We start from the raw sequence: 230686 nt of genomic DNA, 5'->3' as shown, positions 1-230686 counted from the left end.
TTAATTAGCGTTTGATTAATAATGTTAAGTGAACACTGTTTTTATTGAGCTCCGCTTTTGGTTGGCGCATACTAATTGGGGTCTAATTACCTTTATAAAATGGAGTCCTCATGGCGGAAGAAACGATCTTTAGTAAAATTATTCGTAAGGAAATCCCAGCCGATATTCTTTATCAAGATGAGTTGGTGACTGCGTTTCGCGATATTAACCCGCGCACACCGAGCCATATTCTCATTATTCCGAATAAATTGATCCCAACAACGAATGATGTTGAAGCTGAAGATGAAGCAATGATGGGGCGTTTGTTCACTGTTGCTAAAAAACTGGCGAAAGAGGAAGGCATTGCGGAAGACGGCTATCGCCTGATCGTTAATTGTAACCCGCACGGTGGCCAAGAGGTTTACCATATTCACATGCACCTATTAGGCGGTCGTCCTCTAGGTCCAATGGTATTGAGCTAAGCTTTAAAAAGTGGGTGGCGCAGTTCACCCACTTCTTTTTCCTGTCGAATGACACATTTGTGGAGATAAATGTGAAACTAGGTGTAAAGCTGTTAGGGCTGATGAGCTGGGCTTTAATGGCCTCTGGCTGCGCGAATTTGTCTGCGGGCAATCTGTTTAGTCACTACAGCAACCAGAATCAAGAAGTTTATCAAGCCGTTGTTGCAGGGGAATATGCGAAAGCGAAACAACTTCAATCGAGCGATGTGGGTGGCGAGATACTTGGCAACTTTGAAAAGGGCCGTATTTCTTTTCTTGCTGAAGATTACCCGACAAGTTTGAAAGCGCTGGAAAATGGTGATCGTGCCGTTCGTGTTCAGCAAGATCGCGCGACTATTTCTGTGTCAGAAACGGCAACGAGCGTCGGCTCTCTCGCAGTGAACGACAATCTCCAAGATTATCATCCCGCCGATTATGAACTTGGCTTTCTGCACCTTTATCTCGGGCTAAACTATTTACAGAAAAACGATTTGGAAGGGGCGCTTGTTGAAGTGCGTCGAGCCAATCAAGTTCAGGAAGCGGCAAGAAAGGCGCGTGAAAAAGAACTAAAAGCAGCAGAAAAAGACCTGAAAAAGCAAGGCATGTCTGCCAATTTAGGCAGTGTGTTGGCGAGCTACCCTGATGCTGGTAAAAAACTAAGCGCAGTACAAAACGGCTATTTGTTCTATCTTTCTGGCTTGTTATATGAAGCGTCACGAGATTTAAACAGTGCTTATGTTGATTACCGACGAGCACTCGCTGTGATGCCAGACAACAAACAAGTTGTTGAAAGCACGCTGTACGCCGCTAAGAAACTAGGCATGCGTGAAGACTTACGCATGCTAGAGAAACGGTATGGTAAAGCACCTTCTGGGTTAACTCAGTCTCAAGGTCGAGTCATCGTTATTGATGAACAAGGCGTTGTGGAGGCTTTGAAAGGTTGGCGTATTGATCTACCGATTTACGACAGTCGCGATAATGGGGCTATTTATTCGTTGGCGCTTCCTTATTATCCGAATCGGGGTGCGCAACGTTTTAGCGATGTGGTTTTAAATGGTCAGGTATTGCCTTCTAGCACGCTGACTGATGTTAATGCGATGGCACAAAACGATCTTAATGAACGTCTGACTACAATGGTGATCCGTCAAGCTCTTCGCGTTTGGGCAAAAGATCGAATCCGAAAAGAGGCGGCGAAAAAAGGCGATGATGTGGGTAACATACTTTTCAATGTATGGAACACATTGACCGAGCAGCCGGATACGAGAAGTTGGCAAACATTACCAGCGCAAGTGAAAACGGCATCAAAAGTCGTGAAACCGGGAACACAAAGTTTAAACTTGGGTGATCAAACCTATCAGTTTGAAGTGCCTGCACAGCAGACTACATTGGTATGGGTATCTCGTCAAGGAACACACTCAACCGTGTGGCATAAACAGCTAGGGAGACTGTAATGAAAGCATGGCTTATTTGTTTAGCAATGGCTATTGGTTTAGTTGGATGCGCCGAAAACACGGCTGGTATTCGAATTGATGGTCAAACGCAAAAAGTATTTTTTAATGATAACGTTTTGGGTAGTCGCTTATTAGTTGACAACATCACCACCACTTACGTTGATGATCGTCCACGTGGAGTGGTGCAACTAAGCAGTAACTATAAAGGTGACCAGCACATTCTTTACCGCTTCTATTGGTATGACAATAATGGTTTAGAAGTGAATACCAAGCCTGGCCCATGGCGCAAAATGATTGTGCGAGGGTTTGAGCAAGTCACGTTATCTGAAGTTACTGTGAATCCAAATGGCACCAAATTCCGTGTTCAAATTAGAGAAGCACAAGACAATTAATCTTAACGGCTTTGCCGAAGTTGCCGCGCTAACGATGCGCTGGTATTGAAAAACTAAGGAACTCTCATGAAAAAAAGTATTATTGCTCTTTTAGGTCTTGCCGTCATTTTGGGTGGCTGTTCTAACAAAGTCTCTTACGGCGATGCGCAAGCAACAGAAACCACAACTATCGATTTTGGCTCAACAGATTTACAAAAAATCGCGGCTGAAATGGTGGATAGCATGATGATGTCGGGTTCTGTAGCAGCAATTACTCGTGATCAACGTCCTATCGTTTTTGTTGAGCGAATTAAGAACAAGACCAGTGAACACATTGACACTGAATCCATTACCGACACTATTTCTACTAAGATGCTGAACTCTGGTAAGTTCCGCTTTGTTGATATGGACCGTGTTGAGTCTGTGCGTGAACAGCTTAACTTCCAAAACACGGATGAGCTGGTTAACCAAAGCACAGCGATCCAATTTGGTAAAATGGTGGGTGCGCAATACATGCTTTACGGTAACCTATCTAGCATCGTCAAAAATGCAGGTAGCGATAAAGATGTATACTACAAGATGACCATGCGCCTAATGGACCTAGAAACAGGTTTGATTGAGTGGGCGGATGAAACGGAAATTCGTAAAGCGCAATCGAAGAGCTTATTCGGTCTTTAATCGATACTGATGGAGAAGTCATCAATGGCATGGTTTTCTTGGCAACAAGCAAAACAGTTAGATCCGAGTCTTAATGCTCTCGATGGCTTCTTTACTGAGCCTCCGGTAAAAGTTCAAACCGTTACCGGGGGGCTAACCAACCGTTGTTGGCGGTTGGAATCCTCTCAAGGCCTTGTATACATCTGGCGACCGACCAGTAATGTTTGCAAGGCTTTTTCAATTTCTCGCCACAATGAATATCAAGTTCTGAATGCTATCTCTTCATTAGAAATTGGTCCTAAGCCAGTGTTTATCCACGAGCAAGGTTTACTGGTGGAATGGATCGAAGGGCAAGCACTTTCGGATGTAGGGCTACCAGTAAGAGATTTATTATCCATTGCGGCGACCATTCATCAGCACCCGATCAGCGCGCTCCCTTTGGTTCCATTTTCTTATATTTCTCGCATCGATCATTATTGGCTTGAGCTTGATGGTCAGTATGCGGATACGGAATTTGAGGCTCTATACATGAAGTGGCGCACGGAACCGAGTGTAGCGGCGGTTCCACTCGCTCTTTGTCACTTTGACCTGGGGTGTTACAACCTCGTTCGGGGAGAGAGTGGGGTGAAAGTCATTGATTGGGAATATGCTGGTATTGCTGACCCTAGGCTTGATTTGACCTTGACTATTCAAGTCGCGGGTGCGCCTGTGGAAGAGGCGGTGAAACAGTATTGCCAAATTCGAGGTATCGAAGATGCGTCTCTTTGGTTAAGTGGTGTACAGGCGTGGCAGCCAAGAACCCTAGTGATGGCGATGCTTTGGTATTTACTGGCCTATAAATTGTGGGGAGATGAGCAATACTTAAACAGTGCGTATGAGTTGAAAGGCTCATTGTGTATGGAAGATCACTGTTTTGAGAACTCGTGATATTTTCCCCTTTAACAGTAAGGAAATAGTGGTAGTTTTAATAAAAGTACCAGATACACACAGGGAGAGGTACACATGATTATTTACTTACACGGCTTTGACAGTACAAGCCCGGGTAACCACGAAAAAGTTCTTCAACTGCAATTCATCGACGACGACGTTCGTTTTATCAATTACAGCACCCTTCACCCAAAGCACGACATGCAACACTTGTTAAAAGAGGTGTCTAAAGTTATCGATCAATCTGATGATCCAAACCCGTTAATCTGTGGGGTTGGTTTAGGTGGTTATTGGTCTGAACGAATTGGTTTTCTATGCGGTATCAAACAAGTGATGTTTAACCCGAACTTGCACCCAGAAAAAACGATGGCTGGTCGAATCGATCGCCCAGAAGAGTACGAAGATATCGCAACAAAATGTGTTGATCAGTTTCGAGCGAAAAATCAGGCGCACTGCTTGGTGATTTTATCCAAAGATGATGAAGTGCATGACAATGCGAAAACTGCAGCTGAGTTAGAAAAATACTATCAAATCATTTGGGACGAAACGCAGTCCCACAAGTTCAAAAAGATCTCTCAACATTTACAAGCGATGAAGGCATTTAAAAATACTTAAGAGTGTTTGAGTGTGAACAGTAAAGCGGCATTTTTTATCGGCTGCTTTGCTGCGGCCCCCTATTGTGAGTATGCCGAGTCACTTTCTCTTTAAAGGCCTCATTTTCTTGGTTTAGCGCTTAGAATATTGTGTTCTCCTTACCGTTTTCTTACTTCCATCCTATGTGGCACGAATACCTTGTTGTAGAGTAGTCGAAAAGTAGTCAATCCGTACTCGTCACACGGATTTTGGTTGCCTTCAAAGTACGTCTCTATATAATGAACCAGACTAAAATAATTTGATAAATATCAAAAAAAATTGAGAGCGAGTAATAAACTTGCCCAAAAATCTCTGGCGTCGTATCCGTACCAGACAAATATGCTGATTCCTAACAAGTTATTGATAGATAAAGAATAAAATTAGGCAGCAGTTTTTAATCCAAATAAATTGAGACACCTCTAAGAACCAAGAATTCATCGGTTGGATGTATGGCACAGCATGTCTGTGAACCATGTGTCGAGCTGAACCCCATATATTCATTTTTGTAGAGGAAAATCATTGTGACACGCATTATCGTTGTAGGCGGCGGTGCTGGTGGTCTTGAGTTGGCAACTAAGCTTGGCCGAACTCTAGGTCGCAAGAACCGTGCGCAAATTACGCTAGTAGATCGTAAAGCGAGCCACTTGTGGAAGCCATTATTGCATGAAGTTGCAACTGGCTCTTTGGACGAAGGGGTGGATGCTCTGAGTTATCGAGCTCATGCAAAAAACCACAGCTTCGACTTCCAAATGGGTAGCCTTCAAGACATCGACCGCGAACGTAAAGTGATCATCTTAAGTGAGCTTAAAGATGAGCATGGTGAGCTTCTGATGCCAAGCCGCGAGCTAGAATACGACATTCTAGTCATGGCGATTGGTTCAACATCAAACGACTTCAACACTCCTGGCGTTCGTGAGAACTGTATTTTCCTAGACAGTCCAGAACAAGCGCACCGTTTCCGCACAGAAATGAACAATGAGTTCCTAAAACTGCACGCGAAAAACGGTAACGGTACGGTGGATATCGCGATTGTTGGTGCTGGTGCAACTGGCGTTGAGCTATCTGCAGAACTACACAATGCCGTTAAAGAGCTGCGTACTTACGGCTTTGGCGATCTTGACTCTAGCAAGCTGAACGTCAACCTGATTGAAGCGGGTGAGCGTATTCTACCTGCGCTTCCTCCACGTATTTCGGCTGCTGCTCATCAGGAGCTGGTGAAGTTGGGCGTAAATGTACGCACTGCAACCATGGTGACTAAAGCTGAAAAAGATGGCCTCACCACGAAAGATGGTGAGAAGATCCCGGCACAAATCATGGTTTGGGCTGCGGGTATTAAAGCACCAGATTTTATTAAAGATATCGCTGGTTTAGAAACGAACCGTATCAACCAGCTGGTAGTGAAAAATACACTACAAACGACGCGTGATGATGACATTTTCGTTATTGGTGACTTAGCACAATGTACTCAGGCTGATGGTTCGTTTGTTCCACCACGTGCGCAAGCTGCGCACCAAATGGCAAGCCAAGCATTCAGCAACATCGTTGCGAAGATCAACGGACGCGAGCTGAAAGACTATGTGTATAAAGATCACGGCTCATTGGTGTCTCTAAGCCGTTTCTCTACCGTTGGTAGCTTGATGGGCAACCTAACCAAAGGGTCGATGATGGTAGAAGGCCGTATTGCACGTGTCGTTTATATCTCGTTATATCGAATGCACCTGATGGCGTTGCACGGCGTATTTAAAACCGGACTGATGATGCTCGTGGGTCGTATCAACCGAGTACTGCGTCCAAACCTTAAGCTTCACTAAGACGCCAAATTCACATCTACGCGGATTGCGCGGATGCTGTATCTTCGAAATATAAAAAGCCACCGCAAGTCGGTGGCTTTTTATTTATGTTAGATCTGCCGGTAAAAGTGAGTACACAACGCCATCCTTAGGCTTACCATGAAAAATAAACCGGTTTCTGGCGATGGTTTCTTTTTGTGCACCGACTGACTCAATTAAGGTTTGGCTTGCTTCGTTGTCGGGGTCACAGACAATTTCCAGTCGAGTTAAACTCAGCTTTGCAAAGCAGAATTCAGCCAAGGCTCTAACGGCTTCTTGAGCATAGCCCTGTCGTTGATAGCGGTCAGCAACCCAGTAGCCAATACTTGCCATATTAAACGTGTGATATAACTCGTTTACGGCGGCCATTCCTACTAGAGTGTTACTTTGTCGCTCATAGATACCGAAACCGAAAGCTTCTGTTTTTACCCAGTTAAGTCGGGTTGCCAACAGGAAGTCCTGTGCATCTTTCAACGTAACGTTTTGATTACACCAATCTAGCCACTGGTGTAGGGAAGGGGACTCTGCAAGCAAACGTTGTAGTAAGTGAGCTTCTTCAGAAGGGATGAGCTTGAGCGCTAAGCGGGGCGCAATGATTTCAAAATCTGGACTCATGAACTGATACGACTTCCATGTTGAGTGTAAGTAATTTGAAAACTGTCTATTTCATACTGTAACGCAGTTATTTTCCTTGCTCTGCGTTGGTTAGGAATAACTGAGGACATAACAGATAAAAACAAAGCGCAGCAAATGCTGCGCTTTGTTGAATCACTCGTGCTTATCGAACGCGACGAACTTGAATGATCATGCCCATCAATGGGTTGTCTAGGTAATGAGTCTCACTACTACGCATACGGCGTTTTTGATCCATTCGGTAGCTCTTGAGGAACTTTTCTTCTGTTATTGTAGGGGAGATTTCCGCCAAGTTACCCACTTGAACATTACCATCGACCTCACCTAAATCATCCGCCAATTGCTCGGTTGAAGTTGGTTCAAAACGCACTTCTCTAACACTTGGCTCGCGCAGGTCTAGTGTCGTTTCAGCGAATAGATAATGCTGCACGTAAATTTGGAATCGACCGTCTAGTTCATACAAAGGACCGTTGACTGTCTCTTCACTGTAACCGTCAGTGGAAAATGTCTGAGTACTGCCATTGATTGGACTACCATCTGCGTGATAAGAATCAGAGAAATCTCGTCCACCAACAATACGGAAAATTGGGGCGCTAGATTTGCCTCGGTCACCTTGACGCCATGCTACGTGTTTAAGCACTTTAAACCCAGCGTGGTTGTTTAATGCTGCTTCTTGCGCATTCAGGCGGAAAGATGAGCGTGGCAGTAGTGTTACGCCTTTAGAGCGACGGTATGATTCACTCTCTAAGCTGCCGACATTTTCCATATCGATTTTTGGCAGTTGATTCGGCCAAGATTCAGTGGTGCTTTCAGCGTCGACTGCTCGCTTGAAAATGATCACTTCAATATCAAATTGACGCTGTGCCCAAGAAGGCATTGAGACACATAGAAGCAATAACGGGATCAGTATTCTCATTCGACTATTAGCTCGTTGGTAATAAATTCTGTTTAAAATCATTCAGTAAGTCTTGAACAAACTGAATGCGTTTACGTCGGTCCGCCAATGGTACGCTAAACTTGAACTTAGTTGGACCTTCCATTGCAAATTTTTGCGGCTGTGATTGCAGCAGTTTAACCAAATACGCTGGATTTATGTCAGCATCAGGGTAAAACTCGATAAATCCACCTTTATCATGGGCTTCTATCTTTTTCGCTTTTAGGCTACCAGCCGAAATTTTCAATTCTGAGACAGCAAGTAAGTTCTTCGTCGCGTCTGGAAGCAGTCCAAATCGATCGATAAGTTCCACTTTGAGCTCTGAGAGTTCTTCACCACTCGTAACGCTCGCAATACGTTTGTACATCGACAGTCGTGTATTCACATCCGGGATGTAATCGTCTGGCAAGAGCGCTGGGATTCGCATTTCAACTTCAGTTTGTTCACGAAGCAGCTCGTCCAAAGAAGGTTCTTTACCTTCTTTCAATGCTTGGACTGCTTGTTCCAGCATTTCCATGTACAGTGTAAAACCAACCGATTGAATTTGCCCACTTTGCTCGTCACCAAGCAGTTCACCAGCCCCACGGATTTCCAAGTCGTGAGTTGCTAGAGTAAAGCCTGCGCCTAAGTCTTCCAGTGAAGCAATCGCATCAAGACGCTTGATAGCATCTTTGGTCATGGCTTTTGGATGTGGCGTTAATAAGTAAGCATAGGCTTGATGATGAGAGCGTCCAACACGGCCACGCAATTGGTGCAGTTGCGCTAAACCAAGGTTGTCTGCACGATCCATAATAATGGTATTCGCCGTTGGTACGTCGATACCGGTCTCGATGATCGTTGTACACACCAACACATTAAAGCGCTGGTGGTAGAAATCATTCATGATGCGCTCCAGTTCGCGCTCACGCATTTGACCATGTGCCACGGTAATTCGTGCTTCAGGAATAAGCTTTTGCAAGTCTTCCGCGGTTTTCTCGATAGTCTCTACCTGATTGTGCAGGAAGTAAACCTGACCACCACGCATGATTTCACGCAGTACCGCCTCACGGACCACAGATTCTTCTCTTTGACGAACAAAGGTTTTGATCGCTAAACGACGCGCTGGAGGTGTCGCGATGATAGACAGATCGCGCATGCCACTCATTGCCATATTCAGTGTACGTGGAATTGGTGTTGCGGTGAGGGTAAGAATATCCACATCCGCACGCATTGCTTTGACTTTTTCTTTTTGACGAACTCCGAAGCGGTGTTCCTCATCAACGATCAACAAACCTAAATCTTTGAATTTAATGTCGCTCGAAAGCAGCTTATGCGTACCAACGACAATATCGACTTTACCATCTGCAACGTCTTGCAAAATGACTTTTTGTTCTTTGGCCGATTTAAAACGAGACAGTACTTCAACTCGGATTGGTAAGTTGGCAAAACGGTCACGGAAGTTTTCGAAATGCTGCTGAGCAAGCAGGGTTGTCGGTACGAGTACGGCGACCTGTTTACTGTTATCCGTTGCGACAAATGCTGCGCGCATAGCGACTTCCGTTTTACCAAAGCCCACGTCACCACACACTAGACGATCCATCGCTTTTGCTTGGCACATGTCAGACAAGACGGCATTGATGGCCATCGCTTGGTCATCCGTCTCTTCAAATGGGAACGTTGCTTTAAACGTTGCGTATTGCCCACGATCTAGCTCAAATTTGAAGCCCGGTTTTAATTCTCGTTTAGCGTAAACATCCAGCAACTCAGCCGCGACATCACGCACTTTTTCTGCCGCTTTACGACGTGCTTTTGCCCAAGCCTCGCCACCCAATTTATGCAGTGGTGCACTTTCTTCAGCACCGCCTGAATAACGGCTAATAAGGTTTAGTGATGAAACTGGTACGTAGAGCTTGGCATCGTTTTGATACTCAAGGGTGACGTATTCCGTTTTCATGCCACCGGCTTCAAGTGTTTGTAAACCGATGTAGCGGCCAATACCGTGATCAATATGAACCACGGGTTGACCGGGTTTCAATTCCGCAAGGTGGCGAATAACGGTGTCACTGTTGACTGCTTTTTTATCTTTGCGGCGTCGCTGGATAACGCGGTCACCAAGTAGATCACTTTCACAGATCAGAGCGAAGTTCAGCTCTTCGTGAATGAAACCATGCTCTGCAGCGCCTAAGATCAAACTGAAGCGATCACCCGAATCTAGGGCTTGGTAAAGTGAGCCATGTACGACTGGGCGAACTTTGATGCCTTGCAACAGTTCCGTTAGTGCTTCACGACGACCCTCTGACTCTACCGAGAAAACAATTTTTCCGCTGAATTGCTCACTGAATTGACGAAGACGCGAAAGCGGTTCTTTATTTTGTTGTTGAACACCAAGCTCGGCTAACGATTGTACTGGTAGGTTTTGACGACCAGCACGCTTAACCACTTTCTCTAGGCTCAATTGAGCCATAGGGAGCTGTTTTAGTTGGCTGAAGAGTTCGTCTTTTTTCAGCCAAAGTTGTTCAGGAGTCAAAAGAGGACGTAGTGGATCAACTTTTTTCTGGTCGTACCGATATTCGACATCGGTTAAGAAAGTATCGACCGCAGATTCAATATCACCATATGTGATGACTTGAGAGTCTTCTGGCAAATATTCAAATAAAGTCTCGGTATGGTCAAAAAACAGCGGTTGCCAATACTCAATACCAGCGGGCCAAGTGCCTTTGGTCACTTGCATGTAGATCGATTCTGGCTCTCGGCGTGCTTCAAATTGGGTGCGCCAACGTGTACGAAAATCCTCAATCGCTTCTTTAGTGGTTGGGAATTCATGTGCAGGCAGCAATTGGATTTGCTGAATATCGTCGATAGAGCGTTGGTTCTCTGGATCAAACGTGCGAATGGTATCTATCTCATCATCAAAGAAGTCGATGCGATACGGGTCATCGCTGCCCATAGGAAAGAGATCCAGAATCGACCCACGGCTCGCGTATTCACCTGGCCCAAATACTTGGTCAACGTGGCGGTAGCCCGAATTTTCAAGTTGTACACGTAGTTTCTCAAGTGAGAGTTGATCGCCGGTTTTCACCATTAAGGTATGTTGCAATAGAAAATCACGTGGCGACTGTCGCTGCAGCACCGTACTGACCGGGACGATGGTAATGCCATTGCGTTGGCTTGGCAGTTGGTATAGGCGCGCGATACGCTCAGAGATAATTTCTTGATGCGGAGAAAAGTTATCGTAAGGCAGCGTTTCCCAGTCGGGGAACAGGCTTACCGTTTGGTCGGTGAATTGCTCAATCTCTGCCTGAAGCTTTAAAGCAATTTGCGGGTCAGGCACAACGAGTAGCGAGTGACTCGAATGCTGCTTGGCTAGCTCTGCAATGGCTAGAGGTAGAGCCGCGCCCGGTAAATTACCTAGCTGTTTTTTGTCGCCACGCTCAGAAGGGTTGGTGACGGAAAGAATCGTTGCTTTTGTCATAGGAGTTATTTTTTATCTCGCTCCATCGAGCGCTGACGTAAAAGTTTTTGTTGTTGATATAGTGCCGCCTTTATCAGCAAATCTTGGTCAGATTCACGTAGCATCTTATATCTAAGAGTGATAATGAAATCTTGCTCTGAAGCATCACATTCTTCTACTTGAGCGTAACCGTAAATCGCTGCAGCAGGATGATCGAGAAACAGTTTAACACGAACGAGTTGTTGGGCAGATAGCGCTGTATCTGAACGGTAACTGAGTTGGCTGGCGCCAAACTTCGTGGTTTGGTATCGAATGGAGGCGTCATCTTGTTGTGAAAGCATAAAGCTCAACAAGAGGTTAAGTTTCGCGTTTTGCGTATCAAGCAAGTTAATCACATGCTTTAAATCTTTGTTTTTTAGCTCTAGACGTGCATTGTCTGCCAACATATCTAGATGGCTAAATTCGCTGGCAACAATAAACGGTGCTGGAATTTCGGAAACAAAGGTTTCTTCATCTGGCAAAGCAAAATCCGCACTCAACGTTTCGACGTTGATAGTGAGATTATGATGGACGGTAAAGTATTCTTGCTCTGTCATATAGTCGGTCCTTTTGCCAGCGAGCGCTCCCTGTTCACTCAACAAACAAAGAGAAGTAGGGCACTGATTATCGCTAACTGAATGAAGTTATCAAGTTTACCTGATTTGTCCTTGAACTTTTTGCCCTAAATACAGACTTATTGCATGTCGTTGACAAATTTAGCGATTCTCTTGTCTTCTTAATGAGAAGAGTAAGGTAAGATAATCTGCTAAAGCTTTATATCAAAACAACCAGTTGGTTTGTCTTATATGTATCATCCTATCTCATTATTTATTGGTTTGAGATATCTTCGGGGACGCTCTGGAGATAGGTTCAGCCGATTTGTTTCTTATATGTCGACGGCGGGTATTACGATCGGTGTAATGGCATTGGTGACGGTTCTTTCTGTGATGAATGGGTTCGAATCGCAGTTAAAAGAGCGCATTTTAGGTGTGCTACCTCATGCCGTTGTTTCGCAACACGATGGAAAAACGCCGTTGACCGAGTCTGCCCCTTCATTTGTTCAAGCGATGTCGCGTGAATCTGAACCGGAGCCTATCGTTCGTGGAGAGGCTGTAATTCAGAGTTCTGCGCAACTGACGGCAGGTTACCTCATTGGCATTGAACCAAAGAAAGGCGATCCGATCAGCAACCATTTGATTGCTGGGCGATTATCGTCACTTCAAGCGGGCGGTTACAACGTCTTTTTAGGTCATAGCTTGGCGCGCTCGCTAAAGGTCTCAATCGGGGATAAAGTGCGCTTGATGGTGACCAACGCGACGCAGTTTACCCCACTTGGCCGTATTCCTAGCCAGCGAAACTTTACTGTCGCTGGTATTTTCAATACGGGATCGGACGTTGATGGTCAATTAATGATTGTTAACATGACGGATGCATCTAAGCTGATGCGTTTTCCGAAAGACACGGTTTCTGGTTGGCGTGTCTTTTTCTCTGATCCATTTATGGTGACGGATTTTGCTGATCAACCCATGCCTGACGGGTGGCAATGGAGTGATTGGCGCGAACAGCGTGGTGAGCTTTTCCAAGCGGTGAAAATGGAAAAGAACATGATGGGACTCATGCTAGGTCTGATCGTGGGCGTTGCTGCATTTAATATTATCTCCGCCTTAATCATGGTGGTGATGGAGAAACAATCAGAAGTCGCAATATTGAAAACTCAAGGCATGACTCAATCTCAAGTGATGACCATTTTCATGGTACAAGGGGCGAGCAGCGGTGTAATTGGCGCGATTGTCGGTGGCGCTGCGGGCGTGATCTTGTCACTTAATCTAAATGCGATTCTTGAATCTGCTGGTGTGGCGCTATTCAGTTTTGGTGGTCATCTACCCATCTTGATTGATTCACTGCAAATTCTTTTAGTGGTGGTGTTGGCGATTGCTCTTAGCCTCGCTGCTACGCTTTATCCTTCTTATCGAGCATCTTCTGTTAAACCTGCTGAGGCACTTCGCTATGAATAAGCTATTAGAATGTCGTGATATTCGTAAAGTCTACCGAGAGGGTTCGTTAGATACGGAAGTGTTGAAAGGCGTAAGTTTCGATATCGACAAAGGGGAGTTGGTTTCTATTGTTGGCTCTTCTGGTTCGGGAAAAAGTACCTTATTGCATATTTTAGGGGCGTTAGATGACGCAACTCATGGTGAAGTTGATTTTCTAGGGCAAAACCTATCGGCTTTAAGTTCGAATAAACAGGCGGCTTTACGCAACAAGCACCTTGGTTTTGTATACCAGTTCCATCACTTGTTAGCTGATTTTACTGCGCTTGAAAACGTGGCGATGCCACTGATGATTGGCGGCGCTAAAGTAGCGGATGCAAAACAGGCGGCTAAAGCGTTGTTAGATAAAGTTGGTTTGAGTCATCGGATGCAACACAGGCCTTCTGAGTTATCGGGCGGTGAGCGTCAACGTGTTGCGATTGCGCGTGCATTGGTGAATAAGCCTGATCTGGTTTTGGCCGATGAACCTACGGGGAACTTAGATCACAATACGGCACTGTCTATCTATGATTTGATGCGCGAGCTCAATAAAGAGTCAAACATTGCATTTTTGGTTGTCACGCATGACAAAGAGCTGGCAGCGAAAATGGATCGTCAAATGCACATGCAAGATGGTTTGCTCGTGGATCGTTTTGTGACTGATACTGCGTCTGCGGAGGGCTAATTTTGTTTTCATCTTTAGCATTGATGATTGGTGGTCGCTTCAGTCGAGCGAAAAAGCGCAACAAGATGGTGTCTTTCATTTCGCTTTCTTCAACGATTGGTATTGCGGTTGGTGTAGCCGTGATCATTATCGGTCTTTCTGCAATGAATGGCTTTGAGCGCGAGCTGCAATCGCGTGTGTTGTCAGTTATTCCACACGGTGAGTTGGAAGGCGTTAATGGTCCGCTTCATAACTACACCAAAACGATGAATCAAGCCCTAAACCATGAAGATGTTGTTGCGGCAGCGCCGTACGTTCGTTTTACGGGGTTAGCAGAAAAAGGCAGTAAGCTAAAAGCGATAGAAGTTCGTGGCGTAGAGCCTACTTTCGAGCAAGCGGTGTCGAGCTTATCGAATTTTATTGACCAAGAAGCTTGGCAAAACTTTTATGCCGGTCAGAAGCAAGTGATCTTAGGCCGAGGTGTTGCAAACGAGCTAAATGTCGCAGTGGGGGATTACATTACGTTGATGATTCCGCAAACAGGCGGCGCAAACAAAGTGCAGGCTCCCAAGCGTGTGCGCGTGAAGGTGTCTGGGTTCTTAACGTTGAATGGCCAAATAGACCATTCTTTAGCGTTAGTGCCATTAGCGGATGCTCAGCAATACGCGAGGTTAGGGGAAGGGGTCACTGGCATTTCACTAAAAACGGATGATGTTCTCAATGCGCCTTCTATTGTTCGTGAGGTAGGTAGCATGGTGGATGTTTACGTGTATTTGAAAAGCTGGCAGCAAAAGTTTGGTTTTTTGTATCGCGATATTCAGCTCGTACGCACCATTATGTACTTGGTGATGGTACTGGTGATTGGTGTGGCATGTTTTAACATTGTGTCTACGCTGATGATGGCAGTGAAAGATCGAGCCGCAGAAATTGCAATTTTGCGAACTATGGGAGCAAAAGATAGCCTAATCAAACGTATCTTTGTTTGGCAAGGTGTGTTCTCTGGTGTATTCGGCAGTCTGGTCGGCAGTGTTATTGGTGTCTTAGTGGCGTTAAACCTGACTCCGTTAATTAAAGGGTTAGAGAGCTTAATCGGTCATCAGTTTTTATCGGGTGATATTTACTTCGTCGACTTCTTACCATCACAGTTACACTGGCCAGACGTAGCATTGGTGTCGGTGACGGCGATCGTTTTGAGTTTGCTTGCAACGTGGTATCCCGCTTCTCGCGCCGCGAAGTTAAATCCGGCAGCGGTGCTGAGTTCTAAATAACCAACCGTTTTACAATACGAGAAAAGCAAAAAGGACCGAATTCGGTCCTTTTTTGTATTTATCCAACTTGAGCGACATCGTGTTTCATTCTAACTGTTAGGTGCCCCTCAACTGATAGCGCAAATGCTGATTTTTATGCAGTAACGTCTTATCTTATTTTGCGTTTTTGCCAGCTCCGAACCACTGAGTAGCGCCAAAGTCCTCTAATGCCGAAGTAGCCAATAATCGCGGATATGACACCACAGATAGCACAGCCTAATAAGAATGGAGGGCCAATAGTGCTCATCTGTTGCATGATGAATTCCCACGAAAGTTCAAAGTGGAAAGGTTGCGGAGGAACATGCATCACTAAAGCGCCAAGCTTATACGCAAAATAAAATAACACAGGCATGGTGATGGGGTTGCTTATCCATACCAAAGCGACGGAGAGAGGTAAATTGACGCCAAGCATGATTGCCAAACCTGCAGCCATGATCATTTGGCTTGGTAGCGGAACAAATGCCATAAATAACCCGACAGCAAAAGCCCCAGACGCCGAGCGACGATTTAAACACCACAAGTTCGGGTTGTACAACACATTGCCGAAGACCTTCAATGCTTTTTGGCGTTTGATCAATTCATGATCTGGCATGAAGCGTTTTATCAGCTTTCTAGGCATAGGACAGCATGACTCTCTCAGAAAAAAGTTGGACCTTGGCGTTATTTGTAGCGAGCGTAATTTCGTCAGCTTGGTGGCCGACAATACCAGATTGGCGTTGGCTGCTGCTGGGAATAATAACCACTGGCTCAATAATCAAATTACGTCGTGGCTTAATTAGCATAGGCGCAATTGCGGGCTTTATGGTTGTCATCGTCCACGGCAATGTATTGGAGTCTCAGAGACAAGCCCTTTTTCAAGCAGGGGAGAATATTACCATAATTGGTAAAGTTGACAGCCCTTTTACGCAAATAAGTCACGGATATGAAGGCATTGTGGCTCTAAAAAAGGTAAATTCTCAAACTCTGTTACCTTTTCTTAAACCTAAAATCCGTCTTATTACGCCTTTTCCACTCGATGTTAACAGTGAGTTTACGACATCCGTCTCGTTAAAGCCGATTACAGGCCTACGCAACGAAGCTGGTTTTGACGCTGAAAAGCACGCAATGGGTAAAAGTATTATCGCACGCGGTGTTGTTAACAAGGATGTTACCTGGATTATTCGTTCTACTACATCTTTGCGCCAAGCCATTATCGCTGATGTTTCGGAGGATGTGTCCTCCCTTCATCATTTCTCGTTAATAAATGCGTTAGTTTTTGCCGATCGCTCTTGGTTATCTAAGGAGGATTGGCAAGCACTCAGAGACAGTGGTTTACTGCACTTGGTCTCGATTTCGGGCTTACATATTGGTATGGCGTTTACTTTTGGGCTAGTGGTGGGCGGTGCCATTCGTTATGCGTTACCTCAATACCAGCTATTGCCTAGCTTATGTGGGCTGATGTTTGCCGTTGCCTATGCTTGGTTAGCGGACTTCTCATTACCTACTACCCGCGCGGTGTCGGTATGTGTTATTTACGTCGTTCTCAAATATACCTTAGTGCACTGGGCTTCCTGGCGGGTACTTTTGCTCGCGGTAGCGCTACAACTGCTTGTTCAACCTTTTGCATCGTATAGCATGAGTTTTTGGTTATCGTATTTGTCAGTTTGCGCAGTGTTGTTCGCAATCAATTTGATTCGGCATCAAAACGGGGGCTGGAAAGCGAAGTTAAAAGTGCTATTGCTTACTCAATTGATGTTGAGTGTGTTAATCGTGCCTATTAGTGGCTATTACTTTTCTGGTTTCAGTTTGTCATCAATTGCATACAACTTGGCGTTTATTCCTTGGTTCGGATTTATCGTTGTGCCTTTGATGTTTCTGGCCCTGTTTTCATCTTTATTTCTTGAAATGATAGCAAAGTATCTGTGGCAGTTGGTGGACTGGTCATTGCAGCCATTGAGCACGTCAATTCAGTACGCGATAGGCTCCTGGCAACCCATTAGTATAGAAATGACAGGGTTGATTCTGGCGGGAATTGTTTGCTTGGTGTTTCAACGATTCATGTTTCAGTACGCGTGGTGTTTGTTACTTGGCATTGTAATTAGTATTAAGCTTACATCGGAATATGATCAGCAACATTGGCGCATTGATGTACTAGATGTGGGCCATGGCCTTGCGGTGATTGTAGAAAAAGACGATAAAGTGTTGCTCTATGATACAGGTAAAGCATGGCAAAATGGCAGTATTGCGGAGCAGGTCGTCACTCCGGTCTTGCATCAACGAGGTTATGAAAGCATCGATACGATGATCATCAGCCATTCCGACAATGACCATGCAGGAGGGCGCTTGTTCATTGAAGATGCCTTTTCGCCACAGCGCAAACTCAGTAGCCAAAACTTTATCGGATATGAGTCTTGTACTCGCGGCGATCATTGGAAATGGCAAGGGTTAAATATAGAAGTACTTTGGCCTCCTGCTCTTGTTCAACGTGCATATAATCCGCACTCCTGTGTACTACGTCTTACCGACCCTATTTCTACGTTCAGTATGCTTTTTACTGGTGATATTGAGACCATTAGCGAGTGGATCTTGCTCAGGGAGCCTGAAAAGTTAAAAAGTGATGTGATGTTGGTCCCTCATCATGGTAGTAAAAGTTCATCGAATCCTCGCTTTATTGAAGCGGTAAACCCGAGTGTGGCCGTTGCTTCTTTGGCAAAAAATAATCAATGGGGAATGCCGGCAGAACATGTTGTTGCAGCATATCGCAAGCTTGACATTACTTGGCTTGATACTGGGGAATATGGTCAGGTAAGCTTCTCTATTCACCGTGATAATTGGCGCTCAGAAACCAAACGTAGCGATACATTTGAGCCTTGGTATAGGCAGATGCTGCGTAAGGGAGTAGAATGAGAGTCTTAATGTAAGAAAATAAAGCACTTCTATGTCGATAAATACTGATGAAACGACTTGGCAGACGTTTAAGCGTCTATGGCAATTTATTCGCCTTTACAAGTCAGGTCTTGTCGTTGCAGTCATTGCATTAGTTATTAATGCTATATCAGATACCTATATGATTTCCCTATTAAAACCATTACTAGATGAAGGTTTTGGGAACGCTGAATCTGATTTTCTACGCACGCTTCCATTGATTATTTTTGCCATGATGTTTGTCCGTGGCATAAGTGGATTTGTCTCCACATACTGTTTGAGCTGGGTATCCGGCAATGTGGTTATGCAAGTCCGCCGTATGGTATTCAATCACTTTATGCATATGCCTGTGTCGTACTTCGATAAGGAAAAGACGGGCAATTTATTGTCACGTATTACCTACGATTCAGAGCAAGTATCTGCGGCAACTAGCCAAGCGTTAGTGAGCATCGTTCGCGAAGGTGCAAGTATCATTGGCCTGTTAGTCCTGATGTTTTACAACAGCTGGCAGTTGTCGTTAGTGCTGTTTGCTGTTGCTCCTGTTGTCGCGTGGGGTATTGGTGTCGTTTCTAAACGTTTTAGAAAAATATCCAAAAATATGCAGACAATGATGGGCAACGTGACTGCGTCAGCAGAGCAGATGCTGAAAGGCCATAAAGTCGTGTTGAGCTACGGCGGCCAGGATATCGAACGTAAACGATTTGAGAAGGTCAGCAACCAAATGCGTCAACAAAGCATGAAGTTGGTGACAGCTCAAGCAGCGGCTAACCCTATCATCCAAATGATTGCGTCACTTGCTATTGTTGCCGTTCTTTACTTAGCAAGTATTGACTCGATTAAAGAGCAACTGACTCCAGGTACATTTACCGTTGTATTCTCTGCGATGTTTGGTTTGATGCGTCCGCTTAAAGCGCTTACTAACGTTACCTCTCAGTTCCAACGTGGTATGGCCGCGAGCCAAACGCTCTTTGCGTTGATTGACCTTGAGCCTGAGAAAAACGAAGGTAAGTTGACAGTTGAACGCGCAAATGGCGATGTTTCAGTTAAAAACGTAAGCTTTACTTATACTGGCGCAGAAAAGCCAGCATTGGAAAATGTCAGCTTCGATATTCCAAGAGGGAAGACCGTTGCGCTGGTTGGTCGTTCCGGTTCCGGTAAAAGTACCATCGCGAACTTGTTCAATCGTTTCTATGATGTTGATAGTGGCTCCATCACATTAGACGGACATGATATTCGTGAATACGAGTTAAAGAACTTGCGTCAGCAGTTTGCGCTAGTATCACAAAATGTTCATTTATTTAATGACACGATTGCAAACAATATTGCTTACGCAACGGATGGAAAATACGAGCGCAGTGATATCGAGAAAGCGGCAAAACTCGCGCATGCTATGGAATTCATCAGCAAAATGGATGATGGGCTTGATACCATGATTGGTGAAAATGGCGCGAGTCTATCTGGCGGTCAACGTCAACGTGTCGCTATTGCACGTGCTCTATTGCGTGATGCACCGGTATTGATTCTTGATGAGGCGACCTCTGCTTTGGATACGGAATCAGAACGCGCTATCCAAGCTGCATTAGATGAGCTGCAGAAAGACAAAACGGTACTCGTGATTGCGCACCGCTTGTCAACTATCGAGAAAGCCGATGAGATTCTTGTGGTTGATGATGGCGCCATCATTGAGCGTGGCAACCATGCCGATCTTATTGCAAAAAATGGTGCGTATGCACAACTGCACCGTATTCAGTTTGGTGAATAGACGCGGTGGTTGAAAAAATCTGGTTTGAAAACCATCCAATAAAATACCTCTTGTGGCCGTTTTTGTGGCCACTGAGTGTATTATTTGGAGCAATAAGTAAGTCTAAGCGAAAGCAATATCAAGCAGGCCGTAAGCAAGTCTACAACGCGCCTATCCCTGTTATTGTTGTCGGCAATATCACGGCTGGTGGTAATGGCAAAACACCAGTTGTGGTTTGGCTTGTTGAGCAACTGCAACAGCTTGGGCTTAAGCCAGGGGTTGTTTCTCGTGGCTATGGAGCAAAAGCGCCTGCCTATCCGTTAGTTCTAAAAGAAGATACGCCTGCGAAACATTGTGGTGATGAGCCTAAGTTGATTCATCGCCGTACAGGAGCGCCTGTTGCGGTAGACCCGGTGCGTTCAAATGCTGTGAAAGCACTGTTAGAGTCAGGTGTAGATATCATTATTACGGACGATGGGTTACAGCATTATGCGTTAGGCCGTGATATTGAGTTAGTGATTGTGGATGGGAATCGCCGATTTGGGAATGAAAGCCTCATTCCGCTTGGCCCACTTCGTGAAGGGGTCGAGCGTCTTGCTGAAGTCGACTTTATCATCACCAATGGCGGTCAAGCACATACGGGCGAAATCGCAATGACTTTAGCGCCATCTAAAGCCATTAACCTCAAGACTAAGCAACTTGTGGAAGTTTCTGAATTAAAAGAGCTAGTGGCATTTGCAGGGATTGGGCATCCACCACGATTTTTTCATACATTAAACTCGATGAACGCAGATGTTAAAGTCACAAAAGGTTTTGCTGACCATCAAGACTTTGACCAACAAGAATTAGAAGCATTGGCTCAACAAGGGGCCAATGTGATTATGACCGAGAAAGATGCCGTCAAGTGCAGCCATTATGCGCAAGATAATTGGTGGTATCTGCCTGTATCTGCCCAGTTTGAACCAAACGATGCAGAGCAAATTTTAAAGAGAATAAAAGAGGTTAAAGCGGCTTATGGATCACCGTCTGCTTGAGATTGTAGCTTGCCCTGTTTGCAAAGGTAAGCTGACGTACGATAAAGAGAATCAAGAGTTGATCTGCAAATTGGATCGCCTCGCTTACCCGATCAAAGAGGGTATTCCCGTTCTGCTGGAGCCTGAGGCTCGTACTATGAGTATGGATGAGGGACGCTAATGTCTTTTACGGTTGTCATTCCTTCGCGTTACGCATCGAGCCGCTTGCCTGGTAAACCGTTAGCGAATATTGGCGGTAAGCCTATGGTTCAGTGGGTTTACGAGCAAGCGCTACAAGCGGGTGCGGAAGATGTTATCGTGGCAACTGATGACGAGCGTGTTGCTGATGCTGTCTCGTCGTTTGGTGGTAAAGTCTGTATGACCTCTCCCAATCACGAGTCAGGTACTGAACGCCTTGCTGAAGTTGTTGAAAAGATGGCTATTCCTGCAGACCACATTATTGTTAATGTGCAAGGGGACGAGCCTTTGATTCCACCGTCTATCATTCGTCAGGTTGCTGATAACTTATCGGGATGTGATGCTCCGATGGCGACATTAGCCGTAGAAATAGACTCGGAAGAAGAAGTGTTCAATCCGAATGCAGTTAAAGTTGTGGCTAATGAGCAAGGCTATGCGATGTACTTTAGCCGAGCAACTATCCCTTGGGATCGCGATAACTTTGCTAAACAAGACAAAATCATTGCCAACCCATTAATGCGTCATATTGGTATTTATGCTTATCGAGCTGGTTTCATTAATACGTATGTAAACTGGGCTCCGAGCGCATTGGAGCAGATCGAGTGCCTTGAGCAACTACGAGTGCTTTGGTACGGTGAAAAAATTCATGTAGCGGTAGCGAAAGAAGCGCCAGCAGCCGGCGTTGATACGCCAAAAGATCTAGAGGCGGTGCGCGCTATTGTGGCGAAGCAAGCATAACTAAAGGTCACATTGAATTAAGAACGAGAAAGGCTCCTGAATTAGGAGCCTTTTTGTTGCTTATATCCAAGTATTAATTAGATGTTTGTGTCATATTGGTTCCGTTTAGGGCAGGTCGCTAAGACTTCTCGGTGACCTGTGTCTTTTACTTCTTGCAGAATGACATCAAATCCCCACAATCGGTATACGTGTTTCAGAACTTCTTCGTAACTGTCATCAAGCGGGATTCGGTTATGAGGTACGTATTGCAACGTGAGTGAGCGGTCCCCACGAACATCGACATTAAATACCTGAATGTTTGGCTCAAGATTAGATAAGTTGTACTGAGCGGCTAAGGTTTCTCTAATGCGTTTATAACCCATCTCATCGTGTATCGCGGCGACTTCAATAAAGTTTTTGTGGTCATCATCGTTGATCGCAAACAGCTTGAAATCACGCATTAATTTCGGAGAAAGGTATTGGCTAATGAAGCTTTCATCTTTGAAATTATGCATCGCGAAATGTACCGCATCTAACCAATCGGTTCCTGCCAAATCCGGAAACCACTCCTTGTCCTCATCAGTTGGTTCTTCACAGATACGTTTAATATCTCGGAACATTGCAAAGCCCAAGGCGTATGGATTAATACCATTAAAGTAAGGGCTATTATAAGGCGGTTGAGCTACCACACTGGTATGGCTATGTAAGAACTCTAGTATGAACTTTTCGGATACCAAACCCTCATCGTAAAGATGGTTGAGAATGGTGTAATGCCAGAATGTTGCCCAGCCTTCGTTCATTACCTGCGTTTGTTTTTGCGGATAAAAATACTGACTGATTTTGCGTACAATCCGCACGACTTCACGTTGCCACGGCTCTAGTAGCGGGGCATGCTTTTCGAAAAAGTAGAGCAAGTTTTCCTGAGGCTCGCTTGGGAACCGTTCTTTAAGATCTTCCTCTTTGGTTTTGGCTCTTGGTACTGTGCGCCACAATTCATTCACTTGAGACTGTAAGTATGCCTCGCGTTCTTCTTGTCTTGCTTTTTCCTCTGTAATTGAGATTTTCTCTGGACGCTTGTAGCGGTCTACACCAAAGTTCATTAAGGCGTGGCAGGAGTCGAGCAGTTTTTCCACTTCCTGTACTCCATATCGCTCCTCACATTCAGCCAAATACTTTTTGGCAAACAGTAAATAATCGATGATGGAGCTAGCGTCCGTCCAGGTTTGGAACAGATAATTACCTTTGAAGAAAGAGTTGTGTCCGTAACAAGCGTGAGCAATCACCAGCGCTTGCATTGTCACGGTATTTTCTTCCATCAAATAAGCGATACACGGATTGGAGTTAATGACAATCTCGTAGGCTAACCCCATTTGACCATGCTTATAGTTCTGCTCCGTTTGGATGAACTTCTTACCAAACGACCAGTGGTTGTAATTGATGGGCATACCAATACTTGAGTAGGCATCCATCATTTGCTCGGAAGTAATCACTTCTATCTGGTTAGGGTAAGTCTCTAGGCGATAGTGTTGTGCGACACGCTTAATCTCTTTGTGGTAGCGTTCCAACAGCTCAAATGTCCAATCCGGTCCATCTGGCAGCATTTTACTATTACGCTTCTTAGGCGCCTCTCCTGAGAGGTTTTTCGTTGCGGTACTCATCGCTAGCCTCCTTACGCCGTTTCTTTTTGGAATAGTTCACGGAAGACTGGGAAAATATCCTCCACAGAGCGAATGTTTTTCATTGCGAAGTTCGGAAATTCATCGGTAAGCTTTTCGTACTCATGCCATAGAGTTTGGTGCGAGCGTCGCGTAATTTCTATGTAGGAGTAGTACTGACAGTTTGGCAGTAGTTTGTTCACTAATAGATCGCGGCATCTTGGCGAGTCATCTGCCCAGTTATCGCCATCGGATGCTTGCGCAGCATAAATGTTCCATTGTCCAATTGGATAGCGCTCTTTTACGATTTCGTCCATCAGTTTCAATGCGCTGGATACAATAGTGCCCCCGGTCTCTTGCGAGTAGAAGAACTCGTGTTCGTCCACTTCTTTCGCTTGGGTGTGGTGGCGAATGAAGACAACGTCTACATTCTCGTAAGTACGAGTTAAGAACAGGTATAACAGAACGTAAAAACGTTTTGCGATGTCTTTTGTTGCTTGATCCATCGAGCCCGATACGTCCATCAAACAAAACATCACAGCTTGACTAGAAGGTACAGGGCGTTTTTCATAGTTTTTAAAGCGTAAGTCGAAGGTGTCAATAAATGGAACCCCCTCAATTTTCTTACGCAGCTCTTCAATTTCAGCCTTCAAGCGGTTCTCTTCAAACTGCTGAGCGGGTTCAATGTTTTTGATGCGAGCAAGTTCATCTTCTAGCTCTTTGAGAAGACGTTTCTTACCCGCGGTCATTGCCGTACGTCGTGCAAGAGATTGTTGCAGCGAACGTACTACCGCAATGTTTGAAGGGATACCAGCAGTTTGAAAGCCTGCGCGGTGCGTTTTCCATTCAGTAATTTTGGCAATTTGGTTTTTTTCTAGATTAGGCAGCTCGAGATCTTCGAACAAAATATCGAGGTACTCATCTTTTGATATTTGGAATACAAATTCGTCTTGGCCTTCTCCATCTGGACTGGCATTGCCTTCTCCCGAGCCACTACCTTGACCGCCACCTTTAGGACGCTCAATTTTATCACCAGTAATGAACTGGTCATTGCCGGGATGAACTCGTTCGCGAACACCACCTTTGCCTTGATGAAAGAGCGGCTCATTGATGTCTTTGTGAGGGATAGAGACGTCTTCGCCCGTTTCCGTATTCGTAATCGAGCGTCGATTCACTGCGTCTGCTACCGACTCTTTTATTTGCTCTTTGTGGCGCTTCAAGAAGCGCTGTCGATTAACAGCGCTCTTGTTCTTGCCATTGAGCCTTCGGTCTATAAATTGCGCCATGAAATAGCCCTCTTCATGTTTCACAAGCGACCTAACTCAATACTGGGTTAGGATGACTTACGTACTCGTAGGTACCACTCAGAAAGTAGGCGAACCTGTTTCTCGGTATAGCCTTTTTCCATCATGCGAGCGACAAAGTCGTCATGCTTCTTCTGATCTTCAGAAGAGGTTTTCGCATTAAATGAGATAACCGGAAGTAGCTCTTCGGTATTGGAGAACATTTTCTTCTCGATTACTGTGCGCAGTTTTTCGTAGCTGGTCCAAACCGGGTTTTGACCATTGTTATTCGCTTTCGCACGAAGCACAAAGTTAACGATTTCGTTTCGGAAATCTTTCGGGTTAGAAATACCAGCGGTTTTCTCGATCTTCTCTAGCTCAGCGTTGAGTGAAGATCGATCAAATAGCTGACCAGTTTCTGGATCTCGGTACTCTTGGTCTTGAATCCAGAAGTCTGCGTAGGTGACATAGCGGTCGAAGATGTTCTGACCGTATTCAGAGTAAGACTCGAGATAAGCGGTCTGAATCTCTTTACCAATAAATTCAACGTAGCGAGGCACTAGGTAGCCTTTCAAGAACTCGAGATATTTCTCTGCCGTTTCAGCAGGGAACTGTTCACGTTCAACCTGTTGTTCAATCACATAGAACAGGTGTACAGGGTTGGCTGCCACCTCGGTTTGGTCGAAGTTAAATACGCGCGACAAAATCTTAAAGGCGAAACGTGTAGAGAGACCATTCATGCCTTCATCGACACCCGCATAATCACGATACTCTTGATAGCTTTTTGCCTTTGGATCGGTGTCTTTGAGTGTTTCACCATCGTAGACGCGCATTTTTGAGAAAATGGATGAGTTTTCAGGCTCTTTCAGGCGTGAAAGAATACTGAATTGCGCTAAAGTTTCGAGCGTGCTTGGAGAACAAGGAGCCTGAGACAGCTCACTGTTTTCAAGCAGTTTTTGGTAAATTTTCACTTCTTCGGATACGCGGAGACAGTAAGGTACTTTTACAATGTACACACGGTCGAGGAAGGCTTCGTTATTTTTGTTGTTACGGAAAGTCTGCCACTCAGATTCGTTCGAGTGAGCCAGAATCATACCGTCGAATGGAATAGCAGATAGACCTTCAGTACCGTTGAAGTTACCTTCTTGCGTTGCCGTCAATAGTGGGTGAAGTACTTTGATCGGCGCTTTGAACATCTCAACGAATTCCATTAAACCTTGGTTTGCTTTACACAGCGCACCGGAGTAGCTGTAGGCATCTGGGTCGTCTTGCGAATAATGTTCGAGTTTACGGATATCGACTTTACCAACCAGTGATGAGATATCTTGGTTGTTTTCATCCCCTGGTTCTGTTTTAGCAATACCGATCTGATCGAGAATTGAAGGGCGAACTTTCACTACTTTAAACTTAGTGATATCACCGCCAAATTCATGAAGGCGTTTAGCGGCCCATGGCGACATAATTGAGCGAAGATAACGTTGCTCGATGCCATATTCTTTTTTCAAAATATCGCCGTCTTCCGTGGCTTTGAATAGACAGAATGGATGGTCATTCACTGGGCTACGTTCGCCATTAGCAGTAAGAACATAGATAGGCATCTGTTCCATCAGAGCCTTAAGTTTTTCAGCAAGTGAGGACTTACCACCGCCGACAGGACCGAGTAGGTAAAGGATCTGCTTACGTTCCTCTAAACCTTGCGCCGCGTGTTTTAGGTAAGACACAATTTGCTCTATGGCATCTTCCATACCATAAAAATCTTTAAAGGTTTCATAACGAGAGATAACACGATTCGAGAAGATGCGGCTCAATCTCGGGTCTTTTGCCGTATCGATTATCTCTGGTTCACCGATCGCCATCAGTAGGCGTTCTGCTGCATTAGCATAAGCGCTTTTGTCATCCTTACACAGGGCTAGAAACTCCTGTAACGACATCTCTTCATCTTTTGCAGCTTCATATCTTGATTGATAGTGGTCGAAAATACTCATGTCGCTTTCCCCTTTAATAGTCAGTCTACCGACGAACGTTGATTCAGGCTTTCCCACCTATTGTTATGCTCCTTGTTGTTTGAATATACGTCCTGTTATCACATTTGGTTCGTACAGAATGTAAGATTGGCGACACCAAAGACTTTGCTTTATGGACAGTTTTTTCATTACAACGGTGAGCGGTGGGTATGAATCTTTCAATCACAGCCTTTCTCTACTTAAGCCTAGTCGGGGATTTGCAATTTTGCTTAACAATTATGAATTTATTGCAAAAGTGACATTTGAATCACTCTTTCACTGAAGATGAATTTATGTCGTGAATAGGTGCAATAGAAATCAGATATTTGGCAAAGACAGAAGGGTCTCAGTGATTCATTGCTCTACATCGCACAAGGGAAGCGTAAGAAGGTGAAAAAGCAGCGGTAAGGTTGTGACAGGGCAAATAAAAAAGGAAAGCGAGTGCTTTCCTTTTCGTAGACGAATATTTTATGCGCTGAAGATTTGTGCAAGCTCGTTTTCGCATAAATGATACTGACGAGGGCAGTTGCGCCAAGTTTGTAGCATACGACGGTATTTATCCAGCATTGGCATTTGGCTGTTAAAGTGATGGTCTGCTTTATCAAATTGAGGGTACAGACCTTCAGAATCAATAAGGAAGCGCACGTAATGGACTTGTTGGGCCTCTGAAGCAATATCAAACCCAAGAAACTGCAAGCGGCGCTGATCCACTTTGTTACGATCTTCGGTATCGAGCATGTTGTAAGATTCTTGCATCGCGTGATACATCTCCATAACGTCGATGATCTCACGACACTCCGCTTCTGAGAGACAGCCGAAATCTTTATTCAACTCACGCATTTGTAGCTCATAGCCACGTTCAACGATCGTTTGTAAGCGTTTGTATTTGGCCGCATTACTTGGATCAAGTTGAGACATAAGGTTGTATTGGTTTGATAGAATCAAACGTTGAGCGTTTGACATTTCCATGATGACCTCACTAGATATCTAATACATTTTTAATGTGCTTAGGTTAACGCTTAAGACATGAGTGAAACATGATCTCAACACATATTTAATACTAAAAAATGGCAAGAACTGTCACTTTTGACCAGTTTAAAAACACTTATTTATGGTAATGATTGTATATGTAGTCTCGGTCTGAAAATACTCTTAGCCACTCTGGCTTGAATACAGTTAAAACCGCCAGTGACATACCATTTAATAGGCCCTCAGGGAAGGCAAGCAACGGTACAAAAATAAAGTAGTTATGTTGAATGGTTTCCCAGTCGTAATGACCAACCGATAAATGGTAAAAGGAGTTAATCAGCAGGTGCAGGCTTCCTGTGATCGCGCCGTTGAAAAAACCTGCAACGAAGATGAATACAAAAATGTTTCTTGGCAAGTAGTGATAACTCAAAAGAAAGACGAGGTAACTAATGAAGATAGGAAGCAGGGCAGACAATACTAAAGACGTGGGTAACTGCAACAACGACACATCATGTAGCAGGTGGTTGACCAGCATTGCAGGGATACTGATTAGAAAGGCCATACGCCAACCATACATCATCGTCAGCGTTGTTAGCGCGAGAAAATGAATCTGTAGTCCTTCTTTTACGCCAGCTTGAGTTGCCCATAAGATACTGAAAAAAAAGAGTGTTGCAAAAACGAGGTGCTGAAATGCTTTTTCCTTTTCAAGCTTGGGCCAAACTACTTTTTTCCAATCTGGTAGACAGTAGGCGAGTACTATCCAAAGTATGACAACCAGCGAGCCCAAGTTAAACCAATCCATGTTACTACCTTCCTATGCGATCATGACGCAATCATTTCTATTGTTCTTTTTATACCTAAATCACCTCATAGAGATTCATTGAAGGTACTTAGGTATAGTTAAAAAAATACCAGCAATATGCTGGTATTTTAAAGAGGTTAGTCTTGCTGTTCACTTAGTATTTTACGTTATCGTTGTACTGCGCAAGAATTGATTGAATCTCGTCCATAGTCTCCTTCGGTGGAGGGTTTACCCCTTCGAGTGGGTATTCTAGGCCCAATGCTTCCCATTTATGGGCACCCAATTTGTGATAAGGAAGTAACTCGACCTTTTCGATGTTATCCATATCTTTAATAAACTCACCAAGCATGTGTGCCGCTTCAGGGTCATCTGTGTAACCAGGCACGACTACATAGCGAATCCAAGTTTTCTTTCCGATTTTTTGCAAGTAACGAGCAAAATCCAATGTACGTCGGTTCGATACGCCGATGAGATCTTGGTGCACTTCATCTTTCATGTGCTTGATATCAAGCATTACTAAGTCTGTTGCATCCAGTACTTCATCGATAACATCAGTGTGTTTACGAACATAACCGTTCGTATCTAGGCACGTATGAATACCTTCTGCCTTAGCTGCGCGGAAAAAGTCCCGTACAAATTCAGGCTGAAGCATCGCTTCGCCGCCAGAACAAGTAACGCCACCACCTGATGCATTCATGAAGTGGCGGTAACTTTTCGCTTCGGAAATGATCTCTTTAACCGTAACTTCTTTGCCATCATGCGTATCCCATGTATCGCGATTGTGGCAATACTTACAGCGCATCAAACAACCTTGCAAGAAGACGATAAAACGAATACCAGGTCCGTCTACGGTACCACATGACTCAAATGAGTGAATACGACCAGTTGTTGACATCTTTTGCTCTCATTACTAGTAAATTCTAGCTGTTATTTTATTACAAAAAGCAGGGTTAAAACAGCTTTGTCGGTACTAAAGGCAAGGTTATGTGAAGAAAGAAAATAGATAGACCAATCTAAATAAATGCTTGATCACAGGGTTGGTTAATACCAAACGAGAGAACTTGCCTCGTATTTAGATTGGTGCGGATACAGGGATAAGTCAGCTTTTAGAAAAAGGCGAACACAGAGAAGGAGCCTGTCCCATAAATATCAGTTTGGGATTCTTCATAATCTGGCGTTTTTATCGTAAAGGTTAGGCTTGCACCGTAATTTTGGTTATACCAAGTTGCACCCGCTACGGCGCTTGCTTGCCAATTTTGCAGTGTGACGTCGTATGGCGCGGATGGCTCAGGAATACCAGGGCGATCACCTTCGATGGTCATGTCATTGAAACGGTAACGACCTTCAAACCCCGTAAATAAGAACCAGCTTGAAGTATCCTGTGCGAGCATACTCGCTGAGAACGGGCTCTCAACACTAATATTGGCGGCTCCGATGCTGCTTGCTAGGTTTGTACCCCAACGAAACATGACGCCTTGAGAGACATCACTACGGAAGTTACCCGCATTGATGTCGTTAATGTTGGTGATTTCCCATTGCGTTTTTTGTCCTTCGCTGCGCATCAATTTATTAAATACGCGGTAGCCAAGGCTAAACGCCACTTTATCGTCGATCTGGTAATCCCAACCTTGTGGGTCAGTCGAGCCTGTTATGCCGTGAACGATTTCTTGCGCTTTTTCTGAAAGCGAACTTTCACCTGTTGCACCGATGGTGAAGTTGTAGCGGACGGCTTTGTCATCAGTCAGAGAAAGATAGTTGATCTCAGTATGTAGATAACCCGCATATGGGCGATCATTGACCAGTGGATAATCCGCTTCAATGTCGCTCGGAGTCCACATTTTGTGGCCAAGAACCAACTCTATTTTATCGATATTGGCGTGTTCTGAGTCAGCCAGACTCAGCCATTTCCATTGGCTTTCTTGTTTCAGTTGGCCTGTTGCGTAGGAAAGAAAAATACCATTTGTGTAGTCTTGGTCGACGCCGAAAATACCATCATTGTCGAGTGTAAAAGAGACCGTAGACTTAGTGGATGCCATCGCAACTGGAGAAAGAAGAGTAAGAACAATTAATTTACTGAGTTTCATATACTTTATTTACTAACTTTTTTCGCATCATACGTAAGAATGTGGGCAAAATCTTTCGTAATATCACAACTTTCATTCAAGAAATAAAAAAAGGCTGATGCTTCTAAGCATCAGCCCTTGTTGTATCACTAAAACGTTATTTCGCTAAAGTCTTATAGAGACTCTGTGAATGTACGTGCGATTACGTCAGCTTGTTGCTCTGCAGTTAGAGAGTTAAAGCGAACAGCGTAACCAGATACACGGATTGTTAGCTGAGGGTATTTCTCTGGGTGCTTAACAGCGTCTTCTAGAGTTTCGCGGTTAAGAACGTTCACGTTTAGGTGTTGACCACCTTCGATACCCGCTTCGTGGTGGAAGTAACCATCCATCAGGCCAGCTAGGTTAGCGCGTTGTGAACCCTCATCTTTACCTAGTGCATTAGGTACGATAGAGAATGTGTAAGAGATACCATCTTGTGCGTCAGCAAACGGCAGTTTTGCAACTGAAGTTAGTGATGCTACGGCACCTTTCTCATCGCGACCGTGCATTGGGTTAGCACCTGGAGCAAATGGAGCACCAGCACGACGACCGTCAGGTGTGTTACCAGTTTTCTTACCGTAAACCACGTTTGAAGTGATAGTAAGAATTGACTGAGTAGGGATTGCATCACGGTAAGTCTTAAGCTTACGGATTTTGCCCATAAATACAGAAACAAGTTCACATGCGATATCATCAACGCGTGGGTCGTTGTTACCAAATTTAGGGTAATCACCTTCGATTTCGAAGTCGATTGCTAGACCGTCTTCGTCACGGATTGGCTTAACTTTTGCGTATTTGATTGCAGACAGAGAGTCAGCCGCAACAGATAGACCAGCAATACCACAAGCCATAGTACGTTTAACGTCACGGTCATGTAGAGCCATTAGTGCCGCTTCGTAGCTGTACTTGTCGTGCATGAAGTGGATAGCGTTTAGTGCAGTCACGTACTGCTTCGCTAGCCAATCCATGAAGTGGTCCATTTTCTCCCACAACTCATCGTAGTTCAGTACATCGCCTTCGATCTTCGGCATTTGTGGACCAACTTGGATTTTTAGCTTCTCATCCACACCACCGTTGATGGTGTAAAGCATAGTTTTCGCAAGGTTAGCACGAGCACCAAAGAACTGCATTTGCTTACCAACAACCATTGGAGATACACAACATGCGATTGCGTAGTCGTCAGAGTTCATGTCTGGACGCATTAGGTCGTCGTTTTCGTACTGGATTGAAGAAGTATCGATAGACACTTTCGCACAGAACTTCTTGAAGCCTTCAGGTAGTTGCTCAGACCAAAGAACAGTGATGTTTGGCTCTGGAGAAGGACCCATTGTGTATAGTGAGTTTAGGAAACGGAAGTTTGTACGAGTAACTAGCGTACGACCGTCAAGACCCATACCACCCATAGACTCAGTTGCCCAGATAGGGTCGCCAGAGAATAGATCATCGTACTCAGGAGTACGTAGGAAACGAACCATACGTAGTTTCATTACGAAGTGGTCGATCATTTCCTGAGCTTGTTCTTCTGTGATACGGCCAGCAGCGATATCGCGCTCGATGAAGATGTCTAGGAACGTAGAAGTACGGCCTAGAGACATTGCCGCGCCGTTTTGAGATTTAACAGCAGCTAGGTAACCGAAGTAAGTCCACTGGATAGCTTCTTGTGCAGTTTCAGCAGGACGAGAAATGTCACAACCGTATTTTGCAGCCATTTCTTTGATTTGACCTAGAGCACGGTGTTGCTCTGCGATCTCTTCACGAAGCTGCATTGTCATTTGTAGGTCTTCGCCGTTCTCGAAACGCTCTTGTAGAGAAGAGAACTGTGCGAATTTATCCTTCATTAGGAAATCAATACCGTATAGAGCAACACGACGGTAGTCACCGATGATACGACCACGACCGTATGCATCAGGAAGACCAGTCAATACGCCAGACTTACGACACGCCATGATTTGTGGAGTGTAGATGTCGAAAACGCCTTGGTTGTGAGTTTTACGGTATTCTGTGTAGATTTTCTTAACTTGTGGGTCAAGCTCGCGGTTGTAGGCTTTGCATGAGCCTTCAACCATACGGATACCACCGTTAGGGATGATCGCACGTTTTAGAGGAGCGTCAGTTTGAAGACCTACGATAGTTTCTAGGTCTTTTTCGATGTAGCCTGCATCGTGAGCAGTGATGGTAGAGATAACTGAAGTATCAAAATCAACAGGAGCGTGAGTCGCGTTCTCTTGTTTGATGCCTTCCATTACCTTAGCCCAAAGCTTGTTAGTCGCTTCAGTACCTTCAGAAACTAGGAAAGATTCGTCGCCTTCGTACGGAGTGTAGTTCTTCTGAATGAAATCACGAACGTTTACTTCGTTTTGCCAGTCGCCTGCAGCAAAACCTTCCCAAGCTTTAGCAAATTGCTCTGCCATGACATACCTACCTTTTTAGTAGAAAAAAATACGTACTGCTTCGCCGTTGAGCCAGCTATCCCCAAGTTAAAGAGGGGAACAGTACACTCTTATGAATAACAATATTTATAGTCTTAAATTTAAATGTTCGAGTTACAAAACTATAAATATTGTCACTAGTTTTAACGTTTCTCTTTTTAAGCAACAGTTAGAGGTTAAACTAAAATTTTTTTGCAAACCTTAAACTAAATCAATAAATCCTCAAAAATCTCGATAAAAATGGGGTAGCGACTAGCGCTACCCACACATTTTCTGAACTGTCAGCTTTACAGCCAAGCTTGGATGCCATATTGGCCTTCAAGCATACCAACTGCAAGCATAGCAACTAAACAGATAATAAGTACGCTTACTGGGATCACAATCTTGTCTACAAACGACAAGCGAGACGCGCGCTCTTTATCACCAATTAAGCCGTTGTTATCTAAAAGCATAGTTAGTGCCCAAGCTAGAACAGGGTTAACGACTGCTGAACCAAAGATACAGATGCCTGCTGCTTGTGAATCTTTTGAGTCTTTCACCATCTGCATGCCTGCTTCAAGTAGTGGTAGAGAGACACCAACGAGAAGAGCAACGCGCATAACTGGTGGCCATACAGCAACATCCATAGGGAAACCAAGGATTGCAACAATAATACATAGAGAACCTAGTAAGATTGCACCGCCAGGAATAGGGCGCTTCGCGATTGCTGCAGGGATCATGTAAGTCCCCCAAGATGATGTGATGTTACCACCACCGACAGCGGTACCGACCATTTGGCGCACAGAACACATTGTCATTGTGTCATCAACGTCCATCAGTACTTTTTCACTCTTACGTGGGTAGTTCATTTCTTGGAAGATGCGGTGACCCAAGAAGTCAGGAGACCACATTGCTACAGCAAGAATTGCGAATGGTAGAGAAGCAATGAAGTGTTCCATATTAGGAAGACCGAGCATCCAACCTTCTTCTGTTGAACCCCACCAGTAGATTGGGTTTAGGTTTGGAAGACCCGTCTCGGTTACGAATTTAATATCGAAGCCTGCGCCAAGAACAAGTGCGATTGCAAGGCCAGTGAAGGCACAAACAGGGATTGCTAGCCAGCGTTTGTTCACTTTAGCAAGAAACGCGTACAAGCCAATGGTAACCGCAAGAACGATTAGACCGATGTAACCCATGCTACCTGCGGCAACTGTGTCGGATTGCAAACCAACAGCCCAAGCTTGAATGGAATTAATTTGGCTCATCGTTCCGGTTAAACCCAAGAAGATGAGAAGGCCACCAGCCGTACCTTCAGAGGTGAGGTTAACCAGTTTTGAACCACCTTTTAACAGGCTCAGAATTAAACCAAACACACCAATGAGAATTGCCAATGCAAGAGGGTGAGCACCAGCAAGCGCGATGGTACCAATAAGAGGGATCATTGGGCCGTGGTTACCTGCTAGGTTGGCTTTAGGGTTAATAAAGCCAGAAGCAAGTACACAGAAAAGAAGTGCAGGGATGAGCATCTCTACACGGGCAACTTCGATGGCGAAATCTTTGCCCAGATTAACATGGTCCCATGCGGCAGTTAGGCCTTCAGCCCAAGACATCATTACCGCAGAGTACATCGCGATAATACCAATCGTACCGGCAAGTGCTGGAACAAGATCTTCAAGTTCAAAACGGAAGTCACGACCTGGCAAGTTTAAGCCGAAACGACGCGGCTTCATAATTTGTAGTTCGTGGTCTAGGTAGTCTGAACGGCTTGCGAACTCAGATGCTGGACGATGAAGCTCACGGTAGCTCTTGGTCTCGATATCTGAATCAGAGTGCGTTTTGTTAACTGCGTCTGACATAGATTCCTCATATATTTAAAAGTTATGAATTCTTCATTCAATTGTGTTAATCCGCATCCTGCGGCACGCTTATGCTAGCTATTATTAGATTTGTTACACGTCGACATTGTGCCTAAGCATAGCTAATAACTTATTGTGTTGAGGCACAAAAAAATCCTCATCTTTTGGCAGGAGTCTAGCAAGATAGCCATTTAGGGTGATTGATTTAGATCACTTTAAGAATGGTTGTGAAATAAAACTACAGAAAGTTTCTGGCATGCGAATGAGATGGTGAAATCTTGTGTAATTTCATTACACAAGTTGCATAAAATTAGAATTTGTTGCTCTTATCGTTCTGGGATGCAGGTAAATATCAATATTCATGATGATTATATAAAGCTGGCTTTATTCTTGCTTTCTACAGGGCAAAGACTATTTTTTGGCTAATCATTGCCGCTCAGTTTAGGAAAAAGACATGAAACAGCTTAAAGTACTGCCACTAGTGGCAATCATCTCAGGGTTAATGGTCGGTTGTGGCGGCGGTGGCGGTGGCGGCGGTGGTGCTGCGCCGAAAACAGCGTTTACTTTTGATTTTGCTATACCAGCAACAATGACTGAAAGTGAAGCTACTGCGAAAGGTTGTACGGTGTATGACCACAAAACTGAGCTAAACGGTGATAAAACGGTTTTAACCTATAGCGCAGCGTCAAAAGAGCAAGTGACTAACTATGTTATCGGTTACTACTCTGATGCAGATGGCAAAAGAGCCGGAGACATCATCAAACCAACCACTGATAACTTTAAGTTTTATCTTGAAGATATTCCTGACGGCGGCTTTGTAACGTTTCAAGCAATAGAATTTAACGGTAGAGAAGCTCGCGTAAATACGTTTTCAAAAGAATTCTTACAAGATAAGAAACTACGTAATGCCACGTTTGCCCTTAACCGAGACTCTTTGAACAAGTGCTTTACTGGCGGTAACTTAGCAAGCAATAAGTTTACTAACCTAGATTACCGAAATGCTGAATCAGGTGGTGGAGACTACAACTTTGTCTCGCAAACCGATATTTTCACGTCACCTAACCCTGATATGTTGCCTACCGATGAGCTTATGGGGCTTAAAGGTGAGCCTACGGCGTTGTTCCAGTATGAATCTGGTTCAAGCGACAAAGCGCTTTACCAGTATGGTATTGGTTCGTGGGGGACTGGTGAGATCGCCTTAGTCAGAGCGGATAATACGTCAAACATTTATTCGTCTTCTGATTATACTTACGACACTCTCCACATTGGTTTTATTACTAACGGCTTTGCGTATGATGCGCTGAAGCTAGATAAAACGGCCGTTGAATATAATCGCCCTAGTGCAACGAATAAAGAAACTTGGGTCTACATGGCGTTCTCAGAGAATCAAGTTAATGGTTGGGACTCTCTACTTAACGAAACGGTCTCTGATGGATGGGATATTGACGTTGATCCAAGCTCTTACTTAAATATTGATAACCTGCCAAACACAAAACCAAGTGTATCAACACAAGGAAGTGCAGACTCGGTGATTGATCTGGACATGGGTTTAACATCGTCTACAGAAGGCTTTACTCGTGTCGCTTACTTTGCGGCTTCAGGCGACTATAAAGTCACACATCGTATTTTCACAAAGAGCGACAGTGACTCTGTTGTTGTTCCTGAGCTCCATTACTACAATTTCCCAACATCAGCCGTTAACGGTTTGAAAGTTTCAGCTTCGGACGATTTTAATCGCACTGCTTTGGTATTGAGTGACGATAGCAATATCGACTCTAAAGTTTTCATGAGCTTCTTTTCTAATGGTGAAGCGTCAGAGCCTGAGCTAGATGAAGACTTGGATGGCATCATTACTTCTGAAAAAGAAGGCCTAGAAAATGAAGTGACATTACGTACTTCAAACTCATTGGTAGTCAGTCGTTTTAATTAATTCATTACGACCCTAAATAAGTTTCAATTAACACTTTTGTAAATTTATTAAGCCCCTTCTAAAGGGGCTTTTTTATATTTAATATTCAGCTTTTGAAGAATAAGTTGCTATATATTGCATATTAATTTGGCTATCGTATCTTTCTATTCGAATTATTTAGGTTAATAATTTGTTGCAAGTTTCAGGGTGTGGTGCTAATTTGTTCCGAATTAGAGAGGGCGGAGTCCCTTAATTGCAGTGACAAAAACACAGGGAGTAGAGCGCATGAATGATGTACCAGCGCTAGATATAAAAGACCTGCACAAAACATTTGGACAAAATGAAGTTCTCAAGGGAATTTCTCTTGCCGCGCACAAAGGAGATGTCATCTCCATCATTGGCTCTTCCGGTTCTGGTAAGAGTACCTTTCTTAGATGTATCAACTTGCTAGAAACGCCTACCGCAGGCGAAATTTGGGTGAATGGTGAATTAATCCAAATGAAGAACAACCGAGCAGGGGAATCCGTTCCTGCTAATGAAAAGCAAGTGCAACGTATTCGCTCACGTCTAGCGATGGTGTTCCAAGGTTTCAACTTATGGTCACACCTGACAGTACTAGAAAACGTGATTGAAGCCCCTGTTCATGTTCTAGGCGTACCAAAAGCCCAAGCGATTGAAAACGCAGAAGTCTTGCTTAAGAAAGTAGGCCTATATGAGCGTAAAGACTATTATCCTGGACACTTATCTGGTGGTCAGCAGCAACGTGCCGCTATTGCCCGTGCGCTAGCAGTTGACCCTGAAGTGATGTTGTTTGACGAGCCAACCTCGGCGCTTGACCCAGAACTTGTTGGGGAAGTATTAGGGGTAATGAGAGATTTGGCAGATGAAGGACGAACCATGCTGGTGGTCACGCACGAAATGGCGTTTGCGCGAGACGTATCAAACCATGTGATGTTCTTGCATCAAGGCTTAGTGGAAGAACAGGGAAATCCAGCTAAGCTATTTACAAACCCGGATTCGGAACGATTACAGCAGTTTATCTCATCCATTTACTAATATTTTTAGGCGGCAGACTATTGCCTCCTAAGCCAGCACAACAAACAAAACGAAATAAAATAGCAATCACAGGAGTATGGAAATGAAAAAGTGGTTATTAGCAGCAACGATCGCTGCAACGGCAGTATCTGGTGTCGCTCAAGCGAAAGAATGGAAAACAGTTCGCTTCGGCATTGAGGGTGCTTACCCTCCGTTTAGCTGGACAGAAACTGATGGTTCTCTTAAAGGCTTCGACGTAGACATGGCTAACGCGCTTTGTGAAGAAATGCAAGTGAAATGTAAGATTGTCGCGCAAGATTGGGATGGCATCATTCCTTCTCTATTAGCGCGTAAGTACGACGCAATCATCGCTGCGATGTCTATTACTGAAGAGCGTAAGAAGAAAGTCGATTTCACTGGCAAATACGCACTGATTCCAAACAAATTTATTGCCAAGAAGGGTGCGAATCTGGATTTTGACAACCTAGATGGCAAGAAAATCGCTGTTCAACGTGCAACAACACACGACAAATATCTGACAGATAACTATGGCGATAAAGTAGAAATTGTTCGTTACGGTTCTTTTGATGAGGCTTACCTAGATTTAGCCAATGGTCGTGTTGCCGCTGTATTGGGCGACGCCTCTGCTCTAGAAGAAGGTGTGCTTAATAAAGCGGGCGGCGACGCGTACGAGTTTGTTGGTCCGTCATTGACCGATCCTAAGTGGTTCGGTGAAGGTTTTGGTATTGCCGTGCGTAAACAAGATAAAGATCTAACGAAGAAATTGGACGCGGCGATAATTTCACTACGTGAGAAAGGTGTTTATCAAGAAATTGCTGGTAAATACTTTAACTACGATGTGTACGGTGAATAAACCGTAATTAAGCGACCGTTGGCTTGTTCCTAGAAGTAGTCAACGGTCGATTTTTTGAGTTTAGGGATTAGGAACTCACCTATGCTAGATTTACAAGGATACGAAGCTTCGATTTTAAAAGGGGCTTTAGTAACGATAGAAGTTGCAGTGCTTTCACTCCTTCTTGCGGTGATCTTAGGTATGCTTGGCGCATTAGCTAAGTTAGCGCCTTACAAATGGGCAAGGGCGATTGCCACTCTTTACACCACCGTCATTCGCGGCATTCCAGATTTGGTTCTGATGATGCTGATTTTCTTTGGTGGACAAATACTTTTAAACAATAGCCTGTACTCCATTAACGAAACGCTCAATGAGTGGTTTGCTTCGAGTGATCCAAACCATGAATGGACGTCTTACTTACCCGACTATATTGATGTCAGCCCATTTATTGCAGGTGTACTCACGATTGGTTTTATCTTTGGTGCCTACATGGCGGAGACTTTTCGCGGAGCGATCATGGCGGTGGACAAAGGTGAACTAGAAGCGGCGAAAGCTTATGGTATGAGCTCAGCCTTATCGTTTAGAAGAATCTTACTGCCTCAGATGATTCGTCATGCATTACCTGGATTTGGTAATAACTGGTTAGTGTTACTCAAGACCACAGCGTTAGTTTCCATCATCGGCCTGGATGACATGGTGAGAATGAGCTCGTTGGCGGCAGGTACGACGAAAATGCCGTTTACCTTTTACATGGCTGTCGCGCTCATCTTTCTGTTTTTTACCAGCGTTTCGACCGGGCTACTCAAGCTTGTTGAGCGTAAGTTCAGTATTCATGCGAGGTAAGTTATGGATTTTTCTTTGATTATTGAAAGCTTCCCAACTTATCTTCAGGGACTTTGGACGACAGTTTGGCTGGTAGGATTAGCGTTGGTTATCGGTTTGTGTGTCTCGATTCCATTAGCTGTGGCACGTAATAGTGCGAATTATGCCTTTAGCTTACCTTCTTGGGGATTCATTTACTTTTTCCGTGGAACACCGTTGTTGGTCCAGTTGTATTTGATTTATTACGGTATGGATCAGTTCTTTCCTGTGAAAGATACCTTGTGGGAAAACGCCTGGTTTTGTGCTTTAGTCGCTTTTATTCTTAATACGTCGGCTTATACAGCAGAAATTATTCGTGGTGCGATTAATGGCTTGCCCAAAGGTGAAGTAGAAGCTGCCAAAGCGTATGGGATGAGTAAGTTTATGACATACAGACGTATTATCTTGCCTAGTGCACTGCGTCGAGCATTACCAGCTTATTCAAACGAAGTGATTTTCATGCTGCACGGTAGTGCGGTCGCGGGTATCGTTACCATTATGGATCTAACTGGCGCTGCGCGTTTAGTTAACTCACGTTACTATGCGCCATTTGAATCTTTCCTAACGGCGGGGCTGTTCTACATGGCACTGACGTTTATGATCTTGTGGTGCTTTAAAGTGGCAGAGAAGCGCTTCTTGGCATACCTACGTCCTTTAAGTTAATAATTAATGTCAGCAATGGTATCGAAATGGGTACCATTGCTTTTTGATGATTTTGTTATCTTCATTCCTATTTTTCCTACCGATACAAAAGACTATTTCTTTTTATTCATGTACTTACATTAATATTTGATAAACCCATTGTTTAGTAAGTAAAAATGAAAAAAACAATTCTATCGTTGGGCCTTGCCGCCGTTGCCACTGGATGTGGTGGGGGAGAGGGAGAGTCACAACCTAATGCTCAAGTAAAACCAACGCCAGTTCCAGTTCAACAAGCTCTGGAAACTGGTAATGCACTGCTCGTTTCTGACCCGAACGATTTCATTCGAGAAAGTCGGCAAGTTGTGGAAGGGCACAAGAAACAGTCGAATACGATCAAATCTGCAATTGCGAAAAACCTTTCTGGCCTTTATTGGGATCCAACCCATGATGCAGCGATCTTGGCACCTCAGTATGGGTTCAACGACACCATCTTGATGACCAACAAGGCCATGGCTAGCGGTTATAAAGATCAGGCGTTGTCAATTGGCGTTGCTGGAGAAAAAGCTAATGGTCAACGTTATGCGCTATTAGGTAGTAACCCATTTAGAACGGCACAACGCTTTCCCGAGTCTTCGAATGCAGCGATGACGCAATGGCTAAGCAACCTGGTCACTTGGTTGTCAGGCGTAGCTACTTCAAACGTTGTCATCGCGCAAATGGATCAGTCTTATTACTTCCCTGATGAGCAAGCGACTCGGAATTGGCTGAAAGACAATGTTTCACAAGAGTTGGCGTTTAACGAGGCCAACCTATGCGATGGTTCGAAGCTACTTAGCTGCTTGCAAACCAATACTCCAAACTTATTGATCTTGTCACAGCATCTGCAATCTGGCGACACCAACCAACAAGTACTCGATGCTCTGGCATACGCTGAGCAAGCCCAAATTCCTGTTCTATACCTGCATTGGGATGGAGGACTAACTGAACTTGGCCGAGACATTTTGGAAAAATTCCATGTTGATTATGTGGGAGATAACTATTGGCGTAAGTTAGGCTTGGTTGATTGGGCGCCTTCATCACTCATGAACTTCGTGCCAGACTCTGTTGCTACGCAACAAGCGCTGTTGTCTCGTTTTGAATCTCAAAACTTCAATGTTGACTTGTCACAGTGTGAGGACAAATCTTGTCCTCACACTGCGAATATGGAAAGTCAATTTTATGCAGGGGCAAACAGTATTCGCCATCGGTTGAAAAAGCTTGATGAACAAAAAGTAGATTTGTTTAATCAAGACGGCTACCAATACGAAAAACTCATGGTATTGCTGGCTGATCATTATCGTCAAACGGTTGTCTTCCCAATGGACAAACAGTCAACCCAAACGACCGAATTCCTAAAGTCGTACTTTGCCGATTACGTGCAATACAACAGCCGAAGCGTAAACCCAAAACAACCAAATATGGGGAACTTCAGCCGTAGTGAGTTTAGCCCTGAAGTAAAGAGAATCAGCGCAACGATTAATATGGAATCAAACCGTAACTTCCGCTCTGCTGGTGTGTATGCGCTTCCTGGGGAGACCTTTACGGTCACGCGCAATGACAGTAATGAAGTGACGACTAAAATTGTCATCAACAGTTTAAGAAGTGGCGCAACTCATGAGTTCAGCAAAGATGGATACACGCGACCAAAAATGCTGACTTCTTTCGCCTATGAGGTGAAGCCGGGTGAAACCATCACGCTGACTTCACCTTATGGCGGGCCTATCCAGGTTCACTTTAACAATAATGATGTACCAGTAGCTCTAACATTTAGCCATGTAGCGCAACACCCTGTATGGAGAAGTGAAAAGGATAACGATGCGTTTATTCAGGAGCTTGAAGCGAATTTGTTCGATTGGGCTGAACTGATCACGCCTGGATTTGAGGTACACTCTAAACGTGACAAAATGCTTGAATCTGTCAACGATGAGATGTGGTCGACACCAGCTGAAATGGCGCTAGCGACAGAAGAGTATGTTCATAACTACCCACATGTCTTGGCTGGTTTCCAAGGGCCGGGGATCGATGAGGTTCCGGAAATTATCCAGTATGCCAAAAATCAAGGTTGGGAAATCGCCAATATTGATATGGTGAAGCATATGAACGCTGACCAAGCGACGTGTGGTTACGGCTGTTCTGGTAACCCATACGATGCTTACTGGTCATTCAGCCCACTCGGTCACGGTGATTTACATGAGCTTGGTCATGGCTTGGAAAAAGGTCGATTCCGATTTGCAGGCTGGGAAGGGCATTCAACGACCAATTACTACTCGTATTACAGTAAGTCTCGTTTCTTCCAGAATACGGGGAAAGTTTCAACTTGCCAAAGCTTAGATTTCAAAGGCCAGTTTGAATTATTGCAAGCAAGCCGAACTCAAGCGGATCCAAACGTTTACATGGCAGCGCAAAATCAAACTGGTTGGAGTTGGGGAGCTCGCGTTTACATTCAAATGATGATGGCGACGCAGCATGAAGGTGTACTGCAAAATGGTTGGCATTTATTGGCGCGATTGCACCTGATTGAACGTGAGTTTAACCGCTTGAAATCGGATGATGCGCTTTGGAATGAGAGACGATTGAGTATTGGTTTCGCCAACTACTCTCGTGAAGAGGCAAATAGCATCTCAAACAATGACTGGTTGCTTATTGCTCTGAGCTACATCTCTCAGCGAGACATGACGAGCTATTTAGATATGTGGGGCTTCTCGTTCACAGAAAAAGCGAAACAGCAGGTTGTGGCGCTGAATCTACCACCGATGCCTCTCACTTACTTTGCAAGCAGCAATACCGGCTACTGTCTGAACGAATTTGCTCAAACGCCAGTCAGTGTTGATGGTCAAACGGTTTGGCCGCTGAACTAGCTGAGTAGAAAGTAACTTGCATGAAAAAGGGAGACAGAGTCTCCCTTTTTCATGGGTTAAGCTTAGCGTTGAGTCCCGCTTATTGCTCAGTTATGTATTACTTGAACGTCGACCAAATTGGAGCGTGGTCTGAAGGTTTTTCAATACCGCGCAATTCATAATCGATACCCGACTCAATACATTTTTGCGCGAGAGAAGGGGTCGCCAAAATGACATCAATTCGTAGACCTCGGTTATCATCAAACCCGCGAGAGCGATAATCAAACCACGAGAATTGATCGTTCACTTCTGGATATAGCTTGCGGAAGGTGTCCTCAAAGCCCCAATCTAGCAAGGTTTTCAGCCATTCGCGTTCTTCCGGTTGGAATGAACATTTACCTGTTTTTAGCCAACGCTTACGGTTTGGTTCGCCGATACCGATATCTGCATCAATAGGGCTAATGTTGATGTCACCCATAACAATCAATTGCTCGTCACTATTGTGATGATCGTTTAGGTAGGTCATCAGATCTTTATAAAACTGACGTTTGTATGGGAATTTGGTTTCGTGACTGATGTTATCCCCTTGAGGGAAGTAGCCGTTTAGCACCGTGACCTTTTCGCCGTTTTCATTTAAAAACGTTGCCATGATCATGCGCTTTTGGTGCTCTTCGTTATCCGTCGGGAACCCTTTTTGTACGAGAAGAGGCTCTTGCTTACAAAGCATTGCGACGCCGTAGTGCGCTTTTTGACCATGGAAATACACTTTGTAGCCCATGGCTTCGACAGCTTCAATCGGGAATGCCTCATCGTGAACTTTAATTTCCTGAAGGCCAATCACATCTGGTTGGTGTTTGTCGATTAGCGCTTGGAGTTGGTGCAGTCGCGCACGTAGTCCATTGATGTTAAAGCTGATTACTTTCATTGTTTATCCTTTTTGAGGGCGTACTTTTTGATGAATAGTATCATTGTGCAAGAGCACTGAAAACGAGTCTCGGTGAAAGGAGCGAAACGTTGGGCTACTTTGTTTTTAATTTGTTTTCTAAGTCGCTTTGCACGATCTTCAAAGCGTTAAGCGCAACTTCTGGATCTATCTCATTGCTCTCAAGTAAATAGATCAAATCGACAGCCAATTTGATCTCTTCAGGTGCGTCATCTAAAGGCGAGGTTGGTTGATCGGCCATTATTGGTGTTTTTCCCTATGTGTAATTTGGTTCTCTAGTTTCAGGAGCGCTGCCTCACAACGTGCCAAACGTTGCTCGGTCGCTAGTAACACTTTCTGAGCCTCGGCACGCATAAAACTAGGAGCGGTTTCGACAGCACGTTCTTTTTCTAACACCATTTCGCGCAAGCGTCTTGCCCACTCTTGGTGTTGAGCGAGTTCCTGATAAAGCACGTTAATAGGCTTGCGGAAATGGCTGCTATGTTTGATCTCATTCTTGCGAATTTTGGTGGTAGAAATCTCGCGTTGAATCGCACCTATTTGCGCTACTAACCGTTCAGTGAGGTACTCAGCACGCAAAGCGGTGAGCTTACCTTCATTTTGCTCACGCACAATCGCATCCAGCGTAGCTTTTGCTTCTTTTACGCAAGGAGTAAGTAAGCGAGAGCGACAACCAAATAAGCGCTCATCAAAAAGCGGAACATGGTGTTCGCCTCTTTGACGGTCAAGAACAGCGGCTTGCTTCGCCATTTGTTCTAGGTTTTCCTGGAGTTGAGAAATGTTCATGACAAACCTACAAACCATGCGTCATAAGCCAATTTTATGGCCAGTATACTGACGACAGTAACAAATACAGGGCGAATGAATTTAGAACCAAACCGAATGGCGGAATGCGCGCCAACAAAAGCGCCAGCCATTAAACATACCCCCATTGTTAAGCCTAGCACCCAGTTGATATGACCGAGGACTGCAAACGTAATCAAAGAGGTAAAGTTGCTGGTAAAGTTCATTGCTTTTGCTAAGCCAGAGGCGAGCAAGATATTCAGCCGATACAGTGCCATTGAACTGACCGTCCAAAAAGCCCCAGTTCCAGGCCCTGCGAGCCCGTCATAAAATCCTATGGATAATCCTTGCATGTACTGTTTTCTATGAAGTTTTGGGCAAGGCTCGGGAATTGGACTTTGATGAGGAGAGTGCGGTGTTTTATGGAAGACGGTGTATAACGCCGCCGCTAAAATAACAAGAGGTAACCCTTTTTCTAGCCAATCCGTGCTAATCGCGTCCACAAGTAGGGTACCTAATGTTGCTCCGACAAGCGTCGCAACAAATGCTCTTCCCCAGCATTGAGGCTTGAATAAACGTTTCTTGTAGTACGTAAATGCCGCAGTAGAAGAGGCAAAGGTAGCCGCAAGTTTATTGGTGCCTAGTGCAATATGGGGCGGCAAGCCCAACGATAGTAGAGCAGGTACGGTTAGCATGCCACCACCACCGGCAACTGCATCAATAAATCCAGCGACAAAAGCGACAAGCGCCAACACCAACAGCATAGTTGGCTCAATCATTTCCATAAATGGTGATTCTTCTAATATTCTATTTTACGTTTAAATGGAGGTAGTGAGTCGATTAAGGCTTGTCCGTATCGCTTAGTGACTAGGCGTCGATCAAGAATCGTTACTCTACCAGAATCTCTCTCTTTACGCAGTAAGCGACCTACGCTCTGGATCAGCTTTTTGCTTGCGTCAGGTACAGTTATTTGCATAAACGGGTTCCCTCCTTTTTTCTCGATATATTCGGAGTGAGCCTGTTCGACAGGGGAGGTTGGAACACCAAATGGAATTTTTGTTATCACCAAGTTTTCAAGTAATTCGCCAGGTAAATCTAGCCCCTCAGAGAAACTGCCAGTACCAAATAAGATGCTGGTTTTGTTTGATTCTATTAGCTTTTTATGTTTTTTTAGAATTTCTTGACGTGAGCTTTCACCTTGAACTTGCAATGCCCAGCCTTTTTTTATGAACTCCGAAGACAGCGCCTTCGCAACTTGGTTCATCTGCCAATAGGATGAGAATAATACTAAGTTGGCTTTCTTGTCTTCTAAGTACTTAGGCAATATCTCGATAAGATATTCAGTAAATTGAGGCGCTGGTGGTTCATATTTCATCGCAGGGATGAGCAATTCTGCCTGGTTTTGGTAATCGAATGGTGACGCAAGCGCTAAAAACTGTGTGCCTGATTCTGGTTTTCCATCAATACCAACCTGATGGCAAAAGTAATGGAAGGAGTTTAGTGCACGCATCGTTGCGGAAACTAAAATGGCGCCAATGCACCTGCTCCAAATTTGTTGGTCGAGTTGCCATCCAATTTCAAGCGGAGAAACACTCACAATGAAATCACCCTCGCGATCGGGGTGGGTTTCTAACCAGCGAGCCAAAGGCGCACCTTTTTCACGAGTTGGCTCAGCCATCAAGTGCCAGACTTGCGCTAGGTTTTCTAACCTTTGAATGTAGAAGCCGAGCTCTGCAAGCGCTGGTTCAGCCAATCTTGTCGCAAGCTCCCCATCTTTTACTCTTTCCGCAATAAGGTCGGCAATTTTTGCCACACTTTGATTTGCTTTTTTACTGAACTGCTTTAACTCTTTGGATTGGTTCTCTAGCCATTCTGGTAGTTCACCGTGCTCAAAGCGGTAGATGCCTTCTTCAAATTGAGCTGGATCGAACTGTTTGGGCAGTTGAGTCAGTGCTGGTATCAAGTTCTGAACCGCGTCTTGAAGGTCGTTGCGAAATCGAGCTACGCGCTTCTCGTTTGCGAGCGATGAAAACTTGCTAATCGACTGATTTAACTTCTCAAGCCATGCTGCCGCACCTTTTAAGCTCGCAGATGCTGAAGCATGATCGCGGGCGACATGAGGCAAGTGATGTGCCTCGTCAAAGACGTATATCGTGTTTTCTGGCTCAGGTAAGATTACTCCGCCCCCCAAGTCTGCGTCTGCCATGACGAGAGAGTGGTTCGCAATGATGACATCATTCTTATCCAGCTCCGAGCGCGCTTTTTGAAATGGACAGCCGCGATGGCCCGGTAGACTGTTATTGCAACTGTGTTTATCACTGACAATCAGTTGCCAAAGCTTATCATCGATGGTTTTAGGCCAAGAATCACGGTCACCATCCCATTTACCTTGCGCAAGAGAGCGATGCATTGTTTCCAACAGCTCTATATCTTTTTGCTTAGGCTTGGTTTCGAACATGGCTAACTGACCACCATCAGCACCACAAGCTGAAGCAAGTTTTTCTGCACAACAATAGCGTTGACGGCCTTTTGCCAAAATAAAAGAAAACTCTCGGTCGGTAATCCGACGAAAAAGAGGGAGGTCTTTATTTATGAGCTGCTCTTGCAGAGCTACGGTCGCCGTTGAGATAACCACTTTTCTATTGTTATGTACAGCCACGGGGATGGCAGCCATTAGATAGGAGAGCGACTTACCAATTCCAGTCCCTGCTTCTGCAACCAGTATTCGGTTAGATTTGTGGTACTGACCGCACAGCGTTTTTGCAATCTCTGCAACAAGGTAGTTTTGTGCTCTTCTAGGTACAAAGTTATCAAGTTGATCTTGCAGGTTTTGATAGCTATTACGAATCGATTTTTGAATGTTACTGGTCAGCATACGGGCCTCAAATGCGTTGGAGGCGAATAGTAGCACACATCACTAGTTGTACAGTAGTTCACAAAACGGAATGCTTTTATGAGGAATGTAGATCTTCTTCACAAAAAAATATTGAACCTTATCTAAATGAAATTAATTTCATTATATGAAAAATATAAAACTCCAAATATGATATTTGTATGGTTTTTTATTCTATATATTGTGTTTTTTAGTATTTGTTTTGGGTTTAAAATCTCATTGTTAATGGTTTTATAAATTATGAAAAATCAAGAGGATTGATTAGATGTTCGTCGAATAAATAAAGATAAACTTTTCAAGTTATTGTTTTTAAATGTTATTTTTGTTTTTTTACATTGGCATTTAGAAAATTTGACAGCCAGAATAATCTTTTGCACTCTTAGCTCCAGATTTTGAGAAGGCGTTGTATAACGTTTTGTTAACGCTCTATCTCAAACATATAAAAAAAGGGAACCGGACAAGGATATCCCGAACTAAGAAAAGGCAGTGGATTAATTATGAAAAAAACTCTATTAGCACTAGCTGTAGTTGCGTCTGCAACTTCAGTGAACGCAGCTGAAGTATTCAAATCTGAAGAAGGTTCTGTAGATTTCTACGGTCAGCTACGTCCAACTCTTCTATTCCTAGACAGCACAGACCACACTGCAGAGCTAAACACTAGCTCTTCTCGTATGGGTGTAAATGGTGTTTACGTTGTAAACGACAACCTAAAAGTTCTAGGTGAAGTTGAAATCGGTGTTGCTCTAGGTGACAACTACGGTGCAGGTGCTGATTCAAGCGAGCGTACTGATGACTCAGTATACGTACGCCGTCACATCTTTGGCTTCGACATGGGCGATATGGGTACACTTCGTTTTGGTAAAGAAGGTACTTGGGCTGATGACATCTACGGAGCTGATTACTCATACTTCTTCGGTGGTTCTGCACTTCTTTACGGACACGCGTGGAACAACTCTTCTCAAATTAAATACGCTTACGAAAATGACGCATTCTGGCTAAAAGCTGGTTACGCGCTAGGTGAGAAAGATCAAAACGAAGAAATCCGCGAAGTATTCGTAGGTAAGTCTTTCAATGACCTATCTGTACACGCTGGCGTTCTTTCTTCTGAGAACAAGATTGCTTCTAAAGGTAACAACACTGAGAACCTATCTTTCGAAGTAACTGCTGAATACGCTCTAGATGAGCACACTCTAGGTGCTACGTACTACTACAACGAAAATGAAGACAAAGCAGCTAACGAGACTATCGATTCTCACGGTATCTCTCTAGCAGGCATGTTCGCTGTAGCTCCTAAAACAACACTTTACTCTGGCTACGAGCTAGTAATGTCATCTTCTGACAAATCTGGCAAGAAAGATGGCGACCAATCTAAGTTTTACGCTGGCGTTGAATACAAGTTCTCTAAATGGGCTCGCGTATTCGCAGAAGCGGGTTACAATTTTGATGGTGATAAGCTAGAAGCTGGTAAAACAACTGCAGAAACTGATTCTAAAACTGACTTCGGTGTTGGTGCACGTTTCTACTGGTAATCAATACCCAGTTTGATATTGTAAGACCCAGCTATATGCTGGGTCTTTTACTATGAAGATAAGGATGAAAAACTCTATGCAGTTATCATTAAAAGTGGCAATGGCATTGTCTATTCTTGCCAGTACAAACCTTTATGCTGCAACGACTTTAGTGGTTCCAGAAGACGTGAAGTTACTGGCCGTCAATATGGAGAAGCCAAAACTTGAGGGGGGACTTTTCTCTAGTGAGAAGACAATTGAGATCCCCGACGGAACTAACCAAATTGTCTTCAAATATCAACCTGCTTTTGAAACAAACGAAAACCTTAAGACAGTTTACAGTGACGTGATCATCGCTAAGTTTGATGTTGAAAATGAAAAACTAAAGTTTGAACTACCAGAGTTTAAAACTCTTCGTCAAGCGCAAAACAACATCTCACCTTTAGATTGGCAACTGCTGGACACCAAAGGTCAACCTATTGCTTTGGTCGAAGATGTATTAGAGTCAGATGGTGTTCAAATTGGTCGTAATTACCCTCAAGAATCTCGTAACTACAATATTGCTGGCGGTATCGCGAGTGTTGCCGTTAGTTATGTAACTGTGAATCAGCATCAACAATCAGTAAGTGATATCGAGCCTCGAGTTGAGAGTAGTGATACCCGTTCAACAGTCGCATCGAACGACAGCCCAATGGTTGATGTATTAAAGACGATGTACCAGAAAGCGTCTCCGGCGGAAAAAGAGGCATTTAAAAACTGGCTTGCTGAGCAGTAATCCCTTAGTTCATTAGATAGGGCTTAACTGAAAAAGTACGAATCTAAAAAGCAGGCTTTAAGCCTGCTTTTATCTTTTCTGCCTATTAGAGAGAGATTTCTCTCCATTCACCAGGCATTAGGTCTTTAAGGACGATATCACCCATCGAATGACGAATGAGGCGCAAAGTAGGGAAGCCAATGTGCGCAGTCATGCGACGCACCTGACGATTTCTTCCTTCAATAATGGTAATGGCTAACCAAGTGGTAGGGATATTTGCGCGAAAACGAACAGGAGGGGTTCTATCCCAGACTTGTGGTTCTGGAATCACTTCAACTTCGGCTGGTAGGGTCATACCATCTTTTAGCTCTACTCCCTTTCTCAATTTTTCAAGATCTTGCTCTAGAGGAGCGCCATCGACTTGAACCCAATAAGTCTTCGGGGATTTTGACTTTGGCTGCGTGAGCTTCGCCTGCAAGATGCCATCGTTAGTGAGCACCATCAAACCTTCGCTGTCTCGGTCCAATCGGCCAGCCGCATAGACATCTTTGATTGGGATATAGTCCGCTAACGTTTTGCGACCATCGCCATCGGTAAACTGACTGAGCGTGTCGTAAGGCTTGTTGAAAATAATGACTTTACGGTCTTTTGGATCCACTTTTGGCTTTTGGTTTCTTGCTGAGCGAACAGGGCGACGGTTTGTTTGAGTACGAGTCTTTGAGCTATTGCGAGCTCCTGAGTGTTTAAATCGGCCCGTTTGGGATTGATTGCGACCGCGACCTTTTTCCTGACCTGTACGAGATGACATGTTAACTACCCTGCAAAAATGTAAATGAACTGTGTTTGAAAGTTTTAAGTTTTCTCATGATCGGATATGATTTGCGCGCCTAAAACTAACAAACGCGCACAGAATGATAGACTAATTCGTGTTATTTGTTTAATTATATCAGTGCACTCATGGATTCAGAGCTTAGAGCTTCATACTACAACAAAGAGTGCGAACCGCATGTGGCGTTAGTGAGGAGACATGTACTGCTAACGTGCAGCAATGCGTCAATTAAACCAACTCAGACGCTGAGTTGATCAGCCAACAAGTTGATTAAAAAATAGGGAAATTTCATGCCTACAGAAAAACCTACAATTATCTACACCATCACTGATGAAGCGCCGGCGCTAGCAACTTATTCATTACTACCAATCATTCAATCATTCACAGCATCGTCTGGCATCAATGTAGATACTCGTGATATTTCACTAGCAGGTCGAATTATCGCTAACTTCCCAGAGCATCTAAAAGAAGAACAGCGCATTGGCGATGCGTTGACAGAGCTTGGTGAACTAGCTCAAACTCCAGAAGCAAATATCATTAAGCTACCTAATATTTCAGCTTCAGTTCCTCAGCTTAAAGCGGCGATTAAAGAGCTTCAGGCGAAAGGTTACGATTTACCAAACTACCCAGAAGAACCGAGCACGTACGAAGAGAAAGCGATTAAAGCGGCTTACGACAAAATCAAAGGTAGTGCGGTTAACCCAGTACTTCGTGAAGGTAACTCAGACCGTCGTGCTCCAACTTCGGTTAAGAACTACGCGAAGAAAAATCCACATTCAATGGGTGCGTGGTCATCAGAATCTAAGTCTCATGTCGCGAGCATGTCAGACAATGACTTCTTTGGGAGCGAAAAGTCTACGACTATCTCTGGTGCAACAGAGGTCAAAATCGAGTTCGTCGGTAATGACGGTACAGTTAAAGAGCTTAAGCCGGCTTTCCCATTACTAGATAAAGAAGTCATTGACACTTCAGTTATGAAGAAGAAGGCGCTGGTTGAATTTTTCGAGAAAGAGATTGCTGAAGCGAAAGCACAAGACGTGCTGTTGTCTCTTCATATGAAAGCGACGATGATGAAGGTTTCTGACCCAGTCATTTTCGGCCATGCAGTGAAAGTTTACTACAAAGACGTTTTCGATAAATACGGTAAGCTGTTTGAAGAACTGGGCGTTGATGTAAACAATGGCATTGGTGATGTCTACTCGAAAATTGAGTCTCTACCTGAAGCGCAAAAAGCAGAAATTGAAGCGGCAATTCAAGTGGTTTACCAAACTCAACCAGAACTTGCGATGGTTGACTCTGATCGTGGTATCACAAACTTACATGTACCAAGCGACATTATTGTAGACGCTTCTATGCCAGCAATGCTTCGCTCTTCTGGTCAAATGTGGGGACCAGATGGTAAACAAAAAGACACCAAAGCGATGATACCAGATCGTAGCTACGCAGGTATTTACCAAGCGGTTATTGATTTCTGTAAAGAGCACGGCGCATTTGACCCGACCACTATGGGTAGCGTGCCTAACGTTGGCTTAATGGCTCAAAAGGCAGAAGAGTATGGTTCTCACGACAAGACATTTATTCTAGACGCAGCGGGTACTGTTCGCGTTGTTGATACTGCGGGTAACGTATTGTTAGAGCAAGCGGTTGAAGAAGGCGATATCTTCCGTATGTGTCAGGTGAAGGACGCACCAATCCAAGATTGGGTTAAGCTAGCAGTGACTCGCGCACGTGCAACAGGTGTTCCAGCCGTATTCTGGCTAGACGAAAACCGTGCGCACGATGCTGAACTCATTAAGAAAGTAAATACCTACTTACCAGAGCACGATACTGACGGTCTAGAGATTAAGATCCTGTCTCCTGTTGATGCTTGTAAGTACTCGCTAGAGCGTATGAAAGCGGGTCTGGATACTATCTCTGTAACGGGTAACGTTCTTCGTGACTACCTAACAGACCTGTTCCCAATTCTAGAGTTAGGCACGTCAGCTAAGATGCTATCTATCGTTCCATTGATGAATGGCGGTGGTCTATTTGAAACAGGTGCTGGTGGTTCTGCTCCTAAGCATGTTCAACAAGTAGAAAAAGAGAATCACCTTCGTTGGGATTCTTTAGGTGAGTTCTTAGCACTAGCTGCATCCCTAGAACATCTAAGTGTGGTGGCAAACAACCCGAAAGCGCAAGTTTTGGCGGATACACTAGACAAAGCGACTGGTGAGTTTTTAGATACCAACAAGTCTCCATCACGTAAAGTGGGCGAATTAGATAACCGCGGTAGTCATTTCTACCTCGCACTTTACTGGGCGAAAGCACTTGCCGAGCAAACAGACGATGCTGATCTCGCTGCTGAGTTTGCACCGATTGCGAAAGCGTTGTCAGAGCATGAAGAAAAAATCGTCGCTGAGCTAAACAACGCACAGGGTGTGAAAGGAGAACTGGGCGGTTACTATCTGCTAGATGATGCATTGGTTTCTAAGTTGATGCGCCCAAGCGAAACCTTTAACGCGATCATTAACAAGTAAAATAGATGAAAAGAGCACGTCGCTTTCGACGTGTTTCTTATTTTATCAATACTTTGTATGTGGTCTATCTGCATTTCATAAGCTACATATAGTAAGAAACCCGCTATCTTGGCGGGTTTATTTTTCTCTTCAGAACATCAAAATGACGTTTCGAGAGCAATATTTTTATTTTTCGACAGCGCTCTAATTATTTGGCTTGACCTTCAAGAGGCACGACGCTACTCGCGTGACAGCCTTTGGGACCTTTTTCAATCTCGTATGAGACTTGTTGACCTGCTTTCAGTGTACGATAACCGTCCATCTGGATAGTTGAGTAGTGGGCAAAGATATCTCCCTCTTCTTCATCTGAACAAATAAATCCAAATCCTTTGGCATTGTTAAACCACTTTACTGTACCTGTAGCCATGCTTTTACATCCCTCATGCATTTTTTACTGAGTTGTTACAACAACCAAGTTATACCTTTAACCTGGTACTACTATTGTCAGCGAACGCCAACAAACATCTAGTCAATGAGAAATCACATTCACCAAGCTGCTTAAAAACAAATGGATTCAAAATGACGATTTATGCATCAACACTTTCCACTGTAGTCAATGAATCCCGACAGTCAATAGCATTAAGCAACAAACAGAAACATAATTGAAAACAAATCACTTTTGAGATTAACAAATTTGCAAACAGTTTTTCGTATATACGCGGAAGTTTGGTCAATTAGCCTGCAAAGTAGTATTCACTGGAAAAACCATACTGTTCGTGTTGCTTATGATAGATGAATCCTCTAACTGAATAAAAAATGAAGTTTTCGTGATAATTACCCCATTCTCAGTTAGGAAGTGTGATCTCGGTAGAAGACTGAGAGATGTTTCGCAATAGCTCGGAGGGGGTAAAAAGAAAGTTATTTTATAAGTAAAAATGTGTAACTTATCGACAAGCATCTTTTATTTGCGCCCCCTCAAGACCTGCATTAGTCTCTATATTAGGTAGCAACTTTTATCGATCAAAGATCGAATTCGGTGCCATATCTCACTACACCGCGCTGCACGCTTGTGGTAGATTGTTTTTATAGGTCGAAAACATCAACCCTTTGATACGATATCTTTGAATTGCCATGAGTAAAAATTTTGAATGGGTCACTCCGGACTCTGATCTTCTGGAGCGAGAAAGTACGAAAGTTCAGCCACCTAAGCTGTACAATGTTGTACTAAATAATGATGACTATACACCTATGGATTTCGTCATAGAGGTACTTGAGCGATTCTTTTCACATGACATTGATAAAGCGACTCAGATCATGCTCAAGATTCACTATGAAGGAAAGGCAATCTGTGGCACATACAGTGCAGAAATTGCCGAAACAAAAGTAGCGCAAGTTACGATGTACGCAAGGGAAAATGAACATCCGCTACTTTGCACTATGGAGCAAGCGTAAACAAAGAAGACTTGCTCGAACAACCCAAGTTGTTTTTTCGGGAGGTACTTATGCTAAATAAAGAACTAGAGTCAAGCCTTAACGGTGCATTTGCTCGGGCGCGAGATAAACGCCACGAGTTTATGACTGTCGAACACCTCCTACTTGCATTATTGGAAAATGATGCAGCTAAGGAAGCCCTTTTAGCTTGTAAAGCGGATCTTGACGCTTTACGTAACGAACTCGATATATTCATCGATCAAACTACGCCTCTTATCCCAGACAGTGATGAGACGCGTGAAACCCAGCCGACTTTGAGTTTTCAACGTGTGCTACAACGCGCCGTCTTTCATGTACAGTCGTCTGGCCGCAACGAAGTAACAGGTGCAAACGTGCTTGTGGCGATCTTCAGTGAGCAAGAGTCGCATGCCGCCTACCTACTGAAGAAAAACGACATCTCCCGCTTAGATATTGTTAACTTTATCTCCCATGGTATTACTAAAGCGTCAGGTGCAAGCGAAGACCCATCATCAGATTCGTTCAGTTCAGAGAGTGTCGAAGAGCCGAATTCTGAAGAACGTTTGGAAAGCTTTGCGACTAACCTTAATCAGGTCGCTAAAGATGGCAATATCGATCCACTGATTGGTCGCGATAAAGAGCTAGAGCGCACTATTCAAGTACTTTGCCGCCGCCGCAAGAATAACCCATTACTAGTGGGTGAAGCCGGGGTAGGTAAAACAGCCATCGCAGAAGGTCTTGCTTGGCGAATTGTAGAAGGGCAGGTCCCGGAAGTTATTCAAAACAGCGTGATTTACTCATTGGATATTGGTTCTCTACTGGCTGGTACTAAGTACCGTGGTGATTTTGAAAAACGCTTCAAGGCGATTTTGAAACAGCTTGAAAAAGAAGAAGATGCAATTTTGTTCATCGATGAGATACACACAATCATCGGTGCGGGTGCGGCTTCTGGTGGTCAAGTTGATGCCGCAAACCTTATCAAACCTCTACTAAGTAGCGGTAAGTTGCGTTGTATCGGCTCGACTACATACCAAGAATACAGCAACATTTTCGAGAAAGAGCGTGCGTTGTCCCGTCGTTTCCAAAAGATAGACGTTGTAGAGCCTTCTCTGGATGACACAACTAAAATCTTGATGGGCTTGAAGCCGAAGTACGAAGCACACCATGAAGTACGTTACACCAATAAAGCACTGCGTGCCGCGGTAGAACTTTCGGCGAAATACATCAATGAACGTCATTTACCAGATAAAGCCATTGATGTCATTGATGAAGCTGGCGCTCGCAGTCGTCTTGCTCCTGCAAGCCGCCGTAAGAAAACGGTTGGTGTTGCCGATATCGAAGCGATGGTTGCCAAGATGGCACGAATCCCAGAGAAGTCGGTTTCTTCTTCAGATAAAGACATCTTGAAGAACCTAGATAGCAAGATGAAGATGTTGGTATTTGGTCAAGATAATGCGATTGATGCATTATCCGAAGCGATCAAGCTGACACGTGCAGGTTTGGGCGTGGATAACAAACCAGTTGGTTCATTCTTGTTTGCTGGCCCTACTGGGGTGGGTAAAACAGAGGTGACGGTGCAGCTATCTAAGCTTCTAGGGATCGAGCTACTTCGTTTTGATATGTCGGAATATGGTGAGCGTCACTCCGTGAGTCGCTTAATTGGTGCACCTCCTGGTTATGTCGGTTACGACCAAGGTGGCTTGCTAACAGACGCTGTTATCAAGCACCCACATTCAGTCGTATTACTCGATGAGATTGAGAAAGCGCATCCAGATATCTTTAATTTGCTATTGCAAGTGATGGATAATGGTACGCTAACGGACAACAACGGTCGTAAAGCAGACTTCCGTAATGTCATCCTCGTTATGACAACCAACGCGGGTGTGGCTGAAACTGAGAAGAAATCAATTGGTTTGATTCAGCAAGACAACAGTCACGATGCGATGGCGGAAATTAAGAAGGTATTCACTCCTGAGTTCCGTAACCGTCTTGATAACATCATCTGGTTTAACAGCCTTGATGAAAGCGTTATCCATCAAGTTGTTGATAAGTTTATTGTCGAACTGCAGGTGCAACTTGATGCTCGTGGCGTATCAATGGAGGTATCGCAAGATGCACGCCATTGGTTAGCGAATAAAGGTTATGATAAGGCGATGGGTGCTCGCCCAATGGGACGCGTTATCCAAGAGCAACTTAAGAAACCTTTGGCTAATGAATTGTTGTTTGGCTCTCTAGTCGACGGCGGCACTGTGAAAGTAACGCTAGTGAATGACACACTTAAATTTGAATATTTGAGTGAGAAAGAGGCAGCGATGCATTAGTTGCTCCGTAGGGAAGTAAAAGCGCACGATTTTATCGTGCGCTTTTTGTTTGTCTGAACCTACTCGGAAATAAAAATCATGCAATAAAAAACGGAGCAAACTGCTCCGTTTTTTATTGCATCCGAAAATCAGAGATTAACGAGCGCGGAAGACGATGCGGCCTTTTGACAGGTCGTATGGAGTCATCTCTACAGTTACTTTGTCACCCGTTAGGATACGGATGTAGTTCTTACGCATCTTGCCAGAGATGTGAGCAGTCACAACGTGACCGTTTTCAAGTTCAACACGGAACATAGTGTTTGGTAGAGTGTCAAGGACCGTGCCTTGCATCTCGATTACGTCTTCTTTAGCCATTTAATCCTCTTTAGAAATTAGGCAATATTAGCGGGCTATATTCTGCCGCTAAATAGTAATTATGTAAAGTTGAGGCGTATTCTACCCTCGCCAACGCTGATTTACTAGCCTTTGGTGGCGTTGAAAGCGTGTTTTATAGTTCATTGCTGGACACTCATCAATCTGATAACCCAAATAAAGCCACTGTTGTTTGTTTTCTTGGCAGTATTTTATTTGATAGAGCACTGCCAAAGTGCCAAGAGATAACGGGTAGTCAGGGTCAAAAAAAGTATAAAATGCACTCGAACATTGAGTCATTACATCCGTTACCGCAATGGCGAGTAATTGATTTGACTCATCGTAAATATGCAAAAATGAAGTGGTCAACCAGCTGGTTTGGGCAAACCGAGAAAACTCATCACGCTTTGGTGGGTACATAGTGCCGTTTTTATGCCGTTTGCAGATGTACCGACTGTAAAGCTCAAACCATTCCTCATCCATTTCGGGTTTCATTTCCCAACGTAAAGGCTGTGCTTTACTGAGCAGCCTCTTCTGACTTTTTGATAGCGTCACGTCCGGAATCGAGACTCGAATTGGCTGGCAAGCATTACAATGCTCACAGTGCGGTTTATATATGGTATCTCCGCTACGACGAAAGCCGTTGGCCATCAGCAGTTGATAGTTTTCTTCAGTATGCAGCCCTGCATCAAGTGCTACCGCCACACGCTCTTGCCGTTCAGGCAAGTAACTGCAAGGGTGATTATTCGTTAATCCAATTCGAATATGTTGTATATCCGTACTCATACTGAATCCTGCAAAACTTGGGGCTTATAGGTATCAAATAGTGTTTGTTTTTCTCTTAAAGATAGTAGTTTTTGCATAAACTCGTTACGCTCTAGTTCAAATGCGCCAAGTGATGCCAAGTGCGAGTTCATAACCTGACAATCGATTAATTGACCTTGCTTTGACGCCAAATGGTTGCATAAGTACCACAATGCAATTTTAGATGCGTTATCTTTTAGGCTAAACATCGACTCTCCGCAAAAAAGTTGACCAACGCAGATGCCATATAGTCCCCCAATGAGCTCGTTGTCATGCCATACTTCTACAGAGTGACAGTGACCCAGTTTAGCTAACTCAATGTAAGACGCTTGCATTTCCTCGTTGAGCCAAGTTTCCTCTGCAGGACGTGTTGATGAACATAGTCTAATCACTTCTTCTGTCGCGAAATTGAGTGTTACTTTATAGTTATGTTTACGCTGAAATTTTTTGAGACTTTTAGACGGTTTAAACTCTAAGGGATCAAAAACAGCGCGTGGGTAAGGGCTCCACCATAGAATAGGTTCTCCAGGACCATACCAAGGGAAAATGCCTTGATAGTAACCATTGAGGATTCTCATGGGATCTAAGTCACCGCCAAAAGCAAGCAAACCATTGGGATCGCTGAGTGCTTTATACGGTGAGGGAAAGTTGAACGTATCATCGAGTTCAGTTAAATAAATAGCCATAAGAAGTCGTTACCAACATTAGAGTCAGAGGAGTTTATGATGACCTGGTCAAGAAATATTGTGAAAGTATGGCTTTGGATCATACTGTTTTTCCCACTTGCCGCCAACGCAGCATATGAAAGAAATGTTGCCAAGCCGGTAAATGAAGTGGTGTATGGGAAGATTGACTCTGTCCGTTATATTACTCAGCAAGAGGTCGTTCAATCGAAAAATAATGGTTGGAAAACGCTACTTGGTGCCACAATAGGCGGTTTAGTCGGCAATCAATTTGGTGGTGGTACTGGACGAGAAGTTGCGACGGCAGTTGGTGCACTTGCAGGTGCAGCGGTTGCACAAAACCAAAGTAATTACCAATACACGGTTGAATATAAGTTAGTTGAGCTACTCATCAAAGTGAAGGGCGATAAGCTGATTAATGTTATCCAAGATGTTGATAAAAATATGCTATTTAGTCGAGGGGATGAAGTTCGTATCTTATATTTTGATGATGGAGTCAGGGTTGATATCGCTTATTAATCCTACGTTATTTTAACCTAAGGTAGCCTAACCAGGCATGCACAGTAGGGCTGGCTTATCGTCAAATAAAGTCGAAATAGCTTGCTGTTTCGTCGCGCCTCTTTCGCTCTTATTTACATCGCTGGCAATGCCTTTAATTCTGCATCTTTAGGCTACTTGAGTATATTCATAAATTAGCGCCGATTTGCTCTGGTTTTGTCGTGTTTTTTTGGGTAGTCTGAATTCACGAAGAATTGTTTAGCTCTCATAAAAAATCGTATGTTGAGGGCACAAAGGATTATCAACTTTTAATGGAAAGCCTAACGTTACAACCTATCAATAAAATTCAAGGGGAAGTGAATCTTCCTGGCTCTAAAAGCGTTTCTAATCGAGCTCTTTTACTTGCTGCTCTTGCTAAAGGCAGAACTCGCCTTACTAACCTCCTCGACAGTGATGATATCCGTCATATGCTGAATGCGCTGACTAAACTCGGCGTTCAATACCAACTTTCCGAAGATAAAACAGAATGTCTCGTTGAAGGCCTTGGGCGTCCGTTTTCTGTCTCAGAACCGGTAGAGTTATTTCTCGGTAATGCTGGCACTGCGATGCGACCATTAGCTGCGGCTCTTTGTCTTGGAGAAGGGGAGTATGTACTGACGGGCGAACCTCGTATGAAAGAGCGTCCAATTGGTCACCTTGTCACTGCACTGAAAGATGCTGGTGCGAAGGTTGAGTACATGGAGAACGAGAACTTTCCGCCTCTCAAAATAGTCGGTACTGGCCTAAAAGCAGGTACAGTTTCTATCGATGGATCCATTTCAAGTCAGTTCTTGACCGCTTTCTTAATGTCTGCGCCATTGGCTGAAGGTGAAATTCGCATCAACATCGAAGGCGAGTTGGTTTCTAAGCCTTATATCGATATCACCCTGCATATCATGAAACAGTTTGGGGTCGATGTGATCAACAACGACTATCAAGAGTTTGTGATTCCTGCCGGTCAGCAATACATCGCTCCAGGTGATTTCTTGGTTGAAGGTGACGCGTCTTCTGCTTCTTACTTCTTAGCGGCGGCAGCCATCAAAGGCGGAGAAGTTAAAGTCACGGGTATCGGTAAAAACAGCATTCAAGGTGATATTCAATTTGCTGATGCGCTTGAAAAAATGGGTGCAGAAATTGAATGGGGTGATGACTACGTAATTTCACGTGTTGGTCAATTGAAAGGCATCGATATGGATTACAACCATATCCCTGATGCTGCAATGACCATCGCGACAACAGCGCTATTTGCCGAAGGCACTACTGCTATTCGTAACGTTTATAACTGGCGTGTAAAAGAAACAGACCGTTTGTCAGCTATGGCGACGGAATTACGTAAAGTGGGTGCGGAAGTGGAAGAAGGGGAAGACTACATCATTGTCAAACCTGTCTCTCAGTTAAAGCATGCTGCGATTGATACTTACGATGATCATCGAATGGCGATGTGTTTTTCGCTGGTGGCACTTAGTGATACGCCTGTTACGATTAACGATCCAAAGTGTACGTCGAAAACGTTCCCTGACTACTTCGACAAACTTAAGGCTTTAAGCTGCTAAATATTCTGACCTGAAACAGGAAAGCCAGAGTGAATAACACTCTGGCTTTTTTGTTTTCCGCTACTATTTAACCAGCGTAAATTCCTTGGAAAGGTGATGCGCTAAGTATTTGAACATATTGAATACTGCAGTCGTATTTGAAGTTGGTAAACCTTTGTCATCAAGGAAGTATTCACCTTTAAAAACTAAAACACCTTCTTTTTCTTCTACGCTTGTTGCTCGCATCCCTTCGATGTAATCATCGTGTTCTTGGATGATTTGGTTAGCGATCAAAAGAAGGTCGAACTCTTCGATAAACGTTCTATCAGACATACTTTTTCTACCATTCATTTCAGTTGAGAACGCTGAGTATACCTACAACTAAAATGGGTTTGCATGATTAATTCAGTCAATCGTTCACTTAGCCTAAACAGATCAATTTTTAGAGTGTAAGTATGATTAGTTGGAGGATATGGAAGAGCCACTGAACGAAACTATTTTGTGATGGGTAACAAAATTTATTGCATTGGATTAGCGGATGCTAAGTTTGCCTGTTTAGATATGCCGCTCAATACCTTTCAGAACCCTGTCTCTTTGAAGTATAAAGACGATGAATTGTCAACCAATCGGATCTGAATTTCAAAAAAGCAGTTGATCTTCTTTTCATCTCGCACAATAGTAAAAAAAGAAGCAATGAAATAGAACATTATGCGGGTGGCCTTTAAACAAGGTTTCTACCCGCATTATTATGAAGGACGTTAGAGTCAGTTATGGGTAAATCACTCGTTATAGTGGAGTCACCAGCCAAGGCAAAGACGATAAATAAGTACCTTGGTAAAGACTTTATTGTTAAGTCTAGTGTTGGTCATGTGCGTGATCTGCCTACGGCCGGTCAAAGCACTGGTGAGAAAAAAGCCGCAGCCATCTCAACAAAAGGGATGAGTCCGGAAGAGAAAGCGCGCGTTAAAAAAGAGAAAGACCGCAAAGCGTTGATCAAAAAAATGGGGATTAACCCATATCATGACTGGGAAGCGAATTACCAAATCCTTCCAGGCAAAGAAAAAGTTGTCAACGAACTACAAAAACTCGCCAAAGACGCAGATTGCGTTTATCTCGCAACCGACTTGGACCGCGAAGGGGAAGCAATCGCATGGCACCTTCGTGAGATCATCGGTGGCGATGAAGAGCGATACAAACGTGTAGTTTTTAACGAAATTACGAAAAACGCGATCCAACAAGCTTTCCAAACACCTGGAGAGCTGAACATGGATGGTGTTAATGCCCAACAAGCGCGTCGCTTCATGGACCGTGTCGTTGGTTTTATGGTTTCACCTTTACTTTGGAAGAAAGTGGCTCGTGGTTTATCTGCTGGTCGCGTGCAGTCTGTTGCGGTGAAACTATTAGTTGAGCGTGAGCGTGAGATTAACGCGTTTGTACCAGAAGAATTCTGGGATATTCATGCGAATACGAAAACGAAAGACAAAGCGGACTTTAAACTACTTGTTGCTCAGAAAGATGGTTCTGCGTTTAAGCCAGTTAATGAGGCAGAAACCAAAGCAGCGATGTCTGTGCTTGAGAATGCAAGTTACGAAGTATGTAAGCGTGAAGATCGCCCGACGAAGAGCAAGCCTTCAGCACCTTACATCACCTCTACGCTTCAACAGGCAGCGAGTACACGTCTGGGCTACGGCGTGAAAAAGACCATGATGCTAGCTCAGCGCCTCTATGAGGCCGGTTACATCACTTATATGCGTACGGACTCGACTAACCTAAGTGCCGAGGCTGTGGACGCTGTACGTGACTTTATTGGTTCTGAGTTTGGTGATAAGTACTTACCAGCGAAACCGCTGACGTATGGTAGTAAAGAAGGGGCACAGGAAGCGCACGAAGCGATCCGTCCTTCAAATGTGGGTGTTAAAGCGGAAGACCTGCAAGGTGTCGATGCTGATGCGCACAAACTTTACGCTTTGATTTGGAATCAGTTTGTCGCGTGTCAAATGACGCCAGCAGAATACGATTCAACAACCATCAGTGTAAAAGCGGCAGAATACACGCTTAAAGCGAAAGGCCGTATCCTTAAATTTGATGGTTGGACTCGTGTACAGCGTCCAATGGGCAAAAACGAGGATACAATCCTTCCTGCGGTACAACTTGGCGATAAGCTAAGCTTAGAGTCACTTGACCCTAAACAGCACTTTACTAAGCCACCTGCGCGCTACACTGAAGCGGCACTGGTTAAAGAGCTGGAAAAACGAGGCATTGGCCGTCCTTCGACTTATGCATCGATCATTTCTACGATTCAAGATCGTGGTTACGTGAAAGTTGATCAGCGCCGTTTCTACGCTGAAAAAATGGGTGAAATTGTTACTGACCGCCTTGATGACAGCTTTAACGATTTGATGAACTACGACTTTACTGCGCGTATGGAACAGAAATTGGACCAAATCGCTGAAGGTGAAGTGAACTGGAAAGCTGTGTTAGACAACTTCTTTGCTGATTTTACTGGCGATCTTGAAAAAGCGGAGCTGGATGAGTCAGAAGGCGGTATGAAGTTAAACCACATCGTCATGACGGATATCGAGTGTCCGACGTGTAGCCGTCCAATGGGTATCCGTACTGCTTCGACAGGTGTGTTCTTAGGTTGTTCTGGTTACGCGTTACCACCAAAAGAGCGTTGTAAGACAACCATCAACTTGGGTGACGAAGAAGGTATTATTAACGTTCTAGAAGAAGACGTTGAAACGGCCGCGCTTCGTGCTAAAAAGCGTTGTCCGATCTGTGAAACGGCGATGGACGCATACCTGATTGATGACAAGCGTAAGATGCATGTTTGTGGTAATAACCCGAACTGTGAGGGCTACCTTGTTGAATACGGCGAGTTCAAAGTCAAAGGCTATGATGGTCCAGTTGTTGAATGTGACAAATGTGGCTCTGATATGGTGCTTAAAAACGGTCGCTTTGGTAAATACATGGACTGTACGAGTGAAACGTGTAAGAACACTCGTAAGATTCTGAAGAATGGTGAAGTCGCGCCACCGAAAGAAGATCCTGTTCATTTTCCCGAGTTGCCATGTGAAAACTCAGATGCGTATTTCGTACTTCGTGATGGTGCTTCAGGTCTATTTATGGCGGCAAGCAACTTCCCTAAATCGCGCGAGACACGTGCTCCTTTGGTTGCTGAACTGGCACGTTTTGAAGAGCGTTTACCTGAGAAGTTCAAATACCTAGCGACCGCACCGCAAGAAGATCCTGATGGTCGCCCTGCAGTTGTACGCTTTAGTCGCAAAACAAAAGAGAACTACGTTCGTTCGGAAGAGAACGGCAAACCATCTGGTTGGACAGCGCTCTTTGTTGAAGGTAAGTGGGAAGTCACAGATAAGCGTAAAAAAGCGAAAGCATAAAAATGCACCATTAAGGTAATGTAAAAAGGCAGCGATATCGCTGCCTTTTTTGCGTAGGGGCCGACAGTTTTCTCCTGCGCATTCTTCCTTTAATCGACCTTTCCTCACTTTAACAAGCACCATTGTCGCTAGAAAACACCAGAGTCACGATTTATTGGTAGCGAACGTATTTTTTATGTAAAAAACATTCGTCGTAACTTTCATTTTGCGTTCATATATTTGTTATATATTAAGCTCAAAAAGTCGGTGGTGTAGTGAATCCGTTCGTAAATTGTTTTCATAATGTAATCGTTTGCTTTTGCATGTGTGATCTAGATATCGTCTTGAGTAAGCAAGAACTGTATGGAACACAGAATGGCGTATTAAAAATTGTAATTTAGAACCTGCTTAGATAATTTATTACAAAAATTAGTGCAACTGTGTGCATTTTGCGTCGAAAAATAAGAAAAGAGTGGACGTTGCATACTGGAAGTGCCGTAGCTTTTTTATCGTGTTGTAAGAGTTCAAAGAAACTCCTGATACGGTTACTAAATGTATTCGCTTGACTCCCCGAGTATGACTCATTCAAGCGAGTACCAAATCCAAGCTATAACGATATGGAGAACAACAAATGGCTGGTGTTTTGGGAATGATTCTTGCTGGCGGTGAAGGCTCTCGTTTGAGACCTTTAACAGAATCTCGTAGTAAACCTTCGGTACCGTTTGGTGGTAGCTATCGATTGATCGATTTTGCTCTAAACAATTTTGTAAATGCGGATTTAATGCGCATTTACGTCCTCACCCAATTTAAATCTCAATCTTTGTTCCATCATTTAAAAAAGGGCTGGAACATTAATGGCATCACTGACCGCTTTATCGATCCTATTCCTGCTCAAATGCGCACTGGTAAGCGTTGGTACGAAGGAACGGCAGACGCGATCTATCAAAATCTCCGTTTTATGGAATTAGAGGAACCAGAGCAAGTTTGTATTTTTGGCTCTGACCATATCTATAAGATGGATATCAAACAAATGCTGAACTTCCATTCAGAAAAGCAGGCTTCTCTGACGGTATCTGCATTGCGTATGCCACTAAAAGAGGCGTCGCAATTTGGGGTTATCGAAGTGGACAGTGAAGGTCGCATGATAGGCTTTGAAGAGAAACCAGCAAACCCGAAGTCAATTCCTGGCGATCCTGATTACGCTTTAGTTTCAATGGGTAACTACGTTTTTGAAGCTCAGGTGTTATTCTCTGAGTTGGTTGAAGATGCGGATAATGAAGCTTCATCACATGATTTTGGGAAGGATATTATTCCTAAGATGTTCCCTCGAGGTGACGTGTTCGTGTATGACTTCAGTACTAACAAAATCAGCGGTGAAAGAGAAGAGGTGTACTGGCGTGACGTGGGAACCATTGATGCGTACTGGGAAGCGCACATGGATCTGCTAGAAAAAGACGCACCGTTTTCACTATATAACCGTAAATGGCCGCTGCATACTTATTATCCTCCATTGCCGCCAGCGACATTTACAGACTCTGATAATGGCCGTGTTCAGATCATCGACAGTTTGGTATGTAATGGCAGTTACGTCAGAGGCTCAAGAATAGAAAAGTCGGTGCTTGGGTTCCGCAGTAATATTGCATCTGCTTGCGATATCAGCGAATGTATCCTTCTTGGTGACGTGAAAATTGGCGAAGGCTGTGTTTTACGTCGTGTGATTGTCGATAAGGATGCCGATATTGCTCCTGGTACTCAGATTGGTGTGAATCTTCAAGAAGATAAAAAACACTTCCATGTGTCTGAGGAGGGCATTGTTGTTATTCCGAAAGGAGCTCGAGTTGGCTACTAACAACTTATCTATTCTGTTTGTAGCTTCTGAGGTTGAAGGCCTCATTAAAAGTGGTGGCTTGGCAGACGTTGCCAAGGCGCTACCGGAAGCCCTTCAAAACCTACAGCAAGACGTAAGAATTACCATCCCTGCGTACAGCAGTATTGATAAACTCGCTGACGCAGAAGTTGTATTAGAAACAGAACTAACATCATGGCCGCATACGGAGTATCGAGTTCTGCGGCTCATGCTAGGTCAAAATCCTGTTTATCTGATTGATTGTCAGCCGTATTTCAATCGACCATCGATGTATGCGGAGAACAACCAAGCGTATACCGATAACGGTGAGCGCTTTGCGTTTTTTAGTGCGGCATGTTTAGACATGTTGCCAAAGCTTGCTTTTCAGCCGGATATCATACACGCGAACGATTGGCACACTGGTCTTGTTCCATTTTTGCTCAAGCACAGGTATGGCAATGATCCGTTTTTTGCTCATACTAAAAGCGTCATTTCAATTCACAATGCGGTCTTTAAAGGCGTATTTAGTTATGAAGACGTGCAGTGCTTGCCAGAGTTTCATTGTCGAAACGTTCCCGATGCTGCGGTGAGTGCAACGCATATTACGATGCTCAAAGCTGGTGTAATGAATGCCGATAAGATAAACGCGGTCAGCCCTACGTACGCAGAGGAACTCAAAACAGAGCTTGGCAGTCATGGAATGGCTTGGGAGTTTCAGCAACGCGCGCAGGACTTAGTTGGTATTTTGAACGGTTGTGATTACAGTGCTTGGAACCCGGAAACGGATACTTACTTGCCAGTTAATTACTGCGCTGACCAACAAAGTATGACGCAAGGCAAGAAAGCGTGTAAACAAGCATTACAGCTGCGGCTAAATTTGCCTGAAAAAGATGTTGCTATGTTTGGTATGGTTTGTCGGTTGACCCAGCAGAAAGGTGTGCATTACTTGTTGCCTGCTTTGGCTGATTTTTTGAAGCACGATGTTCAACTAGTTGTCGTTGGGACCGGAGACCCTGTACTAGCCGCTCAGCTAGAAGAGGTTGCTGCACAGTTTTCTAGTAAATTTGTCTTCGTAGAAGCTTATGATAATGAACTTGCGCATATCGTTGAAGCGGGGTCTGATTTCTTTCTGATGCCTTCTGAGTTTGAACCATGTGGTTTGAATCAAATCTATAGTATGGCTTACGGTACATTGCCGATAGTACGTGGTGTCGGTGGTCTAAAAGACAGCGTCAACGATTATGATGTGAACCCTTCTGAAGCGACGGGGTTTGTTTTTTTCGAACCGACACCGCAGGCATTGTTGTTAACGATGCTAAGGGCACTGTTGCTCTATGCTCAAAACGAACCTGAAGTGAATAAAGTACAGTTGCACGCGATGCAACAAGATTTTTGTTGGCAAAAGGCCGCAGAAGCTTATTTGCAACTTTACAATTCGGCGTTAAATTGACTTAAAATTGTAACGAAAGGCACCGAATGAGGTGCCTTTATTATCTTGAGTAAGGGGAGTGTGGTAGGATGGCTTTTTACTCAATAGCACGACCTTTTTGATACTTGAATATGACCCAGCCGCTACTTTTTCATAAAACCTATTTGCACCCTACTAGTCATGAGTGGGTTGTATTTGTGCATGGTGCTGGCGGTAGCTCTTCTATCTGGTTCAAGCAAATCAAAGCTTACAAGCAACATTTTAACTTATTGCTGATCGATTTAAGAGGTCATGGAAAGTCAAATCAGTTACTTAAAGAGCTCATTGCCAGCCGTTATACCTTTACGGAAGTTACCCAAGATATTTTGAAAGTATTGGACCATTTAAAGATCCAATCCGCTCATTTTGTCGGTATGTCACTTGGTACCATTATTGTTCGAAACCTTGCTGAATTATCAGCAAAGCGCGTGCGTTCAATGGTACTCGGTGGTGCTGTCACAAGGCTCAATACTCGTTCTCAAATATTGGTTAAATTAGGTAATTTTTGTAAGCACATTCTGCCGTACATGTGGCTCTACAAACTTTTTGCGTACATTGTTATGCCACAGAGAAGCCAGCGAGAGTCTCGCCATCTTTTTATTCGTGAGGCCAAGAAGCTTTGCCAAAAAGAATTTAAACGTTGGTTTATTCTTGCTGCTGATGTAAATCCTTTAATGAAGTATTTTAAAGATCGAGAGTTACCCATTCCCACACTCTATTTAATGGGCGACAGAGATTACATGTTTATTAAGCCTGTTAAAGAAATGGTTGCGGCGCATAAGCTTAGTGTTTTACGAGAGATCCCCAACTGTGGTCATGTTTGTAATGTTGAGCGCCCTGAAGATTTCAATCAACATTCCATCGAATTTATTAAGCAGCAAACGGTTTCTGCTTAGCGCTTAATAAATCGATTGAGTAGGAGTAGGGGAGTTATTAAGGCTCCCCTATTTGATGTCCACATTGCCAACAAGCACCAAACTGCCCCTCGTTTACCTCATGGCACTTCGGGCACTGCCAATCTTGATACTCATTTCCATCGGATTGTTTGCGGTAGGCTTGTACTATTCCTTCTGCTTTTACTTGTTGTTTGGCGTCAAAAAGCCAGACATAAGGATCGGTATCATCACTAAACGGCAGCTCTCCTTTTAAACCGAAAATACCTTCTCCGCGGACTTCACAGTAAACTTGCTCGGTTTTCAATAATTCGCACACGATATGCGCTTCTGCTGGGTTTTTAGCAATGAATATTTTCATTAAACACGTCCACTTACTAATTATGAGTTTTGCTGACTCGGTGTTGGCCTTACTTTATTCATAACCCATTTAGTGATGATTGGAAACAGCCCCAGTAACGCAAAAGAGGCCAATACCGCAGGTGAAATAATGCCTGACAGGCTTTCAATTGTTGCTAACTGAGTACCGGCGTTTAAGTAAACTGCAGTGCCTGGCAACATACCTACTTGGCTAGTAAGGTAAAATCGACCTACAGACATTGGCGTTAAGCCCATCAACAAGTTGATAAGAAAGAAAGGGAATACCGGAATGAGACGCAAGGAAAATAGATAAAATGCACCGTCCTTTTCGACACCTTGGTTAATTGCGATTAACTTATTGCCAAACTTGTTTTGTACCCAGTCACGCAGCAAATATCGGCTGCTTAAAAATGCTAGCGTTGCACCCATAGTACTGGCGAAAGAAACCAGTAATAAGCTCGTCCAAAAACCAAATAGAGCCGCACCAAGTAATGTAACCACAGCAGCACCAGGAATAGAAAAAGCGGTAATTGCAATGTAGGCAAAAAAGTAAATAGCTGCCGAAAAAACAAAGTTCTGATCGATGTATGTGGTCAGCGCTTCTTGTTGGGCTTTTGCATTTTCCAACGTTAAATACTGACTAAAGTTAACGCCTAAAAAGATAATGATCGCGACCAGGATTAGGCCTAATATCAGTTTCTTATTCATATTTATGATTCCAATTTGGGATATATGTAATAAGACAGAAGGAAAGTCGAAAAAATTTCACAAAAAAACCGCAGATTAGACTGCGGTTTTACAAGATAGTTTTTAAGGCCGACTTTTATTGGAGGCCGTTCATCAACTCATCTCGGCGAGCTTGAGGCACAACGCTCCAATGAGTACCGTTAATAGCCCCTTCTAGTGCCCATAACAGCTCAATGTTGACGGTTGCAGAGTGCGTATCTCTTATCGCTTTATAAGCGTTGAGTGCACCTTCCTCTTCCAGTTTTTCTACTGACTCAATGCCTGCTTTTTTCAGCATGCGTTCAGTCGCCAGTCGTAAGTTAGGCAAATCTTTTAAGCGATTAGGCTTTGTAGTTGCTTGCTGTTCTTTTTCAAGCTTTGCCTTTTTCAACGATTGGTTAGCTACTTCGATTAAGCGTTCGCTAGACTCCCATAAATCGTTGGAAATTGCGTAGTACTTAGTAACGACTGGGAAGCCACGTTTTTTATAAACGTAAGGCTTTAGCCCTTGTTTCTCGAAGTCAGATGAAGTTTGTTGGTCTGCTCTTATATGAAGCTGATTATTTACAACTAGTGCAAACATTGTTTCATCAGCGAATAGTCCGAAGCCACCAAACATTGAGCGCGACTTGATATTACCAAGTGCCTCAAATAGCTTCATAGAGTCTTTGAGTATCGGTTTATCCATGTTTTGTTATCTCGGTGTAATTAATATTACGCCACCAAAAGTCAGGTCCGAGAGAGTAGCAAACATGCGCAAAAGCAATGTCATTACAGGGTAAAGTCATCGCTTGCACACTTGCCATCGGTAACCCCGCTACCTTCCATATAGTACTATGGTTCAGGCCGGAGGCTTTGCGTCCCACCCTTTCGAATGGTTTGCCCTGTGCGTGACAGAGTGAGCATACTTCGTATATTGAATTAACATCACGTTTTACCCGTGAAAGTGTGATTTCGGTTCAATAAAAAGTGTCGACAAGCGCATGTTTGTGCATATTTGAGAATAAGGCGGGATGATCTCGAGGTTGTGAGGGTGTGTGATTTACCTACATATAAAACAGAGACTTAGAGATTCGAGATTTTTTGTCTAACAAACCTAAGTCAGGGAAAAGTTATTTAGAGATAAAAATAAGCGCCCTTTTAGAGCGCTTATTTGACATCGTTATATTTGGCGAATATTAGTTCATTTTCTTCACGGTGTTTCGAATTACAAGCTCAGGTTGCATTTCGAAAATTCGCTTTTCGTGTTCTTTATCTTTGATTCGCTCAAGTAGGATCTCGAACGCATTTTTACCCACACGACGTTTAGGTTGGTGGATAGTTGTTAACGGTGGAGAGAAGTATTCCGCAAGCTCGATGTTGTCGTAGCCGATCACTGAAATATCATCAGGAACTTTGATACCGTTTTGTTGTAGGCGGCTCATTAGGCCCAAAGCCATTGTATCGTTAAAACAGAATACCGCTGTCGGACGTTTGTCCATTGCTGTAATTTTATCTGCGACTAATACGGCCGTATCACATTCAAAGTTACCTTCAAGGATCCAATCTTCATTTACAGCTAGGTTTGCTTCGCTCATCGCGCGACGGAAACCTGCAATGCGCTCTTGGCAAGCAAGTTTTTCAAAATGACCGCTTAGACAAGCAATATCAGTATGGCCATTGTCGATCAGATGTTTGGTTGCGATGTAGCCACCTTCTTCTGAGTTATCCATGATCTTGTCCGCTTGTGAGCTTTCTGGACCCCAATCCATGACCACTTTAGGAATGTCGGCATGACGGTCAAGCATCTCTTTAAGCTCTTCGGTTAAGTCAGAACACATCACTAGGATGCCATCAACACGTTTTTCAGCCAGCATACGGATGTAATCGCGTTGTTTTTCGTAAATCCCACCCGTATTACACAGAATCAGAGTGTAGCCTTGGCGGTAACAGTAGCTCTCAACCCCGTCAATCACTTCTGAGAAGAATAGGTTGGTTGACTGCGTTACTAACATGCCAATCGTACGAGTTGAGTTGCACTTTAGGCTGCGTGCAACCGCACTTGGCGCGTAATTCAACTCGTCCACGGCTTTCATTACTTTTTCTTGCGTTGCTTCTGCAACGAAACGCGTTTTATTGATAACGTGCGAAACTGTCGTAGTGGAAACGCCGGCTAAGCGAGCAACGTCTTTTATAGTGGCCATAAATGGTGTCCTGTATCGAGCTACTGAAATATGTCGTGTTGGATGTACCTGATGCTCTAATGGTTTTACACCCAGCAATCTAAGGTTGGCGCTAAGTGTTTCGGCAGCGGTTGGTCCAAGTACGACAAAAGGGTACGTAGCAGCATCGGTCGATGAATTTTATCTTTTTTCTATCTGATGAGAAATTGCCATCAACCTGTTAAAAAACACAAAAACCGCTATATTTCAGCGGTTTACATATAAATCATATTTAATCGTTTGCGCTCACATTTTAGCCCTATGTGGACTGACTAGCAATGTTTTCAGCAAGAGATTTGTGTATTTGAAGTCACATTTTGACTGCTAAATAACCAAGCGTCTTTGAGCTAAGTTAAGGCAAACGAATAATATACCCAACTTACTTACATTCAGTTATTTCAGGTATACAGGAAGCCCGATAGGCGGGCTCCTTAAAAATAGGCGGCAATTATTCACCAAGAAGGTAAGCGCTGTCTAGTTTACAAAATGCAACTAATAGTTTCGCGACGCTCGAGTAGAACCCAAATTCGTCGAATTGTTTACATTTGTCTGCAAACTGAGGTAACCAAGACATTAACTGTTGCTGGATAAAGTCGTTTTGTTTAACGAAGGCTTCTTCCATGTGTTTTTCTTGCTCAAGTTCGTTTGAGCGGATAATCATGTTGCCGAGAAAGTCGAGTTCAACGGCTAAGTGGTCCGCAGGCTCTTTTAGATTTTCATCTACTTGAACGCCAAATTCTGCCATCAACTTTTCCATTTCCTCGGCTGGCTTGTCATTCAGCAAACCTGATTCACCGATGTACATCGATGCGTAAGGAAGAGCGCCGTATTTTTCTGTCTTCAAAAACAGTTCACAAAAGTCAGCAGCAAGCTCCAATTGAGCGTCTTCACGATCTTGCAATCGGTTTAGCGCATCAACGAGGCTATCAACGGCTGGTTTCAGCGACTCATTTTCACCTAAACCTGCTAGAAAACTGCGAATTTCAACACTGTGGTAGGCTTCCAGCTCTTTCTCTGTTAGCTCTTTTGCGAACAAGCTCGAAAACCACCAGTAAATTTCAGCGCGTTTTTCATTAAAAGCTTTCACTTCTTGCATTTTGGGCTCCTGAATGATGCTTCAAGTTGTGCATCACAAAGTCAATTAGGGATATCCCCTAAGTGTAATCAATTAAAATGAATAGCAGTAACTATAATTATTATGTTTTATGGTCAAAAATTAACGTTTGTTAATAGCGATGGGTAAGCTTGTTTTGAATCAATAAAAACGCTAAATCTTGCTTTTTAGTGTATCTATGACTAGAAATGTTACTAGTTATGAATAGAATACGTCTTGGATAATAAGAAGACATAAAAGTGGTGTAAATGAGCTATCACGTATTAGTCGTAGAAGATGATGTTGTAACTCGTAGTAAGCTTGCGGGATATTTCCAAAATGAGGGTTACCAAGTCAGCGAAGCAGAGAGTGGCGCAGAAATGCGTGAGGTCCTGCAAGCGGGTGATGTAGACCTAATCATGCTGGATATCAACCTGCCGGGTGAAGACGGCCTGATGCTTACTCGTGAATTCCGTAGCCAATCGGATATTGGTATCATATTAGTAACAGGACGCACGGATAGCATTGATAAAATCGTAGGCCTAGAAATGGGCGCTGACGATTATGTGACAAAACCTTTTGAACTGAGGGAATTGTTGGTTCGCGTTAAAAACTTGCTGTGGCGTATTTCAGCAGCGCGTAGCGGTAGCGCGAAAGCGAACGAAACCAGTGAAGAACATATTGTACGTTTTGGAGAGTGGACATTCGACATTCAACGTCGTGCGCTGAGCCGTAACGGCGAACCCGTAAAATTGACCAAAGCAGAATACGAACTTTTGGTGGCGTTATCGTCTTACCCTAACCAGGTGTTAAGTCGCGAGCGTATTTTGAATATGATCAGCCACCGAGTTGATGCTCCCAATGATCGTACTATTGATGTTCTTATTCGACGTATGCGCGCAAAAATGGAGTTTGATCCAAAGAACCCGCAAATTTTTGTGACGGTGCACGGCGAAGGCTATATGTTTGCTGGTGATTAAACTGAACAAACCTAAGTCTTAAAAAGAAAAAGGAGAGCTTCGGCTCTCCTTTTTTGTGGTTTCAAGATAGTACTACTTTGCTTCAACCATTGGTGTTTGGCCGACAGTATCACGCAACCTTTGCCAAATGCTGCCCAAGTACTCATGCCAATAAAGCTCTGTTTGTTCTAAGTAACGCGCTTTAGGTAAGTATTTATCCCAAGGTTGACTGATTTCGCTAATAGCCAAGAAGTTGGTCGGGGCTGGGATTGGTTTAATGCCTGCTGCGTTGAACTCATACAATGCACGGCTCATGTGGCTCGCAGAAGTGACTAACACAATCTCCTTTTGTTGAACGAATGCAGCCGCTTGACGCGCCTCTTCCCACGTATCTTTCGCATCTTCTAATAAAATGATATCGGATTTCGCGACTCCCAACGCAAGGGCAACGTTCGCCATCATTCTCGCATGGCTAATTTCAGAACCGCCAGCATAGCCAGACAAAATTAATTTAGCACCTGGATACATTCTTAAAATACGAATGCCTTCAGTTAAGCGCATTAATGCTGCACGGCTTAACTGCGAGGTGGGTGGAATTTCGTCATCGATAACATGACCATTCCCTAAAACCATCACGTAGTCGATGGTGCCAGAAACTGGCAAAAAGGCTTTATGCTCTCGCTCTAATGGCATAAGAAGCTTGGTTGAAACAGGTTGGAAGGCAACAAGAAAAATGCCAACAAAAGAGAATAGAACAACGAAGCAGCCAGTTTTACGTTTTGTGGTAAAACTAATGAGAGCAAGACCCAACAAGCCTATCAGCAGCAATGCCGGAAGTGGCATAAGCAAGGCTGACACTACTTTTTTCAGCTCAAACATACATAAATAGTCCGAAAAAACATCAATTGATAATAAAAATGAGGGTACCCCTCTTTATTCCTGCTTTCCTTGTGCCAGAATAGCGGCACAATCCGTTATGATAACTCAGCAGAAGTGACAGAAGACCGCAATTTCGACGATATCGCCCACAAATTTGCAAAAAATATTTACGGCTCCGACAAAGGGGAGATCCGCCAAATCATTGTGTGGGAAGATTTTCTACAGATTCTAAGTGAATTAGATGCTGACCAGCAACCCCTAGAGGTGTTGGATGCTGGTGGTGGTTTGGCACAAATGTCGCAAAAGCTTGCTAAGCTCGGACATCGAATCGCTTTATGTGATCTATCTTCGGAAATGCTGCAGTTGGCTAAGCAGGATATTGAAAAAAACGGTTTGCTTGAGCAGTATCGCCTGATTCATTCGCCTGTCCAATCCATTGGTGAGCATATGGGTGAACAGGTGGATCTTGTTATGTTTCACGCCGTCATGGAGTGGTTGGTCGATCCTAAGGCCGCACTTGAAACGGTACTAGAACAAGTAAAACCGGGAGGCATTGCATCAGTGATGTTCTATAACCACCATGGTTTAGTCTATAAAAACGTGGTTTGTGGCAACATTCCTCATATATTAGACGGCATGCCCCACCGAAAAAGATTTAAACTACAGCCGCAAAAAGGCTTAAAACCTGAAGAAGTCTACCAATGGATAGAAGATTCAGGCTTTAGTATTTGTGGCAAATCTGGTATCCGCTCATTTAGTGATTACATAGGTAATATGCAATACATGGGCGATTACGAGTTTGAAGATGTGTTGGCGCTAGAAAAACAACTTTGTCGACAAGAGCCATACCTCTCATTAGGCCGCTACATTCATGTGTGGGCTAAAAAGAACGATAAACAGGAATAACAATGAGTGAGATGACTCTCAATGCTGCAGAGCAACCAATCGATGAGTTGGTTGGCTGGGTTAAGCAGCACGATTTCTCGTTGAACCTGACCACAGAGCGATTGGCATTCTTAATAGCCATTGCCGTACTGAGTAATGAAAGGTTCGATGAAGAATTGGGTGAAGGTGAATTGCATGATGCGTTTGCCATCGTCACTCGATTATTTGATGAGACTGGCGAAGCATCCGCTTTTCGTGCTAACAACGCCATCAACGAGATGGTAAAGCAGCGCCTTATTAGCCGTTTTGTCAGTGAGATTACTGATGGAGCGAGCATTTACCGCTTGTCGCCTTTAGCGATAGGAATTACCGATTACTACGTGCGTCATCGTGAGTTCTCGAAACTGCGCCTTTCTATTCAACTGTCTATGGTGGCAGATGAAATGGCGAAAGCGATTGAGGCAGCACAAAAAGGTGGCACACCGGGCCACTGGAAGAAAAACGTATACGGAGTTTTAAAATATTCTGTAGGCGAAATCTTCGATCAAATCGATCTTAACCAACGTGTGATGGATGAGCAGCAGCAATCTGTAAAACAACAAATTGCCGATCTGCTAAATAAAGACTGGCGCGAAGCGATCAACAACTGTGAAGCGCTCCTATCAGAAACATCAAGCACGTTGCGTGAACTTCAAGATACGCTGCAAGCCGCCAGTGATGAACTGCAAACTCAGATCCTAGATATTCAAGAAATTGTGTACGGCGATCCTGAGCTAGAGTTTATCGAAGAAGCGTTGTTTGGTCTGCAAATGAAGCTGGATCGAATCACAAGCTGGGGCCAGCAAGCGATCGACCTTTGGATTGGTTACGACCGACATGTGCACAAGTTCATCCGTACTGCAATTGATATGGATAAGAACCGTGCGTTTAGCTCGCGTCTACGTCAATCCGTCAAAGATTACTTCGATGCGCCTTGGTATCTGACTTATGCAGATGCGGAAAGGCTTTCTGACCTTCGTGATGAGGCCCTAGTCCTGCGTGATGACGAGGTAACGGGTCAAGTTCCGATGGAAGTAGAATACGAAGAGTTTCAACAAGTCAATGATGAGTTGTCTGAACGAATTGGTGACATGCTAAAAGCGCATAAAGATCAAGGCACGCCAATCGACTTGAGTGTGGTATTGCGAGATTACCTTGCACAGCATCCTTACACTCATCATTTTGATTTAGCTCGCATTATCGTTGATCAAGCCGTACGTCTGGGGTATTCAGAATCGGATTACCAAGCGATTCAACCGGACTGGAAAGCAATCAACGAATTTGGGGCAAAGGTACAAGCGAATGTCATCGACCGATACTAATGAATACATGTCAGAGAATCTGGCAAAAGCAATTTCTAACCCTCTGTTCCCAGCGCTAGACAGCATGCTACGAGCTGGGCGTCATATCTCAAGTGAAGATCTGGACAACCACGCGTTGCTGTCGGATTTCGAACTTGAGCTTTCTTCTTTCTACCAACGCTACAACACCGAATTGGTGAAAGCGCCAGAAGGTTTCTTCTACCTTCGTCCACGTTCAACTTCTTTGATTGGCCGCAGTGTGCTTTCTGAGCTGGATATGCTGGTGGGTAAGGTACTGTGTTTCCTTTACCTAAGCCCAGAGCGTCTTGCGCACGAAGGCATCTTCACTAACCAAGAGTTGTACGACGAGCTACTTGCTCTGGCTGATGAAAACAAGCTGATGAAGCTAGTGACGAACCGTGCTACCGGTTCTGACCTTGATAAAGAAAAGCTGTTTGAAAAAGTACGTACGTCACTTCGTCGTCTACGTCGCCTAGGCATGATCATCAACATCGGTGAGACTGGTAAATTCAGCATCAGTGAAGCTGTATTCCGCTTTGGTGCCGATGTACGTATTGGCGATGATATGCGTGAAGCGCAGCTACGTCTGATCCGTGATGGTGAAGCGGTAGTGCACACCAAAGAGCCAAGCCAAGGCAGCCTATTGTCTGAAGAAGAACAAGACGACCAAGCCCAAGAAGAAACAACAGAAGAGGGTGAAGCATGAGCATGATTGAACGCGGTAAATACCAATCGCTGACCATGGTCAACTGGAACGGCTTCTTTGCCCGTACTTTTGACATCGATGGTCTGGTCACCACGCTATCAGGTGGTAACGGTGCAGGTAAATCAACCACAATGGCGGCGTTCATCACCGCATTGATTCCTGACCAAACGCTACTGCACTTCCGTAACACAACCGAAGCGGGCAGCAGCCAATCGTCTCGCGACAAAGGTTTGTACGGTAAGCTACAACCGGGCGCGTGTTACGCGGCACTGGACGTGGTGAACTCACGTAACCAACGCCTATTGTTTGCAGTAAAACTGCAGCAAGTTGCGGGTCGTGATAAGAAAGTAGACATCAAACCGTTTGTTATTCAAGGCCTTCCAAGCCATATAAAACCAACAGATATTTTGGTTGAAAGCGTATCTGCGACTCAAGCTCGTGTACGTCAAATCAACGAAGTAAAAGAATCGATCGCGGAATTTGAAGGTGTTCAATTCAAAGCCTTCTCTTCTATTGTTGATTACCACGCACAAATGTTTGAATTCGGTGTGATTCCGAAGAAATTGCGTAACTCTGGTGACCGCTCTAAATTCTACCGCTTGATCGAAGCATCGCTTTACGGTGGTATTTCAAGTGCGATTACGCGCTCGCTACGTGACTACCTTCTGCCACAAAACGGCGGCGTGAAGAAAGCGTTCCAAGATATGGAATCGGCGCTGCGTGAAAACCGCATGACGCTAGAAGCGATCAAAACTACGCAAGCAGACCGTGACTTGTTCAAACACTTGATTACAGAGTCGACCAACTACGTGGCAGCGGACTATATGCGCCATGCCAACGAGCGTCGTAAAAAACTAGAACAGACACTGTCTTTGCGTTCAGAGTTATTTGGTTCTCGCGAGACCTTGATTGAGCAAAACAACCTGCTTAACCGCGTTCAAGAAGAGCTGGAACTGCTGATCGAATCAGAATCTTCTTTAGAGCAAGACTACCAAGCGGCTTCGGATCACTTGCAACTGGTGCAAAACGCGCTGCGTCAGCAAGAGAAGATCGAACGTTACCAAGAAGATCTTGAAGAGCTGAGCGAGCGTCTTGAAGAACAAATGATGGTAGTGGAAGAAGCGCAAGAACGCGTGATGATGGCTGAAGAGCAAGCGACCGTTGCAGAAGAAGAGGTGGACAGCCTTAAGACGCAACTTGCTGATTACCAGCAAGCTCTTGACGTTCAGCAAACTCGCGCGCTTCAATACCAACAAGCCGTTCAAGCGTTGGAGAAAGCGAAGCAGCTACTTGGTGATGACAGCCTAACGGCAGAATCCGCACAAGCGTTAGTGGCGGAGCTGAAAAACAAAGAGACAGAAAATACCAATACGTTGTTGTCTGTGAAACATAAGCTCGATATGTCATCAGCTGCGGCAGAGCAGTTTGATACTGCATTGAAGCTTGTACAGAGCATCGTTGGCCCTGTTGAGCGCAAAGAAGCCTCTAAGCGCGCAAAATTGGCAATCGCTAAAGCTCGAGAATCACAGCAAATTGCACAAAACGAACAGCAATGGCGAGCGCAGCATCGCGATCTTGAGCGTAGCCTCAATCAGCAACGTCAAGCGCGTGAACTGGTTGCTGAATACAAAAAGCAATATCACGTCGAGCTAACCGATGAAGTTACGTTTGAACAAGAACGTGAACGTCATGCGATGCAAATCGAATCACTAGAGATAGCTCAAGAAGAAGTTCGTGATCAGCGTGGTGAACAGCGCCGTCTAGAGCAAAACGCGACGGCAGAAATCAGTAAGCTTGAAGCGATAGCGCCAGCTTGGATTGCGGCGAACGATGCACTAGAGAAATTACGTGAGCAGAGCGGGACAGACCTTGAAGATCGTCATGCGGTAATGAACCACATGCAGGTCGTTCTTGAGCAAGAAAGGGCGCTGTCCTTAGCTAAAGATAAGCTTGCTGAGCGCCGTAGCCAGCTAGACGCTGAGATTGAACGTCTTGCTTCTCCTGGTGGTTCAAACGACCCTCGCCTGAAAGGTTTGGCTGATACTTTAGGCGGTGTATTACTGTCTGAGATCTACGATGACATCACGATTGATGACGCGCCTTACTTCAGTGCGATGTACGGTCCGGCTCGTCACGCTATCGTTGTTTCTGACCTGTCAGGTATCGAAGAGAAACTGGTAGAGCTAGACGACTGTCCAGAAGACTTGTACATCATTGAAGGTGACATCGATGCCTTTGATGACAGCTCGTTCGATGCAGAAGAGTTAGAGGGCGCGGTTTGTGTTCGCATGAACGATCGCCAAATGCGTTACTCTCGCTTGCCTGAGATCCCATTGTTTGGTCGTGCAGCACGTGAGCAGCGTCTAGAGTTGCTGCGTAACGAACGAGAAGAAGTGGTAGAGAAGCACGCAAAAGCGGCGTTTGACTCTCAGAAAATGCAGCGTTTGTACCAAGCATTTAACCAATTTGTGTCTAACCACATTCAAGTGGCTTTTGACGCTGATCCAGAACAAGCACTGGCAACCATTCGTGATAAGCGTAACCAAATTGCTCGCGTGCTGGCGGATCTGGATGCAAAAGAGCAGCAGCAACGCTCTCAGCTTCAAACTAGTAAGCAAGCACTGTCTTCTCTGGACAAGCTAGCATCACACATGGTGCTTGTTGAAGATGAATCATTGCAAGCGCGTTTTGATGAGCTAGAAGAGAAAATCGCTCAGCTTGCAGAGGCGAAAAACTTCTTAAATAATCATGCAAAAGCCGTCGCGCAACTAGAGAATATTGCGTCTGCGCTTGATGCTGACCCAGAGCAATTTGATGCACTAGAAGCAGAATACAAAGCGGCAGATGAACAGTTACAAGATCTTAAGAAGCAAATCTTTGCACTCTCGGATCTGGTTGAACGTCGTCACTACTTCGCTTACTCAGACTCGGTTGATCTTCTGAACAAAAGTAGCGAACTGAGTGAGCAGCTAAAAGCGAAGTTGGTTCAAGCTGAACAGACTCGTACTCGTTTTCGTGAAGAGTTGAAGCAAGCACAAGGACAAATGAACCAATACAACCAAGTATTGGCGTCTTTGAAGAGTTCGCATCAAGCTAAGCAAGAAACCGTACAAGAGTTCAAACAAGAGCTGCAAGAGTATGGCGTAAATGCCGACGAAGGTGCGGAAGAGCGTGCAATGCGCCGTCGTGACGAGCTGCACGAGCGCTTACATACTTCACGTAGTCGTAAGAGTGAATACGAGCGCACGATAACGTCGACCGAGCTTGAGATGAAAGGCTTAGCGAAACGTCTGAAGAAAGTGCAGAAAGAATACGCAGAGCTGCGCAAATTTGTCGTTGCAGCGAAAGCGGGTTGGTGTTCAGTACTTCGCTTAGCGCGTGAAAACGATGTTGAGCGTCGTCTACACAAGCGCGAACTGGCTTACATGTCGGCGGATGAATTGCGTTCGATGTCGGATAAATCATTGGGTGCGCTGCGTTTAGCGGTTGCGAACAATGACGACTTGCGTGATGCGCTGCGTCTATCAGAAGACAACGCACGTCCAGAGCGTAAAGTTCTGTTCTACATTGCTGTATACCAACATCTTCGTGAGCGTATTCGTCAGGATATCATCCGTACTGATGATCCAGTGGAAGCGATTGAAGAGATGGAAGTAGAGCTAGCGCGTCTAACGGAAGAGCTAACGCAACGTGAAAACCGCCTAGCGATCAGTTCTGAGTCGGTAGCGAGCATCATCAAGAAGACGATTCAGCGTGAGCAAAACCGTATTCGTATGCTGAACCAAGGCTTGTCGAATATCTCGTTCGGTCAGGTGAAGGGCGTACGTCTAAACGTGAAAATTCGCGAAAGTCACGAAGTGCTACTGAACGGTCTAGCGACACAACAAGAGCAGCATAAAGATCTGTTCGAATCGACTCGCTTTACCTTCTCTGAAGCAATGGCGAAACTGTTCCAACGTGTGAACCCACATATCGATATGGGTCAACGTTCTCCTCAGGTTCTGGGTGAAGAGCTACTGGATTACCGTAACTACCTAGAGCTAAGTGTAGAAGTGAACCGTGGTACAGATGGTTGGCTACAGGCCGAGTCTGGCGCGCTATCAACAGGTGAAGCGATCGGTACTGGTCAGTCAATCCTTCTGATGGTTGTTCAAAGCTGGGAAGAAGAATCTCGTCGTCTACGCAGCAAAGACATTGTGCCTTGTCGTTTGCTCTTCTTGGATGAAGCAGCGCGTCTGGATGCGAAATCGATCGCGACATTGTTCGAATTGTGTGACCGTCTGGATATGCAGCTTCTTATTGCGGCACCAGAAAACATCAGCCCAGAGAAAGGTACTACCTACAAGTTGGTGCGTAAGGTGTTTAAAGACCATGAGCACGTACACGTAGTTGGTCTACGAGGTTTTGGTCAAAAGACCGAAGCGCAAGAGATGATCGAAGAGTTTGAATCGTAAACTTCGAATCTAGCAAAACGCCCGCATTTATTGCGGGCGTTTTTGTATTTGTTAGCGGGAGGCTTCAAAGCGTATAAAATAAGCCGAGACTGTAGGACGACAGTCTCGGCTTATTAATAGAACTCAGCAGGGAGGCTAAGTTTTATTCCTCTGAAATATCGTCTCTGATATCGATCATTTCAGCAAGCTCTTCAAGTGCTTGGACAGAAAGCTCAGACAAGCGTTGTAAATGCTGGTCTAAGCTCTCTTGTTCTTCAAGCTCTGGTTCATCGTTATCTGTTTCTTTTGTTAGCATTTCTCAACCTCTCAAGTTGAGTAAGGGGAGACCTCATCATACTCAAAAGTTAAAGGAGAAAAGAAACGATCTATGTTGATTCTGTTAGCTCGATCATTGATTCAAGTTATAGGTGAGATAGGTTTGTTTAATAAGACGAGTAGGTAGACGGTTTTGGAAACGGAAACAAAAAACGCCAGCAATCCGAACAATTACTGGCGAATGATATTGTTATTGGCGATTAGAACTGTGGTTTTACCCCAAACTGCTCCGCTGCGTAGGCGACACGTTCAATCGGCTTTGGATACTCGGCAGGTGTGCCGAGGCTCTCTATGTGTTTCAAACGAGGAAGCAAGCCTGCACCATTAGCGATTTGGATTGCTAAGCCAGGACGAGCGTTGAGCTCTAAAACCATAGGCCCTTCTTCTTTATCTAACACCATATCAGTGCCCATGTATCCCAACCCTGTCATCTCCCACGCACTAGACGCAAGCTCAAGCAAGCGCTCCCAGTGCGGGACTTGGAGGGTAGAAAGGTCTTTGCCTGTATCCGGATGGTGGGTGACTGGATGGTCGAATTGCACCGCTCGGATTGCTTTACCTGTGGCGATATCAATGCCCACGCCCACAGCGCCTTGGTGGAGGTTTGCTTTACCGTCCGACGCCGCCGTAGAACAGCGCATCATTGCCATAACAGGGTAGCCTTTAAATACGATGATTCGAACATCAGGCACGCCTTCATAACTGAAGCCATCAAAACAATCATCAAACTTAATCAGGTTCTCAACGACTGCGACGTCGTTTTTACCACCAAGAGAGAAAAGGCCTGCAAGCGCATTACTGATATGACGTTCAACTTCGTCCTTACCAATTGTAGAGCCGGAAGGTTTGGTATAGACCCCATCTTTATGCGAGGTAATAACCAAAATACCCTTACCACCACTACCTTGAGCGGGCTTGATAACAAAACCAGGCCAATCTTGCACCATCTTATGGATGGTCTTTACTTCTGCTTGGTTATGAATAACGCCGATCAGGGCAGGGACTGTCGCCCCTGCTGCCTGCGCAATAATTTTAGTCTTGAGCTTGTCATCAACTAATGGGTATTTAGAACGATCATTGTAACGGCCGATATAACTGTGGTTACGTTTGTTCATTCCCATAATGCCTTTATGGCGAAGCTTAGCTGGCGAAGTAAAACTTTCGAACATCGTTTAGTCCTCCGCTAGTGGTTTGAAACGACGTAACTCAGTTAGACGGTAACCTGTGTAAGTACCTAGCAATAGAATACCGGCCAGAACAATCAACTGTAGACCAATGAAGTTAAAGGTTAGATGCTGAATGTATGAGTTCGTCATCGCTAAGTAAACCAATACTGCGGTGAGCAGTGAGCCCCCACCTTGCAGAGCGACTTCTTTCGCGCCTTCTTCTTCCCATAGGATAGACATACGTTCAATTGTCCAAGACAAGATGATCATAGGGAAGAACGTAATTGTTAAGCCTTCCGTTAAGCCCATCTTAAATGCGACTACTGTGAACACCGAAATGATCATAATAACGGTAATAATGACCGCTGATATCCGTGCTACAAGTAGTAAGTTCAACCTCGATAAGTAACTTCGAATAATCAAGCCTGTGCCAACGATTAGTAAGAAACCGACAATACCCGTTAATAGCTGGGTTTGAACAAACGCAACAGCAATCAGTACTGGCATGAAAGTACCGGATGTTTTTAGACCGATAATCACGCGCAAGAACACCACAATAAGGGCACCGATAGGGATCAGCATGATGGTCTTAAACATCGCTTGTTCTTCAAGAGGCAAGCTATGAATTGAAATATTCAGCAGCCCATCAGCTTCTATCTTGTTGTTCGTCGCTTGCTGTGGAGTCATTTCTTGTTTGATCATTGAGAAATGAACTTGGCTATTTTTACCACCAACAAGATCAAGCAGGGATACATTCGACTCATCCCAAACTAATAAGTTTGGTTTCACGGCTTTCTGTTCGGAATTTGGTGAGAACAGTACCCAATCTTTACCTGACCAAACCTGAACCATTGGTTGAATGGTTTGGCGTCGACGGCCATCTTCTAGTTCGATAACACCGACGGTTTTGCTCTGTATACCTGCGGTAAGCAAAATATTATGTAGTGCATCAGTACGGCTGAAGTCATTCAGTAGTAGCGATGAATTTTGACTGTCTGGGTCATTAAGCGCTTTGATGAGTTCACGAGTAAAGGTCACATTGTCGGCAGAACGACTCATCGCACGCTCAACAAGGGCATTTGCCGCCGCAGCTTGTGGCGCTGATAGCGTTGGTGGCGTAATGTCTTCCGTTGGTGGTAGAGGCGTAACTTTAGCCTGAGGGTCCACTAAGAACTGCGCTTTGTAGTAAATGGTTTGAGGACCTTTGGCCTGACGAATTGACCACTCGGCACGACGTCCAGAATCAGAATTAATGTAGGAAACGCCATAACCAGAAGAGGAAGCGGATTCACCGATAAGCGTATAACCACTTTGTGTATGAGGTGCTGCGAGTGAAGCTTTGACTTCATTGCCGTTAGCATTGAACTCAATACGTGCCTCTACATCCCATACCTGACGAGTTTCGCCTGGTGTCCAAGGCACGCCGTAGTTTTCATGTCTGAAAACACTCAAAGCAATGCCCGCAATCACCAATAAGATGATTGAAAGGTAAAACGGTATTTTTGACGTCATAATCTACCTTATTATTTTTTATCTTCGTCCGTTTGGATATAGGTACGACTTACATCGACAAGTGCGATGTCGCGCATAAATTCTCTACCCAGTAAAATAGGATGGTTCATATGCGAGCGATCTGCCAACGTAAATTGCGCTTTTTCATGAATTTTTCCAACGCGCACCCAAAGTTCGACTACAGCGCGACGTTCTAGTTCTTCACTGGTAACTTGGCGAATTTTTACGTAACGAATGACTGGCGCTTCGATCCAAGTATTTTTTTCTTCTTCAGATTTACTGGTATCTGCCAGGTGGAATCGAACCCAGTTTTTGCCGTTTCTTTCGAACTCTTCAATATCAACTGCATTTAAAGATGAGGTTGCGGCACCGGTGTCGACACGTGCATCAAAAGTCTGCTTAATGGAGTCGATAGTGACCTTTTCAATTGAGCCAAGGACAATATCATGAGTTGGTGTTGGTTCCACAGGAGCAGGAGATTGGACAATAATCGGCTCTTTTGGCTTTTTCACTTCTGCCATTGCTTCATCGCGAAATGTCAGAAGTTCAACCTGTAGTTTATCGACTTGTTCTTCAAGGCTGTCGATATAGTCCGATTGGTTGCTGAGCTGAAGCTCTAAGTTAGTAATGCGATTATTGACATTCGCTTCTGAAGTTTGAATAGCCGCTAACGTTTCTTGGTGGTACTGTTCGCCTTTGGTTAGTGAGCATCCAGATAGTAAGGCGATGGCAACAATCGGGGTCAATCGTAATAACATTGAAAACCTTGGGATTGGATTAAGTTGTTTATTTTTTAGGAGTTTAGCTCATATCGATAAAGCCTCACAAGTAAGAATGTTTCTCTATTACTTATTGTTTGAGGAATAGTGATGAAAAGCTAAAAATCAAGGACATAAAAGCGCATCCTTATTTAGAGCGTGCTTATGTTTTGATGTAACAAATGGACTCGAAAAACAAACACGCTCAGTACGAGGAAAGAGGGTAATGTCTTAACTCGTAAAATGAGTTAAGACAATGTCAGGAATCTCAGCGAATTATGGTTTGCGAGCGACAAGAACCGCGCGGCGAGGGGCAGGGTAACCTTCTACAGTCTTGCTTGGGTTGTTCGGATCTAGATAGTCTGGTAGAGAGTTATGCGTCATCCAATCTGTGGTACGTTGTTCATCAACTGAAGTGACGTTTTCATCAACGATGCGCACATCTTCAAATCCTACCAACTCTAACCACACTTTCAGCGCTTTTGCTGAAGGGAAGAAATAGACATTACGCATTTGTGCGTAACGAGAAGTTGGAACCAACACTGCATTCTCATCACCTTCAATCACTAGTGTTTCTAGTACGAGTTCACCACCAGACACTAATTGATCTTTTAGCTGCACCAAGTGATCCAGTGGAGAGCGACGGTGGTAAAGCACGCCCATGCTGAATACCGTGTCGAACGCTTCTAACTTAGGTAGTTGTTCAATACCCAACGGCAGTAGGTGCGCACGTTGGTCATCTCCCATTAGTTTACGAATTGCTTCGAACTGAATTAGGAACAGGTGAGATGGATCGATACCGACGGTTAAGCGTGCACCTTCACCCAGCATACGCCACATGTGGTAGCCGTTACCACAACCAACATCGAGTACGCTGCGGTTCTTTAATGGAGAAATATGCGGAAGCACGCGGTCCCATTTCCAATCACTGCGCCACTCAGTATCAATATGAATGCCGTGTACGTGGTATGGCCCTTTGCGCCACGGATGGAATGTACGAAGTAAGTTCTCTAATTTCTTCAGCTCACCTTCATGGAAAGGTGTGTCGTTGCTGATGGTCACTGAATTCTTGATATCAATTTGATCCGGTGAGCCTTCTGGAATCTTGTTCAGTGCTTTCAACCAGCGCCCAAAGTCACCGTGCTCTGCATTTTGCCAATCCGTTAGCTGTTGTGGTAGCACATTGAGCCAAGGTTGAAGACGTGTGTCTTGAGCAATCAATTGGTAGAAGTTTGCAAAGTTAAACATAGTTAGTTAATCGCTGAGTTGATGGTATTAAAATTATTAAATAACAGCCTAAATCGGCGTGATTCAGGGCCTTTGTATGCAAGGTTTATTTAATTGCGAACATAGAGCCAAAGTTAAAGCATTGGAACCAAACATCGTAGCTAGAAAAGCCAATTTTAGCGAAACGCTCTTTATGCTCTTTCTTTGAATCTGGGCGCATTACGTTTTCTATCGCGCTGCGCTTTTGGCTGATTTCTAGTTCGCTATAACCATTTGCACGTTTAAAGTCGTGGTGAAGGTCAATTAATAGCTCGTTTGACACTTCATCTTCAAAGACGAATTTCTCCGACAAAATCAAAATTCCGCCTGGACGTAGACCTGCATAGATTCGTTCAAGCAGGGCGTAACGATCGTCTGGAGAAAGAAATTGCAGAGTAAAGTTCAGTACGACAACCGATGCGTTTTCAATATCGATATTACGGATATCCGCTTCAACCACATCTACAGGAGTATCGCTTCGGTACGCGTTTACATGTAATTTGCAACGCTCAACCATTGCAGGTGAATTGTCGACCGCAATGATCTTACAGCCTTCTTGTTTGATATGACGACGCATAGACAGCGTAGCAGCACCCAAAGAGCAACCTAGGTCGTAGATGTTTGAGTGAGGTTTTACAAAACGCTCTGCCAGCATACCAATTGCAGAAATAATGTTGCTGTAACCCGGCACCGATCGTTGAATCATGTCAGGAAATACTTCCGCTACGCGTTCATCGAACGTGAAATCCCCAATTTTATCGATTGGAGCCGAAAAAATAGTATCTGGATTGCTCTTAGGGTTCATAACCAAGTCTCTGCATACAAGCCGCCTGAAAACGTCAGGCACCAAAAAAGGCGCGTATTTTATGGGAATTTCACGCCTCTGTCATGTGTTGCGTTAGAACATCTGCAACTGAGAGTTGCCATCGTTAGCCGGGAAAGATGCCAAGTCAGGAAGTGTTATACGCTTTTGTATGTCTTTATACAGATTGGCTGCCAACTCCGGCGCAATTATATTGTCCGCAGTATGGATCATGACATACGGCTGCTTACCTTCGGCAATCCATTGCGGCAACTTGCTGAGCCATGGTGTAAAAAACTCGTAATTTTGCTGTTCTTCTGGATGACCAATAAAGCGAATCAAAGGGTGTGAAGCGGTAGCAATGGCGTGGACTGGTACTCTTGGTTTTTTCATTTGCGCATCAATGATCGCTTCATTGTCTGGCTTAGCGGCAAAGACAGGGCGGCTATCCATAATAATGCGGTCAATGTTATTTTCTACTAACCATTGGTTAAGCGCTCGCTCTTCTTCACCTTTGGAGAAAAATGCCATATGACGAACCTCAACACCAAGAGGGAAGTTAGGTGGAAAGCTCGCACAGAACTTTTTCAGTCGATCAAGGTGCTCAGGGCCAAATGCCGCTGGCAATTGAATTGTCCATTGCCCCACACGGTCATGCAACGGCTCCATGACTTTCATGAAGTCTCTCAGCTGTTCGCTGCAACCTCTTAGCATTTGCTCATGAGTGATGGCTTTAGGAAGTTTGAAAGTAAAGCGAAAATCATCTTGGGTTGCTGCTCTCCAGTTTTGCACCGTGTTGAGCGTCGGCGTGGCATAAAATGTCGTGTTGCCTTCTACGGTATGGAACACCTGTGCATACTTTTCTAAACGTTCAGCGGGCTTTGTCCCGCTGCCGTAAAAGCTTTGCTGCCATTGATTATGCGACCACATTGTCAATCCAAGTCGAAGAGGTAAGTTATCCATTATTCTTTACTGCTTGCTACTCGTGTGAATACTTTACGAGAGTTTTGCTGAAATAGGTAATTTCACGCTATAATCCCCACCAATTTTTTCGCTTTGGTGCGCTTTTGAACATTTGTTGTACTAAAAAGCACCAGTGAATGATAAAACACACTTAATTGTATGTTGAGTAGTCGATTTTCGTGGACATTCAGCGTATAACTGAATCTTTACTCTGCTTGGCAATGAGGCTGACAGAGCGTAGTTAACAACATTTGAGAGATTGGGAATTTCATTATGCGTACCCATTACTGTGGTCACCTGAACAAGTCCCTTGCAGGACAAACTGTAGAACTTTGCGGCTGGGTTAACCGTCGTCGTGATTTAGGCGGTCTTATTTTTATTGATATGCGAGATCGCGAAGGTATCGTTCAGGTAGTTGTTGATCCAGATATGGCGGATGCGTATGAAGTGGCTAACACACTTCGTAATGAATTCTGTATCAAACTAACGGGTGAAGTACGCGTTCGTCCAGAAAGCCAAGCAAACAAAGACATGGCAACAGGTGAAGTTGAGATCCTTGCGACAGGTCTTGAAATCATCAACCGCAGTGACGTTTTGCCTCTAGACTTCAACCAAAAGAACTCTGAAGAGCAACGTCTGAAGTACCGTTACTTAGACCTTCGTCGTCCAGAAATGAGTGACCGCATCAAGCTACGTGCTAAAGCATCTAGCTTTGTTCGTCGTTTCCTAGATGACAACGGCTTCCTAGATATCGAAACACCAGTACTAACGAAAGCGACACCAGAAGGCGCGCGTGACTACCTAGTACCTAGCCGTGTTCACAAAGGCAGCTTCTACGCGCTTCCTCAGTCTCCACAGCTATTCAAACAGCTTCTAATGATGTCTGGTTTTGACCGTTACTACCAAATCGTTAAGTGTTTCCGTGATGAAGACTTGCGTGCTGACCGTCAGCCAGAATTCACTCAGATCGATATCGAAACGTCATTCATGACGGCTGACCAAGTACGTGAAGTGACGGAAAACATGGTTCGCGATATGTGGCAAGAGCTACTAAACGTAGACCTAGGTCAGTTCCCAGTAATGCCATTCAGCGAAGCGATTCGCCGTTTCGGTTCTGACAAGCCAGACCTACGTAACCCACTAGAGCTAGTAGACGTTGCTGACCTAGTGAAAGACGTTGAGTTCAAAGTATTCTCTGGCCCAGCAAACGACGAGAAAGGCCGCGTTGCCGTTATTCGCGTTCCAGATGGTGCATCTTTGACTCGTAAGCAAATTGATGGCTACGGTGAATTCGTTGGTATCTACGGTGCGAAAGGTCTAGCTTGGATGAAGGTTAACGACCGTGCAGCAGGCATGGAAGGTATCCAATCTCCAGTCGCTAAGTTCCTAAACGAAGATGTGATCAACGCTATCCTAGATCGCACTCAAGCGGAATCTGGTGACATTATCCTATTTGGCGCTGATAAAGCGGGCATCGTTGCAGAAGCAATGGGTGCACTGCGTCTGAAGCTAGGTAAAGATCTAGAGCTAACTGACGAATCAGCATGGGCTCCACTATGGGTTGTTGACTTCCCAATGTTCGAAGAAGATGACGAAGGCAACCTACACGCGATGCACCACCCATTCACGTCACCTCTAGGTGTGACTGCGGAAGAGCTAAAAGCGAACCCAGCTGCGGCAAACTCTAACGCTTACGATATGGTTCTAAATGGTTACGAAGTTGGCGGCGGTTCTGTTCGTATCCACAACGCAGATATGCAAGAAGCCGTATTTGATATTCTAGGCATCACACCTGAAGAGCAACAGCTTAAGTTTGGCTTCCTGCTTGATGCACTGAAATTCGGTACGCCTCCACACGCTGGTCTTGCATTCGGTCTTGACCGTCTAGTGATGCTGCTATGTGGTACCGAGAACATCCGTGATGTTATTGCATTCCCGAAAACAACAGCAGCGGCGTGTCTACTAACAGACGCACCAAGCATTGCGAACCCAGCAGCGCTAGAAGAGCTAGCAATCGCAGTGACTGCAGCGAAAGAAAAAGACGCAGAATAAGCGCACAACATTTGAAGAAAGCTCCCGCAACTGCGGGAGTTTTTGTTTAAATAAACCCAAGAAACTTCCAAAGCAATTTCCCAAGCAACGCTTTTTAGCTCATGTTTGCTATTAAGCGTCAAAATACATTAAAAGGTGAATTATGGCAGGTCATAGTAAATGGGCGAATATTCGTCACCGTAAAGCAGCGCAAGATGCGAAGCGCGGCAAAATCTTTACCAAATTAATCCGTGAAATCGTTGTTGCAGCAAAAGAGGGAGGCGGTGAGCCAGAAAATAACCCACGTTTGCGAGCTGCAATTGATAAAGCGTTGTCTAACAACATGACGCGTGACACTGTCAACCGCGCTGTCAGTCGAGGTGCTGGTGGTGAAGGCGATGACAATATGGAAACCGTAATCTATGAAGGTTATGGTCCGGGTGGTACTGCGGTTATGGTCGAATGTATGACGGATAACCGAAATCGCACAGTATCAGGCGTACGCCATGCGTTCTCGAAGTCAGGAGGCAATCTGGGTACGGATGGTAGTGTAAACTATCTTTTCGACAAGAAAGGCGTGATCTCATACGCCCCAGGTTTAGATGAAGATGCGGTGATGGAAGTGGCGTTAGAAAGTGGCGCTGATGACATCGAAACATCAGAAGATGGCTCGATTGATGTTTACACCGTACCAAGCGATTTTGGACTCGTAAAAGATGCCCTTGATGCTGCAGGTTTTGAGGCGGAGAACGCCGAAGTGTCGCTTATCCCTTCAACGAAAGCAGAACTGGATGTGGACACTGCGCCAAAACTGCTTCGTTTGATTGACGCTTTAGAAGATCTGGACGATGTTCAGGAGGTTTATCACAACGGTGACATCTCTGACGACGTTGCAGCCTCTCTAGAGTAAACTCAATGTGCAGTGAGCGGTATTCGCTCCGAAATTAGAAAGTAATAATAAGAAATTGAGGTCGCATTCGGCCTCATTTTTAGGAACATTCATGTCAATTATTTTGGGCATTGACCCAGGTTCACGCATTACCGGTTATGGGGTCATTCGTCAAAATGGACGCCATTTGCAATACCTTGGTAGTGGCTGTATTCGTACTTCAGAAAAAGAACTTCCGGGCCGTCTTAAGCAGATTTACGCTGGCGTCACGGAAATCATTACTCAGTTTCAACCGGACGTATTTGCGATTGAACAAGTGTTTATGGCTAAAAATGCGGATTCAGCATTAAAGCTTGGCCAGGCTCGTGGCAGCGCAATTGTTGCTGCGGTGAATGCAGAGTTGCCGGTATACGAATACGCCGCGCGTCTTATTAAGCAAGCTGTAGTCGGTACTGGTGGTGCGGACAAAGCGCAAGTTCAGCATATGGTTCAGCAGATGCTTAAACTGCCCGCCAAGCCTCAAGCGGATGCAGCCGATGCTTTAGGTGTGGCGATTTGTCATGCCAATACGAACAAAACTCTCGTTGCCTTAGCGGGCAAAGCAACCAGTGCCAGAAAAGGGCGCTACCGATAAAATTAACTGGATGTCTATCCAGTTCTTTATTATCCTGTCGCAAATTCATTTCCAAAGAGTATTTATAGTGATTGGACGTCTTCGTGGCACACTGATTGAAAAACAACCACCTGAAGTATTAATTGAAGTTAATGGCATTGGTTATGAAGTCCAGATGCCAATGAGCTGTTTTTACGAGCTGCCAAATGTTGGCGAAGAAGCCATTATTTATACTCACTTTGTCGTCCGTGAAGATGCACAATTGCTATACGGTTTCAACACAGTAAAAGAACGAGCACTTTTCCGTGAAGTGATCAAAGCCAATGGCGTTGGTCCTAAACTCGGTCTTGGTATTCTCTCTGGTATGACAGCAACGCAATTTGTTACTTGTGTGGAACATGAAGACGTTTCTACGCTGGTTAAGCTTCCAGGCGTTGGCAAGAAAACCGCAGAGCGATTGGTTGTTGAAATGAAAGACCGCTTGAAAGGGTGGGGCGCTGGCGATCTATTTACACCATTTACGGATGCTGCTCCTGCGGATTCTCGTGCGTCTGACTCAAACAGCGCTGAAGAAGAGGCAATCAGTGCGCTGCTTGCTTTGGGGTACAAGCCTACTCAGGCATCGAAAGTGGTGTCTCAAATTGCTAAACCGGACATGAGCAGTGAGCAAATGATCCGTGAAGCTCTAAAATCAATGGTGTAACGCTGGTTTCACAGTGAGCATTTGTTCAAGATAACTCATTCTCTAAGGCTAATGCCAATCGCTTAACGATGTTTTTTTGTCTCATTCCAGCGAGCCTTGGCGAGACTAGGAATCTAATAGCAGCGCGCTGAGCGGTTAATGAAACAATTTTGACCATAAAGTGCTCGGATAGAAGATCCTGTATCACGCTCCTTCGTCGCTGTACAGGATGACGAGATACAGAAATATGCCACTTGCTGTTAAACGAGCGGCATTATTCTCTCAGGTAACCATTTTTCAAGGTAAAAAGATGATTGAAGCCGATCGTTTAATCGCTCCAGAAAACCCTGCCTTTCGTGATGAAGATGTCATTGACCGTGCTATTCGACCAAAGAAGTTGGCGGATTACCAAGGTCAGGACCACGTTCGTGACCAAATGGAGATTTTCATCAAAGCCGCTCAGTTACGTAGTGAAGCTCTTGATCACCTGTTAATTTTTGGCCCTCCGGGTTTGGGTAAAACCACGCTAGCAAATATTGTCGCCAACGAGATGGAAGTAAACATCCGTACTACTTCAGGGCCAGTTCTTGAAAAAGCAGGCGATTTAGCCGCGTTGCTAACCAACCTAGAAGAAAATGACGTTCTATTTATTGACGAAATTCACCGCTTAAGCCCGATGGTTGAAGAGGTTCTGTATCCGGCGATGGAAGATTATCAACTGGATATTATGATCGGTGAAGGTCCGGCCGCTCGTTCTATTAAGATCGATTTGCCACCGTTTACTTTGATTGGTGCAACGACCCGAGCTGGCTCTTTAACGTCACCATTACGCGATCGTTTTGGTATTACTCAGCGTCTTGAGTTTTATAAGATAAAAGACCTACAAGATATTGTGCAGCGCAGCGCGGATTGTTTAGGTTTGTCAATGGAACCTGAAGGCGCCTTGGAAGTGGCAAGACGTGCACGTGGCACACCACGTATTGCTAACCGTCTACTACGTCGTGTTCGCGATTATGCGGAAGTGAAAGGAAATGGTCACATTTGTGCAGAGGTTGCCGACAAAGCGCTGAATATGCTTGATGTGGATGCCGAAGGTTTCGATTATATGGACCGCAAACTGCTACTCGCAATTATGGAGAAATTTGGTGGTGGTCCGGTCGGACTCGATAACATGGCGGCAGCGATTGGTGAAGAAAAGGATACTATCGAAGACGTTCTTGAGCCTTATCTTATTCAGCAAGGTTATTTGCAACGCACTCCGCGTGGAAGAATCGCGACAGATCGTGCGTATTTGCATTTCGGAATTGAAAAATAAGATTCCCTCGCTGGGCCTTTGCTGCCCAGCGCTTCATTAAAGTTGACCAAACTCACATTTTTTGAATTTCTTCTCATACCAGTTTAGTAAGTAAAAAGCATTGATTGTTAACTCTATGTTTGCTCGCAACTGGTTAATTTCTCTCCTGATTACTCTCTCTTAACATCCGTATCTAATACTGGTTGATCTGGATCAATGTGATGGATTTTTGTGCAAATTCCGCGCATAAACATTGATGTATATCAAAGCGCATCCGGCTATAAACCTTTTGAAACAATCTGTTTTTACAAGTAATATTAGCCCTAGCTATATTAGCTGATGCTTAACAATTAACTAACCAATGAAGCACATTTTTGCAACAATGAGTTGTGATAATTCAACATTTTTCAAGTGTAAATAACACTTGAATATGGATTGCAATATGTAGAGAGTGTCATTCAGCCGACACATAGGAGTTACCATGATTGACGTAGTTGATCTATCGCGGTTGCAGTTTGCACTGACAGCGATGTATCACTTCCTATTCGTACCATTGACCCTTGGTATGGCCTTCCTTCTGGCCATTATGGAATCGATGTACGTAATGACGAACAAGCAAATCTACAAGGACATGACCAAGTTCTGGGGTAAGCTATTCGGTATTAACTTTGCACTTGGTGTGGCGACAGGCCTTACCATGGAATTCCAGTTTGGTACGAACTGGTCTTACTACTCCCACTATGTAGGTGACATCTTCGGTGCGCCGCTAGCGATCGAAGCCCTTGTCGCATTCTTCCTGGAGTCAACTTTTGTTGGTCTATTCTTCTTCGGGTGGGATCGTCTATCTAAACGTCAACACTTAGCGGTTACTTGGCTTGTGGCACTGGGCTCTAACTTCTCTGCACTTTGGATTCTTATCGCAAACGGCTGGATGCAAAACCCAGTAGGCGCGGACTTCAACTTCGAAACCATGCGAATGGAAATGGTAAGCTTCTCTGAAGTTGTACTAAACCCAGTTGCTCAGGTTAAGTTCGTGCATACGGTTGCTTCTGGTTACACTTGTGGCGCAATGTTTATTCTAGGCATCAGTTCATACTACCTATTAAAAGGTCGTGACATTGCGTTTGCTCGTCGTTCATTTGCTATCGCTGCTTCTTTCGGTATTGCGGCTATCTTATCTACCATCGTTCTTGGCGATGAATCTGGCTACGAGCTTGGTGAAGTTCAAAAAGTGAAGCTTGCTGCAATTGAAGCAGAGTGGCACACAGAACCAGCTCCAGCAGCGTTTACGTTGTTTGGTGTTCCTAACCAAGAAACCATGCACACAGATTACGCAATCAAGATCCCTTACGTAATGGGTATCATCGCGACACGTTCTTTTGATGAGCAAGTAACAGGTCTTCGTGACCTACGTGATGAGCACGTCGATCGTATTCGTGACGGTATGTACGCTTATGAACTTCTTGAGAAGCTTCGTGCGGGCGACAAGTCAGAAGAAAACATGACTGCGTTTGATGAAGTGAAGGGTGACCTAGGTTACGGTCTACTTCTAAAACGCTACACAGACAATGTTGTTGATGCGACAGAAGAGCAAATCCAAGCTGCTGCGGATGACTCAATCCCAACAGTATGGCCGCTATTCTGGTCATTCCGTATCATGGTTGCTTGTGGTTTCATCATGCTATTCGTTTTCGGTGCGGCATTTATTCAAACGTGTCGTCAGAAGATCGAACAGAAACAATGGATTCTTAAAGCTGCACTATTCAGCATCCCACTACCGTGGATTGCGATTGAAGCGGGTTGGTTCGTCGCTGAGTACGGTCGTCAGCCATGGGCTGTTGGTGAAATTTTACCAGTGCACGTTGCAGCTTCTGCATTAACTGCTGGCGAAATCTGGACTTCACTATTCGCAATTCTGGCGCTATACACGGTATTCCTGGTTGCAGAAGTTTACCTAATGTTGAAATTCGCTCGTAAAGGCCCAAGTAGCCTGAAAACGGGTCGCTACCACTTCGAGCAAAATGCTGACTCTGTTGAAGACAAAGTTAGTCGCCAAGTAGAAGCGTAAGGTAAGGAGATAACAAGATGTTTGATTACGAAATCTTGCGACTCATCTGGTGGGTACTAATCGGTGTTCTACTAGTTGGTTTTGCAGTAACAGACGGTTTCGATATGGGTGTAGGCGCGCTTGTACCTATTATCGGTAAAAACGACACGCAACGTCGCGTCATGATTAACTCAATAGCCCCTCACTGGGATGGTAACCAAGTTTGGCTTATCACTGCTGGTGGTGCATTGTTTGCAGCTTGGCCTTTGGTTTATGCAACGTCATTTTCAGGCTTCTACTTAGCGATGATTTTGACACTAGCAGCGCTATGGCTTCGTCCTCTGGGCCTAGACTACCGCTCTAAAATCGAAGATCCAAAGTGGCGTAATACCTGGGATATCTGTATCTCAATCAGTGGTTTTGTTCCACCAATCATCTTTGGTGTAGCGTTTGGCAACCTACTACAGGGTGTACCATTCCAATTGAGTGAGTTCTTGATGCCAACATACCATGGCTCATTCTTTGGTCTTCTAAACCCATTTGCACTGCTGTGTGGCTTAGTTAGTTTGTTCATGATTTTGATGCAAGGTTCGACTTGGCTACAAATGAAAACAACGGGCGAAGTGCATGTGCGTGCTCGCAACGTTGCTCAGTTGGCTGGTTTACTGACGGTTGCAGCGTTTGTAGCTGCGGGCTTCTGGATCCAAAATATTGATGGTTACGTCATTGTTGGCGGTATCGACACTAATGCAGCTTCTAACCCTCTAAACAAAGAGGTAATCCGTGAAGCTGGTGCGTGGATGAAGAATTTTGAAAACTACCCACTACTATGGGCTGCTCCTGTACTAGGTGTCGCAATGCCGCTTCTTGCCGTATTGGCATCTCGTCTTGAAAAATGTGCGATTTCGTTCATTACTTCAAGCTTGGGTGTTGCTGGCGTTATCTTTACTGCAGGTTTTGCGATGTTCCCATTCATCATGCCTTCAGACTTAATGCCAAGCCACAGCTTAACAATGTGGGATGCAACGTCATCTGAACTGACTCTGAACCTAATGACAGGCGTTGCGTTTGTTATGGTGCCAATCATCCTTGGTTACACGTCTTGGACTTACTACAAGATGTTTGGTCGCCTTGATGATCAGTACATTGAAGACAACAAAAACTCACTTTACTAAGGAGCATTTACTATGTGGTATTTCGCATGGATTCTAGGTGTACTACTTGCTTGTGCATTCGGTATCATAAACGCTCTTTGGTTAGAGCACTCAGAAATGATGGACAAAGACAGTGAGTAATCTCGCTGATAAGGTAGCGCAACTTCACGCTCCGATGGATAAGACTCTGTTAAGAGTCTTATCTCTCATCCTTGGCTTTATGCATGTAGGATTGGTGATGTGGGATCCTGAAGCTTACCATCAAGCAATTGGTGGTTTTAACTCAATCATCGCACCAGCACTGATTTGGTCTGTATGCTCAAGCATGGTTTACGGTGTGGGCTTCAAACCGAGAAACTGGTACTGGCAAGTTTTGTTTAGTCCCTATTTTTCGTTAGCTATCTTAATTTATTTAACGGCACTTTATTTCTTTTAGGCTGAAATACGCTGTAATAAAGTCGGTTACTAAATCATCGAATAAAAGCTAGGTATTTCGCCTGGCTTTTATTTTTTCTACAAATTTCAAAAATATTCCCTTAGCTCGGTACCAATTGCTGTCGCTTCAGTTATAGTAATTACTTTAAAGAATTGAATATATTGGGACTCCCTTGCAAGGCACATCAAATCTCTTTCGCTGGCCGATCACCGTGTACTATGAAGACACCGATGCGGGCGGCGTTGTATATCATTCTAATTATCTAAAATTCTTTGAGCGCGCGCGAACAGAGATGTTACGTGCTAAAGGCATTTCTCAACATGTGTTATTGGAACAAAATATCGGCTTTGTTGTCCGACACATGGATATTGATTTCAACCAAGGGGCAAGGCTGGACGAGCATTTGACAGTATTAACCCGAGTGTCAGAAATAAAACGTGCTTCCCTGCAATTCTGTCAAGAGTTGGTCAATGATCAAGGCAAGATATTGTGCAAGGCCTCTGTTAAGGTAGCATGTATCGATAATAAGAAAATGAAACCAATAGCTATTCCAACCTTTATAAATTCGGAGCTAACAAATAGTGACTGCTGATATTTCCATTTTAGATCTCTTTCTTCAGGCCAGTCTGTTGGTAAAGCTTGTGATGCTGACGTTGCTTGGCATGTCAATTGTGTCATGGGCAATGATCATCAAGCGCAGCAAAGTGCTTTCTCAAGCGTCAAAGAATGCAGAGCAGTTTGAAGACAAATTCTGGTCGGGTACTGATCTTTCTCAGCTTTACCAAAAAGTAAAAGCGCGTAAAGACGAAATTGAAGGCACAGAAGAAATTTTTTACGCAGGTTTCACGGAGTTTGCTCGTCTACGTAAGAGCAACGCAAACTCACCAGCGTACATCATGGAAGGCACTGGCCGCGCAATGCGCGTTGCTGTCTCTCGTGAAGTTGATGAGCTTGAAACAAGCTTACCATTCTTAGCGACAGTCGGTTCTATCAGTCCTTACATCGGCTTATTTGGTACCGTTTGGGGCATCATGCACGCTTTTATTGCGTTGGGAGAAGTAAAACAAGCTACGTTGTCTATGGTTGCACCGGGTATCGCCGAGGCATTGATCGCGACAGCGATGGGTCTATTTGCGGCTATCCCGGCTGTAATGGCCTACAACCGCCTAAGCAATAAAGTGAGTAAACTAGAGCACACTTACGCAACATTTTCTGAAGAATTCCACAGCATCCTTCATCGTCAAGCGATGGCTGGCCGAGACAGCGCGGATAAGGAATAAAGCATGGCGGGTTATCAACCTAAAAAGCGAAAAATGACAGCGGAGATCAACGTTGTTCCGTACATTGACGTAATGCTCGTACTGTTGATCATTTTTATGGCGACCGCTCCATTTGTGACTCAAGGCGTCGATGTTGATCTTCCGAAAACATCGACCGCTGAATCTATGCAAGACCTTGCTGGCGAAACTGACAGTAGTTTTATCATCATCGAAATTGATAGCGAGGGTAATTTAGGCCTAAGCGTAAATGATGAAGAAGTTCAGCGAGGTTTGTCGTTGCAAGATGTTATTGTGCGAGTGAAAGCGGAGCGAGAGGTTAAGCCAGATTCACCAGTTGCGGTAGGTGGCGACGCGGCAACACCATATGCCGATGTTGTGCTATTGCTGGATGAACTAAGTCGAGCTGGTATCCCTAAGGTAGGTCTAATGACCGATATCAGGGAATAGACATCAATTATCTATGAAAGATCACAAGAAGAAACCCAACCAATACGCCAAACCGATAGCAATATCGGTTGGTTTGCATGCAATTCTAGTTGCAGCCCTGCTTTGGGGGACGGACTTCAACATGTCTAAACCAGAGCCTACAGGGCAAATGGTTCAAGCTGTTGTCATCGATCCAAAACTTGTGCAGCAACAAGCGAAAGAAATTCGCCAGCAACGCGAAAAGGCAGCAAAAAAAGAACAAGAGCGTCTTGATAAATTGAGACGCGAAGCAGAGCAGCTAGAAAAAAACCGTAAAGCTGAAGAAGAGCAAATTCGCAAGTTGAAAGAACAGCAAGCGAAAGATGCTCAAGCGGCACGAGAAGCAGAAGCTGCACGTAAGAAAAAAGAGCAAGAGCGCAAGCAGGAAGAAGAACGCGTTCGCAAAGAAAAAGAGCGAGCTGCTAAGCTAGAAAAAGAGCGTAAGGCAAAAGAAGCCGCTGTGCGTAAAGCTGAGCAGGAGCGTTTAGCGAAAGAAGCCGCTATAGCAAAAGCTGAGCAAGAACGTCTAGCTCGTGAAAAGGCAGCAAAAGAAGCGGAAGAAAAAGCACGTCGTGAGCGTGAAGCCGCTGAAAAAGCTGAAAAAGAGCGCATTGCAAAAGAGAAAGCGGCAAAAGAAGCGGCAGAGCGAGAGCGCAAAGCGAGAGAAGCTGCAGAACGTGCGGAGCGCGAGCGTAAAGCGCAAGAAGCCGCGCTAGATGATATTTTTGCGGGCCTTGAGAGTGAGTCAGAACAGAATCAGCAAGCTAAAAATCAACATGTGCAATCTGAAGTCGACCGCTACGGTGCAATTTACAAACAATTGATAGAGAGTCGTATCATTAAGGACGATTATCTTGTGGGAAAGTCGTGTAGGCTTAATGTGAAGCTAGTTCCTACTGGGACTGATGGTATTGTAAGTAATGTTACTGTGTTAAACGGTGACTCTCGTCTTTGTAGTGCAGCTAAAAGTGCAGTTGCCCAAGTTGGTAACTTTCCGATGCCTAAAGACCGAGATGTTATTGATAAAGTTAGAGATATCAACTTAACCGTTGAGTACTAGAATAAGGAATAAGACGTGATTAGACGCCTTTTACTAGGAATGTTTGTACTGTTTAGCAGTATGACAAATGTGGCGAATGCCGCATTAGAGTTGGTCATTACCGATGGTATTGATTCAGCACGACCAATTGCTGTTGTTCCGTTTAAGTGGGAGGGTACTCAAGCGCTTCCAACGGATATTTCTGCTGTTATTGCCTCGGATTTGCAACGCAGTGGTAAGTTCAGCCCCGTTCCAACGAGCAAGATGCCACAAACTCCGTTCAGTGAATCAGAAGTCAATTTTGACGCCTGGACTAATTTAGGTGTAGATGCTCTGCTGACTGGCTCAATCAAACAAAATGCTCAAGGTGATTACGTTATCAACTACCAACTTGTTGATATTGTGCGTGGCCAGTTAACGGGCGGGAAAAGTAAAGCGCTTGGTAGCGATGGCGAATTAGTATTGTCAAAAGATCACGTGCTGTTCAATAAGGTCGCGACCGTTCAAGGCCCTCGCATGCGTGAGTACGCTCACCGTATCTCTGATTTGGTGTATGAGCAGTTAACGGGTGACCGTGGTGCCTTCATGACCCGTATTGCATACGTGGTGGTGAATGATAAAGACCGTTTCCCTTACCAACTTCGTGTGGCTGATTACGATGGCTACAACGAGCGCTTGGTTTTACGTTCTAAGCAACCATTAATGTCACCAGCATGGTCGCCAGATGGTAAAAAGCTTGCGTATGTTAGCTTCCAAAATGGTCAAGCAGAAATCTTTATCATGAACATCTACACCGGTGAGCGTGAGAAGATTACTTCATACCCACGTCATAATGGTGCGCCAAGATTTTCGCCTGATGGCAACAAGTTAGCGATTGTTCTCTCTAAGACAGGCTCGCTTCATGTTTATACATTTGACCTTAACACTCGTAAGCTGACGCAAATTACGCGTGGCAGATCAAATAATACGGAACCGTTCTGGCATCCGGATGGAAAATCGTTGATTTTCACATCGGATAGGGGTGGTAAACCACAGATTTATCAAGTAAATTTGGGCAGCGGTTCTATTGACCGTTTGACTTGGCAAGGCAGCCAAAATTTGGGTGGCCAGATTACTCCTGATGGGCGATTCCTAGTAATGGTGAACCGCAGCAACGCAGGATTTAACTTGGCGAAACAAGATTTGGAAACTGGTGCTCTTCAAGTCTTAACTAAGACCTTGCTTGATGAGTCTCCTAGTATTGCCCCAAACGGTGGCATGGTTGTGTATAGCTCGATTTACAACAAGAAAAACGTACTATCGATGGTGTCAATTGATGGTCGATTCAAAGCTAGATTACCGGCAACAAATGGGCGTGTTAGAGCGCCTGCATGGTCACCGTTTTTGTAGTAATAAGTTTGATTAATAAAGGAAAATAAGATGCAACTGAACAAGGTTCTAAAAGGGCTACTAATCGCGCTTCCTGTAATGGCTGTTACAGCGTGTAGTTCAAGCGACAACGCTGCTTCTAACACTGGTGCAGCAACAAACAACAATGGCGCAGTTGAAACAACAGTAGCTACGCCAATTGATCAAAGCGGTCAGCTAACAGAGCAAGAGCTAAAAGAGCAAGCGCTACGTGAAACTCAAACAATCTACTTTGCTTTTGATAACTCAACAATTGCAGCAGATTACGAAGAGATGCTTGCAGCTCATGCTTCTTACTTAAGCAAGAACCCAGCTCTTAACGTAACTATCGAAGGTCACGCTGATGAGCGTGGTACTCCTGAGTACAACATCGCTCTTGGTGAGCGTCGTGCACAAGCAGTAGCGAACTACCTGCAAGCACTAGGTGTTCAAGCTGACCAAATCTCAATCGTTAGCTACGGTGAAGAGAAGCCACTTCTTCTAGGTCAATCAGATGAAGTTTACGCTAAGAACCGTCGCGCGGTTCTAGTATACTAATTCGAGGTAATCCTCATGTTCAGTAACACTAAGCGCGCTGTTGCGCTTACGTTACTGGCAAGTGCAGCGAACTTTGCGTTCGCTGCACCAGCTCCAGTATCCGATCTCAACAGCACATCATCCGTCTCTAAGAGCCGTTCATCTGAAACGGAAGTAGAGCGTCTAGAGCGCTTACTACAAAACCGCAATCGCGTTCAGCTCCAAATGCAACAGCAAATTGACCAAATGTCACAAGAGATCAGTGAATTACGTGGTCAATTAGAGCGAAATAGCTACGAAATGAAGCAAATGTTGCAACGTCAACGAGAGTTGTTTGTCGAGCTAGATCGTGTGCGTGGAGAAATCAAATCCTCCGCGCCTGTGCAAGAAGCGAAACCGGCTAAAACAGGTGGTCAGTATACGCCAAATGTTGATGAGCAAACGGCATACCAAAATGCAGTCGACCTCATTCTCAAGAAACGTGACTACACTGGCGCAATTGCAGCGTTCCAGCAGTTCCAGAAAGATTATCCTGACTCCACATACTCAGCGAATTCTCACTATTGGCTAGGCCAATTGTACTTCGCTAAGAAGCAGGACAAAGATGCTGTAAAGAGCTTTGCTGCGGTGGTGTCTTATAAAGACTCCAATAAGCGAGCCGATGCTTTGCTCAAGTTAGGTGAAATCGCTGAGCGTAATAACAATGCAGCTCAAGCGAAAAAGTACTACCAACAAGTGGTTGATGAATACCCAGGTAGTGCATCTGCAAAACTTGCCAGCTCTAAGCTGTAAGACGTTATGTTTTAAAAAAGGAAGCTTCGGCTTCCTTTTTCTTTTCCGTTTCTTTATCGGTGGTGATCGAATAAATCGAGAGGAATGGCATCGAGCCTTTTATCCCCATCTTGCAACGGATCCTTTCAATCAGAAATGCTATCTGTAACAAAGATATACGGCTAGATAGCTAGAAATCCCCGCGACAAGTTGGTTTTTGAAAATTAACGAGGTTACAATACTCGGACTAAAGGAAGTTGCGTAGAGCAAGAGCAATGAGCCATATATTAGATAAAATCGACACTGTTTACCCATTCCCACCGAAGCCAGTTCCATTAAGCGAAGAAGAAAAAGCGTCTTACATTGAGCGCATTAAAAAGCTGCTAAAAGAAAAGGATGCGGTACTTATCGCGCACTACTATACCGATCCTGAGATTCAAGCCCTAGCGGAAGAAACGGGTGGTTTTGTTGGTGACTCGTTGGAAATGGCGAAGTTTGGTAATCGTCATCCTGCAAGCACACTGATCATTGGCGGTGTTCGCTTTATGGGCGAGTCGGCCAAAATCCTAACACCAGAAAAGCGAATTCTAATGCCAACGTTGGAAGCGGAATGTTCGCTCGATCTTGGCTGTCCAGCGGATAAGTTCAGTGAGTTCTGTGATGCTCACCCTGATCACACGGTTGTGGTTTATGCAAATACGTCTGCCGCAGTTAAAGCTCGTGCCGATTGGGTCGTTACATCAAGCATTGCGCTTGAAATCGTGGAACACTTAGACGCTGAAGACAAGCCAATCATCTGGGGACCAGACCGTCACCTAGGGTCGTACATCGCTAATAAAACTGGCGCAGACATGCTGCTATGGCAAGGTGAGTGTGTGGTTCATGATGAGTTTTCTGCTGATGCGCTACGCAAAATGAAGAGCGTGTATCCAGATGCGGCTATTTTGGTTCACCCTGAATCACCAGCAAGCGTGGTTGAACTTGCCGATGCCGTTGGCTCAACGAGTCAGCTGATCAAAGCAGCGAAAGCGCTTCCTCACAAACAAATGATCGTTGCGACAGACAAAGGCATTTTCTTTAAAATGCAGCAACTTGTGCCAGAGAAAGAACTTATCGAAGCTCCAACCGCAGGTGCTGGCGCAACATGCCGTAGCTGCGCACACTGCCCTTGGATGGCAATGAACGGTTTGAAAGCTATAGAGAAAGCGCTTAGTGAAGGCGGTGAAGAACACGAGATCTTTGTTGATGAAGAATTGCGTGTTAAATCGCTCATTCCGTTAAATCGTATGTTGGACTTTGCTGAGCAGCTAAATATGCAAGTGAAAGGTAATGCTTAAAAAGTAGGCGTAACTGAAAGTAAATCTCAAAAACCAGCCGAATATGGCTGGTTTTTTTGTGTCTTACTATCAATGAGTTACTATTGATGCAATCAATGAATGTCGAGGTTATAAATTTATGGCGGTGTGGTTAGTAGTTAAAAAGTGGCTTAGTTCACACCTTTTTAAATTGAGCAACCGAAGTCTTCTCATCTTTAGTGGCTTATATGTGAGCGTTTCTTGGGGGTTGCTCATTCTCGCTGGTGAAACCGCATTAACAGACAGCTTCTCTAACTTTATCTATTACCTTATGGTTACGGCGAGTACGGTTGGCTATGGCGATTATTCTCCAGTGACAGATTTGGGTAAATGGGTTGTTGTACTGTTTGTGATCCCAGGCGGCTTGAGCCTATTCGCTGCATTATTGGGACGTGTCGCTGGAGCAGCGATGGATTACTGGCGAGCGGGTATTTTAGGAAAACGGAGAGTAAGAGTGGAAAACCATATTGTATTGTTGGGTTGGAATGGATCGAGAACGATGCACCTTATTCGCATGTTACAACATGAAGAAGAGGGGAAGCGTCCGATTGTTTTGTGCAGCCGTTCAGAAATAGAAAACCCGTTACCAGGCGAGATCAGTTTTATCAAAGTGACCAGCTACACGGATTCACAAGAGATGAAAAACGCCAATATTGCTGAAGCAGCTTGCGTTATTGTTGATAACCTCTCGGACGATATCACGCTGTCAGCCGCGCTGTACTGTGCTTCTGTGAATCCTTCCGCACATTTGGTCGCTTACTTTAAAGATGAGGCGTTAGGCCGTCTTTTAAGTCAACACTGTCCTAAAGCGGAATGCATACCTGCTGTTGGCGCAGAAATGTTGGCAAAAGCGGCGGTAGATCCAGGCTCAAGTGCACTTCACCAAGAGCTATTAGCTTCAACACGAGGCATGACTCAATACTCGGTTATTTATCCTGAAAGGCTGCCAGTAACTACTGTTGAGAGTCTCTTTGTTTTTCTCAAAAGACGTCATCATGCCACGCTAATTGCTTTTGACATTGGCCATGGTATCCAACTCAACCCAGATTTAGATGCAGAAGTACCACCGAGTACCAAGCTGTTTTACATTGCAGATGAACGTATTGAAGATTTTGCATGGAAAGAAATGAACAAGGAACAATAATGCACATGATTGCTGACCTGTTAGCAGGTTTTCCCAACTTTTTACTCTATTTTTCTGTTTCTATTATTTTCGTTTTGGCGTTTAAGTTCATTTACGTCAAGCTTACGCCTTACGATGAATGGCACCTGATCAAAGAAAAGCAAAATACAGCGGCAGCGATTGCACTAAGTGGTGCATTTCTTGGTTATTGTATTGCGATTTCGGGGGCGGCAAAAAACTCAGTCAACATTGTCGATTTTATGGTGTGGGGCGTTGTTGCAATGCTGGCGCAGATCATTGCATTTGCGATTGTACGTTTTGTTTTACTTCCAAAAGTGACTGAGCGTATCGAAAAAGATGAGCTGCCTGCCGGTATTGTATTAGCGGCTGTTTCTATATCGGTCGGTGTATTAAATGCCGCTTGTATGACGTACTAGGAGGAACGATGAAGCGGAGTTCTAACGTTAAACGTTCTTCCATGGACAAAAGTTTAAAGCTTGGGAAAATTATTCCCTTTGCTGCTTTTGGCGGTATTTTCTTCTTTGCGACACAAGAATCGAAAACCGAAGGCTACATTTTTTCTGACGCTGATGAATGCAAATCAAACTCGCCAGAGTTCAGTGAGCAGTGCGATATTGCTTATCAAGAAGCTTTGGCTCGAGCCGAACGAAATGCCCCTCGCTACAACAATGAGTTCGAATGTAAAAATGACTTTTACGAAGACGATTGTTACTACAGTTCCAGTTCCCGATCTTATGTGCCTCACTTTGGGGGCTTCTTTTACAGTCGCGCACTGAGCGGTTTGAAAGGTTACAACAAGAGCTATTACTCTGAACCAATGTATCGCTATAAATCCAAATTCTATAATGGTGCCGGACAATTTTTTGGTTCCTATCGTAATCAGCCGACGAAGGTTGCGACCAGTAACCTAAATAAACGTGGTGGCGGAACTATTGGTAGAGCAATGTCTCGAGGCGGGTTTGGTAAAGCGGTATCGGTCAGCCGAGGCGGTTAATAAGCACTATGTTTCGACGAGAAATACAAGAACGAGAAAACTGGCGTGAGTTAGCACGCCAGTTTGGTTTTGGCTTCCATTCCATGTATGACCAACCGTATTGGGATGAGAGTGCTTACTATCAATTCACGCTTGAGCAAATAGAGAACGATATTGAAGCGCCCACTGAAGAGCTGCATCAGATGTGTCTGGCTATTGTGGACGAGGTGGTTCGTAGTGAGCGGTTGCTGACGCAATGTGCGATCCCTGAATTTATGTGGGAGCAGGTCGCTTCTTCGTGGCACCGAAATGAACCCTCGCTCTATTCGCGTCTGGATTTTGCATACAACGGAACTTCGCCAGCTAAGTTACTGGAAAACAATGCGGATACGCCGACCAGCCTGTTTGAAACGGGTTTTTGGCAGTGGGTGTGGTTAGAGGATGTTGTAAATAAAGGTCTAATTCACCAGAGCGCGGATCAATTCAACATTCTTCAAGACTTTTTGATTGAGCGTTTTTCCGAGATAGCCAAATATCAACCCGGGCAAACCCTTCACTTTAGCTGCTGCAAGTACACTGAAGAAGATAAAGGGACTGTCCAGTATTTAGAAGATTGCGCGCGCGAAGCTGGGTTAGCGACGGCGTTTGTTTATGTCGAAGATATTGGTGCGACGGAAGATGGTCTGTTTGTGGATGCAGATGACAGAGCGATTCGTTGGATGTTCAAGCTTTATCCGTGGGAGTTTATGTTTGAAGAGGAATATGCGAAATACCTAGCGACCGCGAAAGTGAATTGGTTAGAACCCATGTGGAAGTCGATTCTATCCAACAAAGCACTTTTACCGTTATTGTGGGAGCGCTTTCCGAATCATCCTAATCTTTTACCTGCCTATTTTGCTAACGATTCAAAAGCGAACACTTTGAAAGACTATGTAATCAAACCACTATTCTCTCGAGAAGGCGCGAATATTGAGATCGTCAAAGGTGGGAAACACATACTCAAAACAGCAGGGCCTTATGAATCTAAATTCAATATCGTCCAGCAGTATCATCCGTTACCCAAGTTTGGGCAAAGCCATACATTAATTGGCAGCTGGTTAGTCAACGATAGAGCCGCTGGGATTTCGATTCGGGAAGACACTAGCTTAGTCACGCAAGATATGGCGCGATATATTCCACATGTGATTTTAACATGATCAAAAAAGCTCTCCATCCAGAGAGCTTTTGTCTATTCAGCGGTTCAATCTTGATGGTCGACAGCGTTGTGTCTTATTGTTCTTCAGCTAATGCAACACCGCGCTGAGTAAGACCACATAGCATCACTGGCATGGCATTGAAGATCTCTTCAAACTGTTCTAAGCCTTCCATGCCTTGTTCTGCCAACGTTTCAATGGTCGTTTCTGGATCGTAAAGCATCGTAAGAGAAAGCAAAACACCGCCGAGCAGAGCATTATCTTCGCTGTCCTCTGGCATTAGCGTTTCCCAGTCATCACGAGCAAGTTGCCAACCTTGTAATACACCTTCACAGAAATCACGGGTCTGGCTTGTTACAATATCTTGTTCATCTAACGCGCATCCTTCAGGCCACTGCCAAGATCCTTCTAGAAGAGCAGGACGAGTTTGGTTCCACATTTGTACAATCTCATCAATGTATTGCTCTAATTGCTCACCGTCAGTAAATGGCGCTGTTTCTTCACCACCCCATAAGAATGGCAACCACTCTTGAGGCATTAATACGTTTGGCGCTGCAGCCATCGCTGTTACAAAGCCTTGAGTTTTTGCTAGGTTTAGTAGTTTACCGTCAAGTTCTGGGAGAGAAAGGATGTCTTGTAGTTTCAAAATAGAATACCATTTGTTAATGGGCTGGTTGATTGCGCTCATCTTACCAATCAATTTGTGATAAATCGATATTAGGGAATGATTCACAGACATCTATGGAAATTCGCTCATCACTTAGAAAAAAAAGCATTCTCGCCCTGACACTGTACCTGTGTTTCTTTATCGCAACGATTGGTTCTGTTGCCTATTTGGTTGTCGAGCCTCCGGTTAGGCAAAAGCTAGAGCAAAACCTAGAGTTACGCACCCAACTCCTTGCTCTAGAGATTAAAGAGCCTCTCCTTAGCTCTACCGGTGTATTGAGTAGCCTTGCAGGACTCGCCCAGGGGACTGAAAATATTCAATCTCTCAACACGACAATTCCGCATATTCTCCAATTGAGTGATGAGATGCTCGTCGGTGGTGGCGTATGGCCTAAACCAGAACTCAAAGCTGAACAATGGCGATATAAAAGCCTATTCTTCAATAAAAACAGTGATGGCGGTATTGACCAAATTCACTCCTACAATAATCCTGAATCTGGCGGTTATGACAATGAACCATGGTATAAGGCAGCAGCTGACGCGCCAGTTGGTTCTGTGAGTTGGTCTACGGTTTATATCGACACTTTTACTCAGGTTCAGATGATTACTGCGTCTTCCCCATATTATCAAAACGGTCAATTCGCTGGCGTTGTAACGGTAGACTTATCACTTGATGCACTTTTTCAGTTTATTCGAGAGCACACTAACCAGCATTCTTTAGGTGTGGTGGTTCGCGATGCTGACTCGAACGTGATTATTGAGCACAACTTCCAACTAACAGACGAAATTTATGTCAGTGAGCTTGATTTTGGAGAGTTTGATTGGCGGATGGAAGTTGTCAACGCGAAAGTTAAAGTAGCTGATCAAGTGTTTGAACAAGTCATGAGTGTTGAGGGGAGAATCATTCCATTCTTACTCTTGTGTGTACTGGTCGGGTATTACTTGCTGAATCGTTACATTGTCGAACCGATTGTCCGTATTGCGGCTAAGATTGATGACTCGAAAACTGGCGGGATCATAGACATTGACTACGATAGCGAAGATGAAATTGGACAGCTCATCGAGAAGTTCAATGAAAAAACCATCTATCTAGAGCAAGAGAGAATAAAAGCCCAGGCTTCGACGAACGCTAAAACGGCATTTTTAGCCACATTATCCCATGAGATTCGTACGCCAATGAACGGTGTATTAGGAACCGCTCAGATATTGTTAAAAACGCCACTCACCGATGATCAACGTAAGCACCTGAGAACACTTTATGACTCAGGTGATCATATGATGACGTTACTTAATGAGATTTTAGATTACTCAAAAATTGAGCAAGGACATGTTGAATTCGAAAATACGCCTTTCCCAATTGAGTCGATCATCGGCAGCATAAAAAGTGTTTATCAAACACTATGTGCAGAAAAAGGCCTTCGTTTTAGAGTCGTGTCTCATTTACCAACAGGGCGCTGGTACAACAATGACAAAGCCCGTCTGCGCCAAGTATTGTTTAACCTACTAAACAACGCTGTCAAGTTCACCGACCGAGGCATCGTAGAAGTAGAGCTGACCGAGAAATCGAGCAAGGCAGATACCAAGCTTATTCTCGCGGTGAAAGATACGGGTATCGGTATTTCTCAAGAAGCGCAAAAACGCATTTTCCGTCCTTTTGAACAAGCGGAGTCCTCGACGACGAGGCGGTTTGGTGGGACAGGGCTTGGTTTAGCGATAGTAAAAGAAATTGCCGAGCATATGGGAGGGCATGTGATTGTGCAGAGTCAAGAGAATGTCGGGACAACCTTTACCGTCGAGATCGCGCTTACGCCTTGTGAGCCTGGGAAAGTGGAAGCAGTCAATGCACATAAGCTGAATTGCAAAGGTTTGAAAGCGCTCATTGTCGAAGACAACCGAACAAATGCGATCATTATGGAAACTTTCCTAAGAGCCAAAGGCTTTGAGTGCACAAGTGCTGAAAATGGTCAGCTTGCCGTCGATGAGGTGGCCGTTCAGTCATTTGATTTGATATTAATGGACAATCATATGCCTGTTCTTGATGGTGTTGGGGCGATATCAGCCATTCGAGCGATGAGTTCGCCTGTAAAGTCGGTACTGATCTTTGGCTGCACAGCGGATGTATTCAAAGAAACACAAGAGCGCATGATAAATGTAGGAGCCGACCACATAATTGCGAAACCAATTGTGGAGTCTGAATTAAATGATGCGTTGTATCTCCATGCAGCACGGTTATACCAATACCAGTCGGACTTTGGTGATAATACAACGGATATCCTTGATGCGGAAAAGTGGCTACTAAACTTCTATGTTGCTCTAGATAATGGTCATCTCAACGAAGCGTTAGAGGCTATTTCAGCGATTATTGCTCAAGTCACCCCTGATGCTAATAAAGACGTTTCTTTAGTTGCCGAGCGAATAAGGCGTAACTTAAAGCGTCAGCAGTCTCCAAACCAAGATGATATCGACACCTTAACGCTCTTGCTCGCATCATCATAGCTTAATCCATATAGCGCGATTCAATGCAATCATGAATTGTCTTTACTCTTCATACCTAACCTTTAGCTGAATCGTCTATTTTTTCCTTACTTTCAATTAGCTTAGCGCTGCTGTTAGATTCTGTCATAAGAGAAACGGTGCGGCTCTCAGTTGCGATCACATCGGGAATACTCTGAATTTTTACAACTCAGTAGCATAAGTTATTAGAATGATCGTTTATTCCCCGAACTTTATCCTAACCCTCCATCCAAACAATCACTTATCCCACTTTTTGTGTAAGTTAAATCCGTATTTTTCTACCATTTTTACGTCATTTTAGGCGTTTTTAGTTGTTGGTGGTGGTATTTAATTTTAGGGGTTGGTTAATGAAGTCTCGTGGACCATTTTGTATTCGTCACGCCGCAGCGGATACCTTTGCTATGGTTGTTTTTTGCTTTATCACAGGGATGATTGTCGAGATTTTGATTTCAGGGATGACGTTTGAGCAATCTTTAGCATCACGTACACTATCTATTCCAGTGAATATTGCTATTGCTTGGCCGTATGGCGTTTTTCGTGATTGGGTACTACGTCAGGGTAACAAGGTATCGCCGTCTTCATTTATGAAAAACGTATCTGATCTGGTCGCTTATGTGCTATTTCAGTCTCCAGTTTATGCAGGAATTTTATTCGCAGTTGGTGCGTCTACAGACCAAATAGTGACCGCGGTGACAAGTAACGCCATTATTTCTTGCGGTATGGGAGTGTTGTATGGGTACTTCTTGGACATGTGCCGTCGTTGGTTCCGTGTTCCCGGCTATTCTCAAGGCATCTAAATGACCCAGTTTTGCTCAATTTAGTTACTTAGTGAGCAATCGAGTGGGAAAGGGCGCTTTTTTTTATGTTTAGCCTTGACCATCAGGCACATAATCATTAAATTAGCGCCTCGTTAGCCAATGATGCTAACCAAAAATTGATTCGGTGAGTTGTCCGAGTGGCTGAAGGAGCACGCCTGGAAAGTGTGTATACGGCAACGTATCGAGAGTTCGAATCTCTCACTCACCGCCACATTCTATAAGCCCTTGTAGTGTAAGAACTTCTTATAATACAGGGGTTTGGTGTTTTAATGTAAGCTGCCTACTGGTACAAAGAGTAGGTACAATGTCGAACATCATGGCAAGTCCTTATAAGCATCCTAAAACTGGTGTTTACTACTTTAGAATGGCTGTCCCCAAAAAGCTGGTTCCTATAATCGGTAAGACAGTCTTCAAGAAATCTCTTCAAACGAAAAACCTTTCTGAAGCTAAACCACGATTTACTGAGTGTCTATTCGATGCGCAGAAGCAGATCGCCGTTGCTCAGTTAAAACTATCTAATTCATCCAATGTCGAACTCAATGTTAGAGACTGTGCAATCATCGCAGAGCGTTGGTATGAACACGTAAAGAATGAAGTTGATACCTCTGGTAACTACGATCTTTTCCTAAAAAGGGATGTAGATGCGGAAGGCACAGTCCGTGAATTTGGCTTGTCTGATACTTTGTCCATATGTGGCAACGAGGTTGATACTGCTACTCCTGACCAGCTTCAAGAGCTAGCAGATGAACTAAAAGAGTTTATTGTTGCTCAACTAGATAGAGAGGGTTTAGTTGTCTCTTCTCACAGTGAGTCTTTCCGTCAATTAGCAGTAGCTTTCTATCACTACATTCATCGCATCGAAGCGCTATGTAGAGCACGTTACAACCGTGACTATGGCTACGAAGCAGTATCTAATCCTATTGCAGACAAACCTCTGTCAGTTAACCCTTTAGCTAACAAACACCAGCCTAAACGCAAAAAGGCATCTCAATACTCTATATCTAATGTGTTTAAGAGGTATCACCAGTCTGAAACTCTTAAGGACAAAGACGCTAAAGCATTGTATGAGGCAGGCCTTCAGATTGAGCGTCTAATCGAAGTTATCGGAGATCTGGATGTTACTGAAGTAACTCGTGCGCATATCGTTGAGTTTCGAGATACATTGCTTCAGTTACCTAAGTCTAAAATTGCAAGTATCAGGAATAGACCTCTTCTAGAGCAAATTGAACTTGTAAAGATACAAGGTCTAGAGACTTTAAGTGCTACTACGGTGAAGAACTGTCTACGCAAGACCTCTGTTGTGTTTAGCTATGCCGTTGAACTAGGCATCATCGACTCTAATCCACACGTAGGTGTGCGTGTTGCCACAGCGGAGAAGAAAACTGAAGCTAATGAGGGAAAAGGCTACACTGACTCAGAAATGCGTCGACTGTTCCAAGCTGACGTATTTAATGATGTTAATGCTCGTAAACCTTATGGTATGGCTTGTTATTGGGTTCCTTTGTTGTGCAGATATACAGGTGCACGCCTAGAGGAGATGTCTCAACTACATAAGTCAGATGTATCCCAATCAGACTCAGGCATACATTACCTCAATATCCGTCGAGGTGAGGGGCAAAGCGTTAAGAATAACTCTTCACTGAGACACGTACCTATCCCTGCTCATCTGATAGAACTAGGTTTCTTAGATTATGTTGCGGAGTCAGGCGGCTTCTTGTTCCCTGAGCTTAAAGAGAACAAATACGGCAAGAAATCAGCGGCACTCAGTAAGTGGTGGGGTCAAACAGTCAGGTCTCTAGGTATACACACAACCCAACCGGCTCATGCGTTTAGGCATACTTTCAAGACGGCTCTGCGCAGACTGGGTATTGCTGACACTGTTAGTGACGCTATTACTGGTCATACTCCAGCGGGTGTAGGCGGTTCATATGGTACGGTTGAGTTGGAGACGAAGAAAGAAGCTATCGACCGTCTCCCTCGTTTAGCTTTAAGCAGGCTATAAGAACATTACTTAGTTAGAGTTTACAGGTGCTATTGTTTAAACATCTTTTCTGAAAGGTTTTTGTTTAAGTTGTTGTTTTTAAAATATTAAATTTATATCTTTAAGTTTAAATACTCCTATAGTGACCACCTAGAGATCTCAGCGGTCACGAGTGACCACCCTAGCGTTTGCTCAAAGATAGCCACCAGCTTGGGGATACCGCTAAGATCTCTGTTGGTTTTGTCTGCTGTAATTCCTAGATTTTCGCTATGAGCCGTTAGAATTTCTCGTATCCATCACTTTCGCCGTACTTTAGAATGACTTCGTTTTCATCCCAACTACGCTTTACGACAATTCCTAAAGCTCTTTTATCTAAAGTATTTAATGCCTTTCTAAAGGCCATAGGGTTTCTTTGGATTAAATCCTTGAGGGACTCTTTCTGATAACTTATTTCATTGAGTTCTAGTTCTTCTTCAGATAAAGCAGCCTCAAACCTATTACCTTTATAAGCTTTTGATAATCTGCTGATAATTGGAAACCCATCCTTATCGAAATCGTCAGGCATTACCTCAAATCTCTTTAATAGCTTTTTTCTAAGCTTTTCTGCCGCCTTTTGATAATCACTCGACCACTCTTTCACATTAGGTAAACCAACCTCGATACAGGCTTTCTGAGCGTTCAAAATATGTAATCCTTGGGATTCACTGCAATCAAATAACTTAGCGGTTTTGCGCTTTGAAAGTGGTTCTAGGTTTTCCCCCTGCATCAAAGACTGCTTAAACTTGTTTTGCCATATCTCAGACTGATCTAAGGCTGTACCGTGTTCCACGTTCTTAGTAAGAGAATCCAGATAAGCCTCTGCTTCTGTATAGCCTCGATAAATTTTCACGGGGACTAAAAGGTTTTGGCTTGGGTTGTCTTTAAGGAACTTGTGGCATGCCTCTGTGCGGTGGAAACCGCTCACTACATACAACTCACCGTAAATATCATAGGCTTCTATTGGTTCCCTAATGCCATTACCGTTCTCTAAACTGGTAAGAATGTTTCTGAGTTGCCTTTGTCTACTGTTTTCTGAAGCTGCTCTGTCTGCTCTTTTAGCTATTAACTGTGTTTGTCTGCTTTGAAACCTTTCATCGAGAACAAGCTGTCTAGGGTCAATTTGCTCTAAAGTGCACTGTTTCATCATCGTTTACTGCTGGTATAACTCTATCTTGTGGTTGGTTAGTATGATTGAACCTCACAAACACTCTACCTCTTGATAATTGTGGGTAGGGGGGCGTTAGCTTCCGAGTTTGTTCCTACTTCGATTGCATCGCCCCCTGACGTTTACACAAAATGTGATTTACAAAAGTTCATTTTTTTAAGAGAGACGACCATACCAGTTGCCTACATGCGTTCGGATTACGGGTAGACCATCTTTTGCCGCTTTCTTTGCGTTTTTCACTGAACAGACAAACCATGCTTTGACTTCAGGTATGCGGTGGTAGTTGTCTATCTCGTTAAGTTCAACTTCTGGTAGGATAAAATCTTCAACTAATGTAGTTTGTTCCATGTTGTTATACCTTTGTAATTTTACTTTTGTGGAATAGCAGAGTAAGCAAGCATGTGAACTCTCTCGTTTAGAGGATGACCATTGTGTGCTTTTACCCACTCCCAAGAAACATTCATTGATTCGTTCAGTTCGTCCAATTTCTGCCATAAGTCTGCGTTAAGGACGGGTTTTCTGTCACTCCTACGCCAACCATTACGCTTCCAGCTACGTATCCATGTAGTAATGCCATTTTTTACATACTGGCTGTCTGTGTGGACTGTTATAGGGTTGTTCGGATATTTCTTATATATAACCTCTAACGCTTTAATTGCTGCCGTTAGTTCCATTCTGTTGCTGGTGGTCTTTCTTTCATGTCCAGAGCGTTCTAGTTTTTTGTCTGCTCTGGTTAGTATGAATGCCCAGCCGCCTATGCATTTCTGCGTAATACATGAACCGTCTGTGTAGGCGTTAATTACTTCTTTAGCGTTGCTAGTTACTGTTGTTTCCATTTTTCTCCTTACTCTTCTTTGATTCTGCGTAGAGGCGCTTAACCGTTGATTGAGAGATGTTAAGCTTCTCTGCGGTTTTGGATATGGACAATCCTTCATTCCTTAGCTTTGCCACTTTATCTGCACTTGCTTTGGCAGGACGACCAATAGTTTTGCCTTCAGCCCTTGCTCTTGCTTGACCCTCAATTGTTCGTTCTCTAATACGATCTTTTTCAAACTCAGCAAAAGCTAAAAACATTTTCAACATTAACTGACCTTCAGGGCTGTTTAGGTCGTTATGTGGTAAATCTAAACAGTGGATATTGATACCTTTGTCCATCAAAAGCTTGATCGTTTGTTGTACATCTATGTTGTCACGTCCCAAGCGGTCTAGCTTTAAGACCACCAGCGTGTCACCTGCAACAAGCTTGTGCTCAATAAGAATCCTGAAGCCTTTACGTTCCAAAGCACAAACACCACCTGATACAACATCTTCAACTACAAAAGCTTCGTTGACTTCATATCCTCTGTCTTTGAAGGCTTGTATTTGGTTCGCTGTTGTCTGCTCTGTTGTAGAGACTCGACAATAGAAATAAGTCCTCGTACTCATTAGCCCTCGCATACCACTCTGAAAAAGTAGTATGGATTTTATGAGCCTAGGTCAAAATGTCAAGGGGGTACTTATGAGACGTTTTTGTCTCATACTATGCGGGTAGGTTCGAAAACGAATGGTTTTTAGCTAGGGAGGCTTGTTGTTTTCGAATACAAGTTTTTAAACTACATTTTTCTGTTAGATATAGTCTGAATAGTAGCCCCTAATACACGTTGTAGAACGTAAGGGTTCAAGATTTTTCAAAATATTTCCTAGAACAGATCTTGCCAACCCTTTTAGGCCTTTGACAAAAGGCTTGATTGATAGAGTCAATTAAAGATATTAGCTCATCTTCTATAATCCAATAATCGTTTTTAGGGTAGTGTTCAATCTCAATCCCCAAGGCCTTAAATACAGGTCTCATTCGCTGCTGATGCTCAGCGTGCCTGAAGGGCCCGTTCGAGGCTGTTGTAGCTTTTTTGTTGGTCTTTTCAATTTCATTCTCAATATCTTTTAAGGCTTTAAAATAATTATCAGACACATCAATAGATCCTGAGATTGAGTCTTCAAATATTAAGTTAAACCAGTCAAAAACGTTAATTGCTGATAATTTAACTTTGTCCTTTTTAATAACTTCAAAGCTTAAATAATCTGAAAATGTCTTGAAGTGAGAGATGTGACTATTAAATGCGTTTGTATCTGCGGTATTTTTAAAGGTTTTTGCTGCAACAATAATACCTAAAGATGTGGCTATTGCAGCTAGGACTTCTACAGAACCAGTATAAAATGCTATTATATTGCCATAATAAGATTTTGCACGACTTAAACAGGCATCGTCGATACAGAAGCTTAATTCAAAATACGCGTTTTTGTAGCCTGTGTAGATAACAGAGATAATCGTAACAACGGTAATTATTGAAAATAGGATAATGACACCGTAGATTAATTTAAAAATGGCTGACTTTTTCATGAAGTTTCTTTAAAAGTTCTCTTTTGCTTGTTTGCTCGGAGCAATTTCTTTCAATTTACGTCTTATTTTCTGTGCTTCTTCCCTAAAACACTTTTTTCTACAGAGGACATTTAAACGTTCCTGTAACTTAAAAAAACTGGTTCTGTAACCTCTGGTATCTTTCTTTTCGGAGTAATTTCTCATCAAGCGATGATAGACAACTCTGGCTCGCTTTAAATCTTTTTCAGAAGGTAGAGGGCGTATATTTTGCAGTGTTTTTAAAAATTCTGAGTGTTTCTCGTGCTGTACCCTTTTGAGCTTATTAACTCTACCCATGCATCTCGCATAATCTTCTCGGTAGGAGTGGAGAGTTCTGTATCCGGGCTGGCTTGCTAGGATAGTTAAGTTGTGTACGGCTGCTCTAATTTTCCTTACTTCATTCGCAGGAAGTCTTGGTTCATTAAAGTTAACTCTTATACCGTGAATTGTTAGTGGCTCAGTTGATAGGTGATAAACCTTCGTTTTATCATTGTTTACTGGTAAATCTATTTCGTAGAGCATATTTGTTACAAGTTGCTGAACCATTGAAAAATCAAAGTTAGAAACATGCGAAGAGATGGATATATCGTCAACTAAACGAGTATACGTAAGGTTTTTTCTTTGAAGTCTTTTTACTAATTCAGGTTCGTGCTTCCAGAGTATTAAACTAGCTACATAACTTGAAGTTAACCCCCCTTGAACGATGTAATCACTCTTACAGCATAATTTAGCCAAAGTGAATGAAACATCCTTATCATAATGAAAGAAGTTAACGAACATATCTAAAACATGGTCGAAATGAATATTGTCAAAAAAGCTTTTGATATCCATTTTAAGTAGACTTTTAGCTCCGCAGTGTTGACCCGCACATGATATATAATCTTTCCTTTCTATTTGCTCCTTCGATATTTTTGTATTTGGTATAGATCCAAAAATGTAACTAGGCCATTTGACTAGTTTTTTGAATATATTATTGTTAATTTTTCTTTGAGCGCGTCGAACTTGAGGGTGAGGGCAGTATACAAGGCGTATCGAACCGTCCGATTTAGGCACTTTTTTTTCGAAATATTTCTGGCTTTCAGGCAGTGATATAATTGACTGGATTTCTTTAGCTGTCAGGCCTAGGGTCTTTTCTAGAGCTGCCATGGAGTTTATGGCATTTTTAGTGTTTAAACTTGGTTGTGATAAATACATTAGGTCACACAATATATTGAAGGCCTGACAATACTCATACTCCAGAGCACGTTATATAACTGTTACATTCGTTGGCTACTGTTTGGTTACTGCCAGTCATATAACAAAGTCAGGCCTAGTGAGGCTCTCTCGATACTCTACTCTAGGTAAGGCCGAGGGAGAGCCAAGGCGAGGGTGTGGCCTCCGCACATACTATCTGCACGAATGCAAACAGCGCTCCATAAAGAGCAAAGACCAAACAGCTTTTTAACCAATTGCAGTAAACTAAGCGGAACGCTAGTGCATGCTAAAGGTAGCATATTGTTGTGGTTTGTAAAATGCTTTCAATCATTAACTTGATGTAGTGCAAAAAATTGGTACAAAGCTAAAGAACCAACTATAATTAAATTATTGATATTAAATGGCTTTAACTTGGTAGCTTGCAATCGAGAGTTCGAATCTCTCACTCACCGCCACATTCTTGAATAAAGACGTCCTAGGACGTCTTTTTTTATGCCTATTATACTTCTAAATCAATAAGTTATCGTCCGATAACGTCCAAAGATGTCCTAGTTGGTTCGCCATTTTGGGGTATGACAAAGTGTATGTTTTAATCTTTCCCGACTTCGAGAATATACCATTTGAACCTGATTTGCTTAGCTCCTATTTAAGTGATTAGAAACTTAGGAATCACATGAGTTACAGCTTTGATTCTAAATAAATCAATAATTTAGGGTTAAGTGGTATGACGCGAAAAACCTAACTTTTTCTGAGTGTAGCTTAGTCATACCAGGGGGCAATATGTCGCACTTAATACATCGTCTGAAAGACAAGGAAATCGAACAAGCACAGGGCCGAGATCGAATCTATCGTTTACCTGATGGTGGTGGCCTCTATCTACTGGTGAAACCCAACAACCTCAAATACTGGGAGTTTCGTTACACAAAGCCAGGTACAAAAAACAGAACCTTCTTGGGATTGGGTAGCCTAGACATGCTCAAAGTTGATGGTGCTCGTGACAAAGCGTTTGAGATGCGCAAACTTCTGAAGGAAGGTATTGACCCTAAATTAGACAGGATCGAGAAGAGGACCCAGATTCAACAAGAGCAAGCTTGTACATTCAAGTCAGTCGCTGATGAATGGGTTAAGACCAAGACGAAACTAAAACCTAAGACCGTCCAAGGCAACTGGAGAAAGCTCGAGCTTTATGCATTTCCAAAGTTCGGTGAGATCCCGGTTAAATCACTGACGCCAATAATAGTTCAGGAGGCGTTTAGGCCAATTGCTCGTAGAGGCAAGTTGGGAGACAGTAAAACGCACCATCCAGTTGGTAAATGAAATCATGCGCTTTGCCATCAATAGCGGTTTGATCCAACACAATGTTCTATCTAGAGTTGGAGAAACGTTCGCTTATCCAGATGTAAAACATATGGCTGAACTTAAATCTGATGAACTAACAGAGCTACTACAGACAGTCGCAACTGCAAATATGCAGCTGGCTACCAAATGTTTAATTGAGTGGCAGATCCACACCATGACTAGACCAAGTGAAGCTGCTGGTGCTAGCTGGGATGAGATTGACACAGAAAATCGACTCTGGATTATTCCAGACACACGGATGAAAATGAAACGTGAACATCGCATTTATTTGGCTGAACAAAGGTACTGCCTTTGTGAATTAGTGAGAGCTGTATCTGTGTTTCAGTAAAAGTAGATGCAATCGCGCTGACGAGTTCTTCTGGTAAAATATCCCTAAGGTTTTGCTCAGCAAGAGCGAGTATTATTGCCTCGCGCGCAGCCAAGGTGTTTTTCTGGTTGCTGTGGCGACTGTAGCCATATGGTTTATCTCGCGTGTCTTTCTCTACGTCAAAGTACCGAACAACAACATCCAGATTACGCTGGATGGTTCGTATGTCTCTAACTAACCCGACTTCGTCAAGGCTTCTTTTGAGCTCTTGGGCTGTGACCTTTCTACTTTGTGTGGAATGCGCTTATACAGCTCAAAAGCAAAGCGGATGTGGTCCGCTGTGCTAGGTTTCGTGTATTTCGCCATAAGTGTTTTCTTTTCTTCAGGCAAAACAAACCAGTGCTTGACGCGTGTGCGAAAAACAATGGTGTAGTTATGCGTGGTTTTGAATAGAAACTAAATTACTTTGAGGAGCGGCATTACCTGCTGCATTGGATTGGGTATGACTGAAATGGTGATCGAGGATTCCTCTTGCAGGTGTATGTCCTCTAGGTGATATGTGTTTGAGATTGGTTTAATTCTGATCATAAAAACTTGATAGCATAGCTGATTATCCGAACTAGAGCTGCAGACATCTGTTTTTCCACTCAACTGATTTTGGTGGAAATATTTATTCTAAATGGATCAAGATATTGAATAAAAGAAGGTATTATTCGTAATGGCATGTTGTAGCATATATGCTAATCACTTGCTGTGAAGTAGTTGATGCTCATCAACCCCGCAAATGCTGCTCAAATATAGAGCAATCCGAAATGAGTAAATTATGAGATTAAAAGAAGCGCTGAGTGTACTGTCGAAATCATCTCCTTACGCAGTATCGACAGAGAGGGTCGAACAAAACAAAGGTAAACTTGACGAAGTAAAAGACTACCTTTATATCGACATGCCAATTGCAAAAGCTGTTGAGAAGCGAATCTCAAGTTTTTCAACTGATAAGCCAGAAGTCTTATTCTTATGTGGCAGTAGTGGTGATGGTAAGTCAGAGCTTTTAACTACTTGTAAGAAGAAATATAGAACGCGTGCACATTTCCACTTAGATGCTACACATAGCTTTGATCCTCGTGAAAATGCAATTCACACATTGGATAAGGTATTCTCGGACTATTTATCTCAATCAAAGCCTTTAGTTGTTGGTATCAATACTGGCATGCTTGGGAATTACGCAGAAGAAGGTAGTAATGAAGTCTTTAAGAACACGATTAGGGAGTACTTAGAGTCTGGCTCCGATGGCGATGGGATGTTCTTTATTGATTTTGAAAAATATCCCAAGTTTGTTATTGATGATAATGGATCCACTTCTGTCTTCGCGGAAAAGCTATTGAAAAAGCTAACCGCTGAAGAAGATAACTTGATTCGTCAGATTTTTGATAAAGATAAGCTTGAATACACAGATCTAGACTCTCGAAGGTTACAAGCAAATTATGAGTTACTGAGTTTACCCGCAGTGCAGCGTACCGTTGTTGATCTTCTTTTTAAAGCTCGCTTGATGAAAGATCAGTTTGTGACAGCTCGTTCCTTATTAGATTTCATATTCATGTTACTGGCTGGGCCGGGGTATTTGTTCGATAACCTTTTCTCCGGTGGGGACAATGAGCTAGCTAACAAGGTTGTCGAGTTCGATCCTGCTCACTTACGAACGAAGAAAATCGACAGATTCATATTAGCAAACGATTTAGACCTTCCTGATTCCGAATTTGAGGAATTTAAAAGCCACTTGAAAGAATTAGGTGTAGAAAAGTTAAAAGCCAGTCACTCATATTTGAGATTGTTTTATGTCTTGAAATATGAAAATTATGCTAACAATTATCATGAACGGTTCTCTCAAGACTTTAGTCAGTCATTGATAGAAGAGTACATTAGCATTTATCAAAAGCATCGAGAGTATGATAATAGTGATGAGTGTAGGAGTATAATTAGAGATTTTTGCAACAATACTTTGCGTACGGCTATTAGAAAATATAATAATCGTAACGCGCCTAATTTGCGTCAAAGTCAATATCTGATTTCAGAAAAAAATGGTTATCAGCTAGTTGTTAAATTGGATATAAAACCAGATTTGAAAAGTGTTCCTAGGCACCCTCCAACTCAAGTTTCTTACTTTACAGCCTGCATTAGTGTAAGTAATCAAAGCTTAACTTTACCCGTTAATATAAACTTACTGCAGCTAATGAAAAGAATAGTTGACGGGTATCGGCCAAATAAACATGACAAAAATACAGTAGTACTGCTGGATGAGCTTGTTGAAGAAATATCGAAAATAGCTAGTCAAGAAAAAACACTGCACATCATTAATGGTGAACAGCATATCACAGTCACCGATGATGAAGATGATAAGTATGAAGTGAGTGGTCTAAACAATGATTAAACAAAACCTTACTCCTCCTAGTAAGAATGCTTTTAGTTCATTTTTACCATTGAGAACGAAGGATAAGCACTATAAGTTTTGCTGGGACTCAGTATTAGGTTATTTCGTACACCTGTTATATAACAAATCTCTTTTTACAAAAAACATAGGTGACTTTAAATATTTGTGTGAAAAAAGTTTTTCTAAAAACTTGGAGAGTGACGATGCTGGTCTTTTGGATATTATAGAAAAGATGTATTTCCATAATGAAGAGTTATTTAAAATATCACCTGAGTTACTCATTTTTAAGGCGACTAAAGAAGAGCTTGATACTAATAGTAAGAAGCTAGGTGATATGTACGCAGGAATACTAAATGGCTTTACAGTAGAGAGTTCTTCGGTGGCTAACCTTAATTTTCTTGAACGAGAGATTAAAAATGAATTTGATAAATTCCACGTATCAGGGAAAAAAGAAACGCCAAAAGTAGCGGAAACCTACCTCCCTTTTATTTCTGAGTATTTCAAAAAAGATTTGCAATTTCTAAATATGAAACCCGACTACCTTCTCAATAACTTTATGGCAGTTATACGATTGTATGGATTTCTATATATATCTCAGATGGCACTAAATATTAAAAATTGGGCGCATGGTGAACCAGTAAGTAAACCTTGCTTTTTTATTGTTGATAATGAAAGAGCAAGTGAGGAACGGTCGCAAGTCAAAAATTACGGTTACGCTCAGCTGCATGATTGCTTGAGTTATTTATTTCCATATCTATTCATAAATGAGGCATTGCAAGAAAAAAATAACGTGCAGCCGTTGTGGAGGCTTTTCGAAAACATCAATGGTAGCCACATTGATAACTTAAACCAATTTGGTGAAGAGTTTATTGCCGACCGTACGGAGAGGAAGTGCTACAACATTGAATTAAATTGGCAGCATAGTGAAGATAAAGAACTTGTTCTAACTCAGCTTCTAGAGGCGTCGTATGTACAGTTTCATAGAAAGAAAGGTCGGCTAGCGACGTATAATGACACTGCTGTTAAAGGCACATTAAGGAGTATTCTCGATCCTTTTATCCAAAATAGGCGGCGTGGCGGGAACGTACTAGCAATCAATCAAGATTATATTGTCTTACTTACCAATTTAGTTATTGGTGAAAGAGAAAAACTTCGCTTTCATGAGGTGATTAAAGAGTTCGAAGCTAGAGGAGTTTACTTCGACAAACAGAGTCAACAGAATCTCGTTGATTTTTATGAGCGCATGGGCAACGTAGAGAGAATGAGTGACAGTGGAGATGCAGTATATGTCAGACCAACAGTTTAATAAGTTCCTAGTCTCCCACTTTAGCCAATGGGCAAAATCAGAGTTGAAGGTAGGCTTTCGTTATCAGTTTACTTGCCCCGATAATGGAAAAGGGCTAGGGCTATATAATGCATTCTTGGATATCGCTGATAGCAGTGTTGAAGTTAGAGGAATTGAATTAAAGACTATCAATTATGGAAATGTTGAGCTTATTCCAGTTTACGAAGGAAAGAGCTTTACCGAAAATTACATTGCTCATTTACGTGATGAAGTATCTGCGATGGAAGGCTCCGCTAAAGGTACGGCATTACTGATCATTCATAACTCTATGTTAGATACTCTTCGAAACTCTACTGAAGATGTCGCCCAGCCTGGCTTCGTGTGGCATCCCGAAAATATTAGAGACCTACTACATAAAGAAATTGATCAGAATAACGAGAAAGCAAAAATCTCTGAGTGTTTGCTTAACTATCATTTTAATGAAATTCAAGATGACAACGCTACAATGTTTGGTTTTGAAAAACTCTACGGTGCTATTGCCGACGGAGATCTTCAGTTTCAAGAACTAGGGTTACTCAAAGATGATCAGCTTTCAGAGGAAGGCTGGGAAGGTGATCAAATCGTTGAACGCCTTAAGGAAAACAAAACACTTAGTGACAAGATAGAGTTTATAACCCACCACTTTTCTAATGAGTTACAAGATAAGCTTGCATCGTTAGATTTTGGTGAAAAGTTTATAAAAGAGCACTTTCCTGATGAGAACATTGAGCAGTATAAAGAAAACCTAGACCTAGGTGAATGCTTTGCTGAACAAGAAAGAAATCGAACCAATTTATTGGAATTAGAAAGCGTTACGAGCCACCATACTGATTTCTTGAGTAAGTCTAAATCAGACAAAGGAGCTGGTGCTAGAGAAAGGCACATAGTGTTGGTATTAGAGCCGGAACAAGATGAATTTGAGTTAGATCTTTGCTTCATAAATCAGAAGTTAAGAGATAGCTTTTGCAAAATTCAACATAACTCAAAACAGCCACCTATAGACATCGTTATTAAGAATCTAGGCGGTGTTCGGAGTCGAGCTTTACTAACTGGGTCATTTGACGGGCAACCTCGGTTTTTTACCTTTCAAGTCAAAACAGACAAGCCAAAAGAAACTCATAAATTTCGTGTCTTAGTCATTAGGAAAGGTGATTTTTATGTGGATGCCTTTAGGCATACTTATCTCATTGATCCATTGAAAAAATGGATAACACTTCAAACGGATGAACAAAGCCTTAAAATTAGCGAGCTGTTAGAACAAAGTGTTTTGGCAGAAAATGATCAGGTATTTGAAACTACAGCTACGGGGTTAGTTGACTTCAAAATTTTCGCTAGAGACTCTGATGATATTACCTTTACAGTGGAAAGTGGGGGAAATCAGCTAAAATTTAATGTTGAAGGTGAAGTTGCAACCGATTCTCTATCGCTACCATTAATGTTAGATCAGAGCCGCTTCAAAGATCTTTTCGATGACGCTTACTTTGGTAGGTATAACCGTTCAAAAGAGAAAGTGCTTATCGATGAGAAAGAAGTTGCTCCAAAGGGAAAGCGTCTATCATTACTTCAGCAAGAAGCTAAGCTACTTGATAATAGAGTTATGGCATCATGTGAGAACGATGTAGATCTTCATTTATCTGATTTGAATGAAAGCTTCCGTGAACTTTACAGTGCCTATGAAGCTTTATTTAACTATTTAAGCCGGGAAAAAACACTACTTAGCTTAGCTAGTTGGGGAGGTAACCTTACAAAATTGGTAGATCGGGTAGTTGCGGCCTACCAAACAGAGATAGACAGCATACCGTATCATGCCCCACTGAATGCTGAGCATAAGCAGCTAATGGATATAGGCTTTGTTGATATAGATGGTGAAACCTTAATCACACCGTACCATCCATTGGTGCTAGCCTATAATGCGAACTTAGCGGCGGAGTTGAAAACAGATAAGTCTGGTGCAAAGAGCTTCATAAAATTACCACCAGTTACGATTCAGAGGTTAACTGCGCAAGGACTTCTTCCATTTGTTTATGACCCAGTTAGTGACTTTGCTTATAACCATTCGATTAAAGAAAACGTATTTTGGTCAAAATTAGTTCCTCAGAAAGATAGTAGCTATGATTATGTGCGCAGTTTAGTTAAGGACAAGGTTAGTAAATTTTCGGTCGCTTTTAAGCATCTGTTTGTTGCGGGCAACAAAACTACATTGATCATCAACTCTGTTAATAACGGTGAAAACAAAGAAGTTTTCTTAGGCTTGATCGACTTCATCAAACTTAAGAAAGACAAAGTTACTAAAATTCACGTCAACTTATACGATAAATCAGAAACTTATAGTTGGTTTGATCAGTTTGCTGATTCTGCAAGCTATGACGAATTAAAAGACTTATGTGAGCTCAATATAGGCTCTGCTAAAGGACAAGCAGATAGTATTATCGACCTGCTTAGGACGCGCTTAACGTATAGCAAATATAAGCATGAAGATGGAAAAAAAGAGCAATCCTACGCTCATATGAGCTTTTTCAAAAACAACGAACGTGTCCAAGCTACCGATGTTGATGTTTTACAACAAACTAGCGGCGTGGTCTGTAACGGCCTTATGCCGGGCGAGGCTGCAACCAATAAGAATGGCAGTTATTACACTTCGTTTGGTTTACAGGGTGTTGATTTAGACAGTGCTCCTCAGATAAAAATGGCTGCTAAATATGGCGGGCTAGTTAAACCAGCGAAACGTCAACATGAAGAGTATGGAGACGCTAAATCGCAAGCGTTAGTGGTTACAGAAAGCTTCAAAGTATTATTAGAGCGGGCGTATGAAAACTCTATTTGGACGACGATCATTGATCCTAAAGTGACACTGGAGTTTTTTGAAAGCCAGAAGAATATGGTTCTGATCCATTACTCTGATAACTACACGAATTCAGTCAATTACGACGCTATAACAGTAACTAAGCAAACTGACCTATATCATAAAGTATTAGAAAATGATGAAGGCGGAATCATCGAAGAGTTTAACGCGTTTAACGGAGAATGGCTTCTTAATTTAGTTACTGCATCAGATAATGAACGGAAAGAGAAGCGTGGAATAATATGTGCGTACAAGTATATTAATTGCTTAGTTGCCAACTCGAATATTACTTGGGTTCCCCTTTCTATAGCTGAGATAGTTCGTGTTGCTGGAAACCTTGGTCTGAACATGACTGATAGCGATTTGTCTCGCCATGCTCAAGGATTTAAGAAGGGAATAATCTCGGATGACATATTGTTTGTCGGCTTTAAAGATCAACAAATGATCTTATTGCCTGTAGAAGTAAAAACAGGCAAGAGGCAAACACACAGTAAAGGTGTAGAGCAAGTCCAGGAACTTAAGCGCTACTTTGAGTCATTGCTGGGGCAGCAAAACCTGGCAGGAAACCTTTACCGCGGTTTATTCATGCGTCAGGTTATGATGCAAATCGATAAATACAAGCTCTACAATGTTTACGAGAAGGGCTATTTTGACGTTATCGAAGATAACAATGCTTATTGGTTGCAGGGCGATTATCAATTAGCTGAGCTGGTGGATTATCCAGCAGGCTTCTTGTTCGTAAACGTCGAAGACAGCAATTTTAGTAAAGCTTCGTTCATGAAGGTTCATGACATACTAAAAGTTGAGTTACCTGCAGGCAATTTGGGGCACTGGGTCCGAACACCAATGCGAACGCTATTCTCAGAGCTAACACCAGCCAAGCTTCACCATATTGATGGTAGATATATCTTAGAAAGCGATTGCGAGATCCGAACTTTAATCTCTGAAGATTTACCCGGCAAACAAGATGACAACCTTGAAGAGTGTGATGATAAAGATTCTAAGTTGAAGAATCAGTCTGATAATGAAGGTGTGGAGTCTCTTGATAAAGAAGAACCGCCCAAAGTTGAGCCTGTAGAATCTGCTAGAAAAACAATGTCGATTGAAGAACTGGAATCAATATACCAGCAAATTATTGATTGCTATTACAGTCACAAAATCACTTTGCTTAAACCAGATAATATGGAGCCATTTATAGAAGGACCTGCATCTATATTGTTTAGAGTTGGTTTGAACTTAGGTGATAAGCCAGAAAATGTTTTTGCTAAGTCTCAATCGTTGAAATTGGCATTGAAGCTAGGGCAAGAGCAGGATATTGGTTTCGGCATTGATAGAGGTTGCATCACGATTGATGTTCCAAAGAGCCAAGAGCAGCGTTACTTTGTTGATCAGAATGATATTTGGCCTAACTGGGAACGACCTGAAAGTGCTCTGGAAGTGCCATTGGGTGAAGACCGCTTTGGCGACGTAATCAAGCTTAACTTCTCATCATCTAATTGCCCTCATTTATTGATTGGTGGTACTACGGGGAGTGGTAAATCAGAAGCTTTGAATACGATCTTGTACGGAATGGTAGAACATTATAGTGCTGATGAGCTTAACTTAATGCTGGTTGACCCTAAGGGGACAGAGCTTAATGATTTTGAGCGCTACCCTCATTTGTTAGGGCGAATTGGCTTTGACGATGAAGATGCGTTGGAGCTGCTTCAGCAAGCTGTCGAAGAGATGCAGTCAAGATATAAGAAGTTTAAAGCTCAAAGTGTTCGCTCGTTACCTGATTACAATGCAAAGGTAAGCGAAGAAGAGCGAATTCCTTGGTGGGTGTTGGTACTTGATGAATATGCAGACCTAACGTCTGATAAAGACATGAAGAAAGACATTGAAGCTGAGTTGAAACGTTTGGCACAAAAAGCCCGTGCAGCGGGTATTCATTTAATCATTGCCACGCAGAAACCAAGTGGTGATGTGATTAGTACAAATTTACGTTCTAACCTTCCAGCTCAACTAGCCTTAAGAGTTAAAAATGGTACAGAAAGTCGTGTTATTTTGGATGAGCTCGGTGCTGAAGTACTTAATGGTAAAGGGGATGCTTACCTTAAATCAGAAGGTAAGTTAGTTAGAATTCAATGTGCAAGAGTAGTGTTGTGAGCACTACTCTTTAACATCAAACAGCTTACTAACGAGAGAACTTTCGAACTAAAGTCACCATAAAGAGGCTAGTTAGCAACAGTCCCAATAAGGCTTGGGCTGTTGCCACAAATCTTACGGCCCCAACAGGGGAGAAGTCTCCATACCCTAATGTAGTAAATGTTACCAAAGCAAAGTACACACTAGTCCCAAACTCTCCTTTGATAGTTGTGTTTCCATCATGTATCCCAAATATGTAATAGATGACTACAGATATACCCATAACAATTAAAGACGTAAGAAACACACGCCAAGGAGACTCACCATAGAGAGCTGTATATTTGAAAAGTTTAAGTAATGGTTTTTTAAACCAAATACTTTCATAAGTCAAAATATCATTTTCTTTAATGAATATATCAGCAGCTTCTTGAGTTTGACCAGCACGCTCATATTGTAATCGACAATCTACTAGTAGCTTTTTATAATTTTCCTTCTCAGTCTTAGCACTGTCTTTTCCATAATTTTTATCTAATTCATAATAGTCTTCAGCATCTATAGCTTTTTTGAATGTTCTAGCCGATTCTTTGTACATATAGTTTTGTGAAAAAAGTCTAGCAGCAATAGAAAAATACCTTTTGGCCTTCTTTTTCTCATGTGTTTCTAAACATTTTTCGCCAGCTACCTCCCAGTCTTTCGCATTTACTTGATCATCTTTTTGCTTGAATCCTGATTCAGCTATTAATAGGGCACACTTAGCCTCTAAATCTCGGTCTCTATTTTCGAAAGATTCTAGTTTATTAAGAATCTGCTTAAGTTTTTCAAAGTCTGACTCACTTACCGAGCTAGGCTCTATAGTTAATAGCTGTTGTTCACTCTCTGTTATGTGTGAAACAATTTCCGAAGAAATACTACCTTTAGCATCTTTAGTACTGGAGGCTAGTTTCCAACTATGTTTAGATGAAATGGAAAGTTCAGGTTTATTATTTTTGACCCACTCTATGAGGTGGTCTAGTTCACCTTTGACTATCTCGGTGATTTCTTCTTCGCTCAAATCGTCAAATTCAGGATCTAGTTCATTGTTATCAAACTTTTCTATAATAAAGCCAATAAATCTTTGAGCACCATTTACTCGATTAGCGCGATTTTCTGATAAAAGACTTATTATCTCGTCAGAATAGTCAGAATAGAACTCTTTAAAATTCATTATCGATCATCCTCATTACTAATCTTACTATTAATGGACGAAATAAGCTCTTCTAGAGTTTCTTCCAAAGCAGAATCAAGGTCATCATTGGGAATGTTATTTATAAAGCTAATAAATCTATTAATATGAGCTAATTTACTTTTATTGCTCCTAGGAAGGTCTGGCAATGATGAGAGGGTTGCTTCTCTAGACTTTAAAAGAGCAGAATGCTCGGGGATTTCAAGGTGGCGGTTGAAGGTTCTAGCATCTGCTGGGTTATTGATTTCTGCTCTGATTTTTCCTTTTGTGGGTAACAAATGATCCAAAAGAACTTCATAGGTTTCTTCGTTAGAAAAGGCTTGCCCATTCCAATCTAACCATGCTCTAGATACTTTGTTTGATAGAAACTCAAGCAATAAAGCATAGTGTTTAGTTAAAGTTCGTGCTGGACGGCATTCTTTCATTTGAAGGAACGCAAGGTAACCTTCATATCTTCTTTCAGCATCAGATGAAGATATCCCAAGCAGTGAAGCAATTTCAGTAAATGTTCTGCTTTGTTTACATAGTTTATATACTAATTTAGCGGATTGTACACCTTGCCATTTTTTAGGGCCGGAGACATGCCTAATTCCCATAAGGCTGGCTGATAATGTAGTTATTTTATCAGGGTCTTTTGTAGTAATACAACAGACATTGATGTTACTAAACTGTGACTTTAACTCGTCGTCTATGTCAATCGTACCGGCAAGATAATCATTATAGAGCCCCTTTAATGCAGCAGTTCTTCTATTTCCTTCGATAACGATGTATAGCTTTTGAGTTGATGAAATAGTGTCTACTTCTTTTACAACTATTCTATCGACTTCTATAAATCCATTGTTGAGAATTGATTCGCGTAGCTCATCAATATTTTCGTACTCAAGCCTCTCTAAAGTCTCATTTTGATGAAGTAAATAATCTTCTTCTGGGATTGCGTCTTCTGTTAAAGCCACATCTAAACGTAGATTATTGGGATCCAAGAGTAGCTGTTTTATAGTAACAACTCTATTTTCGATATCCATAAAAGCACCTTAACTGTATGTTTATTATAACTATACAGTTAAGGTTATTTATTTTAAAGCGTCTTGAGGCTATAGAGACCTGTTATAGAAACCAATTCCACGGTTTAGGTGCAATTTAACAAATTCGCTAAATTGCACGTCTTGTAGGTGTGTACTTTGTTTTTGATAAGCTTCTCTCAACACAGCGAGGTAAACATCAGCGTATTCTCCAGCAAACACTTTCCATGTCATTTCCACGTTGCTATCAGCTGGTATCTCCTCAAAAGGCGGTACTGAGTCTTCTGCCAAAGACATGCATAGAGCCCAGCGACAAAGCACGTTCCAGTTTTCTATTCCAGTCTTCGATTTCAGTCGAATTAGCTGCTGCTTTTGTTTCTCAGAAAGCTTAATCATATCAATAGTATGTAGCATTAAAAGTACCCTTCTGAAATAGTCGAGGTTGTTTCTTGTTCGTCGTAACTAATATGGTATTCACGGTGGACAGAAGGTTTTAGTTTGCTGTAGTAATCACCCATGATCTCTTCATCAGTCGATAGAAGTAATACTTGGTTGGCAGCATACGGGAAATAGCTTTCAATCAGGCGCGTACGATGCTGCCCATCTAATCGACCTAGTGGTGTATCGATTACAGTTGGTAGTTCTTTACCAGAAGCTTCAGATAGGCCCCATAAAATCGCTATAGCCAATAACTGACGTTCACCTGCAGATAAACGGCTTGGGGATAGCGCTTCATTGCTTGTGGAAAGTAGGGTTAAAGAGAAGCTCTCTGGGCAAATAGATATACCACTAATTAACTGCTCTTTACGAGTAAGAGCAATGAACTTCTCGGTAATTTTTTCCTGTAATAGCTCAATGTTCTCTTTTACTAAGCTCTTTGCAAAACCTTGCATTGTTTCCTTCAGCTTACCGATATGTTCAACAACTTGGATAGAGCGCTTTTGCTCAAAGGTGTCTTTATTTTGTAATGTCAGCAGATTGGTATAACGCTGGTTCAATACGTTGCTTTTAGCCTGAGCTTGTTCCAACTCACCAGACTTGACACTAATTAGAGTGAGGGTATTTTTAAACTCGGTTTCATAATAAGCGAGTTCACTGAGTACGTGCTTAACGGTTTCATAATCTGGGATAGACTCTTCTTTTTTCTCAAATAGCGCTTTTTTCTCAAGTAGGAGCTCGCGCTGCTTAATCAGAGCTTCACGTTCAGATTGATCTTGAGTGATTTTTTCGTTCAGTCCGTCAAAAATATTGCTTGGCAACCCTACGTAATGAGGCGTGTTTGCTAGTTCATTACGCTCGTTAGCCATAGTTGCCATTGTGGATTCAAGGGCTTTACGAGCTTCTATTGGTAGCTCATGAGTGTCTAAAGCACTCAAAAGGGTAGTTTCATAACTTTGAATAGCCTTGTTCAATGCGTTTGCTTCAGCGGCTTGTTCTTCAAGCTTTGCTTGTTTTTGAGTTTGAATAAGTAGCTGCTGAATTAATCCTAGTGGTCCAATGCCTGAATCTAACTTAACTCGCTGCTGTTGGTTATCTTTTAATTGCTGAGCAATTGCACCTAACTCAAAGCGAATGTGGTCACGCTCCTCAATCAAATGAGCGCCTGATTCACGTACCTTCTTTCTCGCTTTGTTGATCTCAACATTTGCTTGGGCTTGTCTGCTCTTGAGTTTGGCCATTTCTACACTTAGCTTCTCAATGACCTCATTGTTACCTTCGATCTCTGCTTCACAGGCTTCTACTTTTTGTATAACGCCCGTATCTAGGTTATCTGACTTTCTCTTGCGCTCAATGTTTGTTAAGTCGAGGTGCAATTGGCTAAGTAAATCCAGGCCAAGCAAGTTCTCAATACCCGTTTTAATAAGCTCATTGCTTCGTTCGGGGTGGGCTAGGTTTTCAATCTTTTCACCGTCAAAAAAGAACAAATCTGAAAGTGACATTGGAATGAACTCATTTACAAATTCATCCCAGTAGTCACTAAGGTATAGATCAGGCTCTCCATTACATGAGACGCTGACTTTGTCTTTGGTGTTCTCGAGCTGCTTGGCAGTTTTCCATTCGCGGCGAACCGTAAAAATTTGTTCTTGGGTATCAGTTGTATGAGAGAACGTTAACTCCAACATTACTGAGTCACTTTTATCGACATAACGATTCAATGTACTAGATAGATATGTCCCGTAAGCTAGGTTGCCTCGATTTGAACATTTAGCGTGTTTGCCATACAGAACGAGTTGCAAAGCATCTAAGAATGTCGTTTTGCCACCTCCGTTTAGGCCTCCGAATAAGATCACTGGTTGGTCTTTTGTTACTGTTAAGTCAACAGTGTGCAAGCCTTTATAGATGCCAAAGTTTTTAAGAGTGAGAGACTTTAAGAACATCAGTCTATCTCCACTATTTCTGTTTCTAGCGGAAGTGAGCTATAGCCTTGTTCTTTTATACACTTAGTGATCATGTGAATCTTATCTTTAATTTTTTCTTGTTCGTCGGGTAATAGACTTTGATCGTTCGTCAATTGAATATGCAGACGGTGTCTTTCACGTTCTAAAGCAAACTCTTTTGCTTCAAACATACTATTGAACGCACCTTTATCTAATACGTCGTTAAGTTCTTCGCCCAGCTTAGCTCTACGCAGCTGGCTGCGATACTTGTTAGCGACACTCAGCGTTGCACGAATTTGTTGATAGAGTAGACCTTCTTTGTCTCCGTGCTGCTCGCAGTATGTTTGAAGTTTACTTAAAGAAGAACTGTTTAGGATCGGGTGATGAGCACGACGCTTACCCCCGTATGGCTGCTTAATCACTTGCTCGTATATTTTGGGTAAGTTGTCTTCGATCTCGTGTTTTTCTTCAAGCCAGATTTTTCTTATAGCTTCCAGATCTTCAAGAGTTAAAAGTTCTAGGTCTTTTACTTCCGGGGGCCCCATGTGTTGAACGGCTACTTGTGCTTCAAGTACCTTTTTAAGCATATGCTCTCTGAATTTCTGAACATATGGACCATGCACAACATCTGCGCCGTGCTTAGAAACATGAACGGTTAAAGTGCCATTCATACGTCTAAAGTCACGGTTATTCCTATCTCGGCGAAGCTTCTCTAGTTTTTTTTCTCTAACAGAGTCATTAATTTCAAGCTCATTACGAAGTGACACAAGAGGATACATCCACTCTTTCTCTTCGTCGTTTGCAATCATCGCGTTCATAGACTTGTCTTCTGTGACCATTGTGCATACGTAGCAGCCAAAGCGGCTATCACCACAGCTTTGTGTCGACTTATCTACAACTAATGGGCATTCCCCGCCTTCTGTAGCTCCTTGGTACATACCCATTAAGTCATGGTTTGGGAAGTTCCAAGGGTTTTTAACACTGTTTAGGTACACCCAGACATCGTCATTGCTCCACTCACTAATTGGTGTATATACCCAAACTCGATCTAGCGAACCATTCTCTGTTAGCCCTAAAGCTCTTCTAGTATTTGTCGTGGAGCTTTCAAATTTTTCCATATTGGCTGCGCGTGCAGTACTTTCTGCCTTACGCGTGCCAAGAATCAGTATCGCTTCCCCATTTTTATTTGCGAGATTTTGAATAAAGGTATTTGATGGCGATATTTTTAATCGATCAGTACACCAGCGAAACTTCATTCGAGGTGCAGGGTACCCTTTACCAATGAGATTGACCCAAAAGCGATCTTTAATCTCCGGTGTTAACCTATGTGGGATAATTGGTAAACTTTGAGTTTTAGCTGCTTCAGCCATTTTTTCCAAAGACTTGCCAACCCACAAAGCAACAATGGGGTTTTCTACTAAGGTGTCAGTACTTATAACATGAACATCTTTGTTCGCTTTGCCTTCGTCTGCGAGCTCCTTCAAGGCATACCATACAAGTTGAAGAGTTGCTGTCGAGTCCTTACCACCACTGTATCCCAGTACCCATGGAATACTGTCACTTAGGTATAATGTTTTTATATGTTGGATGCGTTTTTCTAGGCTATCTTTTAAGCCATCAGCGAAAGCAGATTTGGACTGTTGATATTTCTCAGTCATTTTTTCGAGCCTCTTGGAACTTCACTTCTTCAGCATGTTCCTTGGGAGTTAGCGGTAAGTTTAGTTGGGTTTTAATTGTCGATACTGTTAACAAAGCGGCACTGTTATTGTGCATCATTCGGCCTTGGCTGATACAGCGACCTTCCCAATTCGTTTTATTTGCGCGGCGCCAATCAATATTTCTCAACTTTCGTAATTTTTGTTTGTAGTTCTTCTGCTGTAGCAGCTGCCCGCCTACGATCCCCAGACACTTGAGTACAATGGCAGAGAAAACAACATAATCTTTTCTATCATTTGGTGTTATGTCGTTATTCTTAGCCAGTTTCCAAATGTTTAAGTTATCGATTACACAATTCCAAAAAGTTACGGCTTCGCTTATGTAGTGTTCAAAGTTCTCTTCGTTCAAGTCAGGAAACAGTTCTAAGTTAGCTGCGTGTAGCGAACTATGCTTAAATAATTTGGAGGACCTCGGTCCCAGGTTTCCATCTTCAAAGCTGATAACGCCATTGAAGAACTCGCATTGCTTGACTATTTGATTTGTCAATTGCTCCTCTGGTGAATTACCAAATAGAACACCATATGACTTTCCAGTTTTAACCGGGAAGAGGTTTAGATCGCGGAAAATTTTTTGCCTTTCTTGTAGTGTTTTACCCACGTAAAATACAACTGAAATGTGCTCATCCTCTAGGGTAGGGTCTTTCTCTAACGCATCTTTAATTGCTGCGGTTCTGTGTTGACCGTCGGTAATGTAGAATTCAGCATCGTCATCAACAAGCAACGTGCCGATATTTTGACCTGGTCCTGAATCATCGATCGCGATAAAACTGCATTCACCCGCAATGCACGCAGTTAAAGATGAGAACGTGTAGTCTTTTCTATTGGATTGAATGTAGTTACTGATCTGAGGAATTCGGTTTGGGTTTAGGCTACGTTGAGCTCTATCCTCTGGTAGTAAGTTATTTTCGTCAAAGGTGAAGATTCGCTTTAGTCTTTTTAGAGGACACATGACGGTGTAGTATTCTTTCTCAGCTTGAATTCCACGTATAGCTGGAAATGATGTGCCGGATATGATTCTATTCATCTTAGTACCCATTTAGTTCGTACGCTTTATGTTTCTGTACGTACGTACAAGAGTGGGCATTTTAGATCATTCTTGAAGTAAAGTCTAAAGGCTTTAAGAAAGTTTTTAGGAGTAGAAATTGTCAACTTATCTTGATTTTAATGCAACTAGTCCTGTATTAAGTGAGGTGGCAGACCTCGTGTACAACCTCATGGTTGAGGAGTTCGGGAATGCAGGAAGTCGTACGCATGAGTACGGTGTGAGAGCAAAAAAAGCGGTATCTTTAGCTAGAGAGCAGGTAGCGAGTATTGTTGATGCTGAACCTAACGACGTAATTTTTACAAGTGGTGCCACAGAAAGCAATAATATAGCGCTCCTTGGTCTTAAAGCCTACGGTGAACTTGAACATAAAAAGCATATAATTACGACAAAGATAGAACATAAAGCTGTTCTGGAGCCAGTAGAGCATCTAAAGAAACAAGGTTTTGATATTACTTATCTGGATGTTAATGAAAGTGGAGTAGTTGACCCTGAAGATTTGGCCTCAGCGTTGCAAGACAATACGTTGTTCGTGTCAATTATGCATGTAAACAACGAGACAGGTTCTGTTCAACCTATCAACCAAATATGTAGTGTTTTGCAACATAGTGAAGCGTACCTACACGTCGACGCAGCTCAAAGCTTTGGTAAGCTAAGTGATGATTTGAAAAATGAACGCATAGATTTAATCAGTGCGAGCGGTCATAAAGTATATGCCCCTAAAGGCATAGGGGCTCTGATTATGCGCAAGCGTGGATTTATTAGACCTCCGTTACAGCCAATTATTTTCGGAGGTGGGCAAGAAAAAGGACTACGTCCAGGCACCTTAGCTGTCCCGCTGATCGCAGGCTTTGGTTTAGCGTGTGAGATTGCAAAGAACAGTGCGCAGAAGTGGCAGGCACATGCTCAGGAACTAAAAAGTTCTTTAGTTGCTGAATTGGACAAGATTGGTGCTCATTACAATGGTGATAGCTCTTCTCCGTTCGTTCTTAACTTCTCCGTCCCAGGTGTAAACTCAGAATCTTTAATGGTTGTTCTAAAAGGGATAGCAGCTGTATCTAATGGGTCTGCTTGTACTTCATCTAGCTATACTCCTTCGCACGTCTTAACTGCAATGGGGTTAAGTGAAGATAGGATTAGTGGTGCTATTCGAATATCATGGAGTGGAATGCTGGAAAAACTACCTGTAATGGAAATAATGGCAAAAATCGAACAAGTCAGAATATGAATAAGGAACTATTGAGGTTGTTACTATTCAGCTGTAAGCGTCAACCCTTTTATCCTTTTCTGGTTTTTTAGTAAATATTAATGGGCTGCTAGAGTTTGGTTTAAGTATAATCTGTTGGATTTTTCATCATTCTTGTCACAAAAAAGACATATATGACAGAGTGTATATTCCCGAAAGTCGACTTGCTATAAGTTATTATTTTTCAAATAGCTACCCTAATTGGTCGACTCCTTCACTCACCGCCACATTTGAGCCCTAGCAGAAATGCTGGGGCTTTTTCGTATTACGCGACAAGTTCAATCCCAGAGCTGTATATCGTATTGATTCTCAATTACTCATTGAGTCGGCAAGCCCTTCAAAAAAGCCTCTTTTTTATTCATCTTTTGTTACACATTTTCCGTGCAGGTAGTGCGTTTTTATTCGCATGTTGTGATGAGCGTTCCTTATTAAATTTTCCACAGAATCAATTAATTGTTGAAATTAGAACGCTTGTCAAAAAGTCATCAGATAGCATGTTTAATAGAGTCTTTTACCTAATGGGATACTCTATTTGTTTGATATAATTTACGGCAGTTTGTATACCATAAATAAAGAGAGTCTATTCATGTTCCAGAACTTAACGATCAAGCAGAAGATAGTGATTCCGCTGTCATTGATTATTGGATTGTTTATTGTGAGCTCTGTATTAAACGTTATGACAAGTTGGAAGCAATCTGAATTGAGTGAGACACTCAACGAACAGATCGTGCCGAACTTATTAACGATTGAGGATGCTTATCGCGATCTTTACCAAGCAACATCTGCAATCCAAGGTGTTGCTCTTTCTGATACTCAAACCGATATTGACCACCACATCGGTGAATACAAAGACAACGCATACAAAGCGCTGCCTCGTATGGAGAAAATGATTGAGCTATCGCAAGCTGGCGTGATGCCTTCTTCGCACGCTAATGAAGTGAGAAAGCTTGTCTCCCTAGGTGAAAAATGGTTGGCGAGTTATGAAGCGATGTTGCGTTTACCTCAATCACAATGGCTTGGTTACTACAACGAAAACAAACACACCTTTGAAAATCAGTTTATCGAGGTAAGAGCGCAACTTAATGTTGTGAAAGATGCGATAGAAGAAAAACAAAGCCTATTGAAAGATGAAATCTCAGCAGCCGCAACAAGAGCTCAGGTAATTCTTGAAGCGGGCATTGTGATTGTTATTCTGGCCGCTATTGCGATGGCGTTTTTGTTGTTGCAAACCGTCGTGAAGCCTATCAACGATATCAAAAATGCGATGACAGAAATTGCTTCTGGTGAAGGTGATTTAAGCCAGCGAATCGATGTGAAAACACAAGACGAAATTGGCAATTTAGCGAACGCGTTTAATCAGTTTGTGTCTAAAATCCAAGCGACAGTTTCTCAAGTAATTGAAAGTTCGAATACCTTGCGTAATGAGATGGAAAATCTTAGCTCGTTGACCACGACCATCGCGAACTCGACCGTTTCACAGCAAAAAGACAGCGAGGCGGTAGCAGCGGCAGTGCATGAGATGCAAGTCACCAGCAGAAATGTCAGCGATAGCGCCAACGAAGCTGCGGTTGCAAGCCAAACAGCGAATGATGAACTTACCAATACCAATGTTATTTTGGATCAAACCGTTAGCTCAATTCGTAGCCTCGCAAGTGAAATCGAAAGTGCAAGCCACGTCATTAACACATTGGATCATGATGTGAGTAACATTGCTTCTGTATTGGATGTCATTCGTGGTATCGCAGAGCAAACGAACTTATTGGCGCTTAACGCAGCGATTGAAGCGGCTCGTGCAGGAGAGCAAGGGCGAGGCTTTGCTGTTGTCGCAGATGAGGTTCGCTCGTTAGCCAGTCGTACACAACAGAGCACGGGTGAAATCCAAACCATGATTGAAAAGCTACAATCTGGTGCGGGACAAGCCGTAGAAGTGATGCGTGGTAGCCAAAATAGCAGTGATGAAACAATTCAATCGGCAGGGAGAGCGAGTCAATCCCTTTCTGAAATCTTAAACGCGATTTCACGTATGAACGAGATGAACACACACATTGCAACGGCTGCAAGCCAGCAAAGTACGGTAAGTGACGAAGTAAATAGCAACGTACAAGGCATTGCAGATAGCAGTACATCTATTGTGGAAATCGTAAACCAAGCGCAAGCATCTTTAGCCATGTTATCAGAGCAAACCCAGCGCTTAGATCATCAGGTTAGTCAGTTCAAAGTATAAGCTTGAGAACTGCAGTCTCACTGACGAAATAACCCGCTTCTTAGCGGGTTATTTTTTAGATAAGGGTCGAACCTGACTTGTGAAGGCACGACTATATTTACATTCCTCTTTTACTTAACTTTGTATACCAGAGGTGCAAATAATCCTAGACAGCGGTGACAAACTCTGTACAGCGTGATGATGCTTTTATCATCACTTTTGCTGCTTTTTAACCATTGCAATTGCTCACAGGAAAGTGTGATTTCCAACCCAAAATCTTCAAATTTGAGAACTTCATTACACCTTTACCATAAACGTTTTTCGTAAGCGTATAGAACTGTAAATTTTGTTGTATGTACAACACTGGGTAATTATCATCCTAATTAATTTGTTCTGGATATACATCCGTTAGTCATCATTAAGTCATTCTAGAAGTTTTTAGCAAGGAATCTTGAAGGCTTGTAGGTAAAAGAGAGAAAAATTCATGAGACGTAAAACCACGCTATCTCTGCTGATTGCGTCGAGCCTTTTTGTGGTTGGATGTCAACCTAGCGAAGAAGGATCGAGCCAAGGTAGTGGTCCTGCGCCCGCAACCGAAGTTGAAGTGTTAACGGTGGAACCAACTCGCCAAGCGTTAACTGTCGAGTTGCCAGGTCGTAGCCGTGCATTCAAAGAAGCGGAAGTTCGTCCGCAAGTTACAGGCATTATTTCAGAGCGAAATTTTGTTGAAGGGGGCCTTGTTGAACAAGGACAGTCCCTATATCAAATTGATGATTCATCATTTCAAGCGGATTTGCTGAGCGCTGAAGCGGAATTAATCCGAGCTCAAGCAGCGGCAGAATCGACCCATGCCACAGTGAAGCGTTACAGAACCTTGATCACCAAAAAGTCCATCAGCCAACAAGATTTGGATGAAGCAGAAGCAGCATACAAGGAAGCGCAAGCACAGGTCCTAGTCGCAAAAGCGAAGATCAATACGGCAAAAATCAATTTAGATTACACGCAAGTGAAAGCTCCGATTAGCGGTGTGATCGGTAAATCGAGTGTGACGGCGGGTGCGTTGGTTACGGCTAACCAAGCAGCCAAATTAGCGACCATTCAGCAGCTTGATCCTATCAACGTTGATATTGTGCAATCATCCGCGCAACTGCTGCGTTTAAAAGCGGCTCTTTCCCAAGGTCATATGCAAGAAGATGACTCTGCGCAAGTTACATTGATGCTTGAAGATGGCAGCACGTACGAACATAAAGGCACGATGAAATTTACCGAGGTCAATGTGAACGAAAGTACGGGTAGCGTGACGCTTCGTGCTGAATTCCCAAACCCTGACGGTTTGTTACTACCAGGAATGTTTGTTCGTGCGACGGTTATTACTGGTGTTGACCCTGACGCGATTCTGATACCACAAAATACCGTTTCTCGCGATGCGACAGGCAAAGCGACAGTGATGATGGTGAATGGTGAGAACAAAGTGGAAGCGAGACCAGTGAAGACAGCCGAAGCGATCAATAATCAATGGCGTATTATTGATGGTTTGAAAGCGGGCGATAAAGTCATTACTGCTGGGTTACAAAAGGTAGGTCCAGGCAGCCCTGTAACTATCCAAAACGGTGAACAGGAGTAATCATGGCACGATTTTTTATCGATCGTCCGGTATTTGCTTGGGTTCTCGCGATTCTAACGATGTTGGCGGGGGTAATGTCATTATTCAATTTACCCGTCTCGCAATACCCAACGATTTCACCGACAACGATCACCATCAGTGCACGTTATCCAGGTGCATCAGCGAAAACTGTTGAAGACTCGGTAACGCAGGTTATCGAGCAAAATATGACGGGACTAGATTATCTTCGCTACCTATCATCGAGCAGTGATGCATTCGGTAATGCGACAATTACCCTGACGTTTGATAGCGAAGCTGATCCTGATATCGCGCAAGTACAGGTGCAGAACAAACTGCAATTGGCCTTGACGTCATTGCCGATGGAAGTACAAAACCAAGGTATCGTCGTGAATAAATCCAATACGGCATTTCTCATGGTTGTCGCGGTTTATTCTGAAGATCCCGACTTTACAGAAAACGATATCGGTGACTTTGTTGTAACGAATATTCAAGACCCTATTAGTCGTGTAACTGGCGTAGGACAAGTGCAGGCGTTTGGTGCGCAGTATGCGATGCGAGTCTGGCTGGATCCATTTAAGCTTACGCAGTTCAACTTGACCGCAATCGACGTAGCAAATGCTATCAGTGAACAGAACGCGCAAGTTTCTTCAGGTCAACTGGGTGCAGCACCTGCGCAGGAAGGTCAGCTGTTGAATGCAACGATTTCATCTGCAAGTCGTTTGAGCAGTGTGGAAGAGTTCCAAGACATCATTCTTAAGTCTGACGCCAGTGGTTCGAATGTTTATTTGAAAGATGTGGCTCGTGTTGAACGTGGTGCAGAAAGTTACGATATTCGAGGCCAATATAATGGCTTCCCAGCATCGGGTTTAGGTATTTCATTAGGTACTGGTGCAAACGCGCTTGAGACTGCCAATGCGGTGAAAGAGCGTTTAGAACAACTGAGTGCAACGTTCCCAGAAGGGTTGCAGATTGCTTACCCATTTGAAACGACGCCATTCGTCAAAGCCTCGATTCAAGAAGTGGTTAAAACGCTATTAGAAGCCATTCTTCTTGTGTTCTTAATCATGTACCTGTTCTTGCAGAACTTCCGTGCGACGATTATTCCAACGATCGCAGTGCCTGTCGTACTGCTCGGCACCTTCGCTATTTTGTACGCGACTGGATTTAGCGTAAACACGTTAACCATGTTCGCGATGGTTCTGGCTATCGGTTTGCTGGTGGACGATGCCATCGTTGTGGTGGAAAACGTCGAGCGTGTGATGCATGAGGATGGGTTAGAGCCCAAAGAAGCGACCAAAAAATCGATGGGGCAGATCACTGGTGCTCTGATTGGTGTAGGTCTGACGCTTTCTGCGGTATTCGTCCCTATGGCGTTTATGTCTGGTTCTACAGGGGTTATTTACCGTCAGTTCTCGATAACGATTGTGGCGGCGATGACACTTTCAGTTTTGGTAGCGATAATTCTGACTCCGGCATTGTGTGCTACGTTGCTGAAAAAAGGCGATGCTGAGCTTCTAGAGAAGAAAGGCTTCTTTGGCTGGTTTAACCGCAAGTTTGATGCGATGACAGCAGGCTATGAAACCGGCGTTGCCAAACTTCTAAAACGCACAGGTCGCATGTTGGTTGTATTTTTGGCAATGAGTGCAGGTGCTGGCTGGTTGTTTATGAATCTTCCAACGTCATTTTTGCCAGATGAAGACCAAGGCACAGTATTCTCAATGGCTATTTTGCCGCCTAACTCAACACAAGAACAGACGGAAAAAACACTTGAGAAAATGCGTGACTTTTACCTAGTAGACGAAAAAGACAATGTAAAGTCTGTCTTCTCCGTTGCTGGATTTAGTTTCGCAGGCCAAGGCCAAAACATGGGGATGGCATTTATCGGTCTGAAAGATTGGTCAGAGCGTGAAGCGCCGGGTGCTGATGCAGCTTCCATTACTGGTCGAGCGATGGGGTACTTCTCGACCATCAAAGAAGCACTGGTGTTTGCATTTGCACCTCCTGCGATTCAAGAATTGGGTAACTCGACAGGCTTTGATTTCTATCTTCAAGATTCGTTGAACAAAGGTCACGACGCATTAGTCGCTGCGCAAGGTCAACTGCTTGGCATGGCTGCACAAAACCCGAAACTTGTCGGTGTTCGTCCGAACGGCCAAGCAGATGCGCCAATGTACAAAGTGAACATTGACCACGTTAAACTGCGTGCTCTGGATGTTAGCATTAATGACGTCAACCAAATCCTGTCAGCGGCATGGGGCGGAGCGTACATTAACGACTATATTGATCGCGGTCGAGTGAAAAAAGTCATGATGCAAAGTGATGCGGAATACCGTATGCAGCCAAAAGACTTCGATTCGTGGTACGTGCGCAACTCAAAAGGTGAGATGGTGCCTTTCTCTGCCTTTGCGAGCGGAGAGTGGACGTATGGTTCACCTCTTTTGCAGCGTTTTAATGGTTTGCCAGCGATGAATATCCAAGGCGGCGCAGCTCCTGGCGTTAGTACTGGTGAAGCTATGGCAGAAATTGAAGCAATGGTAGAAAAGCTACCAGAAGGCTTCACGGTGAACTGGAATGGTATTTCGTATGAAGAGCGCCTTTCCGGAAACCAAGCGCCAATGTTATATGCGCTGTCTATCCTCGTCGTATTCTTAGTTCTCGCCGCTTTGTATGAAAGTTGGTCAGTACCTTTCGCCGTGGTGTTAGTTGTGCCTCTTGGTGTGCTTGGTGCTGTGCTCGCGGTAATGACGCGAAGTATGGACAACGATGTATTCTTCCAGGTGAGTTTATTAACGACGGTCGGCTTGGCAACTAAAAACGCCATTTTGATTGTTGAGTTTGCGAAAGATTACTACGAGAAAGGCGCTGGCCTTATCGAAGCAACCCTGCATGCCGTTCGTGTTCGTCTGCGCCCAATTATTATGACATCGCTTGCCTTTGGTCTAGGTGTAGTACCGCTTGCTATCAGCTCTGGCGTGGGCTCAGCAGGTCAAAATGCGGTAGGTACTGGTGTACTTGGTGGCATGATCAGTGCGACGATCTTAGGTATATTCTTTGTGCCAATCTTCTTTGTGGTGGTTGAGCGATTGTTTGATCGACGTGCGAGAAAAGAATCGGAGGCAGAGTTGTCTGAGACTAATCCTAAACCAGCTCAGCAAAGCGAGTAAGACTTGGTTGCTGTAACTGAGTTATACTGGTGATAATAAACACGATAAAAGGGCGCTTCGGCGCTCTTTATTTTATGTTTTCACTTGGTGGTTACCGTCTTTGACGCAAACTTGAAGGGGGGAGCGTTTTGCCTTATGCAGAATCTGTTTATCCTTCCGACCGAATGAAAGCCTAAAGAAGAACAAACGACGATGAAAGATCAGAAAATCTCCCCAATTTCCGTTTTGGATCAAAGCCCTATGTTTGTCTGCGGTGTGATGCAGCGAATGTATCGCAACCGTGCTCAAGCTGAGCTCTCTCGGCAAAATTTAATGACACTCGAGATGGCAAGTGCACTGGCCGCTTTGGAAGAGTTTCAACCCATGAGTCAGCAAGCGCTGGCTGACGCGGTTCGAACTGAGCGAAGTGTAGCAAAGCGAATGGTGGATAATTTGGAAAAGCGAGGGTTTGTTCAAGTTTCTAAAAGTAAATCGAATCAGCGTCTCAAAATGCTAAGCATGACAAAAGAGGGGGGAAACGCTTTAAAGCAAGTGCATCAAATCATGACGAACTTACAGAAAGAATTTTTTGCTTGTTTGTCTGAATCAGAAGCGAGTGAGTTTTTTCGTTTGGTAAGAAAGCTTACTTTTGCAAATCACGACCAGTAGCTTATCTTAATGCTATCTAGCGCGCCTTTACTGTATTGGTGAGCAATTATATTAAGTCGTAAAACTTAAGAAATAGAATGCCCAAAGTACACGTGACGGTAGAAAGTACCGTAGTGAGTGCGATGATATTTGCGGCTAATGTGGCATTGCCTCCCATCGAACGTGCCATGACATAACTGGCTGCTGCCACTGGGGAAGCGTTCATAAAGAAAAGAATACCTAACTCAATTCCTCGAAAACCTACTAAGTAAGCACCAATAGTGATCATTACGGGTGCCACGATCAGCTTGTAACTGCTTGCAAACCAAGATGGACCTTTCTCTTTTCTCATCAAGCTAAAATCGAGTGAGCCGCCCGTACACAACAGCGCTAAAGGTAATGTCATTTTGGACAAGTAGTTCCCTGCATCAATAACAACGTTCGGTACTGGAATAGCGAGTAAATAAAAAGCCATCCCTAGGACGATTGAGATTATCAGTGGATTCCTCGTCAGTGTTCGGCCCATCATTTTTGCGGCTTGTGGGACAGAAGTTGCGCCCTTGGGAGATAAGCAAATAACCGCTTGGACGTTATAAAGAAACGTGGTGACCGCGACATAAAGCGCTGCTAACGCTACACCTTGAGAACCATACGCATTGGCAACGTAAGCGATGCCAATAATACCTGTGTTTGCTCGGAACCCACCTTGGATAAGAACACCTTGGTCAGGTGATGCTTTGAACAGAAGCTTGACCGAAAGGTAGGTGAAAATAAAAAAAGAAACACTAGCGATAACGCCGAAATTGACAAAGCCACTTGCCGCTGAAAAATCGTGTTCTGAAGCCACAATACTGACAAATAACATCGCAGGTAGCGTAACTTGAAACACTAGTTTAGAGCCCACTTCGATAAAATTATCGTTGATCAGTCCAATGCGTTTGAACACCACGCCAAGTATTAACATTAAGCAGATAGGGCCGGTTATCGACAAAGAGAATTGCAACTGATGTAGAACAGCTTCCATGTAAGTACCCGCAGCAAAAGAAAAATATTCCTGCTGTCTATTAAGCCATAAACTCTGGGAGACAGGATAGAAAAGTGATGAAATTTTCCTCTTTTGTTGTTTCCAGAACCATTTGCATTCCAAGTTATGGACGAGGTCCCAGTTTAACAAAGCTGCACTGGTTCTATGCGCGATATGTTGGTTTACTACTTATCGTGATGCATCCACATGCGTATTAAATAAAAGGGTTGGTCATTGTGGTTATGGATAGGAGTTCATCGATGAAAAGGAAACACAACAAAACCGTACTTTGTGCATTTGTCTCAGGTTCGGTGTTTGGTGCAGCTTTAGTCATTGCGATGTCTTTACCAATGTAATCGTTTCTGTAGGCTCTTTGAATACTTACGCTAATTCAATACAAAAACAGATTGAGTTCAGTTCGATGTACTGTTAGTTTGAAAACATGAAAATACACGTTAGCCCTTCATCAACAACCTTCTTTTGGTGGCGCTCTAAATAGAGCGGCACGGAATACTCACATTCTTAAGCTGCTGGATGGTAGCTAAGAGTGTTTGATCTTTTTATCTCCAGTAGCGATCTATTAAATACTTGGAGATAAATATGAACACCATTCAAAGTACATCACTGCGTGAAATTATCCTGACTGGCGATCGAGCGACAGGTCCGTTACACCTCGGGCACTATGTCGGTTCATTGCAACAACGAGTCAAATTGCAAACGGAGCATGAGCAAACGATCTTAGTCGCAGACATGCAAGGTTTGACGGATAATGCCCACAATCCATCAAAGGTATCCTCCAATATTCTCAATGTCGTTGTGGATTATTTGGCCGTTGGTATCGACCCCACACAAACCACGATCACGTTGCAATCTCAAATACCAGCGTTAGCAGAGTTAACGATGTATTACAGCAATCTTGTCTCTATTGCGCGTTTAGAGCGTAATCCCACGGTTAAAAATGAGATACAAAGTAAAGGCTTTGAACGCTCTATTCCTGCTGGCTTTTTAACGTATCCAATTTCTCAAGCTGCCGATATTACGGGGTTCCACGCGACGTTGGTTCCGGTAGGTGATGACCAACTGCCGATGTTGGAGCAAACTAATGAAATCGTAAGAAAAATAAACCACCTGGGTGGAAAAGAGGTTCTTAGAGAATGCCGTCCATTACTTAGTGATGCACCTCGTTTGCCGAGTACTGATGGCAAAAATAAGATGTCTAAAAGCATGGGGAATGCAATTAACCTAGGGGCGTCTGAAAAGGAGATTTCTGCGGCGGTGAAATCTATGTATACCGACCCCAATCACCTGAAAATTGAGAACCCTGGCCAAGTCGAAGGTAATATCGTATTTACCTACCTCAATGCCTTTCACCCTGATAAAGATTACGTCGAACAGCTAAAAGAGCATTATCGACGAGGTGGGTTAGGTGATGGTTTGACCAAGAAAGTGTTAGAAGAATGCCTACAAGAGATGCTTCGACCTATTCGAGAAAAGCGCACTATGTATTTGAATGATAAAGCACAGCTGATTGATATTTTAAAACAAGGTAGTCAGCGTTCTCGTGAGAAAACTGAACAAGTGCTATTTGATGTGAAAGATGTATTTGGTTTGAATTTGTTCTGAATTAAAAGTAGAGAGTTGGACATAAGGCACGACGGCTTATTAGCAACGTGCCTTTTTTAGCTCCCAGTCAGTCAAAGCTGATTGTTAAGAAGAAAAAATTCACGACGAAAATCCGCTACTTCTTGTTGGTAATAGCTTTGCCATTCCGGTTCTGACAAATTCGAATGGCTTGTGGCTCTTTCTTTTCTGAGTCTGGACTCAAGTTGTTGCAATGCTTGTTGGTAATCTCTGACTTGCTCTTTTTGCTCGGCAACTTGTTGCTGACGATCGTGAATCTCTTCGCTTTCGCCCTTCGTTAAGTAAGTTTTTTGCAGCTCTGCGATGATAGTTTGGCGATCTGGAAAGCTCATGCTATTGGGTATCAGGGCGACTGCACGCTCATATTTTGCTTGGTCGTTTGTAAGCCCGATAGCCTCTGCATTTTCTTGCCAGTCTATGATGAGTTGCTCGAAAGCTTGCAAAAAGCTTTCTGGACTTTGCGTGTTGAGCTGTTGGGCCTCTAAATTGAAATCGTATAGGGCGAACTCATCCGAGAAAATAACATCAGCCAACTCGCCCCAAATGCCTCTTGCCTCGGCTTTAAGTTGTGCAATACGTGAGGCTAGTGGTTGTTGCTCATCAAACAACAAATTACCCACACTTTCTTGCCATTGACTGTTGAGTTGATGGTAGTTCGCCAAAAGCTGAAATCGTGCTGAAGATAAATAAGGCTCGAGCAAGGCTAACTGTTCCTCACAGTCGCGGTTCGACATGCACTCATGCCAAAATGACTCAAGCTCTGCGACGAGTTCTTTCCCTTTGAGCAGAGTTAGTCTCTCAGTCGTTATTTGAGTCGCAGAAGGGAGCTCTGCGGCCTGTGGTGAAGTATCTACACTGGGAGCGATATTGCTTGTTTTTAGTGATGTACTGGGGACGTTCTTATTTTTTGTCTTTGGAGCAGAAGCGGACACGGCTGCTTCTTGCTGCCCATCTTGACTGAAAGTTAAAAACATCATGCCCGCCATAATGGCGGACATGATTATCAACGCGATTTTCTTCATGGCTTGATTGTTGCGCTAACTGGGAAATGGTCAGAAAGGTTGTAGTGTTTCCATAAACTCTCAGCGGTTGTGCGCGGCACGTCTACACGGTTGTCATTGAATGATTTCACCCCGTATTCACTACTTACCATAACATAGTCAAGGTATTCCACGTTTTCGCCGCCTGATAACGCTTCACCTGCGAAGTTATTGATACGGGGATCAAAGGTTGACTCCGTGTAACCTGAATACTGAGGTTCGATGGCGCTTAAGTTGGCGATCATTTGTTGGTAGTCACCAGGGAACTTTCTTTTGTTTACGTTAAAGTCGCCGCTGTATACTACAGTTTCGCTTGAAGGAATGTTGAGAGATTTAGCGAGTGCGCGGATTTGTTTGAACTGGCGCTGACGATACTCGCGAGCGGTGTCTGTATCGAAAGATGCGGTATGGGTAGCAAATACATGGTAAGCCTGACCACCTTTAATAATTTCCGCATAATTCACGCCTTTGTCGGCAAAGCAGTCTGTGCCAGAGCAGTCGGGGAAGACATATTGCGCTTCATTCACGATAGGATAGCGACTGACAATGATCACCCCACCATCATGAATATTAACGCCTTCTTTATCTAACATTTTAGTTTGGTACGGATATTCCTTAGCTAACTCACGTAGGAATGCTTCACGACCGCTTGCAAACACTTCTTGCAGCGCTAATACATCATAACCTTTGACGTATTGAGGAATCAGTTCGTAACGATCACCGATGTGCGATGCAATAGCCGTAAGAGCCCAGATGTTGTATGTCATCAACTTAAGGTTTTGTTCTTCGTTATCGACAGATTCATTTACTTTGCTTGGTGTGATGGTGTAATAAACATCGTCGTATCGAGCGGTACTGTCTGACTTAAATGCCAGTTCGGTTTCTCGGATGCCAAAAGCGTTAGTGTTGGCACGATGAATATTACGATCATCTTTAAGAGATAAATCGACATCGGCCGCCGATAAGCCATATTCAATGGTTGAATTATACCAATGACCTTCCATGACCTGATTGAGTGTTATGCTTTCACCTTTAGGGCTAGAAACCACAGTTTCAAAACGGTAAGTTTGGTTTGATTTCACGCCTTCCCAACGATTGAAGCTCAATACAGGTTTGGTTTCCCACGGACCAAGTACTTGCACATGTTGCTGCCACTCTTCTCCGTATTGAAGTAAATCACTGCCTTCGTGCTTTACTTGAATAGTTAAAGGCTGATCAGAGTTATTGGTTAGATAAACATCTGTATCTGCAATGCTTGGCAATGCCACCAAGCCACTTAATAAAAGACCCCACTGCGATAATTTCATCTTATTTTTCCATCATTTGAACTAGAGCAATCATTCTTGTTTATAAATATTACTTGCACGTTAAATATGGATGACATCGAAGCCAGTACTAAAAATTGTTATCAGAATGTGATCTTTATTCAATGGTGAGGAGTCGGGGTAGAGAGTTAATGGTTGCTTAAGCGGTTGTAAATAATAGCGATGGTTAACGAATCGTACTCACTGCAATCAAGTTGTCATCTTCGCTCTATAAGTTGTGCGGCGTCATTCATCCAGCCACATGGCTAGAACTTAAATTGATAGATGGAGCACTATGGCTAGAGCAGTAAATCCAATCGATGAAACCATCATTAAATTACTACAAGACCAAGGTTTGATTAGAAGCGAAGCAGAAGCTCGTTTAAAGAAAGAGGTATACCGCTTACAGCCTAATGAGATTGAAAAAGTCAAAAATTATGCCCAGCACTTTGGCATCAACGCTAAAGAAAAACTCATCGATGAGATCTTAGAGTTGCGCCGGGAAGCGCTCATAAAAAAATGTAGACACAATACGGAGCATGCGAGCCTATCTCTAAAATAGCACGTGATAAAAATATCAATTACTGGTCAAGATTTGATCTTTCAGGCCGATGTATATAAGAGCGCTCAATGATATCGAGCGCAAAAAACAGTGTGTTTTAGAGGTTAAGCTTTCACTTAAGTGAGAGGTTTGGAAAGGCTGCAGGGAGAAAGTGCATGCGTATTAAAGACTTAAGTGTCGTAAAGAAAATATCGGTTAGTTATTTAACCGTTTTTGCCGTGTTTGGTTTAGTGTCAGTAATGTTGGTACAAGGTTTGTTAACACTGAATAAAGACATCTCAGTGCTAACAGATAAAAGTTTACCTTCTGTTGCGATTTTGAAAGGTATCCAAGTTGATATTACCAAAGTGCGTAAAGATGAGTTCTCTTTATTGCCAAACGCAAATCACCCCAAAATTGGTGAGTGGTTAAAAGGCCTCGACCAATGGCGTTCTGATGTGCAGGCTGGTATTGCAGAATACGAAAAGCTCGACCTTAATCAGCGTGAAACGCAGTCTTTTAACGTTTTTAAAGAAACTTGGAATCAATACATCAAGGAAACGAAGACTTACAACGTACTGCTAAGCCAAGGTGATGCTGAAAGTGCAAATGATGTGATTTTATCGAGTTTCAATACTTACTCAAAAGCGTTGAGCAGCTTGGATGATACCCTCGCGTTGAACGATGAGTTGGTGAACTTGATTGGCGAAGAAGTACAAAATGAAGCGGCATTTACACAATACAGCGCTGCTGTTGGTGCGCTTGTCGTCGCATTGGTCATGGTAATGTCTGCCATGTTGCTTTCTCGAGTCATTTGCGGGCCTGTTGATCGAGCATTGGAATTCGCTTCCAAAATCGCCAAGGGTCAATTGAATAATCAAATCGACGAAAGTGAATTGAGCAAAGACGAGTTAGGAACGTTGCTCAAAGAGCTTGTCGGTATGCAAACAAACTTACATTCGCTGGTTTCTGAGATTAATGACTCAACGATTCAGCTAACGGCAGCAGTAGAGGAGGTGAGTGCTATTTCTTCTCAGACCGCTTCTGGTATGCAAAATCAACAAATTGAACTTAGCTCGGTGGCTTCTGCGATGACAGAAATGCAAGCTGCTGTAAGTGAAGTGGCACAAAATACCGAAGTTGGCGCGACCTCCGCTTACTCGGCAACGGAAGTGGCAAAGCAAGGAACGGCGACGTTACAACAAACTATTGCAGTAATTGAGCGTGTATCACATACGATCCAAGAGTCAGATGAACTGGCACGTGAGCTTGAATCGAGCTCAAACAATATCAATGTGGTCGTAGATGTGATCCGCGGGATTGCGGAGCAAACAAACTTGTTAGCACTGAACGCCGCAATTGAAGCTGCTCGGGCCGGTGAACAAGGACGTGGTTTTGCTGTTGTGGCAGATGAGGTTCGTTCTCTGGCGCAACGCACTCAAGACTCCACTTCACAAATTGTGGAAATTGTTAATCAACTACAAGAGAGCAGCAGCAAAATAGGGCATTCAAGCCGTGATTGTCAGGAAGGTATTTCTCAGTGTGTTGAGCAAGTCAATGACGCTGATAGCCAGATAAAAGAAATTGAACATTCTGTCGATAACATAGCGCAAATGAGCACACAAATCGCAACGGCTTGTAGTGAGCAGAATTCTGTATCCGAAGAGCTGAATCGAAGTGTGGAGCATATTAATAGTGCCTCAACAGAGATGGCTGAGGGAGCTTCGCAAACGGCTGTGGCTTGCCAGCAGATCAGTAGCCTAGCGCACAACTTGAAAACTCGAATGGGTTCATTCCAGCTCTAGTTGTTGTGTTTCAGCTTTATTCCTAACCTCATTGCTACAAAAAATAAGCCGGATGAAATGTCCGGCTTATTTATTTCTCTGTCTATATAAATAAGCTCAGAGCATGCTCAATCTTGGGAGAATATGCTCGCTAGGCTGGAATACCACTATGGAACTTAAAATCTGTATCTGGCGTAGAAATTAAATCTGCCTCAACTCGGCCAAAATAGGCTACGCGTTCGCTGATGTCTTTGCCCGCGATTTGCTCTGCCAATACAAGATAATCTTGATAGTGGCGTGCTTCTGAGCGCAGTAAAGAAACGTAGAATTTTGCGATATCGTCATCCATATGTGGTGCTAGTTTGGCAAAACGCTCACAAGATCGGGCTTCGATGTACGCACCAATGATGAGCTTATCGATCAGCGTTTCCGGTTCATGAGTCTTCATATGCGAAATGAGCCCTTTAGCATAGCGACTTGCTGGAATATTTTTATACTCAATTCCACGACTTTCCATGATCTCTAAAACTTGATAAAAGTGGTGCAATTCCTCTTTAATCAAAAGCACCATTTTATCGATCAAATCTTGGCTGTACGGTGAGTTGGACTTAGCCATGATCGCTTTGGAAATATTGCTCTTACCTTTTAACGTTTCTAGTGAGCCTACATTGCGATAAGCAAAATCTTCATAGGGTTTAAACCAGTCAAGCAGAGCATGTGAACTGGATTGGTCAACGGCATATTTACGAATTAAAAACATCGCAGATTGGCCAGCTTTTAGCTCACACAGTAGGTGGTCTAATAAAATGGTTTGAAGGTTTTCTGGTTTCTTTGCTTCCTCTACCCATTCATCAGGTGTGCTGCATTGCAGAAATTGGTTAATGGGAGCAAGAAGATCTTGATAGGCGTCTAGATTCATCATTTTAGTTTTAGTACTTCACATTCTAATTGGGCATATCCGCTATCTTACGGATAGAAAAAAGGCTGCGATTGCAGCCTTTATTGACCTTAAGTGAATGTTACCACTTTTTCTTCTCGCCGAAGAGTGCTTCCATGTCATTGTCGCGCTCTTTATCGGCGATCTGCTGCATTTCGGCATCACTTTTATCTTGGCGTTTTTTATCTAGGTCGCCCAGCATGTCTTCAAGCTTCTGTTTCGCTTGAATAGAGTAGGGATCGCTCTTTGTACTCAATGCATCGATACCTTTGCGTAGCAGTTGAAGTGCTGTACCAGGTTGACCTCGAGCGATTGAGTCATTTGCTCTTTTAATGACGTTTTCGATGTTGATACGAATCTGCATCGTTTCTAAACGCGCATTTTCAGCGACATAAGTCTGGGTGTCGATACGGCCTTTATTGTGTTCGTTACGGATAGTATCGCGGAGGCGTTTCACCAACTTAAGCATGACGATGGCTTGTTTATCACTGCTCGGCATTTTGAACGTGGTACTCTCGCCAGTGGGACCATTCTCTTTCAGTTGATCAATCTGTTGCTTCATGTTTTCGATACGTTGAGCAAGCTGCTTATTCTTCGGGTCAAGCTCATGCATGCTTTCTAGCGCGTCAAGAATACGATTGTTTAGACATAGCAACAGCTCCTTGCTAAAAGGGATATGGTGCGCATGACCAATCAACTCTTCAGTGCCATCAATCAAGGCAACATAGCGTGCGGACTCCTGTCTTTTCGCAGTCTCTACCTTGACCTTATACTGCAACATAATGTTATAGCCTAGGATCAACACCAGTAGGATGGCTACCAAAGCGATTATTAAACCAATATTCATATCTTTGCGTCTGCTTTACTTTTCTACGGCTAGCGTTAAAGAATACATGAATCTTATCTTACTCGGCACCCTATTTGTTTGATTATTTTGTCTCTCCCACGTTTTAGCTACTGATAGAAGTCACATCATAGAAATTCAGTCATTTATTGGCTCAACTTTGTGCATATTGTTTCTATGTTGAGGATTATCAGTATGTGATTGAGGTATAAGTTAGAAATTACTGTTCATTTCGATTTGAACGCGTTATAACTAATTATTATATCGCTCGTCCGAGTGGCCAATAAATTATCTCATGAACAAGTAAGGGATTACGATGAAACTGCAGCAGCTGAAGTATATTGTTGAGGTTGTAAACCATAATCTGAATGTATCCGCGACGGCAGAAAGCTTGTATACCTCTCAGCCAGGTATCAGTAAGCAGGTTCGGTTGCTGGAAGATGAGTTAGGCATTCAGATTTTTGAACGTAGCGGTAAGCACTTAACACAGGTGACACCTGCTGGTGAAGAAATTGTACGTATCTCTCAAGAAATTCTCGCTCGTGTAGAAAGTATCAAAGCTGTAGCAGGGGAGCACACCCACCCAGAAATGGGGACGCTGAATATCACCACGACACATACGCAAGCGCGTTATGCTTTGCCGGATGTCATCAAAGGTTTCACTTCTCGCTACCCAAAAGTGTCATTACACATGCATCAAGGTACGCCGTCACAAATGTCTGAGGCAATTGCTAAAGGTACGGCGAACTTTGCGATTGCGACAGAAGCGCTTCACTTATATCAAGATGCCATCATGCTGCCTTGTTATCACTGGAACCGTTCAATTGTCGTCCCCAAAGATCATCCATTAGCGAAGAAAGATAAAGTAACGATCAGCGACCTTGCCGCTTATCCATTGGTCACTTATGTGTTTGGTTTTACGGGCCGTTCAGAGTTAGATACCGCATTTAATCGTGAAGGTTTAACCCCGAGAGTGGTGTTCACTGCAACTGATGCGGACGTTATTAAAACGTATGTTCGCATGGGTATTGGTGTTGGTGTGATTGCGAGCATGGCTGTGGATGAAGAGCAGGATAGGGATTTAGTCGCAATAGATGCGAGCCATTTATTCGGGGCTAGTACGACAAGTATTGGCTTCCGTCGCGGCACATTCCTGCGCTCATACATGTTCGATTTTATGGAACGCTTTGCTCCTCATTTAACTCGCCCAGTGGTAGAGCAGGCGATTTCGTTGAAATCTAATGCAGAAATCGAAGAGATGTTTAAAGACATCGAGCTCCCGGTGAGATAATACTTCATTGATGTTTCGATTCCCTCTACAATGCGCTCGTTGTAGGGGGAGTTATGAAAACGCAATTTCAATTTATTAATAACTGCTTATTGGAAAACGAATCGCTATGGCGGTTTGAACCATTTAAAAGTAGCATCCACACCTCATTACCTTGGCAAGAGCGACACCCTCAGTTGTGCCAGTGGTTAGTGTCTCTTTCTCCCTCTCAAATCGAAGAGTATAAAGCGGAACCTGAACTCGCCTTAAAAGCGATAAGCGCGTTTGTGCCTCAACTCGAACAACTCGCTTATCACACGCGTTTAGAGTCTTTAACCTTAAATGGTTTGGCACTCGCTCGTGGTTTAGACAACGGCATTCCCGGACGTAAGCTGGAGCAAATCAGCTCGATGGGTGAAGCTGCAATTCAACAACACTGTGGCGAAGAATGGTTAGAGTGGTGTTCAGGGAAAGGTTATTTAGGACGAATCCTGGCAACACAAACCGATCAGCCTGTGACCAGTTTCGAATATCAACAAGTACTGTGTGATTCGGGGCAACAAGCTGCGAATGAACACCATTGGAAAATGACGTTTATTCAAGGTGACGCGTTCGATAGCAAAGCAAAAGCGGTATTCAAGCCAACGCAACACGCGGTGGCACTGCATGCGTGTGGTGACCTCCATGTTCGTCTAATGCAGTACGGCAGTGAGAATGGGATTGCTGCGATGACTATCTCACCTTGTTGTTATCACTTGATTCAGTCGGAACAATACCAGCCGATGTCGAAACCGGGGAGGGTTTCTTCTCTCTCATTGTCTAAGCAAGAACTGCGTATCCCGTTACAGCAAACGGTGACAGGGGGAGAGCGTGTACGTCGCCATCGTCAGCAGGAAATGGTGTTTCGTCTTGGCTTCGATTTGATTACTCGACGAGCGTTAGGCATGGCAGAGTACCAACCTGTCCCCAGTATTCGTAAGTCGCAATTAAGTGAAGGCTTTGAATCTTTGTGTCGCTGGGCGGCGGAGCAGAAAGGTATCGTTCTTTCTCAAGAAATCGATTTCGATCATTTTGAAAAGTTAAGCGAACAACGCTTCTGGCAAATGGAGAGAATGAGCTTAGTGCAACTGGTTTTTCAACGTCCATTGGAGATCTGGCTCGCATTGGACAAAGCACTTTATCTTGAAGAACGTGGTTATCGTGTTAGATTGTCAGAGTTTTGCCCTAAATCAGTTACACCTAGAAATATTTTAATTTGCGCATATAAGAATTAGTTATTTTTTATAGCTAAACGCTCTATATGAAAAAGCCCACTTACGCGTGGGCTTTTGTAAACAAAACGTGACAAATTGTGTGTTATTTTGTCATTAATTGAACATAGCGATAGCTTGAGTTGGTTCAACGTATTCCAAGTCAAAGCTTTCTGCTACTTCTTTACATGTTACTTTTCCGTGAATAACGTTTAGACCTTCAAGGAAGCCTTTGTCTTCTAGAAGTGCCTCACGGTAGCCTTTGTTTGCGAGTTTCACAATGTAAGGGAGTGTTGCATTGTTCAATGCGAAAGTTGAAGTACGTGCAACCGCACCAGGCATATTTGCTACGCAGTAGTGAACCACTTCATCCACGATGTAAGTTGGATCTGCGTGGGTTGTTGCGTGAGATGTCTCGAAACAGCCACCTTGGTCAATAGCCACGTCAACCACTGCCGCACCAGGTTTCATCTTAGCAATGTGCTCTTTTGTTACCAGCTTAGGCGCTGCTGCTCCAGGAATTAGAACGGCACCGATAACAAGGTCAGCTTCTAGAACATGCTTCTCGATAGCGTCTTCAGTAGAATAAACCACTTTAGCGCGACCTTGGAATTCTTCGTCAAGTTTACGAAGTGTATCTACGTTGCGGTCTAGAATGGTTACGTCAGCGCGAAGACCAACAGCCATACGAGCTGCGTTTGCACCAACAACACCACCACCAACGATGACGACTTTCGCTGGCTCAACACCAGGTACGCCACCTAGCAGCAGACCACGACCGCCGTGTGATTTTTCCAATGTTTGCGCGCCAGCTTGGATAGACATCCGACCTGCCACTTCTGACATTGGTGCTAACAGTGGCAAACGACCCATATTATCTGTTACAGTCTCATAGGCTATACAGACAGCTTTGCTCTTGATTAGCTCATCAGTTTGTGGAAAATCTGGTGCTAGGTGTAAATAAGTAAATAAAATTTGCCCTTCGCGGAGCATTGCTCTCTCTACTGCTTGGGGTTCTTTTACTTTTACAATCATGTCTGCTTGCGCGAATACGTCTGCAGCATGAGGGAGAATGGATGCGCCGACAGCGATGTAATCATCGTCTGAAAAACCAATGCCGGCACCTGCATTGGTCTCAACTAAAACTTGGTGACCATGTGAGATGAGTTCTCTCACGCTTGCTGGGATCATACCAACACGATATTCGTGGTTCTTGATTTCCTTAGGTACGCCAATGATCATCCTGTATCCTCTTTCTATAATGGTTGTATTAACTGTTTGTAGGGTGTTATTGTCGAATTAATAACTAGTATAGTTATAGATTTGTAAAATTTGGCACCAAATATTAAAAAGTTGTAGTATATTTTTTTGCAAGGAAGTAATAAGGTGGAATAAAAAATGGCAGACAACTATAAAAAGCCGTCCAAGGAACTAGACCGTATCGACCGCAACATTCTTAATGAACTGCAGAAAGACGGTCGTATTTCAAACGTTGAGCTTTCAAAACGTGTGGGACTTTCTCCAACGCCATGTTTGGAGCGTGTACGTCGCTTAGAGCGTCAGGGTTACATCACAGGATACACTGCATTATTGAATCCGCAGTTCCTGGATGCGTCACTATTAGTATTCGTTGAGATTACACTAAACCGTGGTGCGCCGGATGTATTTGAGCAGTTTAACTCAGCTGTTCAAAAGCTAGACGACATACAAGAGTGTCATCTTGTATCAGGTGACTTTGACTATCTTCTTAAAACCCGTGTATCAGATATGGGTGCTTACCGCCGACTATTGGGCGATACGTTACTACGTCTACCTGGCGTAAATGACACTCGCACATACGTTGTAATGGAAGAAGTGAAACAATCTAACCAGCTTGTGATCAAAACTCGTTAATTTCTTGCAAAGAAAGCGGTATATGCTTCCGCTTTCGCCAGAGAGTAATTGGGTTTTTCTCTTTGATATGGTTAAATCAATTTACCGAGCGGCTTGATGCCGCTCGGAATGTTTTGCAATTTCCTATTTCATTTCCATATTCAAGTTGATTTATGTTCAAAGAGAACGCAAAGAAAGTCGAAACCATTATCAAAACCAGTGAAGAGCCCCAGTCTTCACGCTTAAATGGCTTCCAACGCTTAAAAGAGTGCTGCTTTATCGTTGGCGTTCTTAGCTCGGTATTGCTTGCGGTTGCACTATTTACCTTCAGTCCGGCCGATCCTTCTTGGTCCCAAACCGCATGGGGAGGGGAGATCGACAATGCTGGTGGCCTTTTCGGCGCTTGGCTTGCGGACACACTATTCTTCACATTTGGCTCTCTCGCTTATCCAATCCCTTTCTTGCTAGCGGCGGCTGCATGGGTGATTTGCCGTAAACGAGGAGAAGATGAGCCAATTGATTTCATGTTATGGGGTACGAGGTTACTCGGCCTTGTCGTCCTTATAATGACTAGCTGTGGTCTAGCCGATATTAATTTTGATGATATTTGGTATTTCTCGTCCGGTGGTGTCGTCGGAGATGTGTTGTCTAGCCTAGCTTTACCTACATTGAATGTACTTGGCACGACATTGGTACTGCTGTTCTTATGGGGAGCGGGTTTTACTCTCTTTACTGGCATCTCATGGCTTAACATCGTTGAGTGGCTTGGAGATCGTGCATTAGCGCTAATTGCGGCGCTTGCAAATAAGATAAGAGGCTCTGAGCAAGAAGTTTTAGAACCTCAGCTAGATGAGTTCGTGGAAGATAAAGTCTCTACGCCTAGACATAACGTAGACCATGACATTGATGATGAGCCGCTTCCTCATTTAACGGCGTTCGATGTCGATGAGCCGAAAGAATCGGCGCTTGCGCATGAATATCCTATTTATATGCCTCAAGCTAAACCTGAGAAGCCAGCGGAACAAATGATGGTGGAACCGACGCCGCCACAACACAAGGCTACGGTTAATGCTGCGTCAGTTTATGCTCAACCTGAGCACCAAACGCAACCTGTCCATGCGGTGAATACTGATAACGTTGATCCGCTTCTGGAGCGTACCAAGCAGCTGAATGTCACGATAGAAGAGCTTGAAGCTGCAGCGCAACAAGCAGATGACTGGGGAACTGAAGAACAGGCAGCCCCATCATTTGCAGACACTTACTCTTCCTATGTAGAGCAACATACAGCTACAGAAGAACCGATCAGTGTTGAACCAGATTATGCGGAGTACGAACAATTTGAAGCAGAGCAAGTACAGCAGCCAAGTATTGAGCATCCTGTGCATGAAGAGCCTGTAATTGATTCCGCTGCGCTAGATAGCATCACGGAGCAAACAGAATCGAGTCAACACATTGAACCTACGATCTCTGATTTTGACGTGTTAGACGATGAAGACGAAGTGGAGTCACAGTCTGTACAACAACTACAGCCAGCTCCAGCAACACCTCATCAGCAAGTGGCAACACCTTCAACAACATTTGAACCTGCACTTCAAAAAGCGGAGGTTGAAGAGGTTCAAGACGGCGACGAAGATGTAGCGGCATTCCAAGACATGGTTTCTAGTGCGCAAGCGAAAGTAGCAGCGACACAGAACCCATTTTTGGTACAGAAAGAAGAAAACTTGCCTGTTCCAGAAGAGCCACTTCCAACGCTCGAGTTGCTTTACCATCCAGAAAAACGCGAAAACTTTATCGACCGAGATGCTCTAGAGCAGGTCGCTCGATTGGTTGAGAGCAAGCTAGCGGACTACAAAATCAAAGCCGACGTGGTGGGGATTTATCCTGGTCCAGTGATCACTCGCTTCGAGCTTGATTTGGCACCGGGGGTAAAAGTAAGCCGTATTTCCGGTCTTTCAACTGACTTAGCGCGTGCCTTGTCTGCGATGGCGGTACGTGTTGTAGAAGTTATCCCTGGCAAGCCTTACATTGGTTTGGAACTGCCAAACATGAGTCGTCAGACGGTCTATTTATCTGATGTAATTAGTAGTCCTCAGTTTGAGCAAGCAACGTCACCCACAACGGTTGTGTTAGGTCAAGACATTGCGGGCGAAGCTGTTGTGGCCGATCTCGCGAAGATGCCTCACGTGCTAGTAGCAGGTACAACAGGTTCTGGTAAGTCGGTGGGTGTGAACGTGATGATTTTGAGCATGCTGTATAAAGCTGGCCCAGAAGATGTACGCTTCATCATGATTGATCCGAAAATGCTAGAGCTTTCTATTTACGAAGGTATCCCTCATCTTCTTTCTGAAGTTGTGACTGATATGAAAGACGCATCAAACGCTCTACGTTGGTGTGTGGGTGAGATGGAACGTCGTTATAAATTGATGTCGGCATTGGGCGTTCGTAATGTGAAAGGCTTTAACGAGAAGTTGAAGATGGCAGCAGAAGCAGGTCATCCAATTCATGATCCATTCTGGCAAGAAGGCGACAGTATGGATACGGAACCGCCATTGTTAGAAAAACTGCCTTACATCGTTGTTGTTGTCGATGAATTTGCTGACCTGATGATGGTGGTTGGTAAGAAGGTAGAAGAACTGATTGCACGCTTGGCACAAAAGGCGCGTGCGGCAGGTATTCATTTAATTCTTGCGACTCAGCGTCCATCGGTGGATGTTATCACTGGTCTGATTAAAGCGAATATTCCAACTCGTGTTGCGTTTACGGTATCGACTAAAACAGACTCCCGTACGATTCTAGACCAAGGTGGTGCAGAATCACTGCTTGGTATGGGTGATATGTTGTATCTACCGCCGGGCTCAAGTCATACAACTCGTGTCCACGGTGCATTTGCATCAGATGATGATGTTCATGCTGTTGTAAACAACTGGAAAGCGCGTGGTAAACCGAACTACATTGAAGAGATCATCAGCGGAGATCAAAGTCCAGAAAGCTTATTGCCAGGTGAGCAAATGGAAGCGGATGAAGATGTGGATCCACTCTTCGATCAAGTCGTTGAGCACGTAGTTCAGTCACGTCGAGGCTCTGTTTCTGGCGTACAGCGTCGATTTAAGATCGGTTACAACCGTGCCGCCCGTATTGTTGAGCAACTCGAAGCGCAAGGTATCGTGAGTGCACCGGGTCACAACGGTAACCGCGAAGTTTTAGCTCCTGCGCCGCCAAAAGATTAATGAACTTGTTTTACTCACTTCAGTCCAACTGAGGTGAGTAACTTTAGGTCTTTGACCCTCTGATAGGTATCTGAATGAAAAAACGATTTTCAGCGAAATTTTTCTCAGCGCTAGTTTTAAGTGTTTCTTTCTTCTCAGCTGCGAATGCAGCATCTCCCAAAGATGAACTCAATAAACGTCTCGCAATGAACGAAGGTTTCAGTGCCGATTTCTCCCAGCAAGTGATCAGCCCTGAAGGTGAAACGGTAATGGAAGGTGAGGGCACGGTTGAAATCGCTCGTCCAAGCTTGTTCCGTTGGAGTACGACTTTCCCTGATGAAAACCTTTTAGTATCTGATGGCAAGACGTTGTGGTATTACAGCCCATTCATTGAGCAAGTAAGCATTTACTGGCAAGAGCAAGCGACCGAGCAAACACCATTTGTGCTGTTAACTCGCAATAGAGCAAGCGACTGGGATAACTATAAGATTTCTCAGAAAGGTAATGAGTTTACGCTCATTCCAACGGCAATTGACTCTACTCAAGGCCAATTCCAGATTAATATTGATACAAAAGGCGTAGTGAAAGGCTTTAACGTCATTGAGCAAGATGGCCAGAAAGGGCTGTTTACTTTTAGTAATGTTAAGCTTGGTAAACCAAAGGTAGACAGATTTACATTCACAATTCCAGATGGCGTGGAAGTGGATGACCAAAGGAATTAATTGGTAGTGAGTAATTACACGTTAGATTTCTCAGGGGACGAAGATTTTCGTCCCCTTGCTGCTCGTATGAGACCACAAACAATCGAACAGTATATTGGGCAGCAGCATATTTTAGGTCCGGGTAAACCCCTACGCCGAGCGCTAGAGGCTGGACACATTCACTCGATGATTTTGTGGGGACCACCAGGCACAGGCAAAACGACATTAGCGGAAGTGGCAGCAAACTATGCCAACGCCGAAGTTGAGCGTGTATCTGCGGTGACGTCTGGCGTTAAAGAGATCCGGGCTGCGATCGACAAAGCGCGTGAGAACAAAATGGCAGGTCGCCGCACTATCTTATTCGTGGATGAGGTGCATCGCTTTAACAAATCACAGCAAGATGCGTTTTTACCGCATATTGAAGACGGTACGGTTACGTTTATCGGTGCGACCACAGAGAACCCTTCGTTTGAGTTAAACAACGCATTACTCTCGCGTGCTCGCGTTTACAAGTTGACTTCTCTTGGTCAGAGCGAAATATCGCTGGCGCTTGATCAAGCGATTAATGACAAAGAGCGCGGCTTGGGGAATATACCAGCACATTTCGCCGATAACGTACTAGATCGCCTAGCAGAGCTAGTGAACGGTGATGCTCGCATGTCTCTTAACTACCTTGAGCTGCTATACGATATGGCAGAAGACAACGCGCAGGGTGAAAAAGAAATCACGCTTAAGTTGCTTGCGGAAGTGGCGGGAGAAAAGGTCTCTCGCTTCGATAACAAAGGTGATATCTGGTACGACTTAATCTCTGCGGTTCACAAATCCATTCGTGGTTCAAATCCAGACGCCGCTTTATATTGGGCTGCTCGTATGATCGCTGCAGGTTGTGATCCGCTCTACATCGCTCGCCGATTACTTGCGATAGCATCGGAAGATGTTGGCAATGCGGACCCTAGAGCCATGCAAGTCGCACTCTCCGCGTGGGATTGCTTTACCCGTGTTGGTCCGGCAGAAGGTGAACGTGCGATTGCGCAGGCGATCGTTTACTTAGCGTGCGCGCCAAAGAGTAATGCGGTGTACGTAGCATGGAAACAAGCGCTCACAGATGCTCATAACTTACCTGAATATGAAGTGCCTCATCACCTTCGAAATGCACCTACCAGTTTGATGAAAGACATGGGGTATGGGGCAGAGTATCGTTATGCTCACGATGAGCCGGGTGCCTATGCAGCCGGTGAGCAATATTTGCCACCAGAAATGGCAGATCGTAAGTATTATCAGCCAACAAATCGCGGTCTAGAAACCAAAATCGGCGAAAAGTTAGATTACTTGGCTAAATTAGACGCAAATAGCCAACAAAAGCGCTATGAAAAGTAGGCGTTTTTGGATACATTTGTTCAGTAAATTTTTTTAACGCGTACGCTTGGAAAGTGCGCGTGATTTCACAACAAAAAGCATAGGATTAACAATGCTGGATTCTAAATTACTTCGTACAGAGCTGGATGAAACAGCTGCTAAACTGGCGCGTCGTGGCTTTAAGCTAGACGTAGAGACTATTCGTAAACTTGAAGAACAACGTAAGTCCATTCAAGTAGAAGTAGAAAATTTACAATCCACGCGTAACTCCATCTCCAAACAAATCGGCCAAAAAATGGCGGCTGGCGACAAAGAAGGCGCAGAAGAGATCAAGAAACAAATCGGTACTTTAGGTAGCGATCTTGATGCGAAGAAAGTTGAACTTGAGCAAGTAATGGCTCAACTAGACGAATTCACGCTTTCTGTACCAAACATCCCTGCTGATGAAGTGCCAGATGGTAAAGATGAAAACGACAACGTCGAAATCTCTCGTTGGGGTGAGCCTAAGACTTACGACTTCGAACTAAAAGACCATGTTGACCTAGGTGAAATGGGTGGCGGTCTAGACTTCGCAAGTGCAGTTAAGATCACTGGCGCACGTTTCATCGTGATGAAAGGCCAATTTGCTCGTCTACACCGTGCAATCGCTCAGTTCATGCTAGATCTTCACACAGAAGAACATGGCTACACTGAAATGTACGTACCTTACCTAGTAAACTCTGACAGCCTATTCGGTACTGGCCAGCTTCCTAAGTTCGGTAAAGACCTTTTCCACACAGAGCCTCTAGCGGAAAAAGTAAACGACGAAGAGCCACGTAAACTGTCTCTAATACCTACGGCAGAAGTACCTGTAACAAACCTAGTTCGTGACACGATTTCTGACGAAGCGGATCTACCAATCAAGATGACAGCTCACACGCCGTGTTTCCGTTCAGAAGCGGGTTCATACGGTCGTGATACTCGTGGTTTGATTCGTATGCACCAGTTCGACAAAGTTGAGCTAGTACAAATCACGAAGCCAGAAGATTCAATGAATGCGCTAGAAGAGCTAACAGGTCACGCTGAGAAAGTTCTACAACTTCTAGAGCTTCCTTACCGTAAAGTGGTTCTTTGTACAGGTGACATGGGCTTCGGCGCTCGTAAAACTTACGACCTAGAAGTTTGGGTTCCTGCTCAAGAAACTTACCGTGAAATCTCTTCATGTTCTAACATGTGGGACTTCCAAGCTCGTCGTATGCAAGCGCGTTTCCGTCGTAAAGGCGAGAAGAAACCTGAGCTTGTACACACGCTAAACGGTTCTGGTCTAGCAGTTGGTCGTACCATGGTTGCTATCCTAGAAAACAACCAAGAAGCAGACGGTCGCATTGCAATCCCTGCAGTACTTCAGAAGTACATGGGCGGCGCAACGCACATCGGTTAATGCATTAGCCACTAGAACACCAAACCCCAGCCACAGTGCTGGGTTTTTTGTTATTTGCGTCGAGTAAAAATACACTCGAATGTAAATCGTATCTCAAGTAATGATTAGCTCGTCCAGAATCTGACAGTTCGTGACAAATGATATTTTTCTAAGCGATTTTTAAAATGACAAGCTAAAGGCCTTATTTGTACTTATTGTTAAATGTTATGCCAGTAAATCACCTTTCATTGCTTGTTGCTTTTGCGCTTACCTTGTTCGTTAGCGAGAGTGTTATCGCAAGTGAACTTATCCAGCCTCAATACTTAGATAGCGAGCGAACTGACCTCTTTTTCGCGCGCGAAATAGCGCAACCTTCCAAAGAAAATATGCAACTTCGTAACTCACTCGATTGGGGCTATGAACTTGAATTGAAACGTGCATCTGATGAAGAAAAACTAGTATCTAATTGCCAAGACTTAGCAACGGCAAACTCTACGGGCTTTACTGCGGCAAAAGCCTATGAATACGGCGCGTTTAAAGCGTATTTAACGCAGTGCCAAACTTGGAGCGAGATAGCAAAGCTCATTGCCTCTGAACGTTCGTTTATATCGGATTTTAAGCTAGATGATAGCTTTCCTAAATTTGCGCCAAGTGCACTTGCTTTTGTTATTTCTAACGAAAGCGCTGAGAAAGCAAAGACACTATCAACGTGGGATGAAGCAGACCGTATCCAAAGAACTCAGGTCGTCAGTCAAGTGAGAGCAGAGTACTTCGACGCGACCGATGGTTTTCAAGTCATTACGATTGTGGCAAAAGGGGATTACAATGCTGACGGCATCGAGGATATCGTTATTGAGAAAGAGAATAGTGTACTCAGTGGCTCGTATTCTTCTTCACACGGCTATGTATTAACTCGCATGTCTGAGCAAGCGCGATTTACTGTGCTGGCTGAATGGTAATGACACGATTGGTGGCCATTTGGGGCTTAAGTGTTGCCATGATGAGCACGTTTGCTGTTGCTAACACCTTGCCCAGAAAAGTCTTTGAATGCTCAGTAAACCAAACTATGAACTTTAGTATTTCGATAGAGCAAGGCAAAGGTGGGATTATCTTTAATGAGTCCATTGAGAATCAAAGCCCTGTTTTACAGCGGATAAAACCTCAAGATTATCGTGTTGAACATTATCATCGAGCGTTGGTAGATGAGAAGTCACTGGAATTTAGTATTGGTGAGCGCGTCATATTAGTCAGTGAGTACTTTAGTGAGGAGTTTAATGAGGCTGAGAAGATACTCAGTGTTACTTTGAGAGAGCCTGAGCAAACGCAGTATTTTGAATGTGAGGAAGGGAATATGAGTAACCTTGCATTGCTTTTCCATGAGAGTGCCGAATAATCGATTACAGAGTGATTATTACCAAATCGTAATAGTGTTTTCGAGTTTACCCTAATTATTTTGTTATTTGTAAGCGATGTAATCATCCACCTTACCACGGTAAGTAGATTTTCTCATTCAAGTAACGAGGAGGGCTTATGGCCGTAGGGTGGGCAAACGACGATAGTGTCAGCCAACAAATTCAAAACACAATAGACGACGAGATTTCCCGTGTTCGTGGCAGTATCACAAAGGGTGAAAGCGCCCATTATTGCGATGAGTGTGGTGATGAGATTCCGGAAGCTCGTCGTCTTGCAATGAAAGGCGTTCGTTTGTGTATCGAATGTCAGTCAACAATCGAATTGGTGTCTCAACGCCAAGCATTGTTCAATCGACGAGCGAGTAAAGACAGTCCACTTCGATAGCTTTACTGCTCTGATAAATAAAGAGACGGTTTGAGTCTCATACTCAAACCGTTTTTGTATTGAATTCAACTATGAAGCGAAGCAGTCTTTACGTTGTAAAGCAGCATCAATCGCATTCACTAGCTTCTCAATTTCGTCTGGTTTGCTGATGAACGGCGGCATCATATAAATCAGCTTGCCAAATGGGCGAATCCAAACTCCGTGTTCAACAAACAAGGCTTGGATGGTTTCCATATTCACTGGACGATGCGTTTCCACAACGCCAATGGCACCTAACCAACGAGTGTTTTTCACCAAGTCGTATTTTTCAAGTTTTGGCAGTAGTTCAGAAAACAGCGTTTCAATTTGCTGGGTTTGCTGCTGCCAGTTGCCTTGTTCTATCAATTCTAAACTTGCGGTGGCAACGGCGCAGGCGAGCGGGTTACCCATAAAGGTTGGACCATGCATGAAACAACCAGCATCACCACCACAAACAGTATCCGCGACGTGTTTGCTCGCTAGGGTCGCAGAGAGCGTCATGTAGCCGCCAGTGAGTGCTTTCCCGACACACAAAATGTCTGGCTGGATATCTGCGTGTTCGCAAGCAAACAGTTTACCGGTACGCCCAAACCCTGTTGCGATTTCATCTGCAATCAATAACAAGCCGTATTTGTCGCAAAGCCTACGCACGCCTTTGAGAAATTCTGGATGATAGATACGCATGCCGCCTGCACCTTGAACGATAGGCTCTAGGATCACCGCTGCAAGCTCTTGATGGTGCGAGTCAATCTTGTCTTCAAAGTCAGCAAGGTCTTCTGGCTTCCACTCATCCCAATAACCACAAGTTGGTGACTCCGCAAAGATATGCTCAGGTAAAAAGCCTTTGTAGAGAGAGTGCATTGAGTTGTCAGGATCGGTAACCGACATGGCCGCAAAGGTGTCGCCGTGATAACCGTGTCGCAAAGTAAGAAACTTCGGTCGGCGTTCGCCTTTTGCATGCCAATATTGCAGTGCCATTTTTAAGCTGACTTCTACGGAAACGGAGCCTGAATCGGCAAGGAATACATGTTCAAGATTACTTGGTGCTAGGGATAGCAACTTCTTACACAAACTGATTGCTGGCTGGTGGGTAATCCCGCCAAACATCACGTGAGAGACCTTATCGATTTGCTGGTGAGCGGCTTGATTTAAGTGCGGATGGTTGTAGCCGTGGATTGTCGACCACCAAGAAGACATGCCATCGACAAGCTCAGTACCGTCTTCCAATTTAATGTGAACACCACTTGCTGATTCTACTGGGTAGCAGGTCAGAGGTGTTAATGTCGAAGTGTAAGGATGCCAGATATGCTGGCGGTCGAAGGCGAGATCCATGTGCGATTCCAATAATAATTAAGATTAAAAAACAAACAGGTGTAAACTTTGTTGTTTTGTGTTGTGTTGACAGTTTATCGAGACTCAGTAGACTGTCAACACAACAACAAAAGTGACTAAAGGAATACACGTGGAAGTTCGTCATAACTGGACGCATGCTGAAGTGCGCGATCTCATGGAAAAACCATTCATGGATCTCCTATTCGAAGCGCAGCTTGTACATCGTCAATATCAACAAACCAACCATGTTCAAGTAAGCACGCTTCTGTCGATTAAGACAGGTGCTTGTCCAGAAGATTGTAAGTACTGTCCTCAGAGTGCTCGTTACACCACAGACATCGAGAAAGAGCGTTTGATGGAAGTAGAACGCGTACTCGATGCTGCGCAAAAAGCCAAAAATGCTGGTTCTACTCGATTCTGTATGGGTGCAGCATGGAAAAACCCGAAAGAGCGTGACATGCCGCATTTGACCGACATGATCAAAGGCGTGAAGGGCATGGGTTTAGAAACGTGTATGACATTAGGCATGCTGACGCCAGATCAAGCAAAGCAATTGGCAACTGCTGGTCTGGATTACTACAACCACAACCTAGATACCTCACCTGAGTTTTACGGCAACATCATTACCACACGTACTTACCAAGACCGTTTAGACACTTTGTCTCACGTTCGTGATGCTGGCATGAAGATCTGTTCCGGTGGCATCATCGGCATGGGTGAAAGTGCTAACGACCGAGCAGGTTTGTTGGTTGAACTGGCTAATTTGCCAGTACATCCTGAAAGTGTGCCAATCAACATGCTGGTTAAGGTGAAGGGTACACCATTGGAAGAAGTGGACGACGTTGAGCCGTTCGACTTTATTCGTCTGATTGCAATAGCACGAATTATGATGCCCCAATCCGCAGTCCGTTTATCGGCTGGTCGTGAAAACATGAACGAACAAATGCAAGCGCTGTGTTTTATGGCGGGTGCAAACTCCGTCTTCTATGGTTGCAAACTTCTGACCACGCCAAACCCTTCTGAAGACAAAGACATGATGCTGTTCGACAAGCTCGGCATTAACAGCCAAGAGGTGTCTCAAAAACCTGATGAAATCGAAGAAAACGAGTTGCTGGATCGCGTCGTAGAGCGCGTTGCTGCTCGTCCGACAAAAGACGACCTTTTCTACGATGCCAGCGTTTAAATCTCGTATCGAGTCCGCCCTTGCCGATCGTAAAGCGCAGGGGCTGAATCGTTCGATGAATGTGGTGTTTTCCGGCAACCAATCGATTTTGGAATACGAAGGCAGACGCTACATCAACTTCTCAAGTAATGATTATTTAGGCTTGGCCAATGACCAAGCGCTCGTTCGTGCTTGGCAGCAAGGCTTGAGTGTATACGGCAGTGGCAGTGGTGCATCTCCAATGGTCACAGGTTTTAGTGCCGCGCACAGCAATTTAGAAGCGGCACTAACAGAATGGCTGAGTTACGAAAGGGCAGTCCTGTTTGGCTCTGGATTCAGTGCTAACCAAGCTTTGTTATTCACCTTGCTAGAAAAATCAGACGTACTCATCCAAGACCGTTTGAACCATGCCTCTTTGATGGAAGCGGGGGCGTTGTCACCAGCTAAGATGAAGCGCTTCAAGCACAATGACATCGAACACCTGAAGTCGCTGATTAATAGCGAAGACAACCATCTAGTTGTGACTGAAGGGGTATTCAGCATGGACGGTGATTGTGCACCACTTGCTGATATCGCTGACGTCACCGGTAATCATGATGCATGGCTTGCTGTAGACGACGCTCATGGTATCGGTGTTCTAGGGGAATCTGGCGGTGGCTCATGTGAATTAGCGGCGGTTAAGCCTGAGATACTGATCGTTACTTTCGGCAAAGCGTTTGGTATGTCTGGCGCGGCTATTTTATGTGACCACGCAACGGGAGATTTTTTAACTCAGTTTGCTCGTCACCATGTGTATTCCACGGCGATGCCTCCGGCACAAGCCTATGCGCTCACGCATGCTGTCTCGATGGTTCAAGAGCAGCCTTGGCGACGTGAAAAGCTCACAGAGTTAAGTGAAGTGTATCGAGATAGCCTCAGCGACGTTGAGGGCTTTGTTGAGACTCAAACTTCGATTAAGCCGTTTGTGATTGGTGAATCTGATTTGGCTTTGCGAGTAGCAGGTGCTTGTCGCCAAAACGGTATTTGGGTTACTGCTATTCGTCCTCCAACAGTTCCGAAAGGGACGTCTCGTCTGCGAATCACACTCACTGCTAATCACACTAACGAACAAGTTAAAACGCTTTCAATGGCATTGAAGCAAGCATTAGGAACGCAGTAATGGATAATGCAGAGCAAATGAAGTTGGATTGCTTACTGCCTAATAAACAAGCGATCGCCGCTTCCTTTAGTAAAGCAGCTAACACGTACGACAAACATGCCGCTTTCCAGCGTGATGTCGGCCATCGCTTACTAGACAAACTTCCGAATGACTTAACTCATAAACGTGTTTTGGATTTAGGATGTGGTACGGGCTATTTTTCTCAACTTCTTCAAGAGCGTGGCGCTGAAGTGTTTTGTGTGGACATCTCTCAAGAGATGCTAAGCAAAGCTATGGTGCGCTGTGGCAATGAACGAATGAATTATGTGCTAGCCGACGCAGAAAACTTGCCTTTCGACGATACAAGCTTCGACTACGTATTCTCTAGCTTGGCTTTGCAATGGTGTGCCGATTTAAGTTATCCCCTGAGAGAAGTTCGTCGTTTACTAAAAGCTAATGGGAAGGCGGCTTTTTCTACCCTAGCTGAAGGGTCACTGTGCGAGTTGCGAGCATCATGGAAAAAAATTGATGCATATCAACACGTCAATAACTTTCTGTCGCTCAATCAGGTAAAAATTGCGTTAGCGCAATCTCGATGTGACAACCATCAACTAGACTTGACCACCATCACAGTTTGGTACGACTCAGCATTTTCAGTTATGCGTGACCTCAAAGGTATAGGTGCAAATCACGTAAGCGGGCGCTCACATGGTTTAACCAGTCGAGAGACTTTGTTGCAAGTTGAGCATGAGTACCAAGCGTTTAAAAATGATCAAGGTCTTCTACCTGCAAGTTATCAGGTTTGTTTTGGAGTAATACATCTATGATTGATGCTTTTTTTATTGCTGGTACGGATACTGATGTAGGAAAAACGGTAGCGTCTAAAGCCATTTTGCAAGCGTTGGCAGCAAAAGGACTAAACACTATTGGTTATAAACCAGTGGCAGCAGGGAGTGATAAGACTGAAGCTGGATGGCGTAACTCTGACGCCTTACATTTACAAGCGGCCGCGACACTCGATGTCGCTTATGATGATGTGAATCCATACGCTTTAGAGTTGCCTGCTTCTCCTCACATCGCGGCAAAACATGAACATGTCGAAATAAAATACGAACTCCTCAGTGAAAAGCTGGCTCAACACAAGCAGCAAGCTGATGTCGTTCTCGTTGAGGGCGCTGGTGGTTGGCGTGTGCCTGTGTCAGATACCGACTGTTTATCTACTTGGGTACAAGTAGAGCAGTTACCCGTGGTCTTGGTGGTTGGTATTAAATTAGGTTGTTTGAGCCATGCTTTACTCACGGCAGAGAGTATTAAAGCAGATGGCTTGAATCTTGTTGGTTGGGTGGCAAACCGAGTGAACCCTGGCACCGAGCACTATGCTGATATTATCGAGATGCTTGAAGCGCGTATCGGTGCGCCTAAGCTTGGCGAAATCCCATACATTCCAAGTGCTAAGCGCAAAGAGCTAGGCAAGTACATTAATATCGAGCCTTTGCTAAATACTGACTGATTGTGTTTAAAATACTAAAAAACCAAAGGGCTGCGCAATGCAGCCCTTTTTTATTGGTGTAATCTATAACATCAGATTACTTATCTTGGCTAAGCCCCATCAATGCTTGCTGAGTTTCTGCAACACGCTGAGACATATGATGATCGGTTGAAATACCAAGTTGTTGCTTCGCCTCATCCTCTGAGATGCCTAGATGACAACGTAGTAAATCAATAGCCATTTGATAGTCGTTAGTTTCTACCATGGTTTTTCCCTCAATACATGGAAGTTTTGAGCTCACCTAATGTACCTTTTTAATGTACTTAGAGTGGCTCTGTTTTGTTCATCTCACTTGAATCTAGCATGTCCATGTCGCCGCACAATAAGACCAAAGTCTATAGCGGGGCTAACATACTGTTTTTGGTCTAGTAAAATATTTCTAGCTAAGCTGCCTAGAGGTGATAGATTTAACATCAAGGTCATCCATTCATTGATAGATGAGGTGCGATTCAAAGTGCTTTTCATCACGGTAAGGAATGAATATGAATGGAGGTAATGGCTTTTATCAGAACGTGCCTAGAAATCGCTTGAGCATGATCTTTCAGTCTCGAAAACAAATGTTGCAATTTATTGCTTAACCTTGTTTTTATCGCGGATAGACTATATCTATAACGCACGGAGCATAAAACTTAGCGGAATTGGCTTTTACAGCGATTACCACCTGTTCCTTATAACAATCCGTTTTAAAAAAACGATAAGCTTCCTCGGAGAAAAGTAATGAAGCGAATTATGTTATTCCTAGCAACTAACCTAGCTGTCGTGCTAGTGCTTAGTGTTGTTCTGAATATTGTTTACGCTACCACTGGAATGCAACCTGGCAGTCTTTCTGGTTTGCTAGTTATGGCCGCCATATTTGGTTTTGGTGGTGCACTTATTTCGTTGATGATGTCAAAGGGCATGGCACTGCGCTCGGTTGGCGGTATGGTCATTGAAAGTCCGCGTAACGAAACTGAGCATTGGTTAGTCGAAACTGTGGGTCGTCAAGCTCAGCAAGCGGGTATTGGTATGCCAACGGTGGCTATTTATGACTCACCAGATATCAATGCATTCGCGACGGGGGCAAAGCGAGATGACTCTCTTGTCGCGGTTTCCACTGGCCTTTTACACAATATGACTCGTGATGAAGCAGAAGCGGTACTGGCCCACGAAGTGAGCCATATTGCAAATGGTGACATGGTCACGATGACATTGATGCAAGGCGTTGTGAACACGTTTGTTATCTTCCTATCCCGTTTTATCGCCAATATTGTGGCATCGAACGATGATGAAGAAGGTCAAGGTACAAACATGATGGTTTACTTCGGTGTATCTATGGTGCTTGAGCTAGTGTTTGGTTTCTTGGCAAGCTTTATTACCATGTGGTACAGCCGTCATCGCGAATTCCATGCCGATGCAGGTGCTGCTCACTTAGTTGGTAAAGAGAAAATGATCGCGGCATTGGAACGTTTGAAGATGAGTCACGAATCTCAACTTGATGGCACAATGATGGCATTCGGTATCAATGGCAAGCAGTCATTGACTGAGCTACTGATGAGCCACCCTCCGCTAGATAAACGTATTGCAGCGTTACGTAGTCAGCAATACTAGTTGTAAAAAACTGACAGCGCACACGAAAGTAATCGTTAATTTCCTGAAAAGGCTTGGTTTTGACCAAGCCTTTTTTTTGATCGATTGATCGCTTGCGAGATTCATCACGTATCTACCTACAGAAACAAAGTTATACAAAATAATTTTTGTACAACTTTTAACGAATGAACTATCTTGTACATATAATAATTTTGTACAACTTGATGGGCATGTAGGAGTAAACACATGGACATACAGTCTGTTGGCAATATCTATCAAAAGCTGAATAAAGCGAACTTACATCTGCTTAAAGACGTATATCACCAAGATGTCGTCTTTGAAGATGCTGCTCATCGTTTAGAGGGGTGGCTTGCACTTTCAGATTACTTCACATCATTATATGCCAACGTCATAAGCTGTGACTTTGTTATCCACGAACATCAACAAGTCGGAGATACTGGCTTCCTAACGTGGACCATGGATCTTCAGCATCCCAAACTTCAAAAAGGTGCACCTATTCTCGTTAATGGTGTGTCGCATCTTAAATTCAGCGAAGGCCAAGTTATTTATCACCGAGATTACTTTGATCTCGGAGAAATGCTTTACGAAAACTTACCTTTACTTGGCTCAGTCGTAAAAACTATCAAGCAGAGGTTAGGACAATGAACAATACTATCTTAATCACTGGCGCTACCTCCGGAATAGGGAAGCAACTGGCTTTAGATTACGCGAACTCTGATTGGAGCGTTATTGCTTGTGGGCGAAACAAAGACGTTCTTGCTGAATTGGGGGCTGCTTCTTCTAATATCCATACATTGCAGTTTGACGTGACAAACCATGAACAAACTCAGCAGGCGCTGTCCAGTTTGCCTTTCACGCCGAGTACCTGGGTTTTTAATGCAGGGGATTGTGAGTATATGGACAACGGTGTGGTTGACGCGAAACTCATGGCGCGTGTGATGAATGTAAACGTCGTTGGTGTTGCCAACTGCGTAGAAGGTTGCCAACCACACTTAGATAAAGGGCATCGCATCGTTATCGTGGGTTCTATTGCTTCAGAAGTCGCGTTACCAAGGGCTGAAGCCTACGGCGCTTCTAAGGCCGCTGTGAGCTACTTTGCTCGCACATTAGCTGTTGATTTGAAGAAGAAGGGCATTCAAGTGGTGACCGTGTTCCCGGGCTTTGTGGAAACCCCGTTAACTGACAAAAATGACTTCGAAATGCCGATGATTATTTCTACGCGGCAAGCCTCCAACTCTATCAGAAAACAGTTGGCTGCCAACAAGACTCACATCTATTTCCCCGCGAGGTTTACCAGTATTTTACGTTTTATCTCGTTACTTCCATACAGTTGGCAAGCTCGCCTAACTGCTAAACTCGTGTCATAAGAAGGAATAAAAATGAAAACAGCAGGAAGAAAGAAGATAGCGATTGTGGGGACCGGAATTTCTGGCCTTACGTGTGGTTACTATCTACATAAAGAGCACGATGTCACCGTATTTGAAGCTAACGATTACATTGGCGGGCACACCGCGACGGTGGATGTAAAACTCGATGGTAAAGAATATGCGATTGATACGGGCTTTATCGTTTACAACGATCGCACTTATCCTAATTTCATCAAAATGATGAACGAGATTGGTGTCGAAGGATTGCCAACCCAGATGAGCTTTAGTGTAAGAAACGACGGCAATGGTTTGGAATATAACGGTCACACCGTGTCGACATTATTTGCTCAAAAGCGTAATTGGGTAAATCCTAAGTTCTATCGTTTTATCTTCGAGATCCTTCGTTTCAACAAACTTGCCAAAAGCGTCGCTAGCAAACAATCGAGTCATTCTCAGACGCTAGGTGAGTTTCTTGATGAGCACAACTTCAGTACTTTCTTTTCAGATAACTACATTTTGCCGATGGGCGCTGCAATTTGGTCTTCGACTTTAGCGGACATGCGCGCATTTCCGCTGATGTTTTTCCTTCGCTTTTTCTTAAATCACGGATTGCTTGATGTTACTAACAGGCCGCAATGGTATGTAATTAAAGGTGGCTCTCGTGAGTACATTCCACCTTTGACTCAAGGTTTTATCGATAAAATTCGACTCAATAGTCCGGTAGAAAAAGTGCTACGTAGTGAGAATGGTGTGGGTTTAAAAGTCAACGGTGAAATGCATTGGTTTGATGATGTCATCTTTGCTTGTCACAGTGATCAAGCGATGAACATGTTAGGTGACATTAGCCCAGTCGAGCAAGAGGTGCTGGGTAATATGGCTTATCAAGCGAATGAAGTGGTGCTTCACACTGATACGAGTTTACTTCCAAAGCGTAAAGCGGCGTGGGCTTCGTGGAACTACCTACTGGAGGGCAGTGAAGACGAACAGCAACGTCTCCCTTCGCTTACTTACAACATGAATATTCTCCAACATGTTCAATCTGAGCACACATTCTGTGTCACGCTAAATAGCACTGAGCAGATCGAACCGAGCAAAGTATTACGGACGTTTACCTATCACCATCCAGTGTTCTCCACCGACTCTATCGCTGCACAGCAACGTAAAGAAGAGGTGCAAGGGCTGAACAATACTTGGTTCTGCGGCGCTTATTGGTACAACGGTTTCCACGAGGATGGCGTTCGCAGCGCATTGGACGTAGTGAAAGGGCTTGAAGAGAAATATCGCGTTCAAACTGCTGTCAACTTAGAAAAAGGTGCAGCGTGATATGGATAGCCAAATGAACAGCCAGTTGTTTGTTGGCAACGTTCGACATCGCAGGTTCACGCCGATAAAACATGAATTGAACTACTCATTGTTTATGCCAGCTATTGACGTCGATGAGCTAAAAAAACTAGAGGAAAAAGTTTGGGGTTTTGGCTCTCGTTGGTGGCATTGGGCACGCTTTAAACGCAGTGACTATGTTGGTGAGGGCTGCTTAAAGGTGGCCGTGCACGACAAAATTGAAGAGTTAACAGGTGTTCGTTGTACCGGCAAAGTCATCGCTGTTTGTCATTTGCGCTATTTAGGACTTTATTTTAGTCCGGTGAATTTCTACTACGTTTATAACAAAGAAGGGGAATGGAAATACCTCTTAGCTGAAGTCAGCAATACACCTTGGAACGAGCGTCATTACTACGCAGTCGCTGCTGAGCAAAACGATGAAAACTTTGGATGGGAACAAGAGAAAGCCTTTCATGTTTCTCCGTTTAATCCAATTGACCAACAGTATCACTGGAAGATTAAACCACTGACGGACAAGTTAAGGATTCATCTTGAATGCCACAAAAGCGAAAAGCACTTTGATGCGACGATGACAATGAAAGCTCAAGTGTTTTCGAGCAAAAGCTTATCGAAGTGTTTGATCGTTACGCCAATACAGACGGTAAAAGTAATGGTTGGTATTTATTGGCACGCATTAAAACTTTGGGTGAAAGGCGCGCCTTTCTATTCTCATCCTAAATATTCAACACACGACGAAATAGAAGCCGACACTAAAAAAACAGACAAAAAAAATAAAAAGCACAAGGAGAATTCTGCATGTTAAATACCAGTTCTATGACATTGCCGCGCAAATTGACGACAACACAAAAGGCGGCTCGCGGAGTTATTTTTCAATGTCTGCAAAAAATGGAAATCGGCTGCTTAACTGTTATTGAAAGCTTTAAGACGGAAACGAAAGAAAGAAGCGAGCGCTTTAATGCGCCCAACGGTGAATACAGCGGTCAGCCTGTTGTGGCGACGATTGAGGTAAAGCATCCTGGCTTTTACTCGCGAATCTTGCAAGGTGGCAGCATTGCGGCGGGTGAGGCTTATATGGATGGTTGGTGGGACAGCCCGGATCTAACCTCGTTAATGAAACTTATGGCTCTCAATATGCGAGCGCTAGATAAACTTGAAGAGAAAGGAAGTTGGCTGACTAAAATACTGTACAAGTTCAGTCATTGGACCAACCGCAATTCTCAAGAGAACTCTCGTAAAAACATTCATGCGCATTACGACTTGGGCAACAATTTGTACGAGTCATTTTTAGACGACAACATGCTGTACTCATCGGCCTTATATGTGCAAGACAACGATACTTTGGAACAAGCGCAAATCAACAAAATGGATCGTTTGTGCCAGCAACTTGAGCTTCAACCATCCGATCGAGTGATTGAGATCGGTACAGGGTGGGGGGCTATGGCCATTTACATGGCAGAGCAATATGGTTGTCATGTAACGACAACGACGATTTCTGAAGAGCAGCATGCTTACGCTGAACAAAAAATTAGAGAGCGAAATTTGGGCGACAAGATCACTCTATTAAAACAAGACTATCGAGACCTTTCGGGTCACTACGATAAGTTAGTCTCGATAGAAATGATCGAAGCGGTTGGAAAACAATTTTTGCCTTCCTACATCAAGCAATGCCAATCATTACTCAAGCCGGGTGGTTTAATGGCAATTCAAGCCATCACTATCGCTGACCAGCGTTATGATTACTACAGTAACAACGTTGACTTTATCCAGAAATACATCTTTCCAGGTGGGTTCTTACCTTCGGTTACATCTTTAACTCAAGCTGCGACCAAATACAGTGACTTGGTTGTGAGAGACTTATTTGATATTGGTCTGGACTATGCGAAAACCTTGAGCGAGTGGCACTCTAGATTTAATCAAGCTGAAGATCACGTACGCTCTCTCGGTTATGACGACCGCTTTGTCCGCATGTGGCGCTACTACCTTAGTTATTGTGAAGGTGGGTTTTTAGCTCGAAGTATCAGTGCCGTTCACATGACATTCCAGCGACCTTAAACCGTTATGAAGTTGCTGATTGCCTCTACATGGTTCCAGCTCTGTTGGTTCTCTGCAGTGCTTGGGACCTATCAATGGCAGTGGCTAACACTGATCTTAACATTTATTACTCTTGTCTATTGTTGGAGGACGGACGCTTCTGCCTTGAAGCACATCGCGAGTATCGTTTTGGCGGGTGTAGTGCTCGATACGCTCAATCAACAGTTTTCTGTTTTTGTCTTTCCAACACAATGGTTACCCATTTGGTTGTTGTGCCTTTGGGTTCTGTTCTCTTGGTATGCCTATCAGCTCAAGCCTGTTTTGTACCGTTTCCCAAAAATCTACGTATCAATTGTAGGTGGCGTTGGAGGAACCGTCAGTTACTACGCCGGTTACAAGCTCCAAGTCGTTGAATATGGATTTAATACCAGCGTTACGTTGGTCATTCTATTTGCTGAATGGTTTGCCATGACGCTTTTAATACTCAAGGTATACGGATATGAAAAGCTTGAAGAGAGATTTAACCCAGAGGCTGATTAAGGTAGTTGCTTCTCTAGTAGTTATGGGCTCCTTTGCTCTACAAGCTCAGCCAGTTGGAAACAGTGAAAACGCAGATAAGATGTCGAGTTGGAAGGGGTGGAAAACCGTCGGTGAGGCACAACTCACATGGTTCATCTTCGATATATATCAGTCTCGACTAAGCGCACCTGATGGAAAGTTCATTGTAAATGGCGATGTATCACCACACCCTCTGGCATTGGAGATTAACTATCAAAGAGACATCAGCAAGCAGCAGTTGCTTGATGTAACTGATGAGCAATGGGCAAAACTTGGTTTTACTGAACCATATCGAAAAAGTTGGATCAGTGAACTAAACCGTATGTTCCCTGATATAAAAAAAGGCGATGAGCTTACTTACTTAACCGATGGTAAAACTGGTCAGCTTCTTTACCGACAAGCTGGCATTGCACAAATCAAGACAGTCGGCTTCGTTCAAGATGAGCGAATGAACGATGCGTTTTTGTCTATATGGTTGTCACCTAATACAGAGTTCCCGAAACTTCGAAAACAATTAATAGGGCAGGTTAGATAGTGCTTAAACTAATTTTAAAATCAGTCGCCTTGGCCGCTGCGGCCTTACTTTCAGCATGCTCAGCAGATATCGATAATTATCAATCTTCTACACCGACTTTTGATTTATTCGGCTATTTTGAGGGCGATACAAAGGCGTGGGGGATGGTCCAAGATTACACTGAACAACAAACTCGTCGTTTTGAAGTCGACATAGTGGGTACTGTGGAAGGTAACACGTTGACGCTGGTGGAAGACTTTGTGTTTGATGATGGAGAGGTTGACCAGCGAATTTGGGTTATTACCAAATTAGAAGATGGACGCTATGAAGGTAAAGCAGAGGATATTATTGGTGTAGCAACAGGGGCTGAGCAAGGCAATGCGTTGCAGTGGCGGTATGACTTTGAGTTGCAAATGGATGACTCAACAGTAACGGTCGCTTTTGATGATTGGCTTTATCGTCAGGACGAGAAGCATGTTTTCAACCTCACCAAAATTAAAAAGTTTGGTATAGAGGTCGGGACAATAACCTTATTCTTCCAAAAACAGCCATAATAGTTGAGGGATTTATCCTCTTGCATTACTACCAAATAACCGAAATTATTTCTTCCTAACTAAAAAGGTTGACGCTTTCACGTCAACCTTTTCAATTGCAGATAATCAAGGTGTGATTACAGCTTATCTGTCAGCTCAACCGCTTGACCAATGTAGTTCGCTGGCGTCATCTCTTTCAGACGTGCTTTCTCGTGCTCAGGGAGCTCAAGACCGTCAATGAAGTTGCGCATTGCTTCGCCGTCTACACGCTTACCACGAGTTAGCTCTTTTAGCTTCTCGTATGGCTTTTCGATACCGTAGCGACGCATTACTGTTTGTACTGGCTCAGCGAGTACTTCCCAGTTTTTATCTAGTTCAGCAAGAAGCGCTTCACGGTTTACTTCTAGCTTGCTGATACCTTTTAGCGTAGAAGTGTAAGCGATGATTGCGTAGCCAACACCAACACCAAGGTTACGTAGAACCGTTGAATCAGTTAGGTCACGTTGCCAACGAGAGATAGGCAGTTTTTGTGCTAGGTGGCCAAATACTGCGTTCGCAAGACCTAGGTTACCTTCAGAGTTTTCAAAGTCGATTGGGTTAACTTTGTGCGGCATTGTTGAAGAACCGATCTCACCAGCAATGGTTTTTTGCTTGAAGTGGCCTAATGCAATGTAACCCCAAACGTCACGATCGAAGTCAATCAGGATAGTGTTGAAACGAGCGATAGCGTCGAACAGCTCAGCGATGTAATCATGCGGCTCGATTTGTGTTGTGTAAGGGTTCCAAGTTACGCCTAGAGACTCTGTAATGAATTCTTCAGAGAACTTGTGCCAATCTAGCTCTGGGTAAGCAGAAAGGTGTGCGTTGTAGTTACCTACTGCACCGTTGATTTTCGCTAGGATCTCAACGTTTTCGATTTGCTTGAATTGACGCTCCATACGGTACGCCACGTTTGCCATTTCTTTACCCATTGTAGATGGAGAAGCAGGCTGGCCGTGTGTACGAGATAGAAGAGGAATGTCGCGGTATTCAACTGCGAGTGCTTTGATAGCGTCAATTAGGTTACGGATTTCTGGAAGAATCACTTGCTCACGTGCTTCTTTTAGCATTAACGCATGAGAGGTGTTATTGATGTCTTCAGAAGTACATGCAAAGTGGAAGAACTCATTAACAGCGTGCAGTTCAGGAACGTCTGCTACTTTCTCTTTTAAGAAGTACTCAACCGCTTTAACGTCGTGGTTAGTTGTACGCTCGATTTCTTTAATACGGCGTGCATCTTCTTCAGAGAAGTTAGCAGCAAGGTCGTCTAGGAATTGGTTAGCTTCTGCGCTGAATGCTGGCACTTCTGCAATTTCAGCAGTAGCCGCTAGCTTCTGTAGCCAACGAATTTCTACGATAGTACGGTATTTTAGTAGACCGTACTCGCTGAAAATTTCGCGTAACGCAATCGTCTTACTTCCGTAACGGCCGTCTACTGGTGAAACAGCAGTCAATGCTGACAGTTCCATGATGTTCTCCTGAATTGGGTTTCTAAATTTCGTGAGCGTTATACCAATAACTGTGGCAATTGTCACGAATATTGCGCAAACGTTTGCGCGGGATTTGTTTTATTCGAAAAAAAGTAGCTCGCGATAAACGCGAGCTAGCAGAGTATTCTACATTCTGGCTAACAGGATTTGAGCCTGTTCGACCATTTTCTTTCGGCCAAAAATTAGATGACGACGTTTACCGCCTACTTGGCGCCACAGAACAGCACTACGAATGCCAGATAGCAGTAGAGCACGGACTTTGTGTTGGCTGGCCGTTTGTTGCAGTACAGAAGGCGTGCCTGTTACTTGAATGCGTGGTCCAATAGGGCTAACAACATCCAAGTAGATGCTCGCTAAATTGCTGATCATTTGATCATCTAGCAGTTCAAAATGCTCTGACTGGCGCTTGGCCATCTGGATACGGTCACCAAGCTGGGACATGGCATCGTTGCGAGCGCTTAACTTACGTTCTAGCGCCATCAAGCTAATGATGTAACGAGTGATCTCACTGCCTGATGGGGTGCTATCAATCCCTTTAACCAGACACTCCAGACCGAGCTTTAGATCGGCTTCGCGACCGAATACGCCAACGGTGTTAGCAGGGTTTGTGTTCAAAATAGCGTTGATTGATGTTTCAAAAGCATCTTGATCACAATGCCCGTTTCTCGCAACTTGTTGAACCAAAGCGACAGCTTGGCAAATACCAGCGAAAGCGATAGTACGGTCATAAAGTGTATTCGCCACGTAACGACTCCTAAGCTTGAGAATATTTAATGCGTTGCTCGATGATGCCGCCACCTAGACATACGTCATCTTTATAAAACACTGCTGATTGACCAGGCGTCACTGCAATTTGTGGTTCATCAAAGATCACTTTAATGTTTTCATCATCGATCGGGATGATTGTACAAGGAATATCTTCCTGACGGTAACGAGTTTTCACTGTGCACTTCATAACATCGCGAATTGGCTCACGATCTACCCAGTGAAGTTGTGACGCAAGTAGACCTTCTGATTTTAGCATCGGGTGGTCTTTACCTTGGACTGCGATTAGCACGTTACGCTCTAGGTCTTTTTCACCAACAAACCACGGCTCTTCGTTACCACCGCCGCCTTTACGGCCACCGATGTGTAGACCTTTACGCTGACCTAGTGTGTGGTACATCAAACCTTGGTGTTGACCGATCACTTCGCCTTCTGGCGTTTCGATATTACCAGGCTGAGCAGGAAGGTAACGACCTAGAAAGTCGGTAAATTTACGCTCACCAATGAAACAAATACCTGTCGAGTCTTTCTTCTTCGCTGTTACTAAACCTTGCTCTTCCGCAATACGGCGTACTTCAGGTTTCTCTAAATCACCAACAGGGAAGAGGCTACGGCCAATTTGTTCGTGGCTTAGTGTATATAGAAAGTAGCTCTGGTCTTTGTTGCCATCTAGGCCACGCAACATCGCTGGTTTCTCACCGTTATCCGGGAAAGAGCGACGTACGTAGTGACCCATTGCAATGTAGTCAGCATCAAGCACTTCATCAGCGAATTCTAGGAATGCTTTGAACTTGATTTCTTTGTTACAAAGAATGTCAGGGTTCGGTGTACGACCCGCTTTGTATTCAGCAAGGAAGTACTCAAATACGTTATCCCAGTATTCGGCAGCAAAGTTGATGGTGTGTAGATGAATGCCTAGCTTGTCACATACTGCCTGAGCATCAGCAAGATCTTCTGCTGCTGTACAATATTCTTCGTTGTCATCTTCTTCCCAGTTCTTCATGAACAGGCCTTCTACTTGGTAGCCTTGTTGCTTGAGAAGATACGCAGAAACAGATGAATCAACGCCGCCGGACATACCGACGATGACTTTCTTTTGGCTGTTATCAGACATTACTAAACACCACTTAAATAAACGGGATGCAGATTCTATCAGAATCCACAGACCGGTGACAGATCCGAGATCGAAATCACAATTCGTTTCGCTGCATTTTTCTTCAACAGAAATTCGAACGGGCAATTTCGCAAGTATAGAAGAGGTATATATGGCATAGTTGGCAAAAATCCAAGAGGAAAGTCCAAATGACCGAAGAAAACCAGTTTATGCAAGAAGCCGAGTTGATTGAAATTGTTGAAAACCAACTTGAGGACGGCAATCCATTAAAAGTTAAAGAGACGCTAATGCGCTTAATGATGACAGGGACACCTAGAGAAGAAGCGGTTGCAATGATGGCATGTGCCATGTCGATTGAAATTTTCGATGTGATGAAAAATGAAGGTGAGTTCAACCTAAAGCGTTACTGCGAGCACCTTGAGCAACTGCCAGATCTAAGTTTTATGGAAGGTGAATAAGGAGTCTAGAAGAAAAAAGTGGCTAGCAAACGTTTGCTATAATTGCTTTTATTGCCGCTTTATTATTAGCGGTATAGAATCCGTTCTCCTTTTCATCCCCTTACTCAGACTTACAATATGAAATTTCCTGGACAACGCAAATCGAAGCACTATTTTCCTGTTCATGCTCGTGACCCGCTGGTGAGCCAAGCACAAGAAAGCAAGAAGATGACGCGCACTCACATCATTGGTATTGACCAAACTTTGGTTGATATTGAAGCTAAAGTTACAACGGATGTGATTGAAAAGTACGGTCTGAGTAAAGGTCACTCTTTGGTTATTGATGACGAAAGAGCAGAAGAGTTGTACCAGCAACTTAAAGAAGAGAACTTAATTACCAATGAGTATGCGGGTGGCACAATTGGTAACACGCTACACAACTACTCTGTGCTAGCAGATGATCGCTCTACGCTGCTTGGAGTGATGAGCCAGGATATCAAAATTGGCAGCTATGGCTACCGTTACCTTTGTAATACATCAAGCCGCATGGACTTGAACTACCTACAAGGTGTTGATGGCGCTATCGGTCGTTGTTTCGCTCTTATTACAGAAGATGGTGAACGTACTTTTGCGATCAGTGAAGGGCAAATGAACCAACTGCATCCTGATAGCATTCCAGAAAAAATCTTTAAAAATGCATCGGCGCTTGTACTAACGTCATACTTAGTACGTTGTAAAGAAGGCGACCCAATGCCTGAAGCAACAATGAAAGCGATTGAGTACGCGAAAAAGAATGATGTACCTGTTGTTCTGACTCTTGGGACTAAGTTCGTTATTCAAGATGACCCGAAATATTGGCAAGAATTCATTCGAGATAACGTTTCAGTCGTTGCGATGAATGAAGATGAAGCAGAAGCTCTGACGGGTGAGTCAGACCCACTTGCTGCATCTGATAAAACACTGGAGTGGGCAGATCTAGTATTGTGCACCGCGGGGCCTGTAGGCCTATTTATGGCGGGTTATACGGAAGACAGCGCGAAGCGCGAAACTTCTTTGCCATTACTTCCGGGGTCAATCGCTGAATTTAATCGCTATGAATTTAGTCGTCCGGCGAAAAAAGACACATGTGAAACACCAATAAAAGTGTACTCACATATCTCGCCATATATGGGTGGTCCAGAAAAAATCAAGAATACCAATGGTGCAGGTGATGCTGCGTTATCTGCTGTTCTTCATGATATGGCGGCAAATAAATACCATAAAGAAAATGTGCCTAATTCAAGCAAGCACAGTAACGAATATTTAACTTACTCTTCTTTTTCTCAAGTATGTAAATACGCAAACCGTGCGAGCTACGAAGTTCTCGTGCAACATTCTCCACGTTTGTCACGTGGGCTTCCTGAGCGAGAAGATAGCCTAGAAGAAGCATACTGGGAACGTTAATACACAGTAGTTTAATTAACCATTCTATAACTAAAGTAAAAGGCGCATTAAAAAATGCGCCTTTTTTATTTGTAATGAACCAAATAAAAAAGGCTCCCATTGGGAGCCTTTTAAAAATAGCGCGGATTTAGATCAGGAAATCATCCAGAGATTTACCTGCATCAAGTTGCTCTTGAATTGCAGAAGGTGTACGACCTTGGCCAGTCCAAGTCTTCTCATTACCGTTTGAGTCTGTGTATTTGTATTTAGCTGGACGAGGTGCACGCTTCGCTTTGCCTTTCGTCTTAGTTTCGCCAGATAGCGCAGTAATAAGCGCTTCTACGTCAATACCGTCTTGAGCAATTTTCTCTGCGATCTCTGCTAGCTTAGCTTCTTGCTCAGCTTGTGCTGCACGTTCTGCTTCTTCTGCTTCACGACGCTCTTCTACAACAGTAGTTAGTTTATCTAGAGCTTCTTCCAATTGTTCTAGAGTCAGCTCACGAGAAAATGCACGAAGGCTACGGATATTTAGAAGGGTTTTAGTCAGCTCTGACATAACGATTCCTATTAAAAGGTTAATGTGTTGGGCACTTTTTATCGTTACGATTAAATAATGCCAATCTATAAATAAACAAAGAGTCCTTATATTTAACTTTATCTTTTCCTTATGTGCAAATACTAAATCAAGATTTTGTTTAAATTTAGCTATTTTTTTAAAGCAATAAATATTATTACACTCGAAATAAATCTTATTAGATGAGAATTGAAATCAACACTCGTTATTGTATAGAGATAAAGCCAGCTTGGTTTTTATAAAAAAAGTTGAGTTATTACTTAAAAATATGAAGCGTCCATCTTTGATGGAGTGTCATATATCCTTAATTTATTGATACAAGATAAACCATGATATTTTTAAGGTAGTAATAATGTTTCATAAATAACAAAATTGATGTGATTTCAGTTGCACAAAACTAACTTGAAGTAGACAAGGTTTATAAATTATCTCAGTCATTATTTATTTGTTTAATTTAGTTTGATGTGTTGCATTGACTCTCATCATAAGTACAATGGCTGCTACCTGATGCAATATTGCAGACAATTTGTTGTTAATTTGTACAGTTAGTGGTTAATTGTTTGTTGTTGCCGTAGAGGCGCGGTCTCGAAGAGTAGCTATTATTGGGGTGATGCCAATGAATAATAGTGGAAGGCGAAGATTGCCGAAGTAAGTAACTCATCAAAGTTACTTGCTGGGGTTGTATCTGAAAGGAACAACACTGCCATAGTATATATTCACATTAAACTATGGAGCGCTACTGTAGGGTTGGGTGGAGTGTTCGCTTCCCTGTCGCTAAGTTCAACATGAGCACGTATCGTATGCTACGTGACTTGTCTGCAGTAGATCTCTAGCCAAACTTTGGTTTTTGAAGATCATGAATTTAATAGATTTTTCTAGTTCTCCTGTTTCATTATTGCCACCTATTGTCGCTTTGACTTTGGCGATTTTGACTCGACGTGTATTAGTCTCCTTAGGTGTAGGTATCGTGCTGGGTGCGGTTCTACTTAATAGCTGGTCTATCGGTGATACCGTTAGTTACGTGAGTTCTCAAGTTTCTTCTGTCTTTATTGAAGATGGTGGAATTAACACTTGGAACATGAGCATTGTTGGTTTCCTAATCTTATTAGGTATGACAACTGCATTATTAACGCTATCTGGTGGTACTCGTGCATTTGCCGAATGGGCACAATCTCGAGTGAAGAGTAAACGCGGCTCCAAACTTCTTGCTGCCTTTTTAGGCGTATTCATTTTTGTCGACGATTACTTTAACAGTCTTGCTGTTGGTGCCATTTCTCGTCCAGTAACCGATCGTTTTTATGTGTCTCGCGCGAAGCTTGCATACATTCTAGACTCAACTGCTGCACCAATGTGTGTGATCATGCCTGCTTCTAGCTGGGGTGCTTACATTATTACGATTATCGGCGGTATCTTAGTCTCACATGGGATCACTGAGTATTCGGCTCTTGGCGCGTACGTTCGTCTTATTCCAATGAACTTCTACGCAGTTTTTGCACTGCTTATGGTGTTTGCTGTGGCGTGGTTTGGCCTCGATATCGGTAAGATGCGTGAGCATGAAATCTCTGCATCTCAAGGCCGCGGCTTTGATAAAGACAAAGAAAACGACTCGCAAGAAGCGCATGATCTAAACGAAGAGCTAGATATCCGTGAAAGCGAAAAGGGTAAAGTGTCAGACTTGGTACTTCCTATCGTGACGCTGATTATTGCGACTATCGCTTCTATGCTTTACACGGGTGGCCAAGCATTGGCTGCTGACGGCAAAGAGTTTGCGCTTCTAGGTGCGTTTGAAAATACAGATGTAGGCACATCACTAATCTACGGTAGCTTGCTTGGCTTAGCTGTCGCATTATTTACTGTTGTGAAGCAAGGTCTTCCAATGGGTGAAATTGCACGCACACTATGGATTGGTGCTAAGTCTATGTTTGGCGCGATTCTAATCCTAGTATTTGCCTGGACTATCGGTTCGGTTATCGGTGATATGAAGACGGGTTCGTACCTTTCTACAATGGCTCAGGGCAATATCAATCCACATTGGCTACCGGTTATCCTATTCTTGTTGTCTGGTCTAATGGCATTTTCAACAGGTACTTCTTGGGGTACGTTCGGCATTATGCTTCCAATCGCGGGTGATATGGCTGGTGCAACCGATCTTGCGCTAATGCTCCCAATGCTAAGTGCAGTTTTAGCCGGTGCCGTTTTTGGTGACCATTGTTCACCTATCTCCGATACCACTATTCTGTCGTCGACTGGTGCACGTTGTAATCATATTGATCATGTATCGACCCAGTTGCCTTATGCATTGTCCGTGGCGCTAGTTTCCTGTGTTGGCTTCATTACTTTGGGGATGACTGCGTCAATTGCATTCTCATTCATCGCTGCATCAATCACATTTATTATTGTATGTGGAGCACTTTCTTGGTTGTCGAAGTCTAAAATGGCATCGTGCCAAAATGTCTAGTACAGCTCAGTGTTTTTAATAAAGAGGAAGCTCCGCTAAATTTAGCGGAGCTTTTTTTTAACGCGATTTAGGTGAGGGGGGCAATCGCGTTTTTGGGGATAATCGTTTCGTGTTAAAAGCGAGCTATTTGTGTTCTGAGCACTCCTTTCTGTGCTGTGATAGAAAATCTATCAACCGACTTCTTCTTAGCTCTAAGCAAAGACTATGCCTGGTTTAACTTGTTGATTTTAAAGACGGTAATGTCAAGAGGTTTATGATGAGGGGCTAAGTAAATGATATATGATGAGTTGTCTGTTACACAGTGTCACGTTACACCTGTACAGCAACTAAACATTTAAGTTGTATTTCTTTATTAGACGATAAAGCGTTGTTCTTGAAATACCAAGATGACGTGCAGCCGCACTCATATTGTGCTTATTTTCTTCGATAGCTTGCAGTAGGTAGTCAAGATCAATTTGGTCCACTGAAGGAAGTAATTGCCTTTCATTATTATCAAGGCCCAAGTCAGCGACGAGAAGCGTGTGATCTTCACACATGACAATCGCTCGTTGGATTACATTTCGCAGTTCTCTTACGTTACCTGGCCAACGATGCTTGAGGAGCTTGGCTTTTACTTTATCCGACATTTTTTGTACCTGACCATGAGACAAATCTGTTAAGAAGTGTTCTGATAACATAAGGATATCTTTCCCACGCTTTCTCAGTGGAGGAATAGTTAATGGCAAGATATTAAGCCGATGGAATAAATCTTCACGGAATCCGCCTTGTACAACCTCATTTTTCAAATCCACGTGGCTCGCAGCAATGACTCTGCAGTCCACGTCAATGAATTTATCAGCGCCGACTTTATGGATTTGCTTACTCTCTAAAAAGTGCAGAAGGTGGATTTGTAGATCCGGCGGCATATCACCAATCTCATCTAGGAATAGGGTACCTTTATGCGCTTTTTGAATAAAACCGATACGATCTGAAATCGCTCCTGTAAATGCTCCTTTTTCGTGACCGAAAAGTTCTGACGCAATAAGACCACTTGGAATTGCGCCGCAGTTAACTTCAACAAAAGGTGCCGAGTGTCTGTTCGACAACTGATGAATAAGACGAGCACAGAGACCTTTGCCCACCCCTGTTTCACCCTGAATGAGTACTTCAGCATCACATTGAGCGTACTTTTGGATTGCCGTGCGAAGTTCTTGGATACATGCACTATTGCCGATTAATGGGTATAGTGTTGTATCGCTGAAATCCACAGCTTGTTTGTTACTACCGTTACGCAGTTTCATGGTTAATCACTATTTTTTGCCCCACTAAAATAATAGTTTTGAATGAGTCGTCTCAAACGTGAGCGGATGTCTCTTTATTGAGAATGATGTCAATTACTAAGGGCGGTGAGATCTAAATAGTTGTTTTGATGAAAATTCATACTATTCTTCTTTTTCTTTAAGAATAGGGTTGAATAGAAACCTAATTTCTACCCATATACTCAACTGAAATTAAATTTAAATCCTTTAAAATCAAGTTATTATAAAAAATAGCCAGAAAATTTTAAATTCAGTATTGAAAAATATAGAATCCTTGGTTAGTGTGGTTACTAACGAAGCAACTCAATAGAGCCTTAAATAAGTATGCGTAATTTTGTAATGAACATTCATCACCATCATCACCCAATCTAGTCTTTCGGGCGATGTACGCATACCCGGGAGGCAGGAAACTCCCGGAGGTGAAATCAAAGTAAAAGCAGATTTTAAACCCTCGGGAGACTCCAATCTCTCGAGGGTTTTTTAGTTTTATTAATTCAAAAATTACTTAGATATCAAAATCTTGCACAGGGAAAAAGCAATGCAAACACAACGCTTAAGAATCGCAATTCAGAAAAAAGGTCGCCTTAGCAAAGAGAGCCAAGCTCTGCTAAAACAGTGCGGCGTAAAATTTAATGTAATGGGTGAGCGTTTAGTGGTTCACTCGGAGAACATGCCAATTGATTTGCTTTTGGTTCGTGACGATGACATCCCTGGCTTGATCATGGATGGTGTTGTTGACTTAGGTTTCATTGGTGAAAATGAATTGGAAGAAGTTCGTCTTGATCGCAAAGCTCTGGGTGAACCATGTGAGTTTGTACAACTTCGTCGACTTGACTTTGGCGGTTGTCGCTTGTCTATCGCTATCGACAAGGATGAAGAGTACAACGGTCCACAAGACTTAGCCGGTAAGCGTATTGCCACAACTTACCCTCAACTCCTAAAAGCTTACATGGATGAAGCAGGCGTTCCATTCTCCACATGTATGCTAACTGGCTCTGTAGAAGTTGCACCTCGCGCAGGTCTAGCTGACGCTATTGCTGATTTGGTATCGACTGGCGCAACGTTAGAAGCGAATGGCTTAAAAGAAGCGGAAGTGATCTTTAAATCTAAAGCGACGCTGATTCAACGTATCGGTGAGTTTGATGCAGACAAAACAGCACTGATTGAAAAACTACTGACTCGCATGCAAGGCGTACAACAAGCGAAAGAGTCTAAGTACATCATGCTTCACGCGCCAGCTGAAAAGCTCGATCAAATCAAAGCACTACTTCCTGGTGCTGAGGATCCTACTGTTCTTCCTCTTTCTGCAGATAAGCAGAAAATGGCTGTTCACTTAGTGAGTTCTGAAAACCTGTTCTGGGAAACCATGGAACAGCTAAAAGAGTTAGGTGCTAGCTCAATCCTAGTGCTACCAATTGAAAAAATGATGGAGTAAACATCATGAGAACAGTCGTTTGGCAATCTTTAAGTGAAGAGCAGCAAGATTCGATCTTAGAACGTCCTGCTATTGCAGAAGGTGCAAATATCACTGCAGCAGTGTCTGAGGTTATCGCTAAAGTTAGAAATGAAGGCGACTCTGCTCTCAACGAGCTGACAGAAAAGTTTGATCGCGTTAAACCTGAGTCCATTCGTGTTTCTTCTCAGGAAATTAAAGCCGCTTCAGAGCGCTTGTCTGAATCAATGAAAAACGCATTAGAGCAAGCTTATGCCAATATTTCTAAATTCCACAAAGCGCAAAAGCCACAGCCAATTAAAGTCGAAACTCAACCGGGTGTGCTTTGTGAACAGGTAACACGTCCAATTCAAAAAGTGGGTTTGTACATTCCTGGTGGTAGCGCGCCATTGCCATCGACGGTTTTGATGCTGGGCGTGCCTGCGAAAATTGCTGGCTGTCGTAAAGTTGTGCTTTGCTCTCCGCCTCCAATCGCTGACGAGATCCTTTACGTAGCAAAATTGTGTGGCATTGATGAAGTGTACAACGTCGGTGGTGGTCAAGCTGTTGCTGCAATGGCATATGGTACAGAGACCGTATCAAAAGTTGATAAGATTTTTGGCCCGGGTAACGCTTACGTGACGGAAGCAAAGCGTCAGGTGAGCAATGATTTCCGTGGCGCAGCGATTGATATGCCAGCGGGTCCTTCGGAAGTTCTTGTGATTGCGGATGAAACAGCGGACCCAGATTTTATTGCGGCGGACCTCCTAAGCCAGGCAGAGCATGGACCTGACTCTCAAGTTGTACTTGTGACGCCATCAGCCATTATTGCAGATCAGGTGACAGATGCCGTTCGTCGTCAATTGAAAGAGTTGTCTCGTTCAGAGATTGCAGAAAAAGCGCTCGCATCGAGTTTAATCATTATTGCTGAATCGATCACCCAAGCGATCTCTATTTCTAATTATTATGGCCCTGAGCACTTAATTGTTCAGACTAAGAACCCACGCGAGCTTCTGCCTCTATTAGACAACGCAGGTTCGATCTTCCTTGGTGATTGGTCGCCTGAATCTGCAGGTGATTACGCATCGGGCACTAACCACGTTCTTCCTACTTACGGTTACACACGGACATATTCAAGCTTAGGTTTGGCTGATTTTTCTAAACGAATGACGGTTCAAGAGCTTTCAGCTGACGGTCTTAAAAATCTTGCGCCAACGGTTGTCACCATGGCTGAAGCAGAAGGTCTGGACGCCCACAAACGTGCTGTTACTATCCGTGTAGAAAAATTAGCAAGTAAGTAAGAATAAGAGAGTAAAGAGATGGAAAAGCTAGCGCGTAAACAAGTCCAACAACTAACACCTTATCTTTCGGCTCGCCGAATTGGTGGTACAGGTGACGTATGGCTGAACGCCAACGAATCGCCATTCAACAATGAATACAAAACAGACTTTGCTCGTCTTAATCGTTACAGCGAATGCCAGCCGAAAGAACTGATTTCTGCTTACGCCGCGTATGCTGGAGTGAAGCCAGAACAAACGCTGACTTCTCGCGGTGCAGATGAAGGTATTGAGTTATTGATTCGTGCTTTCTGTGAACCGGGTGAAGACGCGATTTTATACTGCCCACCGACTTACGGTATGTACGCCATCAGTGCAGAAACCATCGGTGTAGAGCGCAAAACGGTGCCGCTAACGTCAGATTGGCAACTAGACCTTGCAGGCATCGAAGCGAATCTAGATAACGTGAAACTGGTTTTCGTATGCTCGCCAAACAACCCAACGGGTAACTTAGTTAAGCGTGACGATATTGTCTCTCTGCTTGAGATGACAAAAGACCGCGCAATCGTGGTCATGGACGAAGCGTACATCGATTTTTGTCCAGAAGCGTCAACAGTAGATTTATTGGCAGAATATCCAAATCTAGCGATTCTGCGTACTCTGTCGAAAGCTTTCGCGCTTGCTGGTCTTCGTTGTGGATTTACGCTAGCAAACGAAGAACTGATTAACGTCCTTCTTAAAGTGATCGCACCATATCCAGTACCGGTTCCAGTTGCTGAAATTGCTACTCAAGCGCTCTCTGAAGCAGGCCTAGCGCGAGCGAAGTTCCAAGTTCTCGATTTGAACGCGAACCGAGCTTACTTACAAGTTGGTTTGTCGATGATTCCGGGTCTGGAGGTTTTTGAAGGGTGGGGTAACTACTTATTGGTGAAATTCCCAGATGGCGATGCTCTTTTCAAAGCCGCTTGGGATACGGGCATTATCCTGCGTAACTCGCCAATTGAGAACTGCGTGCGTATCAGTGTTGGTAACCGCGACGAGTGTGAAAAGACACTGGGTTTCATTAGAAACTACTATTCATAAATAGAATTCTCAACGTTCTCGGTTTATGCCGAGAACGAAACAAGATTAGTAATAAGGAAGTTCGAGTGAGCAAGCAACAAAAAATCCTATTTATCGACCGAGATGGCACCTTAATTGTTGAGCCGCCAGTTGATTTTCAAGTAGACCGTTTAGATAAGCTAAAACTAGAGCCATTTGTTATCCCAAGCCTGTTGTCGTTGCAGGATGCTGGATACCGTCTAGTGATGGTCACTAACCAAGATGGTTTGGGTACTGACAGCTACCCACAAGCTGATTTTGATGCACCGCACAACATGATGATGGAGATCTTCGAGTCTCAAGGTGTGAAGTTCGATGACGTGTTGATTTGTCCTCACTTTGAAGAAGATAACTGCTCTTGCCGTAAGCCTAAGCTAGGCATGGTGAAAGAGTACCTTCAAGGTGGCAAAGTTGATTTCCAAAACTCTGTCGTGATTGGCGATCGTCAAACCGATCTTCAACTTGCAGAAAACATGGCAATTCGTGGTATTCAATACAACCCAGAAACCATGGGTTGGAAACAGATCCTGAAAGATCTGACGGTGAAAGCTCGTGTTGCTGAAGTTATTCGTACCACGAAAGAAACGGACATCAAAGTTGCGGTTAATCTTGATGAGCAAGGCGGTAACGATATCTCAACGGGTCTTGGTTTCTTCGACCACATGTTGGATCAAATTGCGACGCACGGTGGATTCCAGATGGTGTGCAAAGTAGAAGGTGATCTACACATTGATGATCACCACACGGTCGAAGATACCGCTCTTGCGTTGGGTCAAGCATTGAAAGAAGCACTGGGTGACAAACGTGGTATTGGTCGCTTTGGCTTTAGCCTGCCAATGGATGAGTGCTTGGCACAATGTGCACTAGATCTATCTGGTCGTCCTTACCTTAAGTTCGACGCGCAGTTTAGTCGTGAGCAAGTGGGGGACCTTTCAACAGAGATGGTGGTTCACTTCTTCCGTTCTTTAACTGACACACTAGCGTGTACACTGCACCTTTCTTCTGCGGGCAACAATGATCACCACATCATTGAGAGCCTATTTAAAGCGTTTGGTCGTACTCTGCGCCAAGCAATCAAAGTAGAAGGCACTGAGCTACCGAGTAGTAAAGGCGTACTTTAAGGCTAACGTTAGCAAGGAGAAAAACAGTGACAGAACAGAAAGTTGTCATTATCGATACTGGCTGTGCCAACGTCTCTTCGGTGAAGTTTGCTATTGAACGCCTAGGCTATGACGTGACTATTTCAAAAGATCCGCAAGTCGTATTGTCGGCAGATAAGTTATTCCTACCGGGAGTGGGAACCGCCAGCGAAGCGATGAAAAACCTAGAAGAGCGTGACCTTATCAGCTTGGTAAAACAGGTAGAAAAGCCGCTATTAGGTATCTGTTTAGGCATGCAGCTGTTGGGCAAAGTGTCTCAAGAAAAAGGCCAGAAAGCAGACGAGTTAGTTGAGTGTCTTGGACTTTGTGATGGCGAAGTGAAGCTGCTTCATACCGGCGATTTGCCACTGCCGCACATGGGGTGGAATACCGTTTCTGCAAAAGCAGGCAATCCGTTATTCAAAGGTATTGAAGAGGGTGAGTACTTCTATTTTGTGCACAGCTTTGCGATGCCAGTTGGAGACTACACCATTGCCGAATGTGATTACGGAAATCCATTCACTGCTGCGGTTCAAAGCGGTAACTATTATGGTGTGCAATTCCACCCAGAGCGTTCTTCAAAAGCGGGCGCGAAGCTTATTCAAAACTTCTTAGAATTATAAAAGGGATTTAGTGTGATTATTCCAGCTCTTGATTTAATTGAAGGACAGGTGGTTCGCCTTTATCAAGGTGATTACGGCCAAGTAACCGAATACAAAGTTGACCCAGCAGAGCAGTTTAACTTGTACCACCAAGCGGGCGCTAACTGGCTGCATTTGGTGGATTTAACAGGTGCGAAAGACACAACAGCGCGCCAACTTGATTTGATTGCAAAACTACTCGCAAGCACGCCAGCGAACATCCAAATCGGTGGCGGATTGCGTACAGAGCAAGACGTGATTGATCTGTTAGAAGCCGGTGCTCAACGTGTTGTGGTTGGTTCTACAGCAGTAAAACAACCAGAGCTTGTAAAAGGTTGGATGGAAAAATACGGCGCAGAGAAAATCGTTCTCGCGCTAGACATTAACATCGACCAAGACGGCATACGTAAAGTGGCGATCTCTGGTTGGCAAGAAGATTCAGGCGTGACCATCGAATCGCTTATCAACGATTACTTAACGGTAGGTCTACAGCACGTGCTTTGTACGGACATTTCTCGTGACGGTACGCTAGAAGGCTCAAACGTTGAGCTTTACGTCGACTTATGTAAACAGTACCCACAAGTGCAGTTCCAATCTTCAGGCGGCATTGGCTCATTAGCGGATATCGAAGCACTAAAAGGCAGCGGTGTTGCTGGTGTGATTGTTGGTCGCGCATTGTTAGATGGTAAGTTCACAGCAGAGGAGGCGTTTGCATGCTGGCAAAGCGAATAATTCCATGTCTTGATGTTCGTGATGGACAAGTGGTGAAGGGCGTCCAGTTCCGCAACCACGAAATCATTGGTGACATCGTTCCTCTGGCGCAGCGTTATGCTGAAGAAGGCGCTGACGAGCTTGTGTTCTACGATATTACCGCTTCAAGTGATGGGCGTGTCGTTGATAAAAGTTGGGTCGCTCGCGTTGCTGAAGTGATTGATATTCCTTTCTGTGTGGCTGGTGGTATTAAATCAGCAGAAGACGCAGCGCGCATTCTTGAGTTTGGTGCAGATAAGGTATCTATTAACTCTCCTGCCTTGGCGAACCCTCAGTTGATTACTGACCTTGCTGATAAGTTTGGTGTGCAATGTATCGTCGTTGGTATCGATTCATACTACGACAAAGAGACAGGTAAGTATCAGGTTTACCAGTTTACTGGCGATGAAGAACGCACCAAAGCAACCCAATGGGAAACGCGTGATTGGGTGCAAGAAGTACAAAAACGCGGCGCTGGTGAAATCGTACTGAACATGATGAACCAAGACGGCGTGCGTAACGGCTACGATATTGAACAACTTAATATGGTGCGTGAAGTGTGTAACGTGCCATTGATTGCTTCGGGTGGTGCAGGTGCCATGGAGCACTTCGCAGAAGCCTACCAAAAAGCAAATGTGGATGGCGCGCTTGCCGCATCGGTATTCCACAAGCAAGTCATCAATATTGGTGAACTAAAGCAGTATTTGAAACAACAAGGCATTGAGGTACGACTATGAGTGTGAAAGCCGCCGAAGTAAGTTCGCTAGCTGAGCGAATCAACTGGGAAAAGGTGGATGGTCTGGTACCTGCCATCGTACAAGATTTCCAATCAAGCCAAGTGCTGATGATGGGTTACATGAACCAAGATGCGTTGGCAAAAACGGGCGAAACAGGTCAAGTGACGTTTTTCTCTCGTACCAAGCAGCGTCTTTGGACGAAAGGTGAGACCTCTGGCAACGTATTGCAACTAGTGAACATGCAGCTAGATTGCGACAGCGATACGCTACTGGTAAAAGTGAATCCCATTGGTCCTACGTGCCACTTGGGTAACACAACTTGCTGGGATGTGGACCCTCAAGAGGAGTCACAAATGGTGTGGCTTCATCAACTTGAGCAGCTACTGGCTGCCCGCAAGAGTGCCGACCCAGATTCCTCTTATACTGCCAGTCTTTATGCCCGTGGCACCAAGCGTATTTCGCAAAAAGTGGGCGAAGAAGGCGTTGAAGTCGCGCTTGCGGCGACGTCGGGCGATAAGGCGGAGTTAGTGTGTGAATCAGCAGATTTGATTTACCACTTAATGGTATTGCTTCAAGACCAAGGCTTATCGATGAATGACGTAGTGAACAAACTGAAAGAGCGTCATAAGTAAGCCTGTCATAGATAAATGAAAGCCTCTATTTCCGTGAGTCTAGGGGCTTTTTTTTAATGTAATATTGTTGATTCGGTGGGGAAATCTGAAAGCAGAGCCTACGGTGATTATATTCTGAATCACGCTTGTTCTTCGTTGTTGAGAATGACGATATATTTTCTAACGGTATTTGAAGTCGCGTTATCTATTTCAAACGAAAGTACATATTCACGTTATTCCGACGAGCTTAGGTGAGATCAGGAATCTCATTAAAGCGAGCTCAATAAGCTAAGCGTGGATGCCTTTACCCACAACACTTCTTAAACTTCTTACCGCTTCCGCAGATACATGGATCGTTACGACCTAGCTTTAGGCTACTCACTGGCTGGCTTAATCGTGGATCCTGTTCTTGTTCTTCTTCTGGCTCTTCTTCAGGAAATGTGCCGTCAATGTAGTACCAAAGCCCATTTTCTTTTACGAAGCGAGAACGTTCTGTCATACAGTAGCGTTTGCCGTCTTCATCAAAATAAGCGCTAAACTCGACAAAGCCTTCATTGTCATTACTGCCAGCCTCTGTTTTTAATATTTCAAGTTTGCACCAATCGCTGTCGATAGATTGGGCAATGCCTTCTCGTTGTTCTTCTGCATTACAGCTTGGGTGGTAGGTGTTCACCACGTAATCTACTAGACCTAACACATGCGCACTGTAACGAGAGCGCATTAACTGCTCCGGAGTGGTAACGTCAGCATGGTTATGGTGGGCAATTTCACAACACTGTTGGTAGGTGCGGTTAGAGCCGCAAGGACAAGAAGAAGCCATAAAATGAAATCTCGATTAATTAAGCGGTAAAAACAAACAACCTCACAATTGCGAGGCTGGAGGTGAGGCATTATAGCGGTTTAGGGCGTTTGAGACAGCAGTTCTTGAGCCCACTCGGTAGATTGATTAAAAGCGTCTGCTAATTGAGGCTCGGTTAATTTAAGAACGGTGCAATACCGCTCAGCTAATTCCCAGTCTGCTTGTTCGTAGGCGATCGTCATTGAAAGTAAGTGACCAAGTACGCCTTTTCGACTGGTTAATGCGAGTTTTATATCTTCGTCAACGGGGATATCTTCAATGACATCCGAGAGCGGTTGATCGAGCAAAGATCCGAGTAAAGAAAACATGCCTGTCAAAAAAGCCTGCCCAGGGTCATACCTAGTGTTCATTTGACTAAGTAACAGTTCACACATTCTTGCACGCTGAATCGCCAAGGAGTAAAGAGAATCTGGTTTATCTTCTTGAACGGACGCAATGGCAACTAAGGAAATAAAGCGTCGTAGTCGCTCTTCACCCAGATAAATAAGCGCTTGTCTGAACGACTTAATCTTAGTCGTTAATGTATATCCTGAATTTACGTAAGTAAGCAGCTTGTATGACAGCGTCACATCAATCGAAAACAGACGTTCAACCTCATTGAAGTCGATGGGCTTATCTGCAATCTCTTTACAAAGCTGGATGACTGTAAGAAACGCGGGGTTCAACCGTTTTTTCTGGATCATCTCAGGTTTGCTAAAAAAATACCCTTGAAAATAGTTAAAGCCGGCTTCTAAAGCTTGCTCAAACTCTTCGTAGGTCTCTACTTTTTCCGCAAGAAAGTCGATTTTAAATGGGCTTAATGCCTGAATAAAAATAGCGGCTTTCTTAATCGGTACGAGTCGAATGTCAAACTTGATCATGGAAACGTATGGAAGAAAACGTTTCCAAGCCTTCGTCGGCACAAAATCATCTAAAGCAATTTTGTATCCGCATTCATGAAGGTGCTTGATTGCTTCTAGCAACTCTTCTGTCGGTTCACAATCTTCAAGGACTTCAATGACGAGAGACTCTTTGGGAAACAGAGTTGGGACCAGATTCACCAAGCTTTGATGCGGAAAGTTAACAAAGCCAAGTTTGTTCCCTAATGTGTTGTAATGCGTCGACAAAAAATGATCGGATAGCAGTCGACTAGTAGCCAGCTCTGGTTCTACTTCAGGGAAGGTATTTTTAGGACCGTCTCGAAAGAGAAGTTCGTAACCTATGGTTCGTTTTTCTCTATCCAGAATCGGTTGGCGAGCTACGTAAGAATACTTCAATTAGGTACTTCGTTCTGTTTAACTTAGTATTATGATAATAGCGATTTTTTACAAAATATCTACGACTTGAGCGTGAATCTTCTACACGCTCTACATGCTTAACGCAAATTCTGTATGAATGGTCTCGTTTGTAGGTCAAAGCCATCAGAATTTACTTGTAAAACTGAGCCTTGCGTATACCAATCCCCTAAAACTATCCGGGTCTTTTTAACGCCATTGACGTCAAAAAAATGTGTATTCGGGCGATGAGTGTGACCATGAATCATTAAGTTGACGCAATTCTGAGACATCACTTTCTCGACTTCATTTTGATTGACGTCCATGATGTCTAAAGGCTTGCTCATTTTATCATCGCGAATATCGGATTGAACTTTTGAGACAATTTTCTTCTTAATAAACCAAGGAATGTGATTAAACAGCCACTGCAACCAAGGTTGATGAACAGTCTTACGGAATTTTTGATAATCAATGTCGTCAGTACACAGGGTGTCACCGTGGAGAATAACCGCTTTAGTACCATAAAGGTCTATGAGGCTAACTTCATCCAGTAATGTAATGCCTGTCTCTTTACAGAAGCGTTTTCCCAATAGGAAGTCGCGATTGCCCTGAATGAAATAAACAGGAACGCCAGTCTTTGTTAGTTGCTGGAACTCAGTACGGATTTGATTGGCAAAAGGAGTTTTGTCATCGTCTCCAACCCAAAACTCGAACAGATCGCCTAATACATAAAGTGCATCGGCTTTCGTTGCTTCTGTTCGCATGAACGTCACAAAACATTCCGTAATATCCGGACGCGATGGGGTGAGGTGAAGATCGGAAATAAATAATGTTGTCATAGAAATAAGGGGAAGCGATGCCTCCCCATTAACTTATCTCTTAGAAATAATTCTTACGAATTATTCTTCAATTGTTGTACCAGTGATTACTACGTCCTCTAGAGGTACGTCTTGGTGCATGCCGTAAGAACCAGTGCTAACGCCTTTGATCTTATTTACGATGTCCATGCCTTCTACAACTTCACCGAATACACAGTAACCCCAACCATCTAGGCTTTCGCTACGGAAATCTAGGAATGTGTTGTTGTTTACGTTGATAAAGAACTGAGAGCTTGCTGAATGCGGCTCCATAGTACGCGCCATAGCAAGTGTACCCACTTTGTTGCTTAGGCCGTTGTTTGCTTCGTTCTTGATAGGTGCACGTGATGCTTTTTCACGTAGACCAGGTTCCATGCCACCACCTTGGATCATGAAACCGTCAATAACACGGTGGAAAAGAGTGTTGTCGTAAAAGCCATCGCGGCAGTACTGAAGGAAGTTTGCGCTAGTCTCTGGCGCTTTCTCTTCGTTTAGTTGAATCTTGATGTCACCAAAATTAGTGTGAAGGGTGATCATGCTACTTTCCTTTACTGTGTTGTGTTGAGCCCGAGATTCTAGCCTAAGTTCTAGTGCTTTAAAAACTCAGGAAGAGGAAATTCTTCGTTTTGTGCTTGAAGTTTAGCCGATTATCGTTTTATCGGTTAATTGCTATTACCTAACCAGGTCGGAGTTGATATACTCGACCTTCTTTTATTCATTCACAATCATAGATAGAGATCATGTTAAAGATATATAACACACTCACAAGACAGAAAGAGGAATTCAAACCAATTACAGCTGGCAAAGTCGGCATGTATGTCTGTGGAGTTACCATCTACGATCTCTGTCACATCGGTCACGGTCGCACTTTTGTCTCCTTTGACGTGGTATCACGTTACCTTCGTTACCTAGGTTACGATCTAACGTTTGTACGCAACATCACAGACATCGATGATAAGATCATTAAACGTGCGGCTGAAAATGGCGAGTCTTGTGACTCATTGACCGAGCGCTTGATCGGTGAAATGCACGCAGACTTCGACGCATTAAACATGAAGCGCCCTGATATTGAGCCTCGTGCAACCCAGTTTATTCCAGAAATCATCGAACTTGTTCAAAAACTGATTGAACGTGGTTTTGCTTACGTTGCGGATAATGGCGATGTAATGTTTGAGGTTCGCAAGTTTGACGAATACGGCAAACTGTCTAAACAAGATTTGGATCAGCTGCAAGCGGGCGCGCGCGTTGATGTCGAAACAGCCAAACGCAGCCCACTAGACTTCGTTCTTTGGAAGATGTCTAAACCAGGTGAACCTACGTGGGAATCACCATGGGGCCCTGGTCGTCCAGGCTGGCACATTGAATGTTCTGCTATGAACTCTTCAATCCTAGGTGATCACTTTGATATTCACGGTGGCGGCTCTGATCTTCAGTTCCCACACCACGAAAACGAAATCGCGCAATCATGCTGTGCGCACGACACTAAGTACGTAAATACTTGGATGCACAGTGGCATGGTGATGGTAGATCGCGAGAAGATGTCTAAGTCTCTAGGCAACTTCTTTACTATCCGTGACGTACTTGGTCACTACGATGCAGAAACGGTTCGTTACTTCCTTATGTCTGGTCACTACCGTAGCCAGTTAAACTACAGCGAAGAGAACCTAAACCAAGCACGCGCTTCGCTTGAGCGTCTATACACTTCTCTACGTGGTTTGGATCTAAATGCTGCTCCTGCTGGTGGTGAAGAGTATGTATCTCGCTTTACAGCAGCGATGAACGATGACTTCAATACGCCAGAAGCGTACTCAGTTCTGTTCGACATGGCGCGCGAAGTTAACCGTCTGAAAACAGAAAACCTAGAGAAAGCGAGCGAGCTAGGTGCGCTAATGCGTGAACTAGCAGATGTGATCGGTATTCTTCACCAAGATCCAGAAGCCTTCCTAAAAGGTGATGCAGGTAACGATGATGAAGTGGCTGAAATCGAAGCTCTTATCAAGCTGCGTAACGACTCTCGCGCTGCGAAAGATTGGGCGAATGCAGATATGGCTCGTGACAAGCTAACCGAAATGGGCATTGTTCTGGAAGATGGTCCAGAAGGCACAACGTGGCGTCGTAAGTAATTGAATTTTCAATTTTAAAGGGCTGATAATTCAGCCCTTTTATTTTCCATTTCCATAAATTAAAACTTTAACTTTAGGTAATGCTCTGTGGCTCAGATGTATTTCTATTACTCAGCAATGAATGCGGGTAAATCAACAACGCTTCTTCAATCCTCTTTCAACTATCAAGAACGCGGCATGACGCCAGTTATTTTTACGGCTGCACTAGATGATCGCTTTGGTGTTGGTAAAGTGAGCTCTCGTATTGGTCTTCAATCTGACGCACACTTGTTTCGTCAGGATACCAATTTATATCAAGAGATCGCAGCTCTGAATGAGGTTGAGAAACGTCACTGTATTCTTGTTGATGAGTGTCAGTTCTTGTCGAAAGAGCAGGTTTACCAACTTACTGAAGTTGTTGATAAACTGCATATTCCAGTATTGTGTTATGGCCTTCGCACCGATTTTCTAGGCGAACTTTTTGAAGGCAGTAAGTACCTGTTATCTTGGGCAGACAAGTTGGTTGAGCTCAAAACGATCTGCCACTGCGGTCGCAAAGCGAATATGGTTATTCGTACCGATGAACATGGCGTGGCGATTAAAGAGGGCGATCAAGTTGCGATCGGCGGTAACGACAAATATGTCTCCGTGTGCCGTCAGCATTACAAAGAAGCACTCGGTAAATAATCCGTATTAATACAGAAAAGCCACCGTAATCGGTGGCTTTTTGTTGTCTGCTAGAAAGGGCTTAGACTAAGTCAAAACCAAATCTCTCTAGCAAAACCTGGTAAGACGATTCGACTTGCTGAGGGATGTTCTGCTCGGTTTGAAATCCTTTCTCTGGATAGCTTTTTACACGAGAGAAATCTTCCATTAGTGCTTCTAGCACCATCATTAATGGCATGTCTTCATTAATATACTCAAAAAACGGATGAGCCGTAGAGCTTACTTGGAGCTGGGAGTAGGGTGACTGCCACTGTTTTTCAAATGTCGCTATAGCTCTGCGTTCCATAAATGGTTTTTGCACCAGAATAAACGATGAGCAATTTTTTCCTTCCTTTTTCAATCGCTGCTCAGTAAAGCGAACGTTTTCTCCACTGTTGGTGGATTCAGTTTCGAGCAAAATTGCTTCACTGGGCACACCTGACATCTTGGCAATCTCGGCAAAAGTTTCCGCTTCGCTTTTTTCAAACAGTCCATCGGTAAAACGACCTTCTCCCCCTGAAAATACAATCAAAGGCGCTAACTTTTGGTGGTACAGATTTGCTGCATGTTCTGCTACACGCACATCGTTACTGCACATCACAAACAAACAGTCTGCGGGTTTCAGCTCATGTTTGAGTTGCATGTAATCCCAAAGTGTTTCTATGTGTCGATAGAGTTTCATAGCGCGTCCAAAGTTGAGTTGAAATGAAATTGATAGCCAAGTGAGAGTAGTTTGTCTGCGAGAATGCGCTTATCTGTTTGTTCTGTGACTGGTGGAAGAGGTATCTCACTTTCGCTCTTATTTATAGCGGCTTGGTAGAACTCCGCCTTGCTGACGGTATGCGGTGTGGTCACGTTAATAACTTGGTTGCTTAAATTATCTAAAGCAAATTTGACCGCCGATACTGCATCGTCTTGATGAAGCATATTAGCAGGCGCTTTACGACTGACTTGTTTTAGTCTCATAGCAAAGCGAGAAGGGTGCCTGTCTGGCCCAATTAGCCCGCTACAACGCATAATGACGAAGCTAATATTAGAGTCGATAACATGCTGCTCGGCTTGCAGCATAATACGTGCATTGTCAGAGAAATAAGGGCTGCCGGCTGCTAAAGAGAGTGACGCATCTGCTTCTTCCATATCAGAAGCTAGGTTGGGATACACCGTTGTAGAGCTAATCATAACGAGCTTTTCAACGTTGTTTTGCTTTGCTGCGTTTGTGAGCATTTGCCATTGTTGGGCGTATTCTTGTCCGTGTCCTTTACGAAAACCAGGGGGAAAAGCACCGACAACGTGAGTAATTTGATGTTGCTTAAGCAACTCATCTAGCCGTTTCGCCGCGTTAAGTTGATTAAAATCGAATAATGCGGAGTGAGTTAATGAAGCGGGTAACTCGTTTAACCGAGCTTGGTTACGACGAGTAACGACAACGTGGTGTCCGTCTTTCATCAAAGTTTCTGCTAGCGGAGTTCCGAGCCAGCCTGCACCTACGATCAATGTATTTGCCATTTGGGTCTTCCTACTTACTTATTTATGTCTGCTCGAATAGATTGAGCAGCTCTGCTTTGGCTTGTTGATGGAGGGGATCTGAATGCCATTTCTGATGTTGAATAAGGTCAACATTGACTTGCCAAGCCAGCTTTGTGAAATCATCCCCAACTCTTTTCAGTGTGTTCGGTGAATACGCGACTAAATGCTCCGGAAGAAAGCACCAACCAAACCCTTTATTCGCTAATTCCAACAAAATATAGTAGTTATCAGCGTACCAGATATCCGGGCTGAATGCTTGATTGAGACCACATGGCTCTGCGTTTTTGGAGCGTATGACCAGTTGACGATGTTGTTTGAGTTGATCAATGTGAGTGACGCGTTGCTGTGCCAGAGCGTGTGTTGAAGAGACATAGACATCGAACGCAATGTTACCAAGATTAGTGAAATCGATATGTCTTGGCATTTGTAAGTCACTCAAAATAATCCCAGTAGTGGCGCGCTCCGATTTGACTAATTCAATGATATCCGGACTTGAAGCTGTTAAGCATTCAACTTGCAAATGTGGAAAGCGTTGCTCTAAATTTTTTAGCACGTCGGGCAAGCGAGTCAGAGGAATCCCTTCATCAATGGCTAAAACCAATTTATTAGTTGGTGTTGAAAAAAGCTGTGATGCTCTGTTGTTCAATCGGTCTAGTTGGCTGATTGCCGCTTGTGCATAAGGTATGAGCGCGAGGCCACTCTCGGTTAATTTCGGATATCGACCAGAGCGATCAAATAGATCAACACCACAGTCGACCTCCATATTTATGATGTGTTGGCTGACTACGGATTGAGCTCGCCCCAGTTTTCTTGCCGCACCTGAAAATGATCCGGTTTCTGATGTAGCAATGAAAGCTTGCAGTTGTTCGATGGTAAACATATCGCTTTTGCCGATGGTATCTAACTTTTTTTTATCTGAATAATAGATAAAATTCTAAGCATTGAGTAGAACTATTTGGACAGAGAAATATGACTCGTAACGAACGAATTTTTCATGCAGTACTTTTTGAGTTAATCGCACTCGCGATCATTGTGCCAGCGGCTTCATTGATCACCGGAAAGGGATCGAGTGATCTCGCGTTAGTTGGGATTGGGTTGAGCATGTATACCGTCGTATGGAATTACATCTACAACTTGTACTTTGATAAGTGGTTTGGCAGCAATCGAACTGAGCGAAGTTTAGCGATGCGTTTTGGGCATACAATTGGATTCGAGGGAGGGTTGATCTTTATCTCTATACCCGTCATTGCTTGGTTCTTAGAAATTACGCTTCTCCAAGCTCTGGTGTTGGAAGCTGGCTTCCTAGTGTTCTTCCTATTTTATGCCACAGGCTTTAATTGGTTGTACGACAAGGTTCAGCCATTTAGCAAAATGAAAAAACGATTAGCACCGCAGGTTTCGGCAGGAACAAAATGCAGGGACCAATAAAAAACGCCACCGAATTCGGTGGCGTTTTTGTTCAAATTACACAGAAAGGACTCTTAAAATCTTATCTGCATGCTCTGCGACTTCAATACCTTCATCTGTTAAATAACCACCATCAGGCTGTGTACAAAGTTGCTTCTCGTATAGACGAGCAACGGCTGCCTGCATTTCTTCTGACGCGTCTGTATGAACTTTAATACCAGTTGCAGCACTACTTAAGTCGAACTGAAGAAGTAGGTTCAATTCGGCGATATGTTCAGCTGAATATTTCATAAATGATTCCTTTACGCTTTTTTTACCAAGCTAGTCTGAAAAGAAGAGTTGAGCAACATTAAACGATAAGAAGTGTTAAGTATGGCGCTATCAGGCTGATATAACGCAGGATCTTTGTTCGAAAGGCAGAATACTTGTTAAGTATCAATGATAGTTACGATTGCTAATGATAGTTGACCTTTATTGGTTGATCTCTCGATAACAACATTTTTAGTAAACATGTTAAATAGCGCTTGAAAAAGTAGGGAAATGGAGCGATTATCCGCGCCTCTTTAATTGTTTCTAAATGTTACACCACAATGAACTTCAATCAGTTTGACTCACTATTACCGCCTCAGGCTGCGGAACGCGCGGCTGAAGTGGGGGTAGGTAAAGCAACTAAAGCACCGATCAAATCTTTTTTATTGGCAATTTCTGCCGGACTTCATATTGGTATTGCGTTCATCTTTTACACCACGGTGACAACAGGTGCAGGCGACCTTCCATGGGGTATTACCAGGCTAATCGGTGGCCTAGCCTTCAGCCTTGGTTTGATTCTTGTTGTCGTTACAGGTGGTGAGCTTTTCACTAGCTCAGTATTAACATTGGTAGCGCGAGCCAGTGGAAAGATCTCGTGGCAAGCGCTAATCAAAAACTGGTTTGTGGTTTATTTCGGCAACATGGTTGGTGCTCTTTTGTTGGTAGCATGCATGTTGGTCACCAAGCAGTATATGTTTGATCACGGCCAAGTTGGCCTCAACGCGATGGCGATCTCTCAACACAAATTGCACCATGGTTTCTTTGCTGCTGTTGCGCTTGGCATCATGTGTAACGTGCTGGTGTGTATTGCTGTTTGGATGACGTTTAGTGGACGTACATTAACTGACAAAATAGCGGTCATGATTCTGCCAGTAGCTATGTTCGTGTCGGCAGGTTTCGAGCACTGTATTGCGAACATGTTCCAAGTACCCATGGCGATTGGAATCAAATATTTTGCACCGGAAGCATTTTGGCAAATGACAGGGGCGGATATTGCAAACTATGCGGACTTAAACATGATGGGGTTCATCGTAAATAACCTTATCCCTGTAACGATAGGGAACATCATTGGTGGCGGTGTATTCGTTGGTATGTGGTATTGGATGATTTATCTACGTGATGAAGACAAGCATTTACGATAAATCTAAAAGAATAAAAGAAAGGCGAGCCAAATGGTTCGCCTTTCTTTTATTCGTGTCGATAAGTTTCACACAAATCGAGTGAGTTAAATCAGCTCTTCATTGATGCCAAAATCGGTTGGGAGCCAATGAGAAGTCACTTCCTTTGGTTCTTGAACGAGCCAGTCCAGAGGTGCATCGGATAGGAGTTCATCGTAATTTTCTTTGATCATTAAGACATCCATGTACGTCTCTCCAAGTTTGTGGTCACTATCTTTACTCTAAAATTAGAATATGTCAGGCAAGTGATCAAAGCATGACGATTAGATTGATCACTTATGCTGCTATGTTTCTGGTTGCGTATGGGTTTAGGGTGTTTATCCACATTTTCTGTGGATAACCTGTCTCAAAGGCCGTGCGTATCTAAACTTGCAAAGAAAATTTCATAAAATTAGAGGCTTATACTCGAGAGAATTCTGTCTGACTTTTCTCCAGAAAGCGTCTTGATGAATGTTTAAAGAATGGATGAGTTATTCAGGTAAAAGTGCGTTTGACTTGATAATACAAGCCCTTTCACTGGCTTTGTTCACACGCTTAAACTATCTATGAGTTTTGGTAGGTTCTGGTTGTTGGATTTTTATTTTGATCCGGCCTTCTTTCGTTTGTACCCAGCTCAGTGTCATCTCCAGCGTAATAGCGACGGAGGTACTCAACATGACGAAAATAGCCAGCATAATCACCAACTGATATTTAATTGCAACCATCGGGCTTGCGCCACCTAGAATTTGACCAGTCATCATGCCTGGCAAGGTAACCAGCCCTGTAGTGGCCATAGAGGCTAAAGTTGGAGCAAGTGACTTTCTAAGGGCCTCTTGAATGAAGGGGAATGATGCATAACGAGGAGAGGCACCAAGTGAGATAGCAGCCTCGTATTCTGATTGTCTCTGTTCAAAAGCCGTAAATAAATTCTGCAGTGCGATGATGTTACTACTTAAGCTGTTACCCAATAGCATGCCCGCAAGTGGGATCATGTACTGGGCGTTGTAAATAGGGGATGGCTGCACTAGGCCTGCGGTAATCGCTATAAGAAGTGGAATTAGACCACAGGTTAAGCCTGTAAGAAGAGGAAGCATAAGTGGCTTTTTAGGCAGGCGAGCTTTTCCTGCAATTGAGCTTGCGCCAATCAGTAACATGATGGCAAGCCAAAGTATATTGACCAGTAAGCTGTTTAATTGAAAAAGATATTCTAAATACACGCCAATCAATATGAGCTGAAGTGTCATACGAATAACACTAATTATTGTGTCTTTCGCAATCCCTAATTTGTAGCGGGCATTAATAAAGAAGGGAACCAACAAAATCAGACCAAACAATGCCAGTTTGGTCCAACTTATATCCACCACGCTATCCATAATCGCTCCTCGAAAATCCGCGAATAATTGTAACTAAGCTCCTCCTTTATATGAACATCAATGTGCATTTTTTTGATGTTCTCAACGTAAACCTTTAGCGCTATTTTTGTCATTATTTCGCATCATTTTATTCACAATTGATTATCTTTTGACGGGTTTTTAAGCCAATTTATGACCCGTTAATTACTATCCAAATGTAACTTATGTTTGGTGAATGTTGTTGTTTTAACAATTGGTTAAAAGACTTATTTTGTCACATCTGTTCATGTTTTTTAATAAATAACATCAATCAATCACATCTCTGGATGAGCTCAAAAAAGTGTTGAATTACAAGGTCTGAGAGCTCTTATTTGATTGAACCTTACTATTAGTATGGTCTAACATTTTCCATTAGAGATTGTAAAAAACTTAAGCTTGGTTACGCGGGCTTTTCAATAACACTAGATACAAAATAGGCAAATGTATGAGTGATGTTAATAAAATTGAGAGTGGTGAAAAACGCTCCCTGGAGTGGAAGTCGTTCCTCTTCATTGCAGTTGTTCTCTTCCCAATTCTGAGTGTGGCTTTTGTCGGCGGTTACGGGTTCATCGTTTGGATGTTGCAAGTGTTCTTCTTTGGACCTCCAGGCGCGCACGGCATGTAAGCCTGTGAGCTCATAACCACACTTTTGAAAAGATTTTAAGAGAGCAAATAATGAAATCATTAATCATTAAACTGTGGCGTACCATGACGCGCCCAGCTGTACATATCAGCCTAGGTGTGCTGACTATGGGCGGCTTCATTGCTGGTGTTATCTTTTGGGGTGGCTTTAACACCGCTCTAGAAGCAACCAACACAGAAGAATTCTGTATTAGTTGTCACACAATGCGTGACAACGTGTACGTTGAGCTGCAAGAAACGGTTCACTGGAAAAACCATTCAGGCGTTCGTGCTACTTGCCCTGACTGTCACGTTCCTCATAACTGGACAGACAAAATTGCTCGTAAAATGCAGGCGTCTAAAGAGGTATTTGCACAAGTATTTGGCAACTACGACGAACCGGGTGTGTTCGAAGAGCGTCGTATCGAACTTGCGAAACACGAATGGGATCGTTTCTCGGCAAACAAATCTTTAGAGTGTAAGAACTGTCACAATTATGAATCGATGGATTTCGAGCAAATGTCTCCAACCGCTCGTATCCAAATGAAGCAAGCAGCAGAGAAAGATCAAAGCTGTGTTGACTGTCATAAAGGTATCGCGCATAACCTGCCAGCAGGTATGGACAGCATCGGCGGTATCGTGGGTGACCTAGAAGGTATGACTTCAAATACAGATTACTCTGTAGGTCAGCAACTAGTGAGTGTTCGTCACCTACCTATTTACTTTGATGCACAAGGCACTAAAGAAGCCGGTCTTCTTAACCCAGCATCGACCGTTAAAGTTCTTGAAGACAAAGGCGAGTTTGTTGAAATCGAAATCGATGGCTGGCGTAAAGCGAAAGGTTTTGGTCGCGTAATTCAAGAAGACTTCGGTAAGAACATTGCGACTGCGTCTCTGATGAAAGAAGCAGCGACAGATAGCAACATTGTGACGACTGGTGAGAAAAAAGTGGATGAGCTAACGGGTCTTCCATGGGAAAAAGTGGCAGCGAAAGTATGGCTTAAGAAAGAGTCTATGCTGAACGACATCAATCCTGTTTGGGAAAAATCTCGTGAAGCGTACAAAACCAACTGTTCAGTATGTCACACGCAACCTGCGGAAGCGCACTTCGACGCGAACACCTGGCCAGGTATGTTCGACGGCATGTTGGCGTTCGTTAACCTAGATACAGACAGTGAAGCCCTGATCTTGAAGTATCTACAGAAACACTCTTCAGATTATGCTGAAGGTCACCACTAATAAGCGTCGGATTGGAGTAATTTAAATGGCTATTACACGAAGAAGTTTTCTTAAAGGTGTAGCAACCACAAGTGCAGCGTCAGTTATTGGTCCTAGCTTATTGGCGTCAGCCTCTGCCAATGCTGTTGAGACGACGGGTACTTGGAAAGTAACAGGTTCTCACTGGGGCGCGTTCCGCGCCCACATCTACGCGGGTAAAGTTCAAGAGATCAAACCGCTAGAGCTAGACAAAAACCCAACTGAAATGCTAAACGGCATCAAGGGCATTATTTACAGCCCTTCACGTGTGCGTTACCCAATGGTTCGTCTAGATTGGTTGAAGAAACACAAATACAGCGCCGATACTCGCGGTAACAACCGTTTCATCCGCGTGACTTGGGATGAAGCGCTAGATTTGTTCTACCGTGAACTAGAACGTATTCAAAAAGACTACGGTCCATGGGCGCTACACGCAGGTCAAACGGGTTGGAACCAAACAGGTTCATTCAACAACTGTACCGCGCACATGCAACGTGCAGTGGGTATGCACGGCAACTTCATCACGAAAGTAGGTGACTACTCGACGGGTGCAGGTCAAACCATCATGCCTTACGTACTTGGTTCAACCGAAGTTTACGCACAAGGTACGTCTTGGTCTGAAATCCTAGAGAACTCTGACAACATCGTTCTTTGGGCTAACGACCCAGTGAAAAACCTTCAAGTAGGTTGGAACTGTGAAACGCATGAGTCGTTCAAGTACCTAGCACAACTAAAAGAAAAAGTAGCGAAAGGTGAGATCAACGTTCTATCTGTAGATCCAGTGAAGAACAAGACTCAGCGCTACTTAGAGAACGATCACTTGTACATTAACCCGCTGACAGACGTAGCGTTCATGCTTGCTGTGGCGCACGTGCTGTACAACGAAGATTTGTACGATAAGAAGTTCATTGATACTTACTGTCTAGGCTTTGAAGAGTTTATTCAATACGTTCAAGGTAAGACAAAAGATAAAGTAGAGAAAACACCAGAGTGGGCTGCGGCTATCTGTGGCGTGAAAGCGGACAAGATTCGCGAATTCGCGCGTATGCTAGTAAGTGGTCGTACACAGATCCTGATGGGTTGGTGTATCCAGCGTCAAGAGCACGGTGAGCAACCATACTGGGCGGCGGCTGTGGTTGCTGCAATGGTTGGTCAAATCGGTCTACCTGGCGGTGGTATCTCTTACGGTCACCATTACTCAAGTATCGGTGTACCTTCAACTGGTTTCGCGGGCCCTGGTGGTTTCCCTCGTAACCTTGACCAAGGTATGAAGCCGAAGTGGGACAACAACGACTTTAACGGTTACAGCCGTACTATCCCAGTTGCACGTTGGATCGACTGTCTGCTAGAACCAGGCAAAGAGATCAACTACAACGGCGGTAAAGTGAAACTGCCAGACTTCAAGATGATGGTGATCTCGGGTTGCAACCCATGGCACCACCATCAAGATCGTAACCGCATGAAGAAAGCGTTCCGCAAACTTCAAACGGTTGTAACGATCGAGTTTGCTTGGACTGCAACATGTCGTTTCTCGGATATCGTTCTACCTGCGTGTACGCAATGGGAACGTAACGACATCGACGTATACGGTTCATACTCGAACAAAGGTCTGATTGCAATGCATCGTCTCGTCGATCCATTGTTCCAATCTAAGCCTGACTTCCAAATCATGAGTGAACTAACTCAACGTTTTGGTCGCCGCGAAGAATACACTCGTGGTATGAGCGAGATGGAATGGATCGAAAGCCTTTACAACGATTGTAAGAAAGCGAACGAAGGTAAGTTTGAAATGCCAGAATTCAACGAGTTCTGGGAGAAGAGCGTACTAGACTTCGGTGAAGGTAAACCTTGGGTTCGTCATGCGGACTTCCGTAAAGACCCTGAGCTTAACCCACTAGGTACGCCATCTGGTTTCATCGAGATCACGTCTCGTAAGATCGGCCGTTACGGCTACGAACACTGTCAAGAACACCCAATGTGGTTCGAAAAATCAGAGCGTTCACACGGTGGCCCTGGTTCAGATAAATACCCATTCTGGTTGCAGTCTTGTCACCCAGACAAGCGTCTGCACTCTCAAATGTGTGAATCTGAAGAGTTCCGTGCAACTTACGCGGTGCAAGGTCGTGAGCCTGTTTACATCAACCCAGCGGATGCGAAAGCGAAAGGCATCAAAGACGGTGACTTAGTGCGCGTATTCAACGGTCGTGGTCAGCTATTAGCTGGTGCTGTTCTTACTGACAGCTACCCACGTGGCGTTATTCGTATCGAAGAAGGTGCATGGTACGGTCCTCTAAACGAGAAAGAGGGCGCAATCTGTACTTACGGTGACCCTAACACGCTAACGCAAGACATTGGCTCTTCTGAACTTGCGCAGGCGACTTCTGCGAACACATGTATCGTAGACTTCGAGAAGTTCACCGGCAAAGTACCGCCAGTGACTTCATTCGGTGGTCCAATCGAAGTTGCTTAATGAATGCAATTCACATCAATCGAAATACCAGCCTTCGGGCTGGTATTTTTTTAACCAAAATTTCAGTGAGCGTTATCTCAATAATAAATTTGTGACGCTAAACGACAGTAGGATTCGTGACGTCGATAACGAATTGGGTGGGACAAGCAGGGGATAATGAACCAAGCTAAACAATAATAATTAAGTGAGTAGACTCTTTATGGCTCAGAGCATTCAATTGGCAAATCACATTGAGATCACTGTGAATAACAACGACTTCCAAGTTGAAGTTGAGGGTAATCAATTACATTTTTCTTTTGCTGGGCTTCACAATAAAACGTTTACCGACCGTGAAGTGTTGTTCGAGATGCCGTATTTGTACGAGCACGAGGCCAACGTGATTGGCGATGGCTTCCAAATGCTGGCGCAGACAGCGGGAACGGTTAGCCATCCCGTTGAGATTGGTCGCTGTCCAGACAACAACCCTTCTTATCGAATCTATCCCAAAGATGCCCCTAAGCGTTACTACAACTATTTAGTGGTGGAAGGCTCGGCTGGCTATACCTTGTTTGGCTTTACTTCATGTCACCGTTTTGCGGGCTATTTTGATGTTGTCCTGCGTGATGGACATTGGGTTTTATCGGCCGCGATTGATGGTGAGTTTACTCAAGTGGCGGATTGGGAAAGTAATCAACTTGAATCCGTGGCGGTACTCTGCGGCCAATCTCTGTCTGAGCTTTATCAAATCTATGGAGAGATGATTGCAGAGCATCATCCTGTTCGCCAAGGTGTGACACAAGATGCGCCTGTCGGTTGGTGTTCGTGGTATGCCTACTACGCAGACGTGACAGAGCAAAACATCATGCAGAACGTTGATTGCATGCAAGATAAGCTCGAAGACCTAGAATGGGTACTTCTGGATGATGGCTATCAAGCCTTTATGGGCGATTGGTTAACCCCATCGGATAAATTTTCTGGTGGTGTGAAAGAGCTCATTCATAGTATCCGTGCAAAAGGCAAAAAGCCGGCGATTTGGATGGCCCCCTTTATTGCTCAACCTGAGTCGGAGATCTTCAAACAACACCCAGAGTGGTTTGTTCGTCACAAAGATGGAAGCTTACTTAAAGCAGAAGATGTCACATACGGTGGTTGGCGCTGCACGCCTTGGTACATACTCGATACCTCAAACCCAGAAGTGCAAGACCATCTGACGAATGTGGTCTCTGTCATGAGACAAGAGTGGGGCGTTGAATTGTTCAAGCTAGACGCGAACTATTGGGGCACCTTGAAAGGTGTGCGTAAACAATCTGGTATTACAGGCGTTGAGGCGTATCGCTTAGGAATGGAAGCGATTGCTAAAGGCGCTGGTGATGCGTGGCTTTTAGGTTGCAACGCGCCAATGTGGCCATCACTAGGGCTTGTGGATGCAATGCGTGTTTCTGATGACGTAGAACGCCATAGTCGTCGTTTCGAGCAGATAGCCAAAGAAACCTTTTACCGTAGTTGGCAGCATCGAAAACTGTGGCAAATTGATCCGGATTGCGCGACATTCACGTCATTAGCTAATCAAGCCGCATCCAGAGAAGAGTATGAATTTCATCGCACGGTGTTATTGGCGTGTGGTGGTTTGCTGCTGTCTGGCGATCCGCTCCCTGAGATTACGCCATTTGCAAAAAAGACATTGGCTAAGCTCATGCTACGTCAACAACGTAACCAAGAGTCAGCAAAGTTCACGGCTTTGAGTTTAAATCATGCGTTTTTAAAACTAACGACGAAGAATGACCTTCACTGCTTGTTTAACTATACCAGCTACGGGGCGATGGAATTTACGCTGACGTCTGATCAACCGATGGATTGGTATGATTACTGGACAGGAGAAAAGCTAAACCAAGAACCTTGTCAGTTATTAATGGTGAGCGTGGATAAAGGGCTAAATGCGAAAGCGATCGTCACGGCATAACGTGAAGCAAATCGTTCGATTATAAAAACAAGAAAGGAGCCTACTGTGGCTCCTTTCTTGTTTTGACGTCCTGAGCGTTAGAACTCGAATAAAAAGTAATACCCGTATCCAACGATAAAAGCAGGAATGGACGAATAAATAGTCGCGACCAAAGCGGCTTTCGGTGCCATAGCAATGGCGGGGAATAGGGCGTCACCATCATTGGAAATCGCATTTGCCAGCTGTGCCGAAAGTGGAGCAGCACCAGAAATGTATAGGCTGGTGACTAAAATTTGCGGTCCGCAACCAGGCAGCATACCAATGGCTAGGCCAGCTAATGGCATCCATATCCCCCAATGAGAAAAGGTTTCTACGAGATTGATTCCAGAAAAATAGGTCGTCAGTTCAAACGCCAGAAACGCCACGATCACCCAAGCACTGACGAAGTTTGTGTCTTGAGCCGCTTTTTGAATTGGGTGCGAGTCCACAATTTTTTCATCTTCAGAGACCGTTGACTGATAATCGCCGAGCTCTTTTGTCATCGCCCACAACGACATTGTGATCACCGCGAAGATAGCGCCCAGCCATTCAATGGTATTGTCCTGCAAAGACAACAGCTGATTAATATCGATTTGGAAAGACATTAACACAGCAACGACGCTGGCAGGTACAATAAGCCATTTCCAAAACGCGCCTTGCAGATTGATTGCACGTTGTTCAAGAGGCGTGTGTCGGTCTGTCTGGTGTTGGCAACAAGCATGTGTCTGAGGTGCTTCTTTTGGCTCTGGGCGCAGAAAGTTATCAGCATGAAAAGCATTAACGACCAGCCCTGAAAGAGTACCCACGATTATGCCCAATCCAACCACGCCTAATCCAACACTTGGCTTGGCGGCAAGAAGTAAAAAGGCAGCGTCACCCATTGTTGAAGTAAGTACCGCGACAATCGCACCAAATCCCACTCGGCCACTAATAAATTGCGTTGTCACAACAATAGCGCCACCACAGCCAGGCAAAGCACCTAATAAAGAAGCAAAGAAAACCTGATGATTACGCGAGCGATGGTAGAGCTCGGTAATTCGATTGGTTTTCGACATAAAGTTTGAAAGATAATGATAAATTGCCAAGGTGGCGGCAACATAGCATGACACCGCCCAGAATGAGTCGGATAGCGTCTGTACGGCAACGTCACGTGTATTTTCATTGCCTAGCAAAATGAGCATGACGATAGGGATCAGCAATCGCTTATAAGCTAAACGAAACTGAGTAGGCTGAAACAACTGTTGTGCAGAGTGTAAAAATTGGGTCGCGTTCATCGTTTACTCAAATGCAAATAGGAATAATTATCATTATATGTAAATGAGATTTATTCGCAATAGCATTGTGAACTTTTCTTCGTGTCAAACTCTCTGAAATCAGGTAAAGTATCGGCCTTTGTGAGCAAACACGCCCTAATTAACTGTATTAGGCGGCGTATAAAATTGACTTGAATAGGAAGAAACATGATTCTAGTTGTAGGTCATAAGAACCCAGACAGTGACAGTATTTGTAGTGCACTCGTTGCAACTGAACTTCTAAAAGCGCGTGGCGTTGAAGCTATGCCAATTCGCCAAGGCGAAATCAACCGTGAAACTCAGCACATCCTAGAAGTTGCTGGCGCTGAAGTTCCTGAGCTTCGCACATCAGTTGCGGGTGAGACCGTTTGGCTAGTAGATTACTCAGATCTAGCACAAGCACCAGACGATATCGCAGAAGCTGAAATTGCGGGTATTGTTGACCACCACCGCCTAGGTGACGTGATGACAGTAAACCCAATGGAAGCATGGATCTGGCCTGTTGGTTGTACCAACACTGTTCTATTCAACATGTTCAAGATTGAAGGTCACGTGATTACTCCACAAATCGCTAAGCTAATGATGTCAGCAATTCTATCTGACACAGTAGGTTTTGCTTCTCCAACTTGTACACAAAAAGACAAAGATGCCGTTGCTGAGCTAGCGGTAATCGCAGACGTACAAGATGTTGACGCATTCACTAAAGATCTTCTAATTGCTAAGACAAACATCGAAGGTCTATCTGCGGCTGAGCTTGTTGAGAAAGACCTTAAAGGTTACCCATTCAACGGTCGTGACGTAGTGGTTGGTCAGGTTGAACTTGCAACTCTTGAGCAAGTTGACGGTATGATCGAAGCACTAGAAGCGGATCTAGAAGCGCGTTGCGAAAAAGATAATCTTGCATTTGCTGCTGTAATGCTAACAGACATCACGACTGCTCAAACTCGTCTTCTATACAAAGGTGAGTGGGCTGAGAAGCTTGTTAAACACGAAAAAGACGGCATGTTAATGATGGAAAACACGCTAAGCCGTAAGAAGCAAGGTTGGCCTTGGCTTCAAACTGAGCTAGCGTAATTTCATTATTACCAGCATATACTGTAAATGCCCGCTTAGCTGCGGGCATTTTTCTATGGGAAACAGGAGACGAATATGTCTGAGCAACTCACCCAAGAGCAGATGGATACCATCAATCGCTACAACGAAGAGCAACGCTTAAAGTACTGCGTAAAAGAGATTGTGGCGAATCGTAAAGTTTGGATTCTGAAAGATGAACATGGCTGTGTCATGTTAAATACAGAAGATGATGATTGTGTACCAGTATGGCCAAACGAAGAGTTTGCTTTGCAATGGGCTAATGGTGATTGGGAAGATTGCGAGCCAGAAGCGATCTCTCTAAACAAGTGGCACAGTCGTTGGACATCTGGTCTGGAAGATGACGAATTATCTGTTGTTGTATTCCCAAATCAAAATGAAGAAGGGGTGGTTTTGTTTCCTGATGAGTTTGATTTCGAACTTCGCAAACAAGCGAGCCGCCGCTAATTTTTCGATTCGTGTCCATTTAATAGAGCAGCCTGCTTTAACGCAGGCTTCTTTACATTTGCACGATGACATCTTTGATAGGCTATTTTGTTTGGTGGCTTGGCGCCTTATAGAAGTGGCTTTCGACTAGGCGTTGAGTAATAGGATGTTCGGGATGAGTCAATACCTGGTTAGTTTCGCCAAACTCGACCACTTCACCTTCATGCATCACCATCACTTTGTCAGTAATGTGCTTAACAATGCCAATGTGTTGAGATACATACACAAATGACAATCCCATTTCTTCTTGCAACTCGAGGAATAAGTTAATGATCTGTGAGCGCATTGCCATATCCAAACCGTTTAACGCCTCATCAGCGACAATGATGGAAGGTTGAAGAATAAGCGCACGAGCTAAACAAACGCGCTGTTTTTGACCAGCAGCTAGCATTTGTGGATAAAAATAGGCGTGCTCAGGCAGTAATCCTACGCGGAGCAGGGTGTTCTTTACACGCTGCATGCGCGCATCTGGCGGCATGTTGGTGTTTCGCTTTAATGGGCCTTCCAAAATACGGCCAATCTGGATACGCGGGTTGAGCGATGTGTTTGGATCTTGGAAAATCATGCGAATGAGCTTACAGCGTGTCGCGTAATCTTTGTGCTCCAACCGTTCGCCATTCACACGGATCTCTCCGGAGCTTGGCTCTACAACGCCAGCAAGCATACGGGCAAGAGTGGATTTTCCTGAACCGTTTTGGCCAATAAAACCGATAGTTTGCCCCGGCTCCAACGTAAAGCTCACCGGTTTGACAGCCTCATTAACCTGACGTTTGAATAGTCGGGAGCGCGTAACAAACTGCTTCGATAAATTATCGACTTCAAGTAACGCACTCATGACTTTTTCTCCGTGTTCAATGGAAAGTGGCAGTTAAATTTATGATTCTTAATTCGTCTGGTGTGTGGAATTTCAACACATTGTTTCTGCGCATACGGGCAACGTGGACCGAGTCGACAACCGATGGGCAGATGCTGCAATGGCGGAATCGATCCCGGTAGGGATTGGAGTTTTTGCTTGTGTGGTACCCAATCATTAAAGTCGGGCATCGCTTTAAGCAAGGCATCTGTATACGGGTGCTTGGGTGCCGCAATGATTTTACTGGTATCGGCAGACTCTACCGACTGACCACAATACATTACCGTAATGCGGCCCGCCCATTGTGTGATGGTCGCTAAGTCGTGACCGATAAGCAGAATGGTCGTGTTATTGAGCTGGTTCATACGGCTCAATAAACGCAATATTTGCGACTGGGTAATCGGGTCCAAGTCGTTCGTTGGTTCATCTGCGATTAGCAACTTTGGTTTGGTCGCTATCGCCATGGCAATCATGACTTTTTGGCACTCACCATCAGTCAGTTCATAAGGGTAGCTACCAATTAAACGCTTGTGATCTTTAATGCCTACTTTATGCAGAAGCGCGATGGCTTGTTTTTTACGCCATTTAAATCGCTCCCACCATTTCCCTTCAAACGCGCGAGATGGGATGGACTCGATCAATTGACGTCCCACTTCTTCTGAAGGATCAAGACAGGTTGATGGCTCTTGGAAGATCATCGCAATATCACGGGCAATGACACGTCGACGCTCTTTTGGCGTAAGCTGAAGCAAGTCAATATTGCCAAGGCGCATACGGTCCGCGGTAATGCGCCAGTTATCTTTACTTACCCCGACAATCGCTTTTGCAACTAAGCTTTTCCCTGAACCAGACTCACCTACAAGACCACGAATTTCGCCTTCATTCAAAGTTAGGCTCATTCGGTCCACGGCTTTGACCAACCCTTGAGGGGTTTCGATCTCAATAGTCAAATGTCGAATATCTAACAACGGCATTATTCGATCCCCGCATTAAGCGCTTGACGTACACCTTCACCTACTAAGTTTAGGGTAATAACGGTAAACATGATGGTTAGGCCGGGTAGGGTTACGGTCCAAGGTGCAATATAAATCAACTCGACAGAGTCACCTAATATCGCTCCCCACTCAGTACTTGGTGCTTGTGCGCCTAAGCCAAGAAAACCCAGCGCAGTAATATCTAAAATCGCAGCAGACAGCGCGAGCGTGATTTCAGCAGCAATAACCGTCAATATGTTGGGAAGAATTGAACTCCACAGTAAGTAGAAATCATTAGCGCCATCAAGGCGTGCCGCCATTATGTAGTCTTTTTCAACTTCGGTGTGGACTGCGATATAAACGGAGCGAATAAAACGCGGAATCAAAGCCAAGCAGATCGCGAGTAAAATATTGAACCCACCAAAACCTAGAAATGCCACAAAAATGATTGCTAATAAGAGCGACGGGATCGACATGACGGTATCGAGCAAGTGATTGAGGGTACTCGACAGTAAGCCTTTCGTCATACCTGCTAATACGCCAATCAAACAACCTACGACCGCGGCAATCGCAGTGATGGCAACGGCTGCACCAAATGTAAGTTGAGAGCCCATGATCAAGCGTGACAAAATGTCTCGGCCTAAGTCATCGGTTCCCAAAAAGTAATCAACCGTTCCAGCTGGGGCCCATGATGGCGGCACAAGCAATTCGCCTGACTGTGCTTGGGCATCAAACGGCGCAAGCAGTGGCGCAAAAATGGTAATTAGGACGATAAATACCAAGCACCATAGGCCAAACATGGCTAGCCCGTTGGCGCGGTAACTTCGCCAAAATCGCTCAAACTGAGTTGGAATGCGTTCTTCCTGATAAACGTTATTTGTTAGCATACCATTCCTTTCGAACTAGAGGGTTAATCATCGCGCCAATCAAATCAGAGAGAATATTAGCGGTGAGAACCAAAGTCGCAAGTACCATCACGCCAGCTTGGATTGATGCATAATCTTGGTTTGCCAATGCATCTAACAACCAACGACCAATACCTGGCCAGTTAAAAATAGATTCAGTGATGATAGCCAAGGTAATCATACTGGAAAGCTGAACACCGACTTTGGGGATGATAGGCGGTATCGCATTACGCAAGACATGTTGAGTAACGATCTCGCGGTTAGAGAGACCTTTGATTCTCGCTGCACGAATGTAGTTTTGGCTCATCACTTCCGCCACCGAAGAACGCATTAGTCCGACAACCTGCGTGGTTGGAGCCAAAGCGAGCACCAAACATGGCAGCACCATATGCTCAATGACGCTTTGCAGTGCGTGAGCGCGGTATTCACCTTTCGCCATGAATGCGTCGATAATGGCAAATCCGGTTACATGATCAATTTCGTAAAGCAGGTCATATCGTCCTGCCACGGGAAAGAGTTGGTATTCCAATGAAAAAACCATGATAAGTAGCAGAGCCACCCAAAAAATTGGAGCGGAATAACCAGACATCGACATGAATGAAATGCTGGTGTCGAGCCATTTACCTTGCTTCATCCCAGCAACGGTTCCAAGCGGAATACCGATCAAAAGGGACACCAAAAAGGCAAAAAAGCACAGTTCCAAAGTGGCCGGGAATACGACGGCGAGCTCGTCATAAATCGCGTTGCCGTTTTTACTTATGCCAAAATCAAGCTGAGAAAGGTTGATTAAGTAAGTTTGCCAACCAGACCAAAAATCAACGTTTGCCCAGTGCGAGAGAGGGTCAAGGCGTAGCAGAGAAAAGCCCACTAATGTGAGGATCATCAAAGTGATGAAAAATAGGTTAAAGCGTCGAACGGTATACCAAAACATCAGTGAATTCTCTCAACTCTATCAAACGGTTGGGCATTGAAAGGGCTTGATTTGAAGCCTGTCAGTGATTTGTCGTGAACACGGAATTGCACACCATGTGCCAGAGGAATTACCGGGAATTCTTGATTTAAAATGTTCTGCGCTTGGCGATATAGGTTCAGACGGTAACGCGGTTCTTGAGTTTCCAATGCCAAATCGAGTAAGAAATCGAAATCATCGTTACACCACATCGATACGTTGAGGCCAACGCGATCAGACTCACAAGATAATAACGGGCGGAAAAAGTTGTCAGGGTCCCCGGTATCACCAATCCAACCAGTTAAAAGTAAATCGATGTCGTTGATGTTCTCTAAATCCACACGTTCGAATCTATCATCGGTTAGCAACGTTAACTCAACCCCAATATCGGCAAAATTCGCTTGGATTAGCTCCGCGGTCTTGCGAGGACTTGGGTTAAAGGCGCGTGGTTCAAGTGGTACCCACATGGTCAGCTCTAGACCGTCTTCATAGCCAGCATCACGGAGTAGTGCTAATGCATAGTTACGGTCATAACGAATTTTTACGCTGTCCTTTTGATAGGCCCATGAATTAGGCGGTAGCAATGTATAAGCTTGCGAGCCAGTTCCGTAGTAAACCGAATCTAAAATATTCTGACGGTTAATCGCTAAGTTAAGTGCTTGGCGGACGCGAGCATCACTCAGTGCCGTCGTTTCAGTGTTGATCGCAATAAAGGATACGTTGTTGGCTGGCGTAGCAGTTAGCTCAAGATTGTCATTTTCTTGAATAACGGGTATTTGGCTCGAAATAGGCGAAGAGAGCACATCACACTCGTTTCTTAAAAGTTTCGCCAAGGTACCAGTGCCTCGATGAGAGATATCGAACACCACTTGTTCCATTTTCGCGGGTGACTTCCAGTAGTTAGAGTGACGTTCCAAACGAATCAAGTCGTTCACTTGGTATTCTTTTAGCTGATATGGGCCGGTACCGATAGGAAGTTGGTCGATTTCTTCTTTATGATCTTTTGCTGCCAGTTGCTGTCCGTACTCTGCAGACAATATGACAGCATGGCTGGTGGCAATATTTGCCAAGAAGGAAAAATTTGGCTGAGATAAGGTAAACCTTACCGTATGCTCGTCAATCGCAGTCACGTCTTGCAGCAGGTTTTGAAAATCTAACCCTGCAAACCATGGATAAAAACCACCACCTACTTGGTGAAAAGGATGGTCTACATCAATGATTCGCTTGAAGCTAAATACCACATCCTTTGCATTCAATGGGCGAGTGGGAGTGAACCAGGACGTGGTTTGGAATTGAACATTACGTTTAAGCTTAAACGTGTATTCCGTTCCTGACTCATTCACAGACCAACTCTCAGCAATATTTGCTACTGGCTGATGTGATTTAGGATCGAGCGTGAGCAGCGTATCGTACAACTGCGGGCTCAGTGCCTCTGCGGTAATACCGCTATCAATAAGCTGAGGGTTAAACGTGGTTGGCTTACCTTGTCCGCAAAACACAAAGCCAGCTTTGCGAATGTCATTGTGGTCAATTTCATCACCACAAGCGGTCAGTAGGCTAATCCCAATAAGGCTCAGCGATAATCTTATAAAAGCATTCATAATATGAAATGTTCATTGGATCTTGCTTGTTTCATTTGATCTTACTCTTTCAGAGCTAACAAGCGAAAATGATCTCGCTAATTTATCACCTTTGTGAACTCGCTCCAAACATAAAATCCATACACTGTAAGGTGTTATGCTTGAAAGACATACAAATTAGAGCGCTGTCACTCGCTCGCTAACCGATCAAGCACCTTCGACCAAGCTAGCTTTGCCCGACTAAACCATATTTTCTAACCATCCCTCGTAATTGGTGGTAGCTCAAACCAAGTAGCTCGGCTGCTTGTCGTTGATTAAACTTGGCCTCTTCCAATGCGCGATTGAGTAAGTGGATGTCTTGCTCTTCTTGCCACTGTTTATAGTCTAGAGGGAATTGAACTGCGCTGCTTGGTGCTTCCTCTTCTTGCTGCTGTTCGGCTTGCTCGGCATTATGACCAAGCGTGTTATTCCAAACTGTTTCAAAAGGATTGAAAATCAGTTCATCAATTGGATCGGCATTGAGACCATGTTGGTAAATAGCACGTTCAATCACGTTTTTTAGTTCACGGACATTACCTGGCCATTCATATTCAAGAAGCGAATGCTGTGCTTTTGAGGTAAAACCGACAAAATATTCGAGCTGAAGTTCACGGCACATCTTCATCGCGTAGTGCTCTGCTAAAGACAGGATGTCTTCCTTTCGTTCACGAAGAGGAGGCAGCATGATGACGTCAAACGCTAAACGATCGAGTAAGTCGGCACGGAAATCGCCTTGTTCCGCCAATTTTGGTAAGTCCGCATTGGTTGCACAAACAAGTCGAACATCCGCATTGAGAGCGGTATGACCGCCAACTCGTTCATATTCACCATATTCGATGACACGCAACAGCTTTTCTTGAACTAAAAGTGGTGCGGTGGCCAGTTCGTCAAGAAACAAAGTGCCGCCCTCGGCGCGTTCGAAACGTCCTTTATGCTTGCCCTTAGAGCCTGTAAAAGAACCGGACTCATGACCAAATAGCTCTGAATCTATTAGTCCTTCGCTTAAGGTCGCACAGTTGAGTGATAGTAGTGGCTTATCCCAACGTCTTGATAAATAATGCAAACGCTGAGCGATGAGTTCTTTACCCGTTCCTCGTTCACCGATAATGAGGACTGGACGCTCAATAGGCGCAAGTTGTGATACTTTATCTAGTACGGCGAGAAAAGCAGGTGATTCACCAATCAGGTTTTGCTTCATAAAGTCCTTCTTATTTAACAGCCGAGCCATGATTTACATATGGAGTTGGTGAATTTCACCAACAGTTGGTGAAAAACATCATAGCATAATAGTGCATAACGACAACAAAATGCATAAACTACTGATTTTAAATGTAATTTTAAGTTGGCATGCTACTTGTAATGTATTCAGGGAGACGCAAGGTCAATCACCACCTTGTCGAGTTTTAATAGGAAAAAAGAGGAGTTCCGTTATGGGTATTTTTTCTCGATTTGCAGATATCGTTAACTCAAACATCAGTGCATTGCTGGACAAGGCGGAAGATCCTGAAAAAATGATCCGTCTTATCATTCAAGAAATGGAAGACACACTTGTTGAAGTGCGTACTAACTCGGCTAAAGCGATTGCAGACAAAAAAGAGTTGGCTCGTAAAGTTGAAACGTTAGAAGAGCAAATTGGCGAATGGAGCCAAAAAGCGAGCCTAGCGTTGGTAAAACAGCGTGAAGATTTGGCTCGTGCAGCATTAATTGAAAAGCAAAAGCTTGAGCAAGTGATTAAAGGCCTTCACACTGAGCAGACGTTAGTAGAAGAAACGATCGACAAGCTTACAGGCGAGATCGGTAAGTTAGAAAGCAAAATTGCAGAAACGCGTGCAAAACAGCAAGCACTAGCAATTCGTAACCAAACCGCCTCTAACCGTCGTGATGTGCAAAAACACCTGCACACTAGCCGTACTAATGAAGCGATGGCAAAGTTTGAGCAGTACTCGCGTAAAGTGGATGAAATGGAAGCGGAAGCAGATTTGTACGCACAAACTGGTAATGCAAAATCGCTAGAGCAAGAGTTTGCAGAGCTTCAAGCTCAAGACGAAATCGAAAAAGAGTTGGCAAAACTGAAAGAACAGATGTCATCGAAAGATAAATAACAAAGGAGCCATTTATGTCGGCATTTTTTATAGCAGGACCAGTGATTGTCTTTTTAATCTTTGTCGCTCCACTATGGCTCTTCTTACACTATCGCAGCAAACGCAAAACGGATAGTGCACTGTCGAGCCAAGATTTAGAGCGCCTTCAGGTACTATCTGAAAAAGCGGAAGCGATGCAGTCCCGAGTTGATACATTGGAGCGCATCTTGGATGCTGAGTCACCAACATGGAGACGCAAGTATGACTAATCGAGAGCTGTATCGTGACCCAGTAAATGGCAAAATCTCCGGTGTTTGCGCCGGAATCGCCAACTACTTTGGTGCAGAGGTTTGGTTGATTCGTATTGTAGTGATTTCTGCAGCGCTGTTGGGCGGTACGTTTTTGGTGTTGTTAGCATACGTCGCTATGGCGTTTATGTTAGAAAATCAACCAGTGACGTATTCTGAAAATATCCGAGCGCAACAAGAGCACACACTTAAAAGTAAGCCTTGGCAGAAAGGACAAAGTCCGGACCAATTGCTCAGTGTGTTGGAACGCGATTTTGACCGCCTTGATGGCAAAATCCGTAACATGGAAGCGTATGTTACGTCTGATACATATAGGGTGAATCGGGAGTTCAGCAAGCTCTAAACACTCCGCATCCAAAGAAGATTTAAACGAAGCAGGCGCAAAGCCTGCTTTTTTGTCACAAATTACTAATTTTAAAGCACTATTAATCTTTTCAACTCTGGAAGTTCGCCCAGAATTCATCTACTTTAAAAATAATCCCTTAATTTTTTATGGATGAATGTAATGAGAAGATTGCTCATTCCTGTCGCCATCTCGGCTGTGTTGTCGGGGTGTGGTAAAGAACTTCCCCCTGTTCCAGAACCTGAATCCCGCCCCGCAAAGCTATTTACAGTATCTGTTGGCAATGCCCAATTTGAACGACACTTTCCTGCCACGACGGAAGCTGGTGATAAAGCGGTACTGACGTTTCGAGTTCCTGGACTTCTTCAAACGATTGAGGTGAATGAAGGTCAAGTCGTCAGCAAAGGCGATGTATTGGCTTCATTAAACCCTGATGAATATTCTCTGCTTGAACAGCAAGCTCGGGCAAATTTCGCGCTCGCAGACGTGCAGTACAAGCGATACCAAAAGTTACGTAAAGACCAAGTGGTGTCCGAACAAGACTTTGATGAGGCAAAAGCGAATCACAACTCAGCCAAAGCTCAGTGGAATCAAGCAAAGGCAAATTTAAGGTATACCAAACTTGTCGCGCCATATGATGGTACGATTTCGTATATTCCAGCAGAAAACCATGAGTATGTTGCCGCAAAAGAAGGCGTGATGAATATCCAATCCAACCAACTGCTTAAGGTGATATTCCAAATCCCTGACTATCTGCTAAACCGTTACACGCAGGGGAGCGATGTCTCTGCCAGAATGGTCTTTGACGCTTTCCCCGAGCAGTCATTTGACTTGACCTTTCAAGAAATCGATACAGAAGCCGATCCTAAAACCGGTAGTTACAAAGTCACTATGGTTATGGAGCGACCATCAGAAATAGGCCTTTTACCGGGCATGTCTGGCAATGCTTACCTCCTATCTAAAAATGCTGGTGCAACAAAAATTCCTAATTCCGCGCTGCTAGAAGAGAACGGCAAAACATACGTTTGGCGTGTTGATGAGCAAGGCATTGTGTCCAAAGCCGCTATTGAGATGAATGACAAAAACCAAGTGTTAGCAGGGCTTAACGATGGCGATCAAATCATTATCTCTGGTGTTAGTGTAATTGAACCCGGAATTAAGGTAAGAGCCTGGATTAAGGAAAGAGGGTTGTAATATGAAAGGAATCATCTCTCTAGCGGCATTATTTTCAACGTTTCTTCTTGTTGGTTGTGGTGATAAGGCACCAGAAAAAGCTCTTGAGACACCGCGTGTAAGAGTTACCTCATTAGCGGGAAATCGGGTGGATGACAACTTATATTTCCCTGCGGTTGCGAATGCAGCGGATCGCTCTCATTTGAGTTTCCGAGTGGCAGGAGAAGTCAGCCGCATCATGGTAAAAGAGGGCGATAAAGTCACGAAGGGTGATGTTATCGCAACGTTGGACCCTACGGACTATGAGTTGGATGTAGATAATGCGAGTGCGCGTTTTTCTGTTGTTGACAGTCAGTATCGCCGTTCACGTCCTTTGGTTGATAAAGGTCTATTAGCTAAGTCTCAGTTTGATGAAATTGCAGCACAACGACAAATCGCTCTGGCTGAGCTTAAGTTAGCGAAACTCCGTTTATCATTTACTGCCTTAAAAGCGCCTGTGGATGGGATCATTTCGCGAGTTAATATCGAGCAATTCGAAAATGTCCAAGTCGGACAGCATATCGTCAATATTCATAGTTTGGAGCGAGTAGAGGTGCTGATTCAACTTCCAGACCGGCTCTATGTTAACCAACCGCCAACGGAAGAAAGACTTACCGCGATAAAAGCATTGGTGCGCGTCCCTAGTGGTAACGAGTACAACGCGACCGTGAAAGAATTTACGACTGAGCCAGACCCAACCACAGGCACGTTTACCGTCACATTATCGCTTCCTATGCCGGAAGAAGAATACATCCTAGATGGGATGGCCGTTGAAGTGACCTCCAAAGATAAGAACGTTGGCTTGGATCTCAATTTAGGAATTAATGTTCCTATTGAAGCCATTTTCAATGCGGACGGTGACGAGCTGGGGCGGGAAAACAAATTTGTTTGGGTACTGAATGATGACAATACGGTATCGCGCAGACAGGTTCGAGCAGGTAAAGCATCTAAAACATCCATTCAAATCCTTGATGGTCTCATGCTGAAAGACAAAGTTGTGATTGCCGGTGTTTCTCGGTTAAGGGATGGCATGAAAGTGGAAGTGATACAGGAAATGGCTACGCAGGAGGCCGGTCTATGAGCGATCTTAATAAATCAGTGCCTCAAAGTGATGATGATGTGACCGGTATTGCTGCGTACTTCATCCGAAATCGTGTCATCAGCTGGATGGTCGCACTGATCTTTTTGATTGGTGGTATCGCTGCATTCTTTGGGTTAGGGCGTCTTGAAGATCCTGCTTTTACCATCAAAGATGCCATGGTGGTGACCTCTTATCCTGGTGCGACGCCGCAACAAGTCGAAGAAGAAGTGACTTATCCGATCGAAAAAGCGATTCAGCAGCTTACTTATGTTGATGAAGTGAATTCGATTTCTAGCCGAGGATTATCGCAAATCACAGTCACGATGAAGAACAATTATGGCCCTGATGATCTGCCACAAATCTGGGATGAGTTACGCCGTAAAGTGAATGACCTTAAAGGGACGTTGCCTCCGGGTGTGAATGAACCTCAAGTGATCGATGATTTTGGTGATGTTTACGGGATTTTGTTAGCGGTGACTGGCGACGGTTATAGCTACAAAGAGCTACTGGATTACGTTGATTACTTACGCCGAGAGCTCGAACTGGTTGATGGCGTGAGTAAAGTTTCGGTATCCGGGCAACAGCAAGAGCAAGTTTTCATCGAAGTATCGATGAAAAAGCTGAGCAGTATAGGACTTTCCCCCGATACGGTCTTTAATCTTCTCTCGACGCAAAACGTGGTTTCTGACGCAGGGGCGATCAGAATTGGTGACGAGTACATCAGAATTCAGCCGACTGGCGAATTCCAGAGTGTGGATGAGCTAGGCGATTTGTTGATTACTGAGTCGGGAGCTCAGGGGCTCATCTTCTTGAAAGATGTAGCGGAAATAAAACGTGGTTATGTAGAAGTCCCGAATAATATTATTAATTTTAACGGCAGCCTCGCACTAAACGTGGGTGTTTCTTTTGCTGAAGGCGTCAATGTCGTTGAAGTAGGAAAAGCGTTTGATCATCGCCTTGCAGAGCTAAAGTACCAACAACCTGTCGGTATCGAAATCTCGGAAATTTACAGTCAGCCTAAAGAGGTGGATAAATCGGTTAGCGGTTTTGTTGTCAGCTTGGCTCAAGCCGTCGGTATCGTCATTATCGTACTTCTGTTCTTTATGGGGCTACGTTCAGGTCTGCTTATCGGTTTGATTTTACTGCTGACGGTGTTGGGTACGTTCATTTTCATGAAGTATCTCGCGATAGATTTGCAGCGGATTTCATTAGGTGCCTTGGTTATCGCGTTAGGTATGTTGGTGGATAATGCGATTGTCGTGGTTGAAGGGATTTTGATTGGTACTCAAAAAGGACGAACTCGACTCCAAGCGGCGACTGATATCGTTACCCAAACCAAGTGGCCATTACTTGGGGCAACTGTGATCGCGGTAACTGCATTTGCGCCCATAGGACTGTCTGAAGACTCGACGGGTGAATACTGTGGCACTTTGTTTACGGTTCTTCTGATCTCATTGATGTTGAGTTGGT

Annotated in this window: 205 protein-coding genes, 2 tRNA genes, 2 riboswitches and 1 other annotated feature (1 of these 210 only partly in view); of the genes, 126 read left to right on the top strand and 81 right to left on the bottom strand. The window is 43.8% G+C overall.

The window, feature by feature from the left end; translation table 11 throughout:
* Positions 1–110: 110 nt before the first annotated feature.
* From hinT to NB463_RS14495, 7 genes are all read left to right on the top strand, one after another.
* Positions 111–461 (top strand): purine nucleoside phosphoramidase, encoded by a 351-nt coding sequence (hinT, locus tag NB463_RS14525; RefSeq protein WP_005390611.1) that lies wholly within the window; start codon positions 111–113, stop codon positions 459–461.
* 71 nt (positions 462–532) lie between these two features.
* On the top strand, positions 533–1930 hold the full coding sequence (locus tag NB463_RS14520) for a COG3014 family protein (RefSeq protein ID WP_005390618.1): 1398 nt from the start codon (positions 533–535) through the stop codon (positions 1928–1930).
* Complete coding sequence (locus NB463_RS14515) at positions 1930–2322, top strand: YcfL family protein (RefSeq protein WP_005390620.1); 393 nt, start codon at positions 1930–1932, stop codon at positions 2320–2322. The genes NB463_RS14520 and NB463_RS14515 overlap by 1 nt, the downstream gene beginning before the upstream one ends.
* Before the next feature lie 66 nt (positions 2323–2388).
* Positions 2389–2979, top strand: a complete 591-nt coding sequence (lpoB, locus tag NB463_RS14510; protein WP_005378467.1) for a penicillin-binding protein activator LpoB — start codon at positions 2389–2391, stop codon at positions 2977–2979.
* Positions 2980–3003: 24 nt separating this feature from the next.
* Complete coding sequence (gene thiK / locus NB463_RS14505) at positions 3004–3885, top strand: thiamine kinase (RefSeq protein ID WP_047008527.1); 882 nt, start codon at positions 3004–3006, stop codon at positions 3883–3885.
* A 75-nt stretch (positions 3886–3960) separates the two neighbouring features.
* Positions 3961–4500 (top strand): alpha/beta hydrolase YcfP, encoded by a 540-nt coding sequence (gene ycfP, locus NB463_RS14500; RefSeq protein ID WP_047008528.1) that lies wholly within the window; start codon positions 3961–3963, stop codon positions 4498–4500.
* Positions 4501–5039: 539 nt separating this feature from the next.
* On the top strand, positions 5040–6329 hold the full coding sequence (locus NB463_RS14495) for an NAD(P)/FAD-dependent oxidoreductase (RefSeq protein ID WP_006742157.1): 1290 nt from the start codon (positions 5040–5042) through the stop codon (positions 6327–6329).
* Between the two features lie 84 nt (positions 6330–6413).
* Here the strand turns inward: NB463_RS14495 and NB463_RS14490 are convergent, their stop codons facing one another.
* The 4 genes from NB463_RS14490 to NB463_RS14475 all read right to left on the bottom strand — a co-directional run bounded on the left by NB463_RS14490 (position 6414) and on the right by NB463_RS14475 (position 11940).
* On the bottom strand, positions 6414–6962 hold the full coding sequence (locus NB463_RS14490) for a GNAT family N-acetyltransferase (RefSeq protein WP_048626173.1): 549 nt from the start codon (positions 6960–6962) through the stop codon (positions 6414–6416).
* A gap of 163 nt (positions 6963–7125) precedes the next feature.
* Positions 7126–7896, bottom strand: a complete 771-nt coding sequence (locus tag NB463_RS14485) for a peptidoglycan binding protein CsiV (protein WP_074191059.1) — start codon at positions 7894–7896, stop codon at positions 7126–7128.
* 7 nt (positions 7897–7903) lie between these two features.
* Positions 7904–11365, bottom strand: a complete 3462-nt coding sequence (mfd, locus tag NB463_RS14480; protein ID WP_167426759.1) for a transcription-repair coupling factor — start codon at positions 11363–11365, stop codon at positions 7904–7906.
* A 5-nt stretch (positions 11366–11370) separates the two neighbouring features.
* Entirely contained in the window at positions 11371–11940 is a 570-nt protein-coding gene (locus tag NB463_RS14475; RefSeq protein ID WP_006742154.1) for a hypothetical protein, read from the bottom strand.
* A 249-nt stretch (positions 11941–12189) separates the two neighbouring features.
* Here NB463_RS14475 and lolC point away from each other — a divergent pair, with 249 nt between their 5' ends.
* From lolC to lolE, 3 genes are read left to right on the top strand one after another with little or no spacing between them, the layout of a single operon-like run.
* Positions 12190–13398, top strand: coding sequence for a lipoprotein-releasing ABC transporter permease subunit LolC (lolC, locus tag NB463_RS14470; RefSeq protein ID WP_258430974.1), 1209 nt, complete (start codon positions 12190–12192; stop codon positions 13396–13398).
* Positions 13391–14098 (top strand): lipoprotein-releasing ABC transporter ATP-binding protein LolD, encoded by a 708-nt coding sequence (gene lolD / locus NB463_RS14465; protein WP_005378457.1) that lies wholly within the window; start codon positions 13391–13393, stop codon positions 14096–14098. Before lolC ends, lolD begins: the two co-directional genes overlap by 8 nt.
* A 2-nt stretch (positions 14099–14100) precedes the next feature.
* The gene (gene lolE / locus NB463_RS14460; protein WP_048626175.1) at positions 14101–15345 is read left to right on the top strand and encodes a lipoprotein-releasing ABC transporter permease subunit LolE; all 1245 of its coding nucleotides are present in this window, start codon (positions 14101–14103) and stop codon (positions 15343–15345) included.
* A gap of 148 nt (positions 15346–15493) precedes the next feature.
* Here lolE and NB463_RS14455 read toward each other — a convergent pair whose 3' ends face one another.
* Positions 15494–16003, bottom strand: a complete 510-nt coding sequence (locus tag NB463_RS14455) for a DUF2062 domain-containing protein (protein WP_006742150.1) — start codon at positions 16001–16003, stop codon at positions 15494–15496.
* Between the two features lie 8 nt (positions 16004–16011).
* Between NB463_RS14455 and NB463_RS14450 the strand changes: the two genes are divergently transcribed.
* From NB463_RS14450 to kdsB, 5 genes are read left to right on the top strand one after another with little or no spacing between them, the layout of a single operon-like run.
* The gene (locus NB463_RS14450) at positions 16012–18270 is read left to right on the top strand and encodes a DNA internalization-related competence protein ComEC/Rec2 (protein ID WP_258430975.1); all 2259 of its coding nucleotides are present in this window, start codon (positions 16012–16014) and stop codon (positions 18268–18270) included.
* Between the two features lie 31 nt (positions 18271–18301).
* Positions 18302–20050 carry a lipid A ABC transporter ATP-binding protein/permease MsbA gene (gene msbA, locus NB463_RS14445; RefSeq protein WP_005390646.1) on the top strand — a complete coding sequence of 583 codons (1749 nt, stop codon included), beginning with the start codon at positions 18302–18304 and terminating at the stop codon, positions 20048–20050.
* 5 nt (positions 20051–20055) lie between these two features.
* Positions 20056–21063, top strand: coding sequence for a tetraacyldisaccharide 4'-kinase (gene lpxK, locus NB463_RS14440; protein ID WP_258430976.1), 1008 nt, complete (start codon positions 20056–20058; stop codon positions 21061–21063).
* Positions 21044–21223 carry a Trm112 family protein gene (locus NB463_RS14435; protein ID WP_005390649.1) on the top strand — a complete coding sequence of 60 codons (180 nt, stop codon included), beginning with the start codon at positions 21044–21046 and terminating at the stop codon, positions 21221–21223. Before lpxK ends, NB463_RS14435 begins: the two co-directional genes overlap by 20 nt.
* Positions 21223–21978 carry a 3-deoxy-manno-octulosonate cytidylyltransferase gene (gene kdsB / locus NB463_RS14430; protein WP_258430977.1) on the top strand — a complete coding sequence of 252 codons (756 nt, stop codon included), beginning with the start codon at positions 21223–21225 and terminating at the stop codon, positions 21976–21978. The genes NB463_RS14435 and kdsB overlap by 1 nt, the downstream gene beginning before the upstream one ends.
* Before the next feature lie 77 nt (positions 21979–22055).
* Here kdsB and NB463_RS14425 read toward each other — a convergent pair whose 3' ends face one another.
* From NB463_RS14425 to NB463_RS14385, 9 genes are all read right to left on the bottom strand, one after another.
* On the bottom strand, positions 22056–23615 hold the full coding sequence (locus NB463_RS14425) for a SpoVR family protein (protein WP_104974307.1): 1560 nt from the start codon (positions 23613–23615) through the stop codon (positions 22056–22058).
* A gap of 11 nt (positions 23616–23626) precedes the next feature.
* Positions 23627–24898, bottom strand: a complete 1272-nt coding sequence (locus NB463_RS14420; protein WP_053807153.1) for a YeaH/YhbH family protein — start codon at positions 24896–24898, stop codon at positions 23627–23629.
* Between the two features lie 47 nt (positions 24899–24945).
* Positions 24946–26880 carry a PrkA family serine protein kinase gene (locus NB463_RS14415; RefSeq protein WP_005390658.1) on the bottom strand — a complete coding sequence of 645 codons (1935 nt, stop codon included), beginning with the start codon at positions 26878–26880 and terminating at the stop codon, positions 24946–24948.
* A 486-nt stretch (positions 26881–27366) separates the two neighbouring features.
* Complete coding sequence (locus tag NB463_RS14410; protein ID WP_005390659.1) at positions 27367–27867, bottom strand: YfbU family protein; 501 nt, start codon at positions 27865–27867, stop codon at positions 27367–27369.
* Positions 27868–28003: 136 nt separating this feature from the next.
* Positions 28004–28669, bottom strand: coding sequence for an energy-coupling factor ABC transporter permease (locus NB463_RS14405; protein WP_006742143.1), 666 nt, complete (start codon positions 28667–28669; stop codon positions 28004–28006).
* A gap of 154 nt (positions 28670–28823) precedes the next feature.
* Entirely contained in the window at positions 28824–29564 is a 741-nt protein-coding gene (pflA, locus tag NB463_RS14400) for a pyruvate formate lyase 1-activating protein (protein ID WP_258430978.1), read from the bottom strand.
* Between the two features lie 211 nt (positions 29565–29775).
* Positions 29776–30753, bottom strand: a complete 978-nt coding sequence (locus NB463_RS14395) for a lipid A deacylase LpxR family protein (protein WP_258430979.1) — start codon at positions 30751–30753, stop codon at positions 29776–29778.
* 152 nt (positions 30754–30905) lie between these two features.
* A complete protein-coding gene (pflB, locus tag NB463_RS14390; protein WP_005390666.1) occupies positions 30906–33182 on the bottom strand; it encodes a formate C-acetyltransferase in 2277 nt (758 codons plus the stop codon).
* Between the two features lie 305 nt (positions 33183–33487).
* Positions 33488–35035: a DUF3360 family protein gene (locus NB463_RS14385; protein ID WP_005390668.1), complete on the bottom strand. Its 1548-nt coding sequence runs from the start codon at positions 35033–35035 to the stop codon at positions 33488–33490.
* Between the two features lie 454 nt (positions 35036–35489).
* Between NB463_RS14385 and NB463_RS14380 the strand changes: the two genes are divergently transcribed.
* The 6 genes from NB463_RS14380 to NB463_RS14355 all read left to right on the top strand — a co-directional run bounded on the left by NB463_RS14380 (position 35490) and on the right by NB463_RS14355 (position 43232).
* Positions 35490–36965 (top strand): hypothetical protein, encoded by a 1476-nt coding sequence (locus tag NB463_RS14380; protein WP_053807156.1) that lies wholly within the window; start codon positions 35490–35492, stop codon positions 36963–36965.
* Between the two features lie 264 nt (positions 36966–37229).
* Positions 37230–38000, top strand: coding sequence for an ABC transporter ATP-binding protein (locus NB463_RS14375; protein WP_005378438.1), 771 nt, complete (start codon positions 37230–37232; stop codon positions 37998–38000).
* Positions 38001–38082: 82 nt separating this feature from the next.
* Positions 38083–38853 carry an ABC transporter substrate-binding protein gene (locus NB463_RS14370; RefSeq protein WP_012841998.1) on the top strand — a complete coding sequence of 257 codons (771 nt, stop codon included), beginning with the start codon at positions 38083–38085 and terminating at the stop codon, positions 38851–38853.
* Positions 38854–38934: 81 nt separating this feature from the next.
* The gene (locus NB463_RS14365; RefSeq protein ID WP_006742137.1) at positions 38935–39675 is read left to right on the top strand and encodes an ABC transporter permease; all 741 of its coding nucleotides are present in this window, start codon (positions 38935–38937) and stop codon (positions 39673–39675) included.
* Positions 39676–39678: 3 nt separating this feature from the next.
* Positions 39679–40356, top strand: coding sequence for an ABC transporter permease (locus NB463_RS14360; RefSeq protein ID WP_053807157.1), 678 nt, complete (start codon positions 39679–39681; stop codon positions 40354–40356).
* A 155-nt stretch (positions 40357–40511) separates the two neighbouring features.
* On the top strand, positions 40512–43232 hold the full coding sequence (locus NB463_RS14355) for an ImpA family metalloprotease (RefSeq protein WP_258432299.1): 2721 nt from the start codon (positions 40512–40514) through the stop codon (positions 43230–43232).
* Positions 43233–43329: 97 nt separating this feature from the next.
* Here the strand turns inward: NB463_RS14355 and xthA are convergent, their stop codons facing one another.
* The 5 genes from xthA to dinG all read right to left on the bottom strand — a co-directional run bounded on the left by xthA (position 43330) and on the right by dinG (position 47812).
* Positions 43330–44136 (bottom strand): exodeoxyribonuclease III, encoded by an 807-nt coding sequence (gene xthA, locus NB463_RS14350; RefSeq protein ID WP_258432300.1) that lies wholly within the window; start codon positions 44134–44136, stop codon positions 43330–43332.
* Positions 44137–44230: 94 nt separating this feature from the next.
* Positions 44231–44395: a pleiotropic regulatory protein RsmS gene (gene rsmS, locus NB463_RS14345; RefSeq protein WP_182019009.1), complete on the bottom strand. Its 165-nt coding sequence runs from the start codon at positions 44393–44395 to the stop codon at positions 44231–44233.
* Positions 44395–44940: a primosomal replication protein gene (locus tag NB463_RS14340; protein ID WP_012841995.1), complete on the bottom strand. Its 546-nt coding sequence runs from the start codon at positions 44938–44940 to the stop codon at positions 44395–44397. The genes rsmS and NB463_RS14340 overlap by 1 nt, the downstream gene beginning before the upstream one ends.
* Positions 44937–45722: a sulfite exporter TauE/SafE family protein gene (locus NB463_RS14335; RefSeq protein ID WP_005390688.1), complete on the bottom strand. Its 786-nt coding sequence runs from the start codon at positions 45720–45722 to the stop codon at positions 44937–44939. Before NB463_RS14335 ends, NB463_RS14340 begins: the two co-directional genes overlap by 4 nt.
* Positions 45723–45736: 14 nt before the next feature.
* Positions 45737–47812 (bottom strand): ATP-dependent DNA helicase DinG, encoded by a 2076-nt coding sequence (gene dinG, locus NB463_RS14330; RefSeq protein WP_258432302.1) that lies wholly within the window; start codon positions 47810–47812, stop codon positions 45737–45739.
* A gap of 515 nt (positions 47813–48327) precedes the next feature.
* Between dinG and NB463_RS14325 the strand changes: the two genes are divergently transcribed.
* Positions 48328–49359 carry a porin gene (locus NB463_RS14325; RefSeq protein WP_006742133.1) on the top strand — a complete coding sequence of 344 codons (1032 nt, stop codon included), beginning with the start codon at positions 48328–48330 and terminating at the stop codon, positions 49357–49359.
* Positions 49360–49435: 76 nt separating this feature from the next.
* Positions 49436–50113, top strand: coding sequence for a DUF2057 family protein (locus NB463_RS14320; RefSeq protein ID WP_012841993.1), 678 nt, complete (start codon positions 49436–49438; stop codon positions 50111–50113).
* Between the two features lie 85 nt (positions 50114–50198).
* Here NB463_RS14320 and NB463_RS14315 read toward each other — a convergent pair whose 3' ends face one another.
* Positions 50199–50900 carry a pseudouridine synthase gene (locus tag NB463_RS14315; protein WP_139059933.1) on the bottom strand — a complete coding sequence of 234 codons (702 nt, stop codon included), beginning with the start codon at positions 50898–50900 and terminating at the stop codon, positions 50199–50201.
* Between the two features lie 311 nt (positions 50901–51211).
* On the opposite strand from NB463_RS14315, the gene NB463_RS14310 reads away from it, so the two are divergent.
* Complete coding sequence (locus tag NB463_RS14310; RefSeq protein WP_258430679.1) at positions 51212–53437, top strand: NADP-dependent isocitrate dehydrogenase; 2226 nt, start codon at positions 51212–51214, stop codon at positions 53435–53437.
* A gap of 187 nt (positions 53438–53624) precedes the next feature.
* Here NB463_RS14310 and cspD read toward each other — a convergent pair whose 3' ends face one another.
* Positions 53625–53843, bottom strand: a complete 219-nt coding sequence (gene cspD / locus NB463_RS14305) for a cold shock domain-containing protein CspD (RefSeq protein ID WP_005378407.1) — start codon at positions 53841–53843, stop codon at positions 53625–53627.
* Positions 53844–54547: 704 nt separating this feature from the next.
* Between cspD and clpS the strand changes: the two genes are divergently transcribed.
* Positions 54548–54868 carry an ATP-dependent Clp protease adapter ClpS gene (gene clpS, locus NB463_RS14300; RefSeq protein ID WP_031780157.1) on the top strand — a complete coding sequence of 107 codons (321 nt, stop codon included), beginning with the start codon at positions 54548–54550 and terminating at the stop codon, positions 54866–54868.
* A 50-nt stretch (positions 54869–54918) separates the two neighbouring features.
* The gene (clpA, locus tag NB463_RS14295) at positions 54919–57186 is read left to right on the top strand and encodes an ATP-dependent Clp protease ATP-binding subunit ClpA (protein ID WP_005390700.1); all 2268 of its coding nucleotides are present in this window, start codon (positions 54919–54921) and stop codon (positions 57184–57186) included.
* Positions 57187–57321: 135 nt separating this feature from the next.
* Here clpA and infA read toward each other — a convergent pair whose 3' ends face one another.
* The 3 genes from infA to aat all read right to left on the bottom strand — a co-directional run bounded on the left by infA (position 57322) and on the right by aat (position 59027).
* The gene (gene infA / locus NB463_RS14290; protein ID WP_001040192.1) at positions 57322–57540 is read right to left on the bottom strand and encodes a translation initiation factor IF-1; all 219 of its coding nucleotides are present in this window, start codon (positions 57538–57540) and stop codon (positions 57322–57324) included.
* 81 nt (positions 57541–57621) lie between these two features.
* Entirely contained in the window at positions 57622–58323 is a 702-nt protein-coding gene (locus NB463_RS14285; RefSeq protein ID WP_104971464.1) for an arginyltransferase, read from the bottom strand.
* Entirely contained in the window at positions 58320–59027 is a 708-nt protein-coding gene (gene aat / locus NB463_RS14280) for a leucyl/phenylalanyl-tRNA--protein transferase (RefSeq protein WP_258430678.1), read from the bottom strand. The genes NB463_RS14285 and aat overlap by 4 nt, the downstream gene beginning before the upstream one ends.
* 39 nt (positions 59028–59066) lie before the next feature.
* On the opposite strand from aat, the gene NB463_RS14275 reads away from it, so the two are divergent.
* Entirely contained in the window at positions 59067–59543 is a 477-nt protein-coding gene (locus NB463_RS14275) for a glycine zipper 2TM domain-containing protein (protein ID WP_005390705.1), read from the top strand.
* Positions 59544–59833: 290 nt separating this feature from the next.
* A complete protein-coding gene (gene aroA, locus NB463_RS14270) occupies positions 59834–61114 on the top strand; it encodes a 3-phosphoshikimate 1-carboxyvinyltransferase (protein ID WP_012841991.1) in 1281 nt (426 codons plus the stop codon).
* Between the two features lie 63 nt (positions 61115–61177).
* Here aroA and NB463_RS14265 read toward each other — a convergent pair whose 3' ends face one another.
* Positions 61178–61426, bottom strand: a complete 249-nt coding sequence (locus NB463_RS14265; protein WP_005387884.1) for a YciN family protein — start codon at positions 61424–61426, stop codon at positions 61178–61180.
* Between the two features lie 437 nt (positions 61427–61863).
* On the opposite strand from NB463_RS14265, the gene topA reads away from it, so the two are divergent.
* From topA to NB463_RS14245, 4 genes are all read left to right on the top strand, one after another.
* The gene (gene topA, locus NB463_RS14260; protein ID WP_005390711.1) at positions 61864–64494 is read left to right on the top strand and encodes a type I DNA topoisomerase; all 2631 of its coding nucleotides are present in this window, start codon (positions 61864–61866) and stop codon (positions 64492–64494) included.
* Positions 64495–65104: 610 nt separating this feature from the next.
* Positions 65105–66322: a glucose-1-phosphate adenylyltransferase gene (glgC, locus tag NB463_RS14255; RefSeq protein ID WP_005390714.1), complete on the top strand. Its 1218-nt coding sequence runs from the start codon at positions 65105–65107 to the stop codon at positions 66320–66322.
* On the top strand, positions 66312–67769 hold the full coding sequence (gene glgA, locus NB463_RS14250; RefSeq protein ID WP_074191078.1) for a glycogen synthase GlgA: 1458 nt from the start codon (positions 66312–66314) through the stop codon (positions 67767–67769). The genes glgC and glgA overlap by 11 nt, the downstream gene beginning before the upstream one ends.
* A 110-nt stretch (positions 67770–67879) precedes the next feature.
* On the top strand, positions 67880–68683 hold the full coding sequence (locus NB463_RS14245; RefSeq protein WP_258430668.1) for an alpha/beta fold hydrolase: 804 nt from the start codon (positions 67880–67882) through the stop codon (positions 68681–68683).
* 37 nt (positions 68684–68720) lie between these two features.
* On the opposite strand, the gene NB463_RS14240 is transcribed toward NB463_RS14245, so the two are convergent.
* The 5 genes from NB463_RS14240 to torD form a co-directional block, all read right to left on the bottom strand.
* Complete coding sequence (locus tag NB463_RS14240) at positions 68721–69041, bottom strand: hypothetical protein (RefSeq protein ID WP_005390719.1); 321 nt, start codon at positions 69039–69041, stop codon at positions 68721–68723.
* A 20-nt stretch (positions 69042–69061) separates the two neighbouring features.
* The gene (locus NB463_RS14235; RefSeq protein ID WP_046874737.1) at positions 69062–69748 is read right to left on the bottom strand and encodes a TVP38/TMEM64 family protein; all 687 of its coding nucleotides are present in this window, start codon (positions 69746–69748) and stop codon (positions 69062–69064) included.
* 115 nt (positions 69749–69863) lie between these two features.
* Entirely contained in the window at positions 69864–70454 is a 591-nt protein-coding gene (locus NB463_RS14230; protein ID WP_005390721.1) for a TfoX/Sxy family DNA transformation protein, read from the bottom strand.
* Between the two features lie 116 nt (positions 70455–70570).
* Positions 70571–70660, bottom strand: a riboswitch (cyclic di-GMP riboswitch).
* A gap of 284 nt (positions 70661–70944) precedes the next feature.
* Positions 70945–71949: an HTH-type transcriptional repressor PurR gene (purR, locus tag NB463_RS14225; protein ID WP_053807169.1), complete on the bottom strand. Its 1005-nt coding sequence runs from the start codon at positions 71947–71949 to the stop codon at positions 70945–70947.
* A 466-nt stretch (positions 71950–72415) separates the two neighbouring features.
* The gene (gene torD, locus NB463_RS14220) at positions 72416–73063 is read right to left on the bottom strand and encodes a molecular chaperone TorD (protein ID WP_006742122.1); all 648 of its coding nucleotides are present in this window, start codon (positions 73061–73063) and stop codon (positions 72416–72418) included.
* 266 nt (positions 73064–73329) lie between these two features.
* Between torD and torR the strand changes: the two genes are divergently transcribed.
* The gene (gene torR, locus NB463_RS14215) at positions 73330–74040 is read left to right on the top strand and encodes a two-component system response regulator TorR (RefSeq protein WP_258430667.1); all 711 of its coding nucleotides are present in this window, start codon (positions 73330–73332) and stop codon (positions 74038–74040) included.
* A gap of 72 nt (positions 74041–74112) precedes the next feature.
* Here the strand turns inward: torR and elyC are convergent, their stop codons facing one another.
* A complete protein-coding gene (elyC, locus tag NB463_RS14210; RefSeq protein ID WP_258430666.1) occupies positions 74113–74898 on the bottom strand; it encodes an envelope biogenesis factor ElyC in 786 nt (261 codons plus the stop codon).
* 114 nt (positions 74899–75012) lie between these two features.
* Here elyC and cmoM point away from each other — a divergent pair, with 114 nt between their 5' ends.
* Genes cmoM through mukB form a run of 4 tightly spaced genes read left to right on the top strand, consistent with a single transcriptional unit; the run spans position 75013 to position 82304 of the window.
* Positions 75013–75804, top strand: coding sequence for a tRNA uridine 5-oxyacetic acid(34) methyltransferase CmoM (gene cmoM, locus NB463_RS14205; RefSeq protein ID WP_031780158.1), 792 nt, complete (start codon positions 75013–75015; stop codon positions 75802–75804).
* Positions 75805–75806: 2 nt separating this feature from the next.
* Positions 75807–77144, top strand: a complete 1338-nt coding sequence (gene mukF / locus NB463_RS14200; RefSeq protein WP_048626187.1) for a chromosome partition protein MukF — start codon at positions 75807–75809, stop codon at positions 77142–77144.
* Entirely contained in the window at positions 77125–77850 is a 726-nt protein-coding gene (gene mukE / locus NB463_RS14195) for a chromosome partition protein MukE (RefSeq protein WP_005390733.1), read from the top strand. The genes mukF and mukE overlap by 20 nt, the downstream gene beginning before the upstream one ends.
* A 2-nt stretch (positions 77851–77852) precedes the next feature.
* Positions 77853–82304 carry a chromosome partition protein MukB gene (gene mukB / locus NB463_RS14190; protein ID WP_258430690.1) on the top strand — a complete coding sequence of 1484 codons (4452 nt, stop codon included), beginning with the start codon at positions 77853–77855 and terminating at the stop codon, positions 82302–82304.
* A gap of 142 nt (positions 82305–82446) precedes the next feature.
* Here mukB and NB463_RS14185 read toward each other — a convergent pair whose 3' ends face one another.
* The 7 genes from NB463_RS14185 to NB463_RS14155 all read right to left on the bottom strand — a co-directional run bounded on the left by NB463_RS14185 (position 82447) and on the right by NB463_RS14155 (position 89053).
* Positions 82447–82599 carry a hypothetical protein gene (locus NB463_RS14185; RefSeq protein ID WP_005390736.1) on the bottom strand — a complete coding sequence of 51 codons (153 nt, stop codon included), beginning with the start codon at positions 82597–82599 and terminating at the stop codon, positions 82447–82449.
* A 220-nt stretch (positions 82600–82819) separates the two neighbouring features.
* Positions 82820–83788: an alpha-L-glutamate ligase-like protein gene (locus tag NB463_RS14180; RefSeq protein WP_005390739.1), complete on the bottom strand. Its 969-nt coding sequence runs from the start codon at positions 83786–83788 to the stop codon at positions 82820–82822.
* Between the two features lie 3 nt (positions 83789–83791).
* Positions 83792–85297 (bottom strand): inactive transglutaminase family protein, encoded by a 1506-nt coding sequence (locus tag NB463_RS14175; protein ID WP_005390741.1) that lies wholly within the window; start codon positions 85295–85297, stop codon positions 83792–83794.
* An 11-nt stretch (positions 85298–85308) separates the two neighbouring features.
* Positions 85309–86055, bottom strand: coding sequence for an ATP-dependent zinc protease family protein (locus NB463_RS14170; protein ID WP_012841986.1), 747 nt, complete (start codon positions 86053–86055; stop codon positions 85309–85311).
* A gap of 276 nt (positions 86056–86331) precedes the next feature.
* Positions 86332–87303 (bottom strand): tRNA 5-methoxyuridine(34)/uridine 5-oxyacetic acid(34) synthase CmoB, encoded by a 972-nt coding sequence (cmoB, locus tag NB463_RS14165; RefSeq protein WP_109168520.1) that lies wholly within the window; start codon positions 87301–87303, stop codon positions 86332–86334.
* Positions 87304–87388: 85 nt separating this feature from the next.
* The gene (gene cmoA / locus NB463_RS14160; protein ID WP_048626189.1) at positions 87389–88126 is read right to left on the bottom strand and encodes a carboxy-S-adenosyl-L-methionine synthase CmoA; all 738 of its coding nucleotides are present in this window, start codon (positions 88124–88126) and stop codon (positions 87389–87391) included.
* A 93-nt stretch (positions 88127–88219) separates the two neighbouring features.
* On the bottom strand, positions 88220–89053 hold the full coding sequence (locus NB463_RS14155) for a DUF72 domain-containing protein (RefSeq protein WP_258430665.1): 834 nt from the start codon (positions 89051–89053) through the stop codon (positions 88220–88222).
* Positions 89054–89359: 306 nt separating this feature from the next.
* Here NB463_RS14155 and aspS point away from each other — a divergent pair, with 306 nt between their 5' ends.
* The 21 genes from aspS to NB463_RS14050 all read left to right on the top strand — a co-directional run bounded on the left by aspS (position 89360) and on the right by NB463_RS14050 (position 108378).
* On the top strand, positions 89360–91138 hold the full coding sequence (aspS, locus tag NB463_RS14150) for an aspartate--tRNA ligase (protein WP_256894872.1): 1779 nt from the start codon (positions 89360–89362) through the stop codon (positions 91136–91138).
* Positions 91139–91280: 142 nt separating this feature from the next.
* A complete protein-coding gene (locus NB463_RS14145; RefSeq protein WP_047008558.1) occupies positions 91281–92027 on the top strand; it encodes a YebC/PmpR family DNA-binding transcriptional regulator in 747 nt (248 codons plus the stop codon).
* A 91-nt stretch (positions 92028–92118) separates the two neighbouring features.
* Positions 92119–92640: a crossover junction endodeoxyribonuclease RuvC gene (ruvC, locus tag NB463_RS14140; protein WP_012841980.1), complete on the top strand. Its 522-nt coding sequence runs from the start codon at positions 92119–92121 to the stop codon at positions 92638–92640.
* 67 nt (positions 92641–92707) lie between these two features.
* Complete coding sequence (ruvA, locus tag NB463_RS14135; RefSeq protein WP_258430663.1) at positions 92708–93322, top strand: Holliday junction branch migration protein RuvA; 615 nt, start codon at positions 92708–92710, stop codon at positions 93320–93322.
* Positions 93323–93611: 289 nt separating this feature from the next.
* On the top strand, positions 93612–94616 hold the full coding sequence (gene ruvB / locus NB463_RS14130; protein ID WP_031780162.1) for a Holliday junction branch migration DNA helicase RuvB: 1005 nt from the start codon (positions 93612–93614) through the stop codon (positions 94614–94616).
* A 460-nt stretch (positions 94617–95076) separates the two neighbouring features.
* A complete protein-coding gene (gene cydA / locus NB463_RS14125; protein WP_012841977.1) occupies positions 95077–96663 on the top strand; it encodes a cytochrome ubiquinol oxidase subunit I in 1587 nt (528 codons plus the stop codon).
* Between the two features lie 17 nt (positions 96664–96680).
* A complete protein-coding gene (gene cydB / locus NB463_RS14120) occupies positions 96681–97817 on the top strand; it encodes a cytochrome d ubiquinol oxidase subunit II (protein WP_006742909.1) in 1137 nt (378 codons plus the stop codon).
* Positions 97818–97829: 12 nt separating this feature from the next.
* Positions 97830–97937 (top strand): cytochrome bd-I oxidase subunit CydX, encoded by a 108-nt coding sequence (gene cydX / locus NB463_RS14115; RefSeq protein WP_000270284.1) that lies wholly within the window; start codon positions 97830–97832, stop codon positions 97935–97937.
* Positions 97930–98232, top strand: a complete 303-nt coding sequence (gene ybgE / locus NB463_RS14110; protein WP_046874743.1) for a cyd operon protein YbgE — start codon at positions 97930–97932, stop codon at positions 98230–98232. The genes cydX and ybgE overlap by 8 nt, the downstream gene beginning before the upstream one ends.
* A 172-nt stretch (positions 98233–98404) precedes the next feature.
* Positions 98405–98824 (top strand): tol-pal system-associated acyl-CoA thioesterase, encoded by a 420-nt coding sequence (ybgC, locus tag NB463_RS14105; protein ID WP_012841975.1) that lies wholly within the window; start codon positions 98405–98407, stop codon positions 98822–98824.
* Complete coding sequence (gene tolQ, locus NB463_RS14100; RefSeq protein ID WP_005378301.1) at positions 98814–99512, top strand: protein TolQ; 699 nt, start codon at positions 98814–98816, stop codon at positions 99510–99512. The genes ybgC and tolQ overlap by 11 nt, the downstream gene beginning before the upstream one ends.
* A gap of 3 nt (positions 99513–99515) precedes the next feature.
* Positions 99516–99959 (top strand): ExbD/TolR family protein, encoded by a 444-nt coding sequence (locus NB463_RS14095; protein WP_005378298.1) that lies wholly within the window; start codon positions 99516–99518, stop codon positions 99957–99959.
* 13 nt (positions 99960–99972) lie between these two features.
* The gene (tolA, locus tag NB463_RS14090; RefSeq protein ID WP_258430662.1) at positions 99973–101037 is read left to right on the top strand and encodes a cell envelope integrity protein TolA; all 1065 of its coding nucleotides are present in this window, start codon (positions 99973–99975) and stop codon (positions 101035–101037) included.
* A 15-nt stretch (positions 101038–101052) separates the two neighbouring features.
* On the top strand, positions 101053–102405 hold the full coding sequence (gene tolB / locus NB463_RS14085; protein WP_005390758.1) for a Tol-Pal system beta propeller repeat protein TolB: 1353 nt from the start codon (positions 101053–101055) through the stop codon (positions 102403–102405).
* A gap of 30 nt (positions 102406–102435) precedes the next feature.
* The gene (pal, locus tag NB463_RS14080; RefSeq protein WP_258430661.1) at positions 102436–102960 is read left to right on the top strand and encodes a peptidoglycan-associated lipoprotein Pal; all 525 of its coding nucleotides are present in this window, start codon (positions 102436–102438) and stop codon (positions 102958–102960) included.
* Between the two features lie 15 nt (positions 102961–102975).
* Entirely contained in the window at positions 102976–103731 is a 756-nt protein-coding gene (gene ybgF, locus NB463_RS14075) for a tol-pal system protein YbgF (RefSeq protein WP_053807178.1), read from the top strand.
* Positions 103732–103985: 254 nt separating this feature from the next.
* Positions 103986–105047, top strand: a complete 1062-nt coding sequence (gene nadA / locus NB463_RS14070) for a quinolinate synthase NadA (RefSeq protein ID WP_005390762.1) — start codon at positions 103986–103988, stop codon at positions 105045–105047.
* A gap of 118 nt (positions 105048–105165) precedes the next feature.
* The gene (locus tag NB463_RS14065; RefSeq protein ID WP_243327128.1) at positions 105166–106209 is read left to right on the top strand and encodes a potassium channel protein; all 1044 of its coding nucleotides are present in this window, start codon (positions 105166–105168) and stop codon (positions 106207–106209) included.
* On the top strand, positions 106209–106625 hold the full coding sequence (locus NB463_RS14060; RefSeq protein WP_005390766.1) for a DUF350 domain-containing protein: 417 nt from the start codon (positions 106209–106211) through the stop codon (positions 106623–106625). Before NB463_RS14065 ends, NB463_RS14060 begins: the two co-directional genes overlap by 1 nt.
* Positions 106626–106633: 8 nt before the next feature.
* Positions 106634–107203: a DUF1190 domain-containing protein gene (locus tag NB463_RS14055; protein WP_258430658.1), complete on the top strand. Its 570-nt coding sequence runs from the start codon at positions 106634–106636 to the stop codon at positions 107201–107203.
* An 8-nt stretch (positions 107204–107211) separates the two neighbouring features.
* The gene (locus NB463_RS14050) at positions 107212–108378 is read left to right on the top strand and encodes a glutathionylspermidine synthase family protein (protein ID WP_258430657.1); all 1167 of its coding nucleotides are present in this window, start codon (positions 107212–107214) and stop codon (positions 108376–108378) included.
* Between the two features lie 73 nt (positions 108379–108451).
* Here the strand turns inward: NB463_RS14050 and NB463_RS14045 are convergent, their stop codons facing one another.
* Entirely contained in the window at positions 108452–109063 is a 612-nt protein-coding gene (locus NB463_RS14045) for a YecA/YgfB family protein (protein WP_005390772.1), read from the bottom strand.
* 53 nt (positions 109064–109116) lie between these two features.
* Between NB463_RS14045 and NB463_RS14040 the strand changes: the two genes are divergently transcribed.
* From NB463_RS14040 to NB463_RS14025, 4 genes are all read left to right on the top strand, one after another.
* A complete protein-coding gene (locus tag NB463_RS14040; protein ID WP_258430656.1) occupies positions 109117–111537 on the top strand; it encodes an ATP-binding protein in 2421 nt (806 codons plus the stop codon).
* Positions 111538–111902: 365 nt separating this feature from the next.
* The gene (locus NB463_RS14035) at positions 111903–112352 is read left to right on the top strand and encodes an L-alanine exporter AlaE (protein WP_047008566.1); all 450 of its coding nucleotides are present in this window, start codon (positions 111903–111905) and stop codon (positions 112350–112352) included.
* 144 nt (positions 112353–112496) lie between these two features.
* Positions 112497–112584, top strand: a tRNA-Ser gene (locus NB463_RS14030).
* Positions 112585–112677: 93 nt separating this feature from the next.
* Positions 112678–114375: a site-specific integrase gene (locus NB463_RS14025; RefSeq protein ID WP_005459819.1), complete on the top strand. Its 1698-nt coding sequence runs from the start codon at positions 112678–112680 to the stop codon at positions 114373–114375.
* A gap of 256 nt (positions 114376–114631) precedes the next feature.
* On the opposite strand, the gene NB463_RS14020 is transcribed toward NB463_RS14025, so the two are convergent.
* From NB463_RS14020 to NB463_RS13995, 6 genes are all read right to left on the bottom strand, one after another.
* Positions 114632–115540 (bottom strand): hypothetical protein, encoded by a 909-nt coding sequence (locus NB463_RS14020; protein ID WP_025592912.1) that lies wholly within the window; start codon positions 115538–115540, stop codon positions 114632–114634.
* A 174-nt stretch (positions 115541–115714) separates the two neighbouring features.
* The gene (locus NB463_RS14015) at positions 115715–115906 is read right to left on the bottom strand and encodes a hypothetical protein (protein WP_005459836.1); all 192 of its coding nucleotides are present in this window, start codon (positions 115904–115906) and stop codon (positions 115715–115717) included.
* Positions 115907–115926: 20 nt separating this feature from the next.
* Positions 115927–116394: a ribonuclease HI gene (rnhA, locus tag NB463_RS14010; protein WP_025592914.1), complete on the bottom strand. Its 468-nt coding sequence runs from the start codon at positions 116392–116394 to the stop codon at positions 115927–115929.
* Positions 116375–116983: a recombinase family protein gene (locus NB463_RS14005; protein ID WP_005459841.1), complete on the bottom strand. Its 609-nt coding sequence runs from the start codon at positions 116981–116983 to the stop codon at positions 116375–116377. Before NB463_RS14005 ends, rnhA begins: the two co-directional genes overlap by 20 nt.
* A 232-nt stretch (positions 116984–117215) precedes the next feature.
* Positions 117216–117935 (bottom strand): retron Ec48 family effector membrane protein, encoded by a 720-nt coding sequence (locus NB463_RS14000; RefSeq protein WP_258430653.1) that lies wholly within the window; start codon positions 117933–117935, stop codon positions 117216–117218.
* A 9-nt stretch (positions 117936–117944) separates the two neighbouring features.
* Positions 117945–119147, bottom strand: a complete 1203-nt coding sequence (locus NB463_RS13995) for a reverse transcriptase family protein (protein ID WP_005495789.1) — start codon at positions 119145–119147, stop codon at positions 117945–117947.
* A gap of 333 nt (positions 119148–119480) precedes the next feature.
* Between NB463_RS13995 and NB463_RS13990 the strand changes: the two genes are divergently transcribed.
* The 6 genes from NB463_RS13990 (at position 119481) to dptH (ending at position 129552) form a co-directional block, all read left to right on the top strand.
* Positions 119481–119602: transfer RNA gene (locus tag NB463_RS13990), tRNA-OTHER, on the top strand.
* Positions 119603–119927: 325 nt separating this feature from the next.
* A complete protein-coding gene (locus tag NB463_RS13985; protein WP_258430652.1) occupies positions 119928–120464 on the top strand; it encodes an integrase arm-type DNA-binding domain-containing protein in 537 nt (178 codons plus the stop codon).
* A gap of 4 nt (positions 120465–120468) precedes the next feature.
* Positions 120469–120834 carry a tyrosine-type recombinase/integrase gene (locus NB463_RS13980; protein WP_258430651.1) on the top strand — a complete coding sequence of 122 codons (366 nt, stop codon included), beginning with the start codon at positions 120469–120471 and terminating at the stop codon, positions 120832–120834.
* Between the two features lie 802 nt (positions 120835–121636).
* Positions 121637–123238 carry a DNA phosphorothioation-dependent restriction protein DptF gene (dptF, locus tag NB463_RS13975; protein ID WP_258430650.1) on the top strand — a complete coding sequence of 534 codons (1602 nt, stop codon included), beginning with the start codon at positions 121637–121639 and terminating at the stop codon, positions 123236–123238.
* On the top strand, positions 123231–124544 hold the full coding sequence (dptG, locus tag NB463_RS13970; protein ID WP_258430649.1) for a DNA phosphorothioation-dependent restriction protein DptG: 1314 nt from the start codon (positions 123231–123233) through the stop codon (positions 124542–124544). Before dptF ends, dptG begins: the two co-directional genes overlap by 8 nt.
* Complete coding sequence (gene dptH, locus NB463_RS13965; RefSeq protein WP_258430648.1) at positions 124525–129552, top strand: DNA phosphorothioation-dependent restriction protein DptH; 5028 nt, start codon at positions 124525–124527, stop codon at positions 129550–129552. Before dptG ends, dptH begins: the two co-directional genes overlap by 20 nt.
* Before the next feature lie 28 nt (positions 129553–129580).
* Here dptH and NB463_RS13960 read toward each other — a convergent pair whose 3' ends face one another.
* The 6 genes from NB463_RS13960 to dndB form a co-directional block, all read right to left on the bottom strand.
* Positions 129581–130735, bottom strand: a complete 1155-nt coding sequence (locus NB463_RS13960) for a potassium channel family protein (RefSeq protein ID WP_258430647.1) — start codon at positions 130733–130735, stop codon at positions 129581–129583.
* Positions 130735–131775, bottom strand: a complete 1041-nt coding sequence (locus NB463_RS13955) for a ParB/RepB/Spo0J family partition protein (protein ID WP_258430646.1) — start codon at positions 131773–131775, stop codon at positions 130735–130737. The genes NB463_RS13960 and NB463_RS13955 overlap by 1 nt, the downstream gene beginning before the upstream one ends.
* A gap of 69 nt (positions 131776–131844) precedes the next feature.
* On the bottom strand, positions 131845–132186 hold the full coding sequence (gene dndE / locus NB463_RS13950) for a DNA sulfur modification protein DndE (protein ID WP_258430645.1): 342 nt from the start codon (positions 132184–132186) through the stop codon (positions 131845–131847).
* Positions 132186–134150 carry a DNA sulfur modification protein DndD gene (gene dndD, locus NB463_RS13945; RefSeq protein ID WP_258430644.1) on the bottom strand — a complete coding sequence of 655 codons (1965 nt, stop codon included), beginning with the start codon at positions 134148–134150 and terminating at the stop codon, positions 132186–132188. The genes dndE and dndD overlap by 1 nt, the downstream gene beginning before the upstream one ends.
* Positions 134150–135808, bottom strand: a complete 1659-nt coding sequence (gene dndC, locus NB463_RS13940) for a DNA phosphorothioation system sulfurtransferase DndC (RefSeq protein ID WP_258430643.1) — start codon at positions 135806–135808, stop codon at positions 134150–134152. Before dndC ends, dndD begins: the two co-directional genes overlap by 1 nt.
* Positions 135801–136889, bottom strand: coding sequence for a DNA sulfur modification protein DndB (gene dndB / locus NB463_RS13935; protein WP_258430641.1), 1089 nt, complete (start codon positions 136887–136889; stop codon positions 135801–135803). The genes dndC and dndB overlap by 8 nt, the downstream gene beginning before the upstream one ends.
* A 118-nt stretch (positions 136890–137007) precedes the next feature.
* On the opposite strand from dndB, the gene dndA reads away from it, so the two are divergent.
* The 5 genes from dndA (at position 137008) to NB463_RS13910 (ending at position 145792) form a co-directional block, all read left to right on the top strand.
* The gene (gene dndA / locus NB463_RS13930; protein ID WP_258430639.1) at positions 137008–138135 is read left to right on the top strand and encodes a cysteine desulfurase DndA; all 1128 of its coding nucleotides are present in this window, start codon (positions 137008–137010) and stop codon (positions 138133–138135) included.
* Between the two features lie 604 nt (positions 138136–138739).
* Positions 138740–140377: a methyl-accepting chemotaxis protein gene (locus NB463_RS13925; RefSeq protein ID WP_258430636.1), complete on the top strand. Its 1638-nt coding sequence runs from the start codon at positions 138740–138742 to the stop codon at positions 140375–140377.
* Positions 140378–140840: 463 nt separating this feature from the next.
* A complete protein-coding gene (locus NB463_RS13920) occupies positions 140841–141980 on the top strand; it encodes an efflux RND transporter periplasmic adaptor subunit (RefSeq protein WP_005390787.1) in 1140 nt (379 codons plus the stop codon).
* A gap of 2 nt (positions 141981–141982) precedes the next feature.
* Positions 141983–145144 carry an efflux RND transporter permease subunit gene (locus NB463_RS13915; protein WP_258430634.1) on the top strand — a complete coding sequence of 1054 codons (3162 nt, stop codon included), beginning with the start codon at positions 141983–141985 and terminating at the stop codon, positions 145142–145144.
* Positions 145145–145336: 192 nt separating this feature from the next.
* Entirely contained in the window at positions 145337–145792 is a 456-nt protein-coding gene (locus NB463_RS13910) for a MarR family winged helix-turn-helix transcriptional regulator (protein WP_182018992.1), read from the top strand.
* Positions 145793–145838: 46 nt separating this feature from the next.
* On the opposite strand, the gene NB463_RS13905 is transcribed toward NB463_RS13910, so the two are convergent.
* Positions 145839–146795, bottom strand: coding sequence for an AEC family transporter (locus NB463_RS13905; protein WP_258430633.1), 957 nt, complete (start codon positions 146793–146795; stop codon positions 145839–145841).
* A gap of 600 nt (positions 146796–147395) precedes the next feature.
* On the opposite strand from NB463_RS13905, the gene trpS reads away from it, so the two are divergent.
* Positions 147396–148418, top strand: a complete 1023-nt coding sequence (gene trpS, locus NB463_RS13900) for a tryptophan--tRNA ligase (RefSeq protein WP_258430632.1) — start codon at positions 147396–147398, stop codon at positions 148416–148418.
* 71 nt (positions 148419–148489) lie between these two features.
* On the opposite strand, the gene NB463_RS13895 is transcribed toward trpS, so the two are convergent.
* The gene (locus NB463_RS13895) at positions 148490–149458 is read right to left on the bottom strand and encodes an ATP-dependent dsDNA exonuclease (RefSeq protein WP_258430631.1); all 969 of its coding nucleotides are present in this window, start codon (positions 149456–149458) and stop codon (positions 148490–148492) included.
* The gene (locus NB463_RS13890) at positions 149455–150783 is read right to left on the bottom strand and encodes a sphingomyelin phosphodiesterase (protein ID WP_053807192.1); all 1329 of its coding nucleotides are present in this window, start codon (positions 150781–150783) and stop codon (positions 149455–149457) included. Before NB463_RS13890 ends, NB463_RS13895 begins: the two co-directional genes overlap by 4 nt.
* Before the next feature lie 292 nt (positions 150784–151075).
* On the opposite strand from NB463_RS13890, the gene NB463_RS13885 reads away from it, so the two are divergent.
* Complete coding sequence (locus NB463_RS13885; RefSeq protein WP_012841963.1) at positions 151076–151342, top strand: hypothetical protein; 267 nt, start codon at positions 151076–151078, stop codon at positions 151340–151342.
* 155 nt (positions 151343–151497) lie between these two features.
* On the top strand, positions 151498–153126 hold the full coding sequence (locus NB463_RS13880) for a methyl-accepting chemotaxis protein (RefSeq protein WP_053807193.1): 1629 nt from the start codon (positions 151498–151500) through the stop codon (positions 153124–153126).
* A gap of 130 nt (positions 153127–153256) precedes the next feature.
* Here the strand turns inward: NB463_RS13880 and miaE are convergent, their stop codons facing one another.
* Positions 153257–154027, bottom strand: a complete 771-nt coding sequence (miaE, locus tag NB463_RS13875) for a tRNA isopentenyl-2-thiomethyl-A-37 hydroxylase MiaE (RefSeq protein ID WP_258430630.1) — start codon at positions 154025–154027, stop codon at positions 153257–153259.
* A 97-nt stretch (positions 154028–154124) separates the two neighbouring features.
* On the bottom strand, positions 154125–154889 hold the full coding sequence (locus tag NB463_RS13870; RefSeq protein WP_005390808.1) for a hypothetical protein: 765 nt from the start codon (positions 154887–154889) through the stop codon (positions 154125–154127).
* A gap of 313 nt (positions 154890–155202) precedes the next feature.
* Between NB463_RS13870 and cysB the strand changes: the two genes are divergently transcribed.
* Positions 155203–156177: an HTH-type transcriptional regulator CysB gene (gene cysB / locus NB463_RS13865; RefSeq protein ID WP_258430629.1), complete on the top strand. Its 975-nt coding sequence runs from the start codon at positions 155203–155205 to the stop codon at positions 156175–156177.
* 53 nt (positions 156178–156230) lie between these two features.
* The gene (locus tag NB463_RS13860; protein ID WP_258430628.1) at positions 156231–157427 is read left to right on the top strand and encodes an SAM-dependent methyltransferase; all 1197 of its coding nucleotides are present in this window, start codon (positions 156231–156233) and stop codon (positions 157425–157427) included.
* A 93-nt stretch (positions 157428–157520) separates the two neighbouring features.
* Here the strand turns inward: NB463_RS13860 and ald are convergent, their stop codons facing one another.
* Positions 157521–158645, bottom strand: coding sequence for an alanine dehydrogenase (gene ald, locus NB463_RS13855; RefSeq protein ID WP_005378241.1), 1125 nt, complete (start codon positions 158643–158645; stop codon positions 157521–157523).
* A gap of 156 nt (positions 158646–158801) precedes the next feature.
* Between ald and lrp the strand changes: the two genes are divergently transcribed.
* The 8 genes from lrp to NB463_RS13815 all read left to right on the top strand — a co-directional run bounded on the left by lrp (position 158802) and on the right by NB463_RS13815 (position 167734).
* Positions 158802–159296 carry a leucine-responsive transcriptional regulator Lrp gene (gene lrp, locus NB463_RS13850; RefSeq protein ID WP_005378234.1) on the top strand — a complete coding sequence of 165 codons (495 nt, stop codon included), beginning with the start codon at positions 158802–158804 and terminating at the stop codon, positions 159294–159296.
* 152 nt (positions 159297–159448) lie between these two features.
* On the top strand, positions 159449–162502 hold the full coding sequence (locus NB463_RS13845; RefSeq protein WP_258430622.1) for a DNA translocase FtsK 4TM domain-containing protein: 3054 nt from the start codon (positions 159449–159451) through the stop codon (positions 162500–162502).
* A gap of 74 nt (positions 162503–162576) precedes the next feature.
* The gene (lolA, locus tag NB463_RS13840) at positions 162577–163203 is read left to right on the top strand and encodes an outer membrane lipoprotein chaperone LolA (protein WP_047008580.1); all 627 of its coding nucleotides are present in this window, start codon (positions 162577–162579) and stop codon (positions 163201–163203) included.
* Positions 163204–164559: a replication-associated recombination protein A gene (locus NB463_RS13835; protein ID WP_202600664.1), complete on the top strand. Its 1356-nt coding sequence runs from the start codon at positions 163204–163206 to the stop codon at positions 164557–164559. It begins immediately after the preceding gene.
* Positions 164560–164650: 91 nt separating this feature from the next.
* The gene (gene serS / locus NB463_RS13830; protein ID WP_053807197.1) at positions 164651–165958 is read left to right on the top strand and encodes a serine--tRNA ligase; all 1308 of its coding nucleotides are present in this window, start codon (positions 164651–164653) and stop codon (positions 165956–165958) included.
* 206 nt (positions 165959–166164) lie between these two features.
* Positions 166165–166896: an ATPase gene (locus tag NB463_RS13825; RefSeq protein WP_258430619.1), complete on the top strand. Its 732-nt coding sequence runs from the start codon at positions 166165–166167 to the stop codon at positions 166894–166896.
* Positions 166890–167330: a hypothetical protein gene (locus NB463_RS13820; RefSeq protein ID WP_258430617.1), complete on the top strand. Its 441-nt coding sequence runs from the start codon at positions 166890–166892 to the stop codon at positions 167328–167330. The genes NB463_RS13825 and NB463_RS13820 overlap by 7 nt, the downstream gene beginning before the upstream one ends.
* Positions 167331–167467: 137 nt before the next feature.
* Positions 167468–167734 (top strand): DksA/TraR family C4-type zinc finger protein, encoded by a 267-nt coding sequence (locus tag NB463_RS13815; RefSeq protein ID WP_258430616.1) that lies wholly within the window; start codon positions 167468–167470, stop codon positions 167732–167734.
* A gap of 69 nt (positions 167735–167803) precedes the next feature.
* Here the strand turns inward: NB463_RS13815 and bioA are convergent, their stop codons facing one another.
* Entirely contained in the window at positions 167804–169084 is a 1281-nt protein-coding gene (gene bioA / locus NB463_RS13810; protein ID WP_258430615.1) for an adenosylmethionine--8-amino-7-oxononanoate transaminase, read from the bottom strand.
* Positions 169085–169214: 130 nt separating this feature from the next.
* On the opposite strand from bioA, the gene bioB reads away from it, so the two are divergent.
* The 4 genes from bioB to bioD are packed head-to-tail and all read left to right on the top strand — an operon-like array spanning position 169215 to position 172894.
* The gene (bioB, locus tag NB463_RS13805; protein WP_012841957.1) at positions 169215–170267 is read left to right on the top strand and encodes a biotin synthase BioB; all 1053 of its coding nucleotides are present in this window, start codon (positions 169215–169217) and stop codon (positions 170265–170267) included.
* On the top strand, positions 170254–171405 hold the full coding sequence (gene bioF / locus NB463_RS13800) for an 8-amino-7-oxononanoate synthase (RefSeq protein ID WP_258430614.1): 1152 nt from the start codon (positions 170254–170256) through the stop codon (positions 171403–171405). The genes bioB and bioF overlap by 14 nt, the downstream gene beginning before the upstream one ends.
* A complete protein-coding gene (gene bioC, locus NB463_RS13795) occupies positions 171405–172211 on the top strand; it encodes a malonyl-ACP O-methyltransferase BioC (protein WP_074191105.1) in 807 nt (268 codons plus the stop codon). The genes bioF and bioC overlap by 1 nt, the downstream gene beginning before the upstream one ends.
* On the top strand, positions 172208–172894 hold the full coding sequence (bioD, locus tag NB463_RS13790) for a dethiobiotin synthase (protein WP_074191106.1): 687 nt from the start codon (positions 172208–172210) through the stop codon (positions 172892–172894). The genes bioC and bioD overlap by 4 nt, the downstream gene beginning before the upstream one ends.
* A 76-nt stretch (positions 172895–172970) precedes the next feature.
* On the opposite strand, the gene NB463_RS13785 is transcribed toward bioD, so the two are convergent.
* Positions 172971–173174, bottom strand: a complete 204-nt coding sequence (locus NB463_RS13785) for a hypothetical protein (RefSeq protein WP_162860661.1) — start codon at positions 173172–173174, stop codon at positions 172971–172973.
* A 476-nt stretch (positions 173175–173650) separates the two neighbouring features.
* Here NB463_RS13785 and htpX point away from each other — a divergent pair, with 476 nt between their 5' ends.
* The 9 genes from htpX to NB463_RS13740 all read left to right on the top strand — a co-directional run bounded on the left by htpX (position 173651) and on the right by NB463_RS13740 (position 180885).
* Positions 173651–174520, top strand: a complete 870-nt coding sequence (gene htpX, locus NB463_RS13780; RefSeq protein WP_005390832.1) for a protease HtpX — start codon at positions 173651–173653, stop codon at positions 174518–174520.
* 225 nt (positions 174521–174745) lie between these two features.
* Positions 174746–175165 (top strand): nuclear transport factor 2 family protein, encoded by a 420-nt coding sequence (locus tag NB463_RS13775; RefSeq protein ID WP_258430613.1) that lies wholly within the window; start codon positions 174746–174748, stop codon positions 175163–175165.
* Positions 175162–175887 (top strand): SDR family oxidoreductase, encoded by a 726-nt coding sequence (locus NB463_RS13770; RefSeq protein ID WP_006743053.1) that lies wholly within the window; start codon positions 175162–175164, stop codon positions 175885–175887. Before NB463_RS13775 ends, NB463_RS13770 begins: the two co-directional genes overlap by 4 nt.
* Before the next feature lie 12 nt (positions 175888–175899).
* The gene (locus NB463_RS13765; protein WP_074191108.1) at positions 175900–177210 is read left to right on the top strand and encodes an NAD(P)/FAD-dependent oxidoreductase; all 1311 of its coding nucleotides are present in this window, start codon (positions 175900–175902) and stop codon (positions 177208–177210) included.
* A 1-nt stretch (position 177211) separates the two neighbouring features.
* Positions 177212–178030, top strand: coding sequence for a DUF1365 domain-containing protein (locus NB463_RS13760; RefSeq protein WP_065645363.1), 819 nt, complete (start codon positions 177212–177214; stop codon positions 178028–178030).
* Positions 178024–179280 carry an SAM-dependent methyltransferase gene (locus tag NB463_RS13755; protein ID WP_054867767.1) on the top strand — a complete coding sequence of 419 codons (1257 nt, stop codon included), beginning with the start codon at positions 178024–178026 and terminating at the stop codon, positions 179278–179280. Before NB463_RS13760 ends, NB463_RS13755 begins: the two co-directional genes overlap by 7 nt.
* A gap of 6 nt (positions 179281–179286) precedes the next feature.
* Entirely contained in the window at positions 179287–179799 is a 513-nt protein-coding gene (locus NB463_RS13750) for a DUF2878 domain-containing protein (protein ID WP_046874769.1), read from the top strand.
* Entirely contained in the window at positions 179759–180352 is a 594-nt protein-coding gene (locus NB463_RS13745) for a hypothetical protein (protein ID WP_182018974.1), read from the top strand. The genes NB463_RS13750 and NB463_RS13745 overlap by 41 nt, the downstream gene beginning before the upstream one ends.
* Positions 180352–180885 carry a DUF3833 domain-containing protein gene (locus NB463_RS13740; RefSeq protein WP_374043052.1) on the top strand — a complete coding sequence of 178 codons (534 nt, stop codon included), beginning with the start codon at positions 180352–180354 and terminating at the stop codon, positions 180883–180885. Before NB463_RS13745 ends, NB463_RS13740 begins: the two co-directional genes overlap by 1 nt.
* 116 nt (positions 180886–181001) lie before the next feature.
* On the opposite strand, the gene purB is transcribed toward NB463_RS13740, so the two are convergent.
* The 3 genes from purB to mnmA form a co-directional block, all read right to left on the bottom strand.
* The gene (purB, locus tag NB463_RS13735) at positions 181002–182372 is read right to left on the bottom strand and encodes an adenylosuccinate lyase (protein ID WP_005390853.1); all 1371 of its coding nucleotides are present in this window, start codon (positions 182370–182372) and stop codon (positions 181002–181004) included.
* Between the two features lie 147 nt (positions 182373–182519).
* Positions 182520–183137 (bottom strand): high frequency lysogenization protein HflD, encoded by a 618-nt coding sequence (hflD, locus tag NB463_RS13730; RefSeq protein WP_046874772.1) that lies wholly within the window; start codon positions 183135–183137, stop codon positions 182520–182522.
* A gap of 10 nt (positions 183138–183147) precedes the next feature.
* Positions 183148–184272: a tRNA 2-thiouridine(34) synthase MnmA gene (mnmA, locus tag NB463_RS13725; RefSeq protein WP_005390857.1), complete on the bottom strand. Its 1125-nt coding sequence runs from the start codon at positions 184270–184272 to the stop codon at positions 183148–183150.
* A 188-nt stretch (positions 184273–184460) separates the two neighbouring features.
* On the opposite strand from mnmA, the gene NB463_RS13720 reads away from it, so the two are divergent.
* Complete coding sequence (locus NB463_RS13720) at positions 184461–184730, top strand: hypothetical protein (protein ID WP_005390859.1); 270 nt, start codon at positions 184461–184463, stop codon at positions 184728–184730.
* 117 nt (positions 184731–184847) lie between these two features.
* Positions 184848–186152, top strand: coding sequence for an inosine/guanosine kinase (locus NB463_RS13715; protein WP_005390861.1), 1305 nt, complete (start codon positions 184848–184850; stop codon positions 186150–186152).
* A gap of 127 nt (positions 186153–186279) precedes the next feature.
* On the opposite strand, the gene NB463_RS13710 is transcribed toward NB463_RS13715, so the two are convergent.
* Positions 186280–186687: an H-NS family histone-like protein gene (locus tag NB463_RS13710; protein WP_005390863.1), complete on the bottom strand. Its 408-nt coding sequence runs from the start codon at positions 186685–186687 to the stop codon at positions 186280–186282.
* Between the two features lie 582 nt (positions 186688–187269).
* Positions 187270–187452, top strand: a riboswitch (Lysine riboswitch).
* 109 nt (positions 187453–187561) lie between these two features.
* Between NB463_RS13710 and tet(35) the strand changes: the two genes are divergently transcribed.
* Positions 187562–189163, top strand: a complete 1602-nt coding sequence (tet(35), locus tag NB463_RS13705; protein WP_005390865.1) for a tetracycline efflux Na+/H+ antiporter family transporter Tet(35) — start codon at positions 187562–187564, stop codon at positions 189161–189163.
* A gap of 326 nt (positions 189164–189489) precedes the next feature.
* On the opposite strand, the gene NB463_RS13700 is transcribed toward tet(35), so the two are convergent.
* Positions 189490–190443 carry a sigma-54 interaction domain-containing protein gene (locus NB463_RS13700; protein WP_258431641.1) on the bottom strand — a complete coding sequence of 318 codons (954 nt, stop codon included), beginning with the start codon at positions 190441–190443 and terminating at the stop codon, positions 189490–189492.
* A 365-nt stretch (positions 190444–190808) separates the two neighbouring features.
* Positions 190809–190946, top strand: a sequence feature (His leader region).
* A 53-nt stretch (positions 190947–190999) separates the two neighbouring features.
* Between NB463_RS13700 and hisG the strand changes: the two genes are divergently transcribed.
* The 8 genes from hisG (at position 191000) to hisIE (ending at position 198170) form a co-directional block, all read left to right on the top strand.
* Entirely contained in the window at positions 191000–191896 is an 897-nt protein-coding gene (gene hisG, locus NB463_RS13695) for an ATP phosphoribosyltransferase (protein WP_005390869.1), read from the top strand.
* A gap of 5 nt (positions 191897–191901) precedes the next feature.
* Positions 191902–193194, top strand: coding sequence for a histidinol dehydrogenase (gene hisD, locus NB463_RS13690; RefSeq protein WP_005390871.1), 1293 nt, complete (start codon positions 191902–191904; stop codon positions 193192–193194).
* An 18-nt stretch (positions 193195–193212) separates the two neighbouring features.
* A complete protein-coding gene (hisC, locus tag NB463_RS13685; RefSeq protein WP_053807212.1) occupies positions 193213–194253 on the top strand; it encodes a histidinol-phosphate transaminase in 1041 nt (346 codons plus the stop codon).
* A gap of 65 nt (positions 194254–194318) precedes the next feature.
* The gene (gene hisB / locus NB463_RS13680; RefSeq protein ID WP_053807213.1) at positions 194319–195392 is read left to right on the top strand and encodes a bifunctional histidinol-phosphatase/imidazoleglycerol-phosphate dehydratase HisB; all 1074 of its coding nucleotides are present in this window, start codon (positions 194319–194321) and stop codon (positions 195390–195392) included.
* A gap of 26 nt (positions 195393–195418) precedes the next feature.
* A complete protein-coding gene (gene hisH, locus NB463_RS13675; RefSeq protein ID WP_053807214.1) occupies positions 195419–196033 on the top strand; it encodes an imidazole glycerol phosphate synthase subunit HisH in 615 nt (204 codons plus the stop codon).
* Positions 196034–196045: 12 nt separating this feature from the next.
* Positions 196046–196783, top strand: a complete 738-nt coding sequence (hisA, locus tag NB463_RS13670) for a 1-(5-phosphoribosyl)-5-[(5-phosphoribosylamino)methylideneamino]imidazole-4-carboxamide isomerase (protein ID WP_258430845.1) — start codon at positions 196046–196048, stop codon at positions 196781–196783.
* Positions 196765–197538 (top strand): imidazole glycerol phosphate synthase subunit HisF, encoded by a 774-nt coding sequence (hisF, locus tag NB463_RS13665; RefSeq protein WP_004749837.1) that lies wholly within the window; start codon positions 196765–196767, stop codon positions 197536–197538. Before hisA ends, hisF begins: the two co-directional genes overlap by 19 nt.
* The gene (hisIE, locus tag NB463_RS13660) at positions 197535–198170 is read left to right on the top strand and encodes a bifunctional phosphoribosyl-AMP cyclohydrolase/phosphoribosyl-ATP diphosphatase HisIE (protein WP_065645357.1); all 636 of its coding nucleotides are present in this window, start codon (positions 197535–197537) and stop codon (positions 198168–198170) included. Before hisF ends, hisIE begins: the two co-directional genes overlap by 4 nt.
* A gap of 283 nt (positions 198171–198453) precedes the next feature.
* Here the strand turns inward: hisIE and NB463_RS13655 are convergent, their stop codons facing one another.
* From NB463_RS13655 to NB463_RS13640, 4 genes are all read right to left on the bottom strand, one after another.
* On the bottom strand, positions 198454–198969 hold the full coding sequence (locus tag NB463_RS13655; protein WP_258430844.1) for a YchJ family protein: 516 nt from the start codon (positions 198967–198969) through the stop codon (positions 198454–198456).
* An 80-nt stretch (positions 198970–199049) separates the two neighbouring features.
* Positions 199050–200264, bottom strand: coding sequence for an EAL and HDOD domain-containing protein (locus tag NB463_RS13650; RefSeq protein ID WP_005378158.1), 1215 nt, complete (start codon positions 200262–200264; stop codon positions 199050–199052).
* Between the two features lie 98 nt (positions 200265–200362).
* Positions 200363–201100, bottom strand: a complete 738-nt coding sequence (gene lpxH, locus NB463_RS13645; protein WP_258430843.1) for a UDP-2,3-diacylglucosamine diphosphatase — start codon at positions 201098–201100, stop codon at positions 200363–200365.
* A 60-nt stretch (positions 201101–201160) separates the two neighbouring features.
* Positions 201161–201655 carry a peptidylprolyl isomerase gene (locus NB463_RS13640; protein WP_005390900.1) on the bottom strand — a complete coding sequence of 165 codons (495 nt, stop codon included), beginning with the start codon at positions 201653–201655 and terminating at the stop codon, positions 201161–201163.
* A 203-nt stretch (positions 201656–201858) separates the two neighbouring features.
* On the opposite strand from NB463_RS13640, the gene cysS reads away from it, so the two are divergent.
* Together cysS and NB463_RS13630 are read left to right on the top strand one after the other, a co-directional pair.
* Positions 201859–203241 carry a cysteine--tRNA ligase gene (gene cysS / locus NB463_RS13635; RefSeq protein ID WP_005390902.1) on the top strand — a complete coding sequence of 461 codons (1383 nt, stop codon included), beginning with the start codon at positions 201859–201861 and terminating at the stop codon, positions 203239–203241.
* Between the two features lie 87 nt (positions 203242–203328).
* Positions 203329–203907: a thymidine kinase gene (locus tag NB463_RS13630; RefSeq protein WP_005378154.1), complete on the top strand. Its 579-nt coding sequence runs from the start codon at positions 203329–203331 to the stop codon at positions 203905–203907.
* A 61-nt stretch (positions 203908–203968) separates the two neighbouring features.
* Here the strand turns inward: NB463_RS13630 and NB463_RS13625 are convergent, their stop codons facing one another.
* The 3 genes from NB463_RS13625 to NB463_RS13615 are packed head-to-tail and all read right to left on the bottom strand — an operon-like array spanning position 203969 to position 206332.
* Positions 203969–204607, bottom strand: coding sequence for a YdcF family protein (locus NB463_RS13625; RefSeq protein ID WP_258430842.1), 639 nt, complete (start codon positions 204605–204607; stop codon positions 203969–203971).
* The gene (locus NB463_RS13620) at positions 204604–205431 is read right to left on the bottom strand and encodes an NAD-dependent epimerase/dehydratase family protein (RefSeq protein ID WP_258430841.1); all 828 of its coding nucleotides are present in this window, start codon (positions 205429–205431) and stop codon (positions 204604–204606) included. Before NB463_RS13620 ends, NB463_RS13625 begins: the two co-directional genes overlap by 4 nt.
* A gap of 22 nt (positions 205432–205453) precedes the next feature.
* Positions 205454–206332 carry a LysR family transcriptional regulator gene (locus NB463_RS13615; protein WP_005390908.1) on the bottom strand — a complete coding sequence of 293 codons (879 nt, stop codon included), beginning with the start codon at positions 206330–206332 and terminating at the stop codon, positions 205454–205456.
* Between the two features lie 89 nt (positions 206333–206421).
* Here NB463_RS13615 and NB463_RS13610 point away from each other — a divergent pair, with 89 nt between their 5' ends.
* On the top strand, positions 206422–206880 hold the full coding sequence (locus NB463_RS13610; protein WP_005390910.1) for a PACE efflux transporter: 459 nt from the start codon (positions 206422–206424) through the stop codon (positions 206878–206880).
* 36 nt (positions 206881–206916) lie between these two features.
* Here NB463_RS13610 and NB463_RS13605 read toward each other — a convergent pair whose 3' ends face one another.
* A complete protein-coding gene (locus tag NB463_RS13605) occupies positions 206917–207150 on the bottom strand; it encodes a TIGR02647 family protein (RefSeq protein WP_005378148.1) in 234 nt (77 codons plus the stop codon).
* 299 nt (positions 207151–207449) lie between these two features.
* On the opposite strand from NB463_RS13605, the gene focA reads away from it, so the two are divergent.
* On the top strand, positions 207450–208310 hold the full coding sequence (focA, locus tag NB463_RS13600; protein ID WP_005393324.1) for a formate transporter FocA: 861 nt from the start codon (positions 207450–207452) through the stop codon (positions 208308–208310).
* Between the two features lie 83 nt (positions 208311–208393).
* Here the strand turns inward: focA and NB463_RS13595 are convergent, their stop codons facing one another.
* Together NB463_RS13595 and NB463_RS13590 are read right to left on the bottom strand one after the other, a co-directional pair.
* Positions 208394–208531, bottom strand: a complete 138-nt coding sequence (locus NB463_RS13595) for a hypothetical protein (protein ID WP_005378145.1) — start codon at positions 208529–208531, stop codon at positions 208394–208396.
* Between the two features lie 354 nt (positions 208532–208885).
* Entirely contained in the window at positions 208886–209698 is an 813-nt protein-coding gene (locus tag NB463_RS13590; RefSeq protein WP_065645351.1) for an ABC transporter permease, read from the bottom strand.
* 463 nt (positions 209699–210161) lie between these two features.
* Between NB463_RS13590 and torE the strand changes: the two genes are divergently transcribed.
* The 4 genes from torE to NB463_RS13570 all read left to right on the top strand — a co-directional run bounded on the left by torE (position 210162) and on the right by NB463_RS13570 (position 216003).
* Positions 210162–210341, top strand: coding sequence for a trimethylamine N-oxide reductase system protein TorE (gene torE, locus NB463_RS13585; protein ID WP_005378141.1), 180 nt, complete (start codon positions 210162–210164; stop codon positions 210339–210341).
* Between the two features lie 50 nt (positions 210342–210391).
* Positions 210392–211576, top strand: a complete 1185-nt coding sequence (gene torC / locus NB463_RS13580; protein ID WP_031780338.1) for a pentaheme c-type cytochrome TorC — start codon at positions 210392–210394, stop codon at positions 211574–211576.
* A 25-nt stretch (positions 211577–211601) separates the two neighbouring features.
* Positions 211602–214064, top strand: coding sequence for a trimethylamine-N-oxide reductase TorA (torA, locus tag NB463_RS13575; RefSeq protein ID WP_041156583.1), 2463 nt, complete (start codon positions 211602–211604; stop codon positions 214062–214064).
* Between the two features lie 199 nt (positions 214065–214263).
* Entirely contained in the window at positions 214264–216003 is a 1740-nt protein-coding gene (locus NB463_RS13570) for a glycoside hydrolase family 36 protein (RefSeq protein WP_258430840.1), read from the top strand.
* A gap of 77 nt (positions 216004–216080) precedes the next feature.
* On the opposite strand, the gene NB463_RS13565 is transcribed toward NB463_RS13570, so the two are convergent.
* On the bottom strand, positions 216081–217295 hold the full coding sequence (locus NB463_RS13565) for a putative manganese transporter (RefSeq protein WP_258430839.1): 1215 nt from the start codon (positions 217293–217295) through the stop codon (positions 216081–216083).
* Positions 217296–217481: 186 nt separating this feature from the next.
* On the opposite strand from NB463_RS13565, the gene NB463_RS13560 reads away from it, so the two are divergent.
* Both NB463_RS13560 and NB463_RS13555 read left to right on the top strand, forming a co-directional pair.
* The gene (locus tag NB463_RS13560; RefSeq protein ID WP_258430838.1) at positions 217482–218387 is read left to right on the top strand and encodes a manganese-dependent inorganic pyrophosphatase; all 906 of its coding nucleotides are present in this window, start codon (positions 217482–217484) and stop codon (positions 218385–218387) included.
* 75 nt (positions 218388–218462) lie between these two features.
* Positions 218463–218852, top strand: a complete 390-nt coding sequence (locus NB463_RS13555) for a DUF2750 domain-containing protein (protein WP_012841946.1) — start codon at positions 218463–218465, stop codon at positions 218850–218852.
* 82 nt (positions 218853–218934) lie between these two features.
* Here NB463_RS13555 and NB463_RS13550 read toward each other — a convergent pair whose 3' ends face one another.
* From NB463_RS13550 to pspF, 6 genes are all read right to left on the bottom strand, one after another.
* Positions 218935–219726, bottom strand: coding sequence for a peptide ABC transporter ATP-binding protein (locus NB463_RS13550; RefSeq protein WP_005393308.1), 792 nt, complete (start codon positions 219724–219726; stop codon positions 218935–218937).
* The gene (locus NB463_RS13545; protein WP_258430837.1) at positions 219723–220718 is read right to left on the bottom strand and encodes a peptide ABC transporter ATP-binding protein; all 996 of its coding nucleotides are present in this window, start codon (positions 220716–220718) and stop codon (positions 219723–219725) included. The genes NB463_RS13550 and NB463_RS13545 overlap by 4 nt, the downstream gene beginning before the upstream one ends.
* Entirely contained in the window at positions 220718–221605 is an 888-nt protein-coding gene (locus NB463_RS13540; protein ID WP_005378123.1) for an ABC transporter permease subunit, read from the bottom strand. Before NB463_RS13540 ends, NB463_RS13545 begins: the two co-directional genes overlap by 1 nt.
* The gene (locus NB463_RS13535; RefSeq protein WP_046874787.1) at positions 221592–222554 is read right to left on the bottom strand and encodes an ABC transporter permease; all 963 of its coding nucleotides are present in this window, start codon (positions 222552–222554) and stop codon (positions 221592–221594) included. The genes NB463_RS13540 and NB463_RS13535 overlap by 14 nt, the downstream gene beginning before the upstream one ends.
* A complete protein-coding gene (sapA, locus tag NB463_RS13530) occupies positions 222554–224173 on the bottom strand; it encodes an ABC transporter substrate-binding protein SapA (RefSeq protein ID WP_005393298.1) in 1620 nt (539 codons plus the stop codon). Before sapA ends, NB463_RS13535 begins: the two co-directional genes overlap by 1 nt.
* Before the next feature lie 205 nt (positions 224174–224378).
* A complete protein-coding gene (pspF, locus tag NB463_RS13525) occupies positions 224379–225389 on the bottom strand; it encodes a phage shock protein operon transcriptional activator (RefSeq protein WP_046874789.1) in 1011 nt (336 codons plus the stop codon).
* 232 nt (positions 225390–225621) lie between these two features.
* Here pspF and pspA point away from each other — a divergent pair, with 232 nt between their 5' ends.
* The 6 genes from pspA to vmeI form a co-directional block, all read left to right on the top strand.
* On the top strand, positions 225622–226293 hold the full coding sequence (gene pspA / locus NB463_RS13520; RefSeq protein WP_005393294.1) for a phage shock protein PspA: 672 nt from the start codon (positions 225622–225624) through the stop codon (positions 226291–226293).
* A 14-nt stretch (positions 226294–226307) separates the two neighbouring features.
* Positions 226308–226541, top strand: a complete 234-nt coding sequence (gene pspB, locus NB463_RS13515; protein WP_005393293.1) for an envelope stress response membrane protein PspB — start codon at positions 226308–226310, stop codon at positions 226539–226541.
* On the top strand, positions 226534–226923 hold the full coding sequence (pspC, locus tag NB463_RS13510; protein WP_258430836.1) for an envelope stress response membrane protein PspC: 390 nt from the start codon (positions 226534–226536) through the stop codon (positions 226921–226923). The genes pspB and pspC overlap by 8 nt, the downstream gene beginning before the upstream one ends.
* Positions 226924–227085: 162 nt before the next feature.
* Positions 227086–228117: an efflux RND transporter periplasmic adaptor subunit gene (locus NB463_RS13505; protein WP_065645345.1), complete on the top strand. Its 1032-nt coding sequence runs from the start codon at positions 227086–227088 to the stop codon at positions 228115–228117.
* 1 nt (position 228118) lies between these two features.
* A complete protein-coding gene (locus tag NB463_RS13500) occupies positions 228119–229216 on the top strand; it encodes an efflux RND transporter periplasmic adaptor subunit (protein ID WP_006742843.1) in 1098 nt (365 codons plus the stop codon).
* Positions 229213–230686, top strand: the beginning of a protein-coding gene (gene vmeI, locus NB463_RS13495; protein ID WP_047008607.1) for an efflux RND transporter permease subunit VmeI. It continues 1637 nt past the right edge of the window; only the first 1474 of its 3111 coding nucleotides appear in the window; it begins with the start codon at positions 229213–229215; its stop codon lies off the right edge, out of view. The genes NB463_RS13500 and vmeI overlap by 4 nt, the downstream gene beginning before the upstream one ends.

Origin of the sequence: Vibrio sp. RM-41-2B (genome assembly GCF_024744415.1) — a bacterium.
GTDB classification, from domain to species: domain Bacteria; phylum Pseudomonadota; class Gammaproteobacteria; order Enterobacterales; family Vibrionaceae; genus Vibrio; species Vibrio diabolicus.
Note: the sequence above shows the minus strand (reverse complement) of the source record. Positions and strands in the feature narration are given on the sequence as shown.

Bases quoted from the DNA above. Each gene is read 5' to 3' on its own strand.
- hinT (WP_005390611.1), top strand. From the start codon at position 111: ATGGCGGAAGAAACGATCTTTAGTAAAATTATTCGTAAGGAAATCCCA.
- NB463_RS14515 (WP_005390620.1), top strand. From the start codon at position 1,930: ATGAAAGCATGGCTTATTTGTTTAGCAATGGCTATTGGTTTAGTTGGA.
- lpoB (WP_005378467.1), top strand. From the start codon at position 2,389: ATGAAAAAAAGTATTATTGCTCTTTTAGGTCTTGCCGTCATTTTGGGT.
- thiK (WP_047008527.1), top strand. From the start codon at position 3,004: ATGGCATGGTTTTCTTGGCAACAAGCAAAACAGTTAGATCCGAGTCTT.
- ycfP (WP_047008528.1), top strand. From the start codon at position 3,961: ATGATTATTTACTTACACGGCTTTGACAGTACAAGCCCGGGTAACCAC.
- NB463_RS14490 (WP_048626173.1), bottom strand. From the start codon at position 6,962: ATGAGTCCAGATTTTGAAATCATTGCGCCCCGCTTAGCGCTCAAGCTC.
- NB463_RS14485 (WP_074191059.1), bottom strand. From the start codon at position 7,896: ATGAGAATACTGATCCCGTTATTGCTTCTATGTGTCTCAATGCCTTCT.
- mfd (WP_167426759.1), bottom strand. From the start codon at position 11,365: ATGACAAAAGCAACGATTCTTTCCGTCACCAACCCTTCTGAGCGTGGC.
- NB463_RS14475 (WP_006742154.1), bottom strand. From the start codon at position 11,940: ATGACAGAGCAAGAATACTTTACCGTCCATCATAATCTCACTATCAAC.
- lolC (WP_258430974.1), top strand. From the start codon at position 12,190: ATGTATCATCCTATCTCATTATTTATTGGTTTGAGATATCTTCGGGGA.
- lolD (WP_005378457.1), top strand. From the start codon at position 13,391: ATGAATAAGCTATTAGAATGTCGTGATATTCGTAAAGTCTACCGAGAG.
- NB463_RS14455 (WP_006742150.1), bottom strand. From the start codon at position 16,003: ATGCCTAGAAAGCTGATAAAACGCTTCATGCCAGATCATGAATTGATC.
- NB463_RS14450 (WP_258430975.1), top strand. From the start codon at position 16,012: ATGACTCTCTCAGAAAAAAGTTGGACCTTGGCGTTATTTGTAGCGAGC.
- msbA (WP_005390646.1), top strand. From the start codon at position 18,302: ATGTCGATAAATACTGATGAAACGACTTGGCAGACGTTTAAGCGTCTA.
- NB463_RS14435 (WP_005390649.1), top strand. From the start codon at position 21,044: ATGGATCACCGTCTGCTTGAGATTGTAGCTTGCCCTGTTTGCAAAGGT.
- kdsB (WP_258430977.1), top strand. From the start codon at position 21,223: ATGTCTTTTACGGTTGTCATTCCTTCGCGTTACGCATCGAGCCGCTTG.
- NB463_RS14425 (WP_104974307.1), bottom strand. From the start codon at position 23,615: ATGAGTACCGCAACGAAAAACCTCTCAGGAGAGGCGCCTAAGAAGCGT.
- NB463_RS14420 (WP_053807153.1), bottom strand. From the start codon at position 24,898: ATGGCGCAATTTATAGACCGAAGGCTCAATGGCAAGAACAAGAGCGCT.
- NB463_RS14415 (WP_005390658.1), bottom strand. From the start codon at position 26,880: ATGAGTATTTTCGACCACTATCAATCAAGATATGAAGCTGCAAAAGAT.
- NB463_RS14410 (WP_005390659.1), bottom strand. From the start codon at position 27,867: ATGGAAATGTCAAACGCTCAACGTTTGATTCTATCAAACCAATACAAC.
- NB463_RS14405 (WP_006742143.1), bottom strand. From the start codon at position 28,669: ATGGATTGGTTTAACTTGGGCTCGCTGGTTGTCATACTTTGGATAGTA.
- pflA (WP_258430978.1), bottom strand. From the start codon at position 29,564: ATGTCAACAACTGGTCGTATTCACTCATTTGAGTCATGTGGTACCGTA.
- NB463_RS14395 (WP_258430979.1), bottom strand. From the start codon at position 30,753: ATGAAACTCAGTAAATTAATTGTTCTTACTCTTCTTTCTCCAGTTGCG.
- pflB (WP_005390666.1), bottom strand. From the start codon at position 33,182: ATGGCAGAGCAATTTGCTAAAGCTTGGGAAGGTTTTGCTGCAGGCGAC.
- NB463_RS14385 (WP_005390668.1), bottom strand. From the start codon at position 35,035: ATGTCAGACGCAGTTAACAAAACGCACTCTGATTCAGATATCGAGACC.
- NB463_RS14380 (WP_053807156.1), top strand. From the start codon at position 35,490: ATGAAACAGCTTAAAGTACTGCCACTAGTGGCAATCATCTCAGGGTTA.
- NB463_RS14375 (WP_005378438.1), top strand. From the start codon at position 37,230: ATGAATGATGTACCAGCGCTAGATATAAAAGACCTGCACAAAACATTT.
- NB463_RS14370 (WP_012841998.1), top strand. From the start codon at position 38,083: ATGAAAAAGTGGTTATTAGCAGCAACGATCGCTGCAACGGCAGTATCT.
- NB463_RS14365 (WP_006742137.1), top strand. From the start codon at position 38,935: ATGCTAGATTTACAAGGATACGAAGCTTCGATTTTAAAAGGGGCTTTA.
- NB463_RS14360 (WP_053807157.1), top strand. From the start codon at position 39,679: ATGGATTTTTCTTTGATTATTGAAAGCTTCCCAACTTATCTTCAGGGA.
- NB463_RS14355 (WP_258432299.1), top strand. From the start codon at position 40,512: ATGAAAAAAACAATTCTATCGTTGGGCCTTGCCGCCGTTGCCACTGGA.
- xthA (WP_258432300.1), bottom strand. From the start codon at position 44,136: ATGAAAGTAATCAGCTTTAACATCAATGGACTACGTGCGCGACTGCAC.
- rsmS (WP_182019009.1), bottom strand. From the start codon at position 44,395: ATGGCCGATCAACCAACCTCGCCTTTAGATGACGCACCTGAAGAGATC.
- NB463_RS14340 (WP_012841995.1), bottom strand. From the start codon at position 44,940: ATGAACATTTCTCAACTCCAGGAAAACCTAGAACAAATGGCGAAGCAA.
- NB463_RS14335 (WP_005390688.1), bottom strand. From the start codon at position 45,722: ATGGAAATGATTGAGCCAACTATGCTGTTGGTGTTGGCGCTTGTCGCT.
- dinG (WP_258432302.1), bottom strand. From the start codon at position 47,812: ATGCTGACCAGTAACATTCAAAAATCGATTCGTAATAGCTATCAAAAC.
- NB463_RS14325 (WP_006742133.1), top strand. From the start codon at position 48,328: ATGAAAAAAACTCTATTAGCACTAGCTGTAGTTGCGTCTGCAACTTCA.
- NB463_RS14320 (WP_012841993.1), top strand. From the start codon at position 49,436: ATGCAGTTATCATTAAAAGTGGCAATGGCATTGTCTATTCTTGCCAGT.
- NB463_RS14315 (WP_139059933.1), bottom strand. From the start codon at position 50,900: ATGTCATCTCGTACAGGTCAGGAAAAAGGTCGCGGTCGCAATCAATCC.
- NB463_RS14310 (WP_258430679.1), top strand. From the start codon at position 51,212: ATGCCTACAGAAAAACCTACAATTATCTACACCATCACTGATGAAGCG.
- cspD (WP_005378407.1), bottom strand. From the start codon at position 53,843: ATGGCTACAGGTACAGTAAAGTGGTTTAACAATGCCAAAGGATTTGGA.
- clpS (WP_031780157.1), top strand. From the start codon at position 54,548: ATGAGTAAAAATTTTGAATGGGTCACTCCGGACTCTGATCTTCTGGAG.
- clpA (WP_005390700.1), top strand. From the start codon at position 54,919: ATGCTAAATAAAGAACTAGAGTCAAGCCTTAACGGTGCATTTGCTCGG.
- infA (WP_001040192.1), bottom strand. From the start codon at position 57,540: ATGGCTAAAGAAGACGTAATCGAGATGCAAGGCACGGTCCTTGACACT.
- NB463_RS14285 (WP_104971464.1), bottom strand. From the start codon at position 58,323: ATGAGTACGGATATACAACATATTCGAATTGGATTAACGAATAATCAC.
- aat (WP_258430678.1), bottom strand. From the start codon at position 59,027: ATGGCTATTTATTTAACTGAACTCGATGATACGTTCAACTTTCCCTCA.
- NB463_RS14275 (WP_005390705.1), top strand. From the start codon at position 59,067: ATGACCTGGTCAAGAAATATTGTGAAAGTATGGCTTTGGATCATACTG.
- aroA (WP_012841991.1), top strand. From the start codon at position 59,834: ATGGAAAGCCTAACGTTACAACCTATCAATAAAATTCAAGGGGAAGTG.
- NB463_RS14265 (WP_005387884.1), bottom strand. From the start codon at position 61,426: ATGTCTGATAGAACGTTTATCGAAGAGTTCGACCTTCTTTTGATCGCT.
- topA (WP_005390711.1), top strand. From the start codon at position 61,864: ATGGGTAAATCACTCGTTATAGTGGAGTCACCAGCCAAGGCAAAGACG.
- glgC (WP_005390714.1), top strand. From the start codon at position 65,105: ATGGCTGGTGTTTTGGGAATGATTCTTGCTGGCGGTGAAGGCTCTCGT.
- NB463_RS14245 (WP_258430668.1), top strand. From the start codon at position 67,880: ATGACCCAGCCGCTACTTTTTCATAAAACCTATTTGCACCCTACTAGT.
- NB463_RS14240 (WP_005390719.1), bottom strand. From the start codon at position 69,041: ATGAAAATATTCATTGCTAAAAACCCAGCAGAAGCGCATATCGTGTGC.
- NB463_RS14235 (WP_046874737.1), bottom strand. From the start codon at position 69,748: ATGAATAAGAAACTGATATTAGGCCTAATCCTGGTCGCGATCATTATC.
- NB463_RS14230 (WP_005390721.1), bottom strand. From the start codon at position 70,454: ATGGATAAACCGATACTCAAAGACTCTATGAAGCTATTTGAGGCACTT.
- purR (WP_053807169.1), bottom strand. From the start codon at position 71,949: ATGGCCACTATAAAAGACGTTGCTCGCTTAGCCGGCGTTTCCACTACG.
- torD (WP_006742122.1), bottom strand. From the start codon at position 73,063: ATGCAAGAAGTGAAAGCTTTTAATGAAAAACGCGCTGAAATTTACTGG.
- torR (WP_258430667.1), top strand. From the start codon at position 73,330: ATGAGCTATCACGTATTAGTCGTAGAAGATGATGTTGTAACTCGTAGT.
- elyC (WP_258430666.1), bottom strand. From the start codon at position 74,898: ATGTTTGAGCTGAAAAAAGTAGTGTCAGCCTTGCTTATGCCACTTCCG.
- mukF (WP_048626187.1), top strand. From the start codon at position 75,807: ATGAGTGAGATGACTCTCAATGCTGCAGAGCAACCAATCGATGAGTTG.
- mukE (WP_005390733.1), top strand. From the start codon at position 77,125: ATGTCATCGACCGATACTAATGAATACATGTCAGAGAATCTGGCAAAA.
- mukB (WP_258430690.1), top strand. From the start codon at position 77,853: ATGATTGAACGCGGTAAATACCAATCGCTGACCATGGTCAACTGGAAC.
- NB463_RS14185 (WP_005390736.1), bottom strand. From the start codon at position 82,599: ATGCTAACAAAAGAAACAGATAACGATGAACCAGAGCTTGAAGAACAA.
- NB463_RS14180 (WP_005390739.1), bottom strand. From the start codon at position 83,788: ATGTTCGAAAGTTTTACTTCGCCAGCTAAGCTTCGCCATAAAGGCATT.
- NB463_RS14175 (WP_005390741.1), bottom strand. From the start codon at position 85,297: ATGACGTCAAAAATACCGTTTTACCTTTCAATCATCTTATTGGTGATT.
- NB463_RS14170 (WP_012841986.1), bottom strand. From the start codon at position 86,055: ATGTTATTACGATTGACCCCGATTGTTGCCATCGCCTTACTATCTGGA.
- cmoB (WP_109168520.1), bottom strand. From the start codon at position 87,303: ATGTTTAACTTTGCAAACTTCTACCAATTGATTGCTCAAGACACACGT.
- cmoA (WP_048626189.1), bottom strand. From the start codon at position 88,126: ATGAACCCTAAGAGCAATCCAGATACTATTTTTTCGGCTCCAATCGAT.
- NB463_RS14155 (WP_258430665.1), bottom strand. From the start codon at position 89,053: ATGTGGTCGCATAATCAATGGCAGCAAAGCTTTTACGGCAGCGGGACA.
- aspS (WP_256894872.1), top strand. From the start codon at position 89,360: ATGCGTACCCATTACTGTGGTCACCTGAACAAGTCCCTTGCAGGACAA.
- NB463_RS14145 (WP_047008558.1), top strand. From the start codon at position 91,281: ATGGCAGGTCATAGTAAATGGGCGAATATTCGTCACCGTAAAGCAGCG.
- ruvC (WP_012841980.1), top strand. From the start codon at position 92,119: ATGTCAATTATTTTGGGCATTGACCCAGGTTCACGCATTACCGGTTAT.
- ruvB (WP_031780162.1), top strand. From the start codon at position 93,612: ATGATTGAAGCCGATCGTTTAATCGCTCCAGAAAACCCTGCCTTTCGT.
- cydA (WP_012841977.1), top strand. From the start codon at position 95,077: ATGATTGACGTAGTTGATCTATCGCGGTTGCAGTTTGCACTGACAGCG.
- cydB (WP_006742909.1), top strand. From the start codon at position 96,681: ATGTTTGATTACGAAATCTTGCGACTCATCTGGTGGGTACTAATCGGT.
- cydX (WP_000270284.1), top strand. From the start codon at position 97,830: ATGTGGTATTTCGCATGGATTCTAGGTGTACTACTTGCTTGTGCATTC.
- NB463_RS14095 (WP_005378298.1), top strand. From the start codon at position 99,516: ATGGCGGGTTATCAACCTAAAAAGCGAAAAATGACAGCGGAGATCAAC.
- tolA (WP_258430662.1), top strand. From the start codon at position 99,973: ATGAAAGATCACAAGAAGAAACCCAACCAATACGCCAAACCGATAGCA.
- pal (WP_258430661.1), top strand. From the start codon at position 102,436: ATGCAACTGAACAAGGTTCTAAAAGGGCTACTAATCGCGCTTCCTGTA.
- ybgF (WP_053807178.1), top strand. From the start codon at position 102,976: ATGTTCAGTAACACTAAGCGCGCTGTTGCGCTTACGTTACTGGCAAGT.
- nadA (WP_005390762.1), top strand. From the start codon at position 103,986: ATGAGCCATATATTAGATAAAATCGACACTGTTTACCCATTCCCACCG.
- NB463_RS14065 (WP_243327128.1), top strand. From the start codon at position 105,166: ATGGCGGTGTGGTTAGTAGTTAAAAAGTGGCTTAGTTCACACCTTTTT.
- NB463_RS14060 (WP_005390766.1), top strand. From the start codon at position 106,209: ATGCACATGATTGCTGACCTGTTAGCAGGTTTTCCCAACTTTTTACTC.
- NB463_RS14055 (WP_258430658.1), top strand. From the start codon at position 106,634: ATGAAGCGGAGTTCTAACGTTAAACGTTCTTCCATGGACAAAAGTTTA.
- NB463_RS14050 (WP_258430657.1), top strand. From the start codon at position 107,212: ATGTTTCGACGAGAAATACAAGAACGAGAAAACTGGCGTGAGTTAGCA.
- NB463_RS14045 (WP_005390772.1), bottom strand. From the start codon at position 109,063: ATGAGCGCAATCAACCAGCCCATTAACAAATGGTATTCTATTTTGAAA.
- NB463_RS14040 (WP_258430656.1), top strand. From the start codon at position 109,117: ATGGAAATTCGCTCATCACTTAGAAAAAAAAGCATTCTCGCCCTGACA.
- NB463_RS14035 (WP_047008566.1), top strand. From the start codon at position 111,903: ATGAAGTCTCGTGGACCATTTTGTATTCGTCACGCCGCAGCGGATACC.
- NB463_RS14025 (WP_005459819.1), top strand. From the start codon at position 112,678: ATGTCGAACATCATGGCAAGTCCTTATAAGCATCCTAAAACTGGTGTT.
- NB463_RS14020 (WP_025592912.1), bottom strand. From the start codon at position 115,540: ATGATGAAACAGTGCACTTTAGAGCAAATTGACCCTAGACAGCTTGTT.
- NB463_RS14015 (WP_005459836.1), bottom strand. From the start codon at position 115,906: ATGGAACAAACTACATTAGTTGAAGATTTTATCCTACCAGAAGTTGAA.
- rnhA (WP_025592914.1), bottom strand. From the start codon at position 116,394: ATGGAAACAACAGTAACTAGCAACGCTAAAGAAGTAATTAACGCCTAC.
- NB463_RS14005 (WP_005459841.1), bottom strand. From the start codon at position 116,983: ATGAGTACGAGGACTTATTTCTATTGTCGAGTCTCTACAACAGAGCAG.
- NB463_RS14000 (WP_258430653.1), bottom strand. From the start codon at position 117,935: ATGAAAAAGTCAGCCATTTTTAAATTAATCTACGGTGTCATTATCCTA.
- NB463_RS13995 (WP_005495789.1), bottom strand. From the start codon at position 119,147: ATGTATTTATCACAACCAAGTTTAAACACTAAAAATGCCATAAACTCC.
- NB463_RS13985 (WP_258430652.1), top strand. From the start codon at position 119,928: ATGTCGCACTTAATACATCGTCTGAAAGACAAGGAAATCGAACAAGCA.
- NB463_RS13980 (WP_258430651.1), top strand. From the start codon at position 120,469: ATGCGCTTTGCCATCAATAGCGGTTTGATCCAACACAATGTTCTATCT.
- dptF (WP_258430650.1), top strand. From the start codon at position 121,637: ATGAGATTAAAAGAAGCGCTGAGTGTACTGTCGAAATCATCTCCTTAC.
- dptG (WP_258430649.1), top strand. From the start codon at position 123,231: ATGATTAAACAAAACCTTACTCCTCCTAGTAAGAATGCTTTTAGTTCA.
- dptH (WP_258430648.1), top strand. From the start codon at position 124,525: ATGTCAGACCAACAGTTTAATAAGTTCCTAGTCTCCCACTTTAGCCAA.
- NB463_RS13960 (WP_258430647.1), bottom strand. From the start codon at position 130,735: ATGAATTTTAAAGAGTTCTATTCTGACTATTCTGACGAGATAATAAGT.
- NB463_RS13955 (WP_258430646.1), bottom strand. From the start codon at position 131,775: ATGGATATCGAAAATAGAGTTGTTACTATAAAACAGCTACTCTTGGAT.
- dndE (WP_258430645.1), bottom strand. From the start codon at position 132,186: ATGCTACATACTATTGATATGATTAAGCTTTCTGAGAAACAAAAGCAG.
- dndD (WP_258430644.1), bottom strand. From the start codon at position 134,150: ATGTTCTTAAAGTCTCTCACTCTTAAAAACTTTGGCATCTATAAAGGC.
- dndC (WP_258430643.1), bottom strand. From the start codon at position 135,808: ATGACTGAGAAATATCAACAGTCCAAATCTGCTTTCGCTGATGGCTTA.
- dndB (WP_258430641.1), bottom strand. From the start codon at position 136,889: ATGAATAGAATCATATCCGGCACATCATTTCCAGCTATACGTGGAATT.
- NB463_RS13925 (WP_258430636.1), top strand. From the start codon at position 138,740: ATGTTCCAGAACTTAACGATCAAGCAGAAGATAGTGATTCCGCTGTCA.
- NB463_RS13920 (WP_005390787.1), top strand. From the start codon at position 140,841: ATGAGACGTAAAACCACGCTATCTCTGCTGATTGCGTCGAGCCTTTTT.
- NB463_RS13915 (WP_258430634.1), top strand. From the start codon at position 141,983: ATGGCACGATTTTTTATCGATCGTCCGGTATTTGCTTGGGTTCTCGCG.
- NB463_RS13910 (WP_182018992.1), top strand. From the start codon at position 145,337: ATGAAAGATCAGAAAATCTCCCCAATTTCCGTTTTGGATCAAAGCCCT.
- NB463_RS13905 (WP_258430633.1), bottom strand. From the start codon at position 146,795: ATGGAAGCTGTTCTACATCAGTTGCAATTCTCTTTGTCGATAACCGGC.
- trpS (WP_258430632.1), top strand. From the start codon at position 147,396: ATGAACACCATTCAAAGTACATCACTGCGTGAAATTATCCTGACTGGC.
- NB463_RS13895 (WP_258430631.1), bottom strand. From the start codon at position 149,458: ATGAAGAAAATCGCGTTGATAATCATGTCCGCCATTATGGCGGGCATG.
- NB463_RS13890 (WP_053807192.1), bottom strand. From the start codon at position 150,783: ATGAAATTATCGCAGTGGGGTCTTTTATTAAGTGGCTTGGTGGCATTG.
- NB463_RS13885 (WP_012841963.1), top strand. From the start codon at position 151,076: ATGGCTAGAGCAGTAAATCCAATCGATGAAACCATCATTAAATTACTA.
- NB463_RS13880 (WP_053807193.1), top strand. From the start codon at position 151,498: ATGCGTATTAAAGACTTAAGTGTCGTAAAGAAAATATCGGTTAGTTAT.
- miaE (WP_258430630.1), bottom strand. From the start codon at position 154,027: ATGATGAATCTAGACGCCTATCAAGATCTTCTTGCTCCCATTAACCAA.
- NB463_RS13870 (WP_005390808.1), bottom strand. From the start codon at position 154,889: ATGAATATTGGTTTAATAATCGCTTTGGTAGCCATCCTACTGGTGTTG.
- cysB (WP_258430629.1), top strand. From the start codon at position 155,203: ATGAAACTGCAGCAGCTGAAGTATATTGTTGAGGTTGTAAACCATAAT.
- NB463_RS13860 (WP_258430628.1), top strand. From the start codon at position 156,231: ATGAAAACGCAATTTCAATTTATTAATAACTGCTTATTGGAAAACGAA.
- ald (WP_005378241.1), bottom strand. From the start codon at position 158,645: ATGATCATTGGCGTACCTAAGGAAATCAAGAACCACGAATATCGTGTT.
- lrp (WP_005378234.1), top strand. From the start codon at position 158,802: ATGGCAGACAACTATAAAAAGCCGTCCAAGGAACTAGACCGTATCGAC.
- NB463_RS13845 (WP_258430622.1), top strand. From the start codon at position 159,449: ATGTTCAAAGAGAACGCAAAGAAAGTCGAAACCATTATCAAAACCAGT.
- lolA (WP_047008580.1), top strand. From the start codon at position 162,577: ATGAAAAAACGATTTTCAGCGAAATTTTTCTCAGCGCTAGTTTTAAGT.
- serS (WP_053807197.1), top strand. From the start codon at position 164,651: ATGCTGGATTCTAAATTACTTCGTACAGAGCTGGATGAAACAGCTGCT.
- NB463_RS13825 (WP_258430619.1), top strand. From the start codon at position 166,165: ATGCCAGTAAATCACCTTTCATTGCTTGTTGCTTTTGCGCTTACCTTG.
- NB463_RS13820 (WP_258430617.1), top strand. From the start codon at position 166,890: ATGGTAATGACACGATTGGTGGCCATTTGGGGCTTAAGTGTTGCCATG.
- NB463_RS13815 (WP_258430616.1), top strand. From the start codon at position 167,468: ATGGCCGTAGGGTGGGCAAACGACGATAGTGTCAGCCAACAAATTCAA.
- bioA (WP_258430615.1), bottom strand. From the start codon at position 169,084: ATGGATCTCGCCTTCGACCGCCAGCATATCTGGCATCCTTACACTTCG.
- bioF (WP_258430614.1), top strand. From the start codon at position 170,254: ATGCCAGCGTTTAAATCTCGTATCGAGTCCGCCCTTGCCGATCGTAAA.
- bioC (WP_074191105.1), top strand. From the start codon at position 171,405: ATGGATAATGCAGAGCAAATGAAGTTGGATTGCTTACTGCCTAATAAA.
- bioD (WP_074191106.1), top strand. From the start codon at position 172,208: ATGATTGATGCTTTTTTTATTGCTGGTACGGATACTGATGTAGGAAAA.
- htpX (WP_005390832.1), top strand. From the start codon at position 173,651: ATGAAGCGAATTATGTTATTCCTAGCAACTAACCTAGCTGTCGTGCTA.
- NB463_RS13775 (WP_258430613.1), top strand. From the start codon at position 174,746: ATGGACATACAGTCTGTTGGCAATATCTATCAAAAGCTGAATAAAGCG.
- NB463_RS13770 (WP_006743053.1), top strand. From the start codon at position 175,162: ATGAACAATACTATCTTAATCACTGGCGCTACCTCCGGAATAGGGAAG.
- NB463_RS13765 (WP_074191108.1), top strand. From the start codon at position 175,900: ATGAAAACAGCAGGAAGAAAGAAGATAGCGATTGTGGGGACCGGAATT.
- NB463_RS13760 (WP_065645363.1), top strand. From the start codon at position 177,212: ATGGATAGCCAAATGAACAGCCAGTTGTTTGTTGGCAACGTTCGACAT.
- NB463_RS13755 (WP_054867767.1), top strand. From the start codon at position 178,024: ATGTTAAATACCAGTTCTATGACATTGCCGCGCAAATTGACGACAACA.
- NB463_RS13750 (WP_046874769.1), top strand. From the start codon at position 179,287: ATGAAGTTGCTGATTGCCTCTACATGGTTCCAGCTCTGTTGGTTCTCT.
- NB463_RS13745 (WP_182018974.1), top strand. From the start codon at position 179,759: ATGAAAAGCTTGAAGAGAGATTTAACCCAGAGGCTGATTAAGGTAGTT.
- purB (WP_005390853.1), bottom strand. From the start codon at position 182,372: ATGGAACTGTCAGCATTGACTGCTGTTTCACCAGTAGACGGCCGTTAC.
- mnmA (WP_005390857.1), bottom strand. From the start codon at position 184,272: ATGTCTGATAACAGCCAAAAGAAAGTCATCGTCGGTATGTCCGGCGGC.
- NB463_RS13720 (WP_005390859.1), top strand. From the start codon at position 184,461: ATGACCGAAGAAAACCAGTTTATGCAAGAAGCCGAGTTGATTGAAATT.
- NB463_RS13715 (WP_005390861.1), top strand. From the start codon at position 184,848: ATGAAATTTCCTGGACAACGCAAATCGAAGCACTATTTTCCTGTTCAT.
- NB463_RS13710 (WP_005390863.1), bottom strand. From the start codon at position 186,687: ATGTCAGAGCTGACTAAAACCCTTCTAAATATCCGTAGCCTTCGTGCA.
- NB463_RS13700 (WP_258431641.1), bottom strand. From the start codon at position 190,443: ATGAAACTGCGTAACGGTAGTAACAAACAAGCTGTGGATTTCAGCGAT.
- hisG (WP_005390869.1), top strand. From the start codon at position 191,000: ATGCAAACACAACGCTTAAGAATCGCAATTCAGAAAAAAGGTCGCCTT.
- hisD (WP_005390871.1), top strand. From the start codon at position 191,902: ATGAGAACAGTCGTTTGGCAATCTTTAAGTGAAGAGCAGCAAGATTCG.
- hisC (WP_053807212.1), top strand. From the start codon at position 193,213: ATGGAAAAGCTAGCGCGTAAACAAGTCCAACAACTAACACCTTATCTT.
- hisF (WP_004749837.1), top strand. From the start codon at position 196,765: ATGCTGGCAAAGCGAATAATTCCATGTCTTGATGTTCGTGATGGACAA.
- hisIE (WP_065645357.1), top strand. From the start codon at position 197,535: ATGAGTGTGAAAGCCGCCGAAGTAAGTTCGCTAGCTGAGCGAATCAAC.
- NB463_RS13655 (WP_258430844.1), bottom strand. From the start codon at position 198,969: ATGGCTTCTTCTTGTCCTTGCGGCTCTAACCGCACCTACCAACAGTGT.
- lpxH (WP_258430843.1), bottom strand. From the start codon at position 201,100: ATGACAACATTATTTATTTCCGATCTTCACCTCACCCCATCGCGTCCG.
- NB463_RS13640 (WP_005390900.1), bottom strand. From the start codon at position 201,655: ATGATCACCCTTCACACTAATTTTGGTGACATCAAGATTCAACTAAAC.
- cysS (WP_005390902.1), top strand. From the start codon at position 201,859: ATGTTAAAGATATATAACACACTCACAAGACAGAAAGAGGAATTCAAA.
- NB463_RS13625 (WP_258430842.1), bottom strand. From the start codon at position 204,607: ATGAAACTCTATCGACACATAGAAACACTTTGGGATTACATGCAACTC.
- NB463_RS13620 (WP_258430841.1), bottom strand. From the start codon at position 205,431: ATGGCAAATACATTGATCGTAGGTGCAGGCTGGCTCGGAACTCCGCTA.
- NB463_RS13615 (WP_005390908.1), bottom strand. From the start codon at position 206,332: ATGTTTACCATCGAACAACTGCAAGCTTTCATTGCTACATCAGAAACC.
- NB463_RS13610 (WP_005390910.1), top strand. From the start codon at position 206,422: ATGACTCGTAACGAACGAATTTTTCATGCAGTACTTTTTGAGTTAATC.
- NB463_RS13605 (WP_005378148.1), bottom strand. From the start codon at position 207,150: ATGAAATATTCAGCTGAACATATCGCCGAATTGAACCTACTTCTTCAG.
- focA (WP_005393324.1), top strand. From the start codon at position 207,450: ATGAACTTCAATCAGTTTGACTCACTATTACCGCCTCAGGCTGCGGAA.
- NB463_RS13595 (WP_005378145.1), bottom strand. From the start codon at position 208,531: ATGGATGTCTTAATGATCAAAGAAAATTACGATGAACTCCTATCCGAT.
- NB463_RS13590 (WP_065645351.1), bottom strand. From the start codon at position 209,698: ATGGATAGCGTGGTGGATATAAGTTGGACCAAACTGGCATTGTTTGGT.
- torE (WP_005378141.1), top strand. From the start codon at position 210,162: ATGAGTGATGTTAATAAAATTGAGAGTGGTGAAAAACGCTCCCTGGAG.
- torC (WP_031780338.1), top strand. From the start codon at position 210,392: ATGAAATCATTAATCATTAAACTGTGGCGTACCATGACGCGCCCAGCT.
- torA (WP_041156583.1), top strand. From the start codon at position 211,602: ATGGCTATTACACGAAGAAGTTTTCTTAAAGGTGTAGCAACCACAAGT.
- NB463_RS13570 (WP_258430840.1), top strand. From the start codon at position 214,264: ATGGCTCAGAGCATTCAATTGGCAAATCACATTGAGATCACTGTGAAT.
- NB463_RS13565 (WP_258430839.1), bottom strand. From the start codon at position 217,295: ATGAACGCGACCCAATTTTTACACTCTGCACAACAGTTGTTTCAGCCT.
- NB463_RS13560 (WP_258430838.1), top strand. From the start codon at position 217,482: ATGATTCTAGTTGTAGGTCATAAGAACCCAGACAGTGACAGTATTTGT.
- NB463_RS13555 (WP_012841946.1), top strand. From the start codon at position 218,463: ATGTCTGAGCAACTCACCCAAGAGCAGATGGATACCATCAATCGCTAC.
- NB463_RS13550 (WP_005393308.1), bottom strand. From the start codon at position 219,726: ATGAGTGCGTTACTTGAAGTCGATAATTTATCGAAGCAGTTTGTTACG.
- NB463_RS13545 (WP_258430837.1), bottom strand. From the start codon at position 220,718: ATGCCGTTGTTAGATATTCGACATTTGACTATTGAGATCGAAACCCCT.
- NB463_RS13540 (WP_005378123.1), bottom strand. From the start codon at position 221,605: ATGCTAACAAATAACGTTTATCAGGAAGAACGCATTCCAACTCAGTTT.
- NB463_RS13535 (WP_046874787.1), bottom strand. From the start codon at position 222,554: ATGTTTTGGTATACCGTTCGACGCTTTAACCTATTTTTCATCACTTTG.
- sapA (WP_005393298.1), bottom strand. From the start codon at position 224,173: ATGAATGCTTTTATAAGATTATCGCTGAGCCTTATTGGGATTAGCCTA.
- pspF (WP_046874789.1), bottom strand. From the start codon at position 225,389: ATGAAGCAAAACCTGATTGGTGAATCACCTGCTTTTCTCGCCGTACTA.
- pspA (WP_005393294.1), top strand. From the start codon at position 225,622: ATGGGTATTTTTTCTCGATTTGCAGATATCGTTAACTCAAACATCAGT.
- pspB (WP_005393293.1), top strand. From the start codon at position 226,308: ATGTCGGCATTTTTTATAGCAGGACCAGTGATTGTCTTTTTAATCTTT.
- pspC (WP_258430836.1), top strand. From the start codon at position 226,534: ATGACTAATCGAGAGCTGTATCGTGACCCAGTAAATGGCAAAATCTCC.
- NB463_RS13505 (WP_065645345.1), top strand. From the start codon at position 227,086: ATGAGAAGATTGCTCATTCCTGTCGCCATCTCGGCTGTGTTGTCGGGG.
- NB463_RS13500 (WP_006742843.1), top strand. From the start codon at position 228,119: ATGAAAGGAATCATCTCTCTAGCGGCATTATTTTCAACGTTTCTTCTT.